The organism is Streptomyces sp. HSG2, from assembly GCF_016598575.1.
Lineage (GTDB): Bacteria > Actinomycetota > Actinomycetes > Streptomycetales > Streptomycetaceae > Streptomyces.
Genome location: NZ_CP066801.1, coordinates 1,343,186 through 1,573,871 on the forward strand (window position 1 = coordinate 1,343,186; position 230,686 = coordinate 1,573,871).

A 230,686-nucleotide genomic window follows, 5' to 3' on the forward strand; every position below is an offset into this window, starting at 1 on the left:
GTCGAGCGGATCGGAGAGGGGCGGGGTCGGCTGCGGCACACCCCGGTGGACGGGGGGACCCGGGAGTGGTCGGGGGACGTCCCCGACCATCGGGCAGCGCTCGACGCGGTCGCGGCGGAACTGACCCGGGACGGGTGGGGCCCGGACTCTCCCGACCTGGCCGCGGTGGGCCACCGCGTGGTCCACGGGGGGCGACGCTTCACGGGGCCGACCCGGGTCGACGACGTCGTGCTCGCCGAGATCGAGCGCCTGGCCCCCTTGGCACCACTCCACAACCCCGCCAACCTCACCGGGATCCGGACCGCCCGCGCCCTCCGCCCGGATCTGCCACAGGTCGCCGTCTTCGACACCGCCTTCCACGCGACCATGCCGGAGTCGGCCGCGCGGTACGCCATCGACACGGAGACCGCCGACGCCCACCGGGTGCGGCGCTACGGCTTCCACGGCACCTCGCACGCCTACGTCTCCCGGACGGCCGCGAGGCTGGTGGGCAAGGCGCCGGAGGAGACGAACGTGATCGTGCTGCATCTGGGCAACGGCGCGTCCGCCTCGGCCGTGCGCGCCGGACGCTGCGTGGACACCTCCATGGGGATGACTCCCCTGGAGGGACTGGTCATGGGCACGCGTTCGGGCGACGTCGACCCGGCCGTCGTGTTCCACCTGACCCGGGTCGGCGGGATGTCCGTGGCCGAGGTGGACACCCTCCTGAATCGGCGAAGCGGGCTGCTGGGACTCTGCGGGGACAACGACATGCGGGAGGTTCTGAGGAGAGTCGACGCCGGCGACGAACGGGCCCGACTGGCCTTCGACATCTACGTTCACCGGCTGCGGAAGTACATCGGCGCCTACGCCGCCGTCCTCGGCCGCGTCGACGTCGTGGCGTTCACCGCGGGCGTGGGGGAGAACGCGGCCCCGGTGCGCGAGGCCGCCGTCGCGGGTCTGGAGGGGTGGGGACTGGCCGTGGACGCCGACCTCAACGCCGCCCCGGGGGACCGTCCGCGGCTGATCTCGCCGGCGGGTGCGGGGGTGGCGGTGGCCGTGGTGCCGACCGAAGAGGAATGGGAGATCGCGGCCCAGACCTACGCCCTGGTAATAGGCGACAAAGGGCCGGGAAATCTCACCTGAGCAGCCTCCCGCACCTTTGTTTTTCCCGCCGGCCGGAATATTCCGCGACGAAACTTGCCGATAGGATCGCACCATGCGCCGTTCGAAAATCGTCTGTACTCTCGGCCCCGCGGTCGACTCCCATGATCAACTGGTCGCGCTGATCGATTCCGGCATGAACGTGGCCCGTTTCAACTTCAGCCACGGCACCCACGCCGAGCACCAGGGCCGCTACGACCGGGTCCGCGCCGCCGCCAAGGAGAGCGGACAGGCCATCGGCGTGCTCGCCGACCTCCAGGGGCCCAAGATTCGGCTCGGCACCTTCGCCGAGGGCCCCGTCGAGTTGGTCCGGGGCGACGAGTTCACCATCACCACCGAAGACGTTCCCGGCGACCGGACGAGCTGCGGCACCACGTACAAGGGGCTCCCCGGCGATGTCGCCAAGGGCGACCAGGTGCTGATCAACGACGGGAACGTCGAGCTCAAGGTCACCTCCGTCGAGGGCCCCCGGGTGCGGACGATCGTCATCGAGGGAGGCGTGGTCTCCGACCACAAGGGCATCAACCTCCCCGGCGCCGCCGTCAACGTCCCCGCGCTGTCCGAGAAGGACGTCGACGACCTCCGCTTCGCGCTTCGCATGGGCTGCGACATGGTCGCGCTGTCCTTCGTGCGGGACGCCACGGACGTCGGCGACGTGCACCGCGTCATGGACGAGGAGGGGCGTCGGGTCCCGGTCATCGCCAAGGTGGAGAAGCCCCAGGCGGTCGAGAACATGACCGACGTCGTGATGGCGTTCGACGGGGTCATGGTGGCGCGGGGCGATCTGGCGGTCGAGTACCCGCTGGAGAAGGTCCCGATGGTGCAGAAGCGCCTCATCGAACTGTGCCGCAGGAACGCGAAACCGGTGATCGTGGCGACCCAGATGATGGAATCCATGATCACCAATTCGCGACCGACCCGCGCGGAGGCCTCCGACGTGGCCAACGCGATCCTGGACGGCGCGGACGCGGTCATGCTGTCTGCCGAATCGAGTGTCGGCGCCTACCCGATCGAGACCGTCAAGACGATGTCGAAGATCGTGCAGGCGGCCGAGCAGGAACTCCTGTCGAAGGGCCTGCAACCTCTGGTCCCGGGCAAGAAGCCCCGCACGCAGGGCGGTTCGGTCGCCCGAGCCGCCGCCGAGATCGCCGACTTCCTCGGCGGCAAGGGTCTGGTGGCCTTCACCCAGTCCGGCGACACCGCCCGGCGGCTGTCCCGCTACCGCGCGGCCCAGCCGATCCTCGCCTTCACCACGGACGAGTCCACGCGCAACCAGCTGGCGCTCAGCTGGGGGGTGGAGCCGCACGTGGTGCCGTTCGTGAACAGCACGGACGAGATGGTAGCGCTGGTCGACCAGGAGATGGTGCGGCTGAACCGGTTCAACGACGGCGACATCGTCATCATCACCGCCGGCTCGCCCCCCGGCGTACCCGGCACCACCAACATGGTCCGGGTCCACCACCTGGGCAGCGGCGATCGCGACTGACGGCGCACGGGTGCGCCGCCCCGGGCCTCGGGCCCGAAGGGGCGGCGCCGGTCGGTCGTGGCGCACCGCCGCCTGCCGGGAACGCGCGGGTTCCGACCGGGCCTTCGGGGCCGCCCCGAGGCGTCGCGGGCCGCTCCGTCACCGACCCCTCGACGACCCCGACCCGCACGACGCCCCGGTCGTCGGCGCCCCGCAGGGACAGCCGGGTCGCCCGGGGATTCCGCGGCCCGTCCGGCGGAGGGAGACGGGCGCCCAGGAGAGCGACAGCGCTCCTCCGATCAGGGCCAGGGTGAACCCGATGAGGTACCCGCCGAAGTTGGACACCACGAGGGACACCAGGGCCAGCACGATCGCGGCACCCCCGGCGAACACCCGGACGGCCGGCCGGAACCACATGGTCAGGCCCAACGTGACCAGGAGCACCCCGATGATCAGCGACCCCGCGCCGGCGGGCGTCGCCATGGCGATCGTCAGGTGACCGAGTGTGAGGGCGGTGTACGGGGACCAGGCGATGGGGAGCGCGCCCGACAGGGTGAGGAGACCGGCCCAGAAGGGCCTGCCGCCCCGCCAGTCGCGAAAGCGCTGACGTGGCCGGGTCGGTCGTCCGGTGTTCTGGCGCCGAGTCGGGTCGCTCGACGGGCGACTCGCCGGGTCCGGTGGAGGAACGTCCGGCGCGGCCGAGGCCGTGACGTCGAGGTCCGTGCGAAGGGCCTCGCCGGTCGGGCCGCAAGGGCGGGCGAACCGACGCTCCCCCTGTTCCCGGGCCGGGCGGATGCTCGACCCGGGGGGCGGGGTCACCGGCACTCCGTCGCGGGGTCCCTGCCGAGGCGCGTCGACAGACCGTTCAGCCGGAAGGTCCCGGCGATCGTCGCCCACGCGGTCTGCTCGACGTCGTACAGGTCGGCCGACCCCACCCCGGTGGTGGCGGCGTCGAGCTGAGCCACGTCGATGAACAGGTTCTCGGCGACCACCGGGTCGCGCGCGTCGTCGCCCGCCTCCAGTCGGAGGTAGACGCTCCCCAGGAGCGGCACGTCCACCCGGGCCGACTGACACATCCCGGTGATCGTGGCGTCCTCGAAGGAGGAGATCGCCACCGACACGGCCCTCCGCTCGCCCGCGACGGAGGTCCGGATCGTGTCGACGCCGTCGTACCGGGCCAGGCCGTCACCGCGCAGATGCACGGCGGTGGCCTTGAACCGCTGCCCCGAGACGCTGAACGACGCGGCGAGGGCTCCCTGGGCCAGGCCGACGCAGACCGCGACCGCGGCGGCGAGGCCGGCGACCATCACCACGGCGAACCGATTCCATCTGGTCCCGCCCGGCACCGGGGGCTCCATGCTTCCTCCTTCGGTCGCCCGCCCGCGGGTTCGCGCCCGGTGGGACGGGACAGGCGCGGCGTCTCGGCACGGAAAGCGCCCGCGCACCTCGCACCGGTCGCACACGCGCGACCTCACCTGGGGGAGGATCGCGCCGATGGGTGAACGACCCACCCGGCGCGAAGCGCGATCGCCCTCACTCGCGGGAACCCGGGGTCCGCGGCGCACCGCGACCGCCGTCGTGTGGAGCACCGGGCGTCGCCGATCGTGGTGCATTCCGGCCGCCCGCACAAGAGGTTCGCTACTCGGCGGTAGCCAAGAAAGGGGCAGCGGGGCCGACGACGGCTCGGCGTACCTACGCAGCGTGTCGGTCCGAGCCGGGCCGACTCCGGGGCACATCGGGCAGAATCACACAGAGGATCCGAGCGGAGTCACGGGAAGTAACAGCGGCCGCGATTGCCAAGATTCGGCAAAACGCGGCCGCTTTTCGCCCCTCCGAAGGGTCAGAACAGCGCGCGCGCCAAGGCGCGGCGGGCCGCGATCACCCGGGGGTCCTCCGCTCCCACGACCTCGAACAGCTCCAACAGCCGGACCCGGACGGCGTCCCGCTCCTCGCCCGCCGTGCGCGAGACGGTGTCGATGAGCCGTCCGAAGGCGTCGTCCACGTGACCACCGACCAGATCGAGGTCGGCCGCCGTGATCTGCGCCGCGACGTCGTCCGGACGGTCCGCAGCCTCCTTGCGGACCGCCTGCGGGTCGAGGCCCCGCACCCGCTGGAGCAACTCGGTCTGGGCCAGGCCGAGCTTGGCCTCGGTGTTGCCGGGGTCGTCGGCGAGGACGTTGCGGTAGGCCTGGGCGGCGCCGCCCAGGTCCCCCGCGTCCAACGCCCGCACGGCGGCCTCCAGCGCGGCGTCGTGGGGGCCGGCGGGACGCTCCGCGGCCTCCCCCCCACCCGGGTCGGCGTCGGCGTCGACGGTCAGACCGGTCAGACCGAACCTCTCCTCGGCGACCTGCACCAGCTGGTCCAGCGTCTGCCGGATCTGCGCCTCTCCGGCCGCCCCCTGGAAGAGCGGAAGGGCCTGGCCGGCGACGACCGCGAAGACCGCCGGGATTCCCTGGACGCCGAACTGCTGCATCAGCATCTGGTTGGCGTCGACGTCGATCTTGGCGAGCACGAAACGCCCGGCGTACTCGGCGGCGAGCCGCTCCAGGACCGGACTCAACTGCTTGCACGGCTCGCACCACTCGGCCCAGAAGTCGATGACGACCGGGACCTCCGTGGACCGCTGGAGAACGTCGGTCTCGAAACCCGCCTCGTCGACGTCGATCACGAGGGCGGCGGGCGAGACCGCGCCACCTCCGCCCTGCCGGGCCGCTTCGGCGCGGGCCTGTTCCGCCTTGCTCTTGGCCTCCTGGGCCGCCTTCACCGCGGCGAGGTCGACGGCCCCGCTCATGGACATGTTCCGTGGCTGCATGTGCCCATCCTCCCCTGTCGGGCGCGTGTCCGTGAAAACGGGCCGGGAATGCCCGCCGGCGGGCCGCGACACCGGGAGCGGGCCACCGGGGACCCTCACATCGCCGCCGGGACGCCCCTCGGCGATTCGGACACGCCCGCCGTCCGCCGAGGGCGTGACGCGGGGCTGTTCCGACGCTGGAGGGCGCGGTGGCACCCAGCGCGCGGCGGAGTCGGGGACCCCACCGGAGCTCCGGTGGGGGGCGGGGCACGCCCCGGCCCGGAGCTCCGGCGGGGCGTACCCCCGCCGGAGCCCGGCCGGGGGTGCGGGGTCTCGGGTCAGAAGCCCGCGGGCTCCGTGTAGACCCCCCATTCGTCGCGCAGCGCGTCGCAGATCTCGCCGAGCGTGGCCTCCGCCCGGACCGCCCGCAGCATGGGTTCGATCATGTTGTCGCCCGAGCGGGCCGCCTCGATCATGGCGTCGAGGGCGGAGCGCACCGCGGCGGCGTCCCGGGCGTCCTTGCGCTCGCGCAAGGCCTTCACCTGATCGCGCTCCACCTCGTGGCTGACCCTGAGGATCTCCAGGTCCCCGGTGACGGATCCGGTGTGGGCGTTGACACCGACGACGCGCTTCTCGCCCTTCTCCAACGACTGCTGGTAGCGGAAGGCCGATTCGGCGATCTCGCCGGTGAACCAGCCGTCCTCGATCCCGCGCAGGATGCCCGAGGTCATGGGCCCGATCGGGTGGTGTCCGTCGGGGTGGGCCCGCGCTCCGCGCTCGGTGATCCGCTGGAAGATCTCCTCGGCGTCCGCCTCGATCCGGTCCGTGAGTCGCTCGACGAACCAGGACCCGCCGAGCGGGTCGGCGACGTTGGCGACACCCGTCTCCTCCATGAGGACCTGCTGGGTGCGGAGGGCGATCTCGGCGGCCTGCTCGCTGGGCAGCGCCAGCGTCTCGTCCAGGGCGTTGGTGTGGAGCGAGTTGGTTCCGCCGAGCACCGCCGCCAGGGCCTGCACGGCCGTGCGGACCACGTTGTTGTAGGGCTGCTGCGCGGTCAGCGAGACGCCGGCCGTCTGAGTGTGGAACCGCAACCACTGCGCCTTGTCGCTGGTGGCTCCGTAGACGTCCCGCATCCGGCGCGCCCAGATCCGGCGCGCGGCCCGGAACTTGGCGATTTCCTCGAAGAAGTCCAGGTGGGCGTCGAAGAAGAAGGACAGACCGGGCGCGAAGACGTCCACGTCGAGCCCGCGACTCAACCCCAGCTCCACGTAGCCGAAGCCGTCCGCGAGCGTGTAGGCGAGCTCCTGCGCGGCCGTGGCCCCGGCCTCCCGGATGTGGTACCCGGAGACGGAGAGAGGTTTGTAGGCGGGGACTCCGGCCGCACAGTACTCCATCAGGTCGCCGATCAGGCGCAGGTGCGGCTCGGGCTGGAAGAGCCATTCCTTCTGGGCGATGTACTCCTTGAAGATGTCCGTCTGGAGCGTGCCGTTCAGGACGGCGTGGTCGACGCCCTGCCGCTCGGCGGCGACCAGGTACATGCAGAAGACGGGCACCGCGGGCCCGCTGATCGTCATCGAGGTCGTGACCTCGCCGAGCGGGATGCCCCGGAAGAGCACCTCCATGTCGGCCGCCGAGTCGATGGCGACCCCGCAGTGGCCGACCTCGCCGAGCGAGCGCGGATCGTCGGAGTCCCGACCCATCAGGGTGGGCATGTCGAAGGCCACCGAGAGCCCTCCCCCGCCGTGGCCGAGGATCATCTTGTAGCGCTCGTTGGTCTGCTCGGCGTTCCCGAAGCCGGCGAACTGCCGGATCGTCCAGGTGCGCCCCCGGTATCCGGTCGCGTGCAGGCCCCGGGTGAAGGGGTACTCCCCCGGCCAGCCGATGCGCTCGAACCCCTCGTAGCGGTCCCCGGGCCGTGGCCCGTAGACGGGATCGACGGGATCCCCGGAGAGCGTGGTGAAGTCCGCCTCGCGCTTGCGCGCGGCGTCGTACCGGGCCTGCCAACGGCGGCGGCCCTCCTCGATGGCGTCAGCGTCCATGCCCTCAAATTTACTAGGACGTCCAAGTAAATGTCGATGGGACACCGCCGATCGGGTGGCCGACGCGTCCGGGGCGCCCGCGCGAGGCGCCCCGCGCCGCGCCTGGTCGCGCCCGACGGCGCGGAGTACGGCGGGCTGGGCGCTACGGCGCGGCGACGGCGGAAGTCCGTGTCTCCGGCTCGGCCGCCAGCTCCCTGGTGATGCGACGCTCCACGAAGAAGGCGGCGGCCGGGACGGTGCCGGCGAGCAGCACCCAGAGCTGCTTGGCCACCGGCCACTTCGCCTTGGCCCCCAGGTCGAAGGCGAAGACGAGGTAGACGACGTAGAGCCAGCCGTGCGCGATGCTGACCACACGGGTGAAGTCGGCGGCGCCCTGGACTTCGAGCAGGTACTTGCCGATCATGCCCAGAGTGAGCAGGATCAACAGCACACCGGTGACGTAGGCCATGACCCGGTACCGGGTCAGCACGCTCTTCTTCATGCCCCGAGCCTAGCCACCCCGCCCCGGCGATCTTGCGCGGGGCCGGAGCCCGCACCCCGACCGGCCGGCGAGCCTGGGGAGGGCGCCGGGTGGGGGCACGTCCGGCGGGCGGCTCAGCCCTCGTCGAAGTCGCCCGCCGCGACCCGCAGCGGACGCAGCAGAGCGAAGATCTCGCCGCATTCCTCCGCGTCGTAGGCGCCCAGGCCGAAGTCCATCGCCATCAGGTCGCGCGTGGCGGCGTCCACGACCTCGCGCCCCCGCTCGGTGACCGAGGCCAGCGTGCCGCGCCCGTCGTTCGGGTTGGGGCGTTTGTCGACCAGGCCGGACCGCACCAGGCGGTCGACGGTGTTCGTGACGGACGTGGGGTGCACCATGAGCCGCTCCCCGATCTTGGACATCGGCAGCTCCCCCGCCTTGGAGAAGGTGAGCAGCACCAGCGCCTCGTAGCGGGCGAAGGTCAGACCGTAGGGCTTGACCACCGCGTCGACCTCGGCCAGCAGGATCTGCTGCGCCCGCATGATCGACGTGATCGCCGCCATGGACGGCACGTTCCCCCAGCGCTGCTTCCAGAGCTCGTCGGCGCGGGCGATGGGGTCGAAGGTGAGGTTGAGCGGCTTCGGCACGGCACCAGACCTTACCGGCCGGTCACATGCCGGTCAGCCTCGTCTCGCCCTTCGGTCCTCCGCCACGTCCCCGGTGGACGTCGACCCACGCCCCCCCGGCGTCGGCGACCTCCTCGATCTGGAAGACCGCGGTCCAGCGGTCCTCGTGCAGACAGGCGTTCATCGACTCCACCAAGACCCGGTGCGCGGCGCCCTCCCGCCACCGTCCCACGGCCTCCGCGCCCGCCCACTCGCTGGTGAGAAGCCACCGTTCGGGGTCGTCAAGGCACCGGCAGAGCTCCTCGCCCAGATGGCCCGGGACCCGCTCGGCGCTCTCCCGAACCTCACGGTAGGACCGCAGGAAGTCGGCCTCCCTTCCCGCGCGCACCCGAAGGAGGCGCACCACCCGCACCCTGGCCGGGCTCCCGGTCGCCGTCACGACGGGTCGAGCACCACGGGAAGGGCCGCCAGCCCGCGGAACGCCGGGAAGGGGACCGTCAGCCAGCGCGCCTCCAACGGCGCCGCGGCACGCGCCATCCGGGGGAAGCGCTCGAAGAGCGCCGTGAGCGCCGTGTGCACCTCCAACCGCGCCAACGGCGCACCGACGCAGTAGTGCGGACCGTATCCGAAGGTCAGGTGGGCCGCCTGCGCGTTCGGCCGACGGACGTCGAGGTCGTCGGGGGAGGTGAAGACCTCCGGGTCGCGGTTGGCTCCGGCGATGGCGATCTGTACGAGCGCGCCCTTGGGGATGCGGGTGTCCCGGATGACGAGGTCCTCACGGGCGTAGCGGAAGGTCGCGTTCTCGACGGAGGTCTCGAAGCGGAAGATCTCCTCCACGGCAGCCGCCAGGGTGTCCGCGTCCCGGAGGGCCAGCGCCTTCTGGTCGGGCCGGTCGAGCAGGTGGTGGACGGCGTTGCCGATCTGGTAGGCGGTCGTCTTGTGGCCGGCGAACAGCAGCACCCACGCCGTCGAGACCAGCTCGCTGTCGGTGAGGGAGCCTTCCTGGTCCTTGGCGCTGACCAGGGCGCTCAGCAGTCCGTCGTCGGGCTCGCGGCGCTTGCGCGCGCAGACGTCCACCAGGAAGTCGCGGAGGTTGCCCTCGGCCACCTGAAGCGCCTTGCGCGCCTCGGGGCCGAACCCGGTCTGGGCGACCGTGGCGGACCACTCCTGCGCCTGCCGGCGTTCCTTCTCGGGGATGCCCAACAGTTCGCAGATCACCTGGAGCGGCAGCGGGAAGCAGAACTCCGGGAGCAGATCCACCGGGCCGGAGGCGGGAAGTCGGTCCAGCAGGCTCTCCGTGATCTCCTGGACGCGCGGACGCAGCGCCTCCACCCGCTTGGGGGTGAAGGTGCCCCCGACGATCCTCCTGAGCCGCGTGTGCTTGGGAGGGTCGGAGAAGAGCATGTTGTCGTCAAGCGCCACCGAGGAGTCCCCGAAGATGCGGTGGTAGGCGTCCAGGGCACCGTGCATGTCCTTGCTCAGCCGCGGGTCGGCGAGCGCGGCTCTGGCGTCGTCGTAACGGGTGATCAGGTACGTCTCCACGCCGTGCGGGGGCTTCATGGGGCACACCGGGGCGGTCTCCCGGAGCTTGGCGTACACGGGGTGCGGGTCGGCCCGGAACTCCCGGCCGCAGGACGAGGCCGCGGCGGCGGCCTGCTCGGAGGAGAACGCCTCGGACTCCTCGGGTGCGAACGCTTGCGTCATGGCTGGTCCCCGGGTCGACGTGGATACGGTGGTCGTGCCACGGTTTCCCGGGACGCCGGCCCCCGCAAACAGCACTGGTCCATCCGGGTCGGGTCGTGGCGCGGCGCGTGGCGGACCCGTCCGTCCTGGTAAGCATCGTCTACGTGAGCGGACACGCAGCGGAAAAGGTACCGGTTCTCGTCGTCGGCGGGTCCCTGGTCGGCCTGTCGACGTCGGTCTTCCTGGGGCGGCTGGGCATCGAGCACATGCTCGTCGAGCGGCATGCGGCGACCTCGACGCACCCGCGGGGTCGGGGCAACAACCTTCGCACCATGGAGCTGTTCCGCACGGCGGGGCTGGAGCCCCACATCCGGCGGGCGGCGAGGGTGCTCTCCGGGAACGACGGCATCCTGCAGGTGGACACCCTGACCGGGACCGAGCGTCGCTGGATCATCGGCGACATCTCCGCGGGGGTGGACATCTCCCTGGTCAGCTCCTCGGACTGGTGTCTGTGCAGCCAGAACGACCTGGAGCCGGTGCTCCTGGAACACGCCCGCCGCCAAGGGGCCGACATCCGGTTCGGAGCGGAGCTGGTCTCCTTCGACCAGGACGGGGAGGGGGTGACCGCGCTGGTCCGCCGTCGGGAGACGGGCGAGACCCGTCGAGTGGAGGCCGACTTCCTGGTGGCGGCGGACGGTCCGCGCAGCCCCGTGCGGCAGGCGTTGGGCATCGGCCAGTCGGGTCCGGGGGAACTGTTCCACAACGTCAGCGTCACCTTCCGCAGCAGGGGCCTACAACGCCACGTCGGGGAGAGGCGGTTCGTCGTCTGCTACGTCACCGACCCCCGGGGCGAGGGGGCCCTGTTGCCGGTCGACAACGAGGAACGCTGGGTCATCCACGTGCCCTGGCGCCCGGACGACGGCGAGGTTCTGGAGGACTTCACCGACGAACGGATCGCCAACCACATCCGCGCGGCCGTGGGCGTCGAGGAACTCGACGTCGAGATCACCGGGAAGGCGCCCTGGCACGCTTCCAAGCGAGTGGCCGACCGCTACTCCGTCGGCCGGGTCCTCCTCGCCGGCGACGCTGTGCACGAGATGCCCCCGACCGGGGCGTTCGGCTCCAACACCGGCATCCAGGACGCGCACAACCTCGCGTGGAAACTCGCCGCCGTGCTCCGCGGCTGGGCGGGAACCGGGCTGCTCGACTCCTATGAGCGGGAGCGGCGACCGGTCGCCCTGGCGACCGGGGCCAGGGCCTGCCTGCAGGCCGCGGACGAACAGCACCCGGGCTTCGCCCCCCAGACGGGCCGCAACGACGATCCGGCGGACCTGATGACGGTGGCCCTGTGCTACCGCTACGCCTCCGACGCGGTGGTCGGGGCTCCGCAGGAGCGGCCGGTCCTGCCGGAGTCGTTCCAGTTGGGCGGCGAGCCCGGCAGCCGAGCCCCCCACATGTGGGTGCGGGCCGAGCACGGCAGGATCTCCACCCTTGACCTGTACGAGGACGCCTTCGTCCTGCTCGCCGGATCGGGCGGGCAGAAGTGGAGGACCGCGGTGGAACGGGCGTCGGACAACCTGAACGTCCCGGTCCGCGCCTACCTGGTGGGCACCGGGCCCGACCACGACCTGGTCCCCGATCGGGGGGCCGACTGGGCCGAGTCGCACGGCACGACCGAGGACGGCGCCGTCCTGGTCCGGCCGGACGGGTTCGTGGCCTGGCGGACGGACGCCGCGATGCCCGACGCCGACCGGGTCCTGACGAAGGTGCTGCGGTCCGTGCTCGGCCGCGACTGACACCGGGGGCCGTCCGGGACGAAGACCGGATCCACCGAGGAGGGACCCGATGACCGCAGCGGGACGCGTCGACGTCCACCACCACTTCACCGCTCCGGCCTGGCTGGACTGGGCGGAGGAACGCGGCCTGGTGGATCGCGGGAAGCTGCCCTGGTGGACCCGCTGGGACCGCGACGCCGCACTCGAACTGATGGACAAGACCGGCATCGAGACGGCCGTGATGACCGTGGCGATGCTCGGCCGGTTCCGCGACCGCGACACGCGACGGGAGAGCGCGGCCGTCGCGCTGCGGGCCGCGGCCGACGTCGTCGCCGGCGATCCGGGGCGTTTCGCCTTCTTCACCCCGGTCTTCCTCGACGACCCCGAACTGTCCTCCTGGAGCCTGCGTCACGGCCTGGACGACCTCGGGGCGGTGGGGGTGAGCACCCGCACCAGTGTGGACGGGGTCTTCCTCGGCGACGCGTCCCACGACCGCCTGCTGCGGGAGTTGAACGAGCGACACGCGGTGGTCAGCACGCACCCCATGGAGGTGGCGGCGGGGAAGGACGGCACGGCCGGCCTGCCGGGGACACCGCCTTTCGTCTGCGACTTCCTCATGGACACCACCCGCGCGGCGATCAACCTCATCCGCAACGGAACCCTGGACCGATACCCCCACCTGAGCTTCGTGTTGCCGCACGGCGGCGGGTTCCTCCCCTACATGGCCGCGCGGCTGGAACTGTTCGGCGACCGGATCGAACCCGGTATCGAGCCCGGTCGGGTCCGGGACTACCTGCACCGGTTCTACTTCGACACGGCGGGCCCCATGTCGCCGTCGGCCACACCCACCCTGCTGGCGACGGTCGACCCCGAGCGCATCGTGTTCGGCACGGACTGGCCGCCCACCCCGGCGTGGGTCGTCGCGGACACCGTGGCTCCGGCGTTGGATGCCGACCCGGCGCTGTCGCCTCGACAACTGCGGGCCGTCAACCGTGACAACGCCCTCCGCCTGCTGCCCGCCCTGCCCCGCCCGTCCTAGCCGCCCTCCCCACCCACCGCGCGCGTGCCGCCGCCCGCGACGAGAAGGTCGCGGGCGGCGGCACGAACGCGCGTCGGTTCAGCGGGCGGGGGCCGACTCCCGCCGCCAGTGGTAGAACCGGTCGGCCATCGCGTCCTTCGGTCCGCGCCAGGTCTTCGGGTCGTACGGACTGACGTACGCCTCCAGCCGCTTGCTGACGTCGAGGAACTCCGGGTGGGCGGAGACCCGGGCGATGGCGGGCCCCGGATCCCGTTCGGCCTCGATGAAGTGCATGTAGATGTCGCCGAACCGGAACAGGGAACGCTGGGTCACACCGACGAGGCGCGGCAACTCGCCCCGGTCGGAGTCGGCGAAGACACCGGCGATGTCCGGCGCCGACCCCGGGGCCATCCTGGCGACGATCAGGGCATGATGCATGGGTTCTCCTCGGAAGGCGCCGCTCAGGCGGGGGTGGTGGCGGTCCGCCGCTCCCCCGCGGCCTCCTCGATCCGATCCCGGATCAAGGCGAGTTGGACGGGCGAGTTGCGATTGATGATCTCCGTCATGCCCGCGTCGTCCACCGGGGCGTCGGGCTTCATCGCGAAGTCCTGCCTCCAGTGCATCCGGACACCGGCGGAGGTCTCCTCATACGTCCAGACGATGTTCATGTAGGCGAAGGGGCCGGTCTCGACCCGGCGGGCACGGACGACGAGCGCGTCCCGGTCGGCCACCCGCTCCGACACCCAGCTCCATACCTTGCCGTTCTCGTCCGGATGCATCGTCAGCCGGAAGGTCACGGTGTCGCCCTCCCTGCGCAGCACCTCGCAGGAGGCGTACTCGCTGAACAGGCTCGGCCAACGGGCCAGGTCGTTGGTCATCTCCCAGACGAGGTCGAGAGGGGCGGCGATGGTGATCTCGTTCTCGGTGTGTCCCGCCATGTCAGGCTCCCGTCGTGAGCGCGCCGTTGACCATGTCCAGGAAGTCGCGGGGCGTGCGGCACCGCTCGGCGTCCGTCGGCAACGGCCGTCCGTGCTTGTTCTCCAACTCCCCCACGATGCCCAGGAGCCCGAGCGAGTCCAGGCCGAACTCGCCGAACGGGGCGGCCTCGCGACGCGCCAGCTCCTGCGCGTCGACGACCACCCCAGCGGACTTCTTCATCAGCTCGGCCAGATCCTCGACCGTCAAGCGGGTCACTTCGGTACTCATGCGCGTTCTCCTTCGTCGTACGGGTCGGCGTGCCGGACGGCGTGCCGGATCATGAGCGGCGCAGCAGGAGCGCCGCGTGGGAACCCATGAGTCCCCGGCTGAGGACCAGGGCCGTGCGCGGCTCGGCGACACGCGCGGAGCCGGTCACCAGATCGATGTCGTGACAGACGTCGAAGACGTTCGGGGTGGGCGGGATCTGTCCGTGCTCCATGGACTGGACCGCCGCCACCACGTCCAACAGGGGCGCCCCGCAGTAGGAGCGCCCGATGCCGGTCTTGGGAGCGGTGACGGGAACCCGGGCACCGTGCCCTCCGAGGGCGTCCACCAGTGCACCGGCCTCGGCGGCGTCCGCCTCCGGGGTGCCCAGGGCGTCCGCGAAGACCACGTCGACCTCTTCCGGTGCGCATCCCGCCTCGGTCAGCGCGCCCCGGATCGCCGCCGCCAGCCCCTCCCTGGAGCGGTCCCAGCGCCCAGCGCCGCTGAACGTGGCGGCGTGCCCCGCCACGACGGCGCGGACGTCGGCACCCCGGCGTCGGGCGCGGTTCTCGTCCTCGACCACCAGGACGGCACCACCCTCGGCGGGGACGAACCCGCGGGCCGCCGCGGTGAACGGCCGGTAGGCGCGCGCCGGGTCGTCCTCGGTGCTCAGTTCGGGGTATCCGAGCTGACACACCCCCGAGTAGGGGGCGAGCGGCGCCTCGGCCGCCCCCGCCACCACGACGTCCGTGCCCCGCCGCACGACCCGTTCGGCGTGGGCGACGGCGTCGAGGCCGCCCGCCTCGTCGCTGGCCACCACACCGCAGGGTCCCTTGAAACCGCCGCGGATGGAGATCTGGCCCGTGCTGGCCGCGTAGAACCACGCGATCGACTGGTACGGACCGACGAAACGGGACCCCTGGCCCCACAGCTTCTGGAGCTCGCGCTGGCCGAACTCGCCGCCGCCGGAGCCGGCGGCGGTGACCACGCCCACCGAGTAGGGCGACTCGGCCGCCTCGCCGGCGAGCCCCGCGTTCTGCAGGGCCGCGTCGGCGGCGACGAGCGCGAAGTGGCTGAAGCGGTCGGTCTGGACGAGGAACGTGCTCTCCACGAGAGCGCCGGGGTCGAAGCCGCGAACCTCGCCGGCGACCCGGAGCGGCAGCTCCTGGCAGCCCGCCCGGGTGATCCGGTCCAGTACGCTCGTGCCCTCCTTGACCGACTTCCAGTAGGTCTCGGCGTCCAGTCCGTTGGGCGCCACCACACCGATCCCGGTGATCACGCCGCGGCGGGTCTCCCGGTCGCTCATCGCTTCCTCCCGCCGGGCCCCGTCAGCAGCACCGCGGACTGGAACCCGCCGAAACCGCTCCCCACGGAGAGCACGGTGTCGAGCCTGCGCGGGCGGGCCGTGCGGGGCACGTAGTCCAGGTCGCACTCGGGGTCCGGTGTCTCGTAGTTGGCCGTCGGCGGGACCACTTGGCGAGCCAGCGCGAGCACGCAGGCGACCACCTCGATGGCGCCGATGGCCCCCAGCGAGTGGCCCACCATGGACTTGATCGAACTCATGGGAATGTCGTAGGCGTGCGACCCCAGGGAGCGTTTGACGGCGGCGGTCTCGTGTCGGTCGTTCTGCCGGGTTCCCGAGCCGTGCGCGTTGACGTAGTCGACGTCCTTCGGGTCTAGGCGGGCGTGCGCCAGGGCGTCGTCGACGGCCCGGGCCATCTCCAGGCCCTCGCTGGTCAGTCCGGTCATGTGATAGGCGTTGCCGTAGGTGGCGTAGCCGCTGATCTCGCAGTAGACGTGCGCTCCCCGAGCCCGCGCGTGTCGCAGTTCCTCCAGCACCAGCACGGCCGCGCCCTCGCCCATGACGAAGCCGTCCCGGTCGAGGTCGAAGGGGCGGGAGGCGTGCGCGGGATCGTCGTTGTGGGGGGAGGTGGCCTTGATGGCGTCGAAGCAGGCCATGGTGATCGGGGAGATCGGGGAGTCGGACGCGCCCGCTATGCAGACGTCGGCGCGCCCCTCCTCGATGGTGTGCAGGGCGTATCCCACGGCGTCCAGCCCCGACGTGCAGCCGGTGGAGACGGTCTGGACCGGTCCGCGGGCGCCGAACCACTCCGCCACCTCGGACGCCAGCGTGCTCGGGGAGAACGCGCGGTGGAGCTGGGGCCGCGCGGCCTCGTGGTCCACGTCCCAGCGCCGGCCGCCCTCACTGACCAGGACGTAGTCGTGTTCCAGGCGGGTCGTTCCGCCGACCGCGCTGCCCAGCGACACCGCCACCCGCCAGGGGTCCTGAGCCGCCGGGTCGACGCCACTGTCGTCGACAGCCTCCGCCGCCGCGGCGAGTGCGAACTGTATGTAGCGGTCGCAGCTCGCCACGGTCCGCGGTGTCAGCCCGTGCGCCAGAGGGTCGAAGTCGCACTCCGCGGCGATCCGGGACCGCAGCCCCTCGGGGTCGAAGAGGGTGATCCCGCGGGTCGCGGTGCGCCCCTCGGAGAGGAGGTCCCAGAAGGCGGGCACCCCGATCCCGCCGGGGGCGACGACACCGATCCCGGTGACCGCCACGCGCCGGGTCACGACAGGACCCCTGGCCGGTCGGATCGCGCACCCTCCTCCTGGACGCGGGGGTAGGGCTTGTGGTCGGCGCCGCCCGGGACCGCCTCGGTGTCCACGTGTCCGAGTTTGGGGTCGGGCGCGAGCGGCCCCAGGTGGAAGACCATGCGGGCCTCCTCGTCGCCCACGTTGCGGAAGCGGTGCCGCATGTCGATGGGGATCATGAGGCCTTGGTCGGCTCGGAGGGGAAGGGTCTCACCGTCGAGGTCCACCTCCATGCGGCCCTCGATGACGTACACGAACTCCTCGGAGTACGGGTGGTAGTGCTCGCTGATCCGTTCGCCGGGGCGGATGATGGCGACGCCCATGAACCCGCTCGTGGAGCCCACCGTGACCGGTGTCAGCAGGGTCCGCAGGTCGCCGCCGCGCTTGCGGTTGGGCTCGGCGTCGTCGAGGTCCACGATGCGCGGGCGCATCTTGTCCATGGTCGTCTCCTGGTGGTCCGTGGGGGAGGTGAGTGGGGGGAGCGGCGCGTTCAGTACGGTGCGGCGACGCGGTCGGTGATCAGTGACATCCCGGCGTGGGCCAGCAGCCGGTTCACCCCGCGTGCCCCGGGCGGGGCCGTCTCCACGCCCAGGGCCGCGCGGTCGAGCAACCGGGTCAGCACGGCGGCCTTCCGAGGCCCTCGGACACCCAGCGCGGCGACCGGGTCGGCCTCGGGGTCCCCGACCACGTCGATCAGCCGGACGACGGTGTCCTCGCGTTGGAAGACCGTGCCGCGGAAGACCGGGTCGGCGGGGTCCGCCGCCGCGATCTCGTCCTGCCTGGCGAGCAGCCGCGCCAGCGCCGTCCCGCAACCCGGCCGGGCCGGGTAGTGCAGCGCGTGGCGGGTCAGTCCGGCCGGTTCCGGTCCGCCGCGGGCCACGTGGTGCACCGGCGGCATGGCGGCGCGCGCGAAGAAGTCGCGTGCGGAGTCCGGGTCGGTGAGGTCGCGGTGGCGTTCGAGATAGGGGTTGATCGCCTCCTCGACGGCCCGCACCTCGGGCCGGCGCGAGACGTGGCGCAGCGCCTTCGTCAGGTCGCCCTCCACCTCGACGGTCCGCACGACCCGGTTGCCGTGCATGAACAGGGTGGTGCGGCGCAGTCTGGTGCTCTCGTCGACACGGGCCTCCGGCGGCGCGTAGCCGGCCAGGATCTCCGCGACCTTGGACTCGGAGCCGGGCGTGACCGTGAAGGTCAGGGCGTGTCGGACGACTCCGTCGCCGACCCGGACGGCCGTCTGGAGTCCGCCGGTCTCCGTGTGGGCGACGCCGGTCTCGCGGACGACGCCGTAGCGCGTCGCCCGCAGGTCCCGGACGCACTCCCGCAACGGCCCGACGGTCTCCAGGTGTTCCTCGCTGTTGACCCAGGCGAGGTAGGGCGGTGCGGCGACCCACTCACTGGTGATGAGCCACTGTCGGGGATCGTCGGCGGACTGGCACAGCTGGTCGCCGAGGTGGCCGGGGACCGACGCGACCTGACCGCGCATCCGCTCGTACGCGTCCAGGAACTTATGCTCGGTGCCTTCGTGGAGGTCGACGACGAGGAGGACGCGCACCCTGGACCCGTCGAACGCGGACTGGCAGATGGCGGGCGAAGTGGTCATCCGGCGGACCCTTCCTTCGCGGAGGCTGACGGCCGCCGCCCGAGTCCCGCTGCGCGGACACGGGTTCCGGCCCTGTGCCCTCATCGTGGGTCAGCACCTCGGGGTCCGCGAGCCGCGCGAGCCAAAGGGGGGAGGGCTCGCGAGGTGGTCGCCGGCCCCGGCCGCGACGGCGGCCGAAGGGCCCGCCCTCGGCGCCCCGGCGCCGCCGGACGCGGGGCGCGCCGCCGGCTCCCCGGGCCTGGGGACCGAGGAGATCCCCGGGGAGCCGGCGTCCGATCGGCGGGGAGGGTCTCAGTCGGCTCTACCGTCTTGATCGGGTTGATCGAGCCATTCGTAGGGTTGGGTCGCCCAGGGGTGCCGGGTGTGGCTATCGGTCGGCTGCGAGGAGGCGTTCCACCGTCTCCACCTTGGTCCGCAGCCCGTCCGTGACGCCGGGGCGGATGTCGGCCTTCAGAACCAGGGAGACCCGGGGTGCCCGGGCCTCGACCGCGGCGACGGCCCGGCGCACGACGTCCATGACCTCGTCCCAGGAATCGCCCTCCACGGAGGTGAACATGGCGTCCGTGCGGTGGGGCAGACCGGACTCGCGGACCACCCGTACGGCCTCCGCCACGTACTCCCCCACCTCTTCGCCGACGCCCAGCGGCGTCACGGAGAAGGCGACGATCACGCGCCCACCACCTTCTCCCGCCCCGGCCGGGCGGCGACGACGGCCGCCTCGGCCTCGCGGCGCAGCCGTCGGTCGGCGTAGAAGCCGCCCGCCGGCAGGAGCGAGAGGACGAAGTACCCGGCGGCGGTCGGCAGCGACCACTTGGCACGGTTCCAGGCGTCCGCCCAGAAGAGCACGTAGAGCACGAAGAGCAGGCCGTGCACCATGCCCATCACCGGCACCGCGTCGAACTCGGTGGTGCGGCGGAGCACCGAGCAGACGAGGAGCAGCAGGAAGGAGATCGCCTCGGGCGCCGAGACCAGGCGGAGTCGGCGGAGGGAGCTTGCGGTCTTGAGGTCCACGCGGGCACCTTCGGTGAGAGTCGAGATCTTCTTGTGAACGCGCGCACAAGCGCCCCGTCATTGTGGCAAACACCTCGACGCGCCGGGCGCGGGGGTCGGCAGGCCCTGTCGGGACGGCGTCGCGGCGGATACCTTTCGCTGCGTGGCGATGTTCCGACTTCAGAACAGCAAGGTGCTCGCCGTCGAGATGGCCGGGGATTCCGTGAGAGCGAAGAACGGCTCGATGGTGGCGTACGACGGCGAGATGGACTTCAAGAAGCTGACCGGGGGCGGTGACGGGATCCGCGGCATGGTGACCCGCCGACTGACGGGCGAGCAGATGACGGTCATGGAGGTGAAGGGGAGCGGGACCTGCTGGTTCGCCGACCGGGCGACGGAGATCACCGTGGTGACGCTGGGAGGCGAGAAGCTGTGCGTCGAGGCGGGCAACCTGCTCGCGACGGACGGAGGGCTCCGTACCGGCACCGAGTTCACCGGGCTGCGGGGCGCCTCCCAGGGCAACGGCCTGTTCACCACGACCGTGGAGGGCCGGGGGCAGGTGGCGATCACCTCCGACGGCCCGGCGGTGGTCCTGCGGGTGAGCGACGCCTACCCGCTGACCGTCGACCCGGGCGCGTACGTGGCGCACCAGGGGAGATTGCGGCAGTCCTTCCAGTCGGGCGTGACGTTCCGCACCGTGCTGGGCGAGGGCGGCGGCGAGGCCTTCCAGATCCGCTTCGAGGGCGAGGGCCTGGTGTACGTGCAGCCGAGCGAGCGGCTGACCCCGGCGGGAGACGTGTGAGATGGCCTTCCGAGAGATCAATTCGAAGATGGTGGAAGCGACCGTCGCGCCGGACCGGCGCCTGTTCAGCCAGCGCGGCGCGATGCTGGCCTACACCGGTGAGGTGTCCTTCACCCCGTCCGTGACAGGCGGCCAGGGGGGTCTGATGTCGATGATCGGACGTCGGGTGGCCGACGAGGACACCCCGCTGATGACCGTGGAGGGATCGGGCACCGTGCTCTTCGGGCACGGCGGCCACCATGTACAGGTGATCGAGTTGTCCGGCGACACCCTGTACGTCGAGGCGGATCGCCTGCTGGCCTTCGAGGGGACGCTGGAGCAGGGCACGGTGTTCCTGGGCTCGCAGGGCGGCGTCATGGGCATGGTGCGCGGCCAGGTCAGCGGCCAGGGGCTCTTCACGACCCGCCTGAGGGGCCGCGGTTCGGTGGCGGTGATGGCCCACGGTGGCGTCTTCGAGGTCCCGATCACACCGGGCCGACCGGTCCACGTCGACCCGCAGGCCTACGTCGCCCACCACGGCGACGTGCGCAACCGGCTCTCCACGGCTCTGGGTTGGCGCGACATGGTGGGCCGGGGATCGGGTGAGGCATTCCAACTGGAACTCAGCGGCGACGGGGCGGTCTACGTCCAGGCCTCGGAGGAGAAGCTTTGACATCCTCCCCGCCCTAAAGGACGGGGATTCCTGGCTCACGTTGGCTGGGGACCAGCGGTCCGCCGGCTCTTACACGATCGACACCAGCCGGGTTGAGACCAGCCCGGATGAGCATCACGCGGGCGGAGTTCTTGTCCCTGGGGGATACGACTGCGCACGCGGTGCAGGTGTAGGTACGTTCGGAAAGAGGAAGTGCGTGCTTGGTTCTCGCTCCGCACGCCGCGCAGTCCATCGTGGTGTGTGCGGGATGCACGAGATGGATGTCCCGTGCGTGTTTGCGGCCCATCTCGATCAGGGCCGTCTTGGTGACGCCGATCGCCGCGTCGGCGGCTTTGCGGGCCACGGTGGTCTCGGCGAGGAACTTCGGGCGGAAGTCCTCGACGGCGATCGCGTCGTGGTCGCGGACCACGGACTTGGCCCACTTACGGGCGGTGTCCTGGCGTTGCCGGGCCACCTTCTTGTGCACCTTCGCGGTCTGCCGCCGCGCCTGCCGGTAGCCGTTGGAGGCCGCCTGCCCGCGCGCGGGGCGGCGGCGGGCCGTCATCCGCTGGTAGTGGGCGAGGCGCCGCGCGGCTTTCTCGCCGTGTTCGGCGTGGGGGAGGTCGTGGGCGTCGGACGTGGTGGTGGCGGTCTCCCCGACGCCCCAGTCCACGCCGAGCACCCGGCCCGTTGCCGGGAGCGGCCGCACCTGGGTCGCGACGACGAACGACGCGTACCAGTGCCCCAAGGAGTCCTGGTGGACACGCACCGAGGTGGGTGCGGCCGGGAGATCGCGGGACCAGACGACCGTCAGGACGATGCCGCCCGCCACGTGCAGGCGGCCGTCCTTGAGGCGGAAGCCGCGCTGCGTGTAGTTCAGCGTGGGCAGCGCGTCCCGCTTCCGCTTGATACGGGGCATCCCGGCACGCTGCCGCATCGGCAGCTTCGCCTTGATGTCCTTGAGTGCCTTTGTGCGGGACTTGGCGAAATCGCGGATGGTCTGCTGCTGCGGCACCGACGCGCCCTCACGCAGCCACGACATGGCGTTGCGGGCCTCGGTCAGCATCTTGTCCAGCTGCGCCGGACCGCACGTCACCTTGTCGTCCGGGTTGGCGCGGTTCCCGGCGTGGACCTTGCGGGACACGGCCACGCACTCGTTCCACACCCACCGGCAGCGCGCCCACTCGGCCGCCAGACCAGCGCGGGCGGTCGACGACACACGAAGCCGGTAGGTGTACCGGGCATGCCCGGCATCCCTCTGCCGCACCCCTGGCGTCGTCATGGCATTATCGTAGCATGGAACCTGAGAAGCGGATCTCTCTCCGCCTGCCCGCTGACCCGCATGAACGCCTCGTCGAGAAGGCCCGGACCGACCGACGGTCCCTCAACTCCGAGATCGTCCACCTACTTGAGGCCGCCCTCGACCCGGTGGGTGGAGACAACCAATCGCCCTGACGGCGATTGCTCTATTCCGTGCCCCGCTACGCGGGAGCTTCGATTCCTCCCCGGCCCGAAGACCGGGGCATCCTCGAAGGAGAACCGGTGAGCGGTACCGTCCACGACCCCTCGACCCTGCCGGCCGACGACAACGTCGACGACTACACCTTCTGCGTGGAGCTGTCGGGGAGCCCCTGGTTCCTGCAGAAGGGCAAGATGATCGCCTACTACGGCTCGGTCCGGTTCGACGGCATCGGGTACGGACCGCTGGAGGGGTTGGTCCGCTCGGCCTTCCACTCGCCGTTGCACGCGAGCGACTGGGTGGTGGCCGAGGGCCAGGGCCGGATGCTCCTCGCCGACCGCGCCTTCGACGTGAACTCCTTCGACCTGGAGGACGGGAATCTCACCGTTCGCTCCGGCAACCTGCTCGCCTTTCAGCCAAGTCTGAGACTGAAGCAGTCGATCGTTCCGGGATTCCTCACCCTGCTCGGAACCGGCAAGTTCGTGGCGGCGTCCAACGGTCCGGTGGTGTTCATGGAGCCGCCGATCCGGGTGGACCCGCAGGCACTCGTGGGGTGGGCCGACTGCCCCTCGCCGTGTCATCACTACGACCACGGGTACGCGGCCGGGCTGCTGGGGGGCGTTCGCGCCCTCACTGGCCTGGGCGGGGCCTCCGGAGAGGAGCACCAGTTCGAGTTCTCCGGGGCGGGCACGGTGCTGCTCCAGTCGAGCGAGGCTCGGCTGCCCGAGCGGGTGACGGACGCCGCGCCGCTACGGTCGGGGGCACCCGACGGCACGACGGCGGGAGGGCACGGCGTGCCGAGCGGGGCACCGCGCCTTCCCGGACAGCTGGGAGACCTCCAGCGCCGCTTCGGGCTGTGAGCGGTAGTCTGCGGAGTGTGACATCGAACGCGTGCGCACCGTCACGACAGCAAACCCGTTAGTTCGCCTTTCAACCTCTTAGGTAGACTTCATTCATGGAGACCGAGACAGCCCCCCGCTGGCTGAACGACGCGGAGCAAGGTGCTTGGCGTACCAACCTGGAGGTCAACAGACTGTTGACCTACCAGCTCGAAAGGGACTTGCAGCCGTTCGGTCTGACCTTGAACGACTACGAGATCCTGGTGAACCTCTCCGAGTCGGAGGACTTCCGGATGCGGATGAGCGATCTCGCCTCCGCCACGCTCCAGTCGAAGAGCCGTCTCTCCCACCAGATCACCCGGATGGAGAACGCCGACCTCGTGCGGCGGGAGAACTGCGAGTCCGACCGCCGCGGGCTCTACGCGGTGCTCACCGACCACGGGATGGAGACCGTGCGGACGGTCGCGCCGCACCACGTGGCCTCCGTCCGCAGACACTTCGTCGACCTGCTCTCACCCGACGCGCTGGTCCACCTGGACAAGGCGCTGCGGCCGATCGCCGAACACCTCAGAGGGCAGCGCGGACGCCCCTGACCAGGGCTGTCCGACAGACCGGCGAGCGGACCCGACCAGGGTGCCGCCGACCGACCTCTCGCACCACGCCGCGCCCGACCCGGTCGCGGCGGCCCCGGGGGCGGACGACCCCGTCCCCCGTCCGATCCGCCCCGAGGCGCCGGGAACGCGGGCCCCCGCACGGGAGGCCCGCAGGCCCGTCCGCCCCGCTGGGGGCGGGCCCGAGGCGCCCCACACGGCGCCCGGGCCCGCCCCCAGCGGTCAGTTCGCCGTCAGACCGACGATCAACTCGTCCGCGGCCCGGTAGGGGTCGAGTTCCCCGGCCACGATCCGCTCCGCCAGCGCCTCCAAGCGGCTCTCGCCGGGCAGGTCGCCGATCCGCCGGCGAAGCGAGGTCAACGCGATGGCCTCCACCTCGTGCGCGGCGCGCCTGAGCCGGCGCTCCGCCAGGACCCCGTGCTCCTCCATCCAGGCGCGGTGCTTCTCCAGCGCCTCGACCACCTCGTCGACACCCTCCGCTCGCGCGGCCACCGTGCGGACGATGGGGGGACGCCAGTCTCCTGGGCGTCGGGCCTCGCCGAGCCCCAGCATGTGGTTGAGTTCCCGGGCCGTCGCGTCGGCGCCGTCCCGGTCGGCCTTGTTCACCACGTAGACGTCGCCGATCTCCAGAATCCCGGCCTTGGCCGCCTGGATCCCGTCGCCCATCCCGGGCGCCAGCAACACCACCGAGGTGTCGGCCTGGGAGGCGATCTCCACCTCGGACTGCCCGACGCCGACCGTCTCGACCAGGATCACGTCGCACCCGGCCGCGTCCAGAACCCGGATGGCCTGCGGCGCGGCCCAGGCCAGACCGCCCAGGTGCCCCCGGGTCGCCATGGAACGGATGTACACGCCGGGGTCGGAGGCGTGCTCGGACATCCGCACCCGGTCGCCAAGGAGCGCGCCTCCGGAGAACGGCGAGGACGGGTCGACGGCGAGGACGCCGACCCTCCGCCCCTGCCGTCGGTAGGCGGTCACCAGAGCGGAGGTGGAGGTGGACTTGCCGACGCCCGGCGACCCTGTCAGGCCCACCACGTAGGCTCCGCCGGTCAGCGGGGCGAGGGCCGCCATCACCTCCCTGAGCTGCGGGGACGCCCCCTCCACCAGGGAGATGAGCCGGGCCACCGCCCTCGGCCGGCCCTCCCTGGCACGGGCCACGAGCGAGGAGACGTCCTGCGTCACGACCTTGGTCCTCCGATCCGTTGCTTGTCTCCGACCATGCTCGGGGGCTCAGACCTTCGGGACGCGGAGGACGAGCGCGTCGCCCTGACCGCCACCGCCGCACAGCGCGGCCACGCCCACGCCGCCGCCACGCCGCCTCAGCTCCAGGGCCAGGTGCAGCACCAGCCGGGCGCCGGACATGCCGATGGGGTGTCCGAGAGCGATGGCACCACCGTTCACGTTCACCTTTTCGGTGGAGACCCCGAGATCCTTCATCGACTGCACGGCGACGGCGGCGAACGCCTCGTTGATCTCGATCAGTTCGAGGTCCTCGGTCCCCAGCCCGTCCTTCGCCAAGGCGTGCCGGATCGCGTTCGAAGGCTGCGACTGGAGAGAGTTGTCGGGGCCGGCCACGTTCCCGTGCGCGCCGATCTCGGCGATCCACTCCAGCCCCAGCTCCTGGGCCTTGGCCTTGCTCATGACGACCACGGCCGCGGCGCCGTCGGAGATCTGCGAGGACGAGCCGGCCGTGATCGTGCCGTCCCGGGCGAAGGCGGGCCGCAGCCTGCCCAGGGACTCCGGGGTCGTCTCGCCGCGAATCCCCTCGTCCTTGCTGACCAGCACGGGGTCGCCCTTGCGTTGCGGGACCTCCACCGGGGTGATCTCCGCGTCGAAGATCCCGTTCTTCTGTGCCGCCGCCGCTCGCTGGTGGGAGAGCGCGGCCACGGCGTCCTGTTCTTCGCGGCCAAGGCCGAGCCGCGTGTTGTGCTTCTCGGTGGACTCGCCCATCGCGATGCCCTCGAAGGAGTCGGTCAGGCCGTCGTGCGCCATCGCGTCGAGCATCTGGACCGCGCCGTACTTGTACCCCTCACGTGACCCGGGCAGCAGGTGGGGGGCGTTGGTCATCGACTCCTGGCCGCCGGCGACCACGACGTCGAACTCACCCGCGCGGATCAACTGGTCGGCCAGCGCGATCGCGTCCAGCCCGGAGAGGCACACCTTGTTCACGGTGAGTGCCGGGACGTTCATCGGAATGCCGGCCTTCACGGCCGCCTGTCGTGCCGGGATCTGACCGGCGCCGGCCTGGAGCACCTGCCCCATGATCACGTACTGCACCTGGTCCCCGCCGATGCCGGCCCGGTCCAGGGCCGCCTTGATCGCGAAACCGCCCAGGTCGGCGCCGGAGAAGGACTTCAGCGAGCCGAGCAGCCGACCCATCGGGGTGCGAGCGCCCGCGACGATCACCGAGGTGGTGCCATTCGTTCCGGGAGTTGCGGAGGTTGCGGAAGACATGAGCTGCGATCCCCTTCCGGCCTGTGCGGCCGAGGAGTGAACGAGGGTTTACCTCGAATGTACTGAGGCGCGCTCGGCCCCGTCATCGGGCCGTCAGTGTGATCGCGCGCACGTTGCGTAACCACCCGGGGAGCGCTCCACTGAAACCATGCTGACGCGAATCGACCACATCGGGATCGCCTGCCACGACCTCGACGCCACCGTGGACTTCTACCGGGCCACGTACGGCTTCGAGGTGTTCCACACCGAGGTCAACGAGGAACAGGGCGTACGCGAGGCCATGCTCAAGATCAACGACACGTCGGACGGCGGCGCGTCGTACCTGCAGCTGTTGGAACCCGTCCGCGAGGACTCCACCGTCGCCAAGTGGCTCGCCAAGAACGGCGAGGGCGTCCACCACATCGCCTTCGGCACACAGGACGTGGACGCCGACGCCGCCGCGATCGGGGAGCGGGGCGTACGCGTCCTGTACGACGAGCCACGCCGCGGCTCCATGGGGTCGCGCATCACCTTCCTGCACCCCAAGGACTGCCATGGCGTCCTGACGGAACTCGTCACTTCAGCCGCGATTGAGTCGCCCGAGCGCTGACCACCGTACTGAGGGGCCGGTAGGGTTGGGCGCGGTCGCCGCTCGATCCAGGGCGACCGGTCCTGTCGCGCGCCCGGGTCGACCGGCACGACGGGACCACCGGGGTCCGGAATTCGGGGGACGGGCGACGGAGCGGCGACCCATGCTCCGCCGTCGATCTGACACCATTCCCCGGGGGCCCGTTCGACTGACGGACGGGACCGTGGAGACACCTGCGACCAGGGGACGGATGGACCGCGCAGTGCGGGGCTACGAGAGCCAGGAGCGAGAGCCGGCGGCCGACGTCGACCACCTCTCTCGGTTCGAGGCCGAGATGAAGCGGCTGAGGACCGAGCGGGAGAAGGCGATCCAGCACGCCGAGGACCTCGGCTACCAGGTGGAGGTGCTGCGCGCCAAGCTGCACGAGGCGCGGCGCACCCTCATGTCCCGCCCGGCCTACGACGGCAACGACCTCGGCTACCAGGCCGAGCAACTCCTGCGCAACGCGCAACTCCAGGCCGACCAATTGCGCGCGGACGCCGAGCGCGAGCTAGGCCAGGCGCGGGCCCAGACCCAGCGCATCCTCCAGGAACACGCCGAGCAGGCGGCACGTCTGCAGGCGGAACTCCACCAGGAGGCCGTCACCCGGCGCCGGCAGCTCGACCAGGAACTCGACGAGCGTCGACGCACCGTCGAGACCCACGTCAACGAGAACGTCGCCTGGGCCGAGCAGTTGCGGGCCCGCACCGAGCAGCAGGCCCGCCGGCTCCTCGACGAGTCCCGCGCAGAGGCAGAACAGGCCATGGCGGCGGCCCGGGCGGAGGCCGAGCGCCTCACCGCCGAGGCGCGCCGGCGTTCGCTGGGAGAGGCGGAGGAGGCGCGTGCCGAGGCCGAACAACTCCTGCGCCGCGCGCGCTCGGACGCCGAGCGCCTCCTGAACGCCGCCTCCACCCAGGCGCAGGAGGCCACCGACCACGCCGAGCGGCTGCGCAGCTCGACGGCGAGCGAGACCGAGGAGGCCCGCCGGCGCGCCCAGGAACTGAGCCGGTCCGCTGAGCGCCGGATGACCGAGGCGGAGGAGGCGCTGCGGGCCGCGCGGGCCCGGGCCGAGGAGGTGCTCTCCGAGGCGGAGGAGCGGGCCGCCAAGGCGCTGGCGACCGCCGAGTCGGCCAACGAACAGCGCACCCGCACCGCCAAGGAGCAGGTCGCCCGCCTGGTCGGCGAGGCGACCAAGGACGCCGAGGCCACCCGCGAGGAGGCCGAGCGGCTGGTGGTGGAGGCCCGCGCCGAGGCCGAGAAGATCGCCGCCGAGGCGGCGGAGAAGGCGCGCGCGGCGACCGCGGAGGAGTCCGCCACCCAGCTGGCCAAGGCGGCCAAGACCGCCGAGGACGTGCTGAACAAGGCATCCGAGGAGGCACGCCGGACCACCAAGGGCGCCGCCGAGGAGGCCGAGCGCATCCGCGGCGAGGCCGAGTCGGAGGCGGACCGGCTGCGGGCCGAGGCCCACGACGTCGCCCAGCAGCTCAAGGGCGCGGCGAAGGACGACACCAAGGAGTACCGGGCCAAGACCGTCGAGTTGCAGGAGGAGGCCCGCAGGCTGCGCGGCGAGGCCGAGCAACTGCGCTCCGAGGCCGCCGACCGGGCGGAGGTCATCAGGGCCGAGGCCCGCAAGGAAGCGGTGTCGCAGATCGAGGAGGCGGCGACCTCCGCGGAGGAGCTGCTGACCAAGGCGCGCGCCGACTCCGACGAGCTTCGCCGGACGGCTGCCGCGGACAGCGAGAAGGTCCGCACGGAGGCGATCGAACGCGCCACGACCCTGCGGCGACAGGCCGAGGAGACGCTGGAGCGGGCCAGGGCCGAGGCGGAGCGCCATCGGAACGACGCCCAGGAGGAGGCGGAGGCCACTCGGGCGGAGGCGGAGCGGGAGGGCGCCCGGCTGCGCGAGGAGGCCGAGCGTGCCGCGACGAGCCGTCGCGCGCAGGCCGCCGAGGAGGCGGAACGGCTTCGGGCGGAGGCCGAGGAGCGACTCGGCGGAGCCGAGCGGGCGCTGGCGGAGGCACGGCAGGAAGCCGAGGGAATCCGCCGCGACGCGACCGAGGAGACCGAGCGGCAGCGCACCGAGGTCGCCGAGCGGATCCGCGAACTCCGTCATCAGGCGGAGACCGAGGCCGAACGGCTGCGTTCGGAGGCGGTGGCCGACGCCTCGGCGGCCCGCGCCGAGGGCGAGTCCGTCGCCGTCCGGCTGCGGACGGAGGCGGCGAGCGAGGCCGAGCGGCTCAAGGCGGAGGCGCGTGAGGCCGCCGAGAGGGTGCGCGCGGAGGCCGGTGCCGCGGCCGAGCGGATCGCCGAGGAGGCCTCGGAGGCCCTGGCCGCGGCGCAGGACGAGGCGGCACGGCGCCGGCGCGAGGCGGACGAGCTGCTCACCTCCGCGAGGGAGGAGGCCGACCGGGAGCGCGGATCCGCCCGGGAACGGAGTGAGGAGCTGCTCGCCTCCGCGCGCACCCGTGTCGCGGAGGCCGAGGCGGAGGCGGCCCGGCTGGTCGAGGAGGCCGACCGGCGCGCCGGCGAGTCGGTCTCGGCGGCCGAGGAGCACGCGCGTCAGGTGCGGGAGTCCGTCTCCGGCCTGCACGAGCAGGCGCAGGAGGAGATCGCCGGCCTGCGCAGCGCCGCGGAGCACGCGGCCGAGCGGGTCCGCCGCGAGGCCGGCGAGGAGGCCGACCGGGTCCGCTCCGACGCCCAGGCGGAGCGGGAGCGTGCCGGGGAGGACGCCACGCGGCTGCGCCGGGAGGCCCGGGAGGAGTCGGAGGCCGCCAAGGCGCTGGCCGAACGGACGGTCTCCGAGGCGATCACGGAGGCGGACCGGGTCCGCTCCGACGCGGCCGAGCACGCGCGGCGCGTCCGGACGGAGGCCTCGGCGACGATCGCCGAGGCGGAGCAGGCGGCGGCGCGGACGCGGGCGGATGCCCGGGAGGACGCCAATCGCATCCGCTCGGAGGCCGCGAGCCAGGCGGACAGGCTGGTCACCGAGGCGCGAGCCGAGGCGGATCGACTCGGCGAGGAGACCCGGGCGGAGACCGACCGGCTGCGCGCCGCCGTGTCGGCGGAGGCCCGGGAGCTTCGCGAGACGGCCACGGCCGAGTCCGAGAGGGTTCGCGCGCACGCCACCGAGGAGGCGGAGCGGGTGCGGTCCGAGGCGGCCGCGGCGGCCGAGGAGTCGGTGGCGGATGCCTCCACCCGGGCGGAGAGGCTGCTCGCCGACGCGTCGGCCGAGGCCGAACGGCTGCGGTCCGAGGCGGCGGAGGCGCTGGCCTCGGCGCGCGCCGAGGCGGAGCGGGCCCGTGCCGAGGCGGAGCGGTCGGTCGCCGAGGCCGCGTCGGAGGCGGACCGGCTGGCGACCACCGCCCGCGCGGAGGCGGACCGCACCCTGGACGAGGCGCGCGAGGAGGCCAACAAGCGGCGTTCGGAGGCGGCCGAGCAGGTCGACACCCTCATCAACGAGACGGCGGCGGAGGCGGACACCCTCCTGACCGAGGCGCGGCAGCAGGCCCAGAAGACCACGGCCGAGGCGGAGTCCCAGGCCGACACCATGGTCGGCGCGGCCCGCGAGGAGGCCGAGCGGATCGTCTCGGAGGCCGCGGTCGAGGGCAACTCCCGGGTGGAGAAGGCTCGGACCGACGCCGACGAGCTGCTCGTCGGCGCCCGCAGGGACGCGACCGCCATACGGGAGCGGGCCGAGGAGCTGCGCGACCGGCTCACGGCCGAGATCGAGGAAGTGCATGAGCGGGCGCGCCGCGAGGCCGCCGAGACCATGAAGTCCGCGGGCGACCGATGCGACGCTCTCGTGAAGTCCGCGGAGACACAGCTCGCCAAGGCCGAGGCGAAGGCCCGGGAGATCGTCTCCGAGGCCAACTCCGAGGCGGGCAAGGTCCGAATCGCCGCGGTGAAGAAGGCCGAGGGGCTGCTGAAGGAAGCCGAGCAGAAGAAGGCCACCTTGGTCAAGGAGGCCGAGGGGATCAAGGCGGAGGCGGTGCGGGAGGCTCGGCTGGCCGTCGAGGAGGGCAAGCGCGAGTTGGAGAAGCTGCTGCGCCGCCGCGAGGACATCAACGCCGAGATCTCCCGGGTACAGGACGTCCTGGAGGCCCTGGAGTCGTTCGAGGCTCCGCCGGCCGGCAAGGAGGGCGCGGTCAAGGCGGGGGCCACCGTGGGCGCCCCTCGTTCGGGTGGCAAGTCGTCAGGGCGGTAGCGTGTGAAAGCAATTGCGCTTATACCAGGAGCCTTTGACCCCGCGCCCGGCGAGCCCGCCGCCGACCACCCACCCGAAAGGGGTGTCGTTCTCCAGATCAAACACGTATCCGCTCGATGACTCGCCGTCTTGGCCCCTAGGATTCCCGTATCACCTCACCGGTCTCTTTCGACAGGAACCCCATGAGCGACACTTCCCCCTACGGCTTCGAGCATGTGCGGCGTGGGTACGACCGCGCTCAGGTGGACGAATACATCTCCAAGCTCGTCTCCGACCGCGACAACGCCGTCACCCGCATCACCGCCCTGGAGAAGCGCATCGAGGAGCTGCACCTCGAGACGCAGAACGCCCAGGCCCAGATGAGCGACGCCGAGCCGTCGTACGCGGGCCTCGGGGCGCGGGTGGAGAAGATCCTCCGTCTCGCCGAGGAGGAGGCGAAGGAGCTGCGCGAGGAGGCTCGGCGCGCTTCCGAGCAGCACCGGGAGCTTGCCGAGTCCGCGGCCCAACAGGTGCGCACCGAGGCCGAGTCCTACGCCGTGGACCGCAAGGCCAAGGCCGAGGACGAGGGCGTCCGGATCGTCGAGAAGGCCAAGTCGGACGCGTCCGCCCTGCGGGCCGAGGCGCAGAAGGACGCGCAGTCCAAGCGGGAGGAGGCGGACGCCCTCTTCGAGGAGACCCGCGCCAAGGCCGCGCAGGCCGCCGCGGACTTCGAGACCAACCTCGCCAAGCGCCGCGACCAGTCCGAGCGGGACCTCGCCTCGCGTCAGGCCAAGGCGGAGAAGCGTCTCGCCGAGATCGAGCACCGGGCGGAGCAGCTGCGCCTGGAGGCCGAGAAGCTGCGGACCGACGCCGAGCGCCGGGCCCGTCAGACCGTCGAGACCGCGCAGCGTCAGGCCGAGGACATCGTGGCCGACGCCAACGCCAAGGCGGACCGGGTCCGTTCGGAGTCGGAGCGGGAACTGGCCGCGCTGACCAACCGCCGCGACTCGATCAACGCGCAGCTGACCAACGTGCGGGAGATGCTGGCGACGCTCACGGGGGCGGCGGTGGCCGCGGCCGGCACGCCGGCCGAGGAGGAGTCGTCCTCGCGCGGGGTCCCCGCCCAGCAGACCCGCTAGCGGCGGGCGTGTCGGCGACGAACGCGGCGGATTCCCGGCCACCGGGGTGGCAGAAGGGGCCGCCGCGTTCTAGCGTGGCACCATGATCGAGCTGGCGGGGCTGACCAAGCGGTACGGCGACAAGACGGCCGTGGACAATCTGACCTTCGGCGTCGGGCCGGGCATCATCACCGGCTTCCTCGGCCCGAACGGTGCCGGCAAGTCGACCACCATGCGCATGGTCCTGGGGCTCGACCGTCCCAGCGCGGGCACGGTCCGCATCGACGGCAAGCGCTACGACCAACTCCAGGACCCGCTGACCCATGTCGGTGCCCTCTTGGAGGCCAAGGCGTGGCACGGTGGCCGCAGCGCCTACAACCACCTGCTCTGCCTCGCGCAGAGCAACGGCATCGCCTCCGGACGGGTCCACGAGGTGCTGGAGACGGTCGGCCTGACCGCCGTGGCCAAGAAGAAGACCAAGGGCTTCTCGATGGGTATGGGCCAGCGTCTCGGCATCGCGGCCGCGCTCCTCGGCGACCCGCGTATCCTGATCTTCGACGAGCCGGTCAACGGACTGGATCCCGAGGGAATCCACTGGATCCGTAACCTGATGAAATCCCTCGCCTCCCAGGGGCGGACGGTCTTCGTCTCCTCCCATCTGATGAGCGAGATGGCGCTGACCGCGGATCATCTCGTCGTGATCGGTCAGGGCAGGTTGCTCGCCGACACGTCCATGGCCGACTTCATCGCCGAGAACTCGCGTTCCTACGTCCGGATCCGCACCCCGCAGCGGGAGGAGTTGCTGGACGCCCTGCGAGAGGCCGACATCCCGGTCACGCGAAGCGACACCGAGGTGCTGGAGGTCGAGGGCGAGCTGTCGGAGAGGGTGGGCGAGGCGGCGGCCCGCCGCGGTGTCGTCCTGCACGAGCTGAGCCCGCAGCGGGCCTCGTTGGAGGAGGCGTTCATGCGACTGACGGCCCAGTCCGTGGAATACCACGCCCACGACGGCGCCCCCACCGAGGCCACGCCCGGGCCGAACTGGGGCGGCGACCGGGAGAAGAGTTGACCGGGGAAGGCCGGCCAGCCCGGTCTGCCCCGTCGCATCGAATCGTCCCCTCCCCCACCCTCCCGGCCCGGGCACGGGCTCGGCGCATCTCCAAGGAGACCCCATGAGCATGGCGGCGGCCCAGGTCGTCCGGTCCGAGTGGACCAAGATCCGGTCGGTAGCGTCCACGGTGTGGACGCTCTCGCTCGCCGTGGTGGTCACCATCGGGCTCGGCATGTTGATCTCCGCCCTGACCAGGAGCCAGTTCGACAGTCTGGAGGCCGACGACCGGTTGGCGTTCGACGCGACCTTCATCAGCTTCGCCGGGATGTCCCTGGGCCAGCTGGCGATGATCGTATTCGGGGTTCTGGTGGTGGCGAACGAGTACAGCACCGGCATGATCCGCACCTCGCTGGCCGCCGTGCCCCGGCGTGGCACCTTCCTGTTCAGCAAGATCGCGGTGGCGACCGGACTCGCCTTGGTGGTGGGCATGGTCACCAGCTTCGCCGCCTTCTTCCTGGGCCAGGCCATGCTGGGCGACCTCTCGGTGTCGATCGGCGACGACGGTGTGCTCCGCGCTGTCATCGGCGGCGGGCTCTACATGACGCTGATCACGGTCTTCTCGATGGGGATCGCCACGATGCTGCGCTCCCCCATGCTGTCGCTCGGCATCCTGATGCCGTTCTTCTTCCTGGTCTCGAACATCCTCGGCGCGGTCGACGCGACGAGGGAAGTCGGCCAGTTCCTCCCCGACCAGGCCGGAAGCAAGATCATGCAGGTGGTGGCCCCGATCGGCGACGACACCCCCTACGGCCCCTGGGGCGGCCTCGGCATCATGGTGTTGTGGGTGGTGGCCGCGCTGGCCGGCGGATACCTGGTGCTGCGCGAGCGCGACGCCTGATTCTTGACCGGGTGAGCCCGGATGGCATTCGGGCTTGAACGGAACCGGCCGAGCCTGGTTATCCTCCTCAGACGTACGGGGGGCGTCCGCCCGCTGTCCAGAACCTCTCGACGGGGGCGGAGCATGATCGAGGCAGTCGGCCTGACCAAGCGCTACGGCGACAAGACAGCCGTGGACGACCTTTCCTTCCACGTACGGCCGGGAGCCGTCACGGGCTTCCTCGGGCCGAACGGCTCGGGGAAGTCCACCACGATGCGGATGATCCTCGGTCTGGACAACCCGACCGCCGGGCGGGCGACCATCGGCGGCCTCCCCTACCGGAGTCTGCCCAACGCGCAACGCCAGGTCGGCGCGCTGTTGGACGCCAAGGCCGTGCACGGGGGGCGGAGCGCCCGCAACCACCTCCTGAGTCTCGCCCAGCTCTCCGGCATCCCCACGCGGCGGGTGGACGAGGTCCTGGACGTGGTGGGCCTGCGGGCGGTGGCGGGGAAGCGCTCCAAGGGCTTCTCCCTGGGCATGGGGCAGCGACTGGGGATCGCCGCCGCTCTGCTCGGCGACCCAGGGGTGCTGCTGTTCGACGAGCCCGTCAACGGCCTCGACCCGGAAGGCATCCTCTGGGTGCGGAACCTGATGCGAAGTCTGGCGGCAGAGGGCCGCACCGTCTTCGTCTCCAGCCACCTGATGAGCGAGATGGCGCTGACCGCGGACCATCTCATCGTCATCGGACGCGGTCGGCTGCTCGCCGACATGGGCGTCGCCGACTTCATCGCGGCCAACTCGGCCGACTTCGCCCGCGTCCGCACCCCCGACGACGCCCCGGAACTGCGGGAGAAGCTCTCGACCACGCTGACCGAGGCCGGCGCCGGCGTGCTGCCCGAGCAGGACGGCGCCCTGCGGGTGACCGGGCTGCCCCTGCCCCGGATCAGCGACCTCGCGCACGAGAGCGGTGTCCGACTCTGGGAGCTCTCACCGCACCGAGCCTCCCTGGAGGAGGCGTACATGCGGATGACCCAGGGTGCCGTCGATTACCGGTCGACGGACGACCGACCGTACGGCGACGGACAGCCGTCGTCCGCGCCGGGCGACGGACAGCCCGGCCGGTACGCGCCGCCACCGCCGCGGACGGAGGACCCGGGAGCCGCGAGCCGGCAGGCGTCGACCGCCGCTCCGGGAACGTCCGCCGCCTCCACCGCCACCGACCCGAACCAGCCCGAGGACGCCCGATGAGCACCCCCCAGTCTCCGACGCCCTCCCCGGCGACCCCTCACGCCCCCGCGCCGCGTTCCGCACTCGACGGGCGGCCGACGTCCGGCGAGCCGGCCTCCTCCTACACCTCGCCCATCCCGGTGGCGAGGGCCGGCCTCGGGCAGGCCCTCGCCTCGGAATGGACGAAGATCCGGTCGCTGCGCTCGACGCTGTGGACGCTCGGCCTGCTCGTACTGCTGATCGTCGGCGTCGGGTTGATGACCCTCGGGGTCGTGGTCGCGGCGGGACAGGACCTGGAGGGGGAGAGCCCGCTCGGCCTGGGCTTCTTCGGACTGCTCCTCGGCAGCATGTGCCTCATCACCCTGGGCGTGCTGACGACGGCCTCGGAGTACGGCACCGGCATGATCCGCACGACCGTGACGGCCTGCCCGAACCGCCGCCGGGTGCTCGCGGCCAAGAGCATCGTCTTCTTCCTCGTCGCCTTCCTGGTGACGCTGGTGTCCGCCACCCTGATCGGCGTCGTCCAGGTGGCGGGACTGAGCGGGCAGGGAAGCGGAACCCCGAGCGCCGAGGAATGGCTCCGGGGCACGGTCGGCGTCTCCCTGTACATGGCACTGCTGGGGCTGCTGTCGCTCACCGTCGGCTCGATCGTCCGACACTCGGCCGGGGCCATCACCATCATGATCGGTGCCGTGCTGGCACCGCTGGTCCTGGCGCTGTTCATGTTCGCCGAGTCCCTGAGCGACGTGCGCGAGGCGTTGTTCGAGTACTCCATCCCCAACCAACTGGCCGTGTTCTACGCGAACTCACTGAGCCCTTCGGGGCCGTCCGGATGGGACCCGCTCTGGATCATGCTGGGGGCGACGGCGGTCGCGCAGGTCCTGGCACTGGTCCTGTTGGAGAAGCGGGACGTCTGACCGCCGGGACGATCAAGGCCCCCTCCCCACCTCGGCGGGCCCCCGGACGGACGCCGCGCGGGACGCCGGCCGCGCCCACGCCCTACCGCGACCCAGGACCGCCGCCGGGCCGCCGCACCCTCGCGGTGCGGCGGTCCCTCGCGTTCCAGCACGCCCGGTGCCAGTGCCGGCGATCGTCGACGCCCCCGTGCTCCGGCCACGCCACCACGTGGGGCACGCCGTCCGGGATCGTCTGGTCGCACCCGGGGCAGCGGTAGGCCTTTCCTCTCGCGCTGGCGCCCGCCACATGACGCACGTTCCAGTCCTCGCCCCCGAACCTCGCCGACGTCTGAAGACCGCCGTACCGCCCGGGGCGGTCCTCCTCGGCGCTCCGGCCGGGCGAGCCGGCTCCCTTGGGTCGGTTGCGGCGCGGGGACACGGCACACCTCTCGGGTTCTGTGACGGGCACGGACGGTCACCAGCCTACGACGCGGCCCCCACCCCACCCCGGTGCCCCGGGTCCTGGCGTCCCCGGTGTTCGGGGGCGGCCCGTGGCGGGTCACGGCGACCCCCGACGACATTTTCTGAAGACAATCCGAAAAACTTGGCCGCCGGCCGTGTCCTCGGCACGTGTCGCCCGGTTATGCCGGGTGGGGGAGCTCCGGGTCGGAGCCGAGGAAGCAGGAACACAGCGATGCGCGTCGGAACATTCGTGTTGGCGGCCCAATTCCCGGGCCAGGGGCAAGGGGAGGCACTGCACCGGGCCGTCCGTTCGGCCGAGGTCACCGAGGAGTCCGGCCTGGACTCGGTCTGGCTGGCCGAACACCACTTCGTGCCCTACGGCACCTGTCCGTCGGCGGCCACCCTGGCCGCGCTGCTGCTGGGGCGCACCCGGCGGGTGCGGGTCGGCACGGCCGTCAGCGTCCTGTCCACCACCCATCCCGTCGCCCTGGGCGAACAGGCGGCCCTGTTGCACCTGACCAGCGGCGGACGGTTCTCCCTGGGCGTCGGTCGCGGCGGTCCCTGGGTCGACCTGGAGGTGTTCGGCACCGGTGTGGAGGCGTACGAGAGCGGCTTCCCGGAATCACTCGACCTGTTGCTGCGCTGGCTGAGCGAGCCGTCGGTCGGCGCCCTCGGGGAGCGCTTCCGCTTCCGCGACGTCCCGGTCGTGCCGAGGCCGTCCGAGGCTCTCACGGAGACCGCGGGCCCCGAAGTCGTCGTCGCCTGCACCTCCCCGGGCAGCGTGCGACTGGCGGCCGAGCGCGGCCTCCCGATGCTGCTCGGGATGCACATCGGAGACGAGGAGAAGGCCGAGATGATCGGTCTGTGGCGGCGCCACGCCCACGCCTCGGGCAGGAGCCCGGAGGAAATCCGCGCGGCCGGCCACGTCTCGGCCGGGGTCTGCCAGATCGCCGACCGGGACGCCGACGCGGCGGAAATCCTGCTCAAGTCGATGCCCGGCTGGCTGCGCCAGGGGCTCGGCGCACACGTCACGGTGGACGGCCGCGCACGCGGCATGCGGGATCCGCTGGACTACACCCGACTCCTGTGCGGGCTGCACCCGGTGGGCACCCCGCGCCTGTGCGCGGACCGACTGGCGAAGACCGGCGAGCGCACCGGCATCAGCCGCTTCGCCCTGCTTGTGGAGGGGTCGGGAGACCTCGCCGCCACCGAGGAGACCATCCGCCGCCTCGGCGCGGAGGTACTTCCCCACCTGGGCTGACGGACCCCCGGCGGCGCCTCGCCGCTCCGGTCGGCGGGACTCACGACACGGAGCGGCGAGGCGGGGAGCGGGTCAGCAGTCGCGGAACTCCGGTGACTGGTTCAGCACTTGACTACGGACCGAGGTGAACCGGGTCAACGTCCCCTCGGACGACGGTTCGAGGGGGAACACGGCCACGCGATGACAGTTCTGGAAGGCCAGCCGCACCCCGAAGTGCCGCTGCAGGGCCCCGCGTATGGCGTCGCTGGCTAGGGCGCGGAGCAGTTGACCACGTGCCCCCTCGTCCGGCGGCGGCGTCCGGTTGTCGGCGAACCGCCCACCGTCGGCCTTCAACTGTGCGACCAGGGAGCTGATCGTCTCCCAGGCGTAGGGCAGGGAGGTCCGGACGCAGTCGACGAAGTCAGCTTCGTCGACCTCGCCTCGCTCGGCCTGTTCCAGTAGGGCCGGTGAGACGTCGAGCGACATGGGTACTCCTCTCGCACCCCCGACGCGCGGGGGTTGCCGGACGGTGAAGGAAGGACGCGACGGCGAGCACGCTGCGTACGCGTCCCGCGACCTCCCGTTCACTACCGTAGGCAACGCCCGTTGACCGCACCAGGAGAATGCGCAGATGGGCGATATCCCGTCGGCGCGCGATCGGCCAGTGCTCCGGCGGGGTCCCCGGGGACGGATGAGGCGTGCCCCCGCCACCCGACGAGGCGCGACGAGACACCGGAGAGCGCGCGGCGCACCCGAGCGCCCCGGCTCCACCGCCCGGACCGACCAGGTCCGTCGGCGGCGCCCCGCTTGGCACCCACTGGTAGCGTTGCCGACCATGCGTCTCGTCATCGCCCGTTGCTCGGTGGACTACGCCGGACGGCTCACCGCCCACCTGCCCTCGGCCCCGCGTCTGATCCTGGTGAAGGCGGACGGCAGCGTCTCCATCCACGCCGACGACCGGGCCTACAAGCCCCTCAACTGGATGTCGCCGCCCTGCACGCTGAAGGAGGGGACCGGTGAGGACACGGGCGTGTGGACCGTCGTCAACAAGGCGGGCGAGAAGCTCATCATCACGATGGAGGACGTACTTCACGACTCCTCGCACGAGTTGGGCGTCGATCCCGGTCTGATCAAGGACGGCGTGGAGGCACATCTCCAGGAGCTGCTGGCCGACCGCATCGAGACGCTGGGTGACGGATACACACTGATCCGCCGCGAGTACCCCACCGCCATCGGACCGGTGGACATTCTCTGCCGGGACGCCGACGGGGGGACCGTCGCCGTCGAGATCAAACGACGCGGCGAGATCGACGGCGTCGAACAGCTCACCCGGTACCTGGAGCTGCTCAACCGCGACCCGCGTCTGGCCCCGGTCCGGGGGGTGTTCGCCGCCCAGGAGATCAAGCCACAGGCCAGGGTCCTGGCCACCGACCGCGGTATCGGCTGCCAGGTGCTGGACTACGACGCGCTGCGGGGCATCGAGGACGACAAGCTGCGACTGTTCTGAGACGGGACGGCCGGAGGCACTTCGGAGAGGCCACGCCGGCGACCCGGCGACCCGGCGAGGGAACGACTCAGATGATCTCCGGGGATCCCGCCGCGCCCGGCGTTCCCGTTCCGGAAGCCCCGGTCTCCGATGCGGCGGAACCGCTCGCCTCCACCGGGGTGGTGGTGCCACTCGCCGAGTCCGTGGTGGAGGGGTCCATCGTGGCGGTCTCCGAGGGCGCGGGGTCGTCCTCGACCTCGGTGGGCGACGTCGCGGAAGCGGTGCCGGACGGCCCGGGTTCGGTCTCCTCGCCCTCCGGGTCCGACGGCTCCACCGGCGGTGAGGGAACCCGAGGTGACGGTGTGACGCTCGGGGTCGCCGAGTCCTCGGGGTCGTCCGACGCGTCGGACGCCGTCGCGCGCGCCGGGACGTCGACTTCGGCGGACGACTCGGGGGAGGTGGTCCCGGCGGGGGCGTCCGTGACTCCCGGGACGACCTCCCGGTCGTCGGCCACGGGTTCTCCGGCGGGCACGCCGGGGGCGCCACCGCTCTTGGGCGTGTCGTCCTCGACCGCCCGCTCGGCGCTCAGGTCACCACCACCGAGCCCCTGGCTGGCGGACGGGTCCACCCCGACCCGGTCGGCGGGTACCACGCCTTCGCCGCCGGCGGTCGCGCCGAGCGTCACCACCGTGCCCAGCACCGCGACGAGCAGGGCCCCCGCCCCCGCGGCGACGAGGTTGCGCCGTGCGAGGCCGGCGATCCCGCCTCCCGACCGTCGGGGCCGCGCGTCGGGGACGCCACCTGCGACGAGGGTCGTCTCCGCCGGCGTCGCGGGGAACGCGTCCAGCCGGAGGGGCTCCGGGGGCGATCGGACGGGCTCGACGAGAGCGGCCGGTTCGAGACCGCGAGCCGGCGCCGTGGCAAAGGGCTCCGGTACCACCGGCGGTCCGACGACACCGAGGGCGCCCACCCCGGGGGTGTCCCCGGTACGGTCGGCCACCAGCGCCAGCGCTCGGCGGGCGGCCACGCTCCCCCGTCGGTCCGCGGCGGCCCCACGCAGCCCGATGGCCGTCTCCAGCTCCGCCCGGGCCCGGTCGTAGGAGGACCGGCAGAGGGCGAGGACGCCCAGTTCATGGTGGAAGTAGGCCTGTTCCGCGACCTCGCCGGCGAGCCGGGCGGCTTCGGCACCCGACCGCAACGCCCGCTCCCAGGCTCCCCAACGCGATCCGGCGGCGAAGGCGGGCGCGACCGTGCGGGCCAACCGCACGGCCGGGCCGACCTCGTCCCCGTCCCGTGGCGCCGCGACCGGAGCCAACACGGCGAGCGCGGCCAGGATCGCGTCGGCCTCGGCGCCGACGCGCTCCGGTGTGACGGAGGGGTGCCCGGCCCACCAGGCGTAGTGGCGGGCCGCGTCGCGGGCCCGGGCCGTGGCGTCCTCGCCGTAGCCGTCGGCCGTCAGTCGGGGCAGGACACCGGCCGCCAGCCGGTACCGGGATCCGACCGGGGTGACCAACCCGCAGGCGGTCAACTCGCCCAGGGCGGAGTCGGCGCGGGTGTCGCCGACCAGGGCGGGGAGATGCGCCTGGTGCGGCACCTCGCCACCGAGCGCCACCGCGAACTCCAAGGTGACCCGGGCCGAGCGACTCAGTCGGGACGCCAACAGCGCGGCGGGCGCGGCCACCTCTTGGAGCGCGGGCAGCGGAGTCGCCTCGTCGCCGCCCGTGTCGCAAGGGGCCGCGTCCTCCGGCGTCGCCTCGGCGAACACGCCGAACTCGTCGACGGCCTCGGCCCCGGCACGGGCTCGGTCGCGATGCCGGAGCAGCGCCGAGGCCTGGACGAAGCGCAGCGGCAGGCCTTCGGACTCGAACCACAGGTCGCCGACCCAGCTCGACTCCTCGGCGGTGAGGGACCGGCCCACCGCGTGCTCCGACAACTCCACGCAGGCCGAGCGTTCCAGGCCGCCCAGGACGACCTCCTCCACGGCCGCGGACGTCGACGGAGCGGGCACCTCCGGGGCGGTGGCCAGCAGAAAGGCGCACTCCGGGGCCGCGCCGAGCAGGGTGTCGAGCGCGGCGCCGCCGATCTCGGCGTCGTCCAGGACGACGATCGCGCCGATCTCGGCGACCAGCGCCGGGAGTTCGGCACGATCCGGCCGGTGGCACGGCGCGTGGTGGGTGGCGCGGAACAACTCCTCCAACAGGTCGTCGGCGCCGCGATGGCAGCCGTCGAGACGGACGACGCCGTCCGGGGCGAGGTCCGCGCAGTCCTCCGCGACGATCTCCAGCAGCCGCGTGCGACCGGAGCCCGCCGGACCCGTCAGCCGCACGGAGCGTCCCCGGGCCAGCGTCCGCACCAGGTGTTCCCGCTCCTCCTGCCGGGCGATGAGCGGCGGAGCGGGGCGGGCGTCGGGGCCGGACGGGGCGGGGGGCCGGGCCGCGCGGGCGACCTCGACGCGCTCGGCCGCCGTGAGCTTGCGCGGGGTACCGGGTGCCTCGGCGGGCGGGCACGGTTCGATCTCGCTGCCGTCGACCGGATTGACGGTCACCAGCAGGTCCCCGGAGACGAGTCGCACCACGCGGGACGGGGTGGTCGCGCTTCGTCCCGGGGCGGCGAGCTGGTCCTCGGGCCCGCGCGGGCGCGGCGGGTGGCCGCTCCGGCCATCCCGGCCGTACTCCTCGGCTCCCCGGTCGGTCGCCTCCATGGGTTCACGCCCCCAAACAAGGTCGGGTGCGCTCCGAGCCCCCCAGGCCTTGCCGCACACCGCGCTGTCGCTCCTGGCCCGGGCCACGCCGGACGTCGCGAGGCGACCGGCGGCCGGTACCGAATCCTCACCCAGTATTCCCGACCGGGCGGACACCCCGCAGGCTCACGAGGTCACATTCTCATGAGGATTGGGCCTAGCGGGTGTCTCGCCCGGGATGCCCCGGTCCGTCGTCGCCGTCTCGTACTTCCCGGCGGCGCTCCCCCGCCGGGATGGTCGCGGGCGGGGCGGATCGCGTCACACCCGGGGGAGGTTCTCCACTCCGATGCCGCCCTCGACGGCGAGGATCCGATGGAGACGAGTGGCCACCAGCAGTCGCTGCATCTGGAGGGGCACCCCCCGCAACACGAGCCGCCGACCGCGTCGACCGGCCCTCCGGTGAACCCCCATGATGACGCCGAGTCCGGTGGCGTCCCACGACTCCAGCCCGGAGAGGTCCAGGAGCAGGTCACCCTCGCCCGCGTCCACGGCCTCGTGCAGGATCGTGCGGGCGTCCGCGGCGCTGCGGACGTCGAGGCGCCCCCCGACGACCAGCTCGCTGTGGTCGCCGCTGATGTGCATATGCGTTCCCCGTCCTGCGTCTACGTCTGCCTGGCGTGGTGCGTACCGGCGGCCCGGCGCCGGCCGACGCCGCGGGAGGGGTCGGCCCCCGGGCCGCCGAGGGCCGAGAACCCCGGCGGGCGCGGTGGTCACCGGGGCCCGTCGTCGTCAGTGTCGGTAGAAGCCCTGCCCGCTCTTGCGGCCGATGTCACCGGCGTCCACCATCCGGCGCATCGACTCCGGCGGGGCGAACTTCTCGTCCTGCGTCTCGGCGTAGATGTTCCCGGTGGCGTGCAACAGGATGTCGACGCCCGTCAGGTCGGCGGTGGCCAACGGGCCCATGGCGTGGCCGAAGCCCAGCTTGCAGGCCAGGTCGATGTCCCCGGCGGTGGCGACGCCCGACTCGTGGAGCTTGGCCGCCTCGACCACGAGGGCCGAGATGAGCCGTGTGGTGACGAAACCGGCCACGTCGCGGTTGACGACGACGCAGGTCTTGCCGGTGGACTCGGCGAACTCCCGGGCGGCGGCGAGCGTCTCGTCAGTGGTCTTGTAGCCGCGTACCAGTTCGCACAGTCGCATCATCGGCACCGGGGAGAAGAAGTGCGTGCCCACGACCCGTTCGGGGCTCTCCGTCGCCGCGGCGATCTTGGTGATCGGGATCGCCGACGTGTTGGACGCCAGCACCGCCTCGTCCTTCACCAGCTTGTCCAGGGCACGGAAGATCTCGTGCTTGACCTCCAGCTTCTCGAACACGGCCTCCACGACGACGTCCGCGTCCGCGACGGCTTCCAGGTCGGTGGTGGTGGTGATCCGATCGAGGGCCGCGGCGGCCTCGTCCTCGGTCATCCCGCCCTTGGCGACGAACCGGTCGTACGAGGACCGGATGCCGTCGGTCCCCCGCGTCAGCGCCGCGTCGGTGACGTCGCGCAGCACGACGTCCCAGCCCGCCCGCGCGGATACCTGGGCGATACCGGACCCCATGAGTCCGGCTCCGATGACGGCGAGCTTCCGTGCCACTGTGCGACTCCCCTGATACACGCTGTTCTTCTTCTCGGGGCGGACACTAGCGTTCCGGAGAGCCCCTGTGACCGGTTAGTAACGCGCGTCACGTCTCACATGACGGACATCACACCGCAGAGGGCCATTCCGCGCCACGTACGGCGTAGTTGAGCCCGGCCGGACCGACGCCCGCCCCGCGCGGGATCGCCCGCGACGGGGTGCCGGGCCCCGCCCCGGCGAGGGTCCCGACCGAGGGGCGGCGCGCCTACCCTGGGGACATGGTCAACCTGACGCGCATCTACACGAGGACCGGCGACGACGGCACCACCGCCCTGGGCGACGGGAGCCGGGTGCCCAAGACGGACCCCCGGATCACCGCCTACGCCGACGCCAACGAGGCCAACGCGGCGCTGGGGACCGCCGTGGCCCTGGGCGCCCTGCACGAGGAGGTCGTCTCGGTCCTCGTCCGCGTCCAGAACGACCTCTTCGACGTGGGCGCGGACCTGTGCACACCGGTGGTGGAGGACCCGGAGTTTCCGCCGCTGCGCGTGGAGCAGTTCTACATCGACCGCTTGGAAGAGGACTGCGACCGCTTCAACGCCGGTCTGGAGAAGCTGCGCTCCTTCATCCTTCCGGGCGGCACGCCCGGGGCGGCCCTGCTGCACCAGGCCTGCACCGCGGTCCGCCGGGCCGAGCGCTCGACCTGGCAGGCGCTCGACACCCACGGCGACACGATGAACCCGCTGACCGCCACCTACCTCAACCGCCTGTCCGACCTGTTGTTCATCCTCGCCCGCACGGCCAACAAGTCGGTCGGTGACGTGCTGTGGGTGCCGGGCGGCGAGCGGTAGGACCGGGCGCCTACTCGACGGACCGCAGCCGGCGGTGGCCGGCGAGGGCCAGTTGCAGGGCGCCGACACACATCAGGACCACGCCCACCTTCGCCGGATCGACCAGCGGCAGCGAGACGTCCGGGAGGGCCAGACGCAGGACGAGGCCCAGGGCCAGGGTGCCGGCGCCCTCCAAGGCGTCCTTCCGGTTCCGCGTCACCGTCGTGTCCCCTCGTCGACCGTTCCCGGCCGGGTGTCGGCAGGCGCTTCGGGCGCCCTGCGGGGCCACACCGCGTAGGAGAGGGCGAACAGGCCGTGTGCGACGACGAGGAAGCAAACCTTGGCCTGCCACTCCAGCAGCGTGCCGACACGGGACGGGTCGTTGACGTACAGGATGGCCAGTCGTAGCAGCAGCACCGCGACCGCCCCGCCGACCAGGGTTCCGAGCCACACCCGCGCCTCGTGTCGGGCTCGTGCCGGACCGCGGCGTGGCGGCCGGACCAACGGGCGCCCCTCGAAGCGGTGGGCGGCGTGGCCGTCGAGCCACCGGACCGTGCGATGGCCGTGGCCGACGGTGTAGCCGAGATACAGCGCGGCCACGCCGTGCTCGGCGCGCGGCTCGGCTCCCCGTCCCAGGTCGATCGCCGTGGCCGTCAACAGCACCACCTCCAGAAGTGGTTCCAACAGGAGCAGGGTCAGTCCCACGCGGGGCATCCGCAACACATAACGGGACGTCAGGCCGGCGACCAGCAGCACCCAGAAGCCGACCTCGCAGGCGATGACGAGTTGGACGATCACATGGGGCTCCTCCCGATCCGCCTCCACGGTTCCCTGTCCGACGGCCGAAATCCTCGTCGCGGGGGACGAGTCGGCGGTACGCCGAAGGATGCAGGCCGAATCCGTCCCGCGGCTCTGTCGCCCGCCTCTCGCACCGTGTTGGATGGGCGGATGGTCGCCCTCCCCCGCCCGCACCGGTTCGACGTGTTCCTCGCGGTGGCGGGACTGCTGTGCGGGGCGGTGTTGTGGGGGGTGGGCCTGGTGATGCGCCCCTCCGGCCAACCCATCGTGCTCCTCGAAGGGCGCTGGCCACCGCTCCTGGCGCTGTCGCTGACCGCGGGCTGCGCGGTGTTCCGTCGAAGCGCGCCACGCGCCGCCGTGACCATCGCCACGGCGGCACTCGTGGTGGACACCACGACGGAGGGCAGCCTCGTCACGGTCCTGCTGTACACCGACGTCGTGTACGCCGCCGTCCTGTACGGCCCCCCGGCGACGGCCCGTGCCCTGCCCCGGTACACGGGGCTGATCACGGCCGTCGCGGCCGTGGTGCCCTACGCCGTGTGGCGGGTCCCGGAGGCATTGTTGGTGGGCGTGTACGTCGGGCTCGTCACCTTCGCGCCCGCCTCCACCGGGCTACTGGTCCGCGGGCACCGGGAGCGGGCCGAGGCGGCGGTGTCCCGGGCGGAACAGACCGCGCTGCTGGCCGAGATGGACCGGGTACAGGCGGTGACGGCGGAGCGCGCCCGGATGGCGAGGGAGTGGCACGACCTGGTCGCCAACCGCCTCTCGGCCGTGGCCCTGCACTCCACCGCCGCCCTCTCCCTGCGCGACGAGGCCACCAGCCGCGAGGCACTGTCGGTGATCCGGGAGAACAGTGTGGCGGGGTTGGAGGAGATGCGAAGGCTGATCGCGTTGTCCCGGGACCCCGAGGGCGACGACGGCCCGGGGCCGGCCCCGACTCTGGCGGGTCTGGACTCCCTGGTGGCATCGGCGCGCGCCCACGGGACGGAGGTCCGTCTGGTGGCGGGGCAGGGAGCGGGGCTGTCCACCCCCGTCGAGCTGGCGGCCTACCGGATCGTCCAGGAGTCGCTCACCAACGCGTTGAAACACGCCGGGCCGGGCCCGGTCACGGTGGTGCTGGCCCGTGCCGGGAACGTCCTGCGCGTGGAGGTGACCAGCCCCTACGACGGGGACGGCCCCCGGCCCCCCCGGCTCCCGGGATCCGGGGCGGGGCTGGTCGGCATGCGGGAGCGGGTCGGGTTGCTGGGCGGCGACCTGGAGGTGGGTCCCCGACCGGTCGCCGGAGAGGACGGGCGCGCCGTCTGGTCGGTGCGGGCCCGCCTGCCTGTCGTGGAGAGCGCGACGCGGGGGGTGGTCGCGTGATCCGTGTGCTGGTGGCCGAGGACCAGTCCGCGGTCCGCGCGGGGCTGGTGCTCATCCTCGACAGCGCCCCGGACATCGAAGTGGTCGGACAGGCGGCGGACGGCGAGCGGGCCGTCGCGCTGGCCCGGGAACTCCGCCCCGATCTGGTCGTGATGGATCTGCGGATGCCCTGCCTGGACGGGGTGGCGGCGACCCGCCTGGTGGCGGGCGAGGGAGTCGCCGAGGTCCTGGTGTTGACCACCTTCGATCTCGACGAGTACGTCTTCGGCGCCCTGCGGGCGGGTGCCGCCGGCTTCCTGCTGAAGAGTGCCGAGGCCGCCGACCTGATCGCGGCGGTGCGGGCGGTGGCAGCCGGTGAGGGCGTGCTCGCCCCGGCGGTCACCCGACGGTTGATCGCCGAGTTCGCCCGCAGTCCCGAGAAGCCCGGCCCCGTCCCCCCGCCGCCGGGTCTGGCCGAGCTGACCCGGCGGGAGCGCGAGGTCCTCGCGTGCCTCGGAGAGGGGCTGTCCAACGCCGCCGTGGCGGAACGCCTGACGATGGCGGAGGCCACGGTGAAGACCCACGTTAGCAGGGTGCTGGCCAAGCTGGGGCTGCGCAGTCGCATGGAGGCGGCGGTGCTGGCCCGGAGGGTGGAACGCTGAGGAGGTCCCTCCCGGTGTTCCGTGGACGTTCCCGCCTCGCGCTTCGCCGCTCGACCGGACACGACGAGGCGCGACGGTTCGGACGGTCGGGATTCCCCCGGGAGGGCGAGCCGGGTCAGGCGACGTTGACTCGCTGTCCCGGGGGGGCCGCCTCCAGCCAGGCCAGGAAGCCGGTCAGCGCGTCCTCGCTCATCGCCAGCTCCAGGCGGGTGCCCCGGTGCAGGCAGGCCAGTACGACGGCGTCGGACAGGAGCGCCAGTTCCTCGTCCCCGGCCGGAACCCGTCGTCCGGCGACCTCGATCGCGGCGCGTTCCAGGATCCGTCGGGGGCGTGGGGAGTAGGAGAAGACCCGGTACCACTCGACGCGGTCGCCGTTGTAGCGGGAGACCCCGTAGGCCCAGCCCTTCCCGGTGCCCTCGCCCTCCTGCGGGGCGTCCCAGCGCACCGAGCAGTCGAAGGTGCCGCCGGAACGTTGGATCAGCCGGCGACGCAGCCCGAAGACGAACAGGCCGACCAGCACCAGGGCGACGACGACACCGCTCACGGTCAGAGCGAGGACCACCGAAACCGACCTCCTCGTCTCCTAGGCGACGGGACGCGTGGGACGTCCCCCATCCGGCACAGCCGCGGCCGGGTCCGGATCGCTCCGGTCCCAGCCGCGGCTGAGGCACTCATCGTACGGCTTTCCCAGAGCCTAATGGCCCCGGGCCCGGCCCTCGGGGGTCAGCGCGCCGTCGCGGCTCGCAGCCGGACGTCGGCCCGGCGCTGCGCCGAGGCGTCGGCGTCCGACTTGGCACGCTCCAGTGCCCGCTCGGCGCGCTGGATGTCGATCTCGTCCGACAGCTCGGCGATCTCGGCCAGCACCGACAGCTTGTCGTCGGAGAAGGAGAGGAAACCGCCGTGCACCGCGGCGACGACCGTCCCTCCCTCGCGCGTCCGGATCGTCACCGGGCCCGACTCCAGCACACCGAGCAGCGGCTGGTGACCGGGCATGACGCCGATGTCGCCGGACGTGGTGCGCGCGACGACCAGGGTGGCCTCGCCGGACCAGACCTCTCGGTCGGCCGCGACCAGCGCGACGTGCAGCTCAGCAGCCAAGAGTGGCTCCTCGGGTCACCACCCGGCGGGTGTGCCGGGTGTGGGTTGCAAGTGGCGTACGGGAGGGGGCGGGACGCGCCCGACCCCTCCCGAGGGGAGGCGGGGTCAGGAGACGCCCAGCTCCTTCGCGTTCTTCTTCAGGTCCTCGAGCCCGCCGCACATGAAGAAGGCCTGCTCGGGGAAGTGGTCGTACTCGCCGTCGCAGATCGCGTTGAACGCGGCGATCGATTCGTCCAGTGGCACGTCCGAACCGTCCACGCCGGTGAACTGCTTGGCGGCGTGGGTGTTCTGCGAGAGGAAGCGCTCCACGCGACGGGCGCGGTGGACGACGAGCTTGTCCTCCTCGCCCAGTTCGTCGATGCCGAGGATCGCGATGATGTCCTGGAGGTCCTTGTACTTCTGCAGGATGTTCTTGACGCGCATGGCGGCGTCGTAGTGGTCCTGCGCGATGTAGCGGGGGTCCAGGATCCGGGAGGTGGAGTCCAGCGGGTCCACGGCCGGGTAGATGCCCTTCTCCGAGATCGGACGGGAGAGCACCGTCGTCGCGTCGAGGTGGGCGAAGGTGGTGGCCGGGGCCGGGTCCGTCAGGTCGTCCGCGGGGACGTAGATCGCCTGCATCGAGGTGATCGAGTGACCGCGGGTCGAGGTGATGCGCTCCTGGAGGACACCCATCTCGTCGGCCAGGTTCGGCTGGTAACCCACCGCGGAGGGCATCCGGCCGAGCAGGGTCGAGACCTCGGAGCCGGCCTGGGTGAAGCGGAAGATGTTGTCGATGAAGAACAGCACGTCCTGCTTCTGGACGTCGCGGAAGTACTCCGCCATCGTCAGACCGGACAGCGCCACGCGCAGACGGGTGCCCGGAGGCTCGTCCATCTGCCCGAAGACCAGCGCGGTCTTGTCCAGAACGCCGGCCTCCTCCATCTCGACCATGAGGTCGTTGCCCTCACGGGTGCGCTCGCCCACGCCCGCGAAGACCGACACACCCTCGTGCAGCTTCGCCACACGCATGATCATTTCCTGGATGAGCACGGTCTTGCCGACGCCGGCTCCACCGAACAGACCGATCTTTCCACCCTTGACGTACGGGGTGAGGAGGTCGACGACCTTCAGGCCGGTCTCGAACATCTCGGTCTTCGACTCGAGCTGGTCGAAGGCGGGAGCCGTGCGGTGGATCGCCCAGCGCTCGGCGCCGTCGAGGACCGACGGGTCGTCGTTCAGCACCTGGCCGAGGGTGTTGAACACCCGGCCCTTGGTGACGTCGCCGACCGGGACCGTGATCCCCGCGCCGGTGTCGGTAACCCGGGCCTGGCGGACCAGACCGTCAGTGGGCTCCATCGAGATCGCGCGGACCACGCCGTCGCCCAGGTGCTGGGCGACTTCGAGCGTCAGCGTCTTGTTCTTGCCGTCCTCGGCCGGGTCGGCGACCTCGACGTGCAGCGCGTTGTAGATGTCCGGCATCGCGTCGACGGGGAACTCCACGTCGACGACCGGGCCGATGACCCGCGCGACGCGGCCCGTCGCCGTGGCCGTCTCAGCAGTGGTGGTCATTAGTAGTCACTCCCCGCGGTCGCGTCGGCGAGGGCGCTCGCGCCACCGACGATCTCGCTGATTTCCTGGGTGATGTCGGCCTGTCGGGCCTGGTTGGCAAGCCGGGTGAGGCTCTCGATCAGCTCACCGGCGTTGTCGGTGGCCGACTTCATGGCACGACGCGTGGCGGCGTGCTTCGAAGCGGCCGACTGGAGAAGCGCGTTGTAGATGCGGCTCTCCACGTAGCGCGGCAGCAGCGCGTCGAGGACGTCCTCGGCCGACGGCTCGAAGTCGTACAGCGGCGCGATCTCGCCCTCGCGGGGCTTGTCCGCCACCTCGTCCAGCCGCAGCGGCAGCAGTCGGGCGTCCACGGCGGTCTGGACCATCATCGACACGAACTCGGTGTAGACGATGTGCAGTTCGTCGACGCCACCGTCGGCCGAGTCCGTCTCGATCGCCTCGATCAGCGGGGCGGCGACCTTCTTGGCGTCGGCGTAGGTGGGCTCGTCGGTGAATCCGGTCATCGACCGCGCCACCTTCCGCTCACGGAAGGTGTAGTGCGCGAGACCGCGTCGGCCGACGATGTAGACGTCGACCTCCTTGCCGTCCTTCTCCAGCCGCTCGGTGAGCTGCTCGGCGGCCTTGATGGCGTTGGAGTTGAAGGCTCCGGCCAGGCCCCGGTCGCTCGTGAGGAGCAGGACCGCGGCACGGGTCGGGTTCTCCGCCTCCGTCGTGAGCGGGTGCTGGGTGTTCGAACCCGAACCGACCGCCGTGACCGCGCGGGTCAGTTCCCGCGCGTAGGGCGTGGAGGACGCCACCTTGCGCTGTGCCTTGACGACACGCGAGGCGGCGATCATCTCCATCGCCTTCGTGATCTTCTTGGTCGCGGTGACGGATCGGATGCGACGCTTGTAGACCCGGAGCTGGGCTCCCATGAGTCAGGTCCCTTCCTTACGTCACTTGGCGGCGGCCGGAGCGTCCTCGCCGAGCAGCTTGCCGTCCGAGGTCTCGAACTGCTTCTTGAAGTCGGCGATGGCGTCGCCGATGGCCTGCAGCGTGTCGTCGGACATCTTGCCGCCCTCCTTGATGGAGGTCATCAGGCCCTGCTCGGTGCGGTGCAGGTGGTCCAGGAGCTCCGACTCGAAGCGTCGGATGTCCGCGACCGGGACGTCGTCCATCTTGCCGTTGGTGCCGGCCCAGACGGAGATGACCTGGTCCTCGGTGGCCATCGGCTGGTACTGGCCCTGCTTGAGCAGTTCCACCATCCGCTGACCTCGCTCCAGCTGTGCCTTCGACGCGGCGTCCAGGTCGGAGCCGAAGGCGGCGAACGCCTCCAGTTCGCGGTACTGGGCGAGGTCGACGCGGAGCCGGCCCGAGACCTGGCGGATCGCCTTGTGCTGGGCGCTGCCGCCGACGCGGGAGACCGAGATGCCGACGTTCAGCGCGGGTCGCTGACCGGCGTTGAACAGGTCCGACTCCAGGAAGCACTGGCCGTCGGTGATGGAGATGACGTTGGTCGGGATGAACGCCGAGACGTCGTTGGCCTTGGTCTCGACGATCGGCAGACCGGTCATCGAGCCGGCGCCCAGGTCGTCGGAGAGCTTGGCGCAGCGCTCCAGGAGCCGGGAGTGCAGGTAGAACACGTCGCCCGGGTAGGCCTCGCGACCCGGCGGACGGCGCAGCAGCAGCGAGACGGCACGGTAGGCGTCGGCCTGCTTGGACAGGTCGTCGAAGACGATCAGGACGTGCTTGCCCTGGTACATCCACTGCTGACCGATGGCCGAACCGGTGTAGGGGGCCAGGTACTTGAAGCCCGCAGGGTCGGACGCCGGGGCGGCGACGATGGTCGTGTACTCCAGGGCGCCGTTCTCCTCCAGCGCGCGGCGCACGCCGGCGATGGTGGAGCCCTTCTGGCCGATGGCGACGTAGATGCAGCGGACCTGCTTGTTCGGGTCGCCGGTGCGCCAGTTGTCGCGCTGGTTGATGATCGTGTCGACGGCCAGCGCGGTCTTGCCGGTCTGCCGGTCGCCGATGATCAGCTGTCGCTGGCCGCGGCCGATCGGCGTCATGGCGTCCACGGCCTTGTAGCCGGTCTCCATGGGCTCGTGGACCGACTTGCGCTGCATCACCGTAGGGGCCTGCAGTTCGAGGGCGCGGCGTCCCTCGGTCTCGATCTCGCCGAGGCCGTCGATCGGGTTGCCGAGCGGGTCGACCACGCGGCCGAGGTAGCCCTCGCCGACGGCGACCGACAGGACCTCGCCGGTACGGCTGACCGGCTGGCCCTCCTCGATACCGCTGAACTCGCCGAGGACGATGGCACCGATCTCGCGCTCCTCGAGGTTGAGGGCGAGGCCGAGGGTGCCGTCCTCGAACTTCAGCAGCTCGTTGGCCATGGTCGAGGGGAGGCCCTCCACCTTGGCGATGCCGTCGCCGGCAAAGGTGACCGTGCCGACCTCCTCGCGCGAGGCCGCGTCCGGCTTGTACGCCTGGACAAAGTTCTCCAGCGCGTCCCGGATCTCCTCCGGCCGGATCGTGAGCTCCGCCATCTGGGTTCCCTGCTCTCCTTGTTGGGCCCGAAGTTTCTTGGGGGGGATCTGGGGGCTCCCCCCAGAAACTCTGCATCCTCTGCACGGCCCAACCAGGGCCGTAGGTACTTCCTGCGTATTCAGTTGCCGCGGCGGCCGGTCGGCCGCTCGGGGCCGTCAGCCCGCCAGTCGGCGGCCGGCGGCCTCGATGCGGTCCGCGATGGAACCGTTGATGACCTCGTCGCCGACCCGCACCCGGATTCCGCCGAGGACCTCGGGGTCCACGTCCAGGTTGAGGTGGAGCGGTCGCCCGTAGAGCCCGGCGAGGGCGGCGCCGAGGCGTCGCTTCTGCGGGTCGCTCAGCGGGACCGCCGAGGTGACGACGGCGACCATGCGGTCGCGCCGCTCGGCCGCGAGCCTGGACAGGGACTCGACCCCCGACTCCAGACTACGTCCTCGCGGAGCCGTGACCAGGCGGGTCACCAGGCGCTCCGTGCCCGGCTTGGCCCTGCCCCCGAGCAAGGTGCCCAGCAGCCCGGCCTTGGCCGAGGCGGGCGCCTCGCGGTCGGTCAGCGCGGCGCGGAGCTCGGTGCTGGAGGCGACGATCCGGCCGAAGCGGAAGAGTTCGTCTTCCACATCGTCCAGCGTGCCGTCCCGCTGGGCGGCCGTGAGATCGGCGGTGTCGGCCAGCTGCTCCAGCGCGTCCACCAGGTCACGGCTGCGCGACCACCGGGAGCGCACCAGACCGGACACCAGGTCGGCCGTGTCGCCGCCGATCCGGGTCCCGACCAGGCGCCGCGCCAGGTCCGCCTTGGCCTCCGGGGACTGCGCCGGGTCGGTGAGGACCCGACGCAGCGACACCTCGCGGTCGAGCAGCGCGGTGACGGCGGCCAGCTCGTCGGCGAGCCGCGCCGCGTCGGCGGACGTGGAGTCCGTCAGCGCGTCGAGTCGCTCGCGTCCGGCTGCCAGGGCCTCGCGGCTCGCTCCGTTCATCGCGTGGCCTCGGCCTTCGCCGACTTGTCCTCGAGCTCGTCCAGGAACCGGTCGATGACGCGGCTCTGCCGAGCGTGGTCCTCGAGGGACTCGCCGACCAGCTTGCCGGCCAGTTCCGTCGCGAGCGTGCCGAGGTCCTGGCGCAGCGCGGACGCGGCGGCCTTCCGGTCGGCCTGGATCTGGGCGTGGCCCGCGGCGACGATCTCCTCGCGCTGACGCTGGCCCTCCGCGCGCATCTCGGCGATGAGCGCGGCGCCCTGCTCCTGCGACTCCTGACGCAGCCGCGCGGCCTCGTGGCGTGCCTCGGCGAGCTGTGCCTTGTACTGCTCCAGGACGCTCTGGGCCTCGGTCTGCGCGGCCTCGGCCTTCTCGATACCGCCCTCGATGGCCTCGCGACGCTCCTCCAGAACCTTGTTGATGTTCGGAAGCAGCTTCTTCCAGAAGAAGAAGAACACGATGGCGAAGGCGATGGTGCCCACGAGCAGCTCGGGGCCCGGCGGAATGAGCGGGTTCTGCTCTTCCTCGGCCGCCAGCTGTACGAGCTTGGCGATCACATCAGTGCCTTTCGTCGAAACGTTTGGCTCGTCGGCGTTCGTCAGTTGTAGACGAACGGCATGACGATGCCGATGAGGGCGAGCGCCTCACAGAAGGCGAAGCCGAGGATCTGGTTGGCACGGATCAGACCGGCGGCCTCGGGCTGGCGGGCCAGCGCCTGGGTGCCGTTGCCGAAGATGATGCCGACGCCGACACCGGGGCCGATCGCGGCGAGGCCGTAGCCGATGGAACCGATGTTGCCTTCGACGGCGGCGAGGGTCTCAAGGGCAGCCATGCTGATTCTTCCTTCTCTTTTCCGGACCGGCGGGGGTTGGCCACCGGACGATCATGGGGGTGTGGTGCGGGTCGCTCAGTGGTGCTTGGCGAGAGCGCCCTGGATGTAGGAGCAAGCGAGCAGGACGAAGACGTACGCCTGCACGAGTTGCACGAAGAGCTCGAAGAGGATCATGGCGATGGTCATCGCGAAGGAGACGCCCGCCGCAGGGATCATCCAGCTGTTCAGCAGGTACCAGGAGGCGACGGTGAACATCACCAGCATCAGGTGACCGGCGAACATGTTGGCGAACAGTCGCACCGCGTGGGTGAACGGCCTGACCAGCAGGTTGGAGAAGAACTCGATCACCACGACGAGCGGCAGCACCGGGCCGAGCGACTTGTCGTAGCCCGTGAAGTTCTTGAGGGCGCCGACGAATCCGTGGCGCTTGAAGGTCAGCGACACCCAGACCAGGTAGACGATGACCGCCAGCACGATCGGGTAAGCGATGATCGACGACACCGGGAACTGGGCGAGCGGGATCACCGACCAGATGTTCATGATCCAGATGAAGAAGAACAGCGAGACCATCAGCGGGACGTACTTCTCGCCCTCCCGCTTTCCGAGCGTCTCGTAGACGATGGTGCGGCGGACGAAGTCGTAGCCGGCCTCTCCGACCATCTGCAGCTTGCCCGGCACCACCCGCGCCTTGCCGAAGGCCGCCCAGAAGAAGACCGTGACGACGACGGTGGTGATGAGAGCGAGCAGCATCACCTTGTTGAACTCGAACCCGCCGACGGTGAAGATCGGCTTGAAGAGGAACGAGTGCAGGCCGGGAGCCGGAAAGCCACAGCCGTTGTCGGACATGACCCGACAGCTCCAGTCAAAGGCGAGCTGGGTCTGGTCAGCACTCACCGCGGGCTCCTTCGGCGTGACGCATGGGTACGGCAACCTCGTTGTGTCGGCGCGGCGCGAGGCCGCGGTTCGGCACGGGACTGGTGTTACGGATGTGGGGGCGGTCGTGGGGTGTCCCGCCTCGCGTTCGGGCGGGCCTCAGCTCGGATGCCCGCGCCCACGATGCCGCAGTTGGCACCGGACGATAGCAGGGTCTCTCATGGGCTCTTATCCCGCCCCTACCTCTCACCGCGCCCGCCCCGGCCCACCGGGCCCCCGGCCCGCGACCGGTTCCGGCTCGACGTAGAGGATCTTGGCCTTCATGTGGGCTCGGGTCTGCGCCGCGATCCAGGTCAGGGTGGCCGCGACCAGGGTGAACGCGAAGACCTTCGGGTCGAAGAGCGTGGTGTCCCTGAAGGCCGTCAGGAAGACGAACAACAAGAGGATCTGTGCCATGTAGAGCATCAGCCCCATGGCCTGGAAGAGGTGCGGAAGCGACCGGGCCACGCGCTGCAGGACGTACAGACCGATCCCCATGAAGAGGATCACCACCACCGCGGCGACCAAGGCACCGATCACCCCCCGCCCGCCGACGGCCACCGCGCCGATCACGGCGGCGGTCACCCCGACGGCGGCCGTGGGGACGGCAGCCTGGGACAAGGTCCGGACGTCGTTGGACGGCATGGCGGCATCTCCGCTTTCGCAGGGGGCAGGGGTGTCGTCATGGACGAGCGTAATCCCGGACCGAGCGAGCTCCTGACGCCGAGGAGACCGTCGCGAGGCGACCCTTGGGCTCCATCCCGGAATTCTCGTGAACGGTATCACAAACTATTTGATGAGGTCTTTACCTGAGCGTGTGCTCACTCTCACACATGAGGGTGATGGCGCGCGTTTGAGCCTTGGGGTGACCACTTCGCGTGGTATTAGGGCGATTGCGTTCCCTGCTTCGCACGCCAACACCCCGGACGATTCCCACGAGTTGGCAAACCCGTTCGGCGCCTCCTTGCCGAACGGCACCCTCAGCGGCGGAGCCGGGAGCGAGGGCCCACAGCCGTCGCCCCGTTGAGACTCCCCGCTCCGGAGGCCCCCGCGCGTACCGGGACGCGTTCCCGGACGTCGTCCGCCGTGGCCGCGTCCGCCGCCGGGTCCTCGCCCGGAGGGGAAACGGGCTCGACCGCGACCCGGCGGCGCCGCCGGTAGCGCGGCGGCACCACGCTCTCCGCCCAACGCGGCGCCCGCGGCTCGAAGCGGGGCATCAGGAGCAGCGCGAGACCCACCGCGCTGAGGACGACGACCCCCAACACGATCCACATCGACGCGGAGTTCACCGAGTACGCCAGCGCGCCGAAGGCGATCAACGCCGACCAGAAGTACATGATCAGCACGGCACGACTGTGCGAGTGCCCGACCTCCAACAGCCGATGGTGCAGGTGCCCTCGGTCGGCCGCGAAGGGGGACTGGCCGCGCCAGGTCCGTCGGACGATGGCCAGGACCAGGTCGGCGGCCGGGATCGCGATCACGTTCAGCGGCATCAACAGCGGGATGTACACGGGCACCATCTGGTGCACGGTGTTGCGTTCGGACCCGGAGAACAGACCGATCGCGTCCGGGTCCAGTTGTCCGGTGATCGAGATCGCGCCCGCCGCCAGGACCAGACCGATCAACATCGATCCGGAGTCGCCCATGAAGATCCGGGCCGGGTGGATGTTGTGGGGCAGGAAGCCCAGGCACATGCCCACCAGGATCGCCGCGAACAACGTGGCCGGGGCGGCGGCCTCGATGCCATAGGAGTACCAGATCCGGTAGGCGTACATGAAGAACGCCGCGGCGGCGATGCAGACCATGCCGGCCGCCAGCCCGTCCAGCCCGTCCACGAAGTTGACCGCGTTGATGGTGATCACCACCAGCGCGACCGTCAGCAGCGTCCCCTGACCCTGGGTGAGCGCCACGTTGCCGACCCCGGGGATCGGCAGCCACAGGATGGTCAGACCCTGCACCACCATCACGCCGGCGGCGATCATCTGACCACCCAGCTTGATCAGGGCGTCGAGCTCGAACTTGTCGTCCAGGACGCCGATCAGCCAGATCAGGGCGGCCCCGGACAGCAGGGCCCGAGGCTCGTTGGAACGCTCGAAGAGCCCGCTGAGGTTGGTGAGGTGGTCCGCCACCAACATGCCCGCGCACAGGCCGGCGAACATGGCGATGCCGCCCAGCCTCGGCGTCGGCTCCCGATGGACGTCCCGCGCTCGGATCTGCGGCATGGCCCCCGCGACGATCGCGAACTTGCGCACCGGCCCGGTCAGCAGATACGTCACAGCGGCCGTGACGCAGAGCGTCAGCAGGTATTCACGCACGGGCTTCCCCACAGGTCTCGCTGGCCGTCTCAGCCCCACACCCTAGCGAGGCGCGCTCACCCGTGAGGACTTCCGGGGGGCCACCGCGGTTCCGGAGCGGGTCCTCACCGGGCCCGAGAGCCCCGTTCAGGCCCGGCGGACCGGGAAGGCCAAGGCCAGGTCACGCACCCTCTCCCGGGCGACTGCGAGGGACACGTCGCCGCGGAGCACCCCCGCCAGCAGACCGGCGACGGCGCGCATCTCCGCCTCCCCCATGCCCTGCGTGGTGAGCGCGGCGCTCCCCAGGCGCAGCCCACGTGACCGGCCGTGCGGCAGGGGGCAGCAGTCCAGGACCATGCCGACGGCGCCCAGCCTGTCGCGCGCCGCCCGCCCCTCGGTGCCCGTCGGGGCCGGGTCGACGGCGACCAGGTGGGTGTCGGTCCCGCCGGTGGTGACGGGCAGCCCCTCGTCGGCCAAGGCGACGGCCAGCGCGCGGGCGTTGGCCACCACCCGGCGGGTGTAGTCGGCGAACTCCGCCGTCGCCGCCTCGCCGAAGGCGACGGCCTTCGCCGCGACCACGTGCATCTGCGCGCCACCCTGGGTGAACGGGAACACCGCCCGGTCGACCCGCTCGGCCAGTTCCCCGCCGCACAGCAGCATGCCGCCGTGAGGGCCGCGCAACACCTTGTGGGTGGTGGCGCAGACGATGTCCGCGTATGGGACCGGACTGGGCGCCGCTCCCCCGGCGACCAGTCCGATCGGATGGGCGGCGTCCGCGATCAGGTAGGCGCCGACCTCGTCGGCGACCTCCCGGAAGAAGGCGTGGTCGATGTGGCGGGGATAGGCGGTCGACCCGCACACGATCGCCTTGGGGCGGTGGAGCCGGGCCAGGGTCCGCACCTGCCGATGGTCCACGAGCCCGGTCTCGGCGTCCACGCCATAGGAGTGGAACGAGAACCATCGCCCGGAGAAGTTCGCCGCCGACCCGTGGGTGAGGTGGCCCCCGTGGGACAGGCCGAGCGCCAGCACGGTGTCCCCGGGTCGCAGCAGCGCGGCGTAGGCCGCCAGCACCGCGGAGGAACCCGAGTGCGGCTGCGCGTTGACGTGCTCGGCGCCGAAGAGCGCGCGGGCCCGCTCCGCGGCGAGCCGCTCGACGGCGTCGGCGATCTCGCACCCGCCGTGGTGCCGCGCACCGGGGTAGCCCTCCGCGTACTTGTCGGCCAGGGGCGAGGCGAGCGCCGCCAGCACGGCGGGCGAGGCGAAGTTCTCCGCGGCGGTCAGCTGGAGCGTGGTCGACCTCCGTCGTTCCTCGGCGAACAGCAGGTCGGCCAACTCGGGGTCGCGGCGCGCCAGGACACCCGCGTCGGCCGCTGTGGCGTGGATGACCGACATGATGCGCTCCCGGCTGTCGCGAGGTGGCGTACGTCCAATGTAGGCCGCTCGTGCCTCTCCCGCGCCGTGAGGCGGATCCGGCCCGCCTCGGGCGTGGCCGGGAGAGCCCGCCGAGGACGGACGGCGAGCCGGCCTCGCTCTCGGCGGGGAACGGTCCCAGGGGCCGTGACGGCGCCTCGGGACCCGCGTCCGGAGAGGCGGGCGCCCCCCGGACGCGGGTCCCGGCGGCTGCCGGACGCCGGGGCCTACGGGCGCGGGCCCACCCCGGTCAGCGCCGTCACCACGGGATCGAGCGCCCGGTGTATCTCGTCCCCGATCGATCGGAAGAAGGGCAGTGGCGCGCCGTAGGGGTCGTGGACCTCGTCCGCCTCCGCCGTGGGCGCCAGCAGCCAGCCGCGCAACGCCGCCGCGGCCCTCACCAGGGCACGGGAGCGGGCCACCAGGCCCTCCTCCAGCGCGGGCAGGGTCGCCGGGTCGATGGCGTCCACGAGCCGTGTGAACTCCTTCAGCGTGAAGGTGCGCAGGCCGGCCGAGTGCCCCATGGAGACGACCTGGGCGCGGTGGTCCCGGGTCGCCGTCAGGACCAGGTCCGCGCGGATGACGTGCTCGTCGTGCAGTTCCCGGCCGAGGAACCCGGAGGCGTCGGCGCCGAACTCGGCCAGGACCGTCTCCGCGTTGCTCTCCATGGGCGCGCCCTCGTGCCCCCAGGTCCCGGCGCTCTCCACGATCAGTCCACCGCCGAGCAGGCCCAGTCGTTCCTGGACGAAGTGCCGGGTGAGCCGCTCGGTGATCGGGGAACGGCAGACGTTGCCGGTGCTGACATGGAGGATGCGGAAGCTGTCCCGGGGGAGGCCGAAGGTGCTCGTGCGCTCCGCCGGTCGTTCCTCGTCGGCTGTGCCGCGCCCCGTCTCAGGGGCCGTCAATTCGCCACCTCGAGGTCGGGTACGACCTCCCTGAGCTCGCTCGCCGACAGGGCGCCCGCACGCAGCAGGACCGGCGTGGCGCGAGTGACGTCCACGATCGAGGACGGTTCGATGCCGGGGGTGGGTCCGCCGTCGAGGTACACCGAGACGGAGTCGCCGAGCATCCCCTGGGCGGCGTCGCAGTCCTCGGGTGCCGGGTGGCCGGTGAGGTTGGCGGAGGAGACGGCCATCGGTCCGACCTCGGTGAGCAGCTCGATGGCGACGGGGTGCAGCGGCATGCGCACGGCGACGGTGCCCCGGGTCTCCCCGAGGTCCCATTGCAGCGACGGCTGGTGCCGGGCGACGAGGGTGAGCGCCCCCGGCCAGAAGGCGTCGACCAGCTCCCACGCTCGCTCGGAGAAGTCGGTGACCAGGCCGTGCAGGGTGTTCGGGGACCCGATCAGGACCGGCGAGGGCATGGCGCGACCGCGTCCCTTGGCCGACAGCAGGTCGCCGACGGCCTCGGCGGAGAAGGCGTCGGCTCCGACGCCGTAGACGGTGTCCGTGGGCAGCACCACCAGTTCGCCACGGCGCACCGCCGACGCGGCCTCGCGCAGACCGGTCGCTCGGTCGGTCGCGTCGTTGGTGTCGTATCGCCGTGCCATAGCTAGCGGGCCTCCTCGTGCACGTGCTGCGCAATCGTAGTGCGGCGCTGGTTCACGGCAGCGCCTTCCGGGCGGTGGCGAACCGCGGGCGGTTGTTGAGGTCGGGGTGGTCGGCCGCGTCGGCCCAGCCCCGTTCCTCGGCGAAGATCCACGGAACCAGCCCGCCCTGGGTGTCGGCGTGCTCGACGACGACCACGCCGCCGGGTCGCAGCAGTCGGTGGGCGGTGCGCTCCAGGCCGCGGATCAGGTCGAGTCCGTCCTCCCCGGAGAAGAGCGCCAACTGAGGGTCGTGGTCACGGGCCTCGGGGGCGACGTACTCCCATTCGGTGAGCGGGATGTACGGCGGGTTGGAGACGACGAGGTCGACCTGTCCGTCGAGGTCGGGGAAGGCCGTACGGGCGTCGCCCTGCCGCAGGTCGACCCGCGATCCCGCCATGTTGCGGCGGGTCCACCTGAGCGCGTCCTCGGACAGCTCCACCGCGTGGACCCGCGAGCGCGGGACCTCCTGGGCGAGGGCCAGTGCGATGGCTCCCGAGCCGGTGCACAGGTCGACCACGCACGGCTCGACCACGTCCATGGCGCGGACCGCGTCTATGGCCCATCCGACGACCGACTCCGTCTCCGGTCGGGGCACGAAGACCCCCGGGCCGACCTGGAGCTCCAGGTAGCGGAAGTAGGCGCGTCCGGTGATGTGCTGGAGGGGTTCGCGGGCCTCGCGCCGGGCGACGACCTCCCAGTAGCGGGCGTCGAAGTCGGAGTCGGTGACGGAGTGCAGCTCGCCGCGTTTGACGCCGTGCACGAACGCGGCGAGTTCCTCCGCGTCGGTGCGCGGCGAGGGCACGCCGGCGTCGGCCAGCCGCTGGGCGGCCTGGGCCACCTCCGCGAGCAGCAGGTTCACGCTGGTCCTCCGGGGTCTTCGTGCGGCGTCGGGTCGCGGTGCGTCGGTTACGCCGCGGCGAGCTTGGCGGCCGAGTCCGCGTCGACACAGGCCTGGATCACCGCGCCCAGGTCGCCGTCGAGCACCTGGTCGAGGTTGTAGGCCTTGAAGCCGACGCGATGGTCGGAGATGCGGTTCTCCGGGAAGTTGTAGGTGCGGATCTTCTCGGACCGGTCGACGGTGCGGACCTGGCTGCGGCGGGCGTCCGCGGCCTCCCTCTCCGCCTCCTCCTGCGCCATGGCGAGGAGCCTGGAGCGCAGGATACGCAGCGCCTGCTCCTTGTTCTGCAGCTGGCTCTTCTCGTTCTGGCAGGAGGCGACGACGCCGGTGGGGACGTGCGTGATCCGCACGGCGGAGTCGGTGGTGTTGACGGACTGGCCGCCCGGCCCGGAGGACCGGTAGACGTCGACGCGCAGGTCGTTGGGGTTGATCTCGACGTCGATCTCCTCGGCCTCCGGTGTGACCAGAACACCGGCGGCGGAGGTGTGGATCCGTCCCTGGGACTCGGTCGCCGGGACCCGCTGGACGCGGTGGACGCCGCCCTCGTACTTGAGCCGCGCCCAGACGCCCTGTCCGGGCTCGGGGCTCTGGCCGCCCTTGGTCTTGACGGCGACCTGGACGTCCTTGTACCCGCCCAGCTCGGACTCGGTGGCGTCGATGATCTCGGTCTTCCAGCCGACGCGCTCGGCGTACCGCAGGTACATGCGCAGCAGGTCCCCGGCGAACAAGGCGGACTCGTCGCCGCCCGCCCCGGCCTTGATCTCCAGGATGACGTCCTTGTCGTCGCTGGGGTCGCGCGGAACCAGCAGCAGCCGGAGCCGGTCGGTCAGCTCCTCGCGGAGGTGTTCCAGCTCCTTGACCTCGGCGGCGAAGTCGGGGTCGTCGGCGGCCAGCTCACGGGCGGTGGCGATGTCGTCGCCGGTCCGCTTCCAGGAACGGTAGGCGGTGATGATCGGGGTGAGTTCGGCGTAGCGCTTGTTCAACCGGCGCGCGTTGGCCTGGTCGGCGTGGACCGAGGGGTCGGCGAGCCGGGTCTCCAGGTCGGCGTGCTCGGCGGCGAGATCCTCGACGGCCTCGAACATCTTGGGGCTCCTGTGCTGCGGTGAAGGGGAGGGCGAGCGACCAAAAACGCCGGTCCCGGCGCGCCCTGCGGGACGCGGCCGTGGACCGGCGGTCGGTTGCTCGCTACTTCTTGGAGCCGGCGGCCTTGCCGAAGCGGGCCTCGAAACGGGCCACGCGGCCACCGGTGTCGAGGATCTTCTGCTTGCCCGTGTAGAACGGGTGGCACGCGGAGCAGACCTCGGCCCGGATGGAGCCGGACTCGATGGTGCTTCGGGTGGTGAACGACGCGCCGCAGGTGCAGCTGACCTGCGTCTCGACGTACGCGGGGTGGATGTCGCGCTTCACGGTGTCTCCTTGGTTCAGGGAGGGCGCCGGGTCGCCGTCGCGGGGTGCGAGGGCGTGAACCGGAGCCGACGTACCAGTCTGCCGGCACTGGTGCCGTCTCCCAAAACCGGGGGACGGGCTCGGGTATTCCGCCGGCACCGGCGGGGCCTTCGGCGGCCCCGCTCCCGCCGAACGGGTCACGTCTCAGGGGACGGTGATCACGTCGCCGGCCTCACCGGTGGCGGACCCCTCACGCAGAGTGGTCGGTATCGGCTCGTCCGCCTTGAGCGCGGTCCACAGGCGCTGGGCCTCGTCCTCCTCGGGGGCGACGCGGTTGGGGTCGTCGGGGGCGTAGTGCACCGGCAGCGTGATCATGGTCAGGTCCGAGGCCCCGATCCCGCCGAGATCGGCCGCGAACGACATCAGGGCGTTCACCGAGCCGAGGTCCGAGTCCGTGGTCAGACTCTTCGTGGCGGTGTCGGCGAGGTTGTAGAGGCGGGTGGGGTCGCCGAGCAGCCCGAGGCTGCCGACCTGCTCCGTGAGGGCCTTGACGAAGGCCTGCTGGAGCTGGATGCGACCGAGGTCCGAGCCGTCGCCGACGCCGTGTCGGGTGCGGACCAGGGCGAGCGCCTCCTCGCCGTCCAGTCGGTGGGTGCCGGCTTCGAGGTCGAGGTGGCTGTCCGGGTCGTGGATGTCCTGGGTGGTGGTGATCTCGACTCCGCCGAGGTCGTCGATCAGCCGTTGGAAACCACTGAAGTCGACCTCCAGGTAGTGGTCCATGCGCAGTCCGCTGAGGGTCTCGACGGTCTTCACGGCGCAGGCCGCGCCGCCGACGGAGTACGCGGAGTTGAACATGGAGCCGTCCTCTGCGGGGTGGTCGACGCCTTGGGAGTCGACGCAGTCCGGCCGGTGGACGAGGGTGTCGCGGGGTATGGAGACCACGCTGGCCTCCCGGTGGCCCTCGTGCACGTGGACGATCATGGCGGTGTCGGAGCGCGCGGTGCCGTCGTCGGTGCCGCCACCGACCGACCGGTTGTCCCCCGACCGCGAGTCCGAGCCGATGACCAGGATGTTCTCGGATCCGTCGTCGGCACCCGCGGGCCGGTCGCCGCCCAGCATCCGGTCGATGTCGACGCTGGTGAGGTTGCCGTTGAACTTGACGTACAGGTACCCGGCGCCCGCCCCTCCGAGAAGGACGACCCCCGCGGCGGTCCAGGCGACCAGGCGTATGCCGCGACGGCGCCCGGCGCGCGGTTTGCGGCGGCGCCCCTTGCCTCGACGACGCGGGCCGCGGGGCACGGCCGCCCCGGGTATGTCGGGGCCCGGCGTGCTCTGGGCGGACATGTGATCCTCGGCTCTCGTCTCCGGTCGGGTTCCCCTGCGGACGGGGTCCGGCCATTGGCCGTTTTCTGCCGTTACCGCACCATCGTCCCTCCATCACTCGAACGGCGGAACTCGGGGCAGGGTCGCACGCCCGGCTGTGACCGTGATGTGACCCGCCGGGCCCCGCGGGCGGCCGCGAGGGGACGGAGCACGCCCCAACGTCCGGCGCGAGCAAGGGATTTCGGCCCCAAAAGTGATCGTTGCCCGATCCGTCGGGAGCGAGTCGGATGTGGCGAAGATCGCTCGAAACGGTCGATCGCGCACCGAAACAGGGCCACCCCGTCACCAGAGGTGACGGGGTGGCCCTGTGTGACGCCCGACGGCGCGCTGTGTGGTCAGTCGCCGTTCCCGGGGGTCGGCGTCGTCTTCTGGATCTGCATGAGGAACTCGACGTTGGACTTGGTCTGCTTCATCTTGTCCAAGAGCAGCTCGATCGCCTGCTGCTGGTCGAGTGCGTGCAGCACCCTGCGCAGCTTCCACACGACCCCGAGCTCCTCGGCACCCAGCAGGATCTCCTCCTTGCGGGTGCCCGAGGCGTCGACGTCGACCGCCGGGAAGATGCGCTTGTCGGCGAGCCTCCGATCGAGCTTGAGCTCCATGTTGCCGGTGCCCTTGAACTCCTCGAAGATGACCTCGTCCATGCGGGACCCGGTGTCCACCAGGGCGGTGGCGAGGATGGTCAGCGAGCCGCCGTCCTCGATGTTGCGGGCCGCGCCGAAGAAGCGCTTCGGCGGGTAGAGGGCCGTGGAGTCGACACCACCGGACAGGATGCGCCCGGAGGCCGGGGCGGCCAGGTTGTAGGCGCGGCCCAGGCGGGTGATCGAGTCGAGCAGGACGACGACGTCGTGGCCCAGCTCCACCAGGCGCTTGGCCCGCTCGACGGCCAACTCCGCGACGGTGGTGTGGTCCTCGGCGGGGCGGTCGAAGGTCGAGGAGATGACCTCGCCCTTGACCGACCGCTGCATGTCCGTGACCTCTTCCGGACGCTCGTCGACGAGGACGACCATCAGGTGGCACTCGGGGTTGTTGTGCGTGATGGCGTTGGCGATCGCCTGCATGATCATGGTCTTGCCGGTCTTCGGCGGTGCCACGATGAGCCCGCGCTGACCCTTGCCGATCGGCGAGACGAGGTCGATGATCCGCGTCGTCAGCACACCCGGATCGGTCTCCAGACGGAGGCGGTCCTGCGGGTAGAGCGGAGTCAGCTTGTTGAACTCCGGGCGACCGCGGCCGTGTTCGGGTGCCATCCCGTTGACCGAGTCCAGTCGCACCAGCGCGTTGAACTTCTCGCGACGCTCGCCGTCCTTCGGCTGGCGGACGGCACCGGTGAGGTGGTCGCCCTTGCGCAGACCGTTCTTGCGCACCTGAGCCAGGGAGACGTACACGTCGTTCGGGCCGGGCAGGTAGCCGGAGGTCCGGATGAAGGCGTAGTTGTCGAGGATGTCCAGGATGCCCGCGACGGGGATCAGGACGTCGTCCTCGGCGATCTGCGGCTCGGACACGTCGTCGCGACCGCGCCGGCCCCGCCGGTCCCGGTAGCGACCCCGGCGACCCCGTCGGCCGCCGTCGAAGTCGTCGTCGCCCTGACCGCCGCCGCCCTGCTGGCGCTGCTGACCGCCGCCGCCCTGGGCCTGCTGGTCGTCGCCCTTGCCGCGACGGTCGCGACCGCGTTCGCGGCGGTCACGACGACGGCTCTCCCCGGGGCCCTCGCCGGCCTCGGAGCGGGCGTCCTGCTGCTGCCCCTGCCCCGCCTGCTGCGAGGTCGCGTCGACCCGGGTCTCGCCCTTGGTCTCGGCGACGACGGTGTCGGTGCCGCCCCCGGCCTCGGAGGTGGCGCGCCGGCGGCGACGCTCGACGGGGGCGTCCTCTCCCCCGCGCTCGGCGTCGCCCGCGCGGCCACCGGCGGGCTGGCCGGGGATCTCGATCTGCTGCCCGCCGGACGCGCCCGCGGGAGCGCCGGCGGAGGTCTCCTCCGGCTTCGCGGCGGCCTTGCCGCCCTTGGCGGCCCGGGCGGCCCGGGGCGCCTCCTCCTCGGCCCCCTCCTCGCCCGTGCGGGTGCGGGAGGTGGCGCGACGCTTGGGCTTGGCCTCGGAGGCGCCGTCGGCCTTGGCGGGCGCTCCGCCCGCCGCCTGCGCCTCCTTGATGACCTCGATCAGTTGGCTCTTGCGCATCCGCGCGGTGCCCCTGATGCCCAGGCCGGAGGCGACCTGCTGCAACTCTGCCAGCACCATGCCCTCCAGGCCGGTGCCGCGGCGCCGCCGCGAGCCGGCACCAGTGGCAGGCGCGGAGGCGTCCGTGGAGGGCGCTGCAGCGGTCTCCTCGACACGTGCGCCCATCAGATCGGTGGTGTCGCTCACGAAGGGTCCTTCCCTGGAGCGGACGTCGGCCTGTCTGGCTCGGCGACCGGTTGTGCTGTCCGGCTTCGGTTCTTGCTGTCCGAACCGCGCCGGGGCGGTGGTCCGCCTCTGCGGCGGAAGAGATTTCCGGTGATGGCGCTTCCGTGCGCCGCGGCACCCAGTGTCTGTGTCACGCGGCGTGGTGGCACCGGCTCCGGAGCGTGCCCGGTGGGCCACTCAGTGTCGGTGTAGGCCGTACTGCCCGCGTACGGCATCCACCACACAGGGCGACTTGGGGAGCTCCCGGAAGAATGTCTGTCCCGGAGGGGGACACGAGGCACCTCGCCATGGTGAGGTCGGGTGCGGACTTGAGGTTAACACTACCGGATCCAACAAACATTCCCCCTCTCGTCGTCCGGCAACCGTGTGTCAAGGGGCCAGCGGCAGGACACTGGCCCCGCGTCGGTCCAGGTCCAGTCGATTCGCGGCCCAGTCCCGACCGGCGAGGGCCTCGACCTTGTCGGCGGTGTCCGCGTCGGCCAGGGCCATGACGGTGGGCCCCGCGCCGGAGATCACGGCGGGCACCCCGTCGGCCCTCAGGCGCTCCACGAGCGCGGCGCTCTCCGGCATGGCGGGCGCGCGGTAGTCCTGGTGGAGTCGGTCCTCCGTGGCCGGGAGCAGGAGTTCCGGACGGCGTGTCAGCGCCTCGACGAGCAGGGCGGCGCGACCGGCGTTGGCTGCGGCGTCGACATGCGGGACGGCGCGCGGCAGCAGACCGCGCGCCGTCTCCGTGAGAACGGGCTTGCCGGGGACGAAAACCACCGGAACGACGGAATCGTCGGGGTCCATCCTGATCGCCCGGGCCGTTCCGCCCTCCATCCAGGACAGTGTGAACCCGCCCAGCAGGCAGGCCGCGACGTTGTCGGGGTGCCCCTCGATCTCCGTGGCGAGGTCGAGGGCGGCGGCATCGCCGAGCCGCGTCTCCCCGCCTATCGTCACGGCGCGGGCGGCGACGATGCCGGCGCAGATGGCGGCGGAGGAGGAGCCGAGGCCGCGGCCGTGCGGGACACGGTTGGCGCAGACGATCTCCAATCCGCGCGGTTGGCCGCCGAGGACGTCGAAGGCGGCGCGCAGGGAGCGGACGAGGAGGTGCCGCTCGTCGCGCGGCAGGGTGTCCTCGCCCTCCCCGGCGATGTCGATGTGCAGCCCGGAGTCGGCCACCCGGACGACCACGTCGTCGTACAGACCCAGCGCGAGGCCGAGGGCGTCGAAGCCCGGGCCGAGGTTGGCGCTGGTGGCGGGGACGCGCACCCGGACGGCGGCGGCGCGGAACGCTGGACCGGCCATCGCTCGTTGACTCTCCTTGAGCTGCGTGATGGTCGAATGACTTGCGAGAACGTGCGGTGGGGTACGGGGGGGGACTTCGGGGATCCGGACCACCGCTCGCTCGGGGACGGTCGGCCGTGCCCCGGCCGCCGACCGGGCATGGAGACGGCGAGGCCCGCTCCCGATGCCAGACGGGTACGGCGGACCGTTCGGTACAGCCTATCGAAGGAAAGTTGACGGACGACATAGGGCGCACAGGAGGCGCACGATGCGTGTCGCGAGCCCGGTGTGCAACCCCCACGTGGACCCTCCCCGGTCGGGGGTCTCCCTACGCCTCCCTACGCCCGATCGGGGGACGCGGGGCCGCGCCCCGGGCGTACGGGGAGGGGCACGGCGCCCGTACGACCCGCTCGTTCAGGCCAGGCCGAGGTGCTCGGCCGCCGTCGCCGCGTCGACCGGGACGGCGACCGGCTGGGGGGCTCCGGCGACGGCCCAGTCGGGGTCCTTGAGCCCGTTGCCGGTGACGGTGCAGACGACGGTCTGACCCGGGTCGACCCGGCCCTGTTCGGCCGCCTTCAGCAGCCCGGCCACCGAGGCGGCGGAGGCGGGCTCGACAAACACCCCCTCCTGCGCGGCCAACAGCCGGTAGGCGCGCAGAATCTCACGATCCGTCACCTCGCTGATCGTCCCCCCGGACTCGTCACGAGCCTCCAGGGCCCGCGACCAGGAGGCCGGGTTCCCGATCCGGATGGCGGTGGCCACGGTGGTGGGCTCCTTGACCACCTCGCCCCGCACGATGGGGGCACTGCCGGAGGCCTGGAAGCCCCACATGCGGGGGGTACGGCCGGCGACGCCGTCCGCGGCGTACTCGCGGTATCCCTTCCAGTACGCGGTGATGTTCCCGGCGTTGCCCACCGGCAGGACGTGGATGTCGGGCGCGTCGCCGAGCATGTCCACGATCTCGAAGGCCGCCGTCTTCTGCCCTTCGATGCGCACCGGGTTGACCGAATTGACCAACGACACCGGATAGTCCTCGCTCAGGGCGCGCGCGAGGGCGAGGCAGTCGTCGAAGTTCCCGTCGACCTGGAGGATCTTGGCCCCGTGCACGAGCGCCTGCCCCATCTTGCCGAGAGCGATCTTGCCCTGGGGGACCAGCACCGCGGCGACCATGCCGGCCCGCACCCCGTACGCGGCGGCGCTCGCGGAGGTGTTGCCGGTGGAGGCGCAGATGACGGCCTTGGCCCCCTCCTCCTTCGCCTTGCTGATGGCCATGGTCATGCCCCGGTCCTTGAAGGACCCGGTCGGGTTGGCCCCCTCCACCTTCAGGTGGACCTCGCAGCCCGTGCGAGCGGAGAGCACCCGGGCGGGCACGAGCGGGGTACCGCCCTCGCGCAACGTCACGACCGGCGTGGTGGGGGACACCGGCAGCCGGTCCCGGTACTCCTCGATGATTCCGCGCCACTGGTGGGTCATCGCTCGTTACTCTCCTTCAACCCGCATCATGCCGGCGACACCACGCACGGTGTCGAGCTTGCTGAGCGCCGCCACGGTGGCGGCCAGCGCCGCGTCGGGGGCGCGGTGCGTGACGACGACGAGGGACGCCTCGCCGTCCTTGCCCTGCTGGCGCACCGTGTCGATGGACACGCCGTGCTCGGCGAAGACGGTCGCGACCTGGGCGAGCACACCGGGCTTGTCGGCGACCTCCAGGCTGATGTGGTAGCGCGTGACCGCCTCGCCCATCGTGGAGACGGGCAGCGCGGTGTAGGCGGACTCACCGGGGCCGAGAGCGCCGCCGAGCCGGTTGCGGCAGACGGCGACCAGGTCGCCGAGCACGGCGGAGGCGGTGGGCGATCCGCCCGCGCCGGGACCGTAGAACATCAACTGTCCCGCCGCGTCCGACTCCACGAACACCGCGTTGTAGGCACCGCGGACGCCGGCCAGCGGGTGGTCGAGCGGAATCATCGCGGGGTGGACCCGAGCCGTGACGGAGGCGCCGTCCTCGGCCCGCTCGCAGATGGCGAGCAGCTTGATGGTGCGGCCCGTCTGCCGCGCGGAGACGAAGTCGGCGGCGGTGACCTCGGTCATGCCCTCGCGGTGGACGTCGTCGAGACGCACCCGGGTGTGGAAGGCGATCCCGGCGAGGATGGCGGCCTTCGCCGCCGCGTCGAAGCCCTCCACGTCCGCCGTGGGGTCGGCCTCCGCGTAGCCCAGGGCGGTCGCCTCGTCGAGGGCCTCCTGGTAGCCGGCGCCGGTGGAGTCCATCTTGTCGAGGATGAAGTTGGTGGTGCCGTTGACGATCCCCAGCACACGGTTGACCTTGTCACCGGCCAGGGACTCGCGCAGCGGGCGGACCAGCGGGATCGCGCCGGCCACCGCGGCCTCGTAGTAGAGGTCCCTGCCGTGTTCCTCCGCCGAAGCGTGCAGCGCCGCGCCGTCCTGGGCCAGCAGGGCCTTGTTGGCGGAGACGACCGACGCGCCGTGGGCGAAGGCGGTGGTGATCAACGTCCGGGCCGGCTCGATCCCCCCGATCACCTCGACGACGACGTCCAGGTCACCGCGTTCGACGAGAGCGGTGGCGTCGGTGGTGACCAGCGCGGGGTCGACCCCCTCACGCACGCGGTCGGGTCGCCGCACGGCGACCCCGACCAGTTCCAGCGGGGCACCGACACGGGCGGCGAGGTCGTCGGCGTGCGTCGTCATGATGCGCGCCACCTCTGAGCCGACCACTCCACAGCCCAGCAGCGCCACCTTCAGCGGACGCGTACGCATCATCCGACCTCGTTTCCTCTGACCGTAGACGGTGGAACCAGTCTCACTCACCGGACGGCGTTTTCCGCCGTTGTTCCGGATTGTGAGACGGTTGTTCCATTTTCGTGCGTGCCCGGTGGCACAGGGGTCCACGCCCGCGAAGCCGCCCGTCGGAGCCCGCCACACGCGCTCCCCTCCCGAAGGCGCCGCACCGAACCCGGGGCGACACCAACCGGCGCGGGCCGACCGGACACCGGCAGTATCGCGCCCCCGCCGATGAGCCCGGACACCGGTCCCTCCCGAAGGTCGGGACCGGAGCGGACGGACCGACCGGCGGGCCCGGGGAACGCCCGGCGGACCCGACACGACCCCACGGGGACACCGGACACCGCCGGAGATCAACCGACGTCGAGACGGAGCAGGTCCTCCTCGGTCTCCCGTCGCAGGATCGCGCGCGACTGGCCGTCCCGCACCGCCACCACCGGCGGACGCGGCACCTGGTTGTAGTTGCTGGCCATGGACCGGCAGTACGCCCCCGTCGCCGGCACCGCGAGGAGGTCCCCGGGCGCCAGGTCGTCCGGCAGAAACGCGTCCTTGACCACGATGTCCCCACTCTCGCAGTGCTTGCCCACGACACGGGCGAGCATCGGCCCGGCGTCGGAGGCCCGGGAGGCCAGGGCAACGCTGTACTCGGCGTCGTACAACGCCGTGCGGATGTTGTCGGACATCCCGCCGTCCACGGAGACGTACGTCCGCAGGCCGTCGAGCCGCTTGACGGTGCCCACCTCGTAGAGGGTGAACGCCGTCGGCCCGGCGATGGCCCGACCCGGCTCCACGGAGATCCTCGGCGTCCTCAGCCCCGCCGCCTCGCACTCACGGGTGACGATCTCCCCGAGCGCCTTGGCGATCTCGTGCGGCTCACGGGGATCGTCGTCGCTGGTGTAGGCGATCCCCAGACCACCACCGAGATCGATCTCCGGCAGCTCGACCCCGTGCTCGTCCCGGATCTCCCTCAACAACCCCACCACGCGGTGCGCCGCCACCTCGAAGCCGGACATGTCGAAGATCTGCGATCCGATGTGCGAGTGGATGCCGACCAACTCCAGGCCGTCCAGCCGCAGCGCCCGCCGTACGGCCTCCGCCGCCTGACCGCCGGCCAGCGGGATGCCGAACTTCTGATCCTCATGGGCGGTGGCGATGAACTCGTGGGTGTGCGCCTCGACACCCACGGTGATCCTGATCTGGGCCCGCTGCCTCCTGCCCAGGGACTCGGCCACGTGCGCGACACGGACGATCTCCTGGAACGAGTCCAGGACGACCCGGCCCACACCGGCCCGCACCGCGCGCTCGATCTCCTCGGACGACTTGTTGTTGCCGTGGAACGCGATCCGCTCGGCGGGCATCCCGGCGGACAACGCGGTGGTCAGCTCACCCCCGGAACACACGTCGAGATTGAGCCCCTCCTCGTCCAACCACCGCACCACGGCCCGGGACAGGAAGGCCTTGCCCGCGTAGAACACGTCCGCGTCCTCCCCGAACGCGGCGCGCCAGGCCCGGGCACGGGCGCGGAAGTCGTCCTCGTCGAGGACGTACGCGGGCGTCCCGTACTCCTCGGCGATCTCGGTGACCGTCCGACCCCCGACGGTGACGACGCCATCGGCGTCGCGGGCGACGGTCCGAGCCCAGACCTTGGGGTCGAGGTGGTTCAGATCTGCGGGCGGCGCCGAATAGTGGCCCTCGGGCAGGACGTCTGCGTGGCGGGGCCCGGCGGGGTGGGCGGAACGGCTCATGGCTCTTGGCTTCCCTCGGAGGAACAGGGGGTTCAGAGAATCTGAGGATCAGAGATGGTCGGGTGCGGTGACGCCGAGCAGGGACAGGCCGCCGGCCAGCACCAGCCCGACGGCTTCGGCGAGCGCCAGTCGGGCACGGTGGGCGGCCGAGGGTTTCTCGGCGCCCCGTGGCAAGACGTCGGCGAGGAGTGGCGGCACGGCGTCGGCGACGGTGACGAGATGCCGTGCGAGCCGGTCGGGGGCCTGCCGGCGGGCGGCGGAGGCGAGGACGCGGGGGTGGTCGGCGAGGAGGGCCAGGAGACCGGCGTGGTCGGCGATCACCTCGGCTACGGGCCGGTCCGGTAGCCCCGGGGTCGGGGCGGGCCGGGGGTGTCCCGGGAGACCGGGGCGCGCGGTCGGCCGGTACCCGCGCGGCGGGCCGGAGAGGACGGCCGAGCCGTCGCCGGCCTCCGCTTCGATCGTCTCGCCACGGTCGGGGAGGGACGCTTCTCCAAGGCCTCGACGCCCGGCGCGCGGGTCCGCCACGCGCGCGACGCGGGCCGCGGGGTCGGGTGCCGGCCTCGGGCCGGGTGAGGTGGCGGACTCGGGGATCCCACCGACGTCGGAGTCGGCGTCGGGGCCCGATGCCCGGACGAAACCGAGATCCGGACCGAACCCCAGATCGGCGGCGTTGCGGATCAGGGCGCGTATCCGGGCGTGCGCGTACCGGACGCGGAACAGCGGGTTGGACTCTCGTTGCGCCAGGTGGACGGCGTCCGCTCGGGCTTGGTCGTGCGCCGCGGGGTGCAACAGGGCCCACCGTGCGGCGTCCCGCCCCAGGGGCAGTGGATCCCCGGACACCGGCACCGGCCTGACGACGCGGTCCGTCGGCGCGCCCACGACGTCGACATCGACGCCCAGCACCGTCCGCCACTCCGGCGGCGGAGCCGCCGCGCACCGGGTCAGGACGGACACCCCCTGGGCGCGGAGGAGCCGGGCAACCGAGTCCATGACGACGACCGCCCGGACCTCGCACGGCGCGTGGAGTCCGACGGCGCCGCCGGAACCCCGGAAGGCACCCGCGGAGTCCGTGTCCGGGGTGGGGCGTGCCTCGGGCGCCTCGGGCGTCCGGGCGAAGCCGTACCGCGATCCGTGCAGCAGGATCTCCCGGACGAGCGCGACGGCCGCGGTGTCGTCCAGGCTGATGTTGAGGAAACCCGGTCCGCTGATCCGCACCTCGGCGACACCGGGGGCCTCGACGAGGTGGGCGCGGACCACCTCGGCCACCTCGCGGGCCGATCGGCCGGCCGGACCGGCGAGTTGCAGGGCGACGGCCGTGGCGAAGTCGCCGCTCCCCCCTGGTCCGGGCGTGGTGAGCACGGCCCGCTTCGGCACACTCACGGGGAGCTCTCCCGCCTCGGCGGCACGCCGCACGGCGTCCAGCACGGTTCGGGAGAGCTCGACGGGGGTCACGTGACCAGCGTATGGGAGGAAGGGGACAGGTGTGTCGCCCGGGCCTGGCGGCGGTCCGGCATGTGGACAGAGGCCGACGAAAATCGACCGGCCCTCGCGGGAGAAACGGGACGCCGTCGCTAGCCGGCCCACTCCGCGGGCGGTGCGCTGGACCAGGGAGCGGCCACCCCGCCCGCTTCCCCGGTTCCACGCGAACGAAGCCGCCCGACGAGGCGCACCAGCTCGGCGGGCTCGAAGGGTTTGGGCAGGAACGCGTCCACCCCCGCCTCGACCCCGGCATCGACCTCTCCCGGGGTGCAGGCACTGATCACGGCGAGCGGCAGAGAGCTGGTTCGCGGGTCGGCACGCAGCCGGGCGGCGGTGGTGAGGCCGTCGAGTCGAGGCATGACGACATCGAGAGTCACGACGTGCGGCCGAACACGATGCACGACTTCCAGACACTCGGCACCATCGGCAGCGGTCACCACCTCGAACCCCTCCAGTTCGAGATTGACCCTGATCAACTGCCGGATGACCCTGTTGTCGTCGACCACAAGGATTCGGCCCGCGGCGCCTGGCACAACTAGAGAGTAAGTCCACTCCGGCCGCCGCGTCCCGGTTTTGCCCACTTCCACACCCGGGGGCCCACCGGCCCCTGCCCCGGCCACCGAGCACGCGGTCCTGACCACGCTGATCGAGCTGGTAGTGTTCTACCCGTCGCCGCGAGCAACAGCCCGGGCGACGAGGAAGCCCCCGTAGCTCAGGGGATAGAGCAACGGCCTCCGGAGCCGTGTGCGCAGGTTCGAATCCTGCCGGGGGCACTCGCCCAGGATCAGCAGAAATCAAGCGCTGACCAGGACGGATGCCGACAGAAGAGGGCGGGAGTCAGTCTCACTGACTCCCGCCCTCTCGCTCTCTCAGAGTTCGCGGCGCACCTCCGACACACTGCCGGAGCCACTCCCTCCTGGCAGAGGTGGGCAACCCCGCGTCGCTTCGCGTGTCATCCTCGGGCCACGCTTCGACAGATCATCCAGCTCCCGATTCGCGTCGCGCGCCGTCCCGATGAGGCTCGCAGAGCTTCGAGTCAGAGACGCGAGGCCAATGCGAGGCACCCCCCGAGCCTTCACCAGGCGCCATCTTGGGCTTCACACCAACGCCAAGCAGGTCTTGGCGACCCTTCGCGCAGCCCACGCCGAGCGCGTTGTGGCAGGAGTGTCTCTGTTCGACGAGCGGGGGGGTTCTTCGTGTACGGCGTGTGACTCGCGGCGGGGTAGGGGCAGGCAGCGGATGGCTTGTCGTTGATCGAGGAGGGTACGTGCCGTCGGTGTCGGGGTTGATGTGGTGGCACCGGGCGCCCGCGAGGCAGGAGTTGGAGCCTTGGGCTGAGGTCCTGGGACAGGCTCAGCGGAGCGGATGTCACGCGGGAACGGGTCGAGTGGGCACGGGTGGGGCGTGAGGAACTCGTGTCGGTGCCGACCGCGGAGAGCGTGGTGACGCCGCCGGTTTCCGTACCGTCCGGTGGCCGGACGGCTGTCGCTGACGAAGCCGTCTTGCCCGACCGAGCGCCGCAAAGGCCTCGACCCGGACTCCGTGGCGGGCGAACGCCTTCGCCAGCGCCGGGCCCTGGTCTACGCTTCGACCCACAGCAGCTTCGGCAGCCGGCCCGGCTTGTCCATGAACGTTTCCGGCGGGGAAGGGCGGCCTCGCGGTCGTGGACGTCCGCGATGGTCACCGTCACCTCGAGGAGCGGCCCTCGGTGTCGGTCAGGGTTCGACGCCTGCTCCCGTCGCGTGACTTGCCCACCGGCCAAAGAACCCAGAAAAAGCCCGAATCATGATAGAACCCGGTTGATCTTGACATTTGATGAACATCTGAGCAGGGAATGTGACGCCCGCCACGGCATGGGGCGGTTGGGCCTGATGTGATCATTCGTGACCAGACGGCCACAGCACCTGCGAGCAACGCGAAGTGCTGGGGGATGGCCGCGACAAATGGAGATCACGTGCACAAGCGCTTCATGACCATCACCGCTTCCTGCGGACTCGCGCTGGCGGTCGTGGCGCCCGCCGCCACGGCCCTCGCGGTGGCCGGCGACGACCCGATCGCCGTCGGTGAGGACGGGCAGATGGTCCAGGCGGAGCAGCTGAGCCCGGAACAACTGGCGGCCTTCACCAACCAGCCGGTTGCGGAGGGATTCGACGTCTCGGGGGAGGAAGCCGGAGCCAGTTCGGTGCGGGCCGCCGCCACAACCAGGTACCGGAAGGCACAGTACAAGCGGGGCAGTTCACTGATGTGGACCCGTGACACCGTGTACTTCGGCTACAACGGGAGCAAGGTCACGTCCTCGAAGGGCTGGCAGGAGAGCGGGCACGTCTTCCCGAATATCGCGAAGAACAACGGGATCAAGCGGTACCACACCACCTCGTCGACTCACAAGTGGCGTGCGAAAGACACCATCGGTGCCGGGGTCCCCACGCCTTGGGGCGATGTGAAGGCGTACTCGACGGATTACACGCACTACTTCTCGGGTGGCAAGTCCGGGGCCTGGAACTGGAAGGGCTAAGGTTTCACGTACGAGTGCGGTAAGCGGCCGGGGCGCCTGTGGATACTCCGACGCCCGGTCGTCGCGCCGTACACGGGATGTCACCGATGATCAGTATCAGGAACCTTACGAAGAGCCATGGTGGACACCCGGTTCTGAGCAACGTTTCCGCCGAATTCCGCACGGGCAGGGTCAGCTACCTCTTGGGCCCGAACGGAGCCGGGAAGACTACCCTTTTCACCTGCCTGGTCGGCCTGGAAACACACACCGGAACCGTCGAGTTCGACGGCCGTCCACTGGCGGACGTGCGTGAGCACGTCTTCCCGGTGTTCGACGACTGTGCCCTGTACCCGCACTTGTCCGGCTTCGACAACCTGCACTTCCTCCTTGGCCGGAAGACCCACTGGGAAGATGTCCGCACGGTCGCGGACGGTGTGCTGGAGCGCGCGACGCTGCGCAAGCCGGCCGGGGCGCTTTCCTACGGGCAGCGCAAGAAGCTGTACACCGTGGGCCTGCTGCTGGCGCGGCCCTCGTACGTCGTCCTGGACGAGCTGGCGAACGGCCTGGACTACGACAGCCTGCAGTGGCTGCGCGCCTCGCTGCAGCAGCTCAAGAAGGACAGCGTCGTGGTCGCCTCCGGCCACCAATTCGACTTCTACGACCGTGTCGCGGACGATGTGTTCGCCATATCCGAGAACGGGCTGAGCCAGCTTGATTTCAACCACGCCACCGGTGACCGGCTCGAAGACGCGTACCTGGCCCATCGCGCGCACGGTCCGCGTTGATCTGCGTTACCAGTGGGCGTCGCGATATTTCCTGTACACGCTCGTCTGCTTCATGGCGGTCGCGTCGGCTTTCGCTGTGGGCGCGTACGCCACTGCGCTCAGCGCGGTGAACAGCCTGCGGCAGGAGTGGGCGTTCCTGCGCCAAGAAGGCGGATACACCTTCGAGCGGGCCGTCGGCCTCGGCAGCGATCCCACCGACGATCCTCTCAAGGAGACCTGGGAGAGCGCCGGGCAGGCCGTGGCCAACCTCCACCCCTTGCAAGGCACCGTCAACCTGCTCCAAGTCCTGTGCTTCGTCATCGGTCCGCTCGTCTTCTTCACCTACGGCGCGATCGCACCGACCCGCGACGCGCACTACAAGACCCTGAAGTTCCGCGCGGTCCGCGAAGGACCGCGGAGGCTGTTCCTGTCCCAGGTCGTCGCCCTGACAGCGGCGGTCACCGCTCTGACCGCGGCGGCCTTCGTCGCAACACTGCTCACCAGCACGGCTCTGCACCTGGCCGTGAGCGGACGCGTCGACACCCGGCTACTCGAAGTGCCTGGTGACCTCTCCCCGGCCGACACCCTGCCGACCCTGGCCATGACGCTCGCAACCGGCGGGGTCTTCGCCCTCCTGGGCATGAGCGCGGCGCTCATCGTTCGGCGCCCGCTGTATGTGCTGCCGGTGTTCCTGGTCGGCTTCTTCCTCGTACCCATCCTGGGCCGGTTCGACCCCCGCAACCTCCTGATGGCGATCGCCTACCCACACCTGGAGTTCGTCGGCGGATTCATTCCCCCCGCCCCCGCACGGGTGTCAGAGCTCGTCGCCGCCGCGCTCCTGGCCGTCGGCACGGCAGGGGTGCTGGCCGTCACCTATGCCGTGCACTCGCGCAGATCGCTCTACACCACGTGAACGCGTCAGTCCCTCTCTGTCAGCCTTGGGTGAGACGCCCCGCTTCGGCGGGTTAGCCTGAGAGGGCACGACAGGAGAACCACCCCCTCATGACCAGCACCAAGCCTGCCGGATCCGACCCGGCTCCCCGGCCGAAGCGCCGCACTTTCAGCCCCGAGTACAAGCTGCGGATCGTGGCCGAGTACGACGCCGCGCCCAAGAACGAGAAGGGCGCAATCCTGCGCCGCGAGCGGCTGTACCACTCGCACGTCAAGGAATGGCGGGCCGCGCGGGATGCCGGGGCTCTGGAGAAGCTGGTCGACAAGCGCACCAGCCCGGCGAGGCCGAAGAAGTCTGCTGCCGAGGCGGAGAACGAGAGACTGCGCCGCCAGGTGGAACGGCTGGAGAAGGAACTGGCCCGCAACAAGGCCGCGTTGGAGGTAATGGGAAAAGCTTCCGCGCTCTTGGAAATGATCTCCGAGGGCGCGGACTGAAGGCTGCCGCCGACCCGGTGGTCGACGACGCGTTCACCGGCGTCGAGGGCAGGCTGGGCGTGACGGCCGCGTGCCGGCTGACCGGTCGATCGAGGGCCACCCACTACCGCCGGCTGCAGCCCCCGCCACCGTGCAGGCCCCGCTCGCCGCGGGTCCAGCCCGCGGCTCTGACGGCCGAAGAGCGGGCTGCGGTACTGGAGTTGATGAACCGCGACGAATACGCCGAGCTGCCACCCGCGCAGATCTGGGCCCGCGAGCTGGATGCCGGGCGCTATCACTGCTCCGTCTCCACGATGTACCGGATCCTGCGCGAAAGGGGGCAGTCCGGTGAGCGCCGCCGCCAGGCCACCCATCCCGCCAAGACGGTGCCCGAGCTGGTGGCCACCGCCCCGTCGCAGGTGTTCACCTGGGACATCACCAAGACGGCCGGACCGGCCAAGGGCATCTGGTACCACGCCTACGTCATCATCGACATCTTCAGCCGCTACATCGTCGGCCACACCGTCGAACTCGCCGAATCGGCCGGACGGGCCGAGGAGTTGATCCGCGAGACCATCGCCCGCAACGGGATCGTGCCCGAGACCGTGCACGCGGACCGCGGCACCTCGATGACGAGCAAGAAGGTCTCCCAGCTGCTCATCGATCTCGGAGTGACAAGGTCGCACTCCCGGCCGAAGGTCTCCAACGACAACCCTTACAGCGAGGCACAGTTCAAGACCACGAAGTACATGTCGGACTATCCCGAACGGTTCGACTCACTGGCCCACGCCCGCGAGTGGTTCGACGCGTTCATCGCGTACTACAATCATGAGCATCGGCATTCGGGCATCGGCTGGCACACGCCCGCTTCCGTCCACTTCGGGACCGCCGAGGAGGTCCGCGACCAGCGGGCCGTCACCCTCGCCGAGGCATACGCCCGCCACCCCGAACGCTTCGGCCGCCGCCCCCGACCACCCGAGATACCCCAGACCGCCTGGATCAACGACCCAGCCAAGCGCCGCGAACCCACACCACAAATCTCATAGCGTCACGACCGTCTCACTGGACTTGAAATCTTCCGAGTCACCATCGCGAGGTACCCGATCGGGATGGCGGTGGCTCTCTCCTCCAGGGGATGTCCCCCACTGACGACGCGGCACGGGCCCTGCTGATCCGCCGCCCCACCGTGCCGAACATGAAGAACGAGAACGGTGAACGCGTACGCAAGGCCGCCTACTTCCTGTACTTCTTGTCCGCTGTCGGCCTCGTCCGGTGCAGATCGGCCATCCTCCAACCCACCTTGGGAAGATGGCAGTCCTGAGCGGAACTCCCACGACCTCCGCGGGCCTCAACCGGCGTAGTACATCTCGAGTGCTCGGTCGAAACCACCAACGCGGGACACGGCACCCAGAAGGCTCGCCGCCTGCAACGGGTTGGCGACCACGCGGGAGGAGCCCTCGGGCCGGTGCCCGTCGACCGCGGGCGGGCGTCACGCGGCGCTACCGGCTCGGTGGCCAGGGGATGCCGGCCCGTTCGAGCATGCCGCTGTACCTCGCCCGGCGTCGACGGGCCAGGGCGACACCCAGTGCCCACAGACCCGCCGCGACCGCCCAGGCGCCGGCACACACCGTCACCGAGGTGGCGGTGAAACCGAACTGTGAGAGGGGAATGAGCAACACCAGCGGCAGGATCAGAAGTTGGACGAGCCCACGCTTCCTCTGCGTGCCGCTGTAGTCGACCTCGATGCGCGCGTGGAGGAGACCGACCGCGTGTCGGGCCTCCGGAAGCGGTGTGAGGCGATCGCGGCCGGGACGCATACCGGGCAGCCGTCCCCCGTCGAGTGCGTCCGGGTACCGCTCGGCGGTGCGCTCGGCGCGCCGGGCCGCGTCCGGCATGCGGCGGAAGTCGAAGTAGGGGTTGGGGCTTCCGCCGGGAGACAGCGAGGAGAGGCCGCCGTACTCGTACCCGTACTGCTCCGCGACGTAGGCGAAGGACGCGAACTTCTTCCGTGATCTCAGCAGATTGCGCGCGACGTGGCGCTCCGCGCCGTTCGTTCCGTCACGCGTCAGCGACCGCAGTTGTTGCCGCAAGAACATCGACGCCCTCTCTTCATGGCTCGTGATCGTGGTCCATACGATGGCGGTCGGCACCACGCGCATCGTAGGTCTCGTTCGCACGTCGGCTCCGACCGAGCGGACCTGATGCCTTGTCACGCGCGCAGGGGGATGGATGGGATCGGCGAAGTTTCCGCACCTGGGTTTCGACCCGGCACCGGGCGACCCGGAGGCGGTCGAGCAGTTGGTCACCATGGTCGGCGTCGTCATTCGGGAGAGCGGCGACGCCCGGACCAAACTGAACAGGATCGGCACTGTGGACGGTGTGTGGGTCGGCGATTCGGCGACCGCGTTCGCCGAGTCCGTATCGGTCATCCCGCCGTACCTCGGGAAGTCCCTGAACGCGCTGGAGTCCGCCCACCGTGCGCTCTCCGCGTGGGAGAGCGGCCTGAGCGAATTCCGGTCACGCGCCCGTCGGCTGGAGCGGGAGGCGGCCGAAGCGGCGAGCCGGGTCGATGCCGAGAGGGGCCGGCTCGACGGGCTGCCGAGCGACACGTCGGGCATGACCGACACGGAGAGGGACGAGCACGCTCGGGACGTGAGGCGCGGGCGGCGCGCGTACGACGCGGCGAACGACGAGCTCGAAGCCGTTCGGGCCCGCGCCCGATCCCTGAACGCCGAGTTCACCGCGGTGGCCGACGTCGCGGCCCGGCAGGTGCGTGACGCGGCCGACGACGCTCCACCCGAGCCGGGTCTGTTCGACGGTCTGGTGGAAGAGTTCAGGGAGTTCCTGGGGGACGCGTGGGACACGATCACCGACCCCGACTTCTGGAAGCTCGTCGGTGACGTCCTGGCCGACATCGCCATGGTCATCGGTGTGATATGCCTCGTCGCTCTCCTTCTCGGCACCGGGGTCGGGGCGCTCGGTCTCGTCGGCTTCGCCGTCGGGGTCGGGGCCTTGGCCGCGCACGGCGTGGCGTTGGCGGGCGGTGCGGAGGGGATGACCTGGGAAACCCTGGCATGGGACGTGGGAGGCGTGCTCACCGGCGGTGTGGGTCTCGCGGGTGCCCGTCTCGCCCAGGCGGGCAGGGCCCTCGTCCAGTCCGGGCGGGCGTTGCGCGCCTCACGAGGGCTCATGGCCGCGGTGGGCGAGATGGGTCCGGGCAACCACCTCAAGGGGATCGCGCAGATCCCCAGCGGCGTGACGAACAGTGTCCGGGGGTTCTCCATATCGGCGCGGGGCTGGACACACGTCGCCATCGGCAACACCCTCGACTGGACCGGGGCGTTGACCGGCACCGGCCTCGCGCTCGGCTCGAACGCGAACGACTCCCGGTGGACGGACGGGGAGTGGAACCTCAAGGACGTTCCCCTCGTCGGCCCCTTCGCCGGGCTGTACGCGGACGGGCCGGCCGACGGAGTGACGACCCCGGGCCCCCCTGGGCCGCGGATCGACTCCTCCAGGACCCTGAGGTCGGCGGGCGCGAGCTTCACGTCGGGGCTCGCGCCCTCGCGGTTCGGGACTGTCGCATGACCGCCTTCGTGGGCGACGTCCCGTCGCCCCATGCCGCGTACGCCTTCCGACACCAGGTGCCGGACGAGTTCGTGAGGCTTCCGGACCCCACGACGTCCGACGGATGGCGGAAGGCGATGGGGAGACTCATGCCGGAAGCCGACGACGAGCAACGGGAGGCCGCCGCCGCACGGATGCGGGACTACCTCCCGAGGCTCTCACGGCGAGGCGAGGAGACCACGATCCTCACGGCGATGTGCGTGGGCACCGAGAACGTGGAGGGGGACGAACGGTTGTCGATGGGCCTGCTCGCCGTCTCCGTGCGTCCCAGTGGGCACCAGGACCCGCTCCTGGCCGCCGAGGGGATCTACCAGGCCAAGACGAGGCGGCTCCTCACGGACGCGCGCGACGTGGAGGAGGTGGACTACCCGCTGGGCAAGGGGCTTCAGGGGGAGCAGGACCTGGTTTTGGCGGTCAAGCTGCCGTCGGGGCCGGGGGTGATGTCCACCTCCCTGCGATCGCTCACCCTCCCGGCGGCCGAGGGACGGCCCGCGCCGGGGGTCCCGATGGCGTCACTGCAACTCGTCATCCCGGCGCCGAGGGGCTACGCCGTGTACGTGACGATCGCCACCCCGTCCGTGTTCCTGCTGGACTCCTACTGCCTGCGGCTGGCCCACATCGGCCGGTCGTTCGACTTCGACTCGCCGGCGGGGTCCGGCCCCGTCGAGGCGGGGAGACCGACGAACCGAGCCCGCTGAGAGGAGCGCCGGCCCAAGAGCGCCGACCGTCGCGGGGCGCCGGCGAGCCTCGGCCGTCTCGCGGCCCCCGACGGGTGCTTCGCCTACTTCTCCCCCGCGTCACGGGACATCCGAACCTCGTCGCACAGCCGCCGGTCCAGTTCGAGGAACTCCTCCGACGCCTCGTCCGCGAACCTGGACACGCCCTTGGTCAGCTTCGACAGCCGCCCGAAGCCGTGGTCCCAGGACTCGGCGAACGCGTCGCAGGCGGACCGAAGACCGTCGTGACCCAGCCGGCCGGAGTCCGCGCGAGTCATCGCCTTCGACGCCCTGCGCAAGTCGTCGCCACCGCTCTCCAGCGTCCGAGCCATCTCCTTCACCTCGTCGCTGGAGAACCTCAGAAATGACATGGGGTCCCTGCCTTCCCTTTCCCGCCTCGGCGATCGACGCCCCGCCCGCCCTGACCGGGACCCGCCGACCGACGAGGGGCGGCGAGGGCACCCCCCGCCCGACCGGTGCCGCGAGGCGGGTCAGAGGTCCTGGATCTGGAGGCTCCGGGCGATGTCCTCGTACAGGCGCTCGCCGTTCGGGCGGGCGTCGCCCTCGGCCGGCATGAGCACCCTCAGTCGCCAGAAGGCGCCCTCTTCCTCGTTGGCGTAGAGTCGCTCGATCTGGTGGAAGGTGATGTCGTCCTCGTCGCTGCCGTAGTCGCGAAAGGTGGTGGCGATCTCGGCGGCGGGTCGGCCTCCGCGCGCTCCTCGGCGAGCGGGTGGACGGTCCCGAGCTCGCCGAGGCCGCCGCGCTCGCCCGCCGGGCGGCGGAGTCCGCGCCCGGCGAGGGCCGCCCGCTCGCCGCCGCGAACTCCGCGCTGCCCTGGCCGGAGGAGCCCCATCTGGCCCTGTGGCAGGCCACGACGATCCTGCGCGAGCATCGTGGCGACGGCCACCTGGCCGCCCTCCTCGTGGCGGGGCTCGACCCCGTGGAAGCGCTGGTGTCGTTCGCCGCGATCGGCGCCGCGCCCGGCGCGGTCTTCGCGGGCCGGGGCTGGAGCCCGGCCGAGTGGACGGCCGCCCGCGAACGGCTCGTCGGGCGGGGTCTGCTGGACGCCGACGGCACGGCGACCGACGCGGGTCGCGCCCTGCGCGCCGAGATCGAGCGCGGCACGGACGCGTTGGCCGCCGCCCCCTGGCGGGAGCTGGGGACCGAGGGCACCGCTCGACTCGCCGACCTTCTCGGCCCGCTCTGGCTGGAGGTCCTCGGCTCGGGCATGCTGCCCCGCGAGAACACGCTCGGCATCGGCAAGGTCTGACATCGCCTCTCGTGTGCCCCTCGGACCGGCCCGCCGGCCGAGCCCCGCGCGCCACCCGCCCGCTCAGATCCCTTCCGTGAGGAGGAACGGGCTCGGCTCCCCCGACCAGGACACGTACAGGCCGTCGCGGGCCCGGGTGCAGGCGACGAAGAGCAGGCAGCGCTCCGCCAGGAGATCGGCCTCGTGCTGGAGACGGTCGACGTCCACCGGCGTCAGCGCCTTGGGGTGCGGCACGGCTCCGGCGCGGACGCCGATCACCGCGACGCAGCGGTACTCCAGGCCCTTGAAGGCGTGCATGGTGCCGACGTTCACCGCGTCGGCGGCCGACGGCCGGTCCGCCCGCAGTCGCCGCGCGGGGATGCCCGCCGCCGCGAGGTGCTCGGCCACCTGGTCGCAGATCCGGTTGAACCGGCCGCTCACCCCGATGTCACCGGGCGCGACCCCGTCGTCCAGCCAGCCACGCACACGCTTGACGAGGGCCGCCAGCTCCGCCTCCGGTGAGCCGGCGCCGTGCGTCTCGGGGCCGCTGCCGCGCAGGGCCGAGCGGTAGCCGAGCAGGGTCTCGTGTCGGGCGTCGTCCTCCAGTCGCGCGAAGGGACGGCCCACGAGCAGCGCGGTGGACCAGCTGAGGATCTCGTGGGTGGAGCGGTAGTTCCTGCGCATCTTCGTCGACCGACCCGTCACCTTGATCCCGACCGCCTTGAGCGACACCCGGTTGTCGTAGACGCGCTGGTGCGGGTCGCCCGCGATGAACAGGTCGTCCGGGCGGGCCGGGGCGGCGGCGCGCAACAGCCGCCACTGCGCGGGGTGCAGGTCCTGTGCCTCGTCGACGACGACGTGCCGGTAGCGCGGCCCGGTCCGCTCCAGCAGGTCCGCGGCCTCGGCGCAGGTCCCCAGGTAGGTCCGCAGCCCGTCGGCCGCCAGCCGGGCGCCGAACTCCTGGACGGCGGCCCACACCGGGGGACGGGCCGCCGCCGGCAGCGCGGTGCCGCGCCCCTTGCGTTCGGCGGCCTCGTACTCCTCGTACGTCCGCAGGTTCCGGGCGAGGACGACGTGCTTGTACTCCTGGGCGAGGAACCGCGGGTCCCCGGTGAAGCCGGCGACGCGGGCGGCCTGCTCCCAGCGGGCCTGTTCCTCGTCCGCCCGCAACGGCCGGAGCCGCGTGGACAGCACCCGTCCGGCGAAGGCGTCGACGGTCGTGACGTCCACCCGGTCCCGGAGCGCCTCGTCGTCGACGAGTTCGGCGAGGCCGGAGCGCAGGGCGGCCACCAGGGTGTTGGTGAAGGTGGTGAGCAGGACACGGTCGCCGTCCCGCAGGTGCCCGAGCAGGTGGCGCACGCGGTGCAGGGCCACGACCGTCTTGCCGGTGCCCGGCCCCCCGGTCACCTGGGCGGGCCCGGAGTACGAGGCCCGGTAGGCCACCTTGTGCTGGGACGGGTGGAGGAAGACCCGCCAGGCCGCGAACGGCTTGTCGAGGATCTCGCGGAGTTCGTCCGATCCGGTGGCCTGCGCGATGCGGGCGCGGGTGTGTCGGATCGCCGTCTCGTAGTCGGACGTGTCCACCGGTCCGGCGCTCTCGGCGGCGGCCAGGTGCGCGGCGACGACGTCCCGCCACACCTCCTCCACGCCGAAGCCGGCGGCGAGGTATTCGAGGACCTCGCGTTGATCCTGCGGGAAGAACGGCGCGAACACCTCCAACTGCTCCGCGTTCGTCAGTACGCGGGCCTGCCGCAGCGTCGTCCCGTCGATGCCGAGCGCGGCCAGGTCACCGTCCGAGACGGCGGCGAAGAGTCGCTGCTCGGGGGCGGGGGCGGTGCGCTCGTACGCCGGGGCGAGTTCCTCCAGGACGGCGATGTCGCGGATCTCCACGGCCCGAGTCACCGTGTTGATGGACGCCTTCTGCTTGACCGCCCACGTGTTGGCCTCGTCGTGCGGCAGCACCCGCAACAGGACGTAGGTGTCCCCGCTGTCGGGCGCCAGCACGACCCCCCGGGTGCCGCGGTCGATCCTGATCGTCCGGATGTGCGGGTCACGGGCGTTCTTCAGCGACTCCAGCTTGAGCCCGGGGTCCTTGAACAGCTGCTTCAGGCTGAGCCGTTCGAACTTCTCCCAGGCGTCGAAGACCCCCTTGCGCACCGTTCCCCGGAGCTTGGGGAGCTGGGCGCAGAAGGCGATGTCGAAGGCGAGGTGGGGCATGGCCGTGCGTCTCTCCCGCTTGTTCCGCCGGTCGGTCTTCAGTGCGTCCCGCCGTCGAGGTCCAGCCGGATCAGGGCGAGGACCTCGGCGACCTCGGCGGTCAGCTCGTCCCCGGGGCCGTGCACGGATCGGAGGTCGGCGTGCAGCGGTTCGAGGAGGGCCAGGGCGTCGGCGGCGCGGCCCTGGGCGAGCAGCAGCATGCCGATGTCGCGCCGGAGTTCGACGGCCTCTTCGCAGCCGTCGCCGTCCACCGCCCGGACGACGGCGAGTACCGCCTCCAGCGCCGTGAGCGCCTCCGTCACCTGGCCGAGTTCGGCGCGGCAGCGGGCGGCCTGGGCGCGGCAGGCCCGGGCCTGCCCGCTCGTGGGCCCCGCGACACGCCCGTAGGCGTCGGCGAGCGCCGTGAACTCGGGCAGGGCGGCCCGGTAGTCGCCGCCGAGCAGCCGGATCGCCGCCCGCTGCGTGCGCAGCTCCAGTACCTGCCGGTTCTCGGCACCGAGGGCGCGGGCGGCGGGCTCGACGACCTCGCCGAGCACCTCCGCCGCCTGCGCGAACCGCTCCTCTTCCAGCAGGGCGTCGCAGTGCGCGTACGCGTCCGCGATGTCCGCCCGCAGCTCGTCCGGCAGGGGCGGGGACGCGGCCTCCGGTTCCTCCGAGGACGTGGGGGCCGCCGCCGACGGGGTTCGTGAGCGGGGAGCGTACGGGTGGCGGAACGGCCTGGTCGGGTCGGGGACGCCGGCCGGTCCGGTCTCTCCGGGCGACGGGTCCCGCCCGGCGCGCGGGAGGAGGGGCAGCAGCCGTTCGTACACCTCCCGCACGTCGGCGGGCCTGGCCTCCGGTGCCTTGCGGAGCAGGCGCAGGACGAGTTCCTCCAGCGCGTGCGGGACCTCGGGGCGCAGCCGACGCAGCGGGGTGGGTTCCTCCGTGACGTGCCGGTACATCAGCGCGTACTCGCTGTCGGCCCGGAACAGCGCCCGACCGCAGAGCATCTCGTGCAGCACACAGCCGAGCGCGTACAGATCGGTGCGCGGCGTCACGCGCCCGCCGCGCACCTGCTCGGGCGCCATGTACTGGGAGGTCCCGATCGGGCTCCCGGTGGCGGTCAGCTTGGTGGTGTCGGTGCGCAGGATGGCCGCGATGCCGAAGTCCAGGACCTTCACGGTCCCGTCCCGGGCGACGAGGACGTTGCTCGGCTTGAGGTCCCGGTGGACCACGGGGATCTCGTGGGCGTGGGACAGCACGGTGGCCACCTGCGCGGCCACCGCGACCGCCCAGCTCACCGGCAGCGGCCGGGCCGGGTCCACGTAGGCGGACAGCTGGACTCCGTCGACCAGCTCCATGACGAGGAACAGGTGCGCGTGGGACTCGTCCAGGACGGCGTCGTGGACCTGCGGCACCCCGGGGTGCCGGATACGGGCCGTGATCCGTGCCTCGCGCCGGAACCGCTTGGCGAACTCCTCCGCCGACCGCTGTGAGGTGACGGCCTGGGGCCGGATGAGCTTCACCGCCACGGGCCGGTCCAGCACGGAGTCGTAGCCGCGCCAGACGTCGCCCATGCCACCGTGGCCGAGCTCCTCCAGGAGTTCGTAACGTCCGTCGATGATCCGCTGCGGCACCGTGCCCCCGCCCCGTGGCTGTTGCTGTCGCCGACGCGGCAACCGGGGTGGTGTCGACCGGACCACGCGTCGGAACCAGTGTGGTGGGGGCGGCGATCTTCCGTCCAGAGTGGCGCACGGGGTTCGTCACATCTGGCCGAGAACCGCCCGCGGTGCGTGATCTCGCCGGTCGTACTCGGCCCATACGACCTTTCCGGGTGCCCCTCGGGGCCGCGAGCCCCAGCCCCATCGGTCGGCGACGGCGGCGACCAGGAGCAGGCCGCGCCCGTCGACGCGTTCGGCGCCGGGAAACCCCCGCTCGGGCTCCGGCAGGCGTTCGCCGCGGGCGTCGACCACCTCGACGCGCACGGGGGTTCCGGCCCACGGCGGGACGTCCAGGCGTACCCGGAAGTCCCGCCCCGGGACCCGACCGTGGTGAACGGCGTTCGCCGCGAGCTCGGCCACCAGGAGTGTGACGGCGTCGTGTGCCTCGGTGCCGTACGGGACGCCCCAGGAGTGCAACCGCTCCGCACACAGCCGTCGTGCGAGTCGGGCGCCGCGCGGGGTGGGGCTGAAGCCCATCTCGAAACACCGGGCGAGGCCCGGGGCCGGGGCGGCGGGGCGTGGGGCGCCGGTGAGGTCGTTCGTCATGGTTCCACGGTGGCCCTTGCCGGCACGCCGTGACCATGGGTGATGCGCCGCCGCCTCCCCCCGGTACGCGGGCGGCGGGCGCGTTGTACGCGCGGGGAGGGGTGACGGCGACACGGGGCCTTGACTTGCCTCGGCCACGTCTCGGGGCCGAAGTGGACTGCCGGGGGATCGGCGGATCGCGGCTCCAGGACCTCCGGATGTCTCTCGATGGTTCGACACCAACGAGCGGTTCAGCAGGTCCGGCCGTCGACCCCAAGCATCTGATCTCGACCGCTTGGCAGGGCGGACCCGCGACCGTAGGCCTTCGGACGGAACCCCGGAGGCGAGCCCGCTCTCCTCGCCGCCCGGTTCGGCTTCAGGCGCCTCTCGTTGGCGGCGCGTCGAAGGTCGCGGGCGACCTCCCGCCCCCTGACCACGATCGACGAGTCTCGGCTGTCGCTCACGCGGGCCTCGTACAACTCGCTCGTGTACGCGGCTTTCGCGCACCCCGAGGGTGACCGCGCGACGTCGTGCACGTTCTCCTTACGACGGATCGCCCACCCGACGGCACGACGCGAGGCACGCGGACGGACCAAGGGGTGTGCGCACGGGGAAGGATGGCGACGGTGCGGAACGCTGACGCGACGACCGGGCAGACATCGACGGAACCACCAGGCGCGGCCGAAACCATCGAGCGACCACCGGAGGACCACCCCGGACACGGCGTGGTCACCGCCTTCGGCCGGCAACTGAAGCTCCTCCGCACACGGGCGGGCCTGGAGCGCGCGGAGTTCGGAAAGCTCGTGGGCTACGCGGCGCAGTCCCTCGCCTCGTTCGAGCAGGGACGCCGCATCCCACCCGGCAAGTTCATCGACCGGGCGGACGAGGTTCTTGACGCGGGCGGAGTGCTCAAGGCGCTCAAGGAGGAGGTGGCACGGGCACAGTATCCGGCCTTCTTCCGGGACATGGCGCGGCTGGAGGCGGAGGCGGCAACCCTGAACGTGTACGCGGTCTACGCCGTGCCAGGTCTGATGCAGACCGAGGACTACGCACGTACGGTCTTTCAGATGCAGCGCCCACTGCTTCCAGTCGATGTGATCGAGCAGAGGGTGGAGGCCCGAATGGCCCGGCGGGCGATCTTCGAACGACAGCCGGCCCCGCTGCTGAGCTTCGTCATTGACGAGGGAGTCCTACGCAGGCCGATCGGGGGCGACAACGTGTTGCGCGAGACTCTGGAACAGCTGCTGGTGACTGCACAGTTCCGCAACGTGGAGGTGCAGGTCATGCCGACCGAATGCGCTGATCACGCTGCCTTGGGTGGCCCCTTCACGTTGATCGACACCAATGGAGGCCAGCGCATCGCGTACGCGGAAGTTCAAGACGACAGCCGGTTGTACACTGACTCGGTCAAAGTCCGTGAGCTGGAAGCGCGTTATGGCATCCTGCGATCCCAGGCGCTGACACCAAGCGAGTCGTCGGCGACCATCGTGCAAATGATGGGAGAAGCATGAAGAGTCAAGACATCGCTACGCCCACAACTGAGCCCGCCTGGTTCAAGAGCAGTTACAGCACGGGAGGCGGCGGCGAGTGCATCGAGGTGGCCGCCACCCCCGACACCGTGCACGTACGGGACTCCAAACAGCCCAACGGGCCCATCCTCAATGTCAGCCCCCGGGCATGGACCAGCCTCGTGCAGTCGACGGCCAACCACTCAGCGTGACACCACGGTAGGGGCCTCGCTCACCAGCGCGACGCACGAGGCCCCTACCGGCGTGACACCCAGGGCGACTCGCTCCGTCGTCCGCGTTCTCGCTACCGCCAAGCGTCCGTCGTGCGGATGAACCCCCGGGCGTGGTCCGGGCTGGTGGAGTTGGCGGCCGACCGTACGGCCTGACACGGGAGGGGCACCGTGAGGTGGACGGGGCCCCGTTCCACACCGAGGCCGAACTACGTCCCGTCGTCCACGTTCTCCTCGCGGCGGATCATCCGCCAGGCGGCACGACGGGCGCTGCGGTCCAGACTGGACTTGAACCCTCGGTCCGCCCCGAAGTACTGGCGGCCGAGGCCGGCGACGGAGTCGACGTGGTCGGCCATCTTGTCCTCGAAGACCCGGTCGAAGACCTTGCCGAAGTTGTCCTCGTCGTTGACGACGGCCGCGGCGCGGACCTTGGGGTCCGCCTTGGCCTCCTCGAAGGGCCGGATCACGTCCTGTTCGGTGAAGTCCGTGCCGAACTTGGCGTTGAACTGGTCGATCAGTTCGGACAGAAGGGACTTCTCCGCCTCCTTGGCGCCGCCCCTTCCCTCGCCGAAGCCGGGCATCATCGCGGGCCCTTCCGGGGCCAGGGAGACGTCGTGCTCCCCGGTCCGCTGGACGCGCAGGTGACTGAGGTCGACTTGCCCGATGTCCACGCCTCCGTCCGTGCGCCCGCGCAACCGGCTGAGGAGGTGGCGGCCGTAGAGGTGGAGTCGCTCCAGGTCGGGGTCCTGGTAGGGGACGATCTGGGCGAGGAATCCGTACTTGCGCACGTAGTCCTGTAGGTCGGCGCGGAAGTCCTCGGCGGTCCTGACGTCCTCCTCGTCCTCGTCGTTGTCGCGGAGGGCCTCGTAGCGGGTGACCGCCGGGGAGAGCAGGCGGTACAGCTCCGCGTGCAGCTTCTCCCACTTGGCCGGAGACCCGCCGGCCTTCTCCTTCGCCTCGAACCAGGCGGCGGCGAAGTCGTCCATCTCGGTCTCGGAGACGATCGGCGCGGCCATGACCCGACTCTGTGCGAGGTAGAGAAGGTTCGGATCGGAGGGGAGGGTGTTGGCCTCCTCGAAGTAGGGGCGGAACGCCTCCCTGATGTCCTCGGCCTCGTTGCTGAAATCCAGGACGGCGAGGTCGGCCTGGGCCTTGCGGTCGGCGATGCGGTTGAGCCGCGAGAGGGTCTGGACGGCCGCGATGCCGGTCAGCTTCTTGTTGACGTACATGGTCGTCAACAAGGGCTGGTCGAAGCCGGTCTGGTACTTCTCGGCGACGACCAGGATCCGGTACTCCCGCTGCCCCTTGGCTCCGTCCTTCACCGCCTTGTCATCGGCCCGCGTGTAGCCGAACGCCTTGGGGAGGGCGGTCTCGGACAGGCCGCCGTTCTCCTTGGACTCGGTGGTCTCCTCACCGTCGATGGTGAGAGACCCGGAGAAGGCCACCAGGACCCCCAGGTCCGGGTACCTGGTGTGGTAGTCGCGGTCCTGGATGTAGCTCTTGATGGCGCGGGCCATCTGAACGGCGGACTGCCGGGACGCCGTCACGACCATGGACTTGGCGCGCCCGCCGAGCCGACCCCTGGTGTGGGTGACGAAGTGTTCGACTATCACCTGGGCATGCTGCGAGACGGTCGAGTCGTGGGTGAGGACGTACCGGGCGAGCAGGGAGTTGGCCTTGGCTGGGTCCACCTCGCGTTCGTCCGCGTTCTGGTTCACCAGTTTCCAGTAGGTGCCGTATGTGACGTAGTTGCGCAGGGGGTCGAGGATGAAGCCTTCCTCGATGGCCTGGCGCATGGAGTACGTGTGAAAGGGGCGGTAGGCGGTCTTGCCGTCGACCTGGTCCGGGGTGCCGAAGAGTTCGAGGGTCTTGGGCTTGGGCGTGGCGGTGAAGGCGAAGTAGGAGAGGTTCGCCGCCCGGGACCGCTCCAACGCCTTCTTCTTCAGCTTGTCGGCGACGGCGACGCTGGTCGCGCCCGCCTCCTCGGAGTCGGAGTCGAGACCGAGTTCGCGCAGGACGGCGCGGACGGAGGTGGCCGCCTCGCCGGACTGGGAGGAGTGGGCCTCGTCGACGACGATAGCGAAGGTGGTGCCGTCGATCTCGGTGGGGTTGCGCTTGAGGTAGTCCAGCAGCGCGGGGAACGAGTGCAGGGTGACAGTGACGATTTTTCCGGTGTCGCGCGAGAGGGCGCGGGCGAGCTGCTCGCTCTTGGCCCCGTGCTTCTCGTCGATCTTGACGACCAGGCCGTCCGTCTGGGAGAAGCTGCCGACCGTCTCGCGTAACTGGGCGTCGAGGTTGCGCCGGTCCGTGATGACAACGATCTTGTCGAAGACGGGCGCGCCCGGCTTGATGAACCCCGCGGCCAGTGCCTCGCCGTTCAGCGTCCGGGGGTCGTTGTCCGCGTGCAGATCGGAGAGGCGGTGGACGAGCCATCCGATGGTGTTGGACTTGCCCGACCCGGCCGAGGCCATGATCAGGTAGTTCTGACCGGCCCCGTGGGTGGCGGCGTGCGCGGTCAGCTTCCTGACCGCGTCCCACTGGTGGTAGCGGGGGAAGATCGTGGTGCGGGTGGTGCCGCCGCCGGGGGTGCGGGTCCGCTGCTGGTGCGCGAAGCGCTGGAGCAGGTCCAGCCAGTTGTCCCGCTCCCAGACCTGTTCCCATAGGTAGGAGGTCGCGTACCGGCCGTACGCCGTGGGCGCGGGGTTGCCGGCGCCGCCGGGGCGGCCGGGGCCCTCGGAGCCGGTGTTGAAGGGCAGGAAGCGCGTGTCCTTGCCCTTCAGGGCGGTCGCGACGAAGACCAGGTCGGGGTCAACGGCGAAGTTCGCGATGACCCGGCGGGTGAAGATCGGCTCGGTGGGGTCGCGGTCGGTCCGGTACTGCTCCTTGGCCCGCTCGACACCCTGTCCGGTGAGCGGGTTCTTCAGCTCGGCGGTGGCGACGGGGATGCCGTTGAGGAACAGGGCCAAGTCGAGGCGGTGGCTCCAGTCGAGCTGCTTGGTGGCGTAGCGCAGCTCGCGGGCGACGGTGAGGCGGTTGGCGCGGTAGCCGTCCAGGACGGAGGCGTCGGGTACCAGGTTCGGCCTGAAGTAGGCGACGCGGAGGCGGACGCCTCGGTCCTTGACGCCGTTGCGGAGGACGTGGAGCAGGCCATCGTTGGCGATGGCCTGGTCGAGACGGCGGACGAAGCCGCGCTCGGCCTCGGCGGGGTCGCCGTAGACAGTGCGGAGCTGGTGCCACTCCTCGGCCTGGGTCTCCCGGAGGAACCCGAAGAGCTCACCGGTGTCCAGGGCGAGATCGGGCTGATAGCCGTCGGGACTCACCTCCCGCCACCCCCGCTGGACCATGGCGGCGACTATCGCGTCGCCGAACGCGGACTCACTGTGGACCGGGCCGGGGCTCATGCGCTGATTCCCTCCGTGGTGTTGCGTCCGCTGGCGGTGGAGACGTCGAACTGGCCGGTGACGGCGGCGGTGATGAGGGCTTGGCGACGCTCGGACAGAAGGCCGAGTTGACGTTCGATGCGAGGGCGCAGCTCGTCAAGAGCAGCTCGACTTTCCGACACCCACGCCACGAAGTCTGCTTGCACATCCAGACTGGCCACCGGAATTGGCCACGCCTTGACCTCTTCGAATCGAATGTTCGCCATGGACTGCGAAGCGCCATTCGAACTGGCCGCACACAGGGCGCGGATTCGACGCCCTCGCGCAACGGTTGCCACGAAATCGGCACTAAGCCTGCCGTCCAAACGAACGCGGAAAATCTTATCCGAAAGGAGAAGTTTCCCACGAACACGAGGCACAACAGCGGTTGACCCGACCAACTGAGGAGTGTTCGCCCGAACAATGAGCAAATCCCCTTCACGCACCTCACTTGCCAGCTCGGGTTCAACTTCGGCCGGAAGCCTCTTGTTCTCAGCGGGAATGAACAGGCCAGGCCTTAGACAGCTGACCTTGAGAACCCCCCATTCACCGTCGGCCGCCGGCACCGCCTCACATTGAGGACTGATACCTTGATCAACGCCCAAGAGGAACCGGCGCAGCGACACCACACCGTGACGCCCAACGAGTTCGTCAATACTCGAATCGAGTTGAGCTGCTTCCCGCTCATCCAGCTTTCGAAGGACATTCTGCTGAAGACTGCCGAGTCTATCGATACGCGCGGTCTCGGCGTCGAGGAAGTCGGCGATGCGAAGCTGTTCTTCGATGGATGGTGCTGGGATCGTGATTTCACGAGCTACTTCAAGATTGATTCGCGGCCGCGTCGAGCCGCGTACCATTGTCCGCACCTGCTGCGCCACGAGTGACGAGCTCAATGCCCAGGCGGCATAGCGATGGGTCAGCCGGGACTCGTCCAGACGGGCACGAAAGCAGTCCGCCTTTACGATGGCAGGGCTGATTCCTTCCGGAGCGACGCACGCCCTCCCCACGGGATGATTCTCGTCTCCGAGACCAGCGATGAGCAGATCACCCGGCTTCACTTCATGCCGCTTCAAATCACCAAAATAATCAAGCGAGATGAACGCGGCATCCTCATCACGGAAAGCGGAAGAACCGACATTTCCGAGGCGAATAACACGCGCCCCATCATCTGCGTAGTGGCTACTTGTGAGCGCGCTACCAAATGGGCCATCGACAATCTCATTAATGAACCTTCTGAGTGCCGTCATGCCATGGAGAGAGGCGATTGCACTGGTCACTCCGTCACCTCCCCCAACAGCGCCTGAATCTCCGCTTCCAGCGCCTTCAACTCCGCGTCGATCTCGGCCAGCGGGCGTGGCGGCTCGTACACGTAGAAGTGTCGCGTGAAGGGGATCTCGTACCCGATCTTCGTCTTCGCGTGGTCGATCCAGGCGTCAGGGACGTGTGGGTGGACCTCGCGCTTGAGGTACTCCTCGACGTCCTCGCCGAGCGGGACGTTTTCGTAGTCGCGCAGTTCCGGGTCCGGCTCGAACTCGCCCTTGATTTTCTGCGTCTCGCCCTCGGGGTCGCGGACGCCCACCGCCTCCCGCAGTGCCTTCGCGAACGGCGCGCCCGTGGGCCAGAGCAGGCCGGCCGCCACGACGGCGTCCTTCAGGGCCACCAGCGCTTCGGACTTGGTCACCCACGACGAGCCGAGCAGAGTGCGCACGGCGGTCACGAAGCCCTCCGCGTCCGGCAGCTTCTGGACCGGCTTGGCCGAGGCCAGGGCGGTCAGGGTGTCCTCCGTGACCTCGAAGCGGAGTTTGAGGGGGCGCTCGACCGTGATGCGCTGGTAGCCGAAGGCCGTGTTGTCGAAGACCTTGATCTTGCCGTGGAGTTCGTGTTCCGGGTCGGCCGCGGCCTGGATGGCCTCCCCATAGAGCCCTGTGATGGCCTTGATGTGAGGCGCGCCCAGCTCCTTGCGCTTGTCGCCGAGGGACTTGCGCATCTTCTGGAACTGGTCCCGGGCGTCGAGGAGGACGACCTTGCCCTTGTGGTCGGGGGACTTGCGGTTGGTGAGGATCCAGAAGTAGGTGGAGATGCCGGTGTTGTAGAAGAGCTGGTCGGGGAGCGCGACGATCGCTTCAAGCCAGTCGTTCTCCAGGATCCAGCGCCGGATCTCGGACTCGCCGGATCCGGCGGCGCCGGTGAAGAGCGGGGAGCCGTTGAAGACGATGGCGATGCGGGAGCCGCCACCGCCCTTGGCGTCCACCGGCTTCATCATCGAGATCATGTGCTGGAGGAAGAGGAGCGAGCCGTCGTTGATGCGGGGCAGCCCGGCGGCGAAGCGGCCGGCCTCGCCCATGTGCTTGTGCTCGTACTCGACCTCGTCCTTGACCTTCTTCCACTCCACGCCGAACGGCGGGTTGGCCAGAAGGTAGTCGAACTTGTCGCGGCGGTGCGCGGGGTCGCTGAAGGAGTTGCCGAAGGCGATGTGCTCCGGGTCCTGCCCCTTGATCATCAGGTCGGATCGGCAGATGGCCCAGGACTCGGGGTTGAGTTCCTGCCCGTACACCTCCACCGTGGCCCCCGGGTTCAGGGAGCGGATGTGGTCCTCGGCGGCCGAGAGCATGCCGCCGGTGCCGCACGCCGGGTCCATCACCGTGCGTACCACGCCCGGCACCTGCAACGCGTCCCCGTCGGGGGCGATCAGCAGATTGACCATCAGCTTGATGACCTCGCGGGGGGTGAAGTGCTCGCCCGCCGTCTCGTTGGACTGCTCCGCGAAGCGCCGGATCAACTCCTCGAAGACGTAGCCCATGTTGTGGTTGGGCACGGTCCGCGGGTGCAGGTCCAGGTCCGTGAACCTGCCGATGACCTGGTAGAGCAGGTCCGCGCTGTCGAGACGCTTGATCTGCTGGGCGAACTCGTACTTGTCGAGCACCTCGCGGGCGTTGTCCGAGAACGCCCCCACGTACTTCTGAAGCAGCGTCGCCGCGTTCTGCGGGTCCGCGGCGATCTTCTTGAGGGTCAGGGCACTCCTGTTGTAGAAGGAGTGCCCCGAGGCCTTGCGCAGCCAGTAGCCGGGGTCGATGTCGTCCTCGTCCCGGTAGCGGGCGACGGTCTCGACGACCTTCTCCCGGGTCGGTTCCAGGACGCACTCAAGCCGGCGCAGCACCGTGAACGGCAGGATGACCTTGCCGTAGTCGGACTGCTTGTAGTCGCCGCGCAGGAGGTCGGCGACGGACCAGGCGTGGTTCGCCAACTCCGCGTGCTTACCGCTGTTCAAGGGGTTCCCCCGGTTTCCTTTCGAGCCGTCCCGCCCGACGGGGGCGGGTGTGGACGAGTGTGCCGCACGGGTACGAGGTCCGGGTGCGGTTCGAGCCGCGCACGGCCGGCGACGGCTCCGATCCGGTAGCGGGGCGCCGACGCGCCGGCCGTCGGGCTCGATGCCGGTCGTGAGCCGACGTGTCGGAAGGCCGTCGCCGGTGCCCGACCTCGCGGCGGGCCTCTTCGATGAACAGGGCGATCACGCCGGCCAAGCTACCGCAGGCGTCCGACACCGATCCCGGGCGGCGTGGACCGGCGGCCGGGAGGGGCGGGACGTCACGGCACCTCCCGGTGGTGGCCAGGGCCGGGTCACGCGGCGACCGGCTCCGCCCGGCACTCGGCGCACCGTGCCTCCGGGCCGGGATCATGGCTGCGGAAGGCGCGCTCGCAACCGTCGCAGGTGACGAACGGGGCGGGGCGCGCCCGACGCTCCACCGCGGGCAACGGGGGCGGCAGGAGGTGGGTGAGCCGGTACTCCAGGAACCGGGCCGGGTGGCGGATCTGCTCGGGTTCGGCGGGGAGCCCGGCGGTGAGGGTGCGGGTGATCTGGTCGGCCGTGGCGGATCGGGCGAACCAGGTGTCGACGGCCGGGGCGAGCCGGCGGACGTCGAGGGCGGAGAGCGCCAGGCGGGCGTCGGCGAGCCGGAGCCGGGCGAGGAGGTCGCCGGCCCGGCCGGTGGGGGGCGCGGGCGGCTGTGGGTGCGCCGTGTCGGGCCGAGGGAGGGAGCGGGCGTCGGGTCGGGGCCCGGGGGCGGTGTCAGGAGCGGCGACGGGGCGGGTGTCGGGGGCGGGCCGTTCTGCCGCCGGTCGGTGGTGGTGGTGGTGGCGACCGTCGCTTCCGGGCCGGGGCCGAGGGCGGGGCGGAGGCTCGGCCGGGGGCTGGGCGTGTGCGCGGGCGCGGGTGTCGGAGCGCCGGGCTCGGGGGTCGGGCCGGTCCTGCGGGGGTGGCTCCGGCGCCTTCGACGCGGGCGGGGGCGGGGGCGCGGGGACCGGGCCACGCGGCGGTGACGCCACGCGGCCGGGGTTGTCGTAGGCGAGCGTCCGCGTGGCGAACCTGCCGCCGCCGAGGGGGACGCGGGGGCGGGCGAGGTATCCGAAGCGCTCCAGCTCGTTGAGCGCCCGACGGACGGTCGTCTCGCCCTCGCGGAAGCGGAGGGCGAGGGCCTTCGCGGTGACGGAGACGCCGTCGGGCAGCGACTGGATGAAGACGGCGAGGCCGATCGCGGCGGCGGAGAGGTCGGCGTGCTGGGCGAGGTGGTTGCCGACGACCGTGAAGCGGTCGGTGTGCCGGTGCCGGATATGGATCACCCCGGAGGGCGGGGCGCCTGCGGGGATCTCGGGGTGCGCGGGCGGGGTCGCGTTAGACTGCGGGTCAGCCATCGGGAAGCTTGCTTCTTCCTGATCGGTCAGGCCCTCGTCAGGATTGCCGTCCTGCCGGGGGCCGAATGCGTTGTGGGGGCGGTCGGGGCCGACGGTATCGCAGGCACCCGGGTCCGGGGCGGGCCGTCACCCGAACGGGTGGGGTGAGAAGCCGTGGAGCGATCGCGGGGCTGTGGGTGGGGACCGCGGTCGGGCCCCCGGGTCGGAGCCCGGGGCGGAGCCGGGGTCGGGGATCGCGCGGGCCCGTGGTCGGGGGCGGGGAGGGGTTTGGTCGGTGGGTTCTCACCCGTTTCTCTTACGGGAGGCGCGCCGCACCGGGACGCGGGCGGGCGCGCCCCGGCGAGGGGGGCGGGCGCGCCCGACGGGTCCGCGTCCGGGTGCCTTCGGCGCGCTGGACGCGGGCCGCGGCGTCGGTCAGGCTCGCCCGGCCGTGTCGGGGAGGGGAGTGCGGGCGTCGGCGTGCGCGACCGTGTGCGCGAACCATTCCAGGACCCCTCGGATCTCCTCGCCGTGCTCGGCGAAGACCTCCAGCGGGAAGGAGGGCCGCAGGTCCAGTTTGGCCTCGGCGAGGTCGATGCCGTCGACGCGGTTGAGGCGGGCCATCAGCTCGCGGCGGGACAGCTCGTCGTCGAAGGGCGGGCGACGCTTCAGGTGCTCGAAGGCCACCTCGACGGTGCCGGAGACCGGGTAGAGGCCGAACGGCCACAGCGAGCGGGCCGGGTCGGAGCCCTGGCGCAGGGTCGGGAAGCAACTGGTCTCCGGCTTCCGGCCGTACCTGAGGGTGCCGCCCAGCCCCTCCCAGAACCGGAGGGAGGCGAGCACCCCTTCGGCGGTGTGGGGCGTCTGGTTGCCCCGGAGCAGCGTCTCGAAGCGGTGGGCCGCGGTCTGCCCGTCGTCGGTGTCGGTGTGCCGCGCCGGGGCCTCCCGCTGGTGGTCGTCCTTGCCGACGAGTGCGGCGAGATCCGCCGCGGTGAGCCGGTGGGAGCGCCGGGCTCGGCCTCCCTCGTCGAAGGGGACCCCCTCGCTCTCCAGGGCCTCGCGGGGCCCGGGGAACCCTTCTCGCCCCGCCGGGGGCCGGAAGCCGGGGGACACCTTGCCGTCGGCGAGCAGGACACGGTAGGCCCCGTGCAGGGTGGGCCGGGCGCTCACATGGCTCCCGACGCCCATCGCGGAGGTGCCGATCAGGGCGGCGAGGTCGCCGTAGGTGGTCCAGGTGCCGGCCGGCATGGTCAGCAGCGCCTGTCGGAGTTCGGCCCAACCCGTCCATTCGGCGTCGGTGTACGCGTCGACCGGCCCGTCCACCGGACCCGGCCACAACTTGACCGCCAGGTCGGCGAGTTCTGCGGAGCGGGACAGGATCTCCGCTCTGCCCCAGCGGTGTTGGTCGGCGATGCGCTGGTTCATGCGCAGCGCGCTGGAGTCGAGAATCTGTTGCTTGCGGTGGAAGGGGTGGTTGGAGAGGCGGGCGTTGTCACCGGAGAGGGTGAGGTTGCCGAGGGTGTGGATCAGCCGGCCGTGCAGCTCCTCCGGGCTCTCCGTCTCCCCCGCCTCCTCGGCGAGGAGGTCGAACCACTGCTGGGCGGGACGTTGTGGGAGCACGTGCTCCACGGTGAGGTTGGCCTTGGCGAAGTCCACCGGTTCGCTCGCGCCGTATCCCTCCTCGAACCTGCGGAGAATCTCGAAGCGTTGGCCGGCGCGGCCGGACTTGTAGAACGGGCGGTCGCGGATGGCTTCCCGGACGACGGCGTCGGACGGCCAGAGCCGGGTCCCGGTCTTCGCCGACAGTACGCGTCGGACCGCGTCGGGGAGCCGCCGTCCGGCCTCCAGTTCCCGCTCCACCTCCTTGGGCAGCTCCATGAAGGTGCGGTTGTTGCCGGTGGTGGAGCTGCCGGCGAACAGCCGGCGGACCATGTAGCTCTCCGCATAGGCCATGGCCGTGGCCGCTTCCTCGGGGGCGCAGTCGCCGGCGTCCAAGCGGTCGAGCACGAGCAGTGCCAGAGGGTAGTGCGTCTGGCCGCCCCAGCGGAACAGCCGTTCCAGCACCTCCCGCAGGCCGGCGTGGTGCTCGCGGTGCGGTTCGACGATGCGCATGAGACGGGCGGCGCGGACGTTCAGCCGGGCGATCTCGGCCTCCAGGGCCTTCTCGTCGGAGCTCAACGGCTCCAGGCGCCTCTTCTGGTCGCGGTAGATGTCGCTCTGCTTGGCCCGTCGGTCGCCACCGACGACCAGGTCCAGCCAGACGAGGAGTTCCAGCCGGGCGGGTCCCAACAACTCCTGCATCGGGAGCCACAGGTTCCGGTACACCGCCTCGCCGCGCTTGGGCAGGCACATGAAAAGGTAGTTGCGCAACAGGTCGCTCTGGCTGAGGCCGACACCCGTGTTGTTGATGGACTCGAAGATCCGGTAGACGTTGTCGCCCTCGGCGGCCGTGATCGACACGATGGAGAGGAAGTCACGGAGCACCGACTCGACGGCACCGACCCACTCCTCGCCGCCGCTCTCCTCCCCCACGGTCAAGGCGGCGTGGAAGAACCGGTACGCCCCTCCGACGTTGCCGGGGCCGCCGGCCGTGGGCAGCGACTCCACGCAGGCGACGAACGCGTCGCGGTCGGCCTGTGTCGGCAGGAGCCGGTAGTGGTCCTTCCCCTCCTGGTAGCGGTTGACGAGGATCAGGTCGTGGATGCGGTCCGCCTTCTGGTCCCGTCCCAGGGCCCGGTGGCGGTCGCGCAGGGCGGTGAAGGCGAGCATCAAGGTGGTCAGCCGCTGCTGTCCGTCCACGACGAGCCAACGCTGCATCCCGCCCGCGGCGACCCTCTCCGGCGCCAGCACCACCGACCCAAGGAAGTGGGCCGCGGGGGCCGCGCCCTCCGACCGATCCTCGACGAGTTCCTGGACGTCGTCCCACAACTGCCGCAACTCGTCGCGTTGCCAGGTATAGGTGCGCTGGTACAACGGGACCTGGAACTGAACCTCTCCGTGAACCAGCTTGCTGAACGTCGTCTCCTGGGCGTGCACGTACGTCCCCTCCCGGTCCGTGCCACATGAGCCCGCCATTGTGCCGGACACCGGGGGCGGTGATCGGCGAAACCGCCGACGACCACCCCGACCGCCGCGCACTCCCGGGCAGAGGGCTTCACCGGCCAGGCCGAGAGCGGACTCCTCGGCACCGCTGGCGTCACTCGCCCATCGTGTTCGCGGACGAGGGACCGGACGCGATGACGACTCGCCCGAAGTCGAGGGCGATCCGCTGATCGAGGGGAACCCGGACTCGGCGTCCTCCCGCGCTGCCAGGCGGCGTTCCCGCTGCTCCGACACCACCGGTGAGGGGGCGACAAGACGTCGTGCGGTTCACCCGTCGAGCCGGTGGCCGAGGCGACCGGGCGACCGGGCGGCCGGGAGGTCGGGAGGTCGCGGGAACGCCGGGTGGTGCCTGGCGCCGCCGGCTGGGCCCCGCGTGTCTCAGAACAGGGCGCGCGTCTCAGAACAGGGCGAGGCCGTCCCCGTCGGTGTCCGGCACGACGGGGCGGGGACGGGCGGGAAGGTCGTCCGTGCGCTCGGGGCCCGCCGCCTCGGCGACGGCGGGGGCCGTCTGGGCCAGCCACGCGCCGAACCGCTCGACGGCGTCGCGGTAGCGGACGCGGGCCAGGACGCGGTGCTCGCCCGAGGGGCAGCGGTCGACCACGACCGTGAGCAGGCAGGATCCGGGCGTGTAGTGACTGCCCGTCCAGGACACGCGCAGGGCTCCGCAGGGCTCCCTCCCGCGCGGGGCCCGATGGGTCGGGCGCAGCGGCCGGCAGTCGACGAAAGCCGTCCAGGCGGCGAGGTGCGGGAGGGGGAGCACCGTGCGCGCGCGACAGCCGGTGCAGCGGTGCCAGTGGCGCAGCCAGACCTCGGCGTCGCTGCCGAACAGGCGGGTGTAGCGACCGGCCACGCGGACGTCGGTGGCGTAGAGGTGGTCGGGGCGTTCCCGCGTGTTGCAGGACTGGCAGACCGGGGCGCGGACGTATCCGTGTTCGTGGCAGTGGTCGAGGACGGTGGCGGGCGTCTCCCCGCAGACACCGCACAACCACCCGGCGATCTTCAGGGCGATGCCGGGCTCCCTGCTGAGCACCGAGTACCGCCGGTCCTCCCACTGCCTGGTGTACGGGCGCGGAGTCGGGGTCGCGGGGCGTGCGGGGCCCGCCGCACCGGCGCCGTCGCCGTCCTCCGCCCGCCGTGGGGTGGGTCCGCCCGGGGCCGGTCGGGCGGGCCGTTCGCCGGCCGCCGCCCCACGCACCCGCGCGGTCCGCGGCCACCGCGTCTCGGCGTGCTCGGCGGCGTCGAGCAGCCGCACCAGCGCGCGCGGCAGCCACCACGTCGGCCGCGCCCCGTCACACCCGCGCTCCACGAGCACCCGACGCCACTCGACCCCGGCGAGGTGGCTCGACGGCCCGTCGGAAGCACGGCCCCGGGCGGGGCCGGGAGGGGGCGTCCGCCGCAGCTCCGTCGCGACACGCCGCCGCCAGCTCGGCGCCGTTCCCGTGTCGCGGTCGGGAGCCGACGTTCCGCGAAAGGGCCCGACGCGGACCAGGTCACGCCGGTCCACCCGGAGGGCGTTCAACTCCGCCGCGGCACGCCGCACCTCGGACTCGGCGACGCCCCATCGCCCGTCGTCGATCTCGGTGGTGGGCACCAGGCGCCCCCCGAGCAGGACGTACCCGGACCGGGGGTGGGCGGGAGGGCGGGTCAGGGCTCCGGAGGACGTGGGCAGGGCGGCGCGCGAGGTCAGGGCGGGCCACAGGGCATCGGCCGCCTCCAAGGAGATCAGGCCGTGCGCACGGCCGGGCTTGGCACGCTCCGTCACTCCCCCAGGCTAACGGCGCCGGAGGGTGGTCGGCGCGCCTGCCGGGCGGTGCGAGGACGGACCGCCCTCGGACGCGGGCAAAGGGCACGGACCGGGGCGCGTCTCCGGCGAGCGCGCGTCATGCGGCCGGGCCGCCCGGGAATCCCGGACGGCCCGGCCGCCGCACGTCTCGTCAGGCGTATACGGGCGACTTCGGGTTGGGGCCGTACTTGTTGGGCTCGGAGTCGCCGTCCAGGCAGGTGAAGACCAGCATCACGATCGTGCCGACCAGTGGGACGATCGTGATGAGTACCCACCATCCCGAGCGGCCCGTGTCGTGGAGACGCCGGACGGTGACGCCCAGGCTGGGCAGGAACAGCCCCAGCCACAAGAGCGGGACCAGGATGTTGACGCCGAGGAGAGCGTCCACGATCGACAGCACGATACCGAGGGCCAAGTAGACCAGGAAGTACATCCAGTATTCCTTGCGGCGTGCGCGCCCGCTGAACACGGCGTACTTCTTGACGGCCTCGATGAACCACTGCATGTTTTCCCCAAGAATGGTGCGAAATTCCTACCGGCGAGACCGGCTCGGTGGAAGACCGTACGGATCTGACAAGTGCGCGTCAACGGCAATCGATCTTCGGGTCCACGCTCGGACACCCCGCGACCGGGGGCACCCCAAGCGTCGCAATCCACCCGCTTTCACACATTCACCGAGGAAGCCATGTCCGAATTTCGCGATTTGGGGGCCGAAGAAAGATCATCAATCGGTGATCGAAAGACGTGTGCGCGACCGAATCGACGTTTCTTCGAGGCCGGAACGATCTCGAACCGTTGCGTACTCACGCCCGGGATCGGCGAGCGCTCGGACCTGCCGACGTCGGACCCGCTACGGGCGAAGCGGCGCGTACTCCACCTCACCGTGCTCGTAGCCCTCGCCAGGACTCCGACAGATCGCCGGTCCCCTCGGGCAGGACCGTCAGAGAGAAGGTGACGGGGAAGCCGCCTGGACGGCCGCCCGAATCTCGGGGGCACCGAGCGCCTCCGGCGGATCGACCAGGAAGACCACCCGCGCGTAAGCGGTCAGCAGGGAGTGATCACGTGTGGCCGCCTCCAGGAGCCGGCCCACGTACGCCTGCCGCTCCCGCCACCTCTCGGTGCGCTCGCCCTCGACGACCGGGAAGACGAGGTCGGCGCCGGTCGTCATCGACCACACCGAGTCGACCGCCTCCTTCGCGAGGTCGGCGAAGTACTCCTCGGCTCGCGGCACGCCCGGCCGGGACACGTGGCCGCGCAGCACCATGGCACCGAGTGCTGCGACCGTCATGCCCTGCCCGTACACCGGGTTGAAGCTGCACACCGCGTCGCCGAGGACGAGGAGGCCGGCCGGAAAGGAGGGCATCCGCTCGTAGCGGCGGCGCAGATTGGCAGGGAAGCGGTATGCCACCGGGTCTCCCAGCGGCTCGTGGCCCTTCACCGTGTCGTGGATGTCCGACCCCGACAGCGACTTCAGGAACGTGAGGAACCCCTCCGGGTCACGGGGCGGGTAGTCGCCGAGGAAGCCGCACGCCGTCACCGCCGTGCGTCCGTCCTCGATGGTGGTGCAGATGGCGCCACGCCCGGTCTCCGGCGACGCCACCACGTCGATGGCGACGTCGGCGCCCATCCGGTCCGGCGGCAGCCGGAAGTACTGTGTCGTGTAGCCGACCCCGATCCGCTGCCGGTCCTCCGCGACCTTCGGGAAACCCAGCTCGGTCAGCCATGCCGGGGTCCGCGAGCGCCGCCCGGTGGCGTCCACCACCAGATCGCCCGTGAGCTCGCGTGAGATGCCGTCCCCCACCACCGACACCCCGACGACCGTCCGCCGGTCCCGCGTCGTCAGCAGACCGGTGACGTCGTGCCGGTGGAGAAGCGACACGTTCGGCAGCGCCCGTACCCGGGCCCGTACCCGCTGCTCCAGGTGCTGCCGGCTCATCGACACCAGCAGCATGTCCGAATGGGGCTGCGGCATCCGCCGACCCTCCATGACCCAACGGACATTGCCGGTGACGTCCCCCGTCACGGCCCCGCCGGAGATCAGCTCGTCCGTGATGCCCGGCAGCAGTTCCTCGATGATGTGCCGGCCACGGGTCAGCAGGGCGTGCACGTGATCGCCCTGCGGCACTCCCTTGCGGGGAAGGTCGTCGTCGACGAGTTCGTCCCGGTCCACCACGACCACGTCGTCGTAGGAGTCAGCCAGCACACGCGCGGCCAGCAGACCGGCCATGCTCGCGCCCAGGACGATCACGCGGTTCCGCTCGGCTGTCCCCACGGTGTTCTCTCCTCGGAGGCGTAGATCCGAAGCCACGCGAAGGGGCGCGGCTCACGCGTCGGCCGACGGCGTCATCAGGGCCACCGTCTAGGCGAATTGGGCAGTGTGCATGAGCAACTCTACGTAATGATAGTGCAGTTGTTGTCAGGTGTTCGGCCCTGATGTGTCCGTACCAGGCAGTCGACCGCCACGAGGTCCCGCAGGCGTCGCGCGGCGGCGCCGGAGCGTCGACGCGGTCGGACCGCGCACGCCCCGCCGGGCGTTCCAGGCGAGGACGCCGCCCCTCGACACGTGGTCCGCCGGTACCGTGCGATGCCGGGACGGGCCGCGGCCCCTCCGGCCTGAGCCGACACCCCCTCGACCGCGCCGATGGAATGTCGGACCCCCGGTGCTCCCCGGGCCGGCCGGGCCCGAGGCGACGACCCGCAGGGCTTCCTGCCCGGCCCCGGTGGGCGTCAGGGACCCAGGCAGCAGTCGCCGCACTTGCCGCCGGAGGGGGTGCGGTAGAAGAGGCAGCAGCTACGCCGGCGGAAGGCGAGGTCGCGGCCTGTCAGTCGGCCGGTGTCCGCGAGGCGGCCGGTGGCGAGCAACTCGGCGGTGAGAGCGGTGAGCGGTCGGCGCAGTTCGGGCCGGGCTCGCAGGAGGACCTGGGCCGTGCCGGTCAGGGCGGACGCGGCGTTGCCGTCCAGCAGGCGTGGCGCGAGCCTGCGGCGGAGGGCGGCGGCCAACGGCGCCAGGTGCTCGCCGACCACGACCCGGTACAGCGTTCCGGCGAGTGGCGGGAGGCCCTCGGCGTACCAACCGGTGGGCCGGGGCAGTCGCAGGGCCGGCGCGTGGTCGGCGCGGTGGAGTCCGGACAGGTCCAGGACGATTCCATGACCGAGGGCACAGGCCAGGACCGGCGACCACAGGCGCGCCGCGTGCCCCAGGTGGGCCAGAGAGGCCCCGACACGTGTCTCGCGGGTGTCGTACCGCTCGGCGATGGCGCCGGCGAGATCGCCGAAGCCGCTCGGGTAGGCGTCGGTGACGGGACGCCAGCCCCGCTCGGGGCCGCCGAGCGTGACGGCGAAGAAGCCGCCCAGGGTCGCGGCGTCCTCCAGGGCGGTGGCGACGGCCTTCGCGGGGGCTCGGGCGGACGCGTACGGGGTCACGTCGGCGTGGTCTCCTGTCGTGGTGCGGGCCGCGCGCCCGTCTGGGCGTGGCCGGCGAGAAGGGTCACGGGACTTCCTCTCGTGCGGGTGCGGCGGGGGGCGGAGCGCCGGGCTCAGGGGGCCGCGTGGCGTCGGGGCGGGGTGAAGACGTGCAGGTCGAGGATCTCCGGCCGGGGCGCGATCCCGGGCCCGCCCGCACGCACCCAGGAGGCGACGTCCTCGGTCGCCGCCGGGTCGTTGACGAGGCCGAGCCAGACCGGCCGCGCCCCGGCGGCCCGCCCGGCGGCCGAGGGCCGCACGACGACGACGTTGGCCTGGTCGCAGACGTCCAGGCAGTCCGAGATCCGCACGGGGGCGACCTCCCGAAGGCGGGCGGCCTGGGCGGAGTGGTCCACGCCGGCCATCCGGGGGCTGCCGCAGCAACAGTCCCGGCAGACAACCACCCGACACGGCAACGGTCCCGGACCCGGCCCCGGGGCGGTGGAGCGTCCGGCGCCAGGTCCGCCCGCACCGGCGTGGCCGTCGCCTCGGTCACGCGCTCCGACGCCATCGCGTGCGCCCGCCGCGCCCCGTCCCTTGTCCGCCGCCAAGCTCGGCGGCCTCTCGGCCGACCTCCCAGGCATGCCGAACCACCCTCCTCCGGGGAAATCCGCCCCGGGTTCGTCGAGGAGGCGACCGCGTGAGTCTCCTGGCTCTCGGGTCGAGGCTCGCCCCGCCTTCCCACCCGCCTTCGGGCAGTGGCGTGTTCGGGGTTCGCTCGCCGATCACAGTGGCGGGACCGCGTCGGTTTCGCACCGACTTCCTCGTACCGCCGTCGCCTTGTCGTGGGACATCATGGCATTTTGGACACCCCGCGTCACCAGGTGGTCTCCGGGTCGAGGCCCGGGCGGGCCCACGCCGGTCTCCCGTCGGTCCGCGGCGCGCCCGGCGCCCGCGACGCCTCGACCCCTCCGTACGCCGCGGAGCACCGGCGCGGACTCCGGCGGACGCGGTGTCACCCGCTCCCCGAGGACGGAGACCCTCGGGGAACGAAGCGCGCGCCACACCCGGTACGCCTATCTGAATTGCCCCGAATTGCCGCGTACGTCACCTCGGCGGTGACAGGATCCGCGCAGCGTGCCGCCGTTCGGCGCACGACCCCCCACGAAGGGATTCGCGTGAGACTCAGGACCATGCTCCGCCGGTTCGGGACGGCGGCCGGCGCCGGCATCCTCGCCGCGGTACCGCAGACACCGGCCGCCGCCGTGCCCGCCTCGCCGACCACGGCCCCCGTCTCAAGGGCGGCGACCGCCACCGCTCCCACACTGGTCACCGGTCCGGAGGGCCGGCAGTCCGACGCCACCTGCCCCGCCGGCACGACGGTGATGGGCGGCGGGTACACCGCCACCCGTTTCGCCCGTGCCAACGGCGGCAGCGTCTACGACTACGTCACCGCCAACGGTCCCGTCGCCGAGTCCAACTCCTGGCGCGCCCGGGTTCTGCGGGACGGCAGCACCGTCGTCGCCTACGCCATGTGCGTTCCCGGCGAGCAGGGGTACCGCGTCGTCTCCGGCCCCTCCTCCCGCCAGTCGGACGCCACGTGCCCGACCGGCACCCGCGTGGTCGGCGGCGGATACGGCGTCCAGACCTTCGTGCACGCGCGCGGCGGGACCATCTACGACTACGTGTCGGCGAACGGCCCCGTCGCCGAGTCCAACTCCTGGCGCGCCCGCATGCACCATGACGACGGCAAGGTGATCGCCATCGCCGTCTGCGCGCCGGAGCGCCTCGGCTACCGGATCGCCACCGGCCCCTCCGCGAGAGAATCGGACGCCACCTGCCCGACCGGCACCCGCGTGGTCGGCGGCGGATACGGCGTCCAGACCTTCGTGCACGCGCGCGGCGGCACGCTGTACGACTCCCTGACCGCCAACGGCCCCGTGTCGCAGAGCAACGCCTGGCGGGCCCGGATGCTGCACGAGCAGGGCAGGGTCATCGCCCTCGCCGTCTGCGCGCCGCAGGAACTCGGCCACCAGATCACCGCCGGGGCCTCCGCGCGCGACTCCCAGGCCACCTGCCCGGCGGGCACCAGGGTGGCGGGCGGCGGATACGGCGTGCAGTGGTTCGCCCGGGCCAACGGAGGCGAGATCTACGACTACCCCACCGTCGACGGTCCGACCTCCAACGCCACGGGCTGGCGGGCCCGGATGCTGCACGAGCAGGGCAGGGTCATCGCCCTCGCCGTCTGCGCGCCCACCGGCTGACCGGCGCGGACGCCGCACCCGCTCTCGGCGGGCCTCCGGCCGGTCGCTTCTAGGGTGAGGAGGGGGCCGGACGGGCGTGGCGTGTCGCCGACCGTGCTCCGTGAGACGCTGTTCGGGCATGATCGGCGAGGTTGGCGGTCGTGGTCGTCGTGGGGGGGCGGGGTGGCTGCACGGGGCGACCGCGCCCGGCGGGTGAGTGTGGGGGAATCCATGATCGTCTGGGTGAACGGCGCGTTCGGGAGTGGCAAGACCACGCTGGTGGACGAGGTGCGGAGGCGTTGGCCAGAGGCCCTGGTGTACGACCCGGAGATGGTCGGCTATGTCCTCCGGGAGATCGTGGAGGTGCCGACCGGCGACTTCCAGGATCTGCGACTCTGGCGACGTCAAGTGGCGGATTTGGCCGTGGCGCTGGTCGAGGAGTACCGCCGGCCGGTCCTGGTGCCGATGACGCTCGTCGACCCCGGCTATACGGCGGAGATCTTCGGTGTACTGGAGGGAGCGGGGGTGACGGTGCACCACTTCTTTCTCACCGTGTCGGAGGACGAGCTGGTCCGCCGGATCGACGGGCGGAGCTTCACGCCGGACGACCCCGAGCGGGACGAGCGGGTGCGGCGGTGGTGCAAGTCCAGGATCCGAGTCTGCGTGGCCTCGATGGAGACCCTGCCAGGCGGCACCGTCTTCCTGGACGGCGCTCGGAGTCCGGGTCTCCTGGCGGACGATGTGCTGACTCGGGTCGGTTCGCACCCGTGAGTGCGAGCGATGCTCGCACCTCCGCGGCTCGGGCCGCAGCATCCCGGGTCACCGGGGGGCGGGGATCGGGTGGGGTCAGTGGACGGAGAAACCGCCGTCGACGAAGAGGGTCTGCCCGGTCACGTAGGCGGAGGCGCGGCCTGCCAGGAACACGGCCGCCCCCGCGAAGTCCTCGGGCAGACCGTTGCGCCCGACGAGTGTGCGGTCGGCCAGCGCCGACACCTGCTCGGGGTCGGAGGCCATGCGCGCGTTGAGCGGGGTGGGGACGAAGCCCGGGACGAGCACGTTGCAGGTCACGCCGTGCGGCGACCAGGCCTCCGCCTGGGAGCGGGCGAGGGATTCCAGCGCTCCCTTGGACACCCCGTAGGCGCCACTGCGGGCGAACGCTCGGTGCGCCTGCTGCGAACTCACGTGAATGATCCTGCCGAAGCCGCGCTCGGCCATGCCGGGGCCGAACCTCCGACCGAGCAGGAAGGGTGCCTCCAGGTTGACGGCCATCGTCGCGTCCCACACGTCGTCGCCCAAGTCGCCCATGGGCGGGCGGAGGTTGACGCCCGCGCTGTTGACCAGGATGTCGGGCTCTCCGAAGACCTCGGCGACCCGTTCCGCCGTCTCGCGCGTTCCGTCGCGGGTGCTCAGATCGCCGCCGACCCAGGCCGCCCCGTGGCCCTCGGCGACCAGTTCGTCGGCGACGGTCACCCGCACGGACTCGCCGCGGGCCACGATCACCACCCGGGCCCCGGCGCGCGCGAGCGCCTCCGCGATGCCCCGGCCGATGCCCGAGCTGCCGCCGGTGACCACGGCGACACGGTTGTCCAGGGAGAACAGCTCGGTGAGATAGCCCGACGCGACCATTCTCGAACCCTACCTCCGACCGGGTCGGGCCGGCCGGGCGCGGAGGCGGTCTCGTGGCCGGTCGGGCCGGTCGGGCCGGTCGGTCGGTCAGCGGGAGCCCATGCCGAAGGCGCTGGAGAGGTGGCGGCGGGCGTCCTCGACGGAGGCGGCGATGACGCTCGCGGCCTCCCGGGCCTCCTCGGGTTCGTGGGCCGCCTGCACCTGGAGGCGGAACCGGGCCGAACCGGCCGGGGTGACGGGGAACTCGACCATGAAGGCGAGCACGCCTCGGTCGAAGAGCAGCCGGTTGGCGGTGCGGGCCAGCTTTTCGTTGCCGATCAGCAGGGGGACGATCGGCGAGGGGGATCCCAGGCACTCCAGGCCCCGCGTGGTCAGCGCCTCCCGCAGCGCGTCGATGGCCGCGAAGAGACGCGCCCGCAGCCGGTCCCCTTCCGGGTCGGCCACGATCCGACTCGCCTCCAGGACGACGGCGGTCTGGACCGGCGAGAGGGCGTTGGAGAAGAAGTGGGGACCGCCGAACATCTTGGCGTACTGCTTGACGGCGGGGGTGCGGGAGGCGAGGAACCCCCCGTTGGAGGCGAAGGTCTTGGAGAAGGCCCCCATGACCAGGTCGACCTTGCCGATCAGCCCTTGGAGTCCGAGCACGCCGGAGCCGCCGGGGCCCATCGAGCCGAGGTCGTGGGCGACGTCCACGAGCAGTGTCGCGTCGTGGGCGTGGCATGCCTCCTGGAGCGCGAGGAGATCGGGCCAGTCGGCGTCGACGGAGAACAGGCCGTCGGTGACGACCAGGATGCCGTTCCGGGGGTCGCGGCGCCTGATCTCGCCCAGGTGACGTCGCACCTCCTCGACGTTCAGGTGTTCGTAGCGGATGACGTTCCTGCTGGCCGCGCGGGCTCCCTGCTGGAGACAGGAGTGGGCGAGGCGGTCGATGACCACCCAGTCCTCCTGCCGGACGAGAGCCGTGATGGAACCGAATCCGGCCGACCATCCGGTGGGGAAGAGCGTCACGTGTTCCAGCCCGACGAGCCGGCCCAGGGATTCCTCCAGGGCGTCGGAGAGCCGGGTGTTCCCGAGGACCATGGGGGAGCCGGCGCTGTGCGGGCCGTAGTCGCGCAGGGCGCGGGCGGCGGCCTCCCGGATCGCGGGGTGCGCGTTGAGGGAGAGGTAGTCCTGGGAGTTGAAGTTGACGCCCCGGGCACGTCGACCCACGTCGTTGCTGATCTCGGCGATGCTGCCGGGCGCCGCCTCCAGGAGTCTGGAGTACTGCCAGGTCTCGGTCCGACGACGGGCCTCGACCCAGCCGTGGAACTCCTCGGTGCGACGCAGCAGGTCGCGGCCGGCGGGTCGGTAGAAGTCGTAGGCCTGCTTGTCGAGGGCGTACTCCTCGTCGGGGTCCGCGGTGATACGCAGGTGGGCGGGTTCGACCAGGTCCGCGAGACCGGGCCGCGCCTCGGGATAGACGTCGGTCAGGAACCGACGCAGCGCGTCGGGGTCGGGCGGGTCGCCGAGCGCGAGGTCCGCCAGGTCCTCCCAGGGCACGTGGGTGGCCCAGTTCGTCATCATCTCGGAGACCTCCCCCGCCGCCTCGCCGATCTCCCGCGCGGCCCGGGACAGCCTCCGTCGGGTCTCGGGGTGCGTCGCCGGGTCGGCGGGCGGCGGGTCGGCGAGGTCCTCGAGGGCCCGATCGGCGGTCTCCAGGACGAGGGCGACGAGTTCCTCGTCGGTGCGGGGCAGGGGGGCGCTGTGCATGGCGGAGCTACCTTCGCGGTGGTGAACGGGCCTCAGGAGAAGGGGTTGCGGAGGTAGCCGCGCGAGGTCTCGGCGAAGCCGTCGAAGATCGCGTGCTGCTCCGACGTCTCGCGTGCGGCGTCGTTGATCAGGAAGAGGTTGGACGGCTCGAAGAACCGGGAGACGGGCGCGATGTCCGCGTGGGTGGCGATGTAGCGGTCGGTCTCCTCCTGGTTTCCGCGCAGCGCCGCCATGAGTTGCAGCTCGTCGTGGCGGAGGGGACGCATCTCGGCGAGCGTGCAGACGTAGTCGTAGTAGGCGGCGGCGTTCTGGCTGCGGCGGCGCTCCTGGTACGTCCGAAGGGCGGCGTCCAGGGGCCGGTCTCCCCGAAGCCAGGAACCCACTGCGGCGGCGGCCAACTCGGCGTCCCGGAAGGCGTGGGTCATGCCGGTGGCGGTGCACTGGTCCTTGAAGCTCTCGGCGTCTCCGACCAGGACCCAACCCGGGCCGTACAGGGGGCGGAGGTAGGCGGCCTGGTCCAGGGTGCCGTAGAAACGTTCCTCCTGGCGGCCCTCGGAGCGGACCGTCTCGCCCAGCTCGGGACTGACGAGGGAGAGCGCTCGCTGGAAGTTGCCGGCGACGTCCGAGCGGAAGGCCGACCCCCACTCGCTCGGCCCCCACACCAGGGTCATGTTCTGATCGAAGTTGGTCGGTACCACGGCGGCGGCCAGCCGGCCCCGGCGGTGCAGGTGCAGGCCGCCCGGAGCGAAGCCCGAGTAGTACGTCCAGTAGGCGAAGGTGCACCGGGCCCGCTCGTCGTGCTTGGCCAGGCCGAGGGCCCGGGCGACGAAGGAGTTCCGCCCGTCGGCCCCGACGACGATCCGGGCGCGCTCCTCGAACCGGGCGCCTTCCCTGGTGCGGCCCCGGACCCCCGTCACCCGGCCGTCCTCGAAGACGAGTTCGTCCACGAGGCATCCCTCGCGCACCTCCGCGCCGGCCTCGTCGGCCGCGTCGAGAAGGATCTTGTCCAGGACCCTCCGGCGCACCGAGGCGTGCGCGGTGACGACCCCGGTCCCGTCTCCGTGCAGTTCCTCGAAGTGCGTCCTGAGGAGCTTCTCGGGAACCTCGCCGGTCAGCTCGATGCCCTCGTTCACCAGGTGGACGGCGGTGTGCGAGGGCGTGGTGCGCGACACCTCGTCGAGCAGCCCCCAGCGGTTGAGGTAGGACAGACCGTGGGGCCACAGGAAGTGGGTGGACAACACGTCGCTCGGCAACCGCGAGCGTTCCAGCAGCAGGACACGATGACCCGCTCGGGACAGCAGCATGGCCGTCGCGGACCCCGCGCACCGGGCACCCACGACGATCGCGTCGAACACGGCTCCTCCTCGCCTTGCCCGACCCCTCCCCGGACGGGGAGCCGAAGCGGCCGGTGTCGGCGTCGACGAACGGCTCGTGGACTCGACCGGATCGGGCTTCTCGAAAACCTATCCGGATTCCGTCGTTCTGTCAGCCGGCGTACGTGGCGGGCCGATTGGCGTGCGGCGGAAGCCTCGACGACACGCGTGGCCGGCCGACCGCGAGCGTCCCGTCCACGCGTCAGCCGAAGAACGTCCGCAGCCCGCCGAGCATGAGCTGGATGCCGATGGTGGCGACGAAGAGGCCGCCGAAACGGGTCATGACGGCCATGGTCGAGTCGGCCAGGTTCATCCGGTTGACCAGCACCAGGTGGCCCACGGGGATGAGGAGCACGGTGATGCCCACCGCGATGAGAGCGGCCACGGGCCCGCTCGAGCCGCTTCCCGTGGAAGAGATGGTGATCACGGTGGTGATGGCGCCGGGCCCGGCCATGAACGGGATGGCGTAGGGCACGACGATCGAGCCCTCGGCGGATGCCGGTGTCGCGGGCTCGTGGGCGGCGGCCCCGCCCTGCGCGCGTGGTTGTTGGCCGCCGAAGAGCATCTCGAAGCCCATCAGGGCCAGGACGAGGCCGCCCGCCACCCCGAAGGCCGCGAGGTCGATGCCGACGAGTTCGAGCAACTCCCGGCCGACGAGCGCGGAGACACCGAGGGTGACACCGACGATGGTCATGATCCGGACCACGTACTCGCGCCGGCGCTCGGGCTCGTGCTCGGTGAGCAGGCGGAAGAAGATGGCACGAATGAAGGGATCGACGAGGAGGATCATGGCGATCGTCGCCTGGATCGTGAGTTCGAGTGTGCTCATGCCCCGCCCGCTCCCGTCGCTCACGCCGCCGCTCATCGGCCGGGCCACGTGGTCGATCGACGTTCCGCGCCCACCCGACGGCCGACTCTGACGACGACCGGCCGCTCGTTCATCCGGACGCGCCGGTCGCGGGGCTCGGTCGGCGGGCCACTACGCCGGACGCGACCGCTTGTCGGTCGTGTGCCGGCGGGGGCCCGCCAAGGCGGCGCAGAGGAGGACGTACGCGGCGAGCGCGACGACGGGCATGTGTCCCCCCGGCGCGTCGACGTCGTCGAGGAAGTAGCCGGAGAGTCCCGCCCAGGCGAGTCCCCCGACGGACACGAGGACGGCGTTGCCGACCTCTCCCGTCGTCCGCATGCCGGCCCAGAGCAGGAGGGGCATGAGCGCCCAGGCGGCGGCGGTGGTGAGAAGGAACTCGAAGGACCCCGCGAAGGGGGTGTCCCCGCTCCCGCCGGCGGACTCCCGGGACCACGCGTAGCCGGTGGACATCAGGGCATGACAGGCGGCGGTCGCCGCGGCGGCGGTCAGGGCCGCCTTGGCGGGGCGTGCGTACGGCATGCGGGCCATCCTTCCTCGGCGGCCGGTTCCGCGAGGGTGCGCGGGAACCGGCGGCCGGCGGCGCCACCGGGTGGCGCCGCCGGCCTGGTCCTACAGTGCTCGCTCCAGGGCGTCGGCGTAGAGCCGGGCTCCGGAGATCTTCGGATGGAACGACTTCATCGACGGCTCGGGCGCGTCACTGTCCGCCTCGGACCGGTCGAAGAGGACGATGCCGTGGATCGACTCGGGGTCGCCGCAGATGGCCTTGGACGCGAAGTCGGCGGCGGGGTCCACGAAGGTGGCTCCCGCGGTCGTCGCGGCGGCCAGCATCTCCGCGCTGAGGTGGGGGGCGACCACGTCGTTCAGCCAGGGAGCCTCGGCGGTGCCGATGCCCGGGACACACTGGCCGTTTCCGGAGAACAACGGCGGATAGCCCACGAGGTAGACCTCGGCGTTCGGCGCGCGGTTCCGGATCTGCCCGAGGACCTCGACGATGCGCGGCTTGACCTGATGGGTGACCCAGTCGGGCACGAAGTCCCGGAGAGGCCCACTCATCTCGCCGGTCTTGGCCCCCGTGTCGGGGTCCCGCTTCTCGAACTCGGCGTCCTGGCAGAGCTTCAGGCCGGCCGCGAAGACGCATTCCGCGATCACGTCCGCGAACAGCGCGTCGTTGCCGCCGATGGCGATGGTGACGATGTCGGTGTTCTGGTCGAGGTAGCCGAGGTCGAGTTGCGGCAGGGAGTTCCCGTACTGCCATTCGCCGCCGGAGACCACGTTGTAGGTCCGGGCGCCGGAGCAGGCGACGAAGCTCAGATCGACGTCACCGTGGTCGTCGGAGATCGCCCCGATCGACCGGCTCATGCCGGGCAGGGTCGCCTGCCGAATCCACGCCTGCTCGGAGCGGTGGCACTTGTTGGCCACCTCGCCGCCTCCGATGCTCTCGGTGTAGTCGGTCTCCCGGAAGTAGTCCTTGCCGCCCTCGCTGTCGGCGCCCTCGCCCGAGGCGAAGGAATCGCCCATGCCGACGACGTGGGTCGGGTCGGAGCCGAGCTTCTGGAACGCGACGGCGTCCCAGGCGATGTCGACCCCCACCCGCTCCTCGGTGATGTTGGACAGCGACACCTTCGGTGTCCCGGTGAAGTCGAAGACGCCGAGCGAGCGCCACTCGTTGCCGCGGATGCGCTGGGGCGCGACCCGGTGGGGTGAGGTGGAGTCGGTCCCGGAGACCGTGTAGCGGGCCTGTTGGGACCGCGCGGCGACGCTCGGCATGTGAACCAGCACCCGGGTCCAGCCGGCGACGTCGGAGGGGCCGGTCCAGGTGCCGGTGACCTTCATCCTCGCGGCCTCGTCGGAGCCGGCCTCGCGGGTGGTCGAGAACCAGATGTGGTTGCCGTAGCCCACTCCGAGTTGATGGGTGTCCATCTTCGCGGAGGGCGTGGCGAAGTCGAGGCGGAAGGACCCGGACGACCGCGCGCCGTCCCAGCAGCGTCTGGGATCGGCGCCGGCGAGTTGTTGGCCGGTGTCGACGTTGTCGACGACGGCCGTGCCGGTCGGGAGTCCCGAAGAGCAGCGGGGCGGGTGGGAGTTGCCGTCGGCTTCCTCGGGGTAGGTGTTGTCGAAGCGGAACAGTTCGAAGCCGCAGGTGGCCGCCGCGCAGTTCTTCCACTCCACCTCACTGTGCCACCAGCAGCGGAAGTCCTCGCGCTGGCAGGGCCCCGACGTTGCCGAGTCGTTGGAGGCGCCGTCCTTGATCATGGCGGGGTCGCACTCGTTGGAGCCGTCGCAGAACAGGTCGACCGGCGGCTTGGCCTGGGTTCGGTAGACGGGGTCGATCCACCAGGCGGGGCGGAAGCCGTGCACGAGGGTGCCGGGGGACTCCAGTGCCTCCAGGGGGCGCGCGGCCCAGCCGATGACCTTCTCGGGGTAGGGCCAGTACTGCGGCGTCGCCGCGTGGGAGTAGTCGTCGCCGCCCCAGGCGTTCTCCAGGAACGGGGTGCGGTTCGGCTTGTAGGTGGGGTTCGCCGGGTTGTTGGCCCAGCCCACACCCCACTTGCCGGCGTTCCCGCCCGCGGCGGACTCCGGGTAGAAGCCGGAGTTGTAGGCCCACAGCGCGAAGAACCAGTTCTCGATGGCCTTCGGGTCACCGTTGTTCACGGTGAGCCCGGCGTCTCGGGTCTGGTTCCACTTCTCGGCGAGGATGTTGACGCCCGCGGCCACGTTCGCGGTGTAGTCGAGCGCGACGGCCTCCTGGTAGGCGCGCGGCATGGACGGGCGGACCTCACCGTCCGGGTAGGGCTTGCCGGGCAGCCGCATGCCGTCGGTGACCTGCGTGATGCCGTAACCGCAGTCGGCGGCCGGCCAGTTGATCGCCCACGGGTCGTCGACCTGTCCGTGCGCGTCGTGGACGAGGCCGTAGTAGTTCCCGATCAGGCTGTTGGCGGTGGTGCCCGGGGCGGCGAAACGGGTGGCCTGCCACATGTTGGACTCCTGGGCGGTGATGCCGAGGAAGACCTGGGCCGGGATGCGTCCCCCGCCGGAGAGCGGGGTGAGGCCGCCGACGAGGGCCTGCGGGGCGTAGGCCGCCATGCCCATGTTCTTCCAGTCGGCCGCCCGGTACACGTGGTCGTCGAGGGTACCCTCGATCGCCCGGTCGACGGCCCACTCGATCTGCCGGGGCTTGGGCTGGAAAGCCTGCTTCTCGGGGTTGCCCCGCTCCACGGCGCAGGTGCGCTCCGACTCGGGCTCGGAGATGCCCGACGACGACATCGCCCCCACGCCCGCTCCGCCGGCGGCACCCGCCGTGCCGGCGGGCTTCGACGCCTCGGCGCCGAGGGCCGGGGAGGGCGCGAGGCCCTGGGCCGGATCGGGGGCGACCGGGGACGCCGCCGGGTCGGAGGCGAGGGTCGACTCCCGGCCGGTGGCCAGGTGACTCATCCGGATCCGGGCCGTGCGCGCCGAGTCGTACTCGGCGGGACGCACGCGGGTGTCCTTGCCGTCCGCCCACGCGGAGTTCACGACGGCACGGCCCCGGGTCGAGGCGGTGGCCTCCTTGTCGAGCCCGCCGGGGTTGCGGACCGCGCGGGGCAGGGTCCCGACGTTCTCGGCCTCGCCGGTGATGATCGCCGTGCCGTCGGCGGCGCGCGTGAGGTCCATGGCGGTGAGGTCGCCCTCGGCGAGCGTCCTGGCCTTGGCGTCCTCGCCCTGGACCTGCCCGCCGGTCAGGAACTTGACCTGGGCGACGGCGCCGGCCGAGGCGGCGGCCGAGGCATTCGCCTCGGTGCCGAGCCCTCGCGTCCTCTCGGCGGCCCGGTCGTCGTGACGACGGTCCAGGAACGCCAGGCCGCCGTCCTTGGTGGCGGCCAGACCGAAGGGCGTGTGCTCCGTCCGCGCGACGGTCCGGGGCTTCCCGTCCTCAGGTATCCGCACGATCGCGTTGCCCTGGGCGGCGACGACACCGTCGCGGGTCGGGATCGCGGAGGTGACCTGGCCGGCGACCGTGGTCTTCCGTTGCACCCGGCCGGTCCGGGCGTCGACGGTGATCAGACGGGTCCGGTTCCGGTCGGAGGTGCGCTCGTCGGTGAACTGCGACAGGACCGCCCGGTCGCCGTACCCGCACCCCGGGGAGAAATAGGCCAGGCTGGCCTGGAACGGAAGTTTCGTGACCTCCCCGGTGTCCAGGGCGACGGCGGCGGTGAAGGCACCGCGGGCCATCAGCTCGGGCTTGTTGGTGAAGGTGCGGGGTGCGTAGGCCACCAGTGCGTGATCACCGGAGTCGGTGACACAGGCGTTGCCGATCCAGGTGTCGGTGTCGACGAACCCCGGTTCGGCCAGGGTCGCGGCGGTCCTCCAGCGGTAGCCCTCGGCCTCTTCGGCGATCAGGAGGTGGAAGCCGGTGGCGTCGCCGATCGTCGTCCACGCGGTGTCCCGCGACTCGGCGTGGTCCTCGCCGAGGACCTCCTCGCGTTCCTTTACGGGGAGGCGGTCCGCGTCCTGCTCCTCGCCCTCGGCAGGCGGCGCGGCGGACTCCGACCACCCCCGGGCCGCGCCAGGGGGCGGTGTCGGCGGTGCCGAGGGCGCGGCCTGTGCCGGCGCCGCGGTCCCCCACGCCAACACGGTGGCGAGGGCGAGGGTGACCGGCAGGCGGACGTGCGTGTGTCTGCTGACCCGTCTCAAAGCTATCGGTGTCCTGGTGTGAGAGGCGGTGCGACGCCCGTCCGGGGCGCCGCGCGGGTTCCCGACCGATCCGCCGCGCGTCGCCGGGACCGCGGTTCACGGGGGGCCGGGGTGTGGCGAGGGCTCTTGTCCGGCTCCTCCCGGCGGGCTCGGGCCGATCTCGGAGGGGGGTTCGCCCAGGCGGCACTCGGCGGGCGAGGGCGCGTCGAGGACGCGTGGACGTGGGCGACGAGCGCGACCCGCCGCGCGGAGCGCTCGGTGGGCGCGTGCGTGATGCCCCCTGGGCAACGCCGTCTTCCGACACGAGGTGAAGACCGAATGGCGGAATCCAACCCCCTGATTCCGGGCCTCACTTTAGGCTCGACCGCCACGGGCGAGAAGAAGCGATCGTGCACATGGCGGAAAATCACCGCCCCTCACCAGGTGGTTCGAGTAGTCCGCCGCCCGGCGGACCCGTTGTGGCGCCTGTGTGACGGCTGTGCGCGAGCGGCGAGTACCGGTCGGACGCGTCGCGGACACCTGGCCGATTCACGTCGCCCGCGCGCCGGCCGGAGGAAGGGGAGGAACCGCCCGGACGCCGCCCTCCGAGCCGCGGCGACCTCCCCCGCCGCCGGGACCGGGCCGGACGCCGGCGCGCACCACCGCGGCTCGGGTCCACTCCGGGTGTCTCCCGGGTCGCGGGGTCGCGGGTCGTTCGCTCAACTACGCTGTCGTCATGCTGCTTCCTCTTCCGACCTCCGTCCCCCGGGGCCGTGCGACGTGAACAAGCCGCTCCGACGTATAGCCCTCTTCTGCGGCTTCCTGATGTTGGCGCTGCTGGTCCGCGCCAACTGGTTGCAGTTCGCCCAGGCCGACGCCCTGGCCAACGACGACGCCAACCGCCGCGTGCTGATCACGCAGTACTCCGTACCGCGCGGTGACATCGTCGTCGACGGCCAGTCGATCACCGGTTCCGAGCAGGTGGACGGCGCGGACCTGAAGTACAAGCGCACCTACACCGACGGCGCCATGTACGCCCCGGTCACCGGCTACGCCTCGCAGTCGGTGGGGATGACGCTGCTGGAGAGCACCTACGACGGGATCCTGAGCGGCACCGACGACATCCTGGCCTTCGAACGGTTCACGGACGTCATCACGGGCAACGAGCGACGCGGTGGCGACGTCGTCACGACGATCGACTCCAAGGCCCAGGAGGCCGGCTACCAGGGCCTGGTGGACCTCGGCGCTCGCGGCTCGGTGGTGGCCCTGGAGCCGGACACCGGCAAGGTCCTGGCCCTGGTCTCCGCGCCGTCCTACGACCCGGGGACGTTCGCCGGGAACTCGATCAAGGAGAGCGAGCTGTTCCAGGAGCTCGACAAGGAAGAGGGCAAGCCGCTGGCCAACCGAGCCCTACGGGAGACCTTCCCCCCGGGCTCCACCTTCAAGATCCTCACCGCCGCCGCGGCGCTGGAGCACGGTGTGGTGACCGACGTGAACGCCGAGACCGACGCGGTGTCGCCCTACCCGCTGCCCCTGTCGAACAACACGATCGGCAGTGAGGCAGGGGACGCGGTCTGCGACAGCGCCTCGCTGAAGACCGCGATGCAGCACTCGTGCAACAACGTCTTCCTGGACGCCGCGCTGGAGGTGGGACAGGACCGGATGCGGGAGACCGCCGAGAAGTTCGGGTACAACGAGGACGTGTACGCGGACGCCTTCGGCGATCTGCGCGCCGTGAAGAGCCTCTACCCCGAGGACCTCGACGAGCCCGGCACCGCCCTGACGGGCATGGGACAGGGCAGCCTGACCAGCACCCCGCTGCAGATGGCCATGGTGACCGCCGCACTGGTCAACGACGGCACGGTCATGCAGCCCTACATCGTCGACGAGGTCCGCTCCCCCGACCTGACGACACTGGTCAAGAACGAACCGCGGGCCATGAGCGAGGCGGTCTCGTCCGAGACGGCCCGGAAGGTGCGCGAGATGATGGAGTTCACCGCGGCCGAGGGCAGCGCCAAGCGGGCCCTCATCGACGGGATCACCGTGGGTGGCAAGACCGGCACCGCGCAGCGCGGCGTGGACGTCCGCGAGCAGGTGCCCTACGGCTGGTTCGTGTCGTACGGGCAGAAGCCCGACGGACAGTCCGTGGCCGTGGCCGTCTTCATCGACCCGACCGAGATGGACATCTCGCGCGAGGCCATCTCCGGCGGCAGCCTGGCGGCGCCCATCGCCAAGAGCGTGATGGAGGCCGTGCTCCTGCCCTGAGGCCACACCGCCCGCGCGGGGCGAGCCGCCCCCGTCCCCGTCCCGTCGCGTGAGAGGCGGGCGGCGCCCCCGACGGCGCCGCCCGCCTCCGGTGTCTTCCGGAACTCTCCGGCGGGAGGCGTCAGCGACGCGGGCTGAAGGAGACCACGTCGCCGGCGCGCTCCCGACCAGTGGGCAGCTGACCGTGGCGGTCGGTGCGAATGTAGTTGCGGTGCAGCCAGCGGTCGCGGCCGTCCCAGCGCGGGCTGAAGGGCGTGCGAGCGTGGGTGGTGCGGAAGTTGTCGATGATCAGCAGGTCGCCGGGGGTCAGCGCGACGGCCTCCGTGACCTCGTCCAGAGCGTGGGACAGCTTCGCCACCGCCTCGGTGTCCTTGCCGGGGTTCGGCCGGAGCAGCTCGCGGTCGTAGCCGAGCAGCGGGTCGTCCTTCGGGCCGTACAGCGGCTTGACGTTGGCGATGGCGCCGGGGTCGGGCACCCCGCCGCGGAAGGCGACGTCGACCTCGCAGGGCTGCGGGTTGTCGTAGAGGGTGTCGACGGTGTCCTGGTCGAGGAGGCGCAGGGCCTTGCGGACGGATCCGACCAGGGTCCGCGCCTTCTTCTCGTGGTCGGCGCGGGAGCACGCCAGCATGACGAAGTTCGGCTGGAGGACGTGGTAGGTCATCTCCGTGTGGAACTCCAGCAGGGTCTCGCTGGTCTCCGAGGACAGGTGGTGCGCGCCCGGCGAGGGGTAGACGTCGTGGTAGACGGTCCCGTTGCGCAGCTCCGCGTAGCCGGTGTGCAGTCCGAGGCGGGAGCCGAAGAGGGCGAGCATCGCCTCCATCGTCAGCAGTCGGCGTTCGGTGGGCGCGGGCGTGGAGACGGGGGTGGCGGGCAGGTCGAAATCCCCCTCGACGGGGAGACCTCGGAAGACCAGGTAGCCGTCCTCGTTGCCGTCCGGGTTGAAGGCGTCCAGCGGCCCGGCTATCTCGTGCGGCAGGTCTACCGAGAGCTTCTTGGCGGTCTCCAGGAAGCCGTACAGGTCCCTACGGGGCACCGTGGGCAGTTCCGCGGCGAGGAGCTTCAGGTGGGCGGCGTTGGCGGAGACATCGATGACGGTCACGGGTTCTCCTTCTTCTCGTGGGCGCGGGCGTACTGGTAGAGCAGTTCCGCGCCGATTTCGGTGGCCAGGACCGAGGTGATCCCGGCGTGGTCGTAGAGCGGCGAGACCTCCATCACGTCGAAGCCGACGGGACGCAGATCGCCGACGCAGCGCAGCAGACCGAGGACCTCGCGACTGGTCGGACCGCCGGGAGCCGGGGTGCCGGTGCCCGGCGCGAAGGCGGGGTCGACGACGTCGACGTCGACGGAGACGTAGACCGGTCGACCGGCCGTCTTCTCCCGGATCAGGTCGGCGGTGGCCCGAACACCGCGCTCGCAGAACTCGTCCGTCGTCACCACACGCACGCCCTTGCCCCGTGGCCAGTCCAGGCTGTCCGGCTTCGGATTGTGCCCCCGCATCCCGATCTGGATCATCGCCGTCGGGTCGATGACGCCTTCCTCGATGCCGTGCCGGAAGGGTGTTCCGTGGTGGTACTCCCCGCCGATCATCGCCGGGTTGGTATCGGAGTGGGCGTCCAGGTGCAGCACGGCGAGCGGTCCGTGCTGCTCCGCGACGGCCCGCAGGCCGGCCAGGGTGAGGGAGTGGTCGCCGCCGAGCATGAGGAAGGCCGCGTTGTCCCTGAGCAGACCTCTCAGCCACTGGTGCGCGGTGTCCATCGCCACGTGCTGGTTGAACGGCGTCAGGTCGATGTCGCCGGCGTCGACGACCTTGATCAGGTCGAAGACGCCCGGCCCCCGGTCGATGCCGACCCCGTGGATGAGCCCGGACTCGTGGCGGATGGCCCGAGGGCCGAACCGTGCGCCCGGACGGTAGCTGGTGCCTCCGTCGTAGGGCGCGCCGATCACCACGATGTCGTTGCCCCGGGGCTCCGGGTCGTGCGGGAGCCGCATGAAGGTGGCGATCTGGGCGTAGCGGGGGGAGAAGTGGGAGTCGACGCGTCCGTCCGTCCTCATCGGCCCTCCTGGTCGGTCTCGATCTTGTCGGTCTCGATGGTGATCAGTCCGGCCGCGTGTCGGGCCCTGGCCAATGCCTGGTCCGCGGTGGCGGCGTGGGCGTAGACGAAGCCGACCGAGGCGGAGTTGTCGAGGCGTCCCGCCACACTGTCGCCGGGGACGGCGTGCAGGCGCACCTCGACGCCGTGGTCGCGGGCGGCGTCCACGCCGTCGATGCCGACCAACCACCCCGGGTCGTCGGGGAAGAGCACCACGACAGCCGAGGCGGAGTGCGGTCCTTCGCCGGGTCGGCCGGGCTCGGGGACCTCGCCGAGGGCGAGGAGTTTGCTGTCCAGGTGCGGGTCGGTGCCGCAGGAGTCGGCAACCATGGTGGAGATCATGTGGGCGGGCAGTCGGGGGTTGATCTCCACGATTCGCGGACCGTTCTCGGTGAGCATCACCTCGCTGTGGGCCGGCCCCTGTCGGTAGTCGATCGCCCGCAGGGCCTCGCCGACGCACTCCCGGATCTCCCGCCACACGCGCGGGGGGAGGTCGAGCGGGAAGGAATGCGACTCCTCCAGCAGGGTCCCTCCGTGCAGTGACTTGGAGGTGGCGCCGAAGAAGTGGGTGTCGCCGTCGACGGTGATCGACTCCACGCTGATCTCGGTGCCCCGCAGGAACTCCTCCAGGAGGACGTGCCCGGGACGTTCCTGACCGCGCAACGACCGCCGGATTCCGGAGAGTTCCCGAAACGCCCCGAGCGCCTCGTCGCGGGTGTGGCACTTGCGGACACCGTAGGAGATGGCCTCGGAGGGCGGCTTGGCGATCAGGGGCAGTCCGACGTGGTCGACGGCGGCGTCGAGTTCCTCCGGGGAGGTGACCAGGCGCCAGCGGATCCCGCCGGCGCCGCCGTCGAGCGCCCGGCGCAGCAGATGCTTGTGGTTGGCGGCGCGCACGGCCGCCGACCCCTGGGAGGGCAGGCCGAGGTGCTCGGCGGCGAGGTTGGCCGTCTCCGTGTGGTAGTCGGAGAACGACATCACCCCGTCGACCACGGGGCGGCCTTCGTCGTCGACGAGGGCGGCGGCGACGGCCCGCCAGTCGTGGGTGTCGACGCGCAGGACCCGGTCCACCCGGGCGAGGGGGTGCTCGGCGAAGGGGCGGCCGGCGGTGTACCACTCCTCGCCCCGCACGAGGAGCCAGATCTCGGCGCCGTGCCGGCGCGCCTCGTGGACGCCGTCGTAGAAGGCGTCGTGCAGCATCGACTCCACCAGCGCGAGCCGCTTGCCGGCGAACCGGTGGTACACGCTCACGTCGGGGTCTCCTCCACGGCGTGGGAGACGGCGTCGCCGACCGGCACGTCGTCCGGATGGGCGCCGCCCACCACGACACGGTCGAAGAGGTACCGCACGAACCGGGCCTTGGCGGCCGGGAGTCGCTCCTCGGGCACCCCGGCGTCGGTCAGGAGCAGCGAGAACGACGAGGTCGTGCCGGACCCCTCGTGCACGCCGAGCTTGGGCCGGTTCACCGTCGTCGAGGGGAGCAGGTCGCCCATGGCGGCGCGCAGGACCCACTTGTCCCGGCCGTGGCGACGCTTGAGCCCGGCTTCGAGACCGGTCAGGCAGTCCAGGACGTCACGATCCCAGTAGGGGTGGGTGGACCAGTGGCCGGAGAGGGTCGAGAGCACCGGTGACATCTCGTTCAGTCCGTCGAAGGTGTCCATGTCGTGGGCGACGACGGTGTCGAGGTTGGGGAGCCGGTCCTCCCGGTGCATGCCGCCGAGCGGGATGTCGGCGCCGTAGCCGGTCAGGACCCGCCGGGCGGGGCCGTCCAGTCGCCGGTAGAGCGCGGTGAGCGGCAACAGGTACTCGACGATGTCCGGGTCGAGGGTCTCGGCGGCGTGGACGGTGTGCGGGAGTTGGGCGAGGAGGTCCGCGGTGGGGATCGTGACCTCGCGGTGGTCGGAGGACAGGTGCTCGGCGACGATCCGGGCCTGGGTGAACTCGTCGGCGGTGTCGGTCCCCATGGAGAGGGTGTCGATGCCGGGACGGGAGCGGTCGGCGAGGGCGGCGACGGCGGAGGAGTCGATGCCGCCGGAGAGCACGACCAGTGGCCGGCCGCCCGGCAGTCGACGTTCGACGGCCCTCGCCAGTACCCGGCGGACCTCGTCGACCGCGTGGTCCTCGCCGAGGATCCTTCGGGCGGCGGGCGGCTGCCAGGTGCGATGGGCGGTCGCCGCGGACCCGTCGAGGTCGAACTCCAAAACGGTGCCGGCGGGCACCTGGTAGAGGCCGGGCAGCCGGCGGACCCGACGGGCGCCGGAGACGGGGTGTCCGAGCGAGCCGGCCGGGTTGTCGGCCAGGGCCTTGGCCTCGGTGGCGGCCAGGACGCCGTCGGGCAGGTGACGGGTGTAGAGAGGGACGGATCCGGCGTGGTCGGTGGCCAGGAGCACGGTGTCGCCGGTGAGGACCGCGGCGGCGAACCGGCCGTTGACGAGCCGAAAGGCGTGCAGTCCGTAGCGGTCGACGAGGGCGAGGATCAGCTCGGCGTCGGAGGAGGAGGCGGCGTCGCAGGCGACGGCGGAGGCGATCTCGTCACGGTTGTACAGCTCGCCCGCGAGGACGACGGCGGTGTCCGCGTCGCCGGCGGTGGCTCCGGCGGCCGTACGGTCCGGCTGGACGAGGATCGTGTCGAGGGTCCGCTCTCGCAGCCGCCGACGCGCGGCGGTCTGGTGGCCTCGGGTGGCGAAGGTCGCCCGCGGGGCCTGGCCCGCGCCCGTGTGGGCGAAGGCCAGGAATCCGTAGGCGGCGGGGAGGGCTGCCTGATCGGTCATTTCAGATCTTCAGCGCTCCGAAACCGCCGGAGGTGAAGTCGTAGTTGACCGGTACCTCGATCAGGTAGGGGCGGCCCAGCTCGACGGCCTTGCGGAGGGCGGCCACCAGGGACTCGCGGGTGGCGGCGCGCTCGGCCTCGATGCCGTTGGCGTGGGCGAGCTGCACGAAGTCCACGGCGGGGCCGTCGCCGGTGCCGAACTTGACCGCCGGGTCGTGGGAGCGCTGGTGGCCGAGGTTCTGGTACAGCTCGATGAGGCCGTTGGTGTCGTTGTTGACGACGACGGTGACGATGGGCAGCTTGAGGCGGGCGATGGTCTCCAGGTCGGAGCTGTTGGAGTGGAAGCCGCCGTCGCCGGCGATCAGGAAGGTCGGCTGGTCGGGGCGGGCCATCTGGGCGCCGATCGCGGCGGGGATGCCGTAGCCGAAGCTGGAGCAGCCGGCCGAGGTCAGGAAGCCGAAGGGCTGGTCCGCGCGGGCGAACAGGACGCCGTAGTGGCGGAAGAAGCCGATGTCGGACACGATCGTGCCGCGTCCGGGCCCGGCGGCGTCGGCCATGACGGTGTTCATGGAGTCCATGACCTGGTGGACGCGCATGCCGTCGTCGTACTGGCGGGGGTCGGCGAGGAACTCGGCGATCCGCTCACGCAGCGGGGTGATGTCGTGGCGCCGCTTGGCGGCCACCCCTTCCGTGGTGCGGTCCAGGCGGTCGACGAACGCCAGGACGTCGGTGACGACGTCGACGGTGGGCCGGTAGATCCGGGGCACCGGGTTGAAGGTCGGGGAGACTCGGACCGTCTTCTTCTCGACACCGCGCTGCCACATCGAGGGCCGCAGGTCCTCGGCGTAGTCGTAGCCGAGGGTGAGGACGAGGTCGGCCGGGCCGAACAGGGTCTCCAACGCGGGGTAGGAGAGGATGCCGTCCATGTAGCCGGTGACCGCGCCGTAGTTCAGCTCGTGGTCCTGGGGCAGGACGCCCTTGGCGATGTAGGTGGTGATGACGGGCACGTTCAGCCGCTCGGCCAGCGCGCGGACGCGGTCCACGGCGCCGGACCGGATGGCGGCGGCGCCGACGACGAAGACCGGGTGTTCGGCCCGCGCGAGGAGTTCGGCGGCCTCGTCGGCGTGCTTCTCCCAGCCGGGCTGGACGGCGCCGATCGGCTTCTCGGGGGTGGGGGCCGGGCCGTGGTCGGCAGTGATGTCGACGCCCTCGGAGGACCCGAGCAGGTCGACCGGCAGGGAGATGAAGGAGGGGCCGACCGGCTCGGTCATGGCGTTCAGGACGGCCGAGTCGACCAGGTCGGTGATCTCCTTGGGGCGCTCCAGCTCGACGGCGTACTTGCTCATCGGCTCGGCGATCTTCACCAGGTCCAGACACTGGTGCGTGTCGTTGGGGAAGATGTCGTGGGACTCGGACTGGGCCGCCATGGCGATGACCGGCGAGCGGTCCAGGACGCTGGTGGCCATCCCCGTCGACAGGTTGGTCATGCCGGGACCGAGGGTGGCCCAACAGGCGGTGGGACGGCCGCTGATGCGCGCCAGGACGTCGGCCGCGACACCGGCGGTGAACTCGTGCCGGGTCAGGACGAAGTCCAGGCCCTCCTCCTCGTCGAACAGGATCGACGCGGCCTCACGGCCGACGACGCCGAACACCTTGTCGATGCCGTGCTCCTTGAGGCGCTTGAGCAGGGCGTGAGCGGCCGTCGGGTTCTCGCTGGGGCCGGTGGATACACGAGACATGTGAAACCAGTTCTCCTGTCGAACTCGGGTCCGAATGCTCAACAGATTCGGGGCCGGCTCTCTTGCCGATCTCTCTGCGCGGTATCCGGGCACCGACCGGTCAGGGCGTGCCGGGGCAACCGTCCGGCGTCGCGCGGCGGTTTGCCGGCCGGCTCCGCCGCCCCTCGGCCGGGACGCCGCGGCGAGGACTCCGCCCGTGCCCGACCGATGTGTTCCGCGGCGCCGTTCCTCTCTCTCCGGGCACTCTCCGTCGGCTCTTCGTCTCTTGCGACGCCCCCTGCCCGCACCTAGCGTTGTCGCGCTCCCGACGAAAGCGGACGGGCTTGTTCCGCCGCTTCGCCGCCCCTCTCGTGCCCGCGTGGCCCGGCGCCCGCGGGCCGCCCTCGCGCCCGCGGCGAGGAGGCGACGCCCCGTGGAGGCTCCTCCCCCCCACCCCGGAAAGGCCCCTGTGATGGTCGGACCTCCCCCAACCGCCCCCGGTGGAGGGGAGACCCGGGCCCTGCGCCTGCTGCTCACGGCCCAGTTGCTGAGTCAACTCGGCTTCCGGCTGCTGGGGATCGCGATGCCGATCCTGGCCGCGACCACCCTGGAGGCGTCCGCCTTCGAGGTCAGCGCCGTCGCGGCGGCCCAGACCGCGGCGTACCTCCTCGTCGGACTCCCCGCCGGCGTGTGGGTGGACCGGATGCGCAAGCGATCGGTGATGATCGTCTGTGACGTGGGGCGGGCCGCGGTCCTCGCCGTGATCCCGGTGGCCTGGGGCCTGGGCGTCCTCGACGTGCTGCTCCTGTGCGCCGTGGCCTTCGTCACCGGCCTGCTCACGGTCTTCTTCGACGTCGCCGAGCAGAGCTACCTGCCCCATGTGGTGGGCAAGGATCGCCTCGTCACCGCCAACGCCCGGCTCACGGGAGTGGCCGAGGTGGCGGGCGTGGTCGGCCCCGGCGCGGGTGGGCTGCTCGTGCAGGTGGCGACCGCGCCCCTGGCCGTGCTGGCGACGGCCTTCGGGTACGTCTGGTCGGCGGTGTGCGTGGCCCTCATCCGCCGCCCCGAGACGCCGCCGCCCCGCGAGGAGCGCCCGCGGCTGCTGCGGGGGGTCGCCGAGGGCGTGCGTCTGGTGACCCGGGATGCCCTGCTCAGGCCCATCGTGCTGTGCTCCACGACGATGACGCTGTTCTGGAGCGTGTCGTACGCGATGCTCCTCGTGCTGCTCGCCCGGGATCTGGCGGTCCCCGCGACCACGGTGGGGCTGTTGTTGACCGCCGGCAGTCTCGGCGGGGTCCTGGCCACGGTCGTCGCCGACCGGGTCATCCGCGGGCTGGGGGACGCTCGGGCGGTCAAGTACAGTGTCGCCTTCGGTGCCCCGCTCACGCTGCTTGCCGCGCTGGTCCAACCGGGCTGGCGACTGGGGCTGGTGAGCCTCTCCCTGTTCGGTTTGGGGGCCGCTCTGGTGATCTACAACGTGGCGCAGGTCAGCTACCGCCAGCGGTGCGTGCCGGCCGAGTGCCTGGGCAGGGTCAACGCGACGGTCCGGTTCTTCGCCTGGGGGGCCCGCCCGGTGGGCAGCCTGTGCGGAGGCGTGCTGGCCGAGGTGTTCGGGGCGCGGGGGGCGGTGCTCGCGGGGGCCGTGGGCACCTCGCTGGCCTTCGTATGGCTGGTGTTCTCGCCGCTGCGTCGCATGCGCACCCTGCCGACCGACCACACGGCCGGACACCCCCTGACCACCGGCTGACACCGACACCCGACCGTCCGCGCCCCGCCGGGGGCCGCAGGCGCCCGGACCCGCGGTCGCTCCCCCGGACACGGACGCCCCGACCACCCCGCCACCCCCGCTCCACCACCACCCCCACCCCACCGCGCCGTCAGAGAAGGAACACCGCCGTGAGCGACACTCCTCCCCCCACCTCCACGCCCGCGATCGTCTGGATCACCAACCCGGACAACTACGACCCCAGACGTCAAGTCCTTTTGCGTCAGGCGGGGTCGGATCGCGTCGACCTCTTCGAACGGAACGGGCTGCCGGTCCGGGTCGCACACCTCGGGGACCTGGTGCCCGCGTGGGCCGGCGGGGCTCCCCGGCTGTATCTCGACGACGAGGACCTGCTCGCCGGGGACCACGCGTTCCTGCTGTCGGACTGGACGTGGGACGCGGCGATGGGCCGTCACGTCCAGGCCGTGACACGGACCCTCCGCGCCGCCGGCCGGGTCCTGCTCAACGACGGCGTCCGCGACCCCGAGTCACTGGGCTCGGACAAGCTCGCGATGTGCCACCAGGCGGCGGCGCTCGGGGCTCCCGTCCCACCGACGGTCGCCGTCCCCTTCGGCCGCTACGCCCGTCGGGTGCTGCCCGTGGTCGAGCGAGATCTGGGGCCCGGGCCCTACGTGGTGAAACCGCGCGCCATGGCGATGGGCTTCGGGGTGCTGAAGGCGGACGGGGCGGAGCAGTTGACCGCCGCCCTCGACCTTCTGACACCGGCGGCGTTGGGCGCCGTGGTGCAGCCCTTCCAGGACAACGACGGAGACGCCCGGGTGTACGTGCACCGGGGCGAGGCCGTCGCGGTGCTCCTGCGCCGCCCGCAGGGTTCCTCCTACCTGGCCAACGTCAGCCTCGGCGGCTCGGCCGAGACCTTCGAGGGCGACGACCGGGTGCGGGGGCTCAGCGAGCGCCTGGCGGTCGGGGTGGGCGCGGACTACCTCTGCGTGGACTGGTTGCTGACCGAGGCGGGACCGGTCTTCAACGAGTGGATGACGGTCTCGGCCGCCTACGAGGACCTTCCGGAGCCGGATCGCTCCCGGGTCGCCGAGGCACTCGTGGCGTACGTGCGGGGGCGGATCGCGGCGGGTTCCTGACCCGCCGCGCCCCTCCCGCCGGTCGGTCCGGCTCTCGGGCAGTGCCCCGGGTTCACGCCCCGGGGCACCAGGGCAGAACCGAGGGCGCGCCGACTACGCGGGCGCGTGGACCGGCCGTTGGTTGAGGATCCCCTCCAGTACGGCCGTCAGGCGGCGGCCGGGGAGGATGCCCAGCTCGTCCGCCAGGACTTGTCTGGCCTGGTGGAAGACGGCTATGGCGTCGGCCTGGCGACCGGCCTGCTGGTAGGCCCGCATGAGCCGCTCGTAGAGGTCCTCGCGAAGGGGGTCTCGGGAGACCAGGTGCTCGAACTGCGCCACCGCCTCCTCGAAGTGGCCCAGGCACAGGTCGAGTTCGGCACGGAGTTCCTGGGCCGCCGTCCGCTCCCGGTCGAGCAGGTCGGCACGGAGACGGAGTCGCCCGGACGTGATGTCGGCGAGCGCGGGCCCCTTCCACAGCGCCAGGGCCGCGTCCAGCCGGGCCAACGCCCCGTGGTGGTCGCCGGCGTGGCAGAGTTCCCTGGCGTCCCGAGCCATGTCGCGAAAGGTGAACAGGTCCACCCGGTCGGGTGCGACGCGGAGTTGGTAGCCCACGGCGTGCGAGAGGACGACATGTCGTCCGGCGCCCGCCTGTTCGAAGGCTCTGCGGATCATCCAGGCGCTGTTCTGCACCTGGGCGGAGACCGTCCGGGGAGGATCGGAACCCCAGGAGTCGGCGATGATCGAGTCCTTGGAGACGACCTGGTCCGGACTCAGGGCGAGGGCGGCGAGGAACTTGAGCTGCCGCTGCCCCTGGACGGGAACTCGGGCGCCGGCCTGGGCGGCGGTGATCGGACCTAGCAACTGGATGGCGATCCTGGCGGCGATGATGATTCCTTCCCCCCAGTGTGACCTGCGCGTGGGCAGCTCACCCACTCGCCTTATTCGAACAAGCGTCTTAATGGGTGAGATGAACGTAAGGCTATGCAACGGTCATGGGCCCGGCAACCCGGCCCGGGGAGACCCCCATCACTCCGTAGTCGTACATCCCGAACGCCTGTGACATGCGGACATTGGTGACGTCACGACCGCGCCACACCACCGACTTGACGTACATGTAGGGGCACATCACCGCCTCGTCCATCGCCGCCCGGTCCACCGACGCCCAGATGTCGGACCGCTCGCGGAGGTCGAAGGTGCGGGCCCCCCGGTCGAGCAGCCGGTCCACCTCCGGCGACGCCAGCTCGCCGAGATTCTGGTTCCCCGCCTCCTTGACGGCGCGGGAGTCGGCGATCTGCTGGAGGAACCCGAAGCCGTCGGGGAAGTCGGCCGCCCAGCCGAACATCACGATGCCGATGCCGTGTTCGCGCAGGTACGCCGGCACGCCCGCCGCCTTGGTGAAGTAGTCCCCCGAGGTGAAGGGGACCACCTCGGCGCGGATCCCGACACGCTTGAGCCCCTCGGAGAGGGCCAGCGCCGCGTTCCACTCCTTGCGCCGGTCCTCACGGGCGGCGATCCGGGTGTCGAAGCCGTCCGGCAAACCGGCGAGTTCCAGCTCGGCCCGGGCCGCCTCCAGGTCCCCCCGGCCGTCCTCGCCGACCGGATACCGGTCGCCGGGGGCGTGTCCGGCGACGTTCGGCGGCAACAGCGTGGTGGCGAGGTCGCCGGCCGGCTCGCCGCCGTAGGCGGCGCGCATCGCCAGCTTGTCGGTGGCGTACTGGACGGCGCGCCGGGCGTGCACGTCGGCGAGGGGGCCGATGGCGCGGTTGATGCAGTACAGCCAGACGAAGCCGGTGTGCGGGTTGTCGACCTGCTCGTGGGGGGCGTCGCCGGCGAGCAGCGCCTCCTGTGTCTCCGGCTGCACACCGACGCCCGCGAGGTCGATGTCGGCCTCCCCCGCCAGGAGCATACGGTCCACCTCGGGCCCGGACACCCCGAGCCGCACGCCGATCCGGTCCGGCAGCGCCGTGCGCACCGGGTCCAGCGACGCCTTCCAGTACGGGTTGCGGGTCAATCGCAGCGCATCGCCGGGGGTGTAGGAGTCGATCCGATAGGGGCCGCTGGAGACCGGTCCGAGCCGATAGTCGGGGAAGGTGTCGCGGTCCCGGGGGACCGGGATCGTCAGAGGCAGGGCGGCCAGGTAGTCGAAGCCCGCGAAGGGCTCGGCGAGGTGGAAGACGATGGTGTGCTCGTCCGGGGTGTCGATGCCCTCGGGCCCGGTCAGGTACTGGCGGAAGTACTGCGGGCCGCCCCGGACGGCGCCGGGGTCCCCGTAGACGGTCTCGGGGAAGTTGGCGCGCAGCACCGCGTACGCGACGTCCGCCGAGGTGACCGGCCGGCCGTCCTCGTACCGGACGCCTGGGCGTATGCGGTACGTCCACGTCCGGCCGCCGTCGGCCGCCCCGCCCAGTCCCTCGGCCAGGTCCGGCACGAGCTCGGGTCTGCCGTCCTCGCCGTCACGGTAGCCGCACAGCGGCCGGCCCAGCAGCCGGATGAAGTTCCACGTGTAGGCGTAGTAGGTGTCGGCCGGGTCGAGCGAGTCGAAGTCGTCGGTGCGTACGAACCGCAACTCGCCGCCCGCCCGTGTGGACGGGTTCACGATGCCCCGGGTGACGACGTCGTTGTATGCCATGGCCCTGTCCTTCTGTGTTCCTAGTCCAGACCGCGCAGGAATGCGGCGGCCACCGGTCCGGCGTCCTTGCCACCGGACCCCCCGTCCTCGATCAGAACCGACCACGCGATGTCACTCGTGCCCTGGTAACCGATCATCCATGCGTGTGTCGCCGGCGGGACCGCGTCTCCGTACTCCGCGGTGCCGGTCTTGGCGTGCGGTTCCCCCGGGATGCCCGACAGGGCCTTCCCGGCGCCCTCCGTCACGGTCGCGCGCATCATCGCCCGCAGGCTCGCGGCGACGTCGGCGGGGAGCGGGGGCGCGCTGTGGGCATCCTCCACCTGATCCGGCACCAGGACGGGCTGCTTGAAGGAACCTTCCTTCACCGTGGCCGCCACCGAGGCCATCACCAGCGGCGAGGCCAGAAGTCGCCCCTGACCGATCGTGGAGGCGGCCAGTTCGTTGTCGGTCTCGGGGTCCGGCACCGAGCCGTCGTAGGTCGCCGCGCCGACGTCCCAGACCGCCCCGACGCCGTAGTGGCCGGCGGCCTCCCGCAGGGCCGTCCCGGAGACCTTCTCGCGATTGTCGACGAAGAAGGTGTTGCAGGAGTGGGCGAAGGAATCCCGGAAGGTGGATCCCTCGGGAAGGGTGAACTGGTCCTGGTTCTCGAAGGTCTGGCCGTTCACCCGGGCGAACTTGGGGCATTCCACCACGGTGTCGGGGGCCATCCCCGACTTCAACAGGGCGGTGGAGGTCACCACCTTGAACGTCGATCCGGGCGGGTAGGCGCCCTCGAAGGCCCGGTTCATGCCCCCGGGTCGGCTGGCCGCCGCGAGGATGTCACCGTCGGTGGGATCGATCGCGACGATCGCCCCCCGCTTGTCCCCGATCTCCTCCAGCGCCAGGGCGGCGGCCTGTTGCACCCGGGGGTCGATCGTGGTCCGGATGTCCTCGCCGTTGCGACTCTCGGTCTCGGTGACGTAGGAGGCGATGTCGTTCGACTCGCGGTCCACGATCACCACCGACCTGGTGTTCGTCAACCCGCGGGTGAGCTCCTCCTCGTAGCGGGCCTGGAGCCCGGAGACACCCCGGCCGCCGTCGTCGACCGTTCCGGTCAGGGAGGCCGCCGTCAACTCCTCACCGTCGGCGTCCAGGATGGTCCCCCGGGCGCCGACCGTCTTCAGGGCGAGGGTCTGGCCGGACTCCAGGTCCGGATGGACCACCGGGGAGTCGAAGTCGACCAGCCACTCCCCCTCGCGCTCCACCGCCGTCGCCCGCGAGGCGTACTCCAGCTCGCCGGCCTCGGGGATGCTCATCGACACCTCGAACGGCACGGTGACCCCGGCCTCCGACTCCGACACCCCGGCCTCGTCGACCCGGATGACCGTCCGCTCCGGCCCGAGGTTCGTCATCACCGACTCCACCAGGGACGAGGCCGCCTCCGGGGAGTCGGTCACCCGCCCCGCCTCGGCCGCCGCGTCGGCCGCCCAGGCGTCGAGGAACTCCCGTACCCGCTCGGTGGCGGCCGTGACGTCCCGGTCGGGACCGGAGAGCTTCGTGTAGCCGACGTAGCCACCGCCCGCGAGAACCGCGAGGACCACGGCGGCGCAGCCGATCCGGCGCCCTCGGCCTCCGCCGCGGCGCCCGGCATCGTGCTGCCCGTGATAGTTGTGATCAGACATACACGCGAGCCTAGTTAGACCTGACCGATCGGTCCTGGAGATCCGGCCGGCACCCGGCGCGCCGACCGGGGGCGAGCCGGGACGGGCGGTCCGCCGCCCGGCCGGGAAGGTCCGTTCAGGGTGTGCCCGGATCCCTCCCCGCCCCGTCGGCAACGATCCCAGCCACATCTCTCGGAACGCTCTCTTCCGCTTCCTCGGGCATACGGAGCAGAATCGGCCACACACAACACAGGGCCACGGAGGCGCCGATGACCACGGCGGAGGGACCGAACCGGGAGGCGAGCGCCGAGGCGACTCCGGACCCCAACGGGATCGTCCCCCAGACCAGGAACCGCATCGTCGCGTTCACCCGCCCCAACAGCGGTGTGGGAGTGACGCGTTGACGCATACTGATCTGCGCCACGTTGTAAGAGACCACCCCGACGCCCACGCCGAACAAGGCGACGCCCGTCACCCAGGCCGGCAGCCGGCCGGTCTGTCCGGCCAACAGCGCGAAGGGGGCCGACAGGGCCAGGCCGACCGCGAGGGACCGGCCACGACCGGCCGACGCGGTGAGGCGGCCGGACACCGAGGCTCCCACGACGCCACCGAGACCGAAGCACGCCATCACCGCCCCCGCCGCCGACCCGGACGTACCGGACTCCAACAGCAGCGCGAGGAAGAGCGCCGTCATGGCCGACCAGCACAGGTTGAAGACGCCCGAGGCCACCGCCACGCGCCGCACGGCCCGATGGCCGACGACGAAGCGCAGCCCCTCCACCACCTCGCGCGGCATCGCGCGCCTTCGAACGACCGGTGCCGCGTCGAGGCGCCGCATGGAGACCAGACAGAGCGAGGAGACGGCGTAGGCGAGCGCGGCCAGGATCAGCCCGAGAGCGGGCTCGACCCAGGCGACGGCCCCGGCGACCAGGGGGCCCGCCACCGCCGCGGCCGACTCCGCCCCCGAGAGCCGGGCGTTGCCCCGGACCAGGGCCGACCGGTCGAGCAGCCGTGGCGTCGTCGCGAGCACGGCGACGTCGAAGAAGACGGACCCGGTACCGATCACGAAGGCCACCCCGTAGAGGTGCCACAGGGCCAGCGTGTCGGTCGCCCAGGCCGCCACGAGTGCCAGGACGACCACGGCGCGCACGGCGTCGCAGAGCGTCAGGACGGCGATCTTCGGCCACCGGTCCACCCACGCGCCGGCGGGCAACCCCACCAGCAGGAACCCGACGGTCTGGACGGTCACCAACAACGCCACCTGGGAGGCGGAGCCGCCGAGGGTGGCCAACGCGGTGAGCGGAAGGGCGGTCTGGGCGACCCGAAAGCCCAGTTGCGAGGTGAGGTGGGCGGCGAAGAGCTTCCGGAACTCCGCGTTCATCGAGCGGTGTCCAGCTCCCACACCCACCGCTCGCCCGCGGGGCGGAAGCCGAAGTCCCGGTTGATACGGATCATGTGCTCGTTGCCGGTGGCGTTCCACGTGTCCACGTGGGCCAGCGCGGGCTCGGTCCGCAGGCAGCGCGCCAGGTTGTGCGACTTCACCAGTCGGCCCAGGCCGAGACCCCGGCGGGAGGGGTCGACCACCGTCACCGCCTGGAGGGCGTTGTCCGGGGCGGCACGGGTCATCGACAGGGCCGTCCAGGCCACCAGACGTCCGCTCGCGGTATCCAGGAGGGCGCACTGGTGGGCCCGGCGCCCGCGGGCGAGGCGCATCCGCTCGAAGTCGCGGATCCTCTCCACCGCCGCCGGTTGCGGCTCCTGTCGCAGATCCCCGGTCGGGGCGTCCTGGGAGAGGGTGGCCTCCAACCGGGCCGCCTCGGCCACCAGGTCCTCGGGGACCCGGCTGCCCCAGAAGCGAGCCGTCAGACCGGCCGGAACGGCCGCCGGGGGCGGGGCGTCGCCGACCAGGAGTCGGAGATGGGTCAGGGTCATGACCCGCTTGGCGCCCGCTGCCTCGGCGAACCCCGGCCCCGTCGACGGTCGACCGTCGGCGGTGGAGTCCGCGACCGTCAGGATCCGGCCGCGGCGCGCGGCGGCGGCTCGGTCCCGGGCGAAGTCGAGGACCCGTCTCCCCACGCCCCGCCGGCGCGAGGCGGGGTGCACCACGAGCACGGACGCGGTCACGGTGTCCAGGTTCTCCTCCCGGGGGAACTCCAGGCGCAGCGAGGCCACGGGCGTGTCCCGCTCGTCGTGGGCGACCCACTCCTCCACCTCGGTGGCCGGCGGCGGGACCCGTACCGAGCCCTCGAAATCCGCCGGACACGGCGGCGGCAGGTGACCGGTGTCCACACGGCTCGCCTCGACCCGCAGGTCGTACACCGCGTCCAGGCGCGCCCTGTCGTTCGGGTCGAGGGGGTGGAAGAGGACGTTCACCGGGCGACTCCCATGGCTTGCACGTCGTAGAGGCCGAAGGCGGGATGGACGTAGACGTTCGTGAGGTCCGGGTGGCGGTAGTGGAGGGTGCGGTCGTGGGCCATCGGCAGAATGACGGCCCGGTCCATGACCGTGCGCTCCACACCCCGCCACAGGGCCTTGCGGTGCTCCGGGTCGGTGGTCCGCCGAGCCGAGTCGATCAGCTCTCGCACCCGGGGGTCGTCGAGCTCGGCGAAGTTGAAGTTCCCCCCCTCCGGCTTGATCTGCCGCCCGTCGACCAGCGGCGCCAGGAAGCCGTACTCGGTCGGGTAGTCGGCGCCCCAGTCGGTGACGCCGAGCCCGAGCCCCTCCTCGCGCACGGTGCCCGGGTGGCCGAGGCCGGTTCGGTAATAGGAAGCGGTGTCGAGCACCCGGACCTCCGCCTCGATCCCCACCCGGCCCAGGGAGCGGGCGAGGGTCCGGGCGACCAGCTCGAACTTGCCCGGCTGGGTGGCGATCGCCGTCGCGAACCCTCCGGGAAGCCCGGCTGCGGCCAACTCCGCCCGAGCGGCGTCCAGATCACCGGTCAGGTCGGGCCCCGAGGGGTAGCGGTCGAAGGCGCTGTGGGCCGGCAGATGGGGCGGGAACAGGCCGGTCGCGAGTTCGCCGCCGACCCCGACCCCGCCACGCGCCTCCAGCAGAGCCGCCTTGTCAGCCGCGTAGAACACGGCACGCCGGGCGTGCAGGTCGTCGAAGGGCGGCACACGGGTCTGCACGGTCACGTACTGGAGGAACCCGGTGGCCGGGTTGTCGCACCGGGCCCGCAGCCCGGGATCGGCGAGGATGGCGTCGCGGGCGGCGTGCTGGATGCCCCGCCCCTCCACGTCCAGGTGGAACTCCCCTGCCAGCAGCCGGGCGTCCATCTCGTCGACCTCCACGCCGAAGGTGACGCTCATCCGGTCCACGAGGGCCGGTCGCACCGGGTCGGTCTCGGCCCGCCACGCGGGGTTGCGCACCAACTCCAGCGAGCCGCCCGGCTCGTAGTGGGCGATGCGGTACGGACCGGAGCACACCGGATGCCGCCAGTAGTCCTCGCGGGAATCCGACTCGGGCGGCACGGGGGCGGTGTTGGGCTGCGCCATCAGGTAGTCGAAGTCGGCGAAGGGGCGCGCCAGCCGGAAGACCAGGGTGTGGTCGTCCGGGCGTCCGATCGCGCGGCAGGGCTCGCCGCCGTAGGGGCCGCGGTAGCCGCCGTGGTCCAGGACGTCCAGCAGGTAGGTGGGTCCGCCGGGCAGCGCGTCGCGGGCGAAGACACGCTCGATCCCGTGGGCGACGTCGGCGGCCCGGATCTCCCGGCCGTTCTCGAAGCGCGCACCCCGCCGGATCCGGTATGTCCAGGTCAGGCCGTCGGCGGACACCTCGGCCGGCCCCTCGGCCAGATCGGGCACCGTGCGTGTCCCCGTGGGGGACGACTCGAAGGCGGTCAGTGTCCGGTGCATCGCCCGTTGCAGGAGCCACGACCACACGTAGTACGTGCGCGCCGGGTCGAGGGAGTCCACGTCGGCCGAGGCCACGAGACGCAGTGCCCCTCCCCGCCGCGCGGAGGGCGCGACCACCGCGCCGACGCCCGCGTTCCAACCGGCCATGCCTCAGAGCTCCTTCACGTACAGGTACTGCCGGGACAGCCGACAGCCGCGGGACACCTTCGCGTCGACGGAACCGATGCCGTAGTGCACGCGCCGCACACCGTGCTCGGGGGCGTGGTCGGCGAGGGTGTAGTACAACAGCTCGTAGTAGAGCGGGAGTTTGCCTTGGGCCGCGTAGTCGAACCCCGCCCGGTGCGCGAACCAGTCCTCGCCGTGCGCGAGCACCAAGCCAAAGCCGACGATCTCCCCCTCCAGGACCGCCCGCGCCACCAACGCCCGCTCCCCCAGCCACCGGTGAGCGGCCTCCAGCACCGCCTCGGAGCGGCGTGGATCCCAGCCGGACATGCCGTACTTGGCGAACAACTCGGTCTCCAGCGCCGCCAGTCGCGGTACGTCCTCGAGCCGCAGCGGCCCCAGGTCGATCCGGACGTCGGAGGCCTCGACGCGGCGCCGCTCGGCACGGACCCGGCGGGAGCGGCGCGCGGGCAGGCTCATGGCGTAGTCGGCGAAGCCCGACCCGTGCAGCGTCAGCGAGGCGAACTCCCCCGACACACAGTGCGCGTAGCCCGACCCATCCAAGACCGAACGGACCGTCCCGTCCGAATCATCCGCGTAGGGCAGGCAGAGCGAGACGCAACCGGCGGCCCTCGCCGCCTCCTCGGCGCCCGCGAGCGCCGCCTCGGCCGCCTCCGCGGGCGCCCCCTCGGCGAGCAGCAGCCGCGTCCGACCCAGGTGGCGTCCGCCAAGCATCATCGACGGCACCAGACGCCCGACCTCGCCCAACTCCCCCACCAACGCCGACGCGCCGTCCATACCCTCACGGTCGCAGTGCGCCAGGAGCAGATCGGTCCGGCCGAGCGCCCACGGCGACTTCTCGGTCGCCCGGACCAAGGCGAGTCCGGCCAGCAGACGCCCTCCCGACCGTACGGTCACATAGCCGTGCTCCGCACCCGACGAGTCCTGCAGCACCCTCATCCACTCCGGGGTGAGGAAGAAGTCCTCCCCGCCCAGCAGGCTCTCCCACCCGACGGCCCGGGCCTGCTCGGGGGTGCGCCAGTGCTCGATTACCAGCCGATCATCCACCCCCCGACCCTCGCTCCGCCGGGTCTCCTGTCTCTCTCCGTCGACTATCCGGCGTGATCGCCGCCGGCCGCTCGCCCGGGGAAGGGGGCGTGGGTTCGGCAGGCCCGGGGCGGACGGGGCACCGGGAGGGGACGGTTCGGGTCCGGGCCGCGGCGGGCCCGCACCCGGAGCCCGCGTTTCCCGGGCCGGGAACCTCGTGGTAAAGACGGGTCGGGTGCCCGAACCCGACACCCGGTCACGGGGCACGATGAGCGACGGAGGCGACGACGATGACGGAAGAAGAGACGCGGGAGCCGAGGGGGTTCGCCGTCCACACGGCGCCGGTCGGGCTGGCGGACGACGGGCGCGACGACCTGACCTTGCTGTACTCCAGGACACCGGCCACGGTCAGCGCGGTCTTCACCCGTTCCCGGTTCGTGGGCCCCAGCGTCACCCTGAGTCGGGAGACCGCCGCGGACCGGCTCGCCAGGGGTGTCGTGGTCCTGGCCCGAAACGCGAACGTGGCCACCGGACCGCAGGGCGAGAAGAACGCCCGCGAGATCCGGGCCGCCGCCGCGCGCGCCGTCGGACTGGCCGAGGAGGAACTGCTGATCGCCTCGACAGGCGTGATCGGCCGCCAGTACCCCATGGAGGGCATCCGCCACCACCTCTCGGCACTGACACCCCCGAGCGAGGACGGCGGCTTCGACGCCGCGGCCGGTGCCATCATGACCACCGACACCCACCCGAAGATCGCGCACCGCCGGATCGGCGCGGCGCGGCTGGTCGGCGTCGCCAAGGGGGTCGGCATGCTGGAACCGGACATGGCGACCCTGTTGACCTTCTTCGCGACCGACGCCCGCCTGGACCCGGAGGTACAGGACCGGATCTTCCGGCGGGTCATGGACCGGACGTTCAACGCCGTCAGCATCGACACGGACACCTCCACCAGCGACACCGCGGCCCTCTTCGCCAACGGCCTCGCGGGCGACGTGGACCCGGACGTCTTCGAGGAGGCACTCCACGAGGTCGCCCTCACCCTGGTCAAGCAGATCGCCTGCGACGGGGAGGGAGCGAGCAAGCTGATCGAGGTACGGGTCACCGGCGCGCGCGACGACGCCCAGGCCAAGCGAGTGGGCAAGGCGGTCGTCAACTCCCCGCTGGTCAAGACGGCCGTCCACGGCGGGGATCCCAACTGGGGTCGGGTGGCGATGGCGATCGGCAAGTGCTCCGAGGACACCGACATCGACCAGACCTCGGTGCGGATCCGCTTCGGCGACATCGAGGTGTACCCGCCGGTCGAGGACCCGACGGCCGAGGACCGGGTACGGGCGTCCGTCGCCGAGGCGATGCGCGGCGAGGAGGTCGTCATCGGAGCCGACCTCGGCATCGCCGACGGCGCGTTCACCGTGTACGGCTGCGACCTGACCGAGGGCTACGTACGGCTGAACGCCGACTACTCGACCTGAGCCCCGACCGGGCGCGGGCGCCCCACGTCGGCGCCTCGGGTGTCGGGGCGAGGGTCCGGACACCCGTCGCGACGGGTGGCGGGTGTCCGCGTCGCGGGGCCGGGGCCGCGTACGGCAGATGCCGGGCCCTGAGTCGACCCGTCCGCCGCCCGGTCCACCACGGGGTGGGCACGAGGTCTCCAGGGCCTCCAGCCAGAGGCATCAGTCGGGAAAGTGCGAGCAACCCCTTGATCGGTTGCGAGAGACGGGAAGCGGGCAAGGACGATCCGATGAGTGAAGACGCAGATGGTGTGGCCGAGGCGATCGCGGGCGAGCTGAAGTTGATGAGCCCCCGCGTTCGGGCGTCCAGGGAACTTGCGGGACAGCTCCTCGATCCCGACTTCGTCGAAGTGGGTGCTTCTGGCCGCCGGTGGGACCGGCAGACCATGCTGGCAGAGCTGCCGGACAAGCCCGGGGCGTCTGATGACGGCCCGATCTATCAGCCTGTCGGTATGGCTGGGACAGTGCTGGCGCCTGGCGTCGTACATCTGACGTATGAGGCTGTCCTCGGCGAACGGCGGTCGCGGCATAGTTCGATCTGGCGGAAGTTGGATGAGGACTTCGGGTGGCGGATGTTCCACCACCAAGGCACCCTCGTTCCGGCCGATCAGAGCCAGTAGTCATGATCGGCCGGCCACCTCTGCCGCGTAGGCGAAGAGCCGTTCGGCACCGGGTTCACGGCGGGCAGCTGCCGCGGGCCGTCGCACCCGCGGGTCATCGTGGCGGCCGGCGCCGACCGGCGACGGTGGTCAGCCAGGCGGTGACACGGCTGATGTCGGCGGTGGTGACGATGCCCACCAGTCGACCGTTCTCCAGGACGAGCACCCGGCGCACGGAGCCCGCGTCCAACTCCGGCACCAGTCGGGTCAGCGGGTCGTCCGGACCGGCCATGGGCAGTTCGCGAGCCGGCACCATGACCCGCGTGACGGGTGTTCCCTCCCGGTCGGGCACCGGGACTGCGTCGGCGCCCCGCACCGTGAGCAGACCGACCGCGGCGTCGTCACGGTCGAGGACCGGGAACGCCGAGTGGCGGTAACGCAGTCCGGGGTCGGCGAGGAACTCCGCCACCGACGCGGTGTCCCGCACGGTCGTCGGATCCGCCGTCATCGCGTCGCGCGCCGGGATGCCCGCGAGGAGTTCGCGCAGTCGCGCCTGACCTCCCTCGGCGCCGGCCATCGCGACGACGAACCAGCCGACGACCACGAGCCAGATGCCGCCGAAGGCGGAGCCGACGAGCACGAGGTAGAGCCCCACACCCACCAGGGCCCACCCCAGGAAGCGCCCCGCCGACGTGGCCACGGCGGTGGCGCGCAGCGGACTGCCGGTCTTCCACCACACCAGCGCCCGCAGCAACCGGCCCCCGTCAAGCGGAGCGGCGGGAAGCGCGTTGAAGACCGCCAGCAGGATGTTGATCCCGGCCAGCCAGGCCAGGGCCTCCACCATCAGACCGCTGCCGGCGAGCGCCGCCGGCACGGCCGCGGCCAGCGCGAACAGCACCCCCAGGACCAGACTCACCAACGGCCCGACACCGGCGATCCGCAGCTCCGCTCCCGGCGTCCTCGCCTCGCTGCGCAGCCGGGCCAACCCGCCGAGCAACCACAGGGTGATGTCCTCCACGGCCACGCCGTTGCGACGCGCCACCAGGGCGTGACTCATCTCGTGGGCCAACAGGGAGACGAGGAAGACCGCGGCGGTGACCGCCGAGGCGAACCAGTACTGCCACATCGGTCGCCCCGGCACCGATTCGGGGAAGCCGCCCCGGGCGAGTCCCACCACGATCAAAGCGAAGATGACCAGGACACTCCAGTGGACGCCGACCCGTATCCCGGCCACCCGACCGAGAGAAAAGGTGGCTCGCACGTCAGTCGCCTCCGTTCCCGCCGAGGTCTCCGGGATCCGCCCGGTCGAGGGCACGCGTTCGTGTCCGCCCGGTCCGGCGTCTCGCGCCCCCGCGCCACCTCCGCGCCGTGATCGCGTTCCCGCGCAGGCGCCGCCTGGCGCAGGCGCGCCGGTCCGACCCAGCGTCAGCGATCCCCGCCGACCTCCGGCTCCGGCGGGGCCGGAGGTGCCGGCGGAGCCGGAGGCGCCGTCGTCCTGGACCGCAGCAGCCTGCGGACCCTTCGGTGGTATCGCACCCCCGCGACCAGCAACGCCAACCCGAGACAGAAGATCAACGCCAACGCCACACCGGAGAGGAAGATCCCGGGAGCGCTCAGGGTCACGATCCGGTTCCCGAAGATCTCCACGGCGAACTCCGGCCCACCGGAGAAGTTCTCCACGACCACCAAGGCCGCGAAGGCGCCCGCGGCCAGTACCAGCACGAGCCCCAACACGATCACTGTTCTCACCTCCGCGCCCGGAAAACACCTCCGTGTCCGGACTTTCCCGACCGACTACCCGCAGCGGGCGAGGCGACACCGGCACCGCTCCGACGAGGCGGGAGCCTCCCCGCCCGGCGCGGGTCCGACGGTCGGCGACGTCTGCGGTCGACACCCGGGCGAACCCGGGTGGATGCTGGAAGCGCGGGGACGTGGAGACGAGCGCGCGGAGAGGCGTCGAGATGGAATGGTGGATATGGCTCATCATCGCTCTGGCGATCCTCGCCGCGGCCATCGCGGCGACGGTCGCCCTCCAGACGCGTCGCAGGGCCGGGGGTGTCATCGCACGCGGCAGCCCGCCCCGACCACCGGGGAGCGGCGGCGGGGACGGCTGATCCCGGCCCCCGCGCCGGCCGCGCCGGCCGCCTCGTCACCGCCTCGCCGCTCCGGACGGGGCGCCCAGAGCGAAGGAAGGGCCCGATGACCGAGTACATGCGAGCGGGCGCCATCTCCAAGCAGCCCGTCGTCACTCTCGCCGGCGAGGACGTCGCCCAGGTCAAGGACATCGTCTTCGACGCCGCCACCGGTGGCATCCGGTGCTTCACGCTCTCCGGACGCGGCCTGTTGGCGGGGCCGCTCCACCGCGCGCTGCTCTGGCGGAACGTGCACGCCCTCGGCCCGGACGCGGTGGTGGTACGCGACGCGAGCGTGCTGGAGGACGACGACACCGCCGCCGACCCGGCGCCGGCCGAGCAGTCCGGTGGCGACGTGCTCGGTGTCACGATCACCACCCGGGGTGGCACCCGCCTGGGAAAGGTCACCGACGCCGTCGTGGCCCTCGGCAGGATCCCGGTGGTCGCCGGCTACGAGGCGGAGACCACCGACGGCAGGCGAGTCCTGCTCCCGGTCGCCGGTCCTGTGACCGTCTCCGGCGAGAGAGTCCTCGTACCGGACGTGACCGCCGAGCACAGCGCGGGTGATCTGGAGGGCTTCGACGCCGCCCGGGAGCGACTGCGCGCAGCCCAGCGGGAGGAGTGACCATGCTGTTCAGCGAGGCCCACGGTCGGGCCGTCATGGATCTCGGCACGGCCGAGACGGTGGGCACCGTCTCGGCGTGCACGGTGACGCCGTCGCCCGCCCGTGTCGCCGGATTCCGCCTGAAGACCCGTGGGCGCGGTCACCACACGCTGGAGTGGGAGGACATCGAGTCGTTCGGCTCCGACGAGGTGGCCGTCGACGGCCCCGCGCGGATCCGCGACGAGAAGGGCATCGAACCGGACCGCCCCTCGCACGCGGTCCACGACCCGCTCGGAAAGCCGGTCCTGACCGAGAGCGGGGCCAGGCACGGCACCGTCGTCGACGTCGAGTTCGACGAGAAGTCGGGCCGGGTCGGCCACCTGCTGACGGCCGAGGGCCAAATCTCCGGCGAGGAACTGCTGGGCGTCGGCTCCTACGCCGTCGTGGTCGCCGACCGGTGAGGTCCGACCGACGGCGCGGGTGCCCGTTGGCCCGCTCGGAGTAAGCGAAGCGCGCCGATCCACCGATCGGCCTCAAGACGGCCGCCAGTGGATGCCTGCGGCCCGGTGACGAGTCAAGGTCGTTCCATCAGATCTCTTTCTCGGCATCCAGGCACGTAGGAGTGTGGCCAGTGAGCGGTGGAGGTCAAGGACGCACAGTGTTGGGCCCGTTGGCGCGATCCGGCGGACTCAGAGCGGTCGTGTTGGCCTCTCTGGCGCTGGCCGTGACGGCGGGCGTGGCAAACCCGGCCCTCGCGACGACACGGCAGGCGACGCATCACGAAGCCCCGGCGGGCCCTCGTGGCGGCGACCCCGAGTGCGTCGAGCAGCGAAATCGGAAGGCTCCCACGGCCCACACCGCGCCCTCGGGAGGCCGCGACCGGGACAAGCACCGCTGCCAGGGCGCCACGGGCCCGACCGGTCCTACCGGCCCCACAGGACCTCAAGGACCCACAGGAGCCACCGGGCCAGCAGGCGCAGACGGACCCACCGGACCCGAAGGACCCACCGGAGCCGACGGACCCACCGGACCCACAGGCGCAGACGGCGCCACCGGACCGGAAGGACCTCAAGGACCCACCGGAGCCGACGGAGCCACCGGACCCCAAGGACCCACCGGACCCACAGGAGCCGACGGCGCAGACGGACCCACCGGACCCGAAGGACCCACCGGAGCCGACGGACCCACCGGACCCACAGGCGCAGACGGCGCCACCGGACCGGAAGGACCTCAAGGACCCACCGGAGCCGACGGAGCCACCGGACCCCAAGGACCCACCGGACCCACAGGAGCCGACGGCGCAGACGGACCCACCGGACCCGAAGGACCCACCGGAGCCGACGGACCCACCGGACCCACAGGCGCAGACGGCGCCACCGGACCGGAAGGACCTCAAGGACCCACCGGAGCCGACGGAGCCACCGGACCCCAAGGACCCACCGGACCCACAGGAGCCGACGGCGCAGACGGACCCACCGGACCCGAAGGACCCACCGGAGCCGACGGACCCACCGGACCCACAGGCGCAGACGGCGCCACCGGACCGGAAGGACCTCAGGGACCCACCGGAGCCGACGGAGCCACCGGACCCCAAGGACCCACCGGACCCACAGGAGCCGACGGCGCAGACGGACCCACCGGGCCAACCGGGCCAGCAGGCGCAGACGGCGCCACCGGACCAACCGGACTCCAAGGACCCACAGGAGCCGACGGACCCACCGGACCCCAAGGACCCACCGGACCCACAGGAGCCGACGGCGCAGACGGACCCACCGGGCCAACCGGGCCAGCAGGCGCAGACGGACCCACCGGACCCGAAGGACCCCAAGGACCCACCGGCGCAGACGGCGCAGACGGACCCACCGGACCAACCGGACTCCAAGGACCCACAGGAGCCGACGGACCCACCGGACCCGAAGGACCTCAAGGACCCACCGGAGCCGACGGACCCACCGGACCCCAAGGACCTCAAGGACCCACCGGAGCCGACGGACCCACCGGACCCACAGGCGCAGACGGCGCCACCGGACCCGAAGGACCCCAAGGACCCACAGGAGCCGACGGACCCACCGGACCCACAGGCGCAGACGGCGCCACCGGACCAACCGGACCCACAGGCGCAGACGGCGCCACCGGACCAACCGGACCCACAGGCGCAGACGGACCCACCGGACCCGAAGGACCCCAAGGACCCACCGGAGCCGACGGACCCACCGGACCAACCGGACCCACAGGCGCAGACGGACCCACCGGACCCGAAGGACCCCAAGGACCCACCGGAGCCGACGGACCCACCGGACCAACCGGACCCACAGGCGCAGACGGACCCACCGGACCCGAAGGACCCCAAGGACCCACCGGAGCCGACGGACCCACCGGACCAACCGGACCCACAGGCGCAGACGGACCCACCGGACCCGAAGGACCCCAAGGACCCACAGGCGCAGACGGCGCAGACGGACCCACCGGGCCAACCGGACCCACAGGCGCAGACGGACCCACCGGGCCAACCGGACCCACCGGAGCCGACGGACCCACCGGACCCGAAGGACCCCAAGGACCCACCGGAGCCGACGGACCCACCGGACCCACAGGCGCAGACGGCGCCACCGGACCAACCGGACCCACAGGCGCAGACGGACCCACCGGACCCGAAGGACCCCAAGGACCCACCGGAGCCGACGGACCCACCGGGCCAACCGGACCCACCGGAGCCGACGGACCCACCGGACCCGAAGGACCCCAAGGACCCACCGGAGCCGACGGACCCACCGGACCCCAAGGACCCACCGGACCCACGGGACCCGGCGGTCAGTGCTCCGATTTCGACACTGTCGTGTCCGGTGGCGCGCAGTACAGCGCGGTGGTCACGAACGGTGTCACCTCCGTGGGCCGGCAGGACCTCACGCCCCTGGGCCCGTACGCCTGGGTGGACCTCAGCGGCAACATCGACTATCCAGGGGAGTCCGCCTGCAGCGTCGGCATCTCCAGTCGAAACAATGACCTCCTGGTGCAGGTTCTGACGTCCGACGGCGAGGTATGGCAGACGCTGTGCACCACTCCGGGCGCGCTTCTCCTGTGCGTGGCCCCCTGGGTGCAGCAGACGACGCCCCCGTCGCTGCTCGTGTCCCCGGAGGAGGTCAACGACCCGACCCGGATCGGCGAACCGTTGCGGCGGGCGGGCTTCGGGGCCGCCGCGGTCCGGGCGGAGAAGGCGACCTCGCATCGGGTGTCGCGCGCCTGACGGGCGCGAGTTCCGCCGGTGCCCGGTCCTCCCGACCGGGCACCGGCGTGTGCGAACGCTCCCGGGAGGGGTGGCGCGACCTCGCCCCAGATCCCCTCGCCCCGCGTCCCGTCCGCCGTAGGACCAGGCCCGGGCCCCGGGCTCCTCGGCGTCCCTGGCCCTCGGGTGGAGGGGATTCGGCGAGGAAATCGCCCGAACATTGATCGATTCGCCGTCCGCGTCCGTATCCCCCGGGAGGAACCGCACCGTCGCCCAGGGAGTGCCCCATGACCGTGTCCCGCCAAAGGATCGGCGTGCTGGTCCTGTTCGGCGTGTTGAGCCTGACCCTCACCGCACTGGCCTTCCCGGCCATGGTGGGCCTGGAGGACAAGCCCGACGAGCAGAACAGAGTGGTCGCCGCCACCGAGTGGGGCCCCCTGACCGAGGCCGACCGGGACTTCGTGGTCAAGGTGCGCTCGGCCGGGCTGTGGGAGTACCCGCTGGGCGAACTGGTCATGGAGCGCGGCACCTCCCCGGAGATGAAGGAGGCCGGCGAGCACCTGGTCGTGGGCCACGCCGGGCTGGACGCGGCCTGCCGGGACATCGCGCCGAAGCTGGGCATCACGCTGCCCAACGTTGCCAGCCCGCAGCAGGTCGAGTTCGTGGAAACAGTGGACTCCAAGAACGGCGAGGACTTCGACGTCGCCGCCGTCACCATCATGCGCGTGACCCACGGGCAGATCTTCCCGGCCATCGCCGACATCCGCGCCAGCACCAAGAACACCCTGGTGCGCCAGCTCGCCGACCTGGCCAACGACACGGTACTCGACCACATCACCGTGCTGGAGAACACCGACCTGGTCGACTACGACGAGGTGTCCTTCATGCAGACCGCCCCGGCGAAGAACCGCCAGGACTTCGTGACCCCCCCGCCCCCCGGGCCCGGAGAACCGACCGTGGTGCTCACCCCGCGCCCGGACCTGGACGTGAACACCGGAGGTCCGACGCCGCCGCTGCCTTCGGCCACCTCCTCCCCTCCGCCCTCGGGGGCGGACGTCGAGGCCACGCCGTCGGCGACGCCTCCGGCCGACGGCGGCAACGGCTGATCACGGCGTCGTCGCCCGGCGCGCGCTCCGGCACACGCCATGGTCACGGGCGCACACCGGAGCACTCGCACCCCTTCCGGGCGCCTTCGCCTCCGTAGCCCGGCCGCGGGACGCGAAAGAGACCGGCGCCCACTCCCGCGGGCCTGTCGGCCGTGCGAGGGTGGGCCCCAGGGACCCCGACCGGGAGGCGACCATGGCGCGAACCGAGACCGACCGGCGCCGCCCCCCTCTCCCCACCGGCCTCAGGCGTCTCGCGGTGCGCCTGCCGATCCTCCTCTTCCGCGCCGGCCTGGGGCCTCTGCTCGGCCGGCGCGTGCTGCTGCTGCACCACACCGGCCGGGCCAGCGGCCTGCACCGACGCGTGGTCCTGGAAGTGGTCGCCTACGACCCCGCCGGGCCCGAGTGGATCGTCGCCTCCGGCTTCGGCCCCCGGGCGGACTGGTACCGCAACCTCAAGGCGTGCCCGAAGACGGTGCTCCAGTTCGGTGACCGGCATCACGCGGTGACCGCGCGCTTCCTGGGCTCCGAGGCGGGTGCCGACATCATGGCCGCCTACGCGCGCCGGCATCCCAGGACGGCGCGCCGCCTCTGCTCCTTCATGGGGTTCGACACGGACGGCGGTGCCCCCTCGTTCCGGGCCGCGGGGCGAGCCGTGCCCTTCGTACGGCTCGCCGCCTCGCCGAAGGGCGGCGGACGCCCCTGAGCGCGTCACGGCGCTCCCCCGCACCCGAATCCCGCCGCGCCCCGCCCCACCGCCCATCGAGCCCGTACCCATCCCGGGATGCGATCAGCCCGGGGTGGGGGTGACATGGGGACACAGGAGGTGGAGGTCATGGCCCGTGCGGTCTGGAGCGGTGCTCTCTCGTTCGGGCTTGTCGCCCTGCCGGTGCAGTTGTTCACGGCCACGGAGAGCCACACGATCCGGTTCCACCAACTCCAACGGGGGACGTCCGACCGGGTGCGCAACAGGCGGGTCAACGAGCGCACCGGAGAGGAGGTCCCGCCGGAGGAGATCGTCAAGGGCTACGACATGGGCGACGAGTACGTGGTGGTCGAGCGCGAGGAGCTGGACGAGATCGCCCCCGGTCGGTCCAGGTCCCTGGAGATCACCGGTTTCGTCGACCTCGACCAGGTACGACCGGTGTACTTCGACAAGACCTACTACCTGGCCCCCAAGGGCCGGGAGTACGGGAAGGTGTACGCGCTGCTGCTCCGCGCTCTGACCCGGGCCGACAAGATCGGCATCGCCTCGGTGGTGATGCGCAACCGGGAGTACCTGGTCGCGGTGAAGGCGGAGGACGGCGTCCTGGCCCTGCATACCCTCCACTGGGCGGACGAGGTCCGCGACCCGCGCCGCGAGATCGGCGACCTGCCCGACGAGACCCCGGTGTCGGACAAGGAACTGAGCGCGGCGGTGAGGCTCGTCGAGGCACTGAGCGTGGAGTGGGATCCGGAGGACTACCGCGACACCTACCGGGAGAAGGTGCTCGGGCTCGTGGCGGACAAGCGCGCCGGGCGGACCGTCGAGAAGGGGGAACCGCCGCCCCGCTCGACCAACGTGATCGACCTGATGGCGGCCTTGCAGGCCAGCGTGGAGCAGGCCGACGCCCAGGACGGGGGCGAGCCGCCGCCGGCACGGCGGACCACCGGCGGCGGTTCCGACGGCCGGAAGCGATCGGGTGGGTCGAGGGGATCGGGCGGATCGGGGGGGCGCCGGGGAGGGGATCGGGCGAAGTCCACTCCACGCGCCCGGGAGCTGGAGGGGCTGAGCAAGGCACAGCTGTATCGGCGTGCCACGGAGGCCGACGTCGCCGGACGGTCGTCGATGAACCGGGACCAATTGATCCACGCCCTCGCCGAGCGAGGCGGGAGGCAGCGCGCCGGCCGCGCTTCGTGAGCGTGCTCGCCACCGTGTGGCGCGCGGTGCGCGAGCCCGGCTCGGCGGGGCGAGCGGGCACGCGGTGCGAGGCCGGCGGGCGAACGCCCCCTCAGAGTGTCACGACGACCTTGCCCCGCGCGTGCCCGGTCTCCAGGTGGCCGACCGCTTCGGAGATCTCGGCCAAGGGGTAGGTCCGGTCGACGACCGGTGCCACCTTTCCGGATTCGAGGAGTTCGCGCACCTTCTCCAAGTCCTCTTTGGCGGGACTGGTGATGAAGAAGACCAGTCGTTGCCGGGTGAATCGCGACAGCACGAGCGCGCGGGCCATCCGACCCAGGGGGCCGAAGACCCGGCCTCCCTCGCCGCTGACCAGGACGAGGGTCCCACGCGGGGCGAGCACCCGCCGGTGGGCCGAGAGCGGCCGGTTGCCCACGTTGTCGACGATGACGTCGTAGCGCCGGGTGCCGGTGGTGAAGTCCTCCCGGGTGTAGTCGACGACGCGCTGGGCGCCGAGGGATCGGACCATCTCGACGTTGGCGGTGCCGCACACGCCGGTCACGTCGGCACCCGCCGCACGGGCGATCTGCACCGCGAACGTGCCGACGCCGCCGGCCGCGCCGTTCACCAGCACCGACTGCCCCTCGCGCACACGCCCGTGGCGGTGCAACGCGAGGTGGGCGGTGAGCGCGGCCACCGGCACGGCCGCGGCCTGGGTGAAGGTCAGGTCGACCGGCTTCGTGAGCACCCCGGCGTCGTGGCGGATCGCGACGTACTCGGCGAACGTTCCCAGGCGGTCCAGTCCCTGGCAACCGAACACCTCGTCGCCCACCTGGAGCGTGGTGACGTTCTTGCCGACCGCTTCGACACGCCCCGCCAGGTCGGCGCCGATTCGGCCGGCCTTGGGGCGGGTCAGCCCGCCCTGTGCCCGTCCGACGTAGGGGGTGCCCCGCATGGTGTGCCAGTCCAGCGGGTTGACCGAGGCGGCCCGGACGCGGACGAGCACGTCGTCGTCGCCGACGGCGGGCATGTCGAGGTCCTCGATCTCGAGAACCTCGGGAGGGCCGTATGTCTGGAACCGCACGCCTCGCATAGTGGTGCCTCTCCTTCTCCGCTCCGCGGCATCCGTTCGGTGTCCCGTTCCGTCCGATCGATCTCAGGGCGCCTCCGGCCGGCGGTGGTGGCCGATCGCGGCCGGGCCGCGCCGGGGCACGCCCGCCCTTCGACAACCGGCGAGCGCCGGCCTCGCCGTCGCTCTCCACGACCGGTCGGCGATGGCGCCACCGTCCATCGTGTCCTGATGTGCCCTCGGATAACCATGCGAAAAACGGACTTGCCGGCATCTCCCCGACTTCCGACGATCGGAACGCTCCGGGGCGCGGGCGCGCGGTGAACGTCTCCCCGAGGCCGGGGCCGTGAGACGCTGCGGCCATGGCGCCCATCACGGAAGTGGCAGGCCGGCGGGTGACCCTGAGCAACCTGGAGAAGGTCCTCTATCCCGCCTCCGGTTTCACCAAGGCGGAGGTCCTGCGCTACTACGCCACGGTCGCCCCGGCCCTGCTGCCCCATCTCCGGGATCGACCGGTGTCGTTCCTGCGTTACCCGGACGGTCCGGAAGGGCAGGTCTTCTTCACCAAGAACGTCCCCGCCGGTGCGCCGGACTGGGTGGCGACGGCGCGGGTGACCCGATCGGACGGCTCCGCGCGGATGGTGTTGGTGCAGGATCTGCCGAGCCTGGTCTGGGCGGCGAATTTGGTGGCCGAGTTCCACACCCCGCAGTGGACGGCGCGGGCGCCGGCGGAGGCGGACCGACTGGTGCTGGATCTCGACCCGGGGCCGCCGGCCACGATCGTGCAGTGTTGCGAGGTGGCCCTCTGGCTTCGCGAACGCCTCGCGTCGGACGGCGTCGTCGTCCACCCGAAGACCTCCGGGGCGAAGGGGCTGCATCTGCTGGCGGGGGTACGGGGGGCTTCGCCGGCGCGGGTGTCCCGGTATGCGAGGGCGCTGGCGGCGGAGGCGGAACGGGCCCTGCCACGCCTGGTGGTGCGTCGGATGGCGCGGCATCTGAGGCCGGGGAAGGTCTTCCTGGACTGGAGTCAGAACGCGGCGGGCAAGACCACCGCCGCCCCCTACACGCTGCGGGCGCGACCGGAACCGACCGTGTCGGCTCCGGTGACCTGGGAGGAGGTGGCCCGTTGTGCCTCGCCCGAGGAGTTGTCGTTCGACGCCGACGCCGTCCCGCCGCGTCTGGAGGCTCTCGGCGACCTCCTGGCACCGGTGGCGGACCGGCGGGCGGCGGCGACCCTGCCGCCGGAGTGATCGCGACGCGTCGGCTCCACCGGGGCTCTCCCCCCGCTCGCACCCGTGCACGCGAAAGGGACGTCCGTGCGAATAGGGTGACGGGGTCGATGGCCGACGAAGAGACGACGGGAGTGCCGTGGCCCACAGCCGCCCCAGGGGCGCCGCCCAGCGTTCCTGCGTCGCCGCCCTGCTGGTGATGGCCGTGGCGGGCTGTTCCGGCACCGGTGAGCCGCTGAGCGCGGGGGCGACACCGACGGCCACGGGTCCGGTCCGACTCTGGCCGGACCTCCCGGTGGCCTCCAGCCCGGCGTGGGATTTCGGCGAGGCGGAGACGGAGACCGTCGAGGGTGTCCGGGTGCCGGGCGACGACATTCGCGAGGTGGACCCGGTGACCGTGGTCAAGGCGGAGATCGCCGCCCATCCCGACGACTACACACGGGGCGGGGCGACCTACGACGAGACGCCCGCCCGGCTGGACGACTGCGAAGGCGAGGAGGCCGCGACCCTCGACGGCCGGGAGGCCGCCGAGCGGACCGGCGACGAGGCCGGCTGCCCCCTGCTCCCCCCGTTCTACCGGGATCTGACGGGCGACGGGCGGGCCGATCTCGCCCTGGGGTTCCGACTGCCCCCGACCGATCTGACCGCCGTCCGTGTCTACACCGTCGTCGATCACCGACTGGTACGGGTGATGGCCCACGACGACGCGGTGAGCGACGTGGAACTGGCCCAGCGGTCGGTGATCATCCGCTCGCCCTCCGAGGTGACCGGCTACGAGTACCGTCTGCGGTGGACCTGGGACACCGGCGAGGGCGCGATGCTGCTCACCCACGACGAGATGCTGCGGACCGGCCATCACGGCCGCGGGGCCCCGGGCGACTCGGGTGCGGCGGCTCGCCGCTCCACCGCCGGGGAGCACCCGTGACGAGGTTCCGATGAAGTGGGCGCTTCCCCGATGGTCGGGGACTCTGGCGGTGAAGTCGGCGGTCTTCATCACCGTGATGTGCTGCGCGCTGGCGGCGATGCTGGGCGTGCTGGTGCACGTCTCGGTGACCCGCCAGACCGTGGAGCAGGACCGCGACCGCGCGCTGGCCCGGCTCTCCGAGGCCACGGCCGCCTACCAGGCCGGCGAGCCGTTGCCCCGGTGGGCCGCGATCGACCCGCCGGAGTTGCCCGCCTCGCTGCGCGAGCTGGCCGCCGGGGGGCGGCGGGGGACGATGCTCGACGAGCGGGGCGGGCACCCCGTGATGTGGGCGGCCGGGCCCGCCGACCGGGGGCGGGTCCTGGCGGTGGAGGTCGACCACGAGCCCAGCCGCGACACGATCGACGGGCTTCGGCGAGCGATCGTCTGGTCCTCGGCGTTGGCCATCGGCGTCACCCTGCTGGTGGGGGCGTTCGCGGTGACCCGTGTCACCGGCAGGCTGCACGCCACCGCGAGAGTGGCCCGGCGGATCAGCGGCGGGGACCTGGACGCCCGCGTGGACGATCCGCGAACTCGCGACCCGGGCCGTCCTCAGGACGAGGTCGCCGCGGTGGCGGCGGCGCTCGACTCCATGGCGGCCTCCCTCCAGGGCAAGCTCCTGGCCGAACAGCGTTTCACGGCCGACGTGGCGCACGAGCTGCGCACCCCGCTGACGGGTCTGCTCGCCGCGGCCGAGCTGCTGCCGCCGGGCCGGCCGACGGAGCTGGTCCGGGACCGGGTGGCCGCCCTGCGCACCCTCACCGAGGATCTGCTGGAGATCTCACGTCTGGACAGCGGGCGGGAGCGGCTGGAGACCGACGCCGAGGATCTGGGCGCCCTGGTCCGGCGGGTGGTCGGGGCCTCGCACACCGACACCCGGGTGGAGGTGGTCCGCGACGCGCGCGTGGAGACCGACCGCCGACGGCTGGAGCGGGTGCTGGGCAACCTGGTCGCCAACGCCCACCGACACGGCAGGGGTCCGGTCGTGCTCACGGTGGACGGGCATCGGGTGACGGTGCGGGACCACGGCCCCGGCTACCCGGACTACGTGCTGGAGCACGGTCCGCAGCGCTTCCGCACCGAGGGCGGGGCGAAGGGGCACGGCCTCGGGCTGACCATCGCCCTGGGGCAGGCCGAGGTCCTCGGAGCGCGGCTGGAGTTCACCGACGCGGAGGACGGGGGCGCGATGGCCACGCTGACACTGCCCCACCCGTCCTGAGGGGCCGCCGACCGCGCCCGCTCCCCGATGGCTCAGTGCGACGGGCACTTCCCGCACACCACTCCTAATGTGGCGATTGATCACTTCTGCGTGTTTCGCCCCCCCATGGAGGATTTCATGTCCCTGACGCCACCGCGTTCCGTCCTCGCCCGCCGCCTCGCGTTGGCGGCCGTCGCCGGGGCCCTCACCGGAGCGGTCGCCGTCTCCCCGGTCGCCGCCTACGACGACCGGGGGGACCACTCGATCGTCGGCGAGCACGCCGAGGGCTACTCCTCTGAGGGGTACGACTCGGAGAGCGACACCTCCGAGGGGTACGGCCACGGCGAGTACGACCACGGCGGGCACGGCCTGGGCGACGGCCAGGAGGCGAACGGCGAGGACACGGACGCCTACGGCACCGACGAGGCTGCCTCCGAGGGGGCGAGCGAAGAGGGCTCCGGACACGGCCGGGACCACGGGAAGGGGTACGGGAAGGGCCACGGGCACGGCCACGGGAAGGGCCACGGGCACGGGCACCGAGGCGAGGAACGTTACCTGGGCGAGGTCACGGCCGAGACCCTCGTCTTCCGCGAGGGGCCCTCGGTCGCCTCGAAGGCCGTCGGGTTCGCCTCCCGCGGCGACTTCGTCCGCATCACGTGCAAGGTCCCCGGCGACGAGGTCGCCGGCAACCCGCGCTGGTACCGCCTGACCGACGGCACCGGCGGCTGGGCCGCCGCCCGTTACATCGAGAACGTGGGCGAGGAGCCGCGCTGGTGCTGACCCCACCGACGGCCGCCGATCGGGGCCCACTGGGACCATGACAAGGCCCGGGACCGGCTTTCCCGCGACCGCGGGGGCGGGCGCTCCCGCCCCCGCGGTCGACCCGCCCCGGCGGCGCGGAAGCGAACTGGCGCTGATCGTGCTGGCCGTCCTGGTCTCCGTCCTCGGCTACTGCGCGGTGGGCCTCGCCCGCCACGGCACGCTTCCCCCCGACGCGGCCGGCTACGGGGCCGGGCTGGGCGGGCTCGCGCTGCTCGCGCACCTCGCCGTGCGGCTGCGCGCCCCCCACGCCGATCCGCTGCCGCTCCCGATCGGCGTCCTCCTCAACGGACTCGGGCTGGTCCTGATCTACCGCCTCGACCTGGAGACCCCCGGCGAGGCGGCGGCCCCGACCCAACTGGTCTGGTCGGCGCTGGGCATCGTCCTGTTCACCGCGGTCGTGTCGGCGCTGCGGGACCACGACACCCTCCGGCGCCACACCCACCTCTGCGCGGCTGCGGCCCTGGCGCTGCTCATCGCCCCGATCCTCTTCCCCCCGGTCAACGGCGCCCGGATCTGGATCCGCTTCGGCGACTTCTCCATCCAGCCGGGCGAGTTCGCCAAGGTGCTGCTGGCGGTGTTCTTCGCCGCCTACCTCGCGGCCAACCGCGACGCCCTCGCCCACTCCGGCCGACGCCTGTGGCGGACGAGGGTGCCGACCGGCCGGGTGCTGGGCCCGATCGTCGGCGTCTGGCTGGCCAGCGTGGGGGTGCTGGTGTTGGAACGGGACCTCGGCACCTCCCTGCTCTTCTTCGGCCTGTTCGTGGTGATGCTGTACGTGGCGACCGGCCGGACCGGCTGGATCGCGCTGGGGTTGGTGCTTGCCGCCCTGGGCGCGCTCGCCGTGGGGGCGCTTGAGCCCCATGTGCACTCCCGAGTCCAGGACTGGCTCGACCCCTTCCACTCCATCGAGGCGGGTCCGGGGCCCAACCAACTGGCCCAGTCCCTGTTCGCGTTCGCGGCGGGCGGCCTGACCGGCACCGGACTGGGGTTGGGGGACTCCGTACTCATCGGCTTCGCCGTGAAGTCCGACTTCGTCCTGGCGACCGCCGGCGAGGAGCTGGGGTTCCTCGGACTGACGGCCGTGTTCCTGCTGTACGCGCTGCTGGTCGACCGCGGATACCGCGCGGGGCTGGCCCTGCCCGACCCCTTCGGCCGGCTGCTCGCCGTCGGCCTGTCCTCGATCCTGGCGCTCCAGGTGTTCGTGATCGCCGGAGGCGTCACCGGACTGATCCCGCTGACCGGCATGGCGATGCCCTTCCTTGCTCAGGGAGGCTCGTCCGTCGTCACCAACTGGGTGATCGTGGCGCTGCTGATCCGGGTCAGCGACTCGGCCCGCTCCCAGGCGGGTGCCGGGTGAACCGGAACATCCGGCACGCCCGGATCTTCTCTCTGCTGCTGCTGGTCGCGCTGATCGTCAACGCGGCTCGGGTGCAGTTGGTCCGGGGTCCCGAGTACGACGCCAACCCGGCCAATCGTCGCCCCGCCATCGCGCGGTACGAGCAGCCACGGGGCGACATCCTGGTCGGCGGGGTGCCGGTCACCGGCTCCGTGGACACCGGCGAGCACCTCCGTTTCGAACGGACCTACAGCGAGGGTCCGATGTACGCGCCGGTCACCGGATTCGCCTCGCAGGAGTACGGGACCTCGCTGCTGGAGCACGCCGAGGACGGCGTGCTGTCGGGCTCGGATCCGCTGTTGGCGCCGCTGCCGCTGTGGAACGACGTCACGGGCGGCCGGAACCCCGGAGGCGATGTCGTCACGACGATCGACCCGGAGGCCCAACGCGCCGCGTACGAGGGGCTGGCGGGCCGCAAGGGCGCGGTCGCCGCGGTGGAACCGGGGACGGGACGCGTCCTGGCCCTGGTCTCCACACCGTCGTACGAACCGGGCGACCTCTCGGGCAACGGCGCTTCGGTGGGCCGCGCCTGGCGCCGGCTGAACACGGACCCCGACCGCCCCATGCTCAACCGGGCGGTGAGCCGGACCTACCCACCGGGGTCGACCTTCAAGGTCGTCACCGCGGCGGCGGCCCTGGAGACCGGCGTGGTCCGCGACCTGGACGCCCCCACCGGCTCCCCCGACCCGTACACCCTGCCGGGCACCCGCACCCGGCTGACCAACGCCGTCGCCGGCTGCGCGAACGCCTCGCTGCGCGAGGCGTTCGAATGGTCCTGCAACACGGTCTTCGCGAGGCTGGGCGTGGCCGTCGGGGTCCACGGCCTGGCGGCGACCGCGAGGGCCCTGGGGTTCAACGACGACGGGCTGCGCGTGCCCTTCCCGGTCGCCCGCAGCACCTTCGACACCTCCGTCGACGACGCTCAGCTCGCCCTGTCGGCGATCGGCCAGTACAACACGCGGGCCACGCCCCTGCAGATGGCGGTGGTCGCCGGGGCCGTCGCCAACGGGGGCCAGGTGCACCCGCCCTACCTGGTGGAACGGACCACGCGGGCGAGTGGCGTCGTCGTCGCCACCGCCGGATCGCGGCCGGTGCGACAGGCGTTGCGCCCCTCGACGGCGGCTCGGCTGGCCTCCTTGATGAGAGACGTGGTGGACAGCGGGACCGGAGGCAACGCGGCGATCCCCGGCGCCGTGGTGGGCGGCAAGACCGGCACCGCCCAGCACGGCGTCGGCAACTCCGAGACGCCCTACGCGTGGTTCGTCTCCTGGGCGCGGGGCGAGGCGGAGGTCGAGCCCCGGGTGGCCGTGGCGGTGGTCGTGGAGGACGCCGCGGACCGGGCGCACGTCAGCGGCGGCGGGGTGGCCGCGCCGATCGCCCGCGCCGTGATGGCGGCCGTACTCTCCGACGGGAGCCGGTGGTGACCGCACCGGCCCGCCACCGAGCCCCGGCGCCACGCGTGGCACGACGTCCGGATCGCGCGGAGCCGGGTCAACCGTCGCGCTTCTCCGAGGCGCCGGCCCGGACGGCCTCGGCCACCTCCGTCACCCGGGCCCGCTCCTCCTCGGCGAACCGCTCCGCGTCGAGCCGCTCCGCGATCTCCTCGTCCTGGGTCATCAGCAGATCCAGATTGGCGTCGCCGAGGTCGAAGACCCCCATGTCGAGATAGGCCTGTTGCAGCCGCTTCCCCCACAGGCCGATGTCCTTGACGCAGGGGACGATCCGGCTGAACAGCAACCTGCGGAAGAGGGCGAGGGGGGCGGACGCCTCGGTGAGCCGCTCCGCCTCGGCCCGGGGGATGCCGAAGTTCTCCAGGACCTCCACCCCGCGCAACCGGTCGCGCATCAGGTGGCAGCCCTCGATCACGAACTCCTCGCGCTCGCGCAACTCCGCGTCGGTGAGCTGTCGGTAGTAGTCGCGCAGGGCCATCCGACCGAAGGCCACGTGGCGGGCCTCGTCCTGCATGACGTAGGCCAGGATCTGCCGGGGCAGCGGTCGGGTCGTCGTGTCCCGGATCATGCCGAAGGCGGCCAGCGCCAGACCCTCGATCAGCACCTGCATGCCGAGGTAGGGCATGTCCCACCGGCTGTCCCGCAACGTGTCGCCGAGCAGGGAGCGCAGGTTGTCGTCGATCGGGTAGAGCATGCCGATCTTGTCGCGCAGGAAACGACCGTAGATCTCGGCGTGCCGGGCCTCGTCCATCACCTGGGTCGCGGAATAGAACTTGGCGTCCAGATCGGGGACCGACTCCACGATGCGGGCGGCGCACACCATCGCGCCCTGCTCACCGTGGAGGAACTGGCTGAACTGCCAGGAGACGGTGTGCCGGCGCAACTCGGCCCTGTTCCGGTCGGACATGGCGGCCCAGTACCGCGTGCCGTACAGGGCCATCGACTCGTCGGGGGTGCCCAGAGGGTCGCCGGGGTCCACCGGCTGGTCCCAGTCGATGCGGGTGCTGCCGTCCCACTGCTTGTCCTTGCCTCTCTGGTAGAGGGCGAGGAGGCGCTCACGGCCGTCGTCGTACTCCCAGCCGAAGCGGGCGGCGCCGGTGGCGGGGACGGCCCAGTGGCGTTCCCCGGGGTCGGTGACGTACTGGTCGAAGCTCGGCATGTCCGGCAGGCTCACACGTAGTAGACGAGGTGTCAACAAGGCGAGCCCGATCCGGCACGTGGCACGGCGCCCGAGGCCCCCGTCCGGAACCGCCACGTCGGGCGTTACGCTGCGCCCCTGGCATCCGCCCTCCCGGGCGGCGAGGGACACCGCCGTGGCCCGCCGCGGCCCGCCGAGAGAGGTAGGAAGCGATGACCCCGCAGGCCGCCACCCCCTCCTACCGACGGCTCGGCGTGGAGGCGCGTCGCGGGCAGCTCCTCGACGCCGCCCTCGCTCTCTTCGCCCGCCACCCACCGGAGGACGTCTCGCTGGACGACGTGGCACGACGCGCCGGGGTGTCCCGGCCACTGGTGTACCGGTACTTCCCCGGCGGCAAGCAACAGCTGTACGAGGCGGCGCTGCGCTCGGCGGCGGACGAGCTGGGACTGTGCTTCGACGGGCCCGGGCAGGGGCCGCCGGCCGCCAGGCTCGGGCGGGCCCTGGACCGCTATCTGGCGTTCGTCGACCGCAACGACGCCGGCTTCAGCGCCCTGCTGCGAGGCGGCAGCGTGGCGGCGACCTCCCGGACCTGCGCCATCGTGGACGGGGTGCGCAGGGCGGCGGCCGAGCACGTCCTGACCCTGCTGGAGGTGGCCCAGGCCGGCCCCCGACTGCGGACGACGGTCCGGTTGTGGCTGACGACGGTGGAGGCCGCCTCGCTTATCTGGCTGGACGAGGGCAAGCGCCCGCCGGCCGCCGAGGTGCGGGACTGGCTGGTGGAACAGTTCCTGGCGGCGCTGACGGTCACGGCGCGCCGCGACGCGCGCACCGCGGCCCTCACCGAGATGCTGGCGGCGGAGGCCCGGGACGCATGACGCATGCCCGACACTGATTCCGTGAGAAGCGAAGACACCCCCTTCGAGGGCGGGCCGATGGACGGCCGGGTCCTCCCCGTGCTGGTGGGGATGACCGGTCACCCGCCGAAGGTCTACCGCATCCCGGTGCCGGACCCGGCCGGCGGGCCGGCCACCGTGCTGGTGTACCGCAGGGTGCCCCGGGACCCCCGCCGCGTACTGGGCGCGGCCCGTTGGAAGTACGCCTACGCCCCCGAGGGCGCGCCCCGGAACCGGCCGCGATGGCCGTGGTCGAAGCCGCGCCCGACGGAGGGTGGCGAAGGAACGGGCGGGGCCGGCGACGCCCGAGGGTGACCGGGTTGCGCCGAACCGCGTACCCGGCGCGCGGGGCGCCCCGGGCCGCCCGATGCTCGCCCTGCGGAGCGGGCCCGCCGCCCCGCCGAGGAGGTGCGGTGTCGTGTCGGCGAGATCCCTGTCCCTGCTCCGGACGGCGGCGTTGGTGGCCGGAATGGCACTGGCGCCCCTGCCGGCACCGCCGGCGTTCGCGGCGGACGCCCCGGGAACCGGCGTCGGGAGCGCGGCGGGTGGACACGGGACGTCCGCCGCCCCCGACACGGGCGCGCCGGCCCTGGGTACCGCGCTGGCGGAGCTGCGGAGACTCCACCGGGAGGCCCGGGAGGCCACGACCCGTCACCGGGCCACCGAGGAGGCGCTGGGGCGGGAGCGCGCCCGGGCCAGGCGTCTCGACGACGAGCTGGCACGGGCCCGACTGGCGCTGGTCGACAGCCGCGAGGCGGCCGGCCGACTGGCCAGGCAGCAGTACCAGAGCCGGTCCGGGCTGTCGCCGTATCTCGGGTTGCTCCTGGCACGCGACCCTCGGCACGTCCTCGAACAGGGCCGGATGATCGAGCGGATGGCCCGGGAACGGGCGGCGACGGTCCGTCGGCTGGGCGTCGCCGAGCGGCGGGCCGCCGACCTGGCCGGCCAGGCCCGGGAGGCCCTGGACCGGCGGCTCACCCTCGCCGAGCGCGCGGAGCGGGAACGGGATGCCGCGCGGCTCCGGCTCGACGCCGTGGAGGAGGCGCTCGCCGCGCTCGCCCCGACGCCCGGCGACGCCTCGAACCTCGCCGGGCGCGACGGCGTCGCGCGGGCGCGTCGGCCGGTCGCGGCCTCGGGCTCCTCGGGCACGAAAGAGTCCCCGCCCTCCGTCGCGGGGGAGCGCGCGCTGCGGTTCGCGGTGGAACAGCTCGGCAAGCCCTACGAGTGGGGCGCCGATGGGCCCGCCCGGTTCGACTGCTCCGGACTCACCCACCGGGCCTGGGAGCGGGCGGGGACGGTGATTCCGCGCACCAGTCAGGCCCAATGGGCGGAGCTGGAGCGGGTGCCCTTGGACCGGCTGCGCCCCGGCGACCTGGTGGTGTACTTCCCTCGGGCCACACACGTGGCGCTCTATCTGGGTGGGGGCGAGGTGGTGCACGCTCCCCGCCCCGGATCGACGGTGCGGATCTCCCCCGTCGGCGCCAATCCGATCCTCGGCGCGGTCCGTCCGGACCCGGGCGGACGGTCCTCGGCCCGCTACGTCCCGCCGGCGCTCCCCGAAGAGAGGGCGCCGGGCTCGCACGTCGCGTACTCCGCCGCCGGGCCACATCCTCCGGGGTCGCGCGGGGACGCGGGTGCGGTCAGCTCCGGCTGACCGAGGCCAGGTAGGCGTCGGTCAGCTCGGGCTCGAAGAAGAAGTGTTCCAGGTCGGCGGGGTCGCTGAAGGCGTTGGCGAACCGGTCCGCGACCGGCTGGAGTTCCCCGGCCGCGCCGAGGAGGCGCATGACGTGCTCGGGCGGCGGGGCGAGCATGGCGTTCGTCCACTTGGTGACGTGTCGAGCGGTCTCCCAGTACCGGTCGAAGGTCCGGCGCATCCAGGCCTCGTCGAAGGGCCGGTCGCCCTGTTCGAGGATGGACGCCAGGTAGGTGGCGGCGCATTTCGCGGCCGAATTGGCGCCCTGTCCGGTGAGCGGGTCGTTGGCGACGACCACGTCGGCGACGCCCAGTACCAGGCCCCCGCCGGGGAGCCGTCCGACCGGATGGCGCACGGTGGGGGCGTAGCGGCCGGACAGGGTTCCGCCCGCGTCGGTCAGCTCCACCTTGGTGGCCCGCGCGTACTCCCAGGGGAGGAACCGCTCCATGAGTTCCAGGGTCAGGGCGAGGTGCGCGGCGGGGTCCTTGACACCCGTGAACACGTCGAGCGGACCGCCCGGGACGCCTTCCCAGAAGAGGATGTCGGCCCGGCCGGAGGTGGTGAGCGTGGGCATCACGAACATCTCGCCCACGCCGGGCACCAGGTTGCACCGGACCGCGTCGAGGTCCGGGTGTTCCGGGCGCGGCCCGAGACCGTGCACGTAGGCGACGGCGAGCGCACGCTGGGGCCGGGCGTAGGGGGACCGGGCCGCGTCCCGGTCGAACATCCGGACCAGCTCGCCCTTGCCGGCGGCGATCAGGACCAGGTCGTAGGCGCGCGCGAAGTAGTCGAGGTCTCCGACGGCGGCGCCGTGGACGACGAGTTGGCCGCCGCGCTCGACGAAGGTCTCCATCCAACCGGACATCTTCACCCGCTGGTCCACGGACTGGGCGTGCCCGTCGAGCCTGCCCAGCCAGTCCACGGCGCGCCCGGTGGGCCCGGGGTCGTGGGAGCCGGGGACGGCGATCGAGACGCCGAGACCGTCGATCCGCGGTGCCCGGGACTCCCAGAAGTTCAGTCCGAGGTCACGCTCGTGCTGGAGCGCCCGGTCGAACATGCACTGGGTGGACATGACCCGGCCGGTGCGGATCTCCTCCGCGGTCCGGTCGGACATCAGGGTGACCTCGTACCCGTGCGACCGCAGGCCGAGGGCGAGTTGGAGGCCGGACTGACCGGCTCCGACGACGAGTATCTTCCGCATGCGGGGCTGACTCCTAGGTGGGGCTACTCGGGTGTCTCGTCGAACGCGTGGCCGACGAGCGTCAGCAGGGTCTCGATCACGGAGATCCGGCGACGCGCGTCCATGATCATCACAGGTACGCGCGAGGGTACCGACAGCGCCTCCCGCACGTCCTCCGGCTCGTAGCGCTCGCTGCCCTCGAAGTGGTTCACCGCGACCACGTACGGCAGTCCGCAGCTCTCGAAGTAGTCCAGCGCCGGGAAGCAGTCCCGGAGCCGACGGGTGTCCGCCATGACCACGGCCCCGATCGCCCCCCGGACCAGGTCGTCCCACATGAACCAGAACCGCTGTTGCCCCGGCGTCCCGAACAGGTAGAGGACGAGGTCGTCGTCGAGGGTGAGCCGCCCGAAGTCCATGGCCACGGTGGTGGTGACCTTCTCCGGGGTGGCGGAGAGGTCGTCGGTGTCCTCGCCGGCCTCGGTCATCAACGCCTCGGTCCTCAGCGGAGTGATCTCCGAGACCGACCTGACCAGCGTGGTCTTGCCGACGCCGAACCCGCCCGCCACCACGATCTTGGTCGCGACCGGGGCACGGGTGGGGTTCGCCTGCCACGGCTGTGACGGCTCGTCCGCCTCCGCGGACGCGAAAACGCCGGGGGCGGCGTCAGAGACGACGGAGTCCACTCATCACCCTTTCCAACAGAGCCCGGTCCGGACGGCCCGCCCCGTGGCCGGTTCCCGTTCCGTGGACTCGGATCCTTCCCTGGTCGGCGAGGTCGCTCAGGAGCACCCTGACCACACCGAGGGGCATCCTGAGCAGCGCGGAGATCTCCGCGACCGTGCGCATCCGCCGGCACAACTCGACGATCGCCGCCATCTCGGGCATCACCCGGCCCGCCGGCGCGCCGGTCAGCTCCCGGCGTTCCTCGGGGCCTTCGAGCGCCGGCGTGGCCGCCACGAACGTCTCCACGAGGAGAACATGACCGAAGCGGGTCCGACCACCGGTCAGCGAGTAGGGGCGCACCCGGGCCGGTTTGCGGTCGCCGCCGCGCACCGGGAGGTCCTCGCGAGGGGTAGCGGTCATCGGGGGCTCCCCCCGGGCCGGGACTCCAGGGACTGGCGCAGTTCGCCGCGGAGCTCCGGGGTCAGGACGTGGCCGGCGCGTCCGACGAACAGGGCCATGTGGTAGGCGACGACGCTCATGTCGCAGTCCCCCGAACCGTGCACGCCGAGCAGCGAGCCGTCGCTGATCGACATCACGAAGAGGCTGCCGTCCTCCATGGCGACCATGGTGTGCTTGACGACGCCGAACTCCATCAGCCCGGCGGCACCCACGGTGAGGCTGCCGATGCCCGAGACCACGGTGGCGAGGTCGGCGGACGAGCCGCGCGGACCGGTCCCGGACTCCTCGCCCGCGTCGCGGGCGGACTCGTTGTGCTCCGGGTCGGAGGAGAGGAGCAGCAGTCCGTCGGAGGAGACCACGGCGACCGACAGGATGCCGGGCACCTCCTCCACCAGGTTGGTCAACAGCCAGTGGAGATTGCGGGCCTCACGGCTCAGTCCGAAGGTACTGGACGCGGTCAACGGCGTTCCTCCTCGACAGTGCCCCCCGTTGCTTCCTCGGTCGTGCCCTCCCGCGTCCCCGTCGCGGCGATCTCCTCGGCCACGTCACGGCGACCGGCTTCCGCCCCCCGGTGGAAGCCGCCCAGACGGCGCCGCAGTTCCTCGGCGTCGACCGAGGCGGTGCGCGCGCGGGTGGTCGGTGCGGGCGCTCTGACCTTCGGGGTCCGCTTGGGCAGCCCCTTGCCGGTGATCCGCCCGTCCCCCGGGTCGGACTCCCGGTCCGGTGCCCGGTCGTGGGCGGGTTCCGGCTCGGGGTCGGCCGGCCGGGCGGGTTCGTCGGGACGGGGCAGTCCTCCCGCCGGCGACCGCGGGTTCCGGGGGGAGACCACTTCGGCGGCCGGCGGGGCGGTCTCCGAGGCGGGGTTCGGGACGAGCAGCTCCATCGTGGTCTCCGACAGCCCCTCCCCGGGGCTCGGAGCGGCGGCCGTGGGCGCCGACTCCACCGCTCGGGTGCGCACCTCGCCCGGGTCGGCCGGCCCGACCGCGTCGGGGGCCCACGCCGGATGGTCGGCCTCCTCCGGGTCGGGCCCGGCGGCCGGGCTCGCCGCGGCGGTCTCGCGCTCCTCCTCGGGCTCGGGCGCTCCGCCGGGCTCGTGTACGACCTCGGGCCCGAGGTCGTCGTCGGAGGCCCGGTCCTTGCCGGGCCCAGCGGGCTCGCCCTCGCCGTCGGGTCGCCGTGCCGGGGCGGGCCCGGCGGTGCTTCGTGTCGCGGCCGGCGCCTCGCCCACGTCGCCCTCGCCGGATCGCTCGGACGGGTCGGAGGGAGCCCGGCGGGCCGTCACCGAGTCACCGGTCGTCCCGCCGGTCCTCTCGGCCTCCTCCGCGCGGCGCAGCGCCCGCTCCGCCGCCTCCACCACCGGGTCGGCGTCGTCGCCCCGACCCGGCAGCACGGAGGTTCCGGGCTCGGAGCCCGAGAGGACGACTGTGCCCTCGTCCTCGGAAGCCGCGGGAGGCGAGACCTCGGCCATGGCCGGCTCGGGGGCGAGGAGGGAGGTCGGCAGGACCACCACCGCCGTCGCCCCGCCCTGCTTCTCCCTGCGCAGGCGCACCCGCGCGCCGTGTCGGTGGGCGAGGCGGGCGACGACGTACAGGCCCAGACCGAGCCCCTGCTCCCCCTCCCGCTCGAAGGGCGCGTCCGGGTCGACCTCCGCCAGACGGGCGTTGAGCCGCTCCAGCCGCTCGGCGTCGACGCCGATGCCGCCGTCCTGGACGGAGAGCATCACCTCGCCGCTCTCCAACAGCCAGCCCGAGACCTCCACCGGCAGGTCCGGAGGCGAGAACGAGGTGGCGTTCTCCATCAGTTCGGCCAGAAGGTGGGAGAGGTCGTCGGCGGCGAAGCCCACGACGTGCGCGCGGGGCGGCAGCCCGGCGATCCGGACCCGCTCGTACCGCTCGATCTCGCTCACCGCCGCCCGGACCACGTCGACCAGCGGCACCGGGGCGGCGCTGTGCTGGACGTGCTCGGACCCGGCGAGCACGAGCAGGTTCTCGCTGTGCCGGCGCATCACCGTGGCGAAGTGGTCGAGCTTGAACAACGTGGCCAGCCGCTCGGGATCCTGCTCCCGCTCCTCCAGCCCCTCGATGACCGTCAGCTGACGCTCGACCAGGCCGAGGGTGCGCAACGAGAGATTGACGAAAGTGCCGCCGATGCTCTTGCGGAGGGCCTGGAGTCGGGCGGTGGCGGCGTCGAGCTCGTCGCGCAGCTCCTCCCGGGCGTCGGCCATCCGCTGCCGCTGCGCCACCAGGTGCTTGCGGTCCGACTCCAGGGTGCCGATCCGCTCGGCCAGCGCCACCGTGCGGGCGTGCAAGGAGTTGACGGACCGGATCGTCCGGGCGAACTCGTCGTCGCGGCCGGTGAAGGAGACCGGCTCCTCCGCCACCGGGTTCTCGGCCTCGGCCAGCCGGGCGGAGCCCCGGCGGAGCACCGCGAGCGGTCGGGTGAGGGTCCGGGCCATCGCCGCGGTGACCCCGACCGCCACCAGCACCAGCACGCCGAGGGCGGCGGCGTGCAGCTCCAGCGCGGTGACGTCGTCGTCGCGCAGCTCCTCCAGGGCGGCCGTCCGGCGCTCGAACAGGGCGGACTCCGCTCCTCGCATCGCGTCCAGACGGGCGGTCAGCGCGCCCTCCAGCTCGCGCGTCGCGGTGTCGAGTTCGTCGTCGGCGAGGGTGGGGGCGTCGGTCAGCCTCGCGAGCCGCTCCTCCGCCTCGTCGATCTCGGGGCCGGCGACGGTCGCGGTGTATCCGTCCCGGGCCTCCCCGGTGGCACCGTCGAGGAAGCCCTCCAGTGCCGCGTCCGAGCGGACCCGGGCCCGCTGCGCGGCGGCGGTGAGCGCGTCGCGCAGCTCGCCGTCCGCCTCGGAGGACGTGGTGATCTCGACCGGCAGCCCGGTGACGGGATCGAGAACGGTCTCCGTGGCGGTCGGCACGCTCAGGGCGGCCAGCAGCAGACCCCGGGTGGCGGCGGCCTGCTGTACCGCGGTGTCCAGCTCGGCGAGGGCGTGCGCGCCCCCTCCGGCGCGCGGGGTCATCTCCTCGGCCAGCCGGTCGGCGAGGGCGTGGAGACCGGCGACCGTCTCGGAGTAGGCGCGGTGCGCCTCCAGGGCGGTGCTCTCTCCGGTGAGGGCGGCACGACGCACGGCGGCGATGCCGTCCAGGTCCGAGCGGAGCGAGGACGGGACCCCGGCGTCCCGACGGAACTCCTCGACCTGACGGTCCACCCGGTCGCTGTGCTGCTCGGAGGGCGCCATCGACTCGGGACGACCGGCCGACACATAGGGGGTCACCTGGTCGCGCTCGTCGGCCAGCGCGTGCGCCAGGGTCAGCGCGTCCTGGGTACGGCCGGCGAGGACGACCAGCTCCTGGGAGTCGTGCAACCGCCCCGAGGCGGCGACCACCGAGGGGGCCCCGGCCGCGGCGACGGTCGCGGCCACCACGGCCACGGCGACGAGGAGACGGTTGCGGACCCGGGTGGGCCGACCCTTGCCGACCGGGGTCTCGGAGCGCCCCGAGGGACCGCCGGGGCCGGTGGCGTCCGTGGTGCCTGGGGTGGGTCCGACGTCCCCCGCGGGGGCCTTCTGCTTGCCTGTGCGACGAGGCCGCGTCTTCTGCACCGGTGCTCGCATTCTTGAACTCGTGTACCCGTGGGCCCGGATGGCGCTCCGTCAACGGACCGGTCGGTGTGCGCACACGCCCCGGGCACTCGGCCGGATCCGGGCCGGCCCCCACCGGTCCCCGACCCTCCCAGCGCCGGTCGGCGGTGCAGGCGCATCACCTCGCCCGCCACCCGAAGGAGTGAACCCCGGAGGGGAGTTGGTGGGCAAGTTCCCCTGGCGCGTGCGCGCGGCCCGGCGAGCGCGCCGGTTGGACGTCCGGGGCGGACGGTGGGAAGATGCCCCGCCCCACGCCCCCGGAGTGGCTCATTCCGCCGGAAACCCGGCGATCGTCCACCGGTTTCCCGGGGAGGTGCGCGCCGTTCGCCGGGCGTCGGGGGCACGTGTGCGCGACTCGTGCAGACTGGCGCGATGCGTACGGAACTCATCTCGCGCCCGGGACACCCCGAGCGACCCGACGAGGACTTCGCGAGCATCACCCTTCCCGGCGCCGGACACGGCGGGACACTGGTCGTCCTGGACGGGGTGACCGCGCCGGCGGGCGACACCGGGTGTCTGCATTCCGTCCCCTGGTTCACCGCGCGCCTGGGGGGCGCGCTCACCGAGCTGGCCCTCTCGCTCGCCGACGCCCCCCTGGGCGAGGCGCTCTCCCACGCCGTCGCCCGCACCGCCGCGGCCCACGCGGACACTTGTGACCTTTCTCACGCACGCACCCCACAGGCCACGGTGGTCTGCGCCCGCTGGTCCCGGGAGACGGTCGAGTACCTGGTCCTCTGCGACTCCGTCCTGCTCGTCGAGGCCCCGGACGGCACCGTGACGACCGTCCGCGACGACCGGCTCGCCAGGTCGGGAATCACCGCCCGCACCACCGAGGAGGAGATCGACACACGACTGCGCAACCGCGAGGGAGGCTTCTTCACCGCCGCCGCGGACCCGGGGGTGGCCTCCCGGGCCGTCACCGGCGCCCTGCCCCGACGCGAGGTGCGCTCGCTGACCGCGCTGACGGACGGCGCGGCGCGCCTCGTGGAGGTCTTCGGCGAGGGGAGCTGGGCCGCGTGTCCGGGCCTGGTGCGGAGCGAGGGAGCGCGGGCGCTGGTGGACCGGGTTCGGGACCTGGAACGCGCCGCCGCGTCGCGTGGCGCGCCCGGGCCCGGCAAGACTCACGACGACGCGACCGTGGTGTACGCCGAGGTGTGACGGGCGCCGGATCACCGCTCCAGGCCGCGGTTGAGCTCGCGCAGCAGCCGGGCCAGTTCCTCCACCGCCGTCGGTTCCCAGTCGGCGAGCCTCCGCGCGTATCCCGCCCGGCGCGCCTCGCGGACCCGACCGACCCGGTCGCGTCCCTCGGCGGTCAAGGTGACCAGCCAGGCGCGGCCGTCCGCCGGATCCCGCTCACGGGCGACGAGTCCGAGCCCCTCCAGGGCGCGGAGCTGACGGGACATGGTGGCCTTGCCCACCCCGATGTAGCCGGCCAGGTCCGTGGCCCGTTGGGGACCGCGCTCCCCCAACCGGACCAGCAGCCCGTAGGCGGCCGACTCCAGGTCCGGGTGCACCTCTCGGGCCATCTCCGCCTGGCCGGCCCGCGCGCGCCGGAACAGCACCGTCAGCTCGCGTTCCAGGGCGAGGAACTGCGGCCGGTCCGCCTCGGGCCCGAGACCCTCACCCGGAGGGGTGACCCCGTTTCCTGCTCGCGTTCCCCCGTCGTTCCCGCGTTCACACACGTCAGCCCCTGTCTGAAGGTTCCCGGTCAGAGGAGCCCGCCGCCGTGGCCGGCGCGCGGGCGGGGCAAGTATTCCGCAGGTCGTCGGAGGTCGGCGAACGGACCGGGGCGGCCGGTCCCCCGAGGTCCGGGGTCCGGCCGCCCCGGTGTCAGGCGGCCACCGGGACCCGGGGGTCGGCCGACTCGGTCGCCGGCGCCAGCGCCAGCTCCAGGACCTGTCGGACGTCGGACACCGTGTGGACTTCCAGCGCCCGGAGGACCTCGACCGGCACGTCGTCGAGGTCGGGTTCGTTGCGCTTGGGGATGATCACCGTGGTGATCCCCGCCCGGTGCGCGGCCAGCAGCTTCTGCTTCACCCCGCCGATCGGCAGCACTCGCCCGGTCAGCGAGACCTCACCCGTCATCGCCACGTCCGGCCGGACCGGTCGCCCGGACAGCAGCGAGGCGAGGGCGGTCGTCATGGTGACGCCCGCGCTCGGGCCGTCCTTGGGCACCGCGCCCGCCGGGAAGTGGATGTGCACGGCACGCTCCTTCAACCCGGTCACCGGCAACTCCAGCTCCGCCCCGTGGGAGCGCAGGAAGCCGAGGGCGATCCGCGCCGACTCCTGCATCACGTCGCCGAGCTGGCCGGTCAGGGTGAGACCGGCCGCCCCCGTCTCCGGGTCGGCGAGGGAGGCCTCGACGTAGAGCACGTCCCCGCCGGCCCCGGTCACGGCGAGACCGGTGGCCACACCGGGCACCGAGGTGCGGCGCTCGGCGGGGTCCTGGGCGGACTCGGGGGTGTGGTGCGGCCGGCCGATCAGGCCCCGTAGGTCGCCCCGGGTGACGGTGAACGGCAGTTCCCGCTCGCCCAGCTCGTGCAGCGCCGCGATCTTCCGCAGCAACCGCGCCGCGGCCCGCTCCAGGTTGCGGACGCCCGCCTCGCGGGTGTACTCGCCGGCGAGGGCGCGCAGGGCGTCCTCGCCGACGACGACCTCATCCGGTGCCAGGCCCGCGCGTTCCATCTGCCGGGGCACCAGGTGGTCGCGGGCGATGACCACCTTCTCGTCCTCGGTGTACCCGTCTAGGCGGACCAGCTCCATGCGGTCGAGCAGGGCCTCGGGGATGGCCTCCAGGACGTTGGCGGTGGCGAGGAAGACCACGTCGGACAGGTCCAGCTCCACCTCCAGGTAGTGGTCCCGGAAGGTGTGGTTCTGGGCCGGGTCCAGGACCTCCAGGAGCGCGGCGGCCGGGTCGCCCCGGAAGTCGGAGCCGACCTTGTCGATCTCGTCGAGCAGCACCACCGGGTTCATCGAACCGGCTTCCTTGATCGCCCGTACGATGCGGCCGGGCAACGCGCCCACGTAGGTGCGGCGGTGGCCCCGGATCTCCGCCTCGTCCCGGACGCCGCCGAGGGCGACCCGGACGAACTCGCGTCCCATGGCGTGCGCGACCGAGGCCCCGAGGCTGGTCTTGCCGACCCCCGGAGGGCCGACCAGGGCCAGGACCGCGCCGCCGCGTCGGCCGCCGACGACGCCCAGCCCCCGGTCGACCCGCCGCTTGCGTACGGCCAGATATTCGGTGATCCGCTCCTTGACGTCGTCCAGTCCGGCGTGTTCCGCGTCCAGGACCGCCTTGGCGCCCCGGATGTCGTAGGCGTCCTCGGTGCGCTCGTTCCAGGGGAGTTCGAGGACGGTGTCGAGCCATGTGCGGATCCAGGAGCCCTCCGGCGAGGCGTCGGAGGCCCGCTCCAGCTTGTCGACCTCCTTCAGCGCGGCCTGCCTGACGTTCTCGGGCAGGTCGGCGGCGTCCACGCGGGCCCGGTAGTCGTCGCTCTCCTCCTCGGGGTCCTTGCCGTCCTGGCCGTTCAGCTCCCGCAGCTCCTTGCGCACCGCCTCCAGCTGGCGACGGAGCAGGAACTCCCGCTGCTGACGGTCGACGCCCTCCTGTACGTCCTTCGCGATGGTCCGGGCCACGTCCTGTTCGGCGAGGTGGTCGCGGAGCCGGCGGGTGGCCAGCCGCAGTCGGGCCACCGGATCGGTCGTCTCCAGCAACTCGACCTTCTGCTCGGTCGTCAGGAAAGGCGAGTAGCCCGAGTTGTCGGCGAGGGCGGAGACGTCGTCGATGGCCTGGACCCGGTCGACGACCTGCCAGGCGCCCCGCTCGCGCAACCAGGAGGTGACGAGGGCCTTGTATTCCCTCATCAGCTCGGCGACCTGGCCGGGCGGCGAATCGGGGACGCCGTCGGCCGTCGGCGTTCCCTCGACCCAGAGCGCCGCCCCGGGCCCGGTCGTGCCGGCGCCGATGCGCACCCGCGATCGACCCCGTACCAGGGCCCCGGGGTCGCCGTCGGCCAGTCGGCCGACCTGCTCCACCGTGCCCAGCACGCCGGTCCTCGCGTAGGTCCCGTCCAGGCGTGGGACCAGCAGCAGCCTGGGCTTGCCCGTCCCCGCCCGCGCCGCGGCCCGCGCGGCCTCCACCGCGGCCCGCACCTCGGCGTCGTTCAGGTCGAGCGGGACCACCATCCCGGGCAGCACGACGTCGTCGTCGATCGGCAGCACGGGCAGGGTGAGCGGTGTGATCTCCGCGGACTCAGCAGCCATGATCTCCCCTTCGGCAGTCAAGTTGAGTTACCTGGGCTCAATGCGAAGCGCGGCGCGTTTGTTCCCCGGCCCGTTCCCGTTCGCCGTGGGCGATCGGAGGTCCCCGCGGCGAGCCCTCGCTCACTCGATCGGGTCGGATGTCCCCACCTCACCTGGGGGGCTGCGTCCGGGGTCGAAAACCCCGCGACGGAAGGCGGAACCGGCTGCCACGATGAGCCGATGACACATGTCGACGGCTCCCCAGAGGTCCTGGACCGCCGCGTCGGCCCGTACGGCGAGGTGGCCCTGCGCCGACACGGCGCGCTGCTGCAGATCATCGCCAACGGCTCCTTCCTGATGGACACCTCCGACGGCCGGTCCGAACGCCTCCTGGTGGACGCGGCGCTGGCCGCGCTCGATCCCGCCCGAACCACGCCCCGGCTGCTCCTGGGGGGACTGGGGGTCGGCTTCTCCCTGGCCCACGCCTCCGCCGACCCTCGGTGGGGAAGGATCACCGTCGTCGAGCGCGAACCCGCCGTCGTCGCGTGGCACCGTGAGGGGCCGCTGGCTCCGCTGACCCGGGACGCCTTCGCCGACCCGCGCACCGAACTCGTCCGGGCGGACCTGACGGACCACCTCCGCGACACCCCCGACACCTACGACGCGCTCTGCCTCGACATCGACAACGGTCCCGGGTGGACGGTCACCGAGAGCAACCGGACGCTTTACGCGCCCGAGGGGCTCCGCGCCTGCGCCCGCCGCCTGCGCCCCGGCGGCGTCCTCGCGGTCTGGTCCGCGCGCCCCTCCCCGACCTTCGAGGACGCCCTGCGCGAGGCCGGGTTCGAAGGGGTCCACTCCGAGGAGATCGCCGTGGACCGGGGCGTTCCCGACGTCGTCCACCTCGGCCTCCAACCGGTATGGCGGGGCCGTGGTCACTCCCCGTACTCTGCTGACCGGACGCCGTCCTTCCGGCGTCGGGCGCAGTCCTGCGCGGACGAGGGATCACCCCACGGATTCCGGTAAGCACACTCAGGGGCGGGCGATGGACCACACGCAGACCTCCCACGACGGCACGACGGTGACCCCGGGCGCCCAGCGTCGGGTCCTGCTGGTCGAGGACGACCAGACGATCGTCGACGCCGTCGCCACCCGCCTGCGTTCCGAGGGGTTCGTGGTCCGCACCGCGGCCGACGGCCCCTCCGCGGTCGCCACGGCCGAGGCGTGGCGACCGGACCTCCTCGTCCTCGACGTCATGCTCCCCGGCTTCGACGGCCTTGAGGTCTGTCGACGGGTGCAGGCCACCCGACCGGTGCCGGTCCTGATGCTCACCGCGCGTGACGACGAGACGGACATGCTGGTCGGGCTGGGGGTCGGTGCCGACGACTACATGACCAAGCCGTTCTCCCTGCGGGAGCTGGCCGCCCGGGTCCACGTCCTGCTGAGACGCGTGGAACGCGCCGCGCTCGCCGCGGCCACGCCGCGCGGCGACACCCTGCGCCTGGGCGAGCTGGAGATCGACCAGGCGCAACGGCGGGTCCGGGTGCGCGGCACGGACGTGCATCTGACCCCCACCGAGTTCGAGCTGTTGCTGTGCCTGGCCAACACCCCGCGGGCGGTGCTCTCCCGCGAGCAGCTGCTGGCCGAGGTCTGGGACTGGGCGGACGCCTCCGGCACCCGCACCGTCGACAGTCACGTCAAGGCGCTCCGCCGCAAGATCGGCGCGGAGCGGATCCGCACCGTCCACGGCGTGGGCTACGCGCTGGAGAGCCCGCCCTCGTGATCCGAGGACGGGAGGGACACCGGCGGAGCAGGCCGGACCCCTGGGCGGGCGTGCGCCCCTTCTCGGTCAAGACCAAGCTGGCCGCCCTCGTGGTGGCCTCCGTGCTGATCACCACCGGCCTCTCGGTGATCGCCGTCCACACCAAGACCGAGCTGCGCGTGATCACCGTGTTCTCCATGATCGCCACGTTGCTCATCACCCAGATCGTGGCCCACGGCCTCAGCGCTCCGCTGGACGAGATGAACGCCGTGGCGCGCGCCATATCGCACGGCGACTACACCCGCCGGGTGCGCGAGAACCGCCGCGACGAACTCGGCGACCTCGCCGTCACCATCAACCGTATGGCCGACGACCTGGAGGCCCAGGACCGGCGGCGCAAGGAACTCGTGGCCAACGTCTCGCACGAGCTGCGCACCCCGATAGCCGGCCTGCGCGCGGTCCTGGAGAACATCGTCGACGGCGTCACGGACGCCGACCCGGAGACCATGCGAACGGCGCTGGGACAGACCGAGCGTCTGGGCAGGCTGGTCGAGACCCTGCTCGACCTGTCCCGCCTGGACGACGGCGTCGTCCCCCTCGACCGGCGGCGCTTCGAAGTGTGGCCGTACCTCTCGGGGGTGTTGAAGGAGGCCGCGATGGGCGGCTGCGCGCACACGGGCGTACCGGCGTGCGCGTCGGGCGGCCACACGCGCGCCGACGTGCATCTGCACCTCGACGTCACCCCTCCGGAGCTGACCGCGCGGGCCGACCCCGAGCGGCTCCACCAGGTGGTGGCCAACCTCGTGGACAACGCGATCAAGCACAGCCCGCCCCACGGCCGGGTCACGGTCACGGCACGCCCCGGGGCACTCAGGGACTCCCTGGAGCTGGAGGTGACGGACGAGGGTTCGGGCATCCCTCCGTCGGAGTGGCACCGGGTGTTCGAGAGGTTCGACCGGGGCGCGGTCTCCCGTCCGCACGGTCCCGGCAGCGACGGCGGCACGGGGCTGGGGCTGGCCATCGCGCGCTGGGCCGTGGAACTGCACGGCGGCGGGATACGCGTGGCGGAGTCCGAGCGGGGGTGCCGGATAGTCGTGACCCTGCCGGGTCTGCCTCCTATGCCCCATTGACGTAGAGTGCGCAACGGGGCCCGGGTCCGCCCGATGCCCGAACCGCAGGTCGATCCCGACGGGACCGACGTCCCGGCCTCGACCGCGCGGGAGGGCGCGTCGCGACCGGTCGACCCGGAACCCCACTTGTTTCCCGTCGTTTCCGGAACCAAAACGCGCTTCACGATGTGACATACGCGACGAAGAGCGGGCCCGGCCTGACCTTCCCGGCCGATGAGGCGTAGCCTCTATTTCCGCTGTCCATCACCTTGTGAAGCGGAAGAGGGCGGTTGCCGCCGTGTCGCCACAGTCCCCCAGTAACGCATCGAGCATCTCGACCGACGCAGACCAAGCGGGCCGGAACCCCGCCGCGGCGTTCGGCCCGAACGAATGGCTCGTCGACGAGATCTACCAGCAGTACCTCCAGGATCCGAACTCCGTAGACCGCGCCTGGTGGGACTTCTTCGCCGACTACCAGCCCGGGGCGGCCACGCAGACGTCGACGCCCGAGGCGGCCCCGGAGCGGACTGCACCGGCCGCGCCCGCCGAGCCGGCCACGCCCACGCCGGCCGCGGCGGCCCCGAGCACGCCTGCCGCGCCGAGCCCCCCCGCGGCACCTCCGGCCGCCAAGCCGCGAGCCGCAGCCCCGCCCCCCGCGCGGGAGCCGGCCGCGGCGTCCTCGGAGGGACCCGAGTTGGTCACCCTGCGCGGCCCCGCCGCGGCCGTGGCGCGGAACATGGACGCCTCGCTGGAGCTGCCGACGGCCACCTCGGTCCGCGCGGTGCCGGTGAAGTTGCTTTTCGACAACCGCATCGTCATCAACAACCACCTCAAGCGCGCCCGCGGCGGGAAGATCTCCTTCACGCACCTCATCGGGTACGCGATGGTTCAGGCGATCAAGGCCATGCCCGCCATGAACTGGTCCTACCAGCTCAAGGACGGCAAGCCCACCCTGGTCAAGCCCGAGCACGTCAACTTCGGTCTCGCCATCGACCTGGTGAAGCCCAACGGCGACCGGCAGTTGGTCGTCGCGGGGATCAAGAAGGCCGAGACGCTGAACTTCTTCGAGTTCTGGCAGGCCTACGAGGACATCGTCCGCCGCGCCCGTGACGGCAAGCTGACCATGGACGACTTCAGCGGAGTCACGGTCTCGCTGACCAACCCGGGCGGCCTGGGCACCGTCCACTCGGTGCCGCGTCTGATGCCGGGACAGTCGGTGATCATGGGCGTCGGTTCCATGGACTACCCGGCGGAGTTCCAGGGCACCTCCCAGGACACGCTGAACAAGCTGGGCATCTCCAAGGTCATGACGCTGACGTCGACCTACGACCACCGGGTCATCCAGGGCGCCGCCTCCGGCGAGTTCCTGCGCGTCGTGGCCAACCTCCTGCTCGGGGAGAACGGCTTCTACGACGAGATCTTCGAAGCGCTGCGCATCCCCTACGAGCCGGTCCGCTGGCTCAAGGACATCGACGCCAGTCACGACGACGACGTCACCAAGGCCGCGCGCGTCTTCGAGCTGATCCACTCCTACCGGGTGCGCGGGCATGTCATGGCCGACACCGACCCGCTGGAGTACCAGCAGCGCAAGCACCCCGACCTGGACATCACCGAGCACGGGCTCACCCTCTGGGACCTGGAGCGCGAGTTCGCCGTCGGAGGCTTCTCCGGCAAGTCGATGATGCGGCTCCGCGACATCCTCGGCGTCCTGCGCGACTCGTACTGCCGGACCACCGGCATCGAGTTCATGCACATCCAGGACCCCAAGCAGCGCAAGTGGATCCAGGACCGGGTGGAGCGCCCGCACACCAAGCCCGAGCGCGAGGAGCAGCTGCGCATCCTGCGACGGCTGAACTCGGCGGAGGCCTTCGAGACCTTCCTCCAGACCAAGTACGTCGGCCAGAAGCGGTTCTCGCTGGAGGGCGGCGAGTCCGTCATCCCGCTGCTCGACGCGGTGCTGGACTCCGCGGCCGAGTCCCGCCTGGACGAGGTCGTCATCGGCATGGCCCACCGCGGCCGGCTGAACGTGCTGGCCAACATCGTCGGCAAGTCGTACGCGCAGATCTTCCGCGAGTTCGAGGGCAACCTCGACCCGAAGTCCATGCACGGCTCCGGCGATGTCAAGTACCACCTGGGCGCCGAGGGCACCTTCACCGGGCTGGACGGGGAGCAGATCGACGTCAGTCTGGTGGCGAACCCCTCCCATCTGGAGGCCGTCGACCCGGTCCTGGAGGGTGTCGCGCGCGCCAAGCAGGACATCATCGGCAAGGGCGGCACCGACTTCACGGTGCTCCCTGTCGCGATTCACGGCGACGCGGCCTTCGCGGGCCAGGGCGTGGTCGCCGAGACGCTCAACATGTCGCAGCTGCGCGGCTACCGCACCGGCGGCACGGTCCACATCGTCATCAACAACCAGGTCGGCTTCACCGCCGCGCCCGAGTCCTCGCGCTCCTCGATGTACGCGACGGACGTGGCGCGGATGATCGAGGCACCGATCTTCCACGTGAACGGCGACGACCCCGAGGCGTGTGTCCGCGTCGCGCGGCTGGCCTTCGAATTCCGGCAGGCCTTCAACAAGGACGTGGTGATCGACCTCCTGTGCTACCGCCGGCGCGGGCACAACGAGACCGACAACCCGGCGTTCACGCAGCCGTTGATGTACGACCTGATCGACAAGAAGCGCTCGGTGCGCAAGCTCTACACCGAGTCCCTGATCGGCCGGGGCGACATCACGCTGGAGGAGGCCGAGCAGGCGCTCCAGGACTACCAGGGACAGCTGGAGAAGGTCTTCACCGAGGTCCGCGAGGCATCCTCCCAGCCCGGGTCCGCCGAGCACCCGGAGCCGCAGGCGGAGTTCCCGGCGGCCGTGAACACGGCGGTGTCCGCCGAGGTGGTCAAGCGGATCGCCGAGTCCCAGGTGTCGCTCCCCGACCGCGTCACGGTGCATCCGCGACTGCTGCCGCAGCTCCAGCGCCGCGCCGCCATGATCGAGGACGGCACCATCGACTGGGGCATGGGCGAGACTCTCGCCGTCGGCTCCCTGCTGCTGGAGGGGGTGCCCGTCCGACTGTCCGGACAGGACTCCCAGCGAGGCACCTTCGGCCAGCGTCACGCGGTACTGATCAACCGCGAGACGGGCGAGGAGTTCACCCCGCTGCTGTACCTGTCCGAGGACCAGGCACGGTACAACGTCTACAACTCCCTGCTCTCCGAGTACGCGGTGATGGGCTTCGAGTACGGCTACTCGCTGGCCCGCCCGAACGCGCTGGTGATGTGGGAGGCGCAGTTCGGCGACTTCGTCAACGGCGCGCAGACCGTCGTGGACGAGTTCATCTCGTCCGCCGAGCAGAAGTGGGCACAGACGTCGGGCGTCGTCCTGCTTCTCCCCCACGGCTACGAGGGCCAGGGGCCGGACCACTCGTCGGCCCGTCCGGAGCGGTTCCTCCAGCTCTGCGCGCAGAACAGCATGACGGTCGCGATGCCGACGCTGCCGTCGAACTACTTCCACCTCCTGCGGTGGCAGGTGCACAACCCGCACCACAAGCCGCTGGTCGTCTTCACCCCGAAGTCGATGCTGCGCCTGAAGGCGGCGGCGTCGAAGGCCGAGGAGTTCACGACGGGCCGGTTCCGGCCCGTCATCGGGGACGACTCGGTGGACCCGGCGGCGGTGAAGAAGGTCGTCTTCTGCGCCGGGAAGGTCTACTACGACCTGGACGCCGAGCGCCGCAAGCGCGGCGCGACGGACACAGCGATCATCCGTATCGAGCGGCTCTACCCGCTTCCGGGCGCCGAGCTGCAGGCGGAGATCGCCAAGTACCCGAACGCCGAGAAGTACCTGTGGGCCCAGGAGGAGCCTGCAAACCAGGGCGCCTGGCCGTTCATCGCGCTCAACCTGATCGACCACTTGGACCTGGCGGTCGGCGCCGACATCCCGCACGGCGAGCGTCTGCGGCGCATCTCGCGTCCGCACGGCTCGTCCCCGGCCGTCGGCTCCGCCAAGCGGCACCAGGCCGAACAGGAACAGCTGGTGCGCGAGGTGTTCGAGGCGTGATCGACGGGTCCGGCTCGGCGCGATCGGCCGAGTCGGACCCGCCCCGCCCCGTGGGGCCTCTCCCGAGCCGGAGCCCGGGAGGGGCCCCCGCTCGTCTTCGCCGGGCGGGGAGGCGGCGGGCCCCACGACCCGGGATAGCCTGGACCTGTTCGACCACCCGACTTCCGTGCGGAGCATCCGTGTACTTCACCGACCGCGGCATCGAGGAACTCGCCAAGCGACGTGGCGAGGAGGAGATCACCTTCGAGTGGCTCGCCGAGCAGTTGCGCGCGTTCGTCGACCTCAACCCCGATTTCGAGGTCCCGGTGGAACGCCTCGCCACCTGGCTGGCACGGCTGGACGACGAGGACTAGGCGCGTTTCCGACACCGGGCCACTCCCGCGCGACGGGCGCGGCCCACCGGCCGGGGAGCGGGGTTCGACTCGTGTCGACTGGCGGCCTCGCGGCGCCGGCCTTCAGGAGGCGGTCAGCACGATCTTCCCGAAGTGATCGCCGGAGGCCAGTCGCTCGAAGCCCTCCCGGGCCCTTTCCAGGGGCAGCAGCTCGTCGACGACCGGCCGTACGCCCGTCGTCGCGCAGAACGCCAGCAGGTCCTCCAGCTCGTCCTTGGTGCCCATGGTGGAGCCGACCACCCGCAGCTCCAGGAAGAAGATCCTGGTCAGCTCCGCGTGCGAAGGGCGGTCGCCGCTGGTGGCGCCGGAGATCACCAGGGTGCCTCCGGGGCGCAGCGACTTCACCGAGTGGGACCAGGTCGCCGCCCCGACGGTCTCGATCACCGCGTCCACCCGTGTCGGCAGCCGCTCGCCGGGGGCCACGGCCTCCAATGCGCCCAGCTCCACGGCGCGACGGCGTTTGGCCTCGTCCCGGCTGGTGGCGAAGACGCGCAGTCCGGCGGCGCGGCCCAGCACGATGGCGGCCGTCGCCACGCCGCCGCCCGCCCCCTGCACCAGCACCGAGTCGCCGGGGCGCACCCCGGCCTGGGTGAAGAGCATCCGGTAGGCCGTCAGCCAAGCCGTGGGCAGGCAGGCGGCCTCGGCGAAGGAGAGTTCCCTGGGCTTGGGAAGGACGTTCCAGGTCGGGACGGCGACCCGCTCGGCGAAGGTGCCCTGGTAGCGCTCGGTGAGGATGGACCGGGGCTCCTCGGGGCCAACCCCGTGGCCACTCTGGCCGATCACCGAATGCAGCACGACCTCGTTGCCGTCCGCGTCGACACCCGCGGCGTCACAGCCCAGGATCATCGGCAGGCGGTCGGGCGTCAGGCCGACGCCGCGCAGGGACCACAGGTCGTGGTGGTTGAGGGAGGCGGCCCGTACGTCGACGACGCTCCAACCGGGGCGAGCCCGGGGAGCGGGACGCTCTCCCGACTCCAGCCCGGAGAGCGGTCGGTCGCGGTCGATTCTGGCGGCGTAGACGGCGAACATGACCTTGACGATAGGGTCAGCGCGCGCCCACCGAAACCGCCTAACCCTGTGACACACGCCCTCTTTCGCGCGAGCGAGGGGTGATCCCGGGAGGGACCACCCCCGACGCCTCACCGCGGGGCGGGGCGGCTCACCGACGCGCGACGCCCTCGGCCCGCGCCGCCGCCGCGACCGCGTCGGTGACGGCGGGCGCCACCCGCTGGTCGAACGGCGACGGGATCACGTAGTCCGCCGCCAGGTCGTCGCCCACGACGGAGGCGAGCGCCTCGGCCGCCGCGAGCTTCATGCCCTCGGTGATCCTCGAGGCCCGCACCCGCAGTGCTCCGGCGAAGATTCCCGGAAAGGCCAGCACGTTGTTGATCTGGTTGGGGAAGTCCGATCGCCCCGTGGCGACGACGGCCGCGTACTTGTGCGCGATCTCCGGGCGCACCTCGGGGTTCGGGTTGGCCATCGCGAAGACGAAGGCGCCCTCGGCCATGGAGGCGACGGCCTCCTCCCCCACGGTGCCGCCGGAGACGCCGATGAACACGTCGGCGCCTTCGAGGGCGGACTCCAGGGAGCCGGAGATCCCCCCCTTGTTGGTGAACTCCGCCAGTTCCCGCTTGACCGGGGTCAGGTCGCTCCGCTCCCGGGAGACGACACCCTTGCGGTCCGCGACCGCGACGTCGCCGATCCCGGCCCCGACCAGGGTCCTGGCGATGGCGACTCCCGCGGCGCCCGCGCCGGAGATGACCGCCCGCAGCTCGCCCAGGGACCGGCCGCTCAGCCGGGCGGCGTTGCGCAGCGCCGCGAGGGTGACCACCGCGGTCCCGTGCTGGTCGTCGTGGAAGACCGGGATGTCAAGGCGCTCCTCCAGACGTCGCTCGATCTCGAAGCATCGGGGCGCGGAGATGTCCTCCAGGTTCACCCCGCCGAAGGAGGGAGCCAGGCGCGCCACCGTCTCCACGACCTCGTCCACGTCCGTGCAGTCCAGGGCGATCGGCACGGCGTCCACGCCGCCGAACTGCTTGAAGAGGATGGCCTTGCCCTCCATCACCGGGAGGGAGGCTTCCGGGCCGATGTCGCCGAGGCCGAGGACGGCCGTGCCGTCGGTGACGACGGCGACCACCGACGACTTCCAGGTGTAGTCGTGCACGAGTTCGGGCCGCTCGGCGATGGCGCTGCACACCCGCGCCACGCCGGGTGTGTACGCCAGGGACAAATCGTCCTTGTCCCGGACCGGCACGGTGGCCCGCACGGCCATCTTGCCGCCGCGGTGCAGCGCGAAGGCGGGCTCGACGGAATCGAGGGGCTCGGCCCCCGTCTCCCACGTCGTACCGGCGTCGCCGTCGCTGCGAGGGTTGACGATCTCCGCTGCCACTGTGTTGTACCCCTTACGTATTCATGGATTGAGGGTTTGTCCACTCCTGGGTGAGGGGTGGGACGGGACCGCGCGGGCATGGTCACCGATACGTGGGAGCCCCGCGCTTCGGGCGCGCCGCACACGCGCCCCGCGCCCCGGATGAGGGGTGTGAAGAACCTTCTTACCGGACGTCCTCCCTTGGCGACGAGTCCATTCAGTACAAGCTCACATCCCGGACCAGGAACGCCGCACGTCGGTGACATGACTCATAGTCCAACTTCCCGGGAAGCGGCCGACACCTTCTTGACAGTCTTTTGAGCTTCGCGCCAGAGCGGCGCCGACGGTCGGAGATGCCCGCCACACGCCGAGTACACCGAAGATTTTTCGGCCGGAAGGGTGGATTCCCGGAAGCCCCCGGGCGGGATGTACCGAGCTGGTCCGCTTCGCACGGTCGCCCGTTATCCGATTTTGACATCACGAGCCCCCTGAGGGGGGTCGTCCGAATGGCAAGATGCCCTAATCGCACGGGGTCGCGACGCCCGAAGACGCGTGTCCGACCGCCGATCCCGTGTGTCCCGTCGAAGGTCGCCGCGCGCGCCCGTCGGCAGGTCCAGACGCCCGTCGACCCCGACGGGTGTCCGTCCCATCGGCTCCACGCAACCGCCGGAGGAACCCACCATGACCGCAAGCTCCCCCCGTCGCTCGATCGCGCGTACCCGGACCGCCGCGGTCGGCGCGATCGCGGTCGCAGGCGCCCTGCTGCTGACCGGGTGCGGTGACCAGACCGAGAGCGGTGGCGCGGACGGCGGCGACAAGTCCGGCGCGGCGGCGCCGCTCGCCGACCTGTTGCCGGCGTCGATCCGCGACAAGGGGGTCGTCCGGGTGGGCTCCGACATCGCGTACGCGCCGGTCGAGTTCAAGGACGATTCCGGAGAGGTCGTGGGGATCGACCCCGACCTCGCGGCGGCCATGGGCGAGCAGCTCGGCGTGACCTTCGAGTTCCAGAACGGCACCTTCGACACGCTGATCACCGGGCTGCGCTCCAAGCGCTACGACGTCGCCATGTCCGCGATGACCGACACCAAGGACCGGCAGGAGGGTGTGGACCCCGCCACCGGCAAGAAGGTCGGCGAGGGCGTCGACTTCGTCGACTACTTCACCGCCGGTGTCTCGATCTATACCGACAAGGGTGACGACCAGGGCATCGAGACCTGGTCCGACCTGTGCGGAAAGAAGATCGTGGTGCAGCGCGGCACCGTGTCGGAGGACCTGGCCAAGGCCGAGGCCGAGAAGTGCCCGGCGGGCGAGCCGCTGTCCATCGAGGCTTTCGACAACGACCAGCAGGCCCGGATCCGGCTGCGCGCGGGCGGCGCCGACGCCGGATCCTCCGACTTCCCGGTCGCCGCCTACGCGGTGCAGACCTCCGGTGGCGGCGAACACTTCCAGCTCGTCGGCGAGCAGGTGGAGGCGGCCCCGTACGGCATCGCCGTCTCCAAGGAGAACACCGAGCTGCGGGACGCCCTGAAGGCCGCGTTGGACGCCATCATCGCCAACGGCGAGTACCAGAAGGTCCTCGACAAGTGGGGCGTGTCCGAGGGCGCGGTCACCGAGGCCACCGTCAACGGCGGCGCGTGAACACCCCGCGGGCAAGGAAGGGCTACACCCCGTGACTGACGTCGACACGTCGGGCTCCGGTCCGGCCGACACACCGCCCGCCGGACCGGAGGCGATCAAGGCCGTCCCGGTCCGGCACTACGGGCGGTACGTGACCGCAGCGGTGGCCATCGCGCTGCTGGCCGCGGTGGTCTACGCGTTCTCCCAGGGCCGGATCAACTGGGGCGCGATCCCCGACTACTTCTTCGACGACCGGGTGCTGGCCGGCGTGGGCAGAACCTTGCTGATCACCGTGCTGGCGATGGCGATCGGCGTCTTCGGCGGCGTCCTGCTCGCGGTGATGCGCCTCTCCAAGAACCCGGTGACCTCCTCCATCGCCTGGTTCTACATCTGGTTCTTCCGCGGCACGCCCGTCCTGGTGCAGCTCGTGGTGTGGTTCAACCTCGGCCTGGTCTTCCAGTACATCGACCTCGGGCCGGTCTACCGCGACGAGTGGTCCCAGTTCATGACCCCGTTCCTGACCGCGCTCCTCGGCCTGGGTCTGAACGAGGCGGCGTACATGGCGGAGATCTGCCGCGCGGGACTGCTCGCGGTCGACGAGGGGCAGACCGAGGCGTCGCACGCGCTCGGCATCAGCCACGCCAAGACCCTGCGCCGGGTCGTGATCCCGCAGGCGATGCGGGTCATCGTGCCGCCCACGGGCAACGAGGTCATCAACATGCTGAAGACGACCTCCCTGGTCTCGGTCGTGCAGTATTCCGAACTCTTCCGCGTCGCGCAGGACATCGGCCAAACGTCCGGCGCCCCGGCCGAGATGCTGTTCCTGGCGGCGGCCTGGTACCTGCTGTTGACCTCGGTCTTCAGCGTCGGCCAGTACTACCTGGAGCGCCACTACGCCCGCGGCTCCAGCCGCAGCCTGCCGCCCACCCCGCTGCAGAAGATCCGGGCGAACCTGTTCTCGTTGTCCAACCGCACCGGCACGACGGGAGGTGGCACGGCATGACGGCCATGGTCAGGGCGGAGGGCGTCCACAAGTCCTTCGGGCATGTCGAGGTTCTCAAGGGGATCGACCTGGAGGTCGCGCGAGGCGAGGTGTTCTGCCTCATCGGCCCGTCGGGCTCCGGCAAGTCGACGTTCCTCCGGTGCATCAACCACCTGGAGAAGATCAATTCCGGCCGGCTCCACGTCGACGGAGAGCTGGTGGGCTACCGCCAGAAGGGCGAAAAGCTCTACGAGCTCAGGGACAGCGAAGTCGCCCGCAAGCGCCGGGACATCGGCATGGTGTTCCAGCGGTTCAACCTCTTCCCGCACATGACGGCCGTCGAGAACGTCATGGAGGCACCGGTACAGGTCCGGGGCGTCGGCCGGACGGAGGCTAGGGAGCGCGCCATGGGGCTCCTGGAGCGGGTGGGGCTGGGCGACAAGTCCGGGAACTACCCCTCCCAGCTCTCCGGCGGTCAGCAGCAGCGCGTCGCCATCGCCCGGGCCCTCGCCATGGACCCGAAGCTGATGCTCTTCGACGAGCCCACCTCGGCCCTCGACCCCGAGCTGGTCGGCGACGTCCTGGACGTCATGCGCGACCTGGCCGAGTCAGGGATGACGATGGTGGTGGTCACCCACGAGATGGGGTTCGCCCGCGAGGTCGGCGACAGCCTGGTCTTCATGGACGGGGGCGTGGTGGTGGAGTCCGGCAACCCCCGGGACGTGTTGACCGACCCGCGGCACGATCGGACGAAGGCGTTCCTCTCCAAGGTTCTCTGAGCCTCTCGGGGTGTGGGTGGGGGGCGTGGGCCAGTCGTCCCACGCCCCCACCCACACCCCGACCCGAGCCACGCGGTGCGTCCCGGGACGCACGGGCCGCGTCGGCGATCCGGGGCGTCGGGGGCCTCGCCCTCCGCCCCGGGCCCTCGGGCGTCATACCTCGACGCGGGTCACAGCCGTTACGGTGGACCCTCCGTCCGTGCCGCCCGAGCGCGATCCCGCGCCACTCCACGAGGACACCGAGTGCAACTGGACCACTACGCGGACTACGCCGTGCGTCTCGTCAACACCGAGGAGCCGGAGCGGGGCAGGGACACCCTGACGAGCGTCGCCGCCGTCCGCGATCTCTTCCCAGGGAGCCGCACCGCGGCCCGACGCGCCACCGAGGCCGACGTCACCCGCTTCCGCTCGGTCCGCGGCAGGCTGCGGAAGGTGTTCGAGGCCGCCGAGCGCGGTGAGGAGGCCCTCGCCGTGGACCTCCTGAACGCCCTGCTCATGGAGTACCCGGTGAGCCCCCAGGTCTCCGGGCACGATCCACGCGAGGAGGACGGCCGACCGCGGTGGCACATGCACCTCGCCGACCACCCGTCCAACGCCACCGCCGGGTACGCGGCCGTCGCCGCCATGGGGCTGGCCTTCCACCTCACCCGACACGGCGTCGAGCGGCTCGGTGTGTGCGAGGCGTCCCCCTGCCGGAACGCCTACCTCGACACCTCCACCAACCGCTCCCGGCGCTACTGCTCCGACCGGTGCGCCACCCGGGCCAACGTGGCCGCTTACCGGGCCCGCAAACGCGAGGCCGCCGGTCGCGTCGGAGACAGGGGCCGCACTGCCGACAGCGCCCACCCCAACCAGGCCGACGGCGAGCGCTGATCCGTCCTGGGCCGGAACCTCAACCGCGCTCTGCCCAGGACCAGCTCGCGCGGCACGACCCCGTAGTCGGTGCTGTCGCCCCCGGCGTAGGGGTTGTCCGCAAGCACCCACCACCCCGCGCCCCGGCGTTCGACGGCCCGCTTCACGACCAGCAGGTCCTGCTGGAAGGGGTGACGCAGGACCACGATGTCGCCCGGCCGCACCCTGGCTCCCCAGTGCACCAGAAGCAGATCCCCGTGGCGCAGGGTGGGAACCATCGACGGCCCGGTCACCTCGGCGGGTCCGAGGGGAAGCGGCCCGCCGGCCGCCCCGGGCCCCCGCGACGGCTCCGGCATCTCACGCCACCTCCCCGGTCTTCCTCCACAGGTCCGAGTCCGACCCGGACTTTTGTCGTCACCCATTGGGGGCACTCGCGAAAACGACCCTTCCAGAGAGTAGTGTCCCCCCTGAGAAGACGATCACGAGGAAGGACCGCTGCATGCTTTCCCGCCTGTTCGCCCCGAAGGTCACGGTCAGCGCCCACTGCGACCTGCCCTGCGGCGTGTACGACCCCGCCCAGGCCCGCATCGAGGCGGAGTCGGTCAAGGCCATCCAGGAGAAGATGGCCGGCAACGACGACCCGCACTTCCAGGCCCGCGCCATCACCATCAAGGAGCAGCGCGCGGAGCTGGCCAAGCACCACGTGTCGGTGCTCTGGAGCGACTACTTCAAGCCGCCGCACTTCGAGAAGTACCCCGAGCTGCACCAGCTGGTGAACGACACGCTCAAGTCCCTCTCCGCCGCCAAGGGCTCGTCGGACCCCGCGACCGGCCAGAAGGCGCTGGACCACATCGCCCAGATCGACAAGATCTTCTGGGAGACCAAGAAGGCTTGATCTTTGATCAACCCCTTTGACCTGCGGTTTCCTTGATCGCCTGGTCTTGCAGTCCGCACCCGGTCCGCAGTCCGCCGAGAACGGCGCCCATGGCGGACCGGGTGCGGTCATCTTCGCTCGACCAGAGATGGGCGTTGATCCGCAGCGTGACGACAGCGGAGGCGTGGCCGAGGACGAGCTGGACCTGCTCGACGCTCGCTCCGCGAGGACGTCGCCCGCCGCCCGCCGCCACAAGTCGTCGAGTTCGGCCTTGTCCCGGTCGCTGTTGGTGGAGACGATCACCGCCCCGTCACAGGCCACGACCCGGGACAACTCCCTGACCGCCCGCGGGATGCCCGGGACGTGGTACAGCGTGTGTGGCGCCGGGGCCGCGTCCACACTCGCCGTGGCCAACGGCAGACGGGTGGCATTCGCCACGGCGACCGGGCCGGTCACGCCGTCGAGGATGCCGGGGGCGATGTCCAGTCCGAGCAGGGCCGGCTCGGGCCGATCGTCGCGAAGCCACTGGTTGAATTCACCCTTGCCGCAGCCGATATCGACCGCACGCCCGCGTAGGCACGTCTTGCTCCCGGCGGAACGACGGGCGTCGGTCAGCTCGGCGAGTCGCAGGGGTCCCGCCACATCGGCCACATCAACGGCCCGTCCGGGAGCCGCAGTGGGCCGCCGACGAGATGGAACCCGAGACGCGCGTACAGGTCACGGCTGCGCGTGGTGCTCGCCTCCAGGTAGGCGGGGAGCCCACCCCGGTCGCAGCGGTCGAGGGCCGACTCGACCAGTGCCGTGCCGAGGCCCGCGCCCTGCCGACCCGGCTCGACACCGAGCATCCACAGATAGGCGTGCGGGCGATCGTCGGGATGGACCTCGGCTGTCAACCGACCGATCAACTCGACGCGTTCGTTGTCCGGATCGACGGCCTGACGGATCCGGGAAGGCCCCTCGTCGGGAATGACCTCCTCACGGTCCTCGACGGTCATCTGCAACCAGAGAGCGCAGGCGGACCCGTCCGCGGTGAGATCGACACGACCCTCGGCGAGAGCGACGTCGGTGAGCGCGGCCATCAGCCGGTGATGCGTCGCACGCCGATGGACCTCGTCAGGGAAGACCCAACCGCTGACCGGGTCGTCCAGGAAGGCGCGGTCCAGCAGTCGCACGACCACGTCGCGATCGTCCCCGCCGGCCGTGCGTATCGCCGCTCCCATGTTCCGCCCCATCTCCTCAACTGCCCCCAGAATGGTGGTCGTTGCCAGCCTATCCGGATGCCGGGGCGAGGAGGCGGGCCCCGCACACCGTGGGGAAGTGCGGGGCCCGCCGATACCCGGTGCGTTTCGGCCGGCCCCGAGAGGAGGCCGTGCCGGACGCGTCGGGTGGTCAGATATCGCGCCGGGTGACGAATTCGGCCAAGGCGAGCAGGCCGTCGGCGGCCTCGGGCACGGGCACCGCCCGGGACAGCTCGTCCACCGCCCGAGCCATGCGATCCGCCGCCTGGGTCTGGGCCCAGTCCCTCCCGCCGGCGCGTTCCACGAGCGACGCCATGTGTTCCAGGTCCTCCTCCTGTCGGTGGGGGCGGCCGTAGGACTCGGCGAGTTCGCGCCCCGCCGGGGTCCCGGAGGTGAGCGCGGCCACCACGGGAAGCGACTTCTTGCGAGCGGCGAGATCCGCACCCGCCGGCTTGCCGGTCCTGCGCGGGTCCCCCCATATCCCGATGACGTCGTCGATCAGCTGGAAGGCCAGCCCGGCCTCACGGCCGAACGCGTCCAGGGCGTCCACGTCCTCCTCCGTCGCCCCGGTGTAGAGCGCGCCGAGGGCACAGGCACAGCCGAGCAGCGCCCCGGTCTTGGCCTCCGCCATCGCCAGCGTCTCGTCGAGCGTGACCTCGCGCGGGTCCCGGCGCTCCATGGCCGTGTCGGCCTGTTGTCCAGCGCACAACTCGATGACGCAGTCGGCCAGCCGCACGGCCGCCACCCGTGACACCGGGTGCGAATCCGCCGTGAGCAGCCTCTGGGCCAACGCCTGGAGGGCGTCGCCGGCGAGAATGGCGTCGGCGTCACCGAACACCGTCCACGCCGTGGGCCGGTGTCGACGGGTGGTGTCACGGTCCATGACATCGTCGTGGAGCAGGGTGAAGTTGTGCACGAGCTCCACCGCGACGGCCGCCGGCACGGCGGACTCCCTGGCTTCGCCGCCGCCGAGCGCCTCGGCCGAGGCGAGAACCAGCGCGGGCCTGATGGCCTTGCCGGATCCCCCACCGCTCGCGGAGCCGTCCGCCTCCCGCCAACCGAAGTGGTGCCGGGCCACGCGCCGGAGCCCCGCGGGCAGCGAGTCGACCGCGGCGCGCAGACGAGGATCCACCGCCGCCCGAGCTCTGTGGAGCAGGGTCCCCGCCCCGCTCTCCTCGGGCGCGTCCCGCCCCGTCGCCCGTGGGCGAGCGAAGCCGCCCTCGCGGTCGAGGGTGCCCACGAGACCCGGCGGGCCGTCGGCGCGCGACGGGTCGGTGGCGCGGTGCCGAGTCTCCGTCATGGACTCACCTCACCCGTCGGGCCGCCTCGGTATCCCGGGGTGTACCCGCCCGGACGGGCGGGGACACCGGGTACGCGACGAAAGGTCACCGCCAGCGGCCGATCTCGACGTTCTCCAGCACGCCCAGCGCGTCCGGCACCAGGACCGCCGCCGAGTAGTACGTCGTCACCAGGTATTTGATGACGGCCTGCTCGTTGATGCCCATGAAGCGCACCGACAGACTCGGCTCGATCTCGTCGGGGATGCCGGTGGCACGCAGCCCGATGACGCCCTGCTCGCTCTCGCCGGTACGCATCGCGATGATCGAGGAGGTGCGGGCCTCGGTCACCGGGATCTTGTTGCAGGGGAAGAACGGCACACCCCGCCAGGTCGGAATGCGGCTGCCGCCGACGTCGATGGTCTCCGGGACGAGACCGCGCCGGTTCAGCTCACGACCGAAGGCGGCGATGGCCCGGGGGTGGGCCAGGAAGAGTTTGGTGCCGCGCCTTCGGCTGAGCAGTTCGTCCATGTCGTCGGGGCCGGGCACCCCGTCGTGGGGCTGGATTCGCTGGTCGTACTCGCAGTTGTGGAGCAGACCGAAGTCGCGGTTGTTGATCAGCTCGTGCTCCTGGCGCTCCTTCAGCGCCTCCACCGTGAGCCGGATCTGCTGCTCCGTCTGGTTCATGGGCTGGTTGTAGAGATCCGCCACACGCGTGTGGATACGCAGCACCGTCTGGGCGACGCTCAGCTCGTACTCGCGCGGACGGGCCTCGTAGTCGACGAAGGTGTGCGGGATGTCCGGCTCTCCCGTGTGGCCGGCGGCGAGATCGATCTCCTTCTCACCGTGCTTGTTGGTGCGCTGCTCCGGGATCGCGCGCTGAGATCCGAGGTGCGCGCTCAGGGTCTCCGAGGCGTCGGCGACGCGGTCCACCTCGGCACGGGAGAGCACCAGCACCGTGCAGGCCGTCGCCGCCCGGGCGGTGTACTCCCAGATCGCGTCCCCGTCCAGGAGAGCACGCTCCCCGAAGTAGGAGCCGTCCGCGAGAACCCCCAGGACGGCGTCGTCGCCGTAGGGCCCCGTGCCGATCTTCTCCACCCTGCCGTGGGCCAGCAGGTAGACGCAGTCGGTACGGCCACCGAAGGAGGCGATCACCTCGCCCGGCCCGAACGTCCGCTGCTCGCAGCGGCCGGCGAGCTCGGACAGGACCTCCTCGTCGTCGTACGTGCGCAGCGCGGGCAACTCGCCCAGCTCCGCGGGGATCACCTCGACGCGATCGCCCGTCTTCACGAACGTGACCCGGCCGTCCCCCACGGCGAAGGTCAGTCGCCGGTTGACCCGGTACGTACCGCCCTGGATGTCCGTCCACGGCAGCATGCGGAGCAGCCAACGGGAGCTGATCTCCTGCATCTGCGGCACGGACTTGGTGGTGGTGGCCAGGTTCCGCGCCGCGGCCGTGCCCAGGCTCTGCTGCGCCGAGGTCTGCTCGGTGCGGATCTCTTCGCCTACCGACATATGGAATTGCCCTCCCGCTCATGCCGGAACGCGTCCGCGTCCGGCATTCGATGTGCAGGGACAGCCTTTCTCACGGAGCGTGCCGGTGCTATTACCCGAAAGAGGGGGAATGGATCACGGCCGTCCTGGGCATGAGGCATACCCGCGCGGCTACCGCGGCGCCCGGCGAGGCGGGCGAACGCGCGCCACGAGCGCGCCGGGGGGAGAGCGAGCCCGACGACACCCGAGAATGGTCCGATGGTCACACCGCACTTCTCGCACCCGCGGCTGCCCTCACCTCTGCGGGAGGTGCGGGACCCGCGCTTCGAGCGGCACGGTGTCCGCCTGCTCCTCAAGCGTGACGACCTGATCCACCCCGAGCTGATCGGCAACAAGTGGCGCAAGCTCGCCCCGAACCTGGACGAGGCGGCCGGCCGGCCGATCCTCACCTTCGGCGGCGCGTACTCCAACCACCTGCGCGCCACGGCGACGGCGGGACGCTTGCTGGGGGTACCGACCATCGGCGTGGTCCGCGGCGACGAACTGGCGAACCGCCCTCCCAACGCCTCCCTGGCACGCTGCCTCGACGACGGGATGCGGCTGCGCTACCTCGACCGGACGACCTACCGACGCAAGACCGACCCCGACGTGCTGGCGGCGATCGTGGACTCCTGCGGCGTCGCCGACGCCTTCGTCCTGCCCGAGGGGGGTAGCAACACCGCCGCCGTGCGGGGTTGCCGGACGCTGGGCGAGGAGCTGAGGGGCCTGGCGGACGTCGCGGCCGTGGCGTGCGGGACCGGCGGCACCCTGGCCGGGCTCGCCGCCGGACTCGCGCCGGACCAGCGGGCCCTCGGCGTCTCCGTGCTCCGGGGAGGCTTCCTGACCGGCGAGGTGGAACGCCTCCAGCGGGAGGCCTTCGGCGGGCCACGCGGGCGTTGGAGCGTCTCCGACCGCTTCCACGATGGCGGATACGGACGCCTCCCGCCCCGGCTCGACGCCTTCGCCGAGGACTTCGCCCGGCGCCACGGCACGCCGGTGGAGCGGGTCTACGTGGCCAAGACGCTCCACGCGTTGCTCCGTCTCACGGAGGAGGGGGCGTTCACGCCCGGTACCACCCTGGCCGCGATCATCACGGGACGTCCCTTCCCCTGACGCCCGTCGGGCCGGGTGCCGAGGGGTCGAGCCACCGGCCGCCCGGCACTCAGCCGACCTCCCGGTACACCGCCGCCTCCTCCAGGTCCAGCCGTCGCAGCAGGGTGCGGAGCATCTCGTCGTCGATGCGGCGTTCGTCCCGGAGTCGGACGAACACCTCGCGCTCGGTGCCGATCATCTCGCGCGACAGCCGCCGATAGGTGTCGTCGGCGGACTCCCCGGTGACCGGGTTCGACCGGCCGAACCGTTCCCAGACCGAGTCGCGGCGGCGCTCCACCACCTTCCGGAGGCGGTCGGCGAGCGGGCCCGGCAGGGCGTTCCGCTCGTCGCCGAGGAGTTCCTCCAGACGCCGCTCGGCGGCGCGCGACGCCTGGGCCTGGGCGTCGGCCTCCGCCAACGTGCGGGCGTCCTCGTCGCGCCCCGGGAGCCGCAGCAGCCGGATCAACGTCGGCAGGGTGACCCCCTGGACGACCAGCGTGCCGATGACGGTGGTGAACGCCAGGAACAGGACGAGGTCGCGCTGCGGGAAGGGCGCGCCGTCGTGCACGGTGAGCGGGATCGAGAAGGCGATGGCGAGCGACACCACGCCGCGCATGCCGGCCCAGGCCACGACGAAGGGGCCCTTCCACGTCGGGTTCGGCTCCCTGGCCCGGACCCCGGCCGACAACGCCCTGGGCAGGAAGGTCGCCGGGTAGACCCAGACGAACCGGGCGACCACCACCGCGAGGAAGAGGGCGAGCGCGTACCACGCGGCGGCGCCGACGCCGTAGCGGGCGCCGAGACCCTCGACGACGACCGGGAGTTGCAGGCCGATGAGGGCGAAGACGGACGACTCCAACACGAACGCCACCATCCTCCACACCGCCTCCTCCTGGAGCCGGAGGGCGAAGTCCACCTCCCACGCCCGGTGGGCGAGGTAGAGCGCGACCACGACCACCGCCAGCACCCCCGAGGCATGCACCCGTTCGGCGGCGGCGTAGGCGACGAACGGGACGAGCAGGGAGAAGGTGTTCTGGAGCAGCGGCTCTTTCACATGGGTGCGCAACCAGTGCAAGGGGACCATCAGCACCAGTCCGACGCCGACCCCACCGACGGCGGCCACCAGGAACTCCGCGATCCCACCCGCCCAGGTGGCCCCCTCGCCGACGGCGGCGGCCACGGCCACCCGGTAGGCGGTGATGGCGGTGGCGTCGTTCACCAGGGACTCGCCCTGGAGGATCGTGACGATCCGGGGCGGCAGCCCCACACGCCGGGCGACGGCCGTCGCGGCGACCGCGTCCGGCGGGGCCACCACGGCCCCGAAGACGAGTGCGGCGGCCAGGGGCAGTCCCGGCACGATCAGGTGCGCCGCCCAGCCGACGGCGAGGGTCGCGAAGAGCACGTAGCCCACGGAGAGCAGGGCGACCGGCCGCAGCTGGGCGCGGAGATCGAGGTAGGAGCTGTCGGTCGCGGCGGTGTGCAGCAAAGGGGGCAGCAGCAGTGGCAGCACGATGTCCGGGTCGAGGTCGTACGCCGGCACCCCGGGGACGTAGCTGACCGCCAGCCCGGCGGCGACCAGCGACAGTGGGGGCGGCACGCGGGTGCGTCGGGCCGCCACGGCGATGGCGGTGCTTCCGGCCACCAGGAGGAGCAGCGGCATCACGTCCATCGCCCTCGACCGCCTCGCTGTCCGCGCCGTCTTCCGCCCACCCGTCGTAACCTGGCACGCATGGAACAGTGCACGCACGTCGACGCGCTGCCGCGGCCGGAACCGGCGCCCCGGACGGGCACCTGCCCGGAGTGCCTGGCGGAGGGCACCGAGCCCGTCCAACTGAGGTTGTGCCTCACCTGCGGTCATGTGGGCTGCTGCGACTCGTCGCCGGGGCGACACGCCACACGCCACCACGTGGAGACCGCGCATCCGGTGATGCGCAGCCACGAACCCGGCGATCGGTGGCGGTGGTGCTATCCGGATCACAGGCTCGTATGACCCGTGTTCCGGACGGTTCGACCCCTCGACGGCTGGGTACGTCAACCCGGCGCGCGCTCTTCCGATTTGAGCCCGCCCACCCCCTAGCCACTGTACGTGTTCAGGTGTTTACTATGCGTGACGGCAAGGGGTTGGGGTCTCGGGGACAGGAAGTTCGGAGCGCGGTAACGTCACGGTTGAACCACCTATCGCGCCACCGCGTTACCCGAGGGGCGACCCTCGACCTTGACATGCTTGTACCACCTTGGAGGTGAGGGTGTCCCAGATCGCAGGCGAGCCCGCGACCCAGGACTTCGTGGAAGTCCGGCTGCCGGCCGCGGGTGCCTACCTGTCGGTGCTGCGTACGGCGACGGCCGGCCTCGCGGCCCGTTTGGACTTCACCCTCGACGAGATCGAGGATCTTCGCATCGCGGTCGACGAGGCCTGCGCGATCCTGTTGCAGCAGGCCGTGCCCGGCTCGGTCCTGAGCTGCGTCTTCCGCCTCATCGACGACTCGCTCGAGGTCACCGTCTCGGCTCCGACCACGGACGGCCACGCCCCCTCGCGGGACACCTTCGCCTGGACGGTCCTCTCCGCGCTGGCGGGGAAGGTCTCCTCGGCCGTGGACGAGGACCGGACCGTGTCGATAAGCCTCTACAAGCAGCGCGGCGCGGGACCCGGGCCGGCGTGAGGGACGGGGGACGGTCCGGTGCGTGACGAAGAGCGCGGCGCACGCGGGACGCCCGCCGAGGGCAGCCGCCCGCGAGGCGGGGCCGGGCGGGCTCCGGACGGCTTCGACGCCATCCCCGAGCAGGCCCGGCCACACCCCGAGGACTCCTCGGAGTCGCCGCCGGGGGCGGAGGAGCCCCGCGTCGACGGCGGACCCCCGTCCACTCGGCCCGACCGGCCGGAGGCCAGGGCCCCGGGAAGGCGTACGGGCGACAGGACGGCCGAGCACGAGAGGAACCCGGAGGAGCGCGGGCCGCGCGCGCGGTTCTCCCCCGCCTCCCGCCACGACCCGCGAGAGCGCGGCAACGCCCGCGCCCTCTTCACGGAACTGCGCGGGTTGCCCAAGGACAGTCCCGAGTACGCGCGACTGCGCAACCGGCTGGTGCGCATGCACCTGCCGCTCGTGGAGCACCTCGCCCGCCGCTTCCGCAACCGCGGCGAGCCCTTGGACGACCTCACCCAGGTCGCCACGATCGGGCTGATCAAGTCGGTCGACCGTTTCGACCCGGACCGGGGTGTGGAGTTCTCCACGTACGCGACACCGACCGTCGTGGGCGAGATCAAGCGACACTTCCGGGACAAGGGCTGGGCGGTCCGGGTGCCGCGCCGGCTGCAGGAGCTTCGGCTCGCGCTGACGACGGCGACCGCGGAGCTCTCGCAGTTGCACGGCCGCTCCCCCACGGTCCACGAGCTGGCGGAGCGGCTCGGGATCTCCGAGGAGGAGGTCTTGGAGGGCCTGGAGTCGGCCAACGCCTACTCCACGCTGTCCCTGGACGTGCCCGACACCGACGACGAGTCGCCGGCCGTCGCCGACACGCTGGGCGCGGAGGACGAGGCGCTGGAAGGAGTGGAGTACCGGGAGTCGCTCAAGCCACTGCTGGAGGATCTCCCTCCCCGGGAGAAGCGCATCCTGCTGCTGCGGTTCTTCGGCAACATGACCCAGTCCCAGATCGCGCAGGAGGTCGGGATCTCCCAGATGCACGTGTCTCGCCTGCTGGCCCGCACCCTGGCCCAGCTCCGGGAGAAGCTGCTGGTCGAGGAGTAGCCGCGGGAGGGTGTCGGGTCCCCGCCCGGTCCGCGCCTCGTCGAGGTGGGGCGCCCGGCGCGTCGGGGGAGGCGTCGCACCGCGGCGGCGGAAGACAGACGGGCCCCCCTCGGGCGGCCGACGCGACCGCCGAGCCCCGCCCCTAGCCTCGCTCCCGGCCCGGACCCCGGATGTCGAGAGCCCGGGTGGTCTCCGGATTGACCAGGAGCACCAGGGCCGTCACGGCGACGACACCGAGCACGATCCCCGCCGGGATGGCGACGCTGTCGGCCTGGAGGAGGTTGTAGGCCACGGGCAGCGCGAGGAGCTGGGTGATCACCGCGGGGCCCCGGCTCCAGCCCCGTCGAGCCAGCAGGCCGCGCGCGGCGAGCAGCGGAAGCAACGCGAGGACGATCAGGGTGACCCCTCCGGTGACGGCGGCCGTTGCGTCGTCGGCGTGATCGCCGAACACCGTGGCGAGCATCCACCCGCCGCCGACCAGGAGCGCCAGCCCCTCCAGTCCGGCGAGCGCGGCGACCGCCGTGAGCCGTCCCGGGCGGGGTTCGGGGAGCGCGGTGGGGGAGTCGTCGCGCTCGTGGGCGGAGGTCTGCTCGCTGGTCACCTCTGCAGGGTAGCCCGGGCGGGCTTGGGACCGGACCGGCGCCCGATGGAGCGGAATATCCGATTCCCGGCCTCGCCCGGGATCGAGTACCGCCCGGTAGGTACCCTGCAACCCATGCGCGCTCTCCTCGTGATCAATCCCGCCGCCACCACCACGAGTGCGCGTACCCGAGACGTCCTGGTCCACGCCTTGGCCAGCGAGATGAAGCTGGAGGCGGTGACGACCCAGTACCGGGGGCACGCGCGGGACCTCGGCCGGCGGGCGGCGGAGGCGGCCGACGTCGACCTGGTGGTGGCCCTGGGGGGCGACGGCACGGTCAACGAGGTGGTGAACGGCCTCCTGCACGCCGGCCCTGCGCCCGCACGCCTGCCCGGGCTCGCGGTGGTCCCCGGGGGTTCCACCAACGTCTTCGCCCGGGCCCTGGGGCTTCCCAATCACGCGGTCGAGGCCACCGGCGCCCTTCTGGACGCGCTGCGCGAGGGGCGAGAACGGACCGTGGGACTGGGGTTGGCCTCCGGAACGCCGGGCTCGCGGGACGAGAACGTCCCAGCGCGCTGGTTCACCTTCAACGCGGGTCTGGGATTCGACGCCGGCGTGGTGGGTCGGGTCGAACAGCACCGCGAGCGTGGCACGAAGTCGACGCACGCCCTCTACGTGCGCCAGGTGATGCGGCAGTTGCTGGGCGAGCCACACCGCCGGGGCGGGACCATCACGCTGGAACGCGCGGGCGCGGAGCCGGTGGCGGATCTGGTGGTGTCCATAGTCTCCAACACCTCCCCGTGGACCTTCCTGGGAAACCGACCGATCTACGCCTCCCCCGCCGCCGACTTCGACACCGGCCTCGACCTGTTCGGCCTCAGCCGGCTGTCCACGGCCGCGGTCGCCCGCTACGGCGCGCAGTTGCTCGCTTCGTCCCCCTCGCGCGGCCCGCGCGGCAGGCATGCCGTCTCCCTGCACGACCTGGACGAGTTCACCTTGCATTCCAAGGCCCCGCTCCCCCTTCAGATGGACGGCGACCACCTGGGGCTGCGAACCAGCGTGACGTTCACAGGCGTTCGCCGTGCACTGCGTGTGATTGTGTGAGTAGAAGAGGCGAAAGACCTTTCAGTCGAACGTTTAGGCCAGGGTCCACCCCATGGAATTACGGCTGTGACCTACCCGACACCGAAGAATCAAAAAAAACTTTCCGGAAGGGGTTGTATCCGCCGCCGAGGTTTGCGAGTCTCTACGTGGCGATCGGGACGGCCCGCGGGATCGGCCTCCACAGATCACCAGAATCCCTCTCATGTCACAGGACTACGCCGGTTACCGGCAGTAGCCCCTTCCCTTGTTGGGGGATTCGTGAAAGCGTTCACATTCACAAGCAGTTGCACGTAACACCAAGGAGAGGTAGCAGCCATGGACTGGCGTCACCGCGCCGTTTGCCGCGAGGAAGACCCCGAGCTCTTCTTCCCCATCGGCAACACCGGTCCTGCGCTGCTGCAGATCGAGGAAGCCAAGGCCGTCTGCCGTCGCTGCCCGGTTGTCGAGCAGTGCCTGCAGTGGGCGCTCGAATCCGGTCAGGACTCGGGCGTCTGGGGTGGTCTCAGCGAGGACGAGCGTCGCGCCATGAAGCGCCGCGCCGCCCGCAACCGGGCCCGTCAGGCTTCGGCCTGACCCACCCCGCCGCCCCTAAGGCAGCCTGAGCTTGGCGGCGCGTCAGCCTCCCCACGCCGGTCCGCGGACCATGTGAGGCCGCCCCCGCCCCCGTGTCGCAGCGCGCAGTACCCTCAACGCGCAGCTTGAAGCAGCGAGCATCGGCCCCGGATCACCCCAGATCCGGGGCCCTTTGCTGCCCGGAGGCGGGCACGGGCCCTTCACGGGGATTGGGACCCCGCGGCCCGCGTCCCCGCTCCCGGCTACTCGCGCGCGGGGATCGGGATGTCCAGGATGACGCGGGTCCCGGCCCCCGGCGCCGGGATCATGTCGAAGCTCCCGCCCAGCTCCCCTTCCACCAGGGTCCGCACGATCTGCAGACCGAGGTTGCCGGCGCGGCGCGGATCGAAGTCCTCGGGCAACCCCGAGCCGTCGTCCTGCACCGTCACCAGCAGGCGCGCCTCCTTCGCCGTCCCGCCGCGGACCGCGGAGACCTCGACCGTGCCGGTGTCACCGCCCCGGAACCCGTGCTCCATGGCGTTCTGCAGGACCTCGGTCAGGACCATCGACAGCGGGGTGGCCACCTCGGCGTCCAGGATTCCGAAGCGGCCCGCGCGCCGGGTGTCGACCGCGCCCGGCGCGATCTCCGCGACCATGGCCAGCACCCGGTCGGCGATGACGTCGAACTCCACGCGCTCGTCGAGGTTCTGGGAGAGCGTCTCGTGCACGATGGCGATCGAACCCACCCGGCGCACCGCCTCCTCCAGGGCCTCTCGGCCGCGCTCGGATCCGATGCGACGGGCCTGGAGGCGCAACAGGGCCGCCACCGTCTGCAGATTGTTCTTGACTCGGTGGTGGATCTCCCGGATCGTGGCGTCCTTGGTGATCAACTCACGTTCTCGGCGGCGCAGTTCGGTCACGTCTCGCAGCAGGACCAGCGCCCCGATCCGCGTGCTCTTCGGCTTCAGGGGGATCGCCCGGAACTGGATCACCCCGTCGTTGGCCTCGATCTCGAACTCGCGCGGCGCCCAGCCGCTGGCGAGCTTGGCCAACGCCTCGTCCACCGGGCCTCGGCTCGGCGCCAGTTCGGCGGTGGTGGCCCCGAGGTGGTGGCCGACCAGATCGGCCGCGAGCCCCATACGGTGATAGGCGGACAAGGCGTTCGGCGAGGCGTACTGGACGAGACCGTCGGCGTCCACTCGGATCAGGCCGTCCCCGACGCGAGGGGACGCCCCCATGTCGAGTTGCTGGTTCTCGAACGGGAACGCGCCGGCCGCGATCATCTGGGCCAGATCCGAGGCGCTCTGCAGATAGGTCAGTTCGAGGCGGCTGGGCGTTCGCACGGTGAGCAGGTTGGTGTTCCTGGCGATCACACCGAGCACCCTCCCCTGGCGCCTCACGGGGATGGACTCGACGCGCACCGGAACCTCCTCACGCCACTCGGGATCTCCCTCGCGCACGATTCGCCCCTCGTCGAGCGCCACGTCCAACATCGGTCGCCGGCCTCGGGGCACCAGGTGGCCGACCATGTCGTCCTGGTAGGAGGTGGGGCCGGTGTTGGGGCGCATCTGGGCGATGGAGACGTAGCGAGCGCCGTCACGGGTGGGAACCCACAGGACGAGGTCCGCGAAGGAGAGGTCGGAGAGGAGCTGCCACTCCGACACCAGCAGGTGGAGCCACTCGAGGTCGGAGGCGTCGAGGGCGGTGTGCTGGCGGACCAGTTCGTTCATGGAGGGCACGGGGGGGAGCGTACCCGCAGGCCCCGACGGTGCCCGGAGGCCGAGACGCCCGCCGACCCCGACCCGCGAGCGGGGACGGGACACCCGCGGGCCGCGGCGCCGTGGAGGGACCCTCGACCCTCGCGACACCGCGACCCGGAGCGGCACGGCCGACGGTGTGCGGTGCCGGTCGGCCGAAGGTCGAGGAACCGGGACGCCGGGACGGGCCCCGTTCCTCGTCCGCCTTCCCTCGCGGGGAGGGCGGAGGTCTTTGACGGCCTTCGCACCGCACATTGTGAACCGGACCCGGACCGCTGTCCATGCCGCGGAGGCTCGGGGGCGGCCGGACACCGGGGAGACCCCGCGCGATCCCGTGGGAAGGTGCCCCGTGGAGCCGCCCGACCGCGTCGACGAGCCCCGGGGTGTGAGCGACGCGCCGGGCGGCCGAGCGAGCCCGGGCGTTCCTCGGGCGACAGGCCGGAACCCGGACCGTCGCCGGCGGATTCGCCGCTCGCCACGCCGCTGGTAAATTGGTCTACACCACACACCCGCCGGTCTTCCCGGCCCCGATCGGAAGGGGCGGTCCCCCGTGGAAGTCGTCATCGTCGCGGACGCACGGTCCGGCGGCGACCTGGTCGCCGAGGCCGTCGCGAGCCTGATCGACCGCAGACCCGACGCGCTGCTCGGGGTGGCGACCGGATCGACCCCCGCGCCCGTCTACGAGGCGCTGGCCGCCCGGGCGCGATCCGGAAGGGTGGACACCAAGGCCCTCCGCATCGCCCAACTCGACGAGTACGTGGGCCTGCCGCCCGAGCATCCGGAGTCCTACCGCGCGGTGATCCGGCGTGAGGTGCTGGAGCCCCTCGGGCTCGACGACGACGCCTTCCTCGGCCCCGACGGCATGGCAGCCGACCTGTCCGAGGCCTGCTCGGCCTACGACCGGGCGCTGGCCGCGGCCGGCGGCGTCGATCTCCAACTGCTCGGCATCGGCACCGACGGTCACATCGGCTTCAACGAACCCTGTTCCTCACTGGCGTCCCGGACCAGGATCAAGACCCTGACCCGCCGGACCCGACGGGACAACGCGCGCTTCTTCGACGACGACGAGGAACGGGTGCCGCGCCACGTGATCACCCAGGGCGTCGGCACCATACTGGAGGCGCGGCACCTGGTGCTGTTCGCCACGGGCGAGGGCAAGGCGGAGGCCGTCGCGGCCGCGGTGGAGGGCCCGGTGTCCGCGGCCTGCCCCGCTTCCGCGCTCCAACTGCATCCGCACGCCACCATCGTCGTCGACGAGGCGGCGGCCTCCGCGCTGACACGCGCCGACTACTTCCGGCAGGCCTACGCGGCCAAACCCGACTGGCAGGGACTCTGAGCCCGCGACCGCGGGCGGCCGACGCCCTCGTGTCGTGCCGGGGGCGTCGGCCGCCGGCGCACGGACCGGCCGTCGGGCGCCGGTCCCGGCCGACCGGCCTCACCCGCCCGACGCGGGTCCACCCCACCCCACGGCCTCGACCGGGGGTCTCCTCGGAGGTGAACGTTGAGCACCGAGCCCAAGGACGAGGAGGGCGCGCGGGAAGACCGAACGGCCCGCGTCCCCAAGTACTACCGACTCAAGGAGCACGTGGTCCGGCTGACCGAGTCCCAGGCGCCGGACACGCCCGTTCCGCCCGAGCGCGCTCTCGCCGCGGCGTTCGGCACCTCCCGCACGACGGTCCGGCAGGCGCTGCGGGAACTGGTGGTCGAGGGGCGCCTCCGACGGGTCCAGGGCAAGGGCACGTTCGTCGCCAGGCCCAAGGTCTCGCAGACACTGGGCCTCACGTCCTCCACCGATGACATGCGCGCCCAGGGGCGGGAACCCGCGGTCCGGCTGCTCACCGCGGAACACGTGGCGGCCGACGAGCGGTTGGCCGCGTTGCTGGACCTCCCCCCGGGGGGCCGGGTGCTCCGTGTCGAGCGCCTGCGGTCGGTCGACGGTGAACCGATGGCCGTCGAGGTCACCCACCTGGGCGCGGAGCGGTTCCCCTCGCTGCGAGACGAACTGGCCCGGGGCGCCTCGCTCTACACGGCGCTGCGCGAGGTGCACGGGGTCCGGCTCACCGACGCCGAGGAGACGATCGAGACGGCACCGGCGAGCCCGCGCGAGGCGGGCCTCCTCGGCACCGACGTGGGTCTGCCGATGCTGTCGCTCTCCCGCCACTCCTTCGACGAACGAGGACGAGCCGTGGAGTGGACGCGATCGGTCTACCGCGGGGACCGCTACAGGCTGGTGGCACGGCTGCGAGTCCCCACGCCGGAACCCTCCCGTCCCAAGAGCCCGGGTGGCGGGCACCGCGACGGCTGACGAGCCGGGGCCCGGGGCAGGCGCCCGGCGGGGGCGAGCCGGCGCGACGCGGCACCACCGGGCCCGCGCGCTCCCCCGACCCTCGGCGACGCCAACCCCGACGACGCACGGAGGCGGGAACTGTACCGGTATGCGGACAAGGGGTTCCGCTCCGCCGGCGCCATCCCCTACATTTCCCTGCGCATCGCACCCGGCGATCACCTAGGGGACGGAGAGCCGTCAGATGTCGCACACCCCGGGGGCCGACAGAGGGCCGACGGTGACGCCGACACGCGTCGTCGTCGGTGTCTGTCTCGCCGCACCGTTCGTGGCCATGTTGTGGGTGGGTTCGTACGCCAGGGTCGACCCCCGCTTCGCCGGAATCCCGTTCTTCTACTGGTACCAGATGGCCTGGGTGGTCGTCTCCACCGCACTGACGATGGTCGCGTACCGACTCTGGCAGCGTGACCAGCGCGCCCGTCGCGGAGGTGCGCCGAAGTGAACGACGGCGTGAACGGCGTCGCGCTCGGCGTCTTCGTGTTCTTCTTCGTCCTCGTCACCGTCCTGGGCTTCCTCGCGGCTCGTTGGCGGCGCGCGGCCGACGAGAACAGTCTGGACGAGTGGGGGCTCGGCGGCCGTTCCTTCGGCACCTGGGTCACCTGGTTCCTGCTGGGTGGCGACCTGTACACCGCGTACACGTTCGTGGCCGTACCCGCGGCGATCTACGCGGCCGGCGCGGCCGGTTTCTTCGCCGTGCCGTACACCATCCTCGTCTATCCGTTGATCTTCACCTTCCTGCCGCGCCTCTGGTCGGTCTCGCATCGCCACGGATACGTGACGACCTCGGACTTCGTACGCGGCAGGTTCGGCTCCAGAGGGCTCTCCCTCGCGGTCGCGGTGACCGGGATCCTGGCGACGATGCCCTACATCGCGCTGCAACTCGTCGGCATCCAGGCCGTCCTCGACGTGATGGGGGTCGGTGGCGGGGAGGACACCCACTGGTTCGTCAAGGACCTGCCGCTGCTTGTCGCCTTCGGGGTCCTGGCGGCCTACACCTACTCGTCCGGCCTGCGCGCCCCGGCGCTGATCGCGTTCGTGAAGGACACGCTGATCTACGTCGTGATCGCGGTGGCCATCATCTACATCCCCATCAAGCTGGGCGGGTTCGGCGAGATCTTCGCGGCGGCCGAGGACAAGTTCGCCACCTCGGGCTCGGGCGGCCTCGTCCCGAGCGAGGCGGGCCAGTGGACGTACGCCACACTGGCGCTGGGTTCCGCGCTCGCGCTGTTCATGTATCCGCACTCGATCACCGCCACGCTGTCCTCCCGCAGCCGGGAGGTGATCCGTCGCAACACCACGATCCTGCCGCTGTACTCGGTGATGCTGGGCCTCCTCGCCCTGCTCGGCTTCATGGCCATCGCGGCCGGCGTCTCCGTGGACAACGGCCAGTTGGCGATCCCTCAGCTCTTCGAGAACATGTTCCCGTCCTGGTTCGCCGGCGTGGCCTTCGCCGCCATCGGGATCGGCGCGTTGGTGCCGGCCGCCATCATGTCGATCGCCGCGGCCAACCTCTTCACCCGCAACATCTACAAGGAGTTCGTCCGTCCCGACGCCGACGCGGCGGCCGAGACGCGGGTCTCCAAACTGGTGTCCCTCCTGGTCAAGGTGGGGGCGCTGGTGTTCGTCCTCGGTATGGACAAGACGGTCGCGATCAATTTCCAGTTGCTCGGCGGCATCTGGATCCTCCAGACCTTCCCCGCCCTGGTCGGTGGGTTGTTCACCCGTTGGTTCCACCGGTGGGCGCTGCTGGCCGGCTGGGCCGTCGGCATGCTGTACGGCACACTCGCCGCCTACGGGGTCTCCTCCCCCACGCGGGCCCACTTCGCCGGCTCGTCGGACCGTATCCCGGGGATCGGGGAGATCGGCTACATCGGACTCACGGCGTTCGCCCTGAACGCGGCGGTCACCGTGGCCCTGACACTGGTGTTCCGCGCCGTCAACGCCCCGGACGGCCACGACGAGACCCGCCCGGAGGACTACACGGCGGACGCGGGGGACCCGGGCGTCCGGGTCGAGTCGCCGCCGGCCACCGCGGGCTCCGCCCACTGACCGATCGCCGCCCGCGGAAAACCGGGTGCCCGCGGGCGGCGGCTCGGGCACACTGCCGCGATGGACATCGACATCCGGCGGGCATCGCCGGCCGAACACCTCGCTCTCGGCGAGATCACCACCCAGGCCTACCTGGTCGACGGACACCTCGATTTCGGTTCCGAGGACCCGTACCTGAGCAAGCTTCGGGACGTGGCCGGGCGGGCGGACTCCGCCGAGGTCCTCGTCGCCGTGGACGGGGCCGAACTGCTCGGCGGGGTGACCCTCGCCCTCGCCGGAGGACCGATGGCTGAGCTGGCGACCGAGGGCGAGGCCGAGATCCGCATGCTCGCCACCACCCCGGCGGCCCGCCGCCGCGGCGTCGGCGAGGCGCTCGTGCGCGCCTGCCTGGAGTCGGCCCGGGAGTCGGGCCGACTCCGCGTCGTCCTGTCGACCCAGCCGTCGATGCACGCCGCCCACCGGCTCTACGAACGACTGGGCTTCGTCCGCGCGCCGGGGCGGGACTGGAACCCGCTCCCGGAGCGCGACGGTTTTCGCCTGATCGTCTACGAGACGTCCGTGTGAGGGCGTGCGAGGCTCCACGCCGGCGGGCCGGAAGGCGGATCCAGGGCCCGTACACCGCGCCGGGACCGGGGCACGGGCCCCGCACGACCGGTCTCAATCGGCCTCCCGACGCGGGCCACCGCGACCCTCGTGGACACAACATCTGGGTGTGCCGTCGAGGCCCGACACAAGATGTATGCTCGTGCTCGCTGTCGCCGCAGGGGAATCCGGTGCGATTCCGGAGCTGTCCCGCAACGGTGTACCGGCGTGTCACCCGCGTCCCGGGATGCGCGCCCGGTCCAGTCCGAGGACCTGCCGACAGCACACCCGGTCGTCCCGACCGGGTGTCGAGACGACCGGGCCTCGTGGAGTGGGCCGGTGGACGCGGCGCCCCGCCGCGCCCGTGCCGCCGCGCTCCCCTTCGGGCCCCGTGCCGAGCGAGGGAGAGCCCCCACGTGACCATCGCGCCAGCCGACCCGGCTTCAGCGGCCCCGGCGACCGAGGAAGGCGACGGGCCCGGCACCGTGCTCCTCCGGACGCTGACCCGGCTGACGGCCGACCTCCCCGACGCCGACCCGGGGCGAGTGGCCGCCGCCGCGCTGCGCGGCCGGTCCGCCCGCGCCGACGAGGCCGAACTGCGCGAACTCGCCACCGAGGCGGCGGCCGGCCTGATCTCCGAGGATCCCGCCTACTCCCGGCTCGCCGCCCGGCTGCTCGTCATCGGCATCCGTGCCGAGGCCGCGTCCCAGGGCGTGGTCACCTTCACCGACTCCGTGGAGGTCGGGCACCGCGAGGGTCTGATCGGCGACCGGACCGCGGCGTTCGCCCGGCTGCACGCGGCGCGCCTGAACGACCTGGTCGACCCGGAGGCCGACGACCGCTTCGGCTACTTCGGCCTGCGCACCCTGTACAGCCGCTACCTGCTCCGGCATCCGGTCACCCGGAGCGTCGTCGAGACGCCACAGCACTTCCTGTTGCGGGTTGCCGCAGGCCTCGCCGAGGACGACAGCGCGCGCTCGGTGGAAGAGGTCGGTTCGCTCTACGGCCTGATGAGCCGATTGGACTACCTGCCCTCCTCCCCCACCCTCTTCAACTCGGGGACCCGGCATCCGCAGATGTCGTCCTGCTACCTCCTGGACTCCCCCAAGGACGAGCTGGACTCGATCTACGACCGGTATCACCAGGTGGCGCGCCTCTCCAAGCACGCCGGGGGCATCGGGCTCTCCTACTCCCGGATCCGCTCCCGAGGCTCGCTGATCCGGGGCACCAACGGGCATTCCAACGGCATCGTCCCGTTCCTGAAGACCCTGGACGCCTCCGTGGCCGCGGTGAACCAGGGCGGCCGGCGGAAGGGGGCCGCGGCGGTCTACCTGGAGACCTGGCACTCGGACATCGAGGAGTTCCTGGAGCTTCGCGACAACACCGGCGAGGACGCGCGCCGGACCCACAATCTCAACCTCGCGCACTGGATCCCGGACGAGTTCATGCGGCGGGTCGCCTCGGACGGCACCTGGTCGCTCTTCTCGCCCTCGGACGTGCCCGAGCTCGTCGATCTGTGGGGCGAGGAGTTCGACGCCGCCTACCGGGCGGCCGAGGCCGCCGGTTCGGCCCGCCGCACGCTGCCCGCCCGGGAGCTGTACGGGCGGATGATGCGGACCCTCGCGCAGACCGGCAACGGCTGGATGACCTTCAAGGACGCCGCCAACCGCACCGCCAACCAGACCGCCCGACCGGGACGTGTCGTCCACTCCTCCAACCTCTGCACGGAGATCCTGGAGGTCACCGACGACGACGAGACGGCCGTCTGCAACCTCGGCTCCGTCAATCTGGGCGCGTTCGTCGACGAGGCGGCCGGGGACATCGACTGGGAACGGCTCGACGCGACCGTCCGGACCGCCGTGACGTTCCTGGACCGCGTGGTCGACATCAACTTCTACCCGACCGAGCAGGCGGGCCGCTCGAACTCGCGCTGGAGGCCGGTGGGCCTGGGCGCCATGGGACTGCAGGACGTGTTCTTCCGACTGCGGCTCCCCTTCGACTCGCCGGAGGCGAAGGCACTGTCCACCCGGATCGCCGAGCGGGTCATGCTCGCCGCCTACGAGGCCTCCGCCGACCTGGCGGAACGCCACGGCCCCCTGCCCGCCTGGGAGGAGACGCGCACCGCGGACGGCGTGCTGCACCCCGACCACTACGACGTCGAGCGGGCCTGGCCCGATCGGTGGGCGGAGCTGCGCGAGCGGATCGCCTCCGTCGGGATGCGCAACTCGCTGTTGCTGGCGATCGCCCCGACCGCGACGATCGCGTCCATCGCCGGGGCCTACGAGTGTGTCGAGCCGCAGGTCTCGAACCTGTTCAAGCGCGAGACGCTCTCGGGCGAGTTCCTCCAGGTCAACTCCTACCTGGTGCGGGACCTCAAGCGGCTCGGGGTGTGGGACGCCCGGACCCGGGAGGCACTGCGCGAGGCGAACGGCTCGGTGCGGGAGTTCGCGTGGATCCCCGAGGAGGTGCGGGCGCTGTACCGCACGGCGTGGGAGATCCCCCAGCGCGCGCTGATCGACATGGCCGCCGAGCGAACGGCGTTCCTCGACCAGGCGCAGTCGCTCAACCTCTTCCTGGAGACGCCGACCATCGGCAAACTCTCCTCGATGTACGCCCACGCCTGGAAGTCGGGGCTGAAGACCACGTACTACCTGCGGTCTCGGCCCGCCACCCGGATCGCCCGCGCGGCCGGGGGCAGCGCCGGGGCCGCCGTCCCCGCGCCCACCAGGCGGGAGCCCGACCCCGAGGCCCTCGCCTGCTCCCTTGAGAACCCCGAGTCCTGCGAGGCATGCCAGTAATGAGCGACCGTCACCACCTGCTGGACCCGGGCTTCGAGCTGACGCTGAGGCCCATGCGCTACCCGGACTTCTACGAGCGCTACCGGGACGCCATCAAGAACACCTGGACGGTGGAGGAGGTCGACCTCCACTCGGACGTGGCGGACCTCGCGAAGCTGTCCGACGAGGAGAAGCACCTGATCGGCCGCCTCGTCGCCTTTTTCGCGACGGGGGACTCGATCGTCGCGAACAACCTGGTGCTGACGCTGTACAAGCACATCAACTCCCCGGAGGCGCGGCTCTACCTGAGCCGCCAACTGTTCGAGGAGGCCGTACACGTCCAGTTCTACCTGACACTGCTGGACACCTACCTCCCCGATCCGGAGGACCGGACCGCGGCCTTCGCCGCCGTGGAGAACATCCCCTCGATCCGGGAGAAGGCGGAGTTCTGCTTCCGCTGGATGGACTCGGTCGAGCGCCTGGACCGCCTGGAGAGCCGGGAGGACCGGCGTCGCTTCCTGCTGAACCTGATCTGCTTCGCCGCCTGCATCGAGGGCCTGTTCTTCTACGGCGCCTTCGCCTATGTGTACTGGTTCCGCGGCCGGGGGCTGCTGCACGGTCTGGCCACGGGCACCAACTGGGTGTTCCGGGACGAGTCCATGCACATGTCCTTCGCCTTCGACGTGGTCGACACCGTCCGCAAGGAGGAGCCGGACCTCTTCGACGACCGGCTCCGTGAGCAGGTCGTCGACATGCTGCGGGAAGCCGTGGAGGCGGAGTTGCAGTTCGCCCGCGACCTGTGCGGGGACGGCCTGCCGGGGATGAACACCGAGTCGATGCGGCAGTACCTGGAGTGCGTGGCCGACCAGCGGTTGACGCGGCTCGGCTTCGCCCCGGTGTACGGCTCGGAGAACCCGTTCTCCTTCATGGAACTCCAGGGTGTCCAGGAGCTGACCAACTTCTTCGAGCGGCGTCCGTCGGCCTACCAGGTGGCGGTGGAGGGCACCGTCGACCTGGACGAGGACTTCTGACCGGGAAGGTCGCGGAACCGCCCCCGTGCGGCGCGTGTCGCGGCGGGGGTCGCCCCCGCCGCACCCGCCGTGCGGTCTCCGCGCTCAGCGAGGCGACGGACGCAACAGCAGTCGACGCGGGCGCAGGGTGATCCCGATCCGCATGCGGGGATCGGATCCGGGTGCGTGCTCGAAACGGTAGGCGGCGGCCACCACGGCGGTGACGAGCGTGAGTTCCGCCATGGAGAAGTGATCGCTCGGACACTTGCGGTTGCCCAGACCGAACGGGCGCATCGCGTACTTGGGGATCTCCCGGGCCCGCTCCGGTGTCCACCGTCCGGGGTCGAAGACCTCACTCCGGTCGTACGACCGCGGGTCGCGCTGGATCGCGTACGGACTGTAGATGACGTCCGCGCCGGCCGGGAGGTGGTATCCGCCGAGGTCGGTGCCGGTCGTCGCCCGCCGGGTGAGGACCCAGACGGCCGGATGCAACCGCATGGTCTCCACGACGACGCTCGCCGTGTACGCCAGCCGGGGAACGTCCCCGATGGTCAGGGGCCGATCCCCCACCACCGAGGCGACCTCGTCGCGGATGCCGTCGCCGATCTCGGGATGCTCCGTGAGGACGAGCATCAGCGACATGAGCGTGGCGCCCATCGTCTCGCTTCCGGGGGTGAGGACGGCGACGACCTGGTCGTGGATCTCCTGTTCGCCGATCGGTTCCCCGTCCTCGCCTCTCGCCTCCAGCAGGGCGGTGAGCAGGTCGTCCGGGCGGCGCCCGCTCGCGCGACGGTCGGCGACGATCTCGTCCGCCAGCCGGTGCAGGTCGTTCAGGGCGCGGTCGAACTCGCGGTTGCCGGGCAGCGGGACGCGATGGAGCGGCCCCAGCGGGAGGACCATGCGTCGGTACATGCCGCGGAAGAGCGTGGTGAACGCGGCGCAGATCCGATCGGCCTGCGCGTCCATGCCACCTCCCCGCATCAGGCAGCGCGCCGCCACCCGGACGGCCAGTCTGAAGGACTCCGAGGTCATGTCGACGACCGTCGCGGAACGCCACCGCTCCACCAGAGCGTAGGCCTCCTCCACCATCACCGGACCGTACCCGGGGATGGCGTCCAGCCGGAAGGCGGGCTGCATGGTGCGTCGCTGCCGACGGTGGAGCGGGCCGTTGGCGGTGGCGACGCCCTCCTTGCCCAGCAGCCCCTCCAGCGACTCCCAGAGCGGTCCGGCGATGGCGTAGTGCGGGCTGAGCGCGACCTCTCCCGTCAGCTGCGGCGTGGTGACGGCGTAGACGGTCTTGGGGCCGAGGCGGAGGCGGACGACCTCGCCGTCGTCGCGCAGCCGGGTCATGAAGGCCAGTGGGTCACGGGCCAGCCTCCAGCCGTGGCCCAGCAGGGGAACGGCCCCGGCGGCCGGCGGCGGTTCGCGGAGTTCGGCCCCGGGGCCGCGGTGGCGTTCGGTCGCGGGTTCGACGGTCATCGGGAACTCCCTGGGATCGGTCGGTGGTCCGGAGGGTATGGACACGCCTGGGGAATCACTGCCCACCCGGCGCCTCGTCGACCACATAGGGGGGCGTGGAACGATCCGCCCACGCGTCGACCGCGTATCGGCCGGACTCGTGGTGGAACCAGTACACGGAGCTGAACCAGTTCCGCATATCGGCCACACAGGCGCGCACGGCGGCGCCCAGTTCCCTTTCGCGCGCGGTTCCGTCACGGAGTTCGTCGGCGAAGGCCAATGTCGCGCGTTCCGCGTCCATGAACGCGAACACGCATCTCTCGACCCGGCGCCGCACTTCGGCGACGGCCTCGGGCAGGGTCAACCCCTCGTGCACGATGAGGCTGATGCCGAGATTGTGGACCTCTCCACCCGCCAACTCCTTCGGGAGCGAGCAGAGGTCGTTGTACCAGGCGGCGAATTCCTGACTCAGGAGCGCGGCGCGACGGTACGCGGGGTGTTTTCGCACGGCGTCGGGGAGTTCGTGACCCGCGCTCTGTTCCAGGAGGTCGTTCCAGATCGAGTGGGCGAAAGTGAGCCTGCGGAGCGCGAGGTACTCGGCCACGCGGGGGACCCGGCCCAGGGTGCGGTTGTGGAACTCGCGGTCGTAGGCGCCTATCACCTCGACGAAGTGACGGGCGAAGCGGGCGTTCCAGGCCCCTGGCAGGAAGGAGTAGAGCCGACGGACGCCGTCGGCGAACGCCGCCACCAGCGGGTCCTCGTGGTCCAGGTGTTCCTGTGGGGCGTCGAGCACCTGCCCGAGCCGGTCGCGAAGCCGCTGCCAGGCGACGGGGCGCCGGTGGACGACGTCGCGGTCGTGACGGTCGTCCCAGACGAAGAACCAGGCGCTGTAGTCCGCGATGGCCTGGAGAACCTCGTCGGAGGCGCCCAGATAGTAGCCCGCCATGAGATCGGTGTAGCGGAGCCGGTCGGCGTGTTGGGACACCGTGTCCGGCGGCATCAGACGCTTTTCGAGCAGCCAGCCTCGGGTCTCCTCGCGAAGCGTTGGCCAGTATTCGTGGAGTCGTCGGGGAAAGGTGGTCTCGATCACCGGCAACCGAAGTGCGCGCGGCACCGAGACACGCGTCGATGTGGCCGCGGTGTCGGGTGGGAATGAATGCACGAACGAACCCCTCTCATCCGCCGGTGACACACGCCTCGGACGGGAAGAAGCGCGCGCCGTCGGGTATGTCCGCTCACTCCATACAGCACCACGGCGCGGGCTCCGGGAACGGATTCGCTCCCTTCACCACCCCGGGGTGCCGCGTTCTTCTAGGGTGTCGTCCGACGATCTGCAACCGGCGCGCGCGACCTCTCCGAGGGCGGCGGGAAGCACGACGGCGCCCACTCGAAAGACGAGCGGGCGCCGTTACGGCACACGAAAGGGGCGAGGGACGCGGGGAGGTCAGTCGTTGGCGACGACGGGGTAGCGAGGCTCGTTCTCCGCCATCTGACGAAGGGCGTCCTTGCGATCACGCTTGGAGAGCCGATCGATGTAGAGATAGCCGTAGAGATGGTCGGTCTCGTGCTGAAGGCACCGGGCGAAGTAGCCGGTACCGCGCACCTTGATCGGATTGCCCCGCTCGTCCTGCCCGGTCACCTCGGCGTAGTCGGGCCGGGGCAGCGACGCGTACGCCGTCGGCACCGACAGACACCCCTCGTTGCTGTCGTCCAGCCGACGCCGCTCCGCGGGCAGTTCGACGAGTCGAGGGTTGCAGACCACACCGACGTGCCGGGCGCCCTCGTCGTCGGGGCAGTCGTAGACGAAGACCTTCCGGTCCACCCCGATCTGGTTGGCGGCCAACCCCACGCCCTCGGCGGTGCGCTGGCTGGCGAACATGTCCGCGACGAGCTGCCGGAGCTCGTCCCCGAAGTCGGTGACGTCCGCGCACTCCTTGTGCAACACCGGGTTGCCGACCACGGTGATCGGCCGGGACGTGCCGCGCTCACGCCAGTCCGCCTCTCGTCGCTCGCAGTCCTGGGTGTCGACGACGTAGCCGTCGTCGTCCACGGGGAGCACGCCCGCCTCCTGCTGACCGGTGTCCTGCTGCGCCATGACCGACGTACGCCTTCCTCGGGGGATAACGGGGGTGACCTGAATGCTGCAAGGGTACGGGCCGCCGTGCGCCCGCGAGGGCGCGGGACCGTCGTCGGAAGCCGGGCGCGGGCGCGCGACCGCCGTTCGAAGCCCCGGGCGCCCGTCAGCAGACCTCTTCCAGATCCCTCCAGTCCCGGGAATCGGGGCTGTCCGCCACCCAGCTCTCCAGCAACCCCCGGACCAGGGCCGACGGCGCTGCCAGGCCGCATTCCCGCTCCGGGACCCAGAACCGGCCGTCGGTACGGTGGCCCAGCGGTCCCGGATGCCCGGGCTCGCTGTGGTCGTGCGGGTCGAGGTGCTCCCCGTCCCCCTCGTCGGAGGGCATCCGGGACTCCGAGCAGGTCCGGCAGAGCAGGCGCACCGAGGACGACCAGTCCTCGGCGGCGTACCCCGCCTCGGACGCGAGCCGCTCCAGTGCGTCCCGGTCGGCCTCGGTGGCCGCCTCCAGCAGGACCACCCAGGTGGGCACGGGCGAGGGAGCCCACAACTCGATCTCGTCGAAGACGGGGAAGGTCCGCCCCGCCGCCGTGGTGCGCTCGCCGTGCGGCACCCCGTCGTGCAGGACCACCTCGCCCCAGCGTCGGCCGGAGGACGGCAGCGGGATCGAGAGCACCTCGACGCGGGCGGGATCCAGCCGCCTTCCCCAGACCACCTCGGCCTCGCCCTCGGGGGAGAGCCGCACGGCCGCGCTGCCCAGTTCCATGCCGACCGGCTCGCCCGAGTCCTTCCGGGCGCCCGGGGTCCGCAGCCCGTAGGCCTGCCAGGCCCGCCTGGCCAGCGGCCAGTCCTGCAACGCCGTGGCGGCGATGCCCACGTTCCACCAGTCCGGCGCGCCCGCGTCCCGATCCAGCAGCGCCACGGCCCGCAGTCCCGCCGTCCGCGCCTGTTCCCAGTCGTGCCGGAACTTGTACAACAGGGCCAGGTTGAACCAGGACTCCGACAGCCAGGGCTCCAGGTCCGCGGCGCGGGTGAGCAGGGCCCCCGCGTCCTCGTAGCGCCCGTCCCCGATCAGGGTGAAGGCGCGGTCGGTGGCTTTCCGCCAGGAGGCGGACGGCCGATGTCGTCCCTTGCCGAAGATCCTCACGATTCCCGCCTGCCAGTTCCGTCGGTGGGCTGGCCGTGCCGTCCCGCGCCCCCGTACACCCTCTCTCGCGCATCAAACCACGTGCGGCTTGAGGGGCGCTCATTACCCATGGGTTACCCCACCAGGCGGGCGGTAAGACAGGCGAGCCGGGAGCGGCCGTCTCCGGCCCGGGACGCGCGCCGCCCCGCCGGACGGCGGCGGGGACCGCGAAGGGCCGCCGCCCTCGAACGGTCGGGGCGTCGGGGTCCGGCCCCGCCGGGAGCCGTGCGTGGGGCGGCGGCTCAGGACTCCTGAGGCGTCGCGGGCGGGGCCGCGACGTCGTGCTCGGGCACGGACTGTCCGGACCGGATCAGCTCGATCCGCCCCATGACCTTGGCCCGCAGGTCGCCCGGAACGTCGTCGTGTCCGCAGCAGCGCTTGACGAGCTTCTTCACGGCCTGCTCCAGGCCGTACTTCTCCAGGCAGGGCGAGCACTCGTCGATGTGGTGCCGGAACTTCTCGCGATCGGCGTCCGGCATCTCGCTGTCGAGGAACTCGTACAGGTGGTCGAGGATCTCGCCACAGTCCGTCTCGTGCGGGTCGCCGCAACTCATGAGCCCGAGCCCTTCGCCTCGTTCGACTCCCCCGCACCGGCCGGAACCAGTCCGCGCTCGCGCGCGTAGTCCTCCAACATGCCGCGCAGCTGCCGGCGGCCCCGGTGGAGCCTGGACATCACGGTGCCGATCGGCGTCCCCATGATGTCCGCGATCTCCTTGTACGCGAAACCCTCGACGTCCGCCAGGTAGACGGCGATGCGGAACTCCTCGGGGATCGCCTGGAGCGCTTCCTTCACGTCCGAGTCGGGGAGGTGGTCGAGCGCCTGCGACTCGGCCGAGCGCAGCCCGGTCGACATGTGCGACTCCGCGCGGGCGAGCTGCCAGTCCTCGATCTCCTCCGCGGCGCTGCGCTGGGGCTCCCGCTGCTTCTTGCGGTAGGAGTTGATGAAGGTGTTGGTGAGAATCCGGTAGAGCCACGCCTTGAGGTTGGTGCCCTCGCGGAACTGGTGGAAGGAGGCGTACGCCTTGGCGTAGGTCTCCTGCACCAGGTCCTCGGCGTCCGCGGGGTTGCGCGTCATGCGGAGGCCCGCCGAGTACATCTGGTCGAGGAACTCCAACGCGTCGCGCTCGAAGCGCGCGCTGCGCTCCGCGCTCGTCTCCGCGTCGGACCCGCGGCCCTCGGCGTGCTCCGCCTGGCCGTCGGTCCCTCCGTCGGTGCCGGTGACCGGACCCACCTCCTCCAGTGGCGTCGCGAGACCGCCTCCGGCCTCGCCCGAATCGGAGGATAGACGACGATCCGGCCGCGCGCCGGTCCGGGGCGCGTGCAGCACCGTCCAGTCCAGCTCCGGCCTGCCATCCCGGCCCACGCCCGACTCCGACGAGCCCGCGCCGGGCGCCGGGGCCGTCCGGGCGCCGGCGGCGGGCGGGCAAGAGATCGCACCCATGCGGCGGACTTCCTCTCCTACGACTGTGTCCCCTTCGTACGGGGCCGATCACGGCGCCGTACGTCCGCCTCAACAGTGGCCGAACGCGCGGCATTCCCGGGGGCCGGCGCCAGAGTCCCGGTCCATGCCACGACGGCGTCGGTGATCACGGCAAGAGCCTCGCCCTGAGTGACCGGGGCTCTGGCCGGCACCGCGAAGCCGTGGTCGGCATGGGCCACCTCGACCAGCTCGTGGGGTCCCGGCGGGAACTCCTCCGGCTTCCCGAAGGCGTCCCTACCCCCCTGCACGACCAGACACCGCACGTCCGCGCCGGGCAGTTCCTCCGCCCGCGAACGCTCGGGTCGCCCCGGCGGGTGCAACGGGAAGGCGAGCGCCAGCACGGCCCGGGCGCCCAGCGCGGCGGCGGTGCGGCACGCGACGCGGGCCCCCGCGCTGCGCCCGCCGGCGACCACCGGCGACCCCGGACGCCCCAAGGCGGGCCAGACCTCCTCCCATCCGGCGTCCAGTGTCCTCGGCGCGGGCGCCACCCGTTTGCCGGCCACCCGCCACGGCTGCTCGACCAAGGCCACCGTCACCCCGTGCGGGGGCAGGGCATCGGCAAGTGCTCGCAGGTCGCGGGCGCCGACACCACCGCCGGCACCGTGGCCCAGCGCCAGGGTGAGCCTGGCGTCGGGCGCGCGGTGCCAGGTGATCCGCGCGACCCCGACCCGGGTGGGCACGTCCTCCGTCTCCGCCGTCACGTCCGTGTCCTCCACCACTCGCAGCGCGCCACTTCCGGTCGTCCCCTCTCGCGGTCGCCCGCATCACCACGGGAAAGGGTGGTGATCCCGGGCCTCAGAAGAGTGTCCCCGCCTCCGGCGCGTCCAGCTCCTCGATCAGCTCCGGACCGTTGCCACGCACGCTGCTCACCGCCGTGGAGACGGGGTACGCACGCATCAGACCGGCGGGTGGAGGCTCCAGCAGGGGCGCCAGCTGGTCCCTCCGAGTGTGGGTCGGGTCCAGCCAGGCGTCCCAACGGTCCGGCGTCAGCATCAGCGGCATACGGGGATGGATGTCCGCCAGGCAGGTCGGCCCCGCGGCGGGCGCGACCGCGAGAGGCGTGCTCTCCGCCTCCGTGGTGATCACCGAGCAGGTCGCCCACCACGCCCGGGGATGCTCGTCGGGCAGAGTGCGATCCCGCCAGAACTCGTAGAGACCGGCCATGGCGAGGACGGAGCCGTCGGCGGGCGTCACGAAGTACGGCTGCTTGCGGGGGCGTTTCCGACGCCCCTCGACCTCCAACTCCCGTTCCTCGGGGCCGGTCGCCCACTCGTAGTAGCCGTCGGCGGGCAGCAGACACCGTCGGGCGGCGAACGCGCGACGGTAGGACGGCTTCTCGTGCACGGTCTCCGCCCGAGCGTTGATCATCCGCGCGGCGCCCTCGGGGGTCCTGGCCCAGGAAGGGACCAGACCCCACCGGAGTCTGCGCAGTTGGCGAACGGGACGTGGCCGGGGGTCGCCCTTGAGGGGACGGTCCAGGACGGCGTGGACGTCCTTGGTGGGAGCCACGTTCCAGTCGGGCTCCAGGGCTTCCTCGGGCTCCCACCTCTCGATCTCGAAGATCCCGGCGAGTTCCTCCGGACTCCGACTGGCCGCGTACCGTCCGCACATCTGTCTTCACCCCTCCGACACCCGGGGACACCGGGTCGCGCACCGGACACACCCCAGGTTGACATCCTCCACCGCCACCATCCCCTCGGGACTCCCCCACCCCGGGTCGGACGCCGCTTCCCGCGGCGGGAGCCGGCCGGCGCGCCGCTCCCAGGAACGATTTCCGCCACACCGACGTCTCACCTACCGTCCGCACATCCGCGCGACAATGCCGGCGGCCACGTCACACCGAGGAGGGACTCCCCGCACCGATGGACAGCCCGCAGAGCCCGATGGGCGGTATCGCCTCCATGCCACTCGCCTCCCTCTGGGACGAGGTGTGGGGCGGACAGCCCGCGCCCGAGCTGTGGGTGGTGATCGCGACGCTGGCTCTCGCCCTGGCCGCCGTCGTCCCGCGGACGACGTGGCGAGTGACCCGCAACGCCGTCACCATCGCCCACGAGGGCGGCCACGGGCTGGTGGCGCTGCTCACCGGGCGGTCGCTGACCGGTATCCGGCTGCACTCCGACACCAGCGGTCTCACGGTGAGCCGGGGCAAGCCCCGAGGGCTCGGGATGATCCTGACCGCCGCCGCCGGGTACCCCGCCCCGTCGCTGTTGGGCCTGGGTGGAGCGGTGTTGCTGGCCGACGGTCGGATCACCCTCTCGCTGTGGCTGGCGACGGGCTTGCTCGTGGCCCTGCTGGTCATGGTCCGCAACGCCTACGGGGTGCTCACCGTCGTGCTGACGGGAGGCACCTTCCTCCTGGTGTCGTGGCTGGCCGGACCGCAGACGCAGGCCGCCTTCGCCTACACCTCGGTGTGGTTCCTGCTGCTGGGCGGGGTCCGGCCGGCCCTCGAACTCCAGGTGAGGCGGGCCCGCGAGGGCGCGACCGACTCGGACGCCGACCAACTCGCCCGGCTCACGCACGCGCCGGCGGGAGTGTGGTTCCTCCTGTTCCACACCGTGTCCCTGTGCTCGCTGCTCGGCGGGGGAGCCCGCCTCCTGGCGACCTGAGCGGTTCGGACGTATCCGACCCGGTTCGGGCAAGATCTCCGTCGGTGTCGCAGCCATTAAAGTGGGGGCATGCCCTCGAATGCCGCAGACACCGCCCTCTGGCCCGCACCGCACGCGACCGGAGCCGTCGACGCGACGGTGCACGTGCCCGGGTCGAAGTCGGTGACCAATCGCGCCCTCGTCCTCGCCGCTCTCGCGGCCGAGCCGGGCTGGCTGCGCCGCCCGCTGCGTTCACGGGACACCCTGCTGATGGCCAAAGCCCTGCGGGCGATGGGAGTGGCGATCGAGGAGGGTGTGGGGCCCGACGGAACCGGCGAGTTCTGGCGGGTGGTGCCGGCGGGGCTGCGCGGCCCGGCCTCGATCGACGTGGGCAACGCGGGCACGGTCATGCGGTTCCTGCCGCCGGTCGCGGCGCTCGCCGACGGCCCGGTGCGGTTCGACGGCGACCCCCGGTCCCACGAGCGCCCCCTCGGCGGGGTGATCGACGCGCTGCGGGTGCTCGGCGCCCGGATCGACGACGACGGCCGCGGCGCGCTCCCGCTCACCGTCCACGGGAGCGGGGCCGTCGACGGCGGCCGGGTCTCCGTCGACGCCTCCTCCTCCTCGCAGTTCGTCTCCGCGTTGCTGCTGTCGGCACCGCGCTACAACCAGGGGATCGAGGTCCGGCACACCGGCTCCACACTCCCCTCGATGCCTCACATCCGGATGACCGTCGACATGCTGCGCGCGGTGGGGGCCCAGGTGGACACCCCGGAGTCGGGCGGCGAGCCGAACGTGTGGCGGGTGACACCCGGCGCTCTCCTGGGCCGTGACCTGACCATCGAGCCCGACCTCTCCAACGCCCAGCCGTTCCTCGCGGCGGCCCTGGTGACGGGCGGAAGGGTCGTCGTGCCCGACTGGCCGGCCCGGACCACCCAGCCCGGGGACCGATTGCGCGAGATCTTCACCGAGATGGGCGGCGCCTGCGAGCTGACCGACCACGGGCTGGTCCTCACCGGGTCGGGCACCGTCCACGGCATCGACGTCGATCTGAGCGAGGTCGGCGAGCTGACGCCCGGCATCGCGGCCCTCGCCGCGCTGGCCGACTCGCCCTCCACCCTGCGCGGCGTGGCGCATCTGCGACTGCACGAGACGGACCGACTGGCCGCGCTGACCAAGGAGATCAACGGCCTCGGCGGAGACGTCACGGAGACCGCGGACGGCCTGCGTGTTCGCCCCCGCCCCCTGCGCGGTGGTGTCTTCCACACCTACGAGGACCACCGCATGGCCACGGCCGGCGCGATCCTGGGCCTCGCCGTCGACGGTGTACGCGTGGAGAACGTGGCGACCACGGCGAAGACCATGCCCGACTTCCCCGACCTGTGGGCCGGGATGCTCGGGGCATAGGGGTTCAGCGCCATGCGCCGGTACGGCAAGCACACCGACGAGGACGACATCCGGGCGCGTCCCGGCCGCCGGGGCAACCGGCCCCGGACGAACATCCGGCCCAAGCACGACGACGCGGCCGAGGGCATGGTGCTCACCGTCGACCGGGGCCGCCTGACCTGCCTTGTCGATGGCCGTTCGGTCATGGCCATGAAGGCCCGCGAACTCGGCCGCAAGGCGGCGGTCGTCGGCGACCGGGTGGCGCTCGTCGGGGATCTGTCCGGAGCCCGGGACACACTGGCACGGATCGTCCGAATCGAGGAACGCACCTCGGTGTTGCGTCGCACCGCCGACGACGACGACCCCTACGAGCGGGTCGTGGTCGCCAACGCCGACCAGCTCGCGATCGTCACCGCGTTGGCCGACCCGGAGCCCCGCCCCCGACTGATCGACCGCTGCCTGGTCGCCGCGTACGACGGCGGTCTCGCCCCTCTTCTCGTACTGACCAAGTCGGATCTGGCGCCGCCGGACGACCTGCTGGAGCTGTACGGGGCGCTGGACATCCCCCACGTCGTCACCGACCGGGAGGAACTGGAGCACGGAACGGCGGCCGACCGGGTTCGCGAGCACCTGGAGGACAAGGTCACCGCCTTCGTCGGCCACTCGGGCGTGGGCAAGACCACGCTGGTCAACGCCCTCGTCACACCGGCACGCCAACGCACGACGGGCCGGGTGAACGCGGTGACGGGCCGAGGCCGGCACACCACCACGTCCGCTTTGGCCCTGCCGCTCGACGGCGAGGCCGGATGGGTGGTCGACACCCCCGGCATCCGCTCCTTCGGGCTCGCCCACGTCGAGCCCTCGCGGGTGATCCACGCCTTCCCCGACCTGGAGCCCGGCACCGCCCGGTGCCCCAGGGCGTGCAGCCACGACGAACCCGACTGCGCGCTCCCGACCTGGGTGTCGGAGGGCCACGCCGATCCCGCGCGGCTGCGCTCGCTGCACCGGCTGCTCTCGACGCGCGACCGCAGGGAAGGCGACTGACGCCCCGCCACCGGGAAGCGGGCCGCGAGGGACCCGCGAGAGCCCATGTCCGACCGCGCGCCGGGACCCTCGGTGGTTTGCCCGACCGCGGCTTTGGTAAGTGCATAATCGCACCGAGCCGGACCGGGTCCGGAAGCCACCGGGCGCCGCGGCCCGGTCGCGGTTCGGGGACGACGGGAGGACCGACATGGCGTGGCTGCTGGTCGTGGTGGCCGGGGTGCTGGAGACCGGCTTCGCCGTGTGCCTCAAGCTCTCGCACGGCTTCACCCGCCTCTGGCCGACGATCGCCTTCGCCGCCTTCGCCCTGGGGAGCTTCGGCCTGCTGACCCTCGCGCTGAAGAAGCTCGACGTGGGGCCGGCCTACGCGGTGTGGACGGGCATCGGCGCCGCCGGAACCGCGATCTACGGCATGGTGTTCCTGGGCGACCTGGTCTCCACCCTGAAGATCGTCTCCATCAGCCTGGTGATCATCGGTGTCATCGGGCTCCAGTTGTCCGGATCGACCCACTGAGAGTCCGGACGCCGGCGCGGGGAAGCGCCGGGCTGGGCCCGAGGGCGGGCGTGGCACGACGCGCCCCGGGGTGGCCGCGCGTCGATCAGGGCACGCTACGGTGGCGGTATGCCCGATTACCTCGACGATCTGCGCCTCGCCCACGTTCTCGCGGACGCGGCCGACGCGGCGACCATGGACCGCTTCAAGGCGATCGACCTCCGGGTCGAGACCAAACCGGACATGACCCCGGTCAGCGAGGCGGATCGGGCCGCGGAGGAACTGATCCGAGGTCAACTCGCCCGCGCCCGACCCCGTGACGCGGTCCTGGGCGAGGAGTACGGCACCGAGGGCACCGGCCCCCGCCGCTGGGTGATCGACCCGATCGACGGGACCAAGAACTACGTGCGCGGCGTGCCGGTGTGGGCGACGCTGATCGCCCTGATGGAAGCCGGGGAGACCGGCTACGAACCGGTGGTCGGATTGGTCTCCGCACCCGCGCTCGGCCGCCGCTGGTGGGCCGCACGGGGCCACGGCGCCTTCGCGGGACGCAATCTGACCTCGGCCTCCCGCCTGCGGGTCTCCAGCGTCCCACGGCTCGGCGACGCCTCCTTCGCGTACTCCTCGCTCGGCGGCTGGGAGGAACAGGGCCGACTGCCCGGCTTCCTGGACCTGACACGGGAGGTGTGGCGCACCCGCGCCTACGGAGACTTCTGGCCGTACATGCTCGTCGCCGAGGGTGCCGTGGACATCTGTGCGGAGCCGGAACTGTCGCTGTGGGACATGGCGGCGAACGCGATCGTGGTGACGGAGGCCGGCGGCGCCTTCACGAGCCTCGACGGTCGCCCCGGGCCGCACGGCGGCAACGCCGCCGCGTCCAACGGTCTGCTCCACGACGACCTGCTGGAGCGCCTGCGGTCCCGCGCCTGACCTCCGCCGGTCGCCCCGCCCCGGACACCGAACGGGCCGGACCCCCCGTGAGGAGGAGTCCGGCCCGTGGCCACGACAAGCGGTCCAGTGCTGGAATCAGCCGCGCAGGGCCTGGACGGCGGCCTCCAGCCGCTTGCCGAAGTCGTCGTCCGCCTTGCGGAAGTTGCCGATCGCGCGCTCGGCGATGTCCTGGCGCGAGACCTGGGCGATGTCGGCGGCGAGGTTGGCGATCAGGCGCTCCTTCTCGTCCTCGGCCATCAGGCGGTAGAGGTTCCCGGCCTGGACGAAGTCGTCGTCCTCGGCGTGGGCGGGGGCCGCGTGGTCGCCTGTGACACCCGCGACGGGGGCCGGCTGCCACAGGGGACGGTCCGTCTGCGCGGGCCCGCCGAAACTGTTCGGCTCATAGTTCTTGGCGCCCTTGTGTCGACCGTCGTACAGCACGCCGTCCCGGGCGTAGGTGCGCGCCTCGGTGGCGTGGGGGCGATTCACCGGCAGGTGGTCGGCGTTGACTCCGACGCGGTAGCGGTGGGCGTCGCCGTATCCGAAGAGGCGGCCCTGGAGCATCTTGTCCGGGGACGGCCCGATGCCCGGCACGAAGTGGGCCGGCGAGAAGATCGACTGCTCGACCTCGGCGAAGATGTTCTCCGGGTTGCGGTCGAGCCGCAGGGTGCCGATCTCGACGACCGGGTAGTCGGCGTGCGACCAGACCTTGGTGAGATCGAACGGGTTGAACCGGTAACTCGCGGCCTCTGCGGCGGGCATGATCTGCACCCCGACCGTCCAGGTCGGGTAGTCGCCGCGTTCGATCGCCTCGCGCAGGTCGCGCTGGTGCGAGTCGGGGTCCTCGCCCGCGACCCTGGCCGCCTCGGCGGCGGTCAGGTTCTTGATTCCCTGGTCGGTCTTGAAGTGGTACTTGACCCAGAACACCTCGCCCGCGGCGTTGTTCCACTGGAAGGTGTGCGACCCGAAGCCGTCCATGTGGCGGTAGGAGGCGGGGATGCCGCGATCGCCGAAGAGCCAGGTCACCTGGTGGGTGCTCTCCGGGCTCAGACTCCAGAAGTCCCAGACGTTGTCCGGTTCCTGGGACCCGGTGTAGGGGTCGCGCTTCTGCGTGTGGATGAAGTCGGGGAACTTGATCGCGTCCTTGATGAAGAACACGGGGGTGTTGTTGCCGACGAGGTCGTAGTTGCCCTCCTCGGTGTAGAACTTGACCGCGAAACCTCGCGGGTCACGGACGGCGTCCGCCGAACCGAGGTTGCCGGCGACGGTGGAGAAGCGGAGGAAGACCTCGGTCTCCCGACCGATCTCGGAGAGGAAGTCGGCACGGGTGTAGGGGGTCACGTCCGCCGTCACGGTGAAGGTGCCGTAGGCGCCGGCACCCCGGGCGTGCACGACCCGCTCCGGGATGCGCTCCCGGTTGAAGTGCGCCAGCTTCTCCAGCAGGTGCTGGTCCTGGACGAGCACGGGACCGCCGACCCCGGCGGTCTCGCTGTTCTGGTTGTCGGCCACCGGGGCTCCGGCCTCCGTGGTGAGCGGTATCCGAGTCACGTGCGCCTCCTCCGCCCTACCGGCGAAATCGTGGGTTCCTGTCCCTTGGCTGATGCCGAACAGAATCCTACAATAGACATGGTCTAAGTCAAACACGCATCCAGAACAACATCCGGTCGGGACCTGGTCCCCCTCCTGCTAGGCTGACGCACATGAGCGACCTTCTGGAACGACTGCGCGGGCGCGGCTGGCGCATGACCGCCCAGCGGCGCGTGGTGGCCGAGGTCCTCGACGGCGAGCACGTCCACCTGACGGCCGACGAGGTCCACGCGCGCGCCGTGGCCAAGCTGCCCGAGATCTCCCGGGCCACCGTCTACAACACCCTCGGCGAGCTGGTCTCCCTGGGCGAGGTCATCGAGGTCGCCACCGACCGGCGCGCCAAACGCTACGACCCCAACGCCCACCGCCCCCATCACCACCTGGTCTGCGCGCGGTGCGGCTCGATCCGCGACGTCCACCCCACCGGCGATCCCCTGGCCGACCTCCCGGCCGCGGAGCGCTTCGGCTTCACCGTCTCGGACGTCGAGGTGACGTACCGCGGCCTGTGCCCGAGCTGCCTCGCGGCCTGACCCCGGCCTCGCCGTAGTCGACGCCGGGGATTCCGTTCGTCGGCGCCTTCGGGCAAGATCGCCGGCATGGAGACCGTCGACTCGCGCGACCCGACGAAGGCGCGCACCCGAGAGGACCTCGCGACGCTGGTCGCCGGGGGCGCGCGGCCGAAGTGGCTGATGTTCTGGGGCCACCGGCCTCGGCGGCCGGGTTCGGTCGACTCGGCCGTCCTCAGCCAGTGGTGGCCGTCCGCGTTCACCGTGGACGGGGTCACCTACCCAAGCGCCGAGCACTGGATGATGGCGGGCAAGGCGCGCCTGTTCGACGACGCCGCCGCGCTCCCGGCGATCCTGTCCGCGCGGCATCCCGCGGAGGCGAAGAAGCGGGGGCGGCTGGTCCGCGCCTTCGACGAGACCCGCTGGGCCGCCGCCCGTTTCGAGTTGGTCGTCACGGGGAACGTGGCCAAGTTCGGGCAGGACCCGACGCTCTGTTCCTACCTGCTCGGAACGCGGGGCCGAGTACTGGTGGAAGCGAGCCCGACGGACCGAGTGTGGGGCATCGGGCTCGGCACCTCCGAGGCCGGCGCCACCGACCCCACCCGCTGGCCGGGACTGAACCTGCTCGGGTTCGCGCTGATGGAGGCGCGAGCCTGGCTGGACACCGAGGGGGGCCTCACGGAGTGATGGGCAAGCCTCCGGGACGAAACGGGCGGGGGCGGCAAGACCGAAGGCCGGATCTCCGCTGAGAGATCCGGCCTTCGGTGTGAGTAGCGGGGACAGGATTTGAACCTGCGACCTCTGGGTTATGAGCCCAGCGAGCTACCGAGCTGCTCCACCCCGCGTCGACGAACGCAACGTTACGTCAGCCCCCGGCGTGGAGGCAAATCGCGAGCGCTCCCAGGTCGGCGCCCCTCCGCTCCCGGTCACCGGGCGCCCGGAGGGGGGATCTCCAGCACCCCCGGGTCACGCCGACAGCTCCTGGCGCAGTGCCTCGCTCAGCCGGGCGGCGCGGTCCGCGACCTCGGCCGGTCCGGAGGACACCGCGCGGTCCGCCCACCGACGACCCTCGACCAGCTCCCCGCGCCGGGCGAAGACCAGGGCCAGCCGCAGCGCCGCGCGCCCGTGCCCCGCTTCGGCTGCCCGGCGCCACCAGAGCACGGCCTCCGGCTCACTCCCCTCCCGGGCGAGCAGCAGGCCCAGATTGAACGCGCCGTTGCGCGACCCGGCCTCGGCTGCCTCCCGGTACCACCGGGCCGCCGCCACGACATCCCCTCGACCGGCGGCCAGCATGCCGATCCTCACCTGGGCGCGGCGGTGTCCCAACGTGGCGGCCCGCTCGTACCACTCCTCGGACTCCGTCCGTTCGTGGCCCCGCTCGCCGAGTCCGTGGTCGGGGACCGGAGGGCGACGGGCGTCCAGCAGATCGGCCAGGCGGAAGGCCGCCTCGGCGTTGCCCGCGCCGGCGGCACCTCGCAGGTGCCGCTCGGCCCCCGGCTCGTCGCCGGCCCGCAGGCGCGCCATCCCGACCTGCAGCGCGGCGTCCGCGTGGCCGGCCGCCGCGGCCCGCTCGTACCAGCGCAGCGCCGCGGCCTCCTCGCCCCGCTCGGCGTGGAGGATGCCGAGGTTGAAGGCGGCGTCCACACTGCCGGACTCGGCGGCGCGGGAGAACCACGGTTCGGCTCCGGTGGGGTCGCCACCGCGGAGCAACAGGATGGCCAGCGCGTTGGCGGCCTCCCGGTGCCCGGCGTAGGCGGCGCGGCGGTACCACTGCTCGGCCTGGGCGGTGCGCCCCCGCTCCGCGCAGAGCAAGCCGAGGTTGTACGTCCCGTTGTCGTCGCCGGCCTCCATCGCGGTCCGGTACCACCGCTCGGCGGTCTCGGTCTCGCCACGCTGGGCGTGCAGGGCGCCCAGCGCGTTGGCCGCGTTGGCGTCGCCCTCGCGGGCGGCTCGCAGCCACCAACGGGACGCGCTCTCGCAATCACCCGCGTCGCGCAGCAGGAACCCCAGCGCGCAGGCGGCCTGGACCTCGCCGTCCCTGGCCGACGTCAGATACCAACGCCCGGCCTCCCTGAGGTCACCCCGGCGCTCCAGGATGGCGCCGAGGAGCAGAGCGGCCCGCCGATGTCCGCGCGCGGCGGCCTGGCGGTACCACTGCTCGGCCTCGCGGGCCTCCCCGGCGGACGCCGCCTCGTCCACGACGTCGTCGCGCGTCCGGTCCTCGGCGTCGTCCGGCGCGGCCCCTCGGTCCAGCATCCGGGCGAGCCGGTAGGCCGCCTCCCGGTGGCCCCGCTCCGCCGCCACGCGCATCCAGTGCTCGGCCGTCTCCTCGCCGCGGTGTTCGAGGAGTGCGGCGAGCGCGTACGCACCGAGCACATGGCCCTGTTCAGCGGCCTGGCGCAGCCAGTACTCGGCCGCCGGTTCGTCGCCCCGCTCGCGGAAGTACCGACCGAGCGCGTGTGCGGCGGGAGCCGACCCGGCCACGGCCGCGATCCGCCACCACCCGGCGGCCTCGTCGGCGTATCCCCGCTGGTACAGGAGGACGCCCAGATTGTTGGCCGCGGCCCGGTCGCCGGCCGCGGTCGCGGACCGCAGAGGGGTCTCGGCGCCGTCCAGATCGCCCCGGCGCAACAGCATGGCCCCGAGCACGCTCATGGCCTCGACGTCACCCGACTCGGCGGCGAGCCGACGCCGGACCTCCTCGGCCGCCTCGTCCGCCACGTCGTCGACTTCTCCCGCGATCGGTCCGGGTCCGGCGGGCCGCGCAAATCGTCCAGTTCCGAACAGAGTTGCCATGTCCCCCATAACGTCCATCGTCCCACCGCCCGCAACCCCGGTCCATCCGAAATACCGCAGCCCCGTGTGGTCACTTCGGCGTTTTGTCGACATGCCCACAGAGAGACAAGTCAAACACAAGGGGCCGAACTCCCCTAGGGGGCGCGGCCGTCGGGCGCGGGCGGGTCCTCCGGACAACGCGAAGGCCCGGATCCCTGTCAGGAATCCGGGCCTTCGGTGTCGCGTCCCGATCGGACGTGACGTCAGTAGCGGGGACAGGATTTGAACCTGCGACCTCTGGGTTATGAGCCCAGCGAGCTACCGAGCTGCTCCACCCCGCGCCGTTGTGTGGATCACGCTATCACGGCGCGGGGCGGACTCCGACCGGGTCGGTCGCCGGGGTCAGTCGCCGCCCTCCCCGGAGCCGGCGGAGGCTTCGGGCGAGGGGCCGGCAGCCGGTTCGTCGGCGGCGTCGCTCTCGCCGTCGGCAGCGTCACCGGAGGTCCCGGCCTGGGCCTCCTCCGCGCGCTCCAACGCGTCCCGCAGGTCCTGCTGCGACTCGCCGTACGCGGCCCAGTCGTTGTCCTGCAAGGCCTTCTGGCCCGCGTCGAAGGCCTTCTGCGCTTCCTCCAGGGCCTCCTGGACCGTCGGATCCTCGGAGGCTGGCGGCGGCGTCGTCGACTCCTCGCCCTCGTCGGGCTCCTCGGTGGAGGCGCTCTGGGCGCCGAAGACCTTGTCGAGGGCTTCCTCCAGGGTGTCCTCGAACGCGGTGTTGCCCCCGTAGGAGACCAGCACCTTCCGCAGCAAGGGGTACTTCAGGCCGCCGCCTCGCACGTAGACCGGCTCCACGTAGAGCAGGCCCCCGTCGAGCGGCACCGTCAGCAGGTTCCCGTACTCCACCTCGGAGTCGCCGCCGCGCAACAGCCGGATGGACTCGGCGATGTCCTGTTCCGAGTTGAACTGGCTCTGCACCTGTTGCGGCCCGTTGACGGTGGTGCTGGTCGGAAGCTTCAGGATCCTGATCCTGCCGTAGCCGTCGGTGCCGGCCTCGGCGTCCACCGCCATGAACGCGCTCAGGTTGTCACGCCCGTTGGGGGTGAACGTGGTCGTCAAGGAGAACGCCTGCTCGTCCTGGTCCGGCATCTTCATGCTCAGGTAGTACGGCGGTACGGCGTCGCCCGACTTGTTCGTCGGGTCGTCCGGCACCTGCCAGACCTCGCTGCCGCTGAGGAAGGTGTTGGCGTCCTTCACGTGGTAGCGGGTGAGCAGCTCCCGCTGGACCTTGAACAGGTCCTGCGGGTAGCGGAGGTGCGACATGAGATCGTCGGAGATCTCACTCTTGGGCTCCACCGTGTCCGGGAAGGCCTTCATCCAGGTCTTCAGGACCGGGTCCTCGGTGTCCCACTGGTAGAGCCGCACCTCGCCGGTGTAGGCGTCGACGGTTGCCTTCACCGAGTTCCGGATGTAGTTGACCCGGTTCTCCTGGGCCACCACGGCTCGCTGGTCGTTGGCCGCGGTGAGCGAGTCCGCGGTGGTGTCCCCCAGCGTCGTGCGCGAGGCGTAGGGATAGCCGTTGGTGGTCGTGTAGGCGTCCACGACCCACTGGATCCGGTCGCCCACCTTCGCCGGATAGGCGTCGCCGTCGATGGTCAACCAGGGGGCGACCGCCTCGACGCGTTCCTTGGGCGTGCGGTTGTACATGATCCGCGAGCCGTCGCCGATGGCACCGGAGTAGAGGATCTGCGGCTCGCCGAAGGCCATCGCGTAGGCGGCCCGGTTGAACGGCCCGGCCAGGTCGACACCACCGTCACCGGTGTAGCTGAAGGTCTTCTCGCCGCTGTCGTCGGAGTAGTCGATCTCCTTTTGCGGACCGCCGACGATCGAGTAGGTGGTGGTCTTCTCGCCGTAGTAGATCCGCTGCTCGTAGTCGCCGAGATCACCCTGGGAGGGAAGATCGGACTCGGTGAACACCGGCCGACCCCGGGAGTCGACCTCGGTGCCCTTGGCGGCGACCACCCCGTAGCCGTGGGTGTAGCGGAAGTGCGTGTTGATCCAGTTCTTCTTGTCGACACCGGCGAGGTTCAGCTCGCGCAGACCGATGACGGTGTCCTGGTCCTGGCCGTCCTTGCGGTAGCGGTCGACGTCCAGGTTGTCCGGGAAGGCGTAGTACTTCCGCATCTGTTGCAGCTGCTGGAAGGTGGGCGAGATGATGTTCGGGTCCATGATCCGGATGCTGGCGACGTCGTGCACGTCGTCGCGGAGCTTGGTCAGGTCCTCGGTGTCGGTCTCCCCCTTGTACTCGGAGACGTCGGTGCCGTCGATCCCGTAGGCGTCGCGCGTGGCCTCGAGGTTCTTCGCCACATACGGCGCCTCCTTGGCCTGCTCGTTGGGGTCGACCTGGAACTTCTGCACCAGCGCCGGGTACAGCCCGCCGATCAGGATCGCCGACAGCACCATCAGACCGAAACCCATGAGCGGCAGCTGCCAGGTCCGCCGCCACAGCGTCGCGAAGAACAACAGGGCACAGATGACGGCGATGCAGAAGAGGATCGTCTTGGCCGGCAGGTAGGCGTTGGCGTCGACGTAGCGCAGACCGGTCCAGTTCTCGGTGGCCCGGAAGTCGCTGGACTTGACCGCGAGCCCGTAGCGGTCCAGCCAGTAGGCCACGGCCTTCAGGGCGACGAAGACCCCGATGAGCACCGACAGGTGCCCCGTGGCCGCCGCCGTGGCGCGGGCGCCCGGACTGGTGACGCGCAGGCCGCCGTAGAGGTAGTGCGTCAGGGCCGCGGCGATCAGCGAGAGAACGGCGGCGCCGAAGCCGAACCCGAGCAGGAAGCGGTACCAGGGCAGGTCGAAGGCGTAGAAGGAAACGTCCAGTTGGAACTGCGGGTCACGCTGCCCGAAGGGCACACCGTTCACCCACATCAGCCACGTCCGCCACTGACCGGCCGCCGATGCCCCGGCGATCAGGCCGATCAGGGCGGTGACCCCGAGCAGCAGCCACTTCTTGAACGGCGCGATCCCCACGCGGTACCGGTCGAGGTTCTGCTGCTCCAACGACATGGCGCTCAGCGGCGGACGCAGCCGGTGGGCCAGCCAGATGTTGAAGCCGACGGCGAGCGCCATCAACACACCGAAGACGGCGAACAGTCCGATCTTGGTCCACAGCGTGGTGGTGAACACCGACGCGTAGTCGACCGACCGGTACCAGAGCCAATCCGTCCAGAAGCCCGCGAACATGGTGAACACCATGCCGAGGACGGCCAGGACGCCCAATGTCAGCAGCAGGGTCCGGACCCGTCGGGACGGGCGGCCCACTCTGATCCGTGGCCCTGTCGGGCCTCCGCCGCGGTCCGGCATCTGGAAAGCCAAGGTGCGCCCCTAGAAGTCGCTGTCGAAACCGTCGGCCCCCGGGTCCGGGGGCCGTCCGTGCGCCCGGTGTCCGTGGGCCCACACATATGCAACTTACTCATCGTTTACTCGGTTCCCGATCCGGGGCCCGGAACGGGGCGGGTTTCGGCCCACCGCCCCGCACGACAACCGGGCGGCGACGGCCCCGAGAAGGACCCTCGCGACGAGCCGGTCGTACGGCGGGTGTGATGTTCGTCCCCGTGGCGGGCGAGGG

At 71.7% G+C, this 230,686-nt stretch carries 201 protein-coding genes, 3 tRNA genes, 3 pseudogenes and 2 riboswitches (1 of these 209 only partly in view); of the genes and pseudogenes, 87 read left to right on the forward strand and 120 right to left on the reverse strand.

Annotated elements, in window-relative coordinates:
• Together JEK78_RS05325 and pyk are read left to right on the forward strand one after the other, a co-directional pair.
• A protein-coding gene (locus tag JEK78_RS05325; protein ID WP_242483365.1) for an acetate kinase crosses the window boundary here: on the forward strand, nt 1–1,125 show its 3' portion. It extends 33 nt beyond the left edge of the window; only the last 1,125 of its 1,158 coding nucleotides appear in the window; its start codon lies beyond the left edge, outside the window; its stop codon occupies nt 1,123–1,125.
• 73 nt (nt 1,126–1,198) lie between these two features.
• On the forward strand, nt 1,199–2,629 hold the full coding sequence (gene pyk, locus JEK78_RS05330) for a pyruvate kinase (RefSeq protein WP_200262952.1): 1,431 nt from the start codon (nt 1,199–1,201) through the stop codon (nt 2,627–2,629).
• Nucleotides 2,630–2,767: 138 nt separating this feature from the next.
• On the opposite strand, the gene JEK78_RS23220 is transcribed toward pyk, so the two are convergent.
• From JEK78_RS23220 to JEK78_RS05370, 8 genes are all read right to left on the reverse strand, one after another.
• The gene (locus tag JEK78_RS23220) at nt 2,768–3,427 is read right to left on the reverse strand and encodes a DUF6114 domain-containing protein (RefSeq protein ID WP_242483273.1); all 660 of its coding nucleotides are present in this window, start codon (nt 3,425–3,427) and stop codon (nt 2,768–2,770) included.
• Nucleotides 3,424–3,966 carry a DUF6230 family protein gene (locus JEK78_RS05340; RefSeq protein WP_200262953.1) on the reverse strand — a complete coding sequence of 181 codons (543 nt, stop codon included), beginning with the start codon at nt 3,964–3,966 and terminating at the stop codon, nt 3,424–3,426. Before JEK78_RS05340 ends, JEK78_RS23220 begins: the two co-directional genes overlap by 4 nt.
• A 482-nt stretch (nt 3,967–4,448) precedes the next feature.
• Complete coding sequence (locus JEK78_RS05345; protein WP_200262954.1) at nt 4,449–5,420, reverse strand: tetratricopeptide repeat protein; 972 nt, start codon at nt 5,418–5,420, stop codon at nt 4,449–4,451.
• A gap of 317 nt (nt 5,421–5,737) precedes the next feature.
• Nucleotides 5,738–7,438, reverse strand: coding sequence for a methylmalonyl-CoA mutase family protein (locus JEK78_RS05350; RefSeq protein WP_200262955.1), 1,701 nt, complete (start codon nt 7,436–7,438; stop codon nt 5,738–5,740).
• Nucleotides 7,439–7,580: 142 nt separating this feature from the next.
• Nucleotides 7,581–7,919, reverse strand: coding sequence for a DUF3817 domain-containing protein (locus tag JEK78_RS05355; protein ID WP_200262956.1), 339 nt, complete (start codon nt 7,917–7,919; stop codon nt 7,581–7,583).
• 113 nt (nt 7,920–8,032) lie between these two features.
• Entirely contained in the window at nt 8,033–8,542 is a 510-nt protein-coding gene (locus tag JEK78_RS05360; protein WP_200262957.1) for a MarR family transcriptional regulator, read from the reverse strand.
• Between the two features lie 22 nt (nt 8,543–8,564).
• Nucleotides 8,565–8,960, reverse strand: a complete 396-nt coding sequence (locus JEK78_RS05365) for an antibiotic biosynthesis monooxygenase family protein (RefSeq protein ID WP_242483274.1) — start codon at nt 8,958–8,960, stop codon at nt 8,565–8,567.
• On the reverse strand, nt 8,957–10,225 hold the full coding sequence (locus JEK78_RS05370) for a cytochrome P450 (protein ID WP_200262958.1): 1,269 nt from the start codon (nt 10,223–10,225) through the stop codon (nt 8,957–8,959). Before JEK78_RS05370 ends, JEK78_RS05365 begins: the two co-directional genes overlap by 4 nt.
• A gap of 143 nt (nt 10,226–10,368) precedes the next feature.
• Here JEK78_RS05370 and JEK78_RS05375 point away from each other — a divergent pair, with 143 nt between their 5' ends.
• A complete protein-coding gene (locus JEK78_RS05375) occupies nt 10,369–12,000 on the forward strand; it encodes an FAD-dependent monooxygenase (protein ID WP_200262959.1) in 1,632 nt (543 codons plus the stop codon).
• A 49-nt stretch (nt 12,001–12,049) separates the two neighbouring features.
• Nucleotides 12,050–13,018, forward strand: a complete 969-nt coding sequence (locus JEK78_RS05380; RefSeq protein WP_200262960.1) for an amidohydrolase family protein — start codon at nt 12,050–12,052, stop codon at nt 13,016–13,018.
• A 78-nt stretch (nt 13,019–13,096) separates the two neighbouring features.
• On the opposite strand, the gene JEK78_RS05385 is transcribed toward JEK78_RS05380, so the two are convergent.
• From JEK78_RS05385 to JEK78_RS05425, 9 genes are all read right to left on the reverse strand, one after another.
• The gene (locus JEK78_RS05385) at nt 13,097–13,435 is read right to left on the reverse strand and encodes a TcmI family type II polyketide cyclase (protein ID WP_200262961.1); all 339 of its coding nucleotides are present in this window, start codon (nt 13,433–13,435) and stop codon (nt 13,097–13,099) included.
• A gap of 23 nt (nt 13,436–13,458) precedes the next feature.
• Nucleotides 13,459–13,935 (reverse strand): SRPBCC family protein, encoded by a 477-nt coding sequence (locus JEK78_RS05390; protein WP_200262962.1) that lies wholly within the window; start codon nt 13,933–13,935, stop codon nt 13,459–13,461.
• A 1-nt stretch (nt 13,936) separates the two neighbouring features.
• Complete coding sequence (locus JEK78_RS05395) at nt 13,937–14,203, reverse strand: acyl carrier protein (RefSeq protein WP_200262963.1); 267 nt, start codon at nt 14,201–14,203, stop codon at nt 13,937–13,939.
• Between the two features lie 49 nt (nt 14,204–14,252).
• Nucleotides 14,253–15,485 carry a ketosynthase chain-length factor gene (locus JEK78_RS05400; RefSeq protein WP_200262964.1) on the reverse strand — a complete coding sequence of 411 codons (1,233 nt, stop codon included), beginning with the start codon at nt 15,483–15,485 and terminating at the stop codon, nt 14,253–14,255.
• Complete coding sequence (locus JEK78_RS05405; protein WP_200262965.1) at nt 15,482–16,750, reverse strand: beta-ketoacyl-[acyl-carrier-protein] synthase family protein; 1,269 nt, start codon at nt 16,748–16,750, stop codon at nt 15,482–15,484. The genes JEK78_RS05400 and JEK78_RS05405 overlap by 4 nt, the downstream gene beginning before the upstream one ends.
• A complete protein-coding gene (locus JEK78_RS05410; protein ID WP_200262966.1) occupies nt 16,747–17,211 on the reverse strand; it encodes a cupin domain-containing protein in 465 nt (154 codons plus the stop codon). Before JEK78_RS05410 ends, JEK78_RS05405 begins: the two co-directional genes overlap by 4 nt.
• A gap of 50 nt (nt 17,212–17,261) precedes the next feature.
• Complete coding sequence (locus JEK78_RS05415; RefSeq protein ID WP_200262967.1) at nt 17,262–18,371, reverse strand: SchA/CurD-like domain-containing protein; 1,110 nt, start codon at nt 18,369–18,371, stop codon at nt 17,262–17,264.
• Between the two features lie 367 nt (nt 18,372–18,738).
• Nucleotides 18,739–19,041, reverse strand: coding sequence for an MTH1187 family thiamine-binding protein (locus tag JEK78_RS05420; protein ID WP_200262968.1), 303 nt, complete (start codon nt 19,039–19,041; stop codon nt 18,739–18,741).
• Nucleotides 19,038–19,382, reverse strand: coding sequence for a DUF3817 domain-containing protein (locus tag JEK78_RS05425; RefSeq protein ID WP_200262969.1), 345 nt, complete (start codon nt 19,380–19,382; stop codon nt 19,038–19,040). The genes JEK78_RS05420 and JEK78_RS05425 overlap by 4 nt, the downstream gene beginning before the upstream one ends.
• A gap of 148 nt (nt 19,383–19,530) precedes the next feature.
• On the opposite strand from JEK78_RS05425, the gene JEK78_RS05430 reads away from it, so the two are divergent.
• Together JEK78_RS05430 and JEK78_RS05435 are read left to right on the forward strand one after the other, a co-directional pair.
• Nucleotides 19,531–20,163, forward strand: coding sequence for an AIM24 family protein (locus tag JEK78_RS05430; RefSeq protein WP_200264002.1), 633 nt, complete (start codon nt 19,531–19,533; stop codon nt 20,161–20,163).
• A gap of 1 nt (nt 20,164) precedes the next feature.
• Nucleotides 20,165–20,815: an AIM24 family protein gene (locus JEK78_RS05435; RefSeq protein ID WP_200262970.1), complete on the forward strand. Its 651-nt coding sequence runs from the start codon at nt 20,165–20,167 to the stop codon at nt 20,813–20,815.
• Nucleotides 20,816–20,828: 13 nt separating this feature from the next.
• Here the strand turns inward: JEK78_RS05435 and JEK78_RS05440 are convergent, their stop codons facing one another.
• The gene (locus JEK78_RS05440) at nt 20,829–22,076 is read right to left on the reverse strand and encodes an RNA-guided endonuclease TnpB family protein (protein WP_200262971.1); all 1,248 of its coding nucleotides are present in this window, start codon (nt 22,074–22,076) and stop codon (nt 20,829–20,831) included.
• Between the two features lie 14 nt (nt 22,077–22,090).
• Here JEK78_RS05440 and JEK78_RS05445 point away from each other — a divergent pair, with 14 nt between their 5' ends.
• The 3 genes from JEK78_RS05445 (at nt 22,091) to JEK78_RS05455 (ending at nt 23,685) form a co-directional block, all read left to right on the forward strand.
• Nucleotides 22,091–22,249 carry an Arc family DNA-binding protein gene (locus JEK78_RS05445; protein ID WP_200262972.1) on the forward strand — a complete coding sequence of 53 codons (159 nt, stop codon included), beginning with the start codon at nt 22,091–22,093 and terminating at the stop codon, nt 22,247–22,249.
• 87 nt (nt 22,250–22,336) lie between these two features.
• Nucleotides 22,337–23,113 (forward strand): AIM24 family protein, encoded by a 777-nt coding sequence (locus JEK78_RS05450; protein ID WP_200262973.1) that lies wholly within the window; start codon nt 22,337–22,339, stop codon nt 23,111–23,113.
• A 95-nt stretch (nt 23,114–23,208) separates the two neighbouring features.
• On the forward strand, nt 23,209–23,685 hold the full coding sequence (locus JEK78_RS05455) for a MarR family transcriptional regulator (protein WP_200262974.1): 477 nt from the start codon (nt 23,209–23,211) through the stop codon (nt 23,683–23,685).
• Between the two features lie 240 nt (nt 23,686–23,925).
• Here the strand turns inward: JEK78_RS05455 and meaB are convergent, their stop codons facing one another.
• Entirely contained in the window at nt 23,926–24,885 is a 960-nt protein-coding gene (gene meaB, locus JEK78_RS05460) for a methylmalonyl Co-A mutase-associated GTPase MeaB (protein ID WP_200262975.1), read from the reverse strand.
• A 48-nt stretch (nt 24,886–24,933) separates the two neighbouring features.
• Nucleotides 24,934–26,157: an acetyl-CoA C-acetyltransferase gene (locus JEK78_RS05465; protein ID WP_200262976.1), complete on the reverse strand. Its 1,224-nt coding sequence runs from the start codon at nt 26,155–26,157 to the stop codon at nt 24,934–24,936.
• Nucleotides 26,158–26,305: 148 nt separating this feature from the next.
• Between JEK78_RS05465 and mce the strand changes: the two genes are divergently transcribed.
• From mce to JEK78_RS05500, 7 genes are all read left to right on the forward strand, one after another.
• On the forward strand, nt 26,306–26,746 hold the full coding sequence (gene mce / locus JEK78_RS05470) for a methylmalonyl-CoA epimerase (protein ID WP_200262977.1): 441 nt from the start codon (nt 26,306–26,308) through the stop codon (nt 26,744–26,746).
• Between the two features lie 241 nt (nt 26,747–26,987).
• Nucleotides 26,988–30,968, forward strand: coding sequence for a polarized growth protein Scy (scy, locus tag JEK78_RS05475; protein ID WP_200264003.1), 3,981 nt, complete (start codon nt 26,988–26,990; stop codon nt 30,966–30,968).
• A 182-nt stretch (nt 30,969–31,150) separates the two neighbouring features.
• Complete coding sequence (locus JEK78_RS05480) at nt 31,151–32,086, forward strand: DivIVA domain-containing protein (protein ID WP_200262978.1); 936 nt, start codon at nt 31,151–31,153, stop codon at nt 32,084–32,086.
• An 82-nt stretch (nt 32,087–32,168) separates the two neighbouring features.
• The gene (locus JEK78_RS05485; RefSeq protein WP_200262979.1) at nt 32,169–33,131 is read left to right on the forward strand and encodes an ABC transporter ATP-binding protein; all 963 of its coding nucleotides are present in this window, start codon (nt 32,169–32,171) and stop codon (nt 33,129–33,131) included.
• A gap of 109 nt (nt 33,132–33,240) precedes the next feature.
• Nucleotides 33,241–34,011: an ABC transporter permease gene (locus JEK78_RS05490; protein WP_200264004.1), complete on the forward strand. Its 771-nt coding sequence runs from the start codon at nt 33,241–33,243 to the stop codon at nt 34,009–34,011.
• A 123-nt stretch (nt 34,012–34,134) separates the two neighbouring features.
• Nucleotides 34,135–35,238 (forward strand): ABC transporter ATP-binding protein, encoded by a 1,104-nt coding sequence (locus JEK78_RS05495; protein WP_200262980.1) that lies wholly within the window; start codon nt 34,135–34,137, stop codon nt 35,236–35,238.
• Nucleotides 35,235–36,134: an ABC transporter permease subunit gene (locus JEK78_RS05500; RefSeq protein WP_200262981.1), complete on the forward strand. Its 900-nt coding sequence runs from the start codon at nt 35,235–35,237 to the stop codon at nt 36,132–36,134. Before JEK78_RS05495 ends, JEK78_RS05500 begins: the two co-directional genes overlap by 4 nt.
• Before the next feature lie 82 nt (nt 36,135–36,216).
• Here the strand turns inward: JEK78_RS05500 and JEK78_RS05505 are convergent, their stop codons facing one another.
• Nucleotides 36,217–36,552, reverse strand: a complete 336-nt coding sequence (locus JEK78_RS05505) for an ATP/GTP-binding protein (protein ID WP_200264005.1) — start codon at nt 36,550–36,552, stop codon at nt 36,217–36,219.
• A gap of 255 nt (nt 36,553–36,807) precedes the next feature.
• On the opposite strand from JEK78_RS05505, the gene JEK78_RS05510 reads away from it, so the two are divergent.
• Entirely contained in the window at nt 36,808–37,836 is a 1,029-nt protein-coding gene (locus JEK78_RS05510) for an LLM class flavin-dependent oxidoreductase (protein ID WP_200262982.1), read from the forward strand.
• Nucleotides 37,837–37,908: 72 nt separating this feature from the next.
• Here JEK78_RS05510 and JEK78_RS05515 read toward each other — a convergent pair whose 3' ends face one another.
• Nucleotides 37,909–38,301: an SCO5389 family protein gene (locus JEK78_RS05515; RefSeq protein ID WP_200262983.1), complete on the reverse strand. Its 393-nt coding sequence runs from the start codon at nt 38,299–38,301 to the stop codon at nt 37,909–37,911.
• A gap of 349 nt (nt 38,302–38,650) precedes the next feature.
• Between JEK78_RS05515 and nucS the strand changes: the two genes are divergently transcribed.
• The gene (gene nucS, locus JEK78_RS05520; RefSeq protein WP_200262984.1) at nt 38,651–39,322 is read left to right on the forward strand and encodes an endonuclease NucS; all 672 of its coding nucleotides are present in this window, start codon (nt 38,651–38,653) and stop codon (nt 39,320–39,322) included.
• A 67-nt stretch (nt 39,323–39,389) separates the two neighbouring features.
• Here the strand turns inward: nucS and JEK78_RS05525 are convergent, their stop codons facing one another.
• The 3 genes from JEK78_RS05525 to JEK78_RS05535 form a co-directional block, all read right to left on the reverse strand.
• Entirely contained in the window at nt 39,390–42,002 is a 2,613-nt protein-coding gene (locus JEK78_RS05525; RefSeq protein WP_200262985.1) for an ATP-binding protein, read from the reverse strand.
• 297 nt (nt 42,003–42,299) lie between these two features.
• Nucleotides 42,300–42,623, reverse strand: a complete 324-nt coding sequence (locus JEK78_RS05530; protein WP_200262986.1) for an STAS domain-containing protein — start codon at nt 42,621–42,623, stop codon at nt 42,300–42,302.
• A gap of 147 nt (nt 42,624–42,770) precedes the next feature.
• Complete coding sequence (locus tag JEK78_RS05535) at nt 42,771–43,619, reverse strand: 3-hydroxyacyl-CoA dehydrogenase family protein (protein WP_200262987.1); 849 nt, start codon at nt 43,617–43,619, stop codon at nt 42,771–42,773.
• Between the two features lie 260 nt (nt 43,620–43,879).
• On the opposite strand from JEK78_RS05535, the gene JEK78_RS05540 reads away from it, so the two are divergent.
• Nucleotides 43,880–44,452 (forward strand): cob(I)yrinic acid a,c-diamide adenosyltransferase, encoded by a 573-nt coding sequence (locus JEK78_RS05540; RefSeq protein ID WP_200262988.1) that lies wholly within the window; start codon nt 43,880–43,882, stop codon nt 44,450–44,452.
• Between the two features lie 10 nt (nt 44,453–44,462).
• On the opposite strand, the gene JEK78_RS05545 is transcribed toward JEK78_RS05540, so the two are convergent.
• Both JEK78_RS05545 and JEK78_RS05550 read right to left on the reverse strand, forming a co-directional pair.
• Nucleotides 44,463–44,651 (reverse strand): DUF5708 family protein, encoded by a 189-nt coding sequence (locus tag JEK78_RS05545; RefSeq protein ID WP_200262989.1) that lies wholly within the window; start codon nt 44,649–44,651, stop codon nt 44,463–44,465.
• A complete protein-coding gene (locus JEK78_RS05550) occupies nt 44,648–45,229 on the reverse strand; it encodes a hypothetical protein (protein WP_200262990.1) in 582 nt (193 codons plus the stop codon). Before JEK78_RS05550 ends, JEK78_RS05545 begins: the two co-directional genes overlap by 4 nt.
• A 150-nt stretch (nt 45,230–45,379) precedes the next feature.
• Here JEK78_RS05550 and JEK78_RS05555 point away from each other — a divergent pair, with 150 nt between their 5' ends.
• Together JEK78_RS05555 and JEK78_RS05560 are read left to right on the forward strand one after the other, a co-directional pair.
• Entirely contained in the window at nt 45,380–46,591 is a 1,212-nt protein-coding gene (locus JEK78_RS05555) for a histidine kinase (protein WP_200262991.1), read from the forward strand.
• Nucleotides 46,588–47,232 carry a response regulator transcription factor gene (locus tag JEK78_RS05560; RefSeq protein WP_200262992.1) on the forward strand — a complete coding sequence of 215 codons (645 nt, stop codon included), beginning with the start codon at nt 46,588–46,590 and terminating at the stop codon, nt 47,230–47,232. The genes JEK78_RS05555 and JEK78_RS05560 overlap by 4 nt, the downstream gene beginning before the upstream one ends.
• 115 nt (nt 47,233–47,347) lie before the next feature.
• On the opposite strand, the gene JEK78_RS05565 is transcribed toward JEK78_RS05560, so the two are convergent.
• The 25 genes from JEK78_RS05565 to JEK78_RS05685 all read right to left on the reverse strand — a co-directional run bounded on the left by JEK78_RS05565 (nt 47,348) and on the right by JEK78_RS05685 (nt 74,335).
• Complete coding sequence (locus tag JEK78_RS05565) at nt 47,348–47,794, reverse strand: DUF2550 domain-containing protein (protein WP_200262993.1); 447 nt, start codon at nt 47,792–47,794, stop codon at nt 47,348–47,350.
• A gap of 161 nt (nt 47,795–47,955) precedes the next feature.
• Nucleotides 47,956–48,330, reverse strand: a complete 375-nt coding sequence (locus JEK78_RS05570; protein WP_200262994.1) for a F0F1 ATP synthase subunit epsilon — start codon at nt 48,328–48,330, stop codon at nt 47,956–47,958.
• A gap of 105 nt (nt 48,331–48,435) precedes the next feature.
• Nucleotides 48,436–49,878 (reverse strand): F0F1 ATP synthase subunit beta, encoded by a 1,443-nt coding sequence (gene atpD / locus JEK78_RS05575; RefSeq protein ID WP_200262995.1) that lies wholly within the window; start codon nt 49,876–49,878, stop codon nt 48,436–48,438.
• Complete coding sequence (locus JEK78_RS05580; RefSeq protein ID WP_200262996.1) at nt 49,878–50,792, reverse strand: F0F1 ATP synthase subunit gamma; 915 nt, start codon at nt 50,790–50,792, stop codon at nt 49,878–49,880. The genes atpD and JEK78_RS05580 overlap by 1 nt, the downstream gene beginning before the upstream one ends.
• Nucleotides 50,793–50,813: 21 nt before the next feature.
• Nucleotides 50,814–52,403 (reverse strand): F0F1 ATP synthase subunit alpha, encoded by a 1,590-nt coding sequence (atpA, locus tag JEK78_RS05585; protein ID WP_200262997.1) that lies wholly within the window; start codon nt 52,401–52,403, stop codon nt 50,814–50,816.
• A gap of 156 nt (nt 52,404–52,559) precedes the next feature.
• On the reverse strand, nt 52,560–53,375 hold the full coding sequence (locus tag JEK78_RS05590; protein WP_200262998.1) for a F0F1 ATP synthase subunit delta: 816 nt from the start codon (nt 53,373–53,375) through the stop codon (nt 52,560–52,562).
• Nucleotides 53,372–53,929 (reverse strand): F0F1 ATP synthase subunit B, encoded by a 558-nt coding sequence (locus JEK78_RS05595; protein ID WP_200262999.1) that lies wholly within the window; start codon nt 53,927–53,929, stop codon nt 53,372–53,374. Before JEK78_RS05595 ends, JEK78_RS05590 begins: the two co-directional genes overlap by 4 nt.
• Before the next feature lie 41 nt (nt 53,930–53,970).
• A complete protein-coding gene (atpE, locus tag JEK78_RS05600; protein ID WP_143636214.1) occupies nt 53,971–54,204 on the reverse strand; it encodes an ATP synthase F0 subunit C in 234 nt (77 codons plus the stop codon).
• Between the two features lie 75 nt (nt 54,205–54,279).
• On the reverse strand, nt 54,280–55,050 hold the full coding sequence (gene atpB / locus JEK78_RS05605; protein WP_200264006.1) for a F0F1 ATP synthase subunit A: 771 nt from the start codon (nt 55,048–55,050) through the stop codon (nt 54,280–54,282).
• 273 nt (nt 55,051–55,323) lie between these two features.
• Nucleotides 55,324–55,761: a hypothetical protein gene (locus tag JEK78_RS05610; protein ID WP_200263000.1), complete on the reverse strand. Its 438-nt coding sequence runs from the start codon at nt 55,759–55,761 to the stop codon at nt 55,324–55,326.
• Nucleotides 55,762–56,096: 335 nt separating this feature from the next.
• Nucleotides 56,097–57,431 (reverse strand): MraY family glycosyltransferase, encoded by a 1,335-nt coding sequence (locus JEK78_RS05615; protein WP_200263001.1) that lies wholly within the window; start codon nt 57,429–57,431, stop codon nt 56,097–56,099.
• A 126-nt stretch (nt 57,432–57,557) separates the two neighbouring features.
• The gene (glyA, locus tag JEK78_RS05620) at nt 57,558–58,802 is read right to left on the reverse strand and encodes a serine hydroxymethyltransferase (RefSeq protein WP_200263002.1); all 1,245 of its coding nucleotides are present in this window, start codon (nt 58,800–58,802) and stop codon (nt 57,558–57,560) included.
• Between the two features lie 245 nt (nt 58,803–59,047).
• Nucleotides 59,048–59,725: a protein-tyrosine-phosphatase gene (locus JEK78_RS05625; RefSeq protein WP_200263003.1), complete on the reverse strand. Its 678-nt coding sequence runs from the start codon at nt 59,723–59,725 to the stop codon at nt 59,048–59,050.
• Nucleotides 59,722–60,369, reverse strand: a complete 648-nt coding sequence (locus JEK78_RS05630) for an L-threonylcarbamoyladenylate synthase (RefSeq protein ID WP_200263004.1) — start codon at nt 60,367–60,369, stop codon at nt 59,722–59,724. Before JEK78_RS05630 ends, JEK78_RS05625 begins: the two co-directional genes overlap by 4 nt.
• Nucleotides 60,370–60,421: 52 nt before the next feature.
• The gene (prmC, locus tag JEK78_RS05635; protein WP_200263005.1) at nt 60,422–61,267 is read right to left on the reverse strand and encodes a peptide chain release factor N(5)-glutamine methyltransferase; all 846 of its coding nucleotides are present in this window, start codon (nt 61,265–61,267) and stop codon (nt 60,422–60,424) included.
• 47 nt (nt 61,268–61,314) lie between these two features.
• A complete protein-coding gene (prfA, locus tag JEK78_RS05640) occupies nt 61,315–62,388 on the reverse strand; it encodes a peptide chain release factor 1 (protein ID WP_200263006.1) in 1,074 nt (357 codons plus the stop codon).
• Between the two features lie 103 nt (nt 62,389–62,491).
• Nucleotides 62,492–62,713: a 50S ribosomal protein L31 gene (rpmE, locus tag JEK78_RS05645; RefSeq protein WP_200263007.1), complete on the reverse strand. Its 222-nt coding sequence runs from the start codon at nt 62,711–62,713 to the stop codon at nt 62,492–62,494.
• A 183-nt stretch (nt 62,714–62,896) separates the two neighbouring features.
• Nucleotides 62,897–64,036 carry an LCP family protein gene (locus JEK78_RS05650; protein WP_200263008.1) on the reverse strand — a complete coding sequence of 380 codons (1,140 nt, stop codon included), beginning with the start codon at nt 64,034–64,036 and terminating at the stop codon, nt 62,897–62,899.
• 374 nt (nt 64,037–64,410) lie between these two features.
• Nucleotides 64,411–66,432, reverse strand: a complete 2,022-nt coding sequence (gene rho / locus JEK78_RS05655) for a transcription termination factor Rho (protein WP_200263009.1) — start codon at nt 66,430–66,432, stop codon at nt 64,411–64,413.
• Between the two features lie 408 nt (nt 66,433–66,840).
• A complete protein-coding gene (gene thrB, locus JEK78_RS05660) occupies nt 66,841–67,758 on the reverse strand; it encodes a homoserine kinase (RefSeq protein WP_200263010.1) in 918 nt (305 codons plus the stop codon).
• Between the two features lie 393 nt (nt 67,759–68,151).
• On the reverse strand, nt 68,152–69,210 hold the full coding sequence (gene thrC, locus JEK78_RS05665) for a threonine synthase (RefSeq protein ID WP_200263011.1): 1,059 nt from the start codon (nt 69,208–69,210) through the stop codon (nt 68,152–68,154).
• A gap of 6 nt (nt 69,211–69,216) precedes the next feature.
• Nucleotides 69,217–70,509 carry a homoserine dehydrogenase gene (locus tag JEK78_RS05670; protein WP_200263012.1) on the reverse strand — a complete coding sequence of 431 codons (1,293 nt, stop codon included), beginning with the start codon at nt 70,507–70,509 and terminating at the stop codon, nt 69,217–69,219.
• A 374-nt stretch (nt 70,510–70,883) separates the two neighbouring features.
• The gene (gene lysA / locus JEK78_RS05675) at nt 70,884–72,275 is read right to left on the reverse strand and encodes a diaminopimelate decarboxylase (protein ID WP_200263013.1); all 1,392 of its coding nucleotides are present in this window, start codon (nt 72,273–72,275) and stop codon (nt 70,884–70,886) included.
• 48 nt (nt 72,276–72,323) lie between these two features.
• Nucleotides 72,324–73,727: an ArgS-related anticodon-binding protein NrtL gene (nrtL, locus tag JEK78_RS05680; RefSeq protein ID WP_200263014.1), complete on the reverse strand. Its 1,404-nt coding sequence runs from the start codon at nt 73,725–73,727 to the stop codon at nt 72,324–72,326.
• Nucleotides 73,728–73,846: 119 nt separating this feature from the next.
• A complete protein-coding gene (locus JEK78_RS05685) occupies nt 73,847–74,335 on the reverse strand; it encodes a response regulator (RefSeq protein ID WP_200264007.1) in 489 nt (162 codons plus the stop codon).
• Nucleotides 74,336–74,455: 120 nt separating this feature from the next.
• Here JEK78_RS05685 and JEK78_RS05690 point away from each other — a divergent pair.
• From JEK78_RS05690 to JEK78_RS05720, 7 genes are all read left to right on the forward strand, one after another.
• Nucleotides 74,456–74,527: transfer RNA gene (locus tag JEK78_RS05690), tRNA-Arg, on the forward strand.
• A gap of 1,181 nt (nt 74,528–75,708) precedes the next feature.
• Entirely contained in the window at nt 75,709–76,269 is a 561-nt protein-coding gene (locus JEK78_RS05695; RefSeq protein WP_200263015.1) for a hypothetical protein, read from the forward strand.
• A 182-nt stretch (nt 76,270–76,451) separates the two neighbouring features.
• Nucleotides 76,452–77,033 (forward strand): ATP-binding cassette domain-containing protein, encoded by a 582-nt coding sequence (locus JEK78_RS05700; protein ID WP_242483275.1) that lies wholly within the window; start codon nt 76,452–76,454, stop codon nt 77,031–77,033.
• Nucleotides 76,981–77,925, forward strand: coding sequence for a hypothetical protein (locus tag JEK78_RS05705; protein ID WP_200263017.1), 945 nt, complete (start codon nt 76,981–76,983; stop codon nt 77,923–77,925). Before JEK78_RS05700 ends, JEK78_RS05705 begins: the two co-directional genes overlap by 53 nt.
• A gap of 89 nt (nt 77,926–78,014) precedes the next feature.
• Nucleotides 78,015–78,398 carry a transposase gene (locus JEK78_RS05710; RefSeq protein WP_200262091.1) on the forward strand — a complete coding sequence of 128 codons (384 nt, stop codon included), beginning with the start codon at nt 78,015–78,017 and terminating at the stop codon, nt 78,396–78,398.
• 17 nt (nt 78,399–78,415) lie between these two features.
• A complete protein-coding gene (locus tag JEK78_RS05715; RefSeq protein ID WP_200262090.1) occupies nt 78,416–79,423 on the forward strand; it encodes an IS3 family transposase in 1,008 nt (335 codons plus the stop codon).
• 89 nt (nt 79,424–79,512) lie between these two features.
• Complete coding sequence (locus JEK78_RS05720) at nt 79,513–79,698, forward strand: hypothetical protein (protein ID WP_200263018.1); 186 nt, start codon at nt 79,513–79,515, stop codon at nt 79,696–79,698.
• 178 nt (nt 79,699–79,876) lie between these two features.
• Here JEK78_RS05720 and JEK78_RS05725 read toward each other — a convergent pair whose 3' ends face one another.
• Nucleotides 79,877–80,527 (reverse strand): hypothetical protein, encoded by a 651-nt coding sequence (locus tag JEK78_RS05725; RefSeq protein ID WP_242483276.1) that lies wholly within the window; start codon nt 80,525–80,527, stop codon nt 79,877–79,879.
• A gap of 79 nt (nt 80,528–80,606) precedes the next feature.
• Here JEK78_RS05725 and JEK78_RS05730 point away from each other — a divergent pair, with 79 nt between their 5' ends.
• Both JEK78_RS05730 and JEK78_RS05735 read left to right on the forward strand, forming a co-directional pair.
• Nucleotides 80,607–81,965: a hypothetical protein gene (locus JEK78_RS05730; RefSeq protein WP_200263019.1), complete on the forward strand. Its 1,359-nt coding sequence runs from the start codon at nt 80,607–80,609 to the stop codon at nt 81,963–81,965.
• The gene (locus tag JEK78_RS05735; RefSeq protein WP_200263020.1) at nt 81,962–82,702 is read left to right on the forward strand and encodes a hypothetical protein; all 741 of its coding nucleotides are present in this window, start codon (nt 81,962–81,964) and stop codon (nt 82,700–82,702) included. The genes JEK78_RS05730 and JEK78_RS05735 overlap by 4 nt, the downstream gene beginning before the upstream one ends.
• An 83-nt stretch (nt 82,703–82,785) precedes the next feature.
• On the opposite strand, the gene JEK78_RS05740 is transcribed toward JEK78_RS05735, so the two are convergent.
• On the reverse strand, nt 82,786–83,091 hold the full coding sequence (locus JEK78_RS05740; protein ID WP_200263021.1) for a hypothetical protein: 306 nt from the start codon (nt 83,089–83,091) through the stop codon (nt 82,786–82,788).
• Between the two features lie 338 nt (nt 83,092–83,429).
• Here JEK78_RS05740 and JEK78_RS05745 point away from each other — a divergent pair.
• A pseudogene (locus JEK78_RS05745) lies at nt 83,430–83,990 on the forward strand (hypothetical protein); the annotation flags it as partial.
• 63 nt (nt 83,991–84,053) lie between these two features.
• On the opposite strand, the gene JEK78_RS05750 reads toward JEK78_RS05745, so the two are convergent.
• The 3 genes from JEK78_RS05750 to JEK78_RS05760 form a co-directional block, all read right to left on the reverse strand.
• The gene (locus JEK78_RS05750) at nt 84,054–86,186 is read right to left on the reverse strand and encodes a UvrD-helicase domain-containing protein (RefSeq protein ID WP_200263022.1); all 2,133 of its coding nucleotides are present in this window, start codon (nt 86,184–86,186) and stop codon (nt 84,054–84,056) included.
• A 38-nt stretch (nt 86,187–86,224) separates the two neighbouring features.
• The gene (locus JEK78_RS05755; RefSeq protein WP_200263023.1) at nt 86,225–87,802 is read right to left on the reverse strand and encodes a serine/threonine-protein kinase; all 1,578 of its coding nucleotides are present in this window, start codon (nt 87,800–87,802) and stop codon (nt 86,225–86,227) included.
• A gap of 126 nt (nt 87,803–87,928) precedes the next feature.
• Nucleotides 87,929–88,432, reverse strand: a complete 504-nt coding sequence (locus tag JEK78_RS05760; protein WP_242483277.1) for an ATP-binding protein — start codon at nt 88,430–88,432, stop codon at nt 87,929–87,931.
• Nucleotides 88,433–89,100: 668 nt separating this feature from the next.
• Here JEK78_RS05760 and JEK78_RS05765 point away from each other — a divergent pair.
• Together JEK78_RS05765 and JEK78_RS05770 are read left to right on the forward strand one after the other, a co-directional pair.
• Nucleotides 89,101–89,922: a helix-turn-helix transcriptional regulator gene (locus tag JEK78_RS05765; RefSeq protein ID WP_242483366.1), complete on the forward strand. Its 822-nt coding sequence runs from the start codon at nt 89,101–89,103 to the stop codon at nt 89,920–89,922.
• Nucleotides 89,919–90,131 (forward strand): DUF397 domain-containing protein, encoded by a 213-nt coding sequence (locus JEK78_RS05770; protein ID WP_200263025.1) that lies wholly within the window; start codon nt 89,919–89,921, stop codon nt 90,129–90,131. Before JEK78_RS05765 ends, JEK78_RS05770 begins: the two co-directional genes overlap by 4 nt.
• A 227-nt stretch (nt 90,132–90,358) precedes the next feature.
• Here the strand turns inward: JEK78_RS05770 and JEK78_RS05775 are convergent, their stop codons facing one another.
• The 10 genes from JEK78_RS05775 to JEK78_RS05820 form a co-directional block, all read right to left on the reverse strand.
• The gene (locus JEK78_RS05775; protein ID WP_200263026.1) at nt 90,359–93,550 is read right to left on the reverse strand and encodes a DEAD/DEAH box helicase family protein; all 3,192 of its coding nucleotides are present in this window, start codon (nt 93,548–93,550) and stop codon (nt 90,359–90,361) included.
• Nucleotides 93,547–94,845, reverse strand: a complete 1,299-nt coding sequence (locus JEK78_RS05780) for a restriction endonuclease subunit S (protein ID WP_200263027.1) — start codon at nt 94,843–94,845, stop codon at nt 93,547–93,549. Before JEK78_RS05780 ends, JEK78_RS05775 begins: the two co-directional genes overlap by 4 nt.
• Entirely contained in the window at nt 94,842–96,836 is a 1,995-nt protein-coding gene (locus JEK78_RS05785) for a class I SAM-dependent DNA methyltransferase (RefSeq protein WP_200263028.1), read from the reverse strand. Before JEK78_RS05785 ends, JEK78_RS05780 begins: the two co-directional genes overlap by 4 nt.
• A gap of 350 nt (nt 96,837–97,186) precedes the next feature.
• Nucleotides 97,187–98,185, reverse strand: a complete 999-nt coding sequence (locus JEK78_RS05790; protein ID WP_242483278.1) for a hypothetical protein — start codon at nt 98,183–98,185, stop codon at nt 97,187–97,189.
• 486 nt (nt 98,186–98,671) lie between these two features.
• On the reverse strand, nt 98,672–101,272 hold the full coding sequence (locus tag JEK78_RS05795; protein ID WP_200263030.1) for a DUF262 domain-containing protein: 2,601 nt from the start codon (nt 101,270–101,272) through the stop codon (nt 98,672–98,674).
• Between the two features lie 463 nt (nt 101,273–101,735).
• Nucleotides 101,736–103,100 carry an endonuclease domain-containing protein gene (locus JEK78_RS05800; protein ID WP_200263031.1) on the reverse strand — a complete coding sequence of 455 codons (1,365 nt, stop codon included), beginning with the start codon at nt 103,098–103,100 and terminating at the stop codon, nt 101,736–101,738.
• Nucleotides 103,101–103,272: 172 nt separating this feature from the next.
• A complete protein-coding gene (locus tag JEK78_RS05805; RefSeq protein ID WP_200263032.1) occupies nt 103,273–103,626 on the reverse strand; it encodes a DUF805 domain-containing protein in 354 nt (117 codons plus the stop codon).
• 435 nt (nt 103,627–104,061) lie between these two features.
• Nucleotides 104,062–105,393 (reverse strand): FAD-dependent monooxygenase, encoded by a 1,332-nt coding sequence (locus tag JEK78_RS05810; protein ID WP_200263033.1) that lies wholly within the window; start codon nt 105,391–105,393, stop codon nt 104,062–104,064.
• A gap of 455 nt (nt 105,394–105,848) precedes the next feature.
• The gene (locus tag JEK78_RS05815; RefSeq protein WP_200263034.1) at nt 105,849–106,544 is read right to left on the reverse strand and encodes a (2Fe-2S)-binding protein; all 696 of its coding nucleotides are present in this window, start codon (nt 106,542–106,544) and stop codon (nt 105,849–105,851) included.
• Between the two features lie 113 nt (nt 106,545–106,657).
• Complete coding sequence (locus JEK78_RS05820; RefSeq protein WP_200263035.1) at nt 106,658–106,999, reverse strand: (2Fe-2S) ferredoxin domain-containing protein; 342 nt, start codon at nt 106,997–106,999, stop codon at nt 106,658–106,660.
• 205 nt (nt 107,000–107,204) lie between these two features.
• Nucleotides 107,205–107,394: riboswitch (cobalamin riboswitch) on the reverse strand.
• Nucleotides 107,395–107,701: 307 nt separating this feature from the next.
• On the opposite strand from JEK78_RS05820, the gene JEK78_RS05825 reads away from it, so the two are divergent.
• On the forward strand, nt 107,702–108,787 hold the full coding sequence (locus JEK78_RS05825; protein ID WP_200263036.1) for a hypothetical protein: 1,086 nt from the start codon (nt 107,702–107,704) through the stop codon (nt 108,785–108,787).
• 210 nt (nt 108,788–108,997) lie between these two features.
• Nucleotides 108,998–109,537 carry an AAA family ATPase gene (locus tag JEK78_RS05830; protein ID WP_200263037.1) on the forward strand — a complete coding sequence of 180 codons (540 nt, stop codon included), beginning with the start codon at nt 108,998–109,000 and terminating at the stop codon, nt 109,535–109,537.
• Between the two features lie 75 nt (nt 109,538–109,612).
• Here JEK78_RS05830 and JEK78_RS05835 read toward each other — a convergent pair whose 3' ends face one another.
• The 6 genes from JEK78_RS05835 to JEK78_RS05860 all read right to left on the reverse strand — a co-directional run bounded on the left by JEK78_RS05835 (nt 109,613) and on the right by JEK78_RS05860 (nt 119,053).
• Complete coding sequence (locus tag JEK78_RS05835) at nt 109,613–110,392, reverse strand: SDR family oxidoreductase (RefSeq protein WP_200263038.1); 780 nt, start codon at nt 110,390–110,392, stop codon at nt 109,613–109,615.
• A gap of 87 nt (nt 110,393–110,479) precedes the next feature.
• Nucleotides 110,480–112,141 carry an aminotransferase class I/II-fold pyridoxal phosphate-dependent enzyme gene (locus JEK78_RS05840; RefSeq protein ID WP_200263039.1) on the reverse strand — a complete coding sequence of 554 codons (1,662 nt, stop codon included), beginning with the start codon at nt 112,139–112,141 and terminating at the stop codon, nt 110,480–110,482.
• A 32-nt stretch (nt 112,142–112,173) separates the two neighbouring features.
• The gene (locus JEK78_RS05845) at nt 112,174–113,496 is read right to left on the reverse strand and encodes an NAD(P)/FAD-dependent oxidoreductase (RefSeq protein ID WP_200263040.1); all 1,323 of its coding nucleotides are present in this window, start codon (nt 113,494–113,496) and stop codon (nt 112,174–112,176) included.
• Nucleotides 113,497–113,716: 220 nt separating this feature from the next.
• Nucleotides 113,717–114,343 carry a MarC family protein gene (locus JEK78_RS05850; RefSeq protein ID WP_200263041.1) on the reverse strand — a complete coding sequence of 209 codons (627 nt, stop codon included), beginning with the start codon at nt 114,341–114,343 and terminating at the stop codon, nt 113,717–113,719.
• A 150-nt stretch (nt 114,344–114,493) separates the two neighbouring features.
• A complete protein-coding gene (locus tag JEK78_RS05855) occupies nt 114,494–114,901 on the reverse strand; it encodes a hypothetical protein (RefSeq protein WP_200263042.1) in 408 nt (135 codons plus the stop codon).
• Between the two features lie 90 nt (nt 114,902–114,991).
• Entirely contained in the window at nt 114,992–119,053 is a 4,062-nt protein-coding gene (locus JEK78_RS05860) for a GDSL-type esterase/lipase family protein (protein WP_242483279.1), read from the reverse strand.
• A 759-nt stretch (nt 119,054–119,812) separates the two neighbouring features.
• Here JEK78_RS05860 and JEK78_RS05865 point away from each other — a divergent pair.
• Nucleotides 119,813–121,297, forward strand: coding sequence for a penicillin-binding protein 2 (locus tag JEK78_RS05865; protein WP_200263043.1), 1,485 nt, complete (start codon nt 119,813–119,815; stop codon nt 121,295–121,297).
• 121 nt (nt 121,298–121,418) lie between these two features.
• Here the strand turns inward: JEK78_RS05865 and cs1 are convergent, their stop codons facing one another.
• The 5 genes from cs1 to JEK78_RS05890 are packed head-to-tail and all read right to left on the reverse strand — an operon-like array spanning nt 121,419 to nt 127,896.
• Entirely contained in the window at nt 121,419–122,396 is a 978-nt protein-coding gene (cs1, locus tag JEK78_RS05870) for a clavaminate synthase Cs1 (protein ID WP_200263044.1), read from the reverse strand.
• Nucleotides 122,393–123,349 carry an agmatinase gene (speB, locus tag JEK78_RS05875; RefSeq protein ID WP_200263045.1) on the reverse strand — a complete coding sequence of 319 codons (957 nt, stop codon included), beginning with the start codon at nt 123,347–123,349 and terminating at the stop codon, nt 122,393–122,395. Before speB ends, cs1 begins: the two co-directional genes overlap by 4 nt.
• The gene (locus tag JEK78_RS05880; protein WP_200263046.1) at nt 123,346–124,638 is read right to left on the reverse strand and encodes an ATP-grasp domain-containing protein; all 1,293 of its coding nucleotides are present in this window, start codon (nt 124,636–124,638) and stop codon (nt 123,346–123,348) included. The genes speB and JEK78_RS05880 overlap by 4 nt, the downstream gene beginning before the upstream one ends.
• The gene (locus JEK78_RS05885) at nt 124,635–126,158 is read right to left on the reverse strand and encodes an asparagine synthase-related protein (RefSeq protein ID WP_200263047.1); all 1,524 of its coding nucleotides are present in this window, start codon (nt 126,156–126,158) and stop codon (nt 124,635–124,637) included. The genes JEK78_RS05880 and JEK78_RS05885 overlap by 4 nt, the downstream gene beginning before the upstream one ends.
• Before the next feature lies 1 nt (nt 126,159).
• Nucleotides 126,160–127,896 (reverse strand): thiamine pyrophosphate-binding protein, encoded by a 1,737-nt coding sequence (locus tag JEK78_RS05890; RefSeq protein ID WP_200263048.1) that lies wholly within the window; start codon nt 127,894–127,896, stop codon nt 126,160–126,162.
• A 451-nt stretch (nt 127,897–128,347) separates the two neighbouring features.
• Here JEK78_RS05890 and JEK78_RS05895 point away from each other — a divergent pair, with 451 nt between their 5' ends.
• Nucleotides 128,348–129,622: an MFS transporter gene (locus JEK78_RS05895; RefSeq protein ID WP_200263049.1), complete on the forward strand. Its 1,275-nt coding sequence runs from the start codon at nt 128,348–128,350 to the stop codon at nt 129,620–129,622.
• A gap of 149 nt (nt 129,623–129,771) precedes the next feature.
• Complete coding sequence (locus JEK78_RS05900) at nt 129,772–130,740, forward strand: hypothetical protein (RefSeq protein WP_200263050.1); 969 nt, start codon at nt 129,772–129,774, stop codon at nt 130,738–130,740.
• Between the two features lie 93 nt (nt 130,741–130,833).
• On the opposite strand, the gene JEK78_RS05905 is transcribed toward JEK78_RS05900, so the two are convergent.
• The 7 genes from JEK78_RS05905 to JEK78_RS05935 form a co-directional block, all read right to left on the reverse strand.
• On the reverse strand, nt 130,834–131,652 hold the full coding sequence (locus JEK78_RS05905; RefSeq protein WP_242483280.1) for a BTAD domain-containing putative transcriptional regulator: 819 nt from the start codon (nt 131,650–131,652) through the stop codon (nt 130,834–130,836).
• A 46-nt stretch (nt 131,653–131,698) separates the two neighbouring features.
• Entirely contained in the window at nt 131,699–133,348 is a 1,650-nt protein-coding gene (locus JEK78_RS05910) for an ABC transporter substrate-binding protein (RefSeq protein ID WP_200263051.1), read from the reverse strand.
• Nucleotides 133,349–133,368: 20 nt separating this feature from the next.
• Nucleotides 133,369–135,009, reverse strand: a complete 1,641-nt coding sequence (locus tag JEK78_RS05915) for a penicillin-binding transpeptidase domain-containing protein (RefSeq protein WP_200263052.1) — start codon at nt 135,007–135,009, stop codon at nt 133,369–133,371.
• A gap of 115 nt (nt 135,010–135,124) precedes the next feature.
• The gene (locus JEK78_RS05920; RefSeq protein ID WP_200263053.1) at nt 135,125–136,369 is read right to left on the reverse strand and encodes an MFS transporter; all 1,245 of its coding nucleotides are present in this window, start codon (nt 136,367–136,369) and stop codon (nt 135,125–135,127) included.
• Nucleotides 136,366–137,361, reverse strand: coding sequence for a GNAT family N-acetyltransferase (locus JEK78_RS05925; RefSeq protein ID WP_200263054.1), 996 nt, complete (start codon nt 137,359–137,361; stop codon nt 136,366–136,368). The genes JEK78_RS05920 and JEK78_RS05925 overlap by 4 nt, the downstream gene beginning before the upstream one ends.
• The gene (locus JEK78_RS05930) at nt 137,358–138,986 is read right to left on the reverse strand and encodes an ABC transporter substrate-binding protein (protein ID WP_200263055.1); all 1,629 of its coding nucleotides are present in this window, start codon (nt 138,984–138,986) and stop codon (nt 137,358–137,360) included. The genes JEK78_RS05925 and JEK78_RS05930 overlap by 4 nt, the downstream gene beginning before the upstream one ends.
• A 3-nt stretch (nt 138,987–138,989) precedes the next feature.
• Nucleotides 138,990–140,069, reverse strand: coding sequence for a GNAT family N-acetyltransferase (locus JEK78_RS05935; RefSeq protein ID WP_200263056.1), 1,080 nt, complete (start codon nt 140,067–140,069; stop codon nt 138,990–138,992).
• Nucleotides 140,070–140,338: 269 nt separating this feature from the next.
• Here JEK78_RS05935 and argJ point away from each other — a divergent pair, with 269 nt between their 5' ends.
• Both argJ and JEK78_RS05945 read left to right on the forward strand, forming a co-directional pair.
• Nucleotides 140,339–141,517 carry a bifunctional glutamate N-acetyltransferase/amino-acid acetyltransferase ArgJ gene (gene argJ / locus JEK78_RS05940; protein WP_200263057.1) on the forward strand — a complete coding sequence of 393 codons (1,179 nt, stop codon included), beginning with the start codon at nt 140,339–140,341 and terminating at the stop codon, nt 141,515–141,517.
• Between the two features lie 269 nt (nt 141,518–141,786).
• Entirely contained in the window at nt 141,787–142,176 is a 390-nt protein-coding gene (locus JEK78_RS05945; RefSeq protein WP_200263058.1) for a nuclear transport factor 2 family protein, read from the forward strand.
• A 94-nt stretch (nt 142,177–142,270) separates the two neighbouring features.
• Here JEK78_RS05945 and JEK78_RS05950 read toward each other — a convergent pair whose 3' ends face one another.
• On the reverse strand, nt 142,271–143,416 hold the full coding sequence (locus JEK78_RS05950) for a site-2 protease family protein (RefSeq protein WP_200263059.1): 1,146 nt from the start codon (nt 143,414–143,416) through the stop codon (nt 142,271–142,273).
• Nucleotides 143,417–143,580: 164 nt separating this feature from the next.
• Nucleotides 143,581–143,895: a hypothetical protein gene (locus tag JEK78_RS05955; RefSeq protein WP_207187885.1), complete on the reverse strand. Its 315-nt coding sequence runs from the start codon at nt 143,893–143,895 to the stop codon at nt 143,581–143,583.
• A gap of 221 nt (nt 143,896–144,116) precedes the next feature.
• Here JEK78_RS05955 and JEK78_RS05960 point away from each other — a divergent pair, with 221 nt between their 5' ends.
• The 7 genes from JEK78_RS05960 (at nt 144,117) to JEK78_RS05990 (ending at nt 151,117) form a co-directional block, all read left to right on the forward strand.
• The gene (locus JEK78_RS05960; protein ID WP_200263061.1) at nt 144,117–144,269 is read left to right on the forward strand and encodes a hypothetical protein; all 153 of its coding nucleotides are present in this window, start codon (nt 144,117–144,119) and stop codon (nt 144,267–144,269) included.
• Between the two features lie 85 nt (nt 144,270–144,354).
• Entirely contained in the window at nt 144,355–144,912 is a 558-nt protein-coding gene (locus tag JEK78_RS05965; RefSeq protein ID WP_200263062.1) for a PRC-barrel domain-containing protein, read from the forward strand.
• 2 nt (nt 144,913–144,914) lie between these two features.
• Nucleotides 144,915–145,352 carry a PRC-barrel domain-containing protein gene (locus tag JEK78_RS05970; protein ID WP_242483281.1) on the forward strand — a complete coding sequence of 146 codons (438 nt, stop codon included), beginning with the start codon at nt 144,915–144,917 and terminating at the stop codon, nt 145,350–145,352.
• A 2,375-nt stretch (nt 145,353–147,727) separates the two neighbouring features.
• Nucleotides 147,728–148,135, forward strand: coding sequence for a hypothetical protein (locus tag JEK78_RS23225; protein WP_242483459.1), 408 nt, complete (start codon nt 147,728–147,730; stop codon nt 148,133–148,135).
• Nucleotides 148,136–148,401: 266 nt separating this feature from the next.
• Nucleotides 148,402–149,220: a DUF4142 domain-containing protein gene (locus tag JEK78_RS05980; protein WP_200263063.1), complete on the forward strand. Its 819-nt coding sequence runs from the start codon at nt 148,402–148,404 to the stop codon at nt 149,218–149,220.
• 193 nt (nt 149,221–149,413) lie between these two features.
• Complete coding sequence (locus tag JEK78_RS05985) at nt 149,414–149,923, forward strand: nitroreductase family deazaflavin-dependent oxidoreductase (protein WP_200263064.1); 510 nt, start codon at nt 149,414–149,416, stop codon at nt 149,921–149,923.
• A gap of 129 nt (nt 149,924–150,052) precedes the next feature.
• Nucleotides 150,053–151,117: a Ku protein gene (locus tag JEK78_RS05990; protein ID WP_200264014.1), complete on the forward strand. Its 1,065-nt coding sequence runs from the start codon at nt 150,053–150,055 to the stop codon at nt 151,115–151,117.
• Nucleotides 151,118–151,208: 91 nt separating this feature from the next.
• On the opposite strand, the gene JEK78_RS05995 is transcribed toward JEK78_RS05990, so the two are convergent.
• Entirely contained in the window at nt 151,209–152,189 is a 981-nt protein-coding gene (locus tag JEK78_RS05995; protein WP_200263065.1) for an NAD(P)-dependent alcohol dehydrogenase, read from the reverse strand.
• A 338-nt stretch (nt 152,190–152,527) separates the two neighbouring features.
• Here JEK78_RS05995 and ligD point away from each other — a divergent pair, with 338 nt between their 5' ends.
• The 6 genes from ligD (at nt 152,528) to JEK78_RS06025 (ending at nt 159,195) form a co-directional block, all read left to right on the forward strand.
• Nucleotides 152,528–153,415, forward strand: coding sequence for a non-homologous end-joining DNA ligase (gene ligD, locus JEK78_RS06000; protein ID WP_200263066.1), 888 nt, complete (start codon nt 152,528–152,530; stop codon nt 153,413–153,415).
• Between the two features lie 178 nt (nt 153,416–153,593).
• Nucleotides 153,594–154,319, forward strand: coding sequence for a hypothetical protein (locus tag JEK78_RS06005; RefSeq protein ID WP_242483367.1), 726 nt, complete (start codon nt 153,594–153,596; stop codon nt 154,317–154,319).
• A 10-nt stretch (nt 154,320–154,329) separates the two neighbouring features.
• Nucleotides 154,330–155,574, forward strand: a complete 1,245-nt coding sequence (locus JEK78_RS06010) for a HAMP domain-containing sensor histidine kinase (protein ID WP_200263068.1) — start codon at nt 154,330–154,332, stop codon at nt 155,572–155,574.
• Nucleotides 155,575–155,691: 117 nt separating this feature from the next.
• Nucleotides 155,692–156,333 carry an SH3 domain-containing protein gene (locus JEK78_RS06015; protein ID WP_200263069.1) on the forward strand — a complete coding sequence of 214 codons (642 nt, stop codon included), beginning with the start codon at nt 155,692–155,694 and terminating at the stop codon, nt 156,331–156,333.
• 37 nt (nt 156,334–156,370) lie between these two features.
• Complete coding sequence (locus JEK78_RS06020) at nt 156,371–157,732, forward strand: FtsW/RodA/SpoVE family cell cycle protein (protein ID WP_200263070.1); 1,362 nt, start codon at nt 156,371–156,373, stop codon at nt 157,730–157,732.
• The gene (locus JEK78_RS06025; RefSeq protein WP_200263071.1) at nt 157,729–159,195 is read left to right on the forward strand and encodes a penicillin-binding transpeptidase domain-containing protein; all 1,467 of its coding nucleotides are present in this window, start codon (nt 157,729–157,731) and stop codon (nt 159,193–159,195) included. The genes JEK78_RS06020 and JEK78_RS06025 overlap by 4 nt, the downstream gene beginning before the upstream one ends.
• Nucleotides 159,196–159,262: 67 nt before the next feature.
• Here the strand turns inward: JEK78_RS06025 and JEK78_RS06030 are convergent, their stop codons facing one another.
• Entirely contained in the window at nt 159,263–160,381 is a 1,119-nt protein-coding gene (locus tag JEK78_RS06030) for a ferritin-like domain-containing protein (protein ID WP_200263072.1), read from the reverse strand.
• 191 nt (nt 160,382–160,572) lie between these two features.
• On the opposite strand from JEK78_RS06030, the gene JEK78_RS06035 reads away from it, so the two are divergent.
• From JEK78_RS06035 to JEK78_RS06045, 3 genes are all read left to right on the forward strand, one after another.
• Nucleotides 160,573–161,235, forward strand: a complete 663-nt coding sequence (locus JEK78_RS06035) for a TetR/AcrR family transcriptional regulator (protein WP_200263073.1) — start codon at nt 160,573–160,575, stop codon at nt 161,233–161,235.
• A 21-nt stretch (nt 161,236–161,256) separates the two neighbouring features.
• Nucleotides 161,257–161,568 carry a hypothetical protein gene (locus tag JEK78_RS06040; RefSeq protein WP_242483282.1) on the forward strand — a complete coding sequence of 104 codons (312 nt, stop codon included), beginning with the start codon at nt 161,257–161,259 and terminating at the stop codon, nt 161,566–161,568.
• Nucleotides 161,569–161,671: 103 nt separating this feature from the next.
• Complete coding sequence (locus JEK78_RS06045; protein ID WP_200263075.1) at nt 161,672–162,907, forward strand: NlpC/P60 family protein; 1,236 nt, start codon at nt 161,672–161,674, stop codon at nt 162,905–162,907.
• Here JEK78_RS06045 and JEK78_RS06050 read toward each other — a convergent pair.
• From JEK78_RS06050 to JEK78_RS06070, 5 genes are read right to left on the reverse strand one after another with little or no spacing between them, the layout of a single operon-like run.
• Nucleotides 162,894–164,147, reverse strand: coding sequence for a styrene monooxygenase/indole monooxygenase family protein (locus tag JEK78_RS06050; RefSeq protein ID WP_200263076.1), 1,254 nt, complete (start codon nt 164,145–164,147; stop codon nt 162,894–162,896). The genes JEK78_RS06045 and JEK78_RS06050 overlap by 14 nt on opposite strands.
• A 23-nt stretch (nt 164,148–164,170) precedes the next feature.
• Nucleotides 164,171–164,809 (reverse strand): ATP/GTP-binding protein, encoded by a 639-nt coding sequence (locus JEK78_RS06055; RefSeq protein ID WP_200263077.1) that lies wholly within the window; start codon nt 164,807–164,809, stop codon nt 164,171–164,173.
• Nucleotides 164,790–165,209, reverse strand: coding sequence for a DUF742 domain-containing protein (locus tag JEK78_RS06060; RefSeq protein ID WP_200263078.1), 420 nt, complete (start codon nt 165,207–165,209; stop codon nt 164,790–164,792). The genes JEK78_RS06055 and JEK78_RS06060 overlap by 20 nt, the downstream gene beginning before the upstream one ends.
• Nucleotides 165,206–165,709 carry a roadblock/LC7 domain-containing protein gene (locus tag JEK78_RS06065; protein ID WP_200263079.1) on the reverse strand — a complete coding sequence of 168 codons (504 nt, stop codon included), beginning with the start codon at nt 165,707–165,709 and terminating at the stop codon, nt 165,206–165,208. The genes JEK78_RS06060 and JEK78_RS06065 overlap by 4 nt, the downstream gene beginning before the upstream one ends.
• On the reverse strand, nt 165,706–168,858 hold the full coding sequence (locus tag JEK78_RS06070; RefSeq protein ID WP_200263080.1) for a nitrate- and nitrite sensing domain-containing protein: 3,153 nt from the start codon (nt 168,856–168,858) through the stop codon (nt 165,706–165,708). The genes JEK78_RS06065 and JEK78_RS06070 overlap by 4 nt, the downstream gene beginning before the upstream one ends.
• A gap of 411 nt (nt 168,859–169,269) precedes the next feature.
• Between JEK78_RS06070 and JEK78_RS06075 the strand changes: the two genes are divergently transcribed.
• The gene (locus JEK78_RS06075) at nt 169,270–170,055 is read left to right on the forward strand and encodes a protein phosphatase 2C domain-containing protein (protein ID WP_200263081.1); all 786 of its coding nucleotides are present in this window, start codon (nt 169,270–169,272) and stop codon (nt 170,053–170,055) included.
• 11 nt (nt 170,056–170,066) lie between these two features.
• Here the strand turns inward: JEK78_RS06075 and JEK78_RS06080 are convergent, their stop codons facing one another.
• Both JEK78_RS06080 and lon read right to left on the reverse strand, forming a co-directional pair.
• Entirely contained in the window at nt 170,067–170,477 is a 411-nt protein-coding gene (locus tag JEK78_RS06080) for a MarR family transcriptional regulator (protein WP_277953072.1), read from the reverse strand.
• A gap of 250 nt (nt 170,478–170,727) precedes the next feature.
• Complete coding sequence (gene lon, locus JEK78_RS06085) at nt 170,728–173,160, reverse strand: endopeptidase La (protein ID WP_200263083.1); 2,433 nt, start codon at nt 173,158–173,160, stop codon at nt 170,728–170,730.
• Between the two features lie 219 nt (nt 173,161–173,379).
• Between lon and JEK78_RS06090 the strand changes: the two genes are divergently transcribed.
• From JEK78_RS06090 to JEK78_RS06110, 5 genes are all read left to right on the forward strand, one after another.
• A complete protein-coding gene (locus JEK78_RS06090; RefSeq protein ID WP_242483283.1) occupies nt 173,380–174,162 on the forward strand; it encodes a spermidine synthase in 783 nt (260 codons plus the stop codon).
• Nucleotides 174,163–174,181: 19 nt separating this feature from the next.
• Nucleotides 174,182–174,919, forward strand: a complete 738-nt coding sequence (locus JEK78_RS06095) for a response regulator transcription factor (protein WP_200263084.1) — start codon at nt 174,182–174,184, stop codon at nt 174,917–174,919.
• Nucleotides 174,916–176,028 (forward strand): HAMP domain-containing sensor histidine kinase, encoded by a 1,113-nt coding sequence (locus tag JEK78_RS06100; protein ID WP_200263085.1) that lies wholly within the window; start codon nt 174,916–174,918, stop codon nt 176,026–176,028. The genes JEK78_RS06095 and JEK78_RS06100 overlap by 4 nt, the downstream gene beginning before the upstream one ends.
• 277 nt (nt 176,029–176,305) lie before the next feature.
• Nucleotides 176,306–180,058, forward strand: coding sequence for a multifunctional oxoglutarate decarboxylase/oxoglutarate dehydrogenase thiamine pyrophosphate-binding subunit/dihydrolipoyllysine-residue succinyltransferase subunit (locus JEK78_RS06105; RefSeq protein WP_200263086.1), 3,753 nt, complete (start codon nt 176,306–176,308; stop codon nt 180,056–180,058).
• Between the two features lie 179 nt (nt 180,059–180,237).
• Nucleotides 180,238–180,411, forward strand: a complete 174-nt coding sequence (locus JEK78_RS06110; RefSeq protein ID WP_200263087.1) for a DUF6104 family protein — start codon at nt 180,238–180,240, stop codon at nt 180,409–180,411.
• Between the two features lie 102 nt (nt 180,412–180,513).
• Here JEK78_RS06110 and JEK78_RS06115 read toward each other — a convergent pair whose 3' ends face one another.
• The gene (locus JEK78_RS06115; RefSeq protein WP_200263088.1) at nt 180,514–181,479 is read right to left on the reverse strand and encodes a zinc-binding dehydrogenase; all 966 of its coding nucleotides are present in this window, start codon (nt 181,477–181,479) and stop codon (nt 180,514–180,516) included.
• Between the two features lie 130 nt (nt 181,480–181,609).
• Complete coding sequence (locus tag JEK78_RS06120; RefSeq protein WP_200263089.1) at nt 181,610–182,839, reverse strand: NADP-dependent malic enzyme; 1,230 nt, start codon at nt 182,837–182,839, stop codon at nt 181,610–181,612.
• 660 nt (nt 182,840–183,499) lie between these two features.
• On the opposite strand from JEK78_RS06120, the gene JEK78_RS06125 reads away from it, so the two are divergent.
• The 4 genes from JEK78_RS06125 to JEK78_RS06140 all read left to right on the forward strand — a co-directional run bounded on the left by JEK78_RS06125 (nt 183,500) and on the right by JEK78_RS06140 (nt 187,069).
• On the forward strand, nt 183,500–184,456 hold the full coding sequence (locus tag JEK78_RS06125; RefSeq protein WP_200263090.1) for an ABC transporter substrate-binding protein: 957 nt from the start codon (nt 183,500–183,502) through the stop codon (nt 184,454–184,456).
• A gap of 31 nt (nt 184,457–184,487) precedes the next feature.
• On the forward strand, nt 184,488–185,438 hold the full coding sequence (locus tag JEK78_RS06130; protein ID WP_200263091.1) for an amino acid ABC transporter permease: 951 nt from the start codon (nt 184,488–184,490) through the stop codon (nt 185,436–185,438).
• Nucleotides 185,435–186,196, forward strand: coding sequence for an amino acid ABC transporter ATP-binding protein (locus JEK78_RS06135; protein ID WP_277953063.1), 762 nt, complete (start codon nt 185,435–185,437; stop codon nt 186,194–186,196). The genes JEK78_RS06130 and JEK78_RS06135 overlap by 4 nt, the downstream gene beginning before the upstream one ends.
• Nucleotides 186,197–186,439: 243 nt before the next feature.
• On the forward strand, nt 186,440–187,069 hold the full coding sequence (locus JEK78_RS06140; RefSeq protein WP_200263092.1) for a CGNR zinc finger domain-containing protein: 630 nt from the start codon (nt 186,440–186,442) through the stop codon (nt 187,067–187,069).
• Here the strand turns inward: JEK78_RS06140 and sodX are convergent.
• On the reverse strand, nt 186,973–187,404 hold the full coding sequence (gene sodX / locus JEK78_RS06145; RefSeq protein ID WP_200263093.1) for a nickel-type superoxide dismutase maturation protease: 432 nt from the start codon (nt 187,402–187,404) through the stop codon (nt 186,973–186,975). The genes JEK78_RS06140 and sodX overlap by 97 nt on opposite strands.
• A gap of 143 nt (nt 187,405–187,547) precedes the next feature.
• On the opposite strand from sodX, the gene sodN reads away from it, so the two are divergent.
• Nucleotides 187,548–187,943: a superoxide dismutase, Ni gene (gene sodN / locus JEK78_RS06150; RefSeq protein ID WP_200263094.1), complete on the forward strand. Its 396-nt coding sequence runs from the start codon at nt 187,548–187,550 to the stop codon at nt 187,941–187,943.
• 7 nt (nt 187,944–187,950) lie between these two features.
• Here the strand turns inward: sodN and JEK78_RS23755 are convergent.
• From JEK78_RS23755 to JEK78_RS06170, 5 genes and pseudogenes are all read right to left on the reverse strand, one after another.
• Nucleotides 187,951–188,145, reverse strand: a pseudogene (locus JEK78_RS23755) (site-specific integrase); the annotation flags it as partial.
• A gap of 80 nt (nt 188,146–188,225) precedes the next feature.
• A pseudogene (locus JEK78_RS06155) lies at nt 188,226–188,573 on the reverse strand (methyltransferase domain-containing protein); the annotation flags it as partial.
• On the reverse strand, nt 188,534–189,142 hold the full coding sequence (locus JEK78_RS06160) for a GNAT family N-acetyltransferase (protein WP_200263095.1): 609 nt from the start codon (nt 189,140–189,142) through the stop codon (nt 188,534–188,536). The pseudogene JEK78_RS06155 and the gene JEK78_RS06160, both read right to left, overlap by 40 nt.
• 169 nt (nt 189,143–189,311) lie before the next feature.
• Nucleotides 189,312–190,460, reverse strand: coding sequence for a family 2 encapsulin nanocompartment cargo protein polyprenyl transferase (locus JEK78_RS06165; protein WP_200263096.1), 1,149 nt, complete (start codon nt 190,458–190,460; stop codon nt 189,312–189,314).
• Between the two features lie 85 nt (nt 190,461–190,545).
• Complete coding sequence (locus tag JEK78_RS06170; RefSeq protein ID WP_200263097.1) at nt 190,546–191,952, reverse strand: family 2B encapsulin nanocompartment shell protein; 1,407 nt, start codon at nt 191,950–191,952, stop codon at nt 190,546–190,548.
• Nucleotides 191,953–192,189: 237 nt separating this feature from the next.
• Between JEK78_RS06170 and JEK78_RS06175 the strand changes: the two genes are divergently transcribed.
• On the forward strand, nt 192,190–193,083 hold the full coding sequence (locus tag JEK78_RS06175; RefSeq protein WP_200263098.1) for a pyridoxal-phosphate dependent enzyme: 894 nt from the start codon (nt 192,190–192,192) through the stop codon (nt 193,081–193,083).
• A 49-nt stretch (nt 193,084–193,132) separates the two neighbouring features.
• On the opposite strand, the gene JEK78_RS06180 is transcribed toward JEK78_RS06175, so the two are convergent.
• Complete coding sequence (locus JEK78_RS06180) at nt 193,133–194,731, reverse strand: Na+/H+ antiporter (RefSeq protein WP_200263099.1); 1,599 nt, start codon at nt 194,729–194,731, stop codon at nt 193,133–193,135.
• 60 nt (nt 194,732–194,791) lie between these two features.
• Between JEK78_RS06180 and JEK78_RS06185 the strand changes: the two genes are divergently transcribed.
• From JEK78_RS06185 to JEK78_RS06195, 3 genes are all read left to right on the forward strand, one after another.
• Nucleotides 194,792–195,052, forward strand: a complete 261-nt coding sequence (locus JEK78_RS06185; protein WP_200263100.1) for a UBP-type zinc finger domain-containing protein — start codon at nt 194,792–194,794, stop codon at nt 195,050–195,052.
• 256 nt (nt 195,053–195,308) lie between these two features.
• Nucleotides 195,309–195,722: an anti-sigma regulatory factor gene (locus JEK78_RS06190; protein ID WP_200263101.1), complete on the forward strand. Its 414-nt coding sequence runs from the start codon at nt 195,309–195,311 to the stop codon at nt 195,720–195,722.
• Nucleotides 195,723–195,740: 18 nt separating this feature from the next.
• Nucleotides 195,741–196,805: an RNA polymerase sigma factor SigF gene (locus JEK78_RS06195; RefSeq protein ID WP_200263102.1), complete on the forward strand. Its 1,065-nt coding sequence runs from the start codon at nt 195,741–195,743 to the stop codon at nt 196,803–196,805.
• Nucleotides 196,806–196,947: 142 nt separating this feature from the next.
• Here the strand turns inward: JEK78_RS06195 and JEK78_RS06200 are convergent, their stop codons facing one another.
• Complete coding sequence (locus tag JEK78_RS06200; protein WP_200263103.1) at nt 196,948–197,406, reverse strand: hypothetical protein; 459 nt, start codon at nt 197,404–197,406, stop codon at nt 196,948–196,950.
• Between the two features lie 114 nt (nt 197,407–197,520).
• Between JEK78_RS06200 and JEK78_RS06205 the strand changes: the two genes are divergently transcribed.
• Nucleotides 197,521–198,489 carry a diacylglycerol kinase family protein gene (locus JEK78_RS06205; protein WP_200263104.1) on the forward strand — a complete coding sequence of 323 codons (969 nt, stop codon included), beginning with the start codon at nt 197,521–197,523 and terminating at the stop codon, nt 198,487–198,489.
• Between the two features lie 315 nt (nt 198,490–198,804).
• Nucleotides 198,805–199,062, forward strand: coding sequence for a WhiB family transcriptional regulator (locus tag JEK78_RS06210; RefSeq protein ID WP_200263105.1), 258 nt, complete (start codon nt 198,805–198,807; stop codon nt 199,060–199,062).
• Between the two features lie 242 nt (nt 199,063–199,304).
• On the opposite strand, the gene JEK78_RS06215 is transcribed toward JEK78_RS06210, so the two are convergent.
• Nucleotides 199,305–200,771: a PAS domain-containing sensor histidine kinase gene (locus JEK78_RS06215; protein WP_200264016.1), complete on the reverse strand. Its 1,467-nt coding sequence runs from the start codon at nt 200,769–200,771 to the stop codon at nt 199,305–199,307.
• Nucleotides 200,772–201,348: 577 nt separating this feature from the next.
• On the opposite strand from JEK78_RS06215, the gene nagB reads away from it, so the two are divergent.
• From nagB to JEK78_RS06250, 7 genes are all read left to right on the forward strand, one after another.
• Nucleotides 201,349–202,134, forward strand: a complete 786-nt coding sequence (gene nagB / locus JEK78_RS06220; RefSeq protein WP_200263106.1) for a glucosamine-6-phosphate deaminase — start codon at nt 201,349–201,351, stop codon at nt 202,132–202,134.
• A gap of 165 nt (nt 202,135–202,299) precedes the next feature.
• Complete coding sequence (locus tag JEK78_RS06225) at nt 202,300–203,103, forward strand: GntR family transcriptional regulator (RefSeq protein WP_200263107.1); 804 nt, start codon at nt 202,300–202,302, stop codon at nt 203,101–203,103.
• A gap of 223 nt (nt 203,104–203,326) precedes the next feature.
• Entirely contained in the window at nt 203,327–203,584 is a 258-nt protein-coding gene (locus JEK78_RS06230) for a DUF3311 domain-containing protein (RefSeq protein WP_200263108.1), read from the forward strand.
• A complete protein-coding gene (locus JEK78_RS06235) occupies nt 203,581–205,191 on the forward strand; it encodes a sodium:solute symporter family protein (protein ID WP_200263109.1) in 1,611 nt (536 codons plus the stop codon). The genes JEK78_RS06230 and JEK78_RS06235 overlap by 4 nt, the downstream gene beginning before the upstream one ends.
• A gap of 60 nt (nt 205,192–205,251) precedes the next feature.
• Nucleotides 205,252–205,755, forward strand: a complete 504-nt coding sequence (locus tag JEK78_RS06240; RefSeq protein ID WP_200263110.1) for a GNAT family N-acetyltransferase — start codon at nt 205,252–205,254, stop codon at nt 205,753–205,755.
• 162 nt (nt 205,756–205,917) lie between these two features.
• Nucleotides 205,918–206,069: riboswitch (cobalamin riboswitch) on the forward strand.
• A 120-nt stretch (nt 206,070–206,189) separates the two neighbouring features.
• Nucleotides 206,190–208,571, forward strand: a complete 2,382-nt coding sequence (locus JEK78_RS06245; protein ID WP_200263111.1) for a ribonucleoside-diphosphate reductase subunit alpha — start codon at nt 206,190–206,192, stop codon at nt 208,569–208,571.
• Nucleotides 208,562–209,581, forward strand: a complete 1,020-nt coding sequence (locus JEK78_RS06250) for a ribonucleotide-diphosphate reductase subunit beta (RefSeq protein ID WP_200263112.1) — start codon at nt 208,562–208,564, stop codon at nt 209,579–209,581. Before JEK78_RS06245 ends, JEK78_RS06250 begins: the two co-directional genes overlap by 10 nt.
• An 84-nt stretch (nt 209,582–209,665) precedes the next feature.
• On the opposite strand, the gene JEK78_RS06255 is transcribed toward JEK78_RS06250, so the two are convergent.
• The 8 genes from JEK78_RS06255 to JEK78_RS06290 form a co-directional block, all read right to left on the reverse strand.
• A complete protein-coding gene (locus JEK78_RS06255) occupies nt 209,666–211,039 on the reverse strand; it encodes a cytochrome P450 (protein ID WP_200263113.1) in 1,374 nt (457 codons plus the stop codon).
• Between the two features lie 55 nt (nt 211,040–211,094).
• Nucleotides 211,095–212,132 (reverse strand): multidrug MFS transporter, encoded by a 1,038-nt coding sequence (locus JEK78_RS06260; protein ID WP_242483284.1) that lies wholly within the window; start codon nt 212,130–212,132, stop codon nt 211,095–211,097.
• 330 nt (nt 212,133–212,462) lie between these two features.
• Complete coding sequence (def, locus tag JEK78_RS06265) at nt 212,463–213,113, reverse strand: peptide deformylase (RefSeq protein WP_200263115.1); 651 nt, start codon at nt 213,111–213,113, stop codon at nt 212,463–212,465.
• A 145-nt stretch (nt 213,114–213,258) separates the two neighbouring features.
• Nucleotides 213,259–214,239 (reverse strand): tetratricopeptide repeat protein, encoded by a 981-nt coding sequence (locus tag JEK78_RS06270; protein ID WP_200263116.1) that lies wholly within the window; start codon nt 214,237–214,239, stop codon nt 213,259–213,261.
• A 281-nt stretch (nt 214,240–214,520) separates the two neighbouring features.
• Nucleotides 214,521–214,832, reverse strand: a complete 312-nt coding sequence (rsrA, locus tag JEK78_RS06275; RefSeq protein ID WP_200263117.1) for a mycothiol system anti-sigma-R factor — start codon at nt 214,830–214,832, stop codon at nt 214,521–214,523.
• Complete coding sequence (sigR, locus tag JEK78_RS06280; RefSeq protein WP_200264017.1) at nt 214,829–215,509, reverse strand: RNA polymerase sigma factor SigR; 681 nt, start codon at nt 215,507–215,509, stop codon at nt 214,829–214,831. Before sigR ends, rsrA begins: the two co-directional genes overlap by 4 nt.
• Nucleotides 215,510–215,736: 227 nt before the next feature.
• Nucleotides 215,737–216,459, reverse strand: coding sequence for an alpha/beta family hydrolase (locus JEK78_RS06285; RefSeq protein ID WP_242483285.1), 723 nt, complete (start codon nt 216,457–216,459; stop codon nt 215,737–215,739).
• Between the two features lie 94 nt (nt 216,460–216,553).
• Nucleotides 216,554–217,369: an SOS response-associated peptidase gene (locus JEK78_RS06290; RefSeq protein WP_200263118.1), complete on the reverse strand. Its 816-nt coding sequence runs from the start codon at nt 217,367–217,369 to the stop codon at nt 216,554–216,556.
• Between the two features lie 272 nt (nt 217,370–217,641).
• Here JEK78_RS06290 and JEK78_RS06295 point away from each other — a divergent pair, with 272 nt between their 5' ends.
• The 5 genes from JEK78_RS06295 to hisN all read left to right on the forward strand — a co-directional run bounded on the left by JEK78_RS06295 (nt 217,642) and on the right by hisN (nt 222,193).
• The gene (locus JEK78_RS06295; RefSeq protein WP_200264018.1) at nt 217,642–218,364 is read left to right on the forward strand and encodes a M50 family metallopeptidase; all 723 of its coding nucleotides are present in this window, start codon (nt 217,642–217,644) and stop codon (nt 218,362–218,364) included.
• 69 nt (nt 218,365–218,433) lie between these two features.
• Nucleotides 218,434–219,750, forward strand: coding sequence for a 3-phosphoshikimate 1-carboxyvinyltransferase (aroA, locus tag JEK78_RS06300; protein WP_200263119.1), 1,317 nt, complete (start codon nt 218,434–218,436; stop codon nt 219,748–219,750).
• 12 nt (nt 219,751–219,762) lie between these two features.
• Nucleotides 219,763–220,773, forward strand: coding sequence for a ribosome small subunit-dependent GTPase A (rsgA, locus tag JEK78_RS06305; RefSeq protein WP_200263120.1), 1,011 nt, complete (start codon nt 219,763–219,765; stop codon nt 220,771–220,773).
• Between the two features lie 187 nt (nt 220,774–220,960).
• Complete coding sequence (locus JEK78_RS06310) at nt 220,961–221,284, forward strand: multidrug efflux SMR transporter (RefSeq protein ID WP_200263121.1); 324 nt, start codon at nt 220,961–220,963, stop codon at nt 221,282–221,284.
• A gap of 108 nt (nt 221,285–221,392) precedes the next feature.
• Entirely contained in the window at nt 221,393–222,193 is an 801-nt protein-coding gene (gene hisN / locus JEK78_RS06315; protein WP_200263122.1) for a histidinol-phosphatase, read from the forward strand.
• Nucleotides 222,194–222,289: 96 nt separating this feature from the next.
• Here hisN and JEK78_RS06320 read toward each other — a convergent pair whose 3' ends face one another.
• Nucleotides 222,290–223,741: a catalase gene (locus JEK78_RS06320; protein WP_200263123.1), complete on the reverse strand. Its 1,452-nt coding sequence runs from the start codon at nt 223,739–223,741 to the stop codon at nt 222,290–222,292.
• A 152-nt stretch (nt 223,742–223,893) separates the two neighbouring features.
• Here JEK78_RS06320 and JEK78_RS06325 point away from each other — a divergent pair, with 152 nt between their 5' ends.
• Both JEK78_RS06325 and JEK78_RS06330 read left to right on the forward strand, forming a co-directional pair.
• On the forward strand, nt 223,894–224,310 hold the full coding sequence (locus JEK78_RS06325) for a Fur family transcriptional regulator (RefSeq protein ID WP_200263124.1): 417 nt from the start codon (nt 223,894–223,896) through the stop codon (nt 224,308–224,310).
• A 66-nt stretch (nt 224,311–224,376) separates the two neighbouring features.
• Nucleotides 224,377–224,973: an NADAR family protein gene (locus JEK78_RS06330; RefSeq protein WP_200263125.1), complete on the forward strand. Its 597-nt coding sequence runs from the start codon at nt 224,377–224,379 to the stop codon at nt 224,971–224,973.
• A gap of 84 nt (nt 224,974–225,057) precedes the next feature.
• Here the strand turns inward: JEK78_RS06330 and JEK78_RS06335 are convergent.
• From JEK78_RS06335 to JEK78_RS06350, 4 genes are all read right to left on the reverse strand, one after another.
• Nucleotides 225,058–225,131: transfer RNA gene (locus tag JEK78_RS06335), tRNA-Met, on the reverse strand.
• A gap of 121 nt (nt 225,132–225,252) precedes the next feature.
• Nucleotides 225,253–227,100, reverse strand: a complete 1,848-nt coding sequence (locus JEK78_RS06340; RefSeq protein WP_200263126.1) for a tetratricopeptide repeat protein — start codon at nt 227,098–227,100, stop codon at nt 225,253–225,255.
• A gap of 228 nt (nt 227,101–227,328) precedes the next feature.
• Nucleotides 227,329–227,402: transfer RNA gene (locus tag JEK78_RS06345), tRNA-Met, on the reverse strand.
• 61 nt (nt 227,403–227,463) lie between these two features.
• A complete protein-coding gene (locus JEK78_RS06350; protein WP_200264019.1) occupies nt 227,464–230,421 on the reverse strand; it encodes a UPF0182 family protein in 2,958 nt (985 codons plus the stop codon).
• Nucleotides 230,422–230,686: the final 265 nt, after the last annotated feature.

Bases quoted from the DNA above. Each gene is read 5' to 3' on its own strand.
- pyk (WP_200262952.1), top strand. From the start codon at position 1,199: ATGCGCCGTTCGAAAATCGTCTGTACTCTCGGCCCCGCGGTCGACTCC.
- JEK78_RS05340 (WP_200262953.1), bottom strand. From the start codon at position 3,966: ATGGAGCCCCCGGTGCCGGGCGGGACCAGATGGAATCGGTTCGCCGTG.
- JEK78_RS05345 (WP_200262954.1), bottom strand. From the start codon at position 5,420: ATGCAGCCACGGAACATGTCCATGAGCGGGGCCGTCGACCTCGCCGCG.
- JEK78_RS05350 (WP_200262955.1), bottom strand. From the start codon at position 7,438: ATGGACGCTGACGCCATCGAGGAGGGCCGCCGCCGTTGGCAGGCCCGG.
- JEK78_RS05355 (WP_200262956.1), bottom strand. From the start codon at position 7,919: ATGAAGAAGAGCGTGCTGACCCGGTACCGGGTCATGGCCTACGTCACC.
- JEK78_RS05370 (WP_200262958.1), bottom strand. From the start codon at position 10,225: ATGACGCAAGCGTTCGCACCCGAGGAGTCCGAGGCGTTCTCCTCCGAG.
- JEK78_RS05380 (WP_200262960.1), top strand. From the start codon at position 12,050: ATGACCGCAGCGGGACGCGTCGACGTCCACCACCACTTCACCGCTCCG.
- JEK78_RS05385 (WP_200262961.1), bottom strand. From the start codon at position 13,435: ATGCATCATGCCCTGATCGTCGCCAGGATGGCCCCGGGGTCGGCGCCG.
- JEK78_RS05390 (WP_200262962.1), bottom strand. From the start codon at position 13,935: ATGGCGGGACACACCGAGAACGAGATCACCATCGCCGCCCCTCTCGAC.
- JEK78_RS05395 (WP_200262963.1), bottom strand. From the start codon at position 14,203: ATGAGTACCGAAGTGACCCGCTTGACGGTCGAGGATCTGGCCGAGCTG.
- JEK78_RS05400 (WP_200262964.1), bottom strand. From the start codon at position 15,485: ATGAGCGACCGGGAGACCCGCCGCGGCGTGATCACCGGGATCGGTGTG.
- JEK78_RS05410 (WP_200262966.1), bottom strand. From the start codon at position 17,211: ATGGACAAGATGCGCCCGCGCATCGTGGACCTCGACGACGCCGAGCCC.
- JEK78_RS05415 (WP_200262967.1), bottom strand. From the start codon at position 18,371: ATGACCACTTCGCCCGCCATCTGCCAGTCCGCGTTCGACGGGTCCAGG.
- JEK78_RS05430 (WP_200264002.1), top strand. From the start codon at position 19,531: ATGTTCCGACTTCAGAACAGCAAGGTGCTCGCCGTCGAGATGGCCGGG.
- JEK78_RS05435 (WP_200262970.1), top strand. From the start codon at position 20,165: ATGGCCTTCCGAGAGATCAATTCGAAGATGGTGGAAGCGACCGTCGCG.
- JEK78_RS05440 (WP_200262971.1), bottom strand. From the start codon at position 22,076: ATGACGACGCCAGGGGTGCGGCAGAGGGATGCCGGGCATGCCCGGTAC.
- JEK78_RS05445 (WP_200262972.1), top strand. From the start codon at position 22,091: ATGGAACCTGAGAAGCGGATCTCTCTCCGCCTGCCCGCTGACCCGCAT.
- JEK78_RS05455 (WP_200262974.1), top strand. From the start codon at position 23,209: ATGGAGACCGAGACAGCCCCCCGCTGGCTGAACGACGCGGAGCAAGGT.
- JEK78_RS05465 (WP_200262976.1), bottom strand. From the start codon at position 26,157: ATGTCTTCCGCAACCTCCGCAACTCCCGGAACGAATGGCACCACCTCG.
- mce (WP_200262977.1), top strand. From the start codon at position 26,306: ATGCTGACGCGAATCGACCACATCGGGATCGCCTGCCACGACCTCGAC.
- JEK78_RS05480 (WP_200262978.1), top strand. From the start codon at position 31,151: ATGAGCGACACTTCCCCCTACGGCTTCGAGCATGTGCGGCGTGGGTAC.
- JEK78_RS05485 (WP_200262979.1), top strand. From the start codon at position 32,169: ATGATCGAGCTGGCGGGGCTGACCAAGCGGTACGGCGACAAGACGGCC.
- JEK78_RS05490 (WP_200264004.1), top strand. From the start codon at position 33,241: ATGGCGGCGGCCCAGGTCGTCCGGTCCGAGTGGACCAAGATCCGGTCG.
- JEK78_RS05495 (WP_200262980.1), top strand. From the start codon at position 34,135: ATGATCGAGGCAGTCGGCCTGACCAAGCGCTACGGCGACAAGACAGCC.
- JEK78_RS05500 (WP_200262981.1), top strand. From the start codon at position 35,235: ATGAGCACCCCCCAGTCTCCGACGCCCTCCCCGGCGACCCCTCACGCC.
- JEK78_RS05510 (WP_200262982.1), top strand. From the start codon at position 36,808: ATGCGCGTCGGAACATTCGTGTTGGCGGCCCAATTCCCGGGCCAGGGG.
- JEK78_RS05515 (WP_200262983.1), bottom strand. From the start codon at position 38,301: ATGTCGCTCGACGTCTCACCGGCCCTACTGGAACAGGCCGAGCGAGGC.
- nucS (WP_200262984.1), top strand. From the start codon at position 38,651: ATGCGTCTCGTCATCGCCCGTTGCTCGGTGGACTACGCCGGACGGCTC.
- JEK78_RS05525 (WP_200262985.1), bottom strand. From the start codon at position 42,002: ATGGAGGCGACCGACCGGGGAGCCGAGGAGTACGGCCGGGATGGCCGG.
- JEK78_RS05530 (WP_200262986.1), bottom strand. From the start codon at position 42,623: ATGCACATCAGCGGCGACCACAGCGAGCTGGTCGTCGGGGGGCGCCTC.
- JEK78_RS05540 (WP_200262988.1), top strand. From the start codon at position 43,880: ATGGTCAACCTGACGCGCATCTACACGAGGACCGGCGACGACGGCACC.
- JEK78_RS05555 (WP_200262991.1), top strand. From the start codon at position 45,380: ATGGTCGCCCTCCCCCGCCCGCACCGGTTCGACGTGTTCCTCGCGGTG.
- atpD (WP_200262995.1), bottom strand. From the start codon at position 49,878: ATGACCACCACTGCTGAGACGGCCACGGCGACGGGCCGCGTCGCGCGG.
- JEK78_RS05580 (WP_200262996.1), bottom strand. From the start codon at position 50,792: ATGGGAGCCCAGCTCCGGGTCTACAAGCGTCGCATCCGATCCGTCACC.
- atpA (WP_200262997.1), bottom strand. From the start codon at position 52,403: ATGGCGGAGCTCACGATCCGGCCGGAGGAGATCCGGGACGCGCTGGAG.
- JEK78_RS05590 (WP_200262998.1), bottom strand. From the start codon at position 53,375: ATGAACGGAGCGAGCCGCGAGGCCCTGGCAGCCGGACGCGAGCGACTC.
- atpE (WP_143636214.1), bottom strand. From the start codon at position 54,204: ATGGCTGCCCTTGAGACCCTCGCCGCCGTCGAAGGCAACATCGGTTCC.
- atpB (WP_200264006.1), bottom strand. From the start codon at position 55,050: ATGTCCGACAACGGCTGTGGCTTTCCGGCTCCCGGCCTGCACTCGTTC.
- JEK78_RS05610 (WP_200263000.1), bottom strand. From the start codon at position 55,761: ATGCCGTCCAACGACGTCCGGACCTTGTCCCAGGCTGCCGTCCCCACG.
- glyA (WP_200263002.1), bottom strand. From the start codon at position 58,802: ATGTCGGTCATCCACGCCACAGCGGCCGACGCGGGTGTCCTGGCGCGC.
- JEK78_RS05630 (WP_200263004.1), bottom strand. From the start codon at position 60,369: ATGGCACGGCGATACGACACCAACGACGCGACCGACCGAGCGACCGGT.
- prfA (WP_200263006.1), bottom strand. From the start codon at position 62,388: ATGTTCGAGGCCGTCGAGGATCTCGCCGCCGAGCACGCCGACCTGGAG.
- JEK78_RS05650 (WP_200263008.1), bottom strand. From the start codon at position 64,036: ATGTCCGCCCAGAGCACGCCGGGCCCCGACATACCCGGGGCGGCCGTG.
- thrB (WP_200263010.1), bottom strand. From the start codon at position 67,758: ATGGCCGGTCCAGCGTTCCGCGCCGCCGCCGTCCGGGTGCGCGTCCCC.
- thrC (WP_200263011.1), bottom strand. From the start codon at position 69,210: ATGACCCACCAGTGGCGCGGAATCATCGAGGAGTACCGGGACCGGCTG.
- JEK78_RS05670 (WP_200263012.1), bottom strand. From the start codon at position 70,509: ATGATGCGTACGCGTCCGCTGAAGGTGGCGCTGCTGGGCTGTGGAGTG.
- lysA (WP_200263013.1), bottom strand. From the start codon at position 72,275: ATGAGCCGTTCCGCCCACCCCGCCGGGCCCCGCCACGCAGACGTCCTG.
- JEK78_RS05710 (WP_200262091.1), top strand. From the start codon at position 78,015: ATGACCAGCACCAAGCCTGCCGGATCCGACCCGGCTCCCCGGCCGAAG.
- JEK78_RS05720 (WP_200263018.1), top strand. From the start codon at position 79,513: ATGTCCCCCACTGACGACGCGGCACGGGCCCTGCTGATCCGCCGCCCC.
- JEK78_RS05730 (WP_200263019.1), top strand. From the start codon at position 80,607: ATGGGATCGGCGAAGTTTCCGCACCTGGGTTTCGACCCGGCACCGGGC.
- JEK78_RS05735 (WP_200263020.1), top strand. From the start codon at position 81,962: ATGACCGCCTTCGTGGGCGACGTCCCGTCGCCCCATGCCGCGTACGCC.
- JEK78_RS05740 (WP_200263021.1), bottom strand. From the start codon at position 83,091: ATGTCATTTCTGAGGTTCTCCAGCGACGAGGTGAAGGAGATGGCTCGG.
- JEK78_RS05750 (WP_200263022.1), bottom strand. From the start codon at position 86,186: ATGCCCCACCTCGCCTTCGACATCGCCTTCTGCGCCCAGCTCCCCAAG.
- JEK78_RS05760 (WP_242483277.1), bottom strand. From the start codon at position 88,432: ATGACGAACGACCTCACCGGCGCCCCACGCCCCGCCGCCCCGGCCCCG.
- JEK78_RS05770 (WP_200263025.1), top strand. From the start codon at position 89,919: ATGAAGAGTCAAGACATCGCTACGCCCACAACTGAGCCCGCCTGGTTC.
- JEK78_RS05775 (WP_200263026.1), bottom strand. From the start codon at position 93,550: ATGAGCCCCGGCCCGGTCCACAGTGAGTCCGCGTTCGGCGACGCGATA.
- JEK78_RS05805 (WP_200263032.1), bottom strand. From the start codon at position 103,626: ATGCAGTGGTTCATCGAGGCCGTCAAGAAGTACGCCGTGTTCAGCGGG.
- JEK78_RS05830 (WP_200263037.1), top strand. From the start codon at position 108,998: ATGATCGTCTGGGTGAACGGCGCGTTCGGGAGTGGCAAGACCACGCTG.
- JEK78_RS05835 (WP_200263038.1), bottom strand. From the start codon at position 110,392: ATGGTCGCGTCGGGCTATCTCACCGAGCTGTTCTCCCTGGACAACCGT.
- JEK78_RS05840 (WP_200263039.1), bottom strand. From the start codon at position 112,141: ATGCACAGCGCCCCCCTGCCCCGCACCGACGAGGAACTCGTCGCCCTC.
- JEK78_RS05850 (WP_200263041.1), bottom strand. From the start codon at position 114,343: ATGAGCACACTCGAACTCACGATCCAGGCGACGATCGCCATGATCCTC.
- JEK78_RS05855 (WP_200263042.1), bottom strand. From the start codon at position 114,901: ATGCCGTACGCACGCCCCGCCAAGGCGGCCCTGACCGCCGCCGCGGCG.
- speB (WP_200263045.1), bottom strand. From the start codon at position 123,349: ATGAGGACGGACGGACGCGTCGACTCCCACTTCTCCCCCCGCTACGCC.
- JEK78_RS05885 (WP_200263047.1), bottom strand. From the start codon at position 126,158: ATGACCGATCAGGCAGCCCTCCCCGCCGCCTACGGATTCCTGGCCTTC.
- JEK78_RS05890 (WP_200263048.1), bottom strand. From the start codon at position 127,896: ATGTCTCGTGTATCCACCGGCCCCAGCGAGAACCCGACGGCCGCTCAC.
- JEK78_RS05895 (WP_200263049.1), top strand. From the start codon at position 128,348: ATGGTCGGACCTCCCCCAACCGCCCCCGGTGGAGGGGAGACCCGGGCC.
- JEK78_RS05910 (WP_200263051.1), bottom strand. From the start codon at position 133,348: ATGGCATACAACGACGTCGTCACCCGGGGCATCGTGAACCCGTCCACA.
- JEK78_RS05915 (WP_200263052.1), bottom strand. From the start codon at position 135,009: ATGTCTGATCACAACTATCACGGGCAGCACGATGCCGGGCGCCGCGGC.
- JEK78_RS05920 (WP_200263053.1), bottom strand. From the start codon at position 136,369: ATGAACGCGGAGTTCCGGAAGCTCTTCGCCGCCCACCTCACCTCGCAA.
- JEK78_RS05930 (WP_200263055.1), bottom strand. From the start codon at position 138,986: ATGGCCGGTTGGAACGCGGGCGTCGGCGCGGTGGTCGCGCCCTCCGCG.
- argJ (WP_200263057.1), top strand. From the start codon at position 140,339: ATGACGGAAGAAGAGACGCGGGAGCCGAGGGGGTTCGCCGTCCACACG.
- JEK78_RS05945 (WP_200263058.1), top strand. From the start codon at position 141,787: ATGAGTGAAGACGCAGATGGTGTGGCCGAGGCGATCGCGGGCGAGCTG.
- JEK78_RS05960 (WP_200263061.1), top strand. From the start codon at position 144,117: ATGGAATGGTGGATATGGCTCATCATCGCTCTGGCGATCCTCGCCGCG.
- JEK78_RS05965 (WP_200263062.1), top strand. From the start codon at position 144,355: ATGACCGAGTACATGCGAGCGGGCGCCATCTCCAAGCAGCCCGTCGTC.
- JEK78_RS05970 (WP_242483281.1), top strand. From the start codon at position 144,915: ATGCTGTTCAGCGAGGCCCACGGTCGGGCCGTCATGGATCTCGGCACG.
- JEK78_RS05980 (WP_200263063.1), top strand. From the start codon at position 148,402: ATGACCGTGTCCCGCCAAAGGATCGGCGTGCTGGTCCTGTTCGGCGTG.
- JEK78_RS05985 (WP_200263064.1), top strand. From the start codon at position 149,414: ATGGCGCGAACCGAGACCGACCGGCGCCGCCCCCCTCTCCCCACCGGC.
- JEK78_RS05990 (WP_200264014.1), top strand. From the start codon at position 150,053: ATGGCCCGTGCGGTCTGGAGCGGTGCTCTCTCGTTCGGGCTTGTCGCC.
- JEK78_RS05995 (WP_200263065.1), bottom strand. From the start codon at position 152,189: ATGCGAGGCGTGCGGTTCCAGACATACGGCCCTCCCGAGGTTCTCGAG.
- ligD (WP_200263066.1), top strand. From the start codon at position 152,528: ATGGCGCCCATCACGGAAGTGGCAGGCCGGCGGGTGACCCTGAGCAAC.
- JEK78_RS06005 (WP_242483367.1), top strand. From the start codon at position 153,594: ATGGCCGTGGCGGGCTGTTCCGGCACCGGTGAGCCGCTGAGCGCGGGG.
- JEK78_RS06010 (WP_200263068.1), top strand. From the start codon at position 154,330: ATGAAGTGGGCGCTTCCCCGATGGTCGGGGACTCTGGCGGTGAAGTCG.
- JEK78_RS06015 (WP_200263069.1), top strand. From the start codon at position 155,692: ATGTCCCTGACGCCACCGCGTTCCGTCCTCGCCCGCCGCCTCGCGTTG.
- JEK78_RS06020 (WP_200263070.1), top strand. From the start codon at position 156,371: ATGACAAGGCCCGGGACCGGCTTTCCCGCGACCGCGGGGGCGGGCGCT.
- JEK78_RS06030 (WP_200263072.1), bottom strand. From the start codon at position 160,381: ATGCCGAGCTTCGACCAGTACGTCACCGACCCCGGGGAACGCCACTGG.
- JEK78_RS06035 (WP_200263073.1), top strand. From the start codon at position 160,573: ATGACCCCGCAGGCCGCCACCCCCTCCTACCGACGGCTCGGCGTGGAG.
- JEK78_RS06050 (WP_200263076.1), bottom strand. From the start codon at position 164,147: ATGCGGAAGATACTCGTCGTCGGAGCCGGTCAGTCCGGCCTCCAACTC.
- JEK78_RS06060 (WP_200263078.1), bottom strand. From the start codon at position 165,209: ATGACCGCTACCCCTCGCGAGGACCTCCCGGTGCGCGGCGGCGACCGC.
- JEK78_RS06075 (WP_200263081.1), top strand. From the start codon at position 169,270: ATGCGTACGGAACTCATCTCGCGCCCGGGACACCCCGAGCGACCCGAC.
- lon (WP_200263083.1), bottom strand. From the start codon at position 173,160: ATGGCTGCTGAGTCCGCGGAGATCACACCGCTCACCCTGCCCGTGCTG.
- JEK78_RS06090 (WP_242483283.1), top strand. From the start codon at position 173,380: ATGACACATGTCGACGGCTCCCCAGAGGTCCTGGACCGCCGCGTCGGC.
- JEK78_RS06095 (WP_200263084.1), top strand. From the start codon at position 174,182: ATGGACCACACGCAGACCTCCCACGACGGCACGACGGTGACCCCGGGC.
- JEK78_RS06115 (WP_200263088.1), bottom strand. From the start codon at position 181,479: ATGTTCGCCGTCTACGCCGCCAGAATCGACCGCGACCGACCGCTCTCC.
- JEK78_RS06125 (WP_200263090.1), top strand. From the start codon at position 183,500: ATGACCGCAAGCTCCCCCCGTCGCTCGATCGCGCGTACCCGGACCGCC.
- JEK78_RS06135 (WP_277953063.1), top strand. From the start codon at position 185,435: ATGACGGCCATGGTCAGGGCGGAGGGCGTCCACAAGTCCTTCGGGCAT.
- sodX (WP_200263093.1), bottom strand. From the start codon at position 187,404: ATGCCGGAGCCGTCGCGGGGGCCCGGGGCGGCCGGCGGGCCGCTTCCC.
- sodN (WP_200263094.1), top strand. From the start codon at position 187,548: ATGCTTTCCCGCCTGTTCGCCCCGAAGGTCACGGTCAGCGCCCACTGC.
- JEK78_RS06160 (WP_200263095.1), bottom strand. From the start codon at position 189,142: ATGGGAGCGGCGATACGCACGGCCGGCGGGGACGATCGCGACGTGGTC.
- JEK78_RS06165 (WP_200263096.1), bottom strand. From the start codon at position 190,460: ATGACGGAGACTCGGCACCGCGCCACCGACCCGTCGCGCGCCGACGGC.
- JEK78_RS06170 (WP_200263097.1), bottom strand. From the start codon at position 191,952: ATGTCGGTAGGCGAAGAGATCCGCACCGAGCAGACCTCGGCGCAGCAG.
- JEK78_RS06175 (WP_200263098.1), top strand. From the start codon at position 192,190: ATGGTCACACCGCACTTCTCGCACCCGCGGCTGCCCTCACCTCTGCGG.
- JEK78_RS06180 (WP_200263099.1), bottom strand. From the start codon at position 194,731: ATGGACGTGATGCCGCTGCTCCTCCTGGTGGCCGGAAGCACCGCCATC.
- JEK78_RS06185 (WP_200263100.1), top strand. From the start codon at position 194,792: ATGGAACAGTGCACGCACGTCGACGCGCTGCCGCGGCCGGAACCGGCG.
- JEK78_RS06205 (WP_200263104.1), top strand. From the start codon at position 197,521: ATGCGCGCTCTCCTCGTGATCAATCCCGCCGCCACCACCACGAGTGCG.
- JEK78_RS06210 (WP_200263105.1), top strand. From the start codon at position 198,805: ATGGACTGGCGTCACCGCGCCGTTTGCCGCGAGGAAGACCCCGAGCTC.
- JEK78_RS06215 (WP_200264016.1), bottom strand. From the start codon at position 200,771: ATGAACGAACTGGTCCGCCAGCACACCGCCCTCGACGCCTCCGACCTC.
- JEK78_RS06230 (WP_200263108.1), top strand. From the start codon at position 203,327: ATGTCGCACACCCCGGGGGCCGACAGAGGGCCGACGGTGACGCCGACA.
- JEK78_RS06240 (WP_200263110.1), top strand. From the start codon at position 205,252: ATGGACATCGACATCCGGCGGGCATCGCCGGCCGAACACCTCGCTCTC.
- JEK78_RS06250 (WP_200263112.1), top strand. From the start codon at position 208,562: ATGCCAGTAATGAGCGACCGTCACCACCTGCTGGACCCGGGCTTCGAG.
- JEK78_RS06255 (WP_200263113.1), bottom strand. From the start codon at position 211,039: ATGACCGTCGAACCCGCGACCGAACGCCACCGCGGCCCCGGGGCCGAA.
- def (WP_200263115.1), bottom strand. From the start codon at position 213,113: ATGGCGCAGCAGGACACCGGTCAGCAGGAGGCGGGCGTGCTCCCCGTG.
- rsrA (WP_200263117.1), bottom strand. From the start codon at position 214,832: ATGAGTTGCGGCGACCCGCACGAGACGGACTGTGGCGAGATCCTCGAC.
- JEK78_RS06290 (WP_200263118.1), bottom strand. From the start codon at position 217,369: ATGTGCGGACGGTACGCGGCCAGTCGGAGTCCGGAGGAACTCGCCGGG.
- JEK78_RS06295 (WP_200264018.1), top strand. From the start codon at position 217,642: ATGGGCGGTATCGCCTCCATGCCACTCGCCTCCCTCTGGGACGAGGTG.
- aroA (WP_200263119.1), top strand. From the start codon at position 218,434: ATGCCCTCGAATGCCGCAGACACCGCCCTCTGGCCCGCACCGCACGCG.
- rsgA (WP_200263120.1), top strand. From the start codon at position 219,763: ATGCGCCGGTACGGCAAGCACACCGACGAGGACGACATCCGGGCGCGT.
- JEK78_RS06310 (WP_200263121.1), top strand. From the start codon at position 220,961: ATGGCGTGGCTGCTGGTCGTGGTGGCCGGGGTGCTGGAGACCGGCTTC.
- hisN (WP_200263122.1), top strand. From the start codon at position 221,393: ATGCCCGATTACCTCGACGATCTGCGCCTCGCCCACGTTCTCGCGGAC.
- JEK78_RS06325 (WP_200263124.1), top strand. From the start codon at position 223,894: ATGAGCGACCTTCTGGAACGACTGCGCGGGCGCGGCTGGCGCATGACC.
- JEK78_RS06330 (WP_200263125.1), top strand. From the start codon at position 224,377: ATGGAGACCGTCGACTCGCGCGACCCGACGAAGGCGCGCACCCGAGAG.
- JEK78_RS06340 (WP_200263126.1), bottom strand. From the start codon at position 227,100: ATGGACGTTATGGGGGACATGGCAACTCTGTTCGGAACTGGACGATTT.
- JEK78_RS06350 (WP_200264019.1), bottom strand. From the start codon at position 230,421: ATGCCGGACCGCGGCGGAGGCCCGACAGGGCCACGGATCAGAGTGGGC.